The organism is Mesorhizobium sp. CA12 (assembly GCF_020165255.1).
Classification (GTDB): domain Bacteria; phylum Pseudomonadota; class Alphaproteobacteria; order Rhizobiales; family Rhizobiaceae; genus Mesorhizobium.
Map to the genome: position 1 here is coordinate 1 of NZ_JAIUHT010000013.1, position 197,248 is coordinate 197,248.

A 197,248-nucleotide genomic window follows, 5' to 3' on the forward strand; every position below is an offset into this window, starting at 1 on the left:
GGGGGGGTCATGGGTGGGTCCTGCGGCAATTGCGTTGCCGCAGCCGATACAGGCTGGCCCAAGTTCAAGCAAGAAGCCTCGATCGGTCCACAGAGCCTTTGAGGGCGAGCCTTTGACGGGACAGGCAAAAATGCTAGGAGGCGCGCGAAACCGGCGAAATCGGGGCTCCCCATGGATGCAAGGCAGTTGAAGGTCGAGGCCGCGCGGGCAGCGCTCGCCCATGTCGGCAGCGGCATGCGGCTTGGCATCGGCACCGGCACCACGGCGGAAGAATTCGTGCGGCTGCTGGCCGAGAAGGTTGCGACCGGCCTCAAGGTCATTGGCGTGCCGACTTCCGACCGCACCGCAGCACTCTGCCGCGAGCTCGGCGTGCCGCTGTCTACACTGGACGAAACACCCGAGCTCGACCTCACCATCGACGGCGCCGACGAGGTCGACCCGGAGCTGACCCTGATCAAGGGCGGCGGCGGCGCGCTGCTGCGCGAGAAGATCGTCGCGGCGGCGTCCGAGCGCATGATCGTGATTGCCGACAAATCCAAGATGGTCGAAACCCTCGGCCGGTTCCCGCTGCCGATCGAGGTCAACAAATTCGGCCTGCGCGCCACCGAGATCGCGGTACGCGCCGCCGCGGCAGGGCTAGGCCTTTCCGGCCCGGTTACATTGAGGATGACGGGAAGCCAGCCATTTGTTACAGACGGCGGCCACTTTATCCTCGATGCATCTTTTGGCCGCATTCCGGATACAAGAGCGCTGTCGAATGCTCTCTTCGCCATTCCAGGCGTTGTCGAGCACGGTCTATTTATCGGGCTGGCGTCAACGGCCATCATCGCCGGCGGCGACGGTATCGAAACCGTCCATGCAGCCTGAAACCAGGGAGTTCTACCGACTATGATTTTGCCTAAACGAGTTCGCCGCTTTTCGACGCTTCTGGCGGCCTCGGCCGTCCTTGCGCTGTCGTCACCGGTGTTTGCTCAGGACATCAGCGAATCGCATCTGAAGGCCGCGCGCGCGGCTGTCGCGGCGATCCATGCCACGGACTCGTTCGACAACATCCTGCCGCAGGCGGCCGGCGCGCTGGAGTCGCAGCTCATCCAGAAAAACCCCGACATGCAGGAACTGATCGGCAAGACCGTGACCGAGAAGGCGCTTGGCATGGCCTCGCGGCGCGCCGACCTGGAAAAGGAGGCGGCCATGGCCTATGCCAAGGTGTTCTCCGAGAAGGACCTCAACGATATCGCCGCCTTCTACAGCTCCGAGGCCGGCAAGAAGCTGCTGGATAGCGGCCCCGCGGTGACGCGCGACCTCGTCAAGGCTGCCGATATCTGGCAAAATGGCGTTGCCCGCGATCTCGCCCAGCAGGTCGGCGAGACGCTTGCGGCCGCCGCCAAGGCCAAGGCGCCGGCAGCGCCGGCGCCGGCCGCCACCGCACCCGCCGATGGTTCCGCTCCGGCGGACAATTCGGCTCCGGCTGACGATTCACAGAACTGATCGCTGTCAATCCGCCGACAGCGGCTGGACCACAAAGCCCGGGTTTGCCCGGGCTTTTCTTTTGCCGCTTGGCAGCCTACCTCTGAGCCCCGTCTTTCTCATTCGCAGGAGCCCAAGCGATGGCCGCTTATGACTATGATCTGTTCGTCATCGGCGGCGGCTCCGGCGGGGTAAGGGCGGCCCGGGTGGCGGCGGCTCTCGGCAAGCGCGTGGCCATCGCTGAGGAATACCGCTTCGGCGGCACCTGCGTCATTCGCGGCTGCGTGCCGAAAAAGCTCTACGTCTATGCTTCGCAATTTCCCGAGCATTTCGCCGACGCCGCCGGCTATGGCTGGACGGTGCGCGAGGCGAGCTTCGACTGGTCGACGCTGGTCGCCAACAAGGACAAGGAGATCGCGCGGCTCGAAGCGATCTACAAGAAGAATGTCGAAGGCCCCGGCGGCGAGACCTTTCATTCACGCGCAGTGCTCGTCGACACGCACAGCATCTATCTGGTTGCCGAGGACCGCACGGTCAGCGCCGACCAGATCCTGATCGCCACCGGCGGGCGTCCGGCGCCGCATCCGGCGCTGCCAGGCCATGAATATTGCATCTTCTCCAACGAGGCCTTCGATCTCAAGGAGCTGCCGAAGGCGATCATGATCGAGGGCGGCGGCTACATCGCCGTCGAATTCGCCAACATCTTCCACGGCCTGGGCGTCGACACCACGCTGGTCTATCGCGGCCAGGAGATTCTGAGCCGCTTCGACATGGATCTGCGCCGCTCGCTGCACGAGACAATGGAGAGGAAAGGCATCAGGATTCTTTGCCACGCGGTTTCGGAATCGGTGCGCAAGACACCGGAGGGTAGGCTGGACGCGCAGCTCACCACTGGCGAGACACTGACGGTCGACCAGGTGATGCTGGCGATCGGACGTCTCCCCAACACCGAGAATATGGGCCTGGAAGGCGTCGGCGTCGAACTCAGCAAGACGGGCGCGATCGTCGTGGACAAATATTCGCGCACCAATGTCGATAACATCTGGGCGATCGGCGACGTCACGCATCGCGTGCAACTCACGCCGGTGGCGATCCACGAGGCGATGTGCTTCGTCGAGACGGCCTTCAAGGACAACCCGACAGCGCCGGACCACGACACCATTCCGACGGCTGTATTCTCGCAGCCGGAGATCGGCACTGTCGGCCTGTCGGAAGACGACGCAATCGAGCGTTATGCGGATGTCGAGATCTACCGCGCATCCTTCCGTCCGATGCGCCACACGCTGTCCGGCCGCGACGAGAAGATGCTGATCAAGCTGGTGGTCGACGGCGCATCCAGGAAGGTGATCGGCGCCCATATTCTGGGCCCCGATGCCGGCGAGATGGCGCAGCTTCTCGGCATTCCGCTGAAGGCTGGTCTGACCAAGGAGGACTTCGACCGCACCATGGCCGTGCATCCGACCGCGGCCGAGGAGCTGGTGACGATGTACAAGCCGACCTATCGCGTGAAGAACGGCGAACGGGTCTGACCGGATCGTGGGATGCGACGGCCGCCGGCGATGCCGGTGGCCGTCAAGATGCTTCTACAGAAGCGTGCCGCGCAGGATCATCAGCGCCACCGAGAAGTAGATGACCAGCCCGGTGACATCGACCAGCGTGGCGACGAACGGCGCCGAAGCGCTCGCCGGGTCGAAGCCGATGCGCTTCAGCGCGAAGGGCAGCATCGATCCCGACAGCGAGCCGAAGGTGACGATGCCGACGAGCGCCGCTCCTACCGTCGCCGCGATCAGCATCCAGTGCGGGCCGTAGTCGTAGAAGCCGAAATACTGCCAGAGCGCGATGCGGCAGATGCCGACGATGCCGAGGATCGAGCCGAGCACAAGGCCGGTCGGCAGCTCGCGCAAGGCCACCCGCCACCAGTCGCGCAGCCCGATCTCGCGCAGCGCCAGCGCGCGGATGACGAGCGAGGTCGCCTGCGAGCCGGAGTTGCCGCCGGAGCTCATGATCAGCGGGATGAACAGCGTCAGCACGATCGCCTTCTCCAGCTCGCCTTCGTAGCTCTGCATGGCGTTGGCCGTCAGCATCTCGCTGAGGAACAGCGCGCAAAGCCAGCCGGCGCGCTTCTGGATCATCGCGAGGAAGCTCATCTTCATATAGGGCTCGTCCAGCGCCTCCATGCCGCCGAAACGGTGCACATCCTCGGTCGTCTCCTCGATCATTGTGTCGATGATGTCGTCGATGGTGACGATGCCGAGGAGCTTGCCGTGATCGACGACCGGCAAGGCGAGCAGGTCGTATTTGGAGATTGTCTGCGCCAGGGTCTCGCGATCGGTGAGCGGCGTCACCGTCACCGGCATGCGATCGGGCGCCACCGACAGGATCGAATCCTCCGGATTGCCGGTGATCAGCCGGCGCAATCCGGTCGCCCGCAGTAAAAGATGCGTCTCCGGATCGACGATGTAGATGGCGTAGATGGTTTCGCGGCTGCGCTCGACCTTGCGGATGTAGTCGAGCGTGCGCCCAACGGTCCAGTCGGAAGGCACGCTGACGAATTCCGTCGTCATGATCGAGGCGGCGCTGCCTTCCGGATATCCCAGAATGGACAGCAGCGTCGCGCGCAGCGGCGGCGCCAAGGCGCCGAGCAGCTCCGAGCGGGCCGGCTCGTCCAGCTCGCGCAGGATGTCGGCGGCGCGGTCGACCGACATGGCAGTCAGGAGCTTGCTCGCCTTCAGGCGCGGCAGGGCCTCGGCAAGCTCGGGCGCTGCTTCGAGCTCAGGCTGGTCGAAAATCTCAACCAGCCGCTCGAACGGCACGGCGCAGAGCAGCTCGATCGCCGTCTCGCGGGATTCATGGTTGAGGGCTTCAACGACGTCGGCGACGTGATCGTTGGCAAGAACACGGGCGACGGCGATTGCTTCGTCGTCCAATACGGGGGCGAATTCGTTCATGGCTCACTCCTTGCCGTCCGGCAGGACGTGAGCCGTCCGGTCACGTCAGGGCGGACGGCGGTTGCGTTCGACTGTGACTGTCGCCAGGCATGGCGGGTTGACCTTTCTGCTCGCGGGGTTCGAGTTTGAATTTGGCGAGCGGGCGCAACATAGGAGCGGTTTTTGTCGAGTCAATCGCGAAGGGCTCTGAAAATCGATGCGGGGACGCCGGATCGCGAGACTGTGATCGAAGGCAGCCCGAGCCGGGCCACCGTCGCCGGTCAAATGCTTGGTATGACTTCTATTTCTGCTTCAGCCGGCGGAAGCGCAGCCACTTGTCCTCGACTGGCCGGGGCTGGGCGAGAATGGTCGTGAGCTCGCGCGGCAAGCTGGGCGCAAGCGGCTTCTTGGTGGCCACGCCGTCGGCGATCGAAACCACACTGTGGTAGAACTCCTCACCGGACAGCGAGCGCGGCGCCACCGCCTCGTGCATGACGCTGATGACGGTGACGTTCGGGCAATTGTCCTTGATCGCCTGGTGGAAGGCGATCTTCCCTTCGGGATCGAGCGCGCCGGTCGCTTCGTCGAGGAACAGAAGTCCCGGCTGCTGCAGGATGATTCGCGCGACCACCAGCTTCTGCTTCTGGCCGCCCGAAAGCACCTGGTCCCAGATCTTGCCCTCGCGGCTCTCGTCGGCCAGCTGCCCGATGAAGTCGCCGAGGCCGGCCTTGTGCAGGGCCGCGGCAACCTGCGTGTCGCTGTGATCGCTCTCTGAACCCGGCAGGCAGACGAGCTGCTTCAGCGAGACCTGCTGCAGCTTGACCTCCTGAGCGGCGTAGAAGCTCGTCACGCCCTCCGGGAAGACGATGGTGCCGCGGCCATATGGCCACAGGCCGTTGATAGCCTTGATCAGCGAAGTCTTGCCGCAGCCGGATTCGCCCTTGAGGAAGGTCCATTCGCCGCGGCGGAAGCGCAGATTGGCGGCGCTGAGGAAAGGCGTCGCGTCCTCGCCCTGATGCGCCAGCTCGAGCTTCTGGATGGTCAGGCCGAACACCGGGTTCTGGGTGGCGTAGCCGAAGTCGGAGCGGCCGGTCTGCTGATAGAATTCGCGCGGGTGCTGAACGTTCTCGATGGCGTCGGCGAGCTCGGTGACGCGCTGGCTGTTGGCCCTGAGCGTCGCGATCGCCGGCATCACATGGATGAACCACGAGCACTGGCTGATCAACTGGGCGACCATTTCGGAGCCGGTGATGTAGCCTTTGTAGTCGAGACGGTTGTGGATGAACGACACGAGGCCCGGGGCGTAGGCAACGATACGGGCGCCGACGAAATTGTAGATCAGCTCGAACGACGTGTAGCTGGTGTTGACGATATTGAGCCGCCCCCACGTCTTGTCGATGTCGACATAGAGCCTGTCATGCATCGACTTTTGCACGCCCTCGCCATGCGAGGCGGCGACGTGGAAGCTGCGGCGCAGGAATGTCGTCAGTTCGCTGCGGTAGCTGCCCTCGGCCTGCTGCATGCGCACGTTGAGCCGCTCGAGCAGCCGCCCGAGCTTGACGGCGATCCAGGTGTTCAGCGGCACGTAGATGGCGACGGCGAGGAAAGCCAGCACCGCGGTGCCGTAGCCGCCGAGGAATTCCAGGCCCTTGACCTCGACCGAGGACCCGATCAGGTTTTCGCCGATGAAATAGAGCGAAGTCGCGACACCCAGCACGCCCATGGCAAGCCCGATGGCGCCGCCGGTCATGTCCTTGATGGATTCCTGGATGCGCTGGTCGATGTTGTCCGGAGCGACGATGCCGCCGGCCGCCGAGCCGTGCTGCGCATGAAAATGGGTATGGTTGCCGTCGAGCAGCGCCTGGTTGAACTGGCTGTTCAGCCAGCCCCGCCATTTGCGGTGCAAGGTCGTTGAAACGAGATTGCGCACGCCGGTGAAGCCGGCATCCTTCAGCACGACCAGCAGCACCAATATTCCGGCATTGGTCAGAATGGTCTGCAACGGGTGGGTGTTGGCCGCGTCGTGGAGGAAGGCGATCGAATTGCCCAACTCGCCCAGTGCCAAGGCGAACCAGACGCCAGCCTTGCTGGACAACGCCGTCAGCAGCGCGATGACGAATGTGAGGGTCCAGGCTTCCTTCCACCGGTCGGAGAACCAGTAGGCTCGCATCAGCCCCCAGAATGTGCGCATCGACGATACCGGCGTCAGCGACGAGGTCTTCGCCTCGTTGGATGTTTGCTCCGGTACTGTTCGTTGCGGTCTACCGACCCCAGTCACGATCCCGCCCAAACCTTTCTTAGTTTTGTTACACAGGGTAACACCAATTGATCATTTTCCATTAATTTTCTGCCAACGAATGTGAACACGGTTACTCGCCGTGGCATCAGGGCAACAGAAAGGCTGCGCCGGGCGATCGCTACTCGCGGCGATTTCATCTTGTATTTCAGTTTGCTAGAGCTGTTTTTGCCAGCCGGCGGCAACCTTCCCTAAGGGAAGTGGAAAACACGGGTTTGTGAATGAAAAAGAGGTGTCCGCAGGCCGCGATGACTACTGGCGGTGACCGGAATGACCGAAAATTTGCCGCCCGTGAGCTACTCAGGGTTTACCTGATTCGTCTTTTCCGGAGGCGCTGAAAATGGCCGGAAATGGTCTTGTCGGCAGTGTCGTATCTGTCGATGGCGATCTCGCCGCTGCCGAAACGGACATGGCCCTCCCGGCGATCAGGGCTGTTGCGGCGAGCTGACCAAGCTTGGCTACGGCAACAGCTTCTTCCTGAGCAAAGCCAAGGCGACCGCGAAACAGGAGGACAATTTTCAGGAAAGCGCGGGGCGGTCAGTTCGGCGGCTACGGATCGCACTGACTGAACATTCAGTTCGCGGTTTCGAGCTCGCCGCGCGCCTTGGCCTGGGCCACTTGGCGGATGGCGTCGGCAAGCGTGTCGGCATCCTGCGCGCCCATCACGGCGTATTTGCCTTCGAGCAGGAAGCAGGGCACGCCGGTGATGCCCATGCGCGAAGCGGTGGCGATCTCGTTGCGGACGGCCTCAACGTCGGCGTCGGTCGGCAGCAGCGTCTCGACCACCGACGCATCCATGCCGGCCTCGCCGGCGGCCGTAACCAACACGGCATGGTCGCCGATGTTCACGCCTTCCTCGAAATTCAGCTGGAAGAGGCGGCGCACCAGCCGATTCTGCACGTCTTCGCCGGCTGCGCCCGCCCAGCGGATGACGCGGTGCGCGTCGAGGGTGTTCGGCGCGACCTTGATGGCGCCAAAGGCAAAGCTGATGCCCTCGGCTTCGCCGAGCGGCTCGATGCGCGCGTGGATCTGATGGATGCGCTCCTCGCTGCCGAACTTGCCGAGCATATATTGGCGGCGGTCCATGCCGGCGGGCGGGATGGTCGGATCGAGCTGGAATGGCCGCCAGCGCACGCGCACGTCGATGTCGCTTGCAGAAGCGATGGCCTTGTCCAGCCGCTTCTGGCCGATGAAGCACCAGGGGCAGACGACATCGGACACAACATCGACGGTGATGGTGTTCTTGGCGCTCATGCTCGTCTCCTGTTTGGTCTCTGCCGGTCGGGCCTGCCTCAGTTGGGCTTTCGCCACCAGGTCGGCAGCTGGTAGCCGAATATGGGGGTCTTTTGCGGATGTTCCAGATAGCTCCAGTAAGCGACCCATTGCTGCGTGTTGTACTGCATCGGCACCATGTAGCTGCCTGAGATCAGCAGCCGGTCGAGCACGCGCACCGCGGCGACATAGTCTTCCTTGGTGCGGGCGTTCAGCATCGCGTCGATCGCGGCGTCGATCGCCGGATCGGCGACGCCGGCGAGGTTGAACGATCCTTCCGTTTTCGCGGCGACCGATCCCCAGCGGCCGACCTGCTCGCTGCCGGGCGACAGCGAATTGCTGAAGCCGCTCGTCCCGATCAGAACCTCGAAGTCGAAACGCTGCTTGCGCGACTGGATCTGGTCGCCGTCGAGGGTGCGGATGCCGACGCCGATACCGATCTTTTCCAGTGTGCGCTGATAGACGGCCGCCAGCCGCTCCTCGTCTTGCGACGAGGTCAGGATCTCGAAGCCGAACCGGTTTCCCTGCGGATCGAGCATCTTGCCGTCCTGGACGTGGAAGCCGGCGCTCTTCAACAAGTCGAAGGCGGCTTTGAGCACCTTGCGGTCCTGGCCTGAACCATCCGTCACGGGTGGGCGCCAAGTGCCGTCCATCACGTCGGGCGGCACGCGGCCGGGGTAGGGCGCAAGCAGCGCCTTTTCGCGATCGCCCGCGGGGTGGCCGAGCGCCGAAAGCTCGGAATTCTGCCAATAGCTCATGGTCCGGTTGAACTTGCCGCCGAACAGATTCTTGTTCGTCCATTCGAAATCGTAGAGCATGCCGAGCGCGCGGCGGACGACGGGATCGGCGAATTTGGGCAGCCGGGTGTTGAACAGAAAGCCGGTCACAACCGGGGGAATGCCGGTGTTGAAGTATTCTTCCCTCACATCCCCCTTTCGGAAGGCTGGAAAGTCGATGTCGCGCTCACGCTTGACCGGATCGGTCTCGTCATCGAGAGCGCAAATTCCTTTCTTGAATGCTTCCGTCTTGGCGTTGGCGTTGAGAAAATACTCGATCGTGACCTGATCGAAATTGTCGAAGCCGCGCTTCGACGGAATGTCTTTGCCCCAGTAATCCGGGTTCCGCTTGAAGACGATACGCTGCCCCGGCAACACCTTGTCCACGGTGTAGGGGCCGCTGCCGATCAGCGGCTTCAGCGTGGTCTTGTCGAACGTGTCCTTGTCGAAGGCGTGCTTGGGGACGATCGGCGTCAGCGCGACGATCAGCGGGAATTCGCGATTGGCCTTGTCGTTGAAGGTGAACTTCACGCTGTGCTCGCCGGTCTTCTCCAGCTTGGCGATCATGCTCATTCGGTCGCTGTAGGGCGGGCGGCCCTTCGCGGCGAAGACGTCGTAGGTGAACAGCACGTCCTCCGGCGTCACCGGCTGGCCGTCCGACCATTTTGCATTGGGGTTCAGATGGAACTCGATGCTGTTTCGCTCCGGGTCCATGTCGGCGCTGTCGGCAAGCAGCCCGTAGAGGCTGAAGGGCTCGTCATAGTTGCGCTGCATCAGCGGCTCGAAGACGAGATTGCCGTAAACCGTATCGATCATCCCGCGCGCCGTGGTGCGCAGGCTTTTCAGGATAAAGGGATTGAGGTTGTCGAAGGAGCCGACGACGCAATAGGTGACGCTGCCGCCTTTCGGCGCGTCCGGATTGACGTAGTCGAAATGCTGGTAGTCGGGCGGCAGCGCCGGCTCGCCTTGCATGGCTAAGCCGTGCTTCGGCTCCGACTGTGCAGGAAGGAGCGAAAGAGCCAGAAACGAGGTCGCGGCGATCAGCCGGACGAGAACGCGGTCCATGACCGTCTCCTTGCCGGACGGCTTTGTGATTCGCCATGCACCCTAGAGCATTTCGCTATCCGATTGAATCGGCGCGCCAATGGGAATCGGGTTCCGCCGCTCCAGCGCCGATCGACGCTTGCCCTGGACATCGAACCGCGAAGAAATCGCGGAAACCGGGCTGGATTCAACATCGCTGGCAGTGTAACACGCGCTCCGAAGTCATCCTGTTGCCTCATTTGGGCAACAGGTAGCTGGACCACACGGCACGAAGAAGCCGGTTCCCGGGATCATTTGAGAGGAAAGTGCACCATATGACGATCAACGCGTACCGCCTTTCGGTGCTGGCCGCAGGCGTGGTCGGCGTTCTGGGCGCCGGGCTTTTCACCGCCTCGGCCCAACAGCAGCCGCAGATCCCGCAGGGCTGGTTCAAGGCCTGCACCAAGCAGGAAGACGTTGACATTTGCAATGTGCAGAACATCGTCACGGCCGGCAACGGGCAGCTCGTCACCGGCGTCAGCCTGATCGAGCTCAAGGGCAAGGTGAACCGCAAGGTCTTCCAGGTCACGGTGCCGACCGGCCGCCTCGTGCCTCCCGGAATTGCGCTGCAGATCGATGCCGGCAAGGCGCAGAAGCTGGACTATGTGATCTGCTTCCCGGATCGTTGCGTGGCGGAAGTGCCGCTGAGCGACCAGCTCGTCGCTTCCTTCAAGAAGGGGCAGGGCATCACGCTCACCTCGATCAACTTCCAGAACCAGCCGAACCCGATCAAGATCGCGCTCACCGGCTTCAGCGGCGCCTATGACGGCCCGCCGCTGCAGCAGTCGGACATCGAGGACCGGCAGAAAAAGCTGCAGGACTTCGTCGCCAAGAACAATCAGGACTTCGCCAAGAAGCTCAAGGACGAGCAGGACAAGGCCAAGACCGCAAACTGATCGCGCAAGCGCGTTTCTCGGAAACAAAAAGCGGAGCAAATGCTCCGCTTTTTTTATTGCCCCGCGCCGCGCGCCCTAGGCGACGTTCGTTAGCGTTTCAGTGCTTCGACTGGCGCTTCGGCTCGTAGCGGCCGTCCGGCAGCTTGTCGAACATCTCGCCGATCTGCGGATGCCGCACCGGCTCGCCCGACCGGTCCTCGAGCAGGTTCTGCTCGGACACATAGGCGATGTACTCAGTCTCTGAATTTTCCGCCAGAAGATGGTAGAAAGGCTGGTCCTTGCGCGGACGCACGTCAGCCGGAATAGCCTCGTACCATTCCTCTGTATTGGCGAATTCGGGATCGACGTCGAAGATCACGCCGCGGAATGGAAACAGCCTGTGGCGAACCACTTGCCCGATCGAGAATTTGGCCGTTTTCATCACATTCACCACTTAGGGTCCGAGGCGCCTGTCGTGGCTGCGCGCAAGGCGCCTAAGGCCTTGAATTTACACATCACCCGGCCAAAAATCGACCCCGACTTTCGGCTGGTGCCTATTTGGCGCAGACGCGGCCGCAGTTCAATAGCCAACTGCTTGATGTTGGCTGAAGCAACGGGTTAGCCCGCGCGGGAGTTTTCCCGCCTGAGCGAAAAAGTTCCGGCATCATCGGCCTTCGAATACTACCGGCTGACCTCTTTTCTTAGGCCGCCGGCAATGGCGCGAAAGCCGCTGCCCGGCCGCAGCCCCTCGCGCATGAAGAAGGCGCGCAGCGGCGCGAAGCCGCCAAGCGCACTAAGGCCGGCGCTGCGCGCCAGCTGCGCCGGCAGCATGTCGGACAAGAGCGACATGTTGAGCAGGTTCACGGCGCCGCTGCGCGCCCAAATGTCAGGCCGGCGCCTCGTGTCATAGGCGGCAAGGCTTCGGCGCGATCCTGGATCATTGCTGTTTTCACTCGCGATTCCAATCAGATCGTCGATGTCCCTGATGCCGAGGTTGAGGCCTTGCGCGCCGATCGGCGGAAACACATGCGCTGCCTCGCCGACCAGGGCTACGCGGTTTTGCGCGAAGCGACCGGGCGAGGCGGCCGACAAAGGATAGATCTGGCGGCCCGGCTCGACAGAGACCCGGCCAAGCATCGATTGCATCTGCTCCTCGATACGCCCCGACAAGGTTGCATCGTCGAGCGCGGCAAGCTCCCGCGCGGTCTCCGGCCTCACCACCCACACAAGGCTCGAGCGCCTGCCGGGCAGCGGCACCTGCGTGAACGGCCCTGTCTCGGTATGGAACTCGGTTGAAACGAAGCCGTGCTCGCTGCGGTGGCCGAAATTGAGCACAAGCGCCGACTGCGGATAGGGACGCGCAAAGGCGCGAATGCCGGCGGCTTCCCGCGCCAGCGACAGGCGTCCGTCGGCGGCGACAGCAAGCGATGCTGAGAGTTCGCTGCCGTCGGCCAGCCGGGCATGGGCCCGATCGGCGTCCAGGTTCCAGGACTCGACGGTGGATTTCAGCCAATGAATACGACCATGAGCTGAAACCGCCCTCGCAAGGATGGGGATGAGAGCCTTGTTGGGTAAATTGAGCCCGAACTGTTCCTCGCCGATCTCGCTGGCGCGAAAGGTCACGGTTGGGCTTCGGATCAGCCGCCTTGTGGCATCGACGATGCGCATCACCTTGAGCGCCGCGGCCTGCGGCCTCAGTTCGCCAAGGATGCCCAGTCGTTCAAGGACTTTCAGGGCGGGGTTCATGAGGGCGGTGGTGCGGCCGTCGGCGGTGTTGGCCTCAGGGCCGACCAGCGTCACTTCGAAGCCGGCCTCGGCGAAGCCGAGCGCGGCGATCAAGCCGGCCGGACCGCTGCCGGCAACCAGGATGCGGGCTTTGTCGTTGTGCTCCACGCCAGGCTTCCACAATGCGAGGCGACCCGTCGGGCCTTTGTCCGGATATAGGGCAGATTGGCCGGCTTGATCAACGCGGCGATTCAGCCCATTCGATTGCCATGAGCGGCGAGCAGCATGATTTCAGCCATCTCGACCGCGCCGGCCGCGCCACGGCTGGCGTGGCGCGCAGCCCGCGCCTCGCAGTCATGCTCACGATCGGTATCGGCATCGCCCTTGCGTGGTTGCTTCTCGGCGCAATGGCGATACGCGGCGCTGAAGGCAACCCCGTCGGCGCCCCCGGCGATATGCTGCTGAAAAATCTGCCGGGCCTGCCGTTGCCGGATTTTCTCGACCGGTTCTTCGCTCTTTGCCTCGCGCCGGCGCCGCTTGCCGGCATGGCCGGCCTGCAAGCGCCGGCGCTTGTGCTGATGTGGTTCCTGATGGCCGTGGCGACGATGCTGCCTTCGGCGGCGCCGCTGATCCGCACCTATTGCGAAATCGCCGATACTGCGAAGATCAAGGGAGAGCCGGTCGTTCATCCGCTGGTGCTTGTCGCCGGATACCTCGCCACATGGCTCGGCGCATCCGTGGGTTTCAGCGTGCTGACGCTCGCGGTGTACGCCTTTGCCGGTTCCGGCCGGATGCTCGACCCCGCCGTCGGGCTTGCCGGCGCTATCGCGCTGCTTGTCGCCGGCCTCTATCAATTCAGCGGCCTGAAACAGGCATGCCTGGAAAAGTGCCGCAATCCGTTCTCGATCCTGTTCGCCAGGTGGAGCGCGAAACCAGGCCGCATCTTCCGGCTCGGCTTGGAACAGGGCGTCTGGTGCCTCGGTTGCTGCTGGGCGCTGATGCTGGTGATGTTTGCCGTCGGGGCGATGAACGTCTTCTGGATGGCGCTGATCGGCCTGTTCACGCTGATCGAAAAACAGACCGCAGGCAGGGTGGCCAGCCGTGTTGCCGGTGCGATACTGCTTGTGTGGGCGGCTGCCCTGCTATTAGTTTCGGCGTGAGGGAGAATTCGATGACCGACAAAAGCTGGGCAATGAAAGGGGAGCTGGTACTCTCCTGCAATTGCACGGTTTTCTGTCCCTGCGTGCTGTCGCTTGGCAGCCATCCGCCAACCGAGGGCTATTGCCAGACATGGGCAGGCTTCCGCATCGATGCGGGCCATTTTGGCGAGGTCGACTTGTCGGGCCTCAATCTCGGCCTGATCATGGAAATTCCCGGCTATATGAGCCGCGGCAACTGGATGGCCGGCCTGTTCATCGACAAGCGCGCGTCGATCTATGCGGCGAAGGCGCTAACCAAGATTTTCACCGGCAAGGCCGGCGGCACCACCTCGCTGTTGTCGATCCTCGTCGGGAAATTCCTCGGCGTCGAGCAGGTGCCGATCACCTACGAGACGCACGACAAGACGCGCGTCTTCCAGATTCCCAAGGTTATTGACGGCGCAGTGACGCCCATTCCTGGCAAGGACCGTGAGAAAGATACGGTGATCGCCAATTCGGAATATTGGATCGCGCCGGAAATCATCGTGGCGAAGTCCGACAAGAGCAAGATGCGCGCCTTCGGCCGCAACTGGAATTTCGCCGGCCGCTCGGCCGAAATCTGCAAGCTGGACTGGCGGGGACCGTGAGCAAGAACACAAGGGCCGGCAAGGCAGCAAAGAAGATCGCGCAACGGATCCCATTGCCGAAGAAGAAGGTGACGTGGCCGCAGGCGCGCGCGTTCTCCGTGCATCTGCTCACCGCGTCGGGATCGTTCCTTGCCTTCCTGTCGCTGGTCGCGGCGAGCGAGCAACGCTGGACGGCGATGTTCTGGTGGCTGGGGCTGGCGCTTTTCGTCGATGGTATCGACGGCCCGATCGCCAGGAAGCTCGAGGTCAAGGAAATCCTGCCGACATGGTCGGGAGAGCTCCTCGACAACATTATCGACTACGTCACCTACGTGCTCATTCCGGCCTTCGCGCTCTATCAGCGCGGCTTCATGGGCGAGAATCTGTCCTTCCTGTCGGCGGCCATCATCGTCGTCTCCAGCGCGATCTACTATGCCGACACCGGCATGAAGACGAAGGAGAACTTCTTCAAAGGGTTTCCCGTCGTCTGGAACATGGTGGTGTTCACGCTCTTCGTCATCGAGCCTGGGCAATGGGTGTCTTTCGCGGTGGTGGTGGTTGCCGGCATTTTGACCTTCATGCCGATCAACTTCATCCATCCGGTGCGTGTCGTGCGGCTGAGACCGGTCAATCTCTTTATGACGCTTTTGTGGTGCGCCTTCGGCGCGCTGGCGCTGGCGCAGGCAGCACTTGCCGCCTTCTATGACAAGATTGGCGTGCTGGGAGAGCAGGTCAGCAACTTCACCAAGATCGGCATCACGATCACCGGCCTCTATCTCGCCTGCATTGGAGGCATCATGCAGATGTTTCCCAATCTGGGCGCCAAGAAGTCCTGATCCTGGATCAGGATATTTTTGGCTGAATGGTCATCCTGGCCCTAGCTGTATATCGGCGCATGATTTTCCGAAAATCGGTTCTCCCTTTCGCAATCATGTTTCCAGATTTGTGCACTTACCCTTCAGAGAGCTGAGCGATGTTCAAGGCAATCCGCATCCACGCCCATGGCGGTCCCGAAGTCCTGGCCTATGAAGACGCCGACCCCGGCCAGCCGGGAGACGGCCAGATCCTGGTCCGGCACACGGCAATCGGCCTCAACTTCATCGACGTCTACTATCGCTCCGGGCTTTATCCGCCACTTGGCGGTTTTCCGCTGATCCCAGGCGGCGAGGCAGCGGGCGTCGTGCTGGCGCTCGGCCCCGGCGTCGAATGGCTGAAGCCCGGCGACCGCATCGCCTATGCCGTCAATGTCGGGGCTTACGCTGAGCAACGGGTGATCGCGGCCGACCGTGTGGTCAAAGTGCCGGACGGTATCGGCGACGAGCAAGCGGCGGCGATGATGCTGAAGGGCATGACGGCCGAATACCTCTTGCGCCGCACCTTTCCCGTCAAGGCCGGCGACACGATCCTCTACCACGCAGCCGCCGGCGGCGTCGGGCTGATCCTCGGGCAATGGGCAAAGCATCTCGGCGCGACCGTGATCGGCACCGCGAGTTCCGCCGACAAGATCGAGCTTGCGCGGGCGCACGGCTTCGATCACGTCATCAACTACAAAGAGCAGGATTTCGTCGCCGGCGTCGCGGCGCTGACGGGCGGGAAGAAATGCGACGTCGTCTACGATTCCGTCGGCGCCGACACTTTTCCGGCATCGCTCGACTGCCTGCGGCCGCTCGGCATGTTCGTCAGCTTCGGCCAGTCGTCGGGGCCGATCCCGCCTTTCTCGATATCGCTGCTGGCGCAGAAAGGCTCGCTCTATGCGACGCGGCCGACGCTCTTCGTCTACAATGCCAGGCGCGAGGATCTGGTGAAGTCGGCCGAAGCGCTTTTCGACGTGGTCAAGAGCGGCGCCGTCGAGATCAAGATCAACCAGCGCTATGCGCTGAAGGATGCTGCAAAGGCGCAAGCGGATCTCGAGGCCCGCAAGACGACGGGAACGACCGTCCTCATTCCCTAAAGCGCTTCACGGAAGCGGCGTACCGCTCTATCGCAATTCCGGACGGAAAACCGCTTTACACCCTTCGGCACGGTGCTATCGGGCTGTCTTGTTTTTCAGCGGCTTGCCGAGCCCGAAGGCACGGCTTGCCTGAAAAGGGATGCGGATTTTGCCGATGTTCTCGAGAGATCTATCTTAGCCCTTGAGTTTCCGCTGAAATTCTTGAAGCTCTTTCAAGTCGGGTGCTGCTTTCCGACTGGAGCCGGCCGCGCATACCATGCTTTCGGGAACACAGAACATGTCTGGGAAACCGGATGGGAGGCACTGTGAGTGCAAATCATGACAGGGCGAACCTGCTCGAGGTTCGCGGCCTAACCAAGATATTCGGCACGCTGACGGCGTGCGATCACATCGATCTCAATATCGCAAAAGGCGAGATCCACGCGCTGCTCGGCGAGAACGGTGCCGGCAAGTCGACGCTGGTCAAGATGCTGTTCGGATCGCTCGAGCCGAACTCGGGCGAGATCTTCTGGGATGGCAAGCCGGTCAAGATCACCAGCCCGGGCGTGGCCAAGAAGCTCGGCATCGGCATGGTGTTTCAGCATTTCTCGCTGTTCGAAGCGCTGACAGCGGCCGAGAACATCGCGCTTTCGCTCAATGATGGTTCGCCGATCAGCAGCATCGCCGCGAAGGCGAGGGCATTGTCCTACAGCTACGGCCTGCCGCTCGATCCGGATTCGCTGGTCGGAGATCTTTCGGTCGGCGAACGCCAGCGCATCGAGATCATCCGCTGCCTCCTGCAGACGCCGCAGCTCATCATCCTCGACGAGCCCACCTCGGTGCTGACGCCGCAGGAGGCCGACAAGCTGTTCGAGACGCTGGAGCGCCTGCGCGCCGAAGGCAAATCGATCCTCTACATCTCGCACCGGCTGGAAGAGGTCAAACGCATCTGCGACCGCGCCACGGTGCTTCGCCACGGCAAGGTCGTCGGCCACTGCAATCCACGTGAGGAGACGGCCGCATCGCTTGCCCGCATGATGGTCGGAAGCGAGGTGAAGGCGGTGGTGCGTGCGCCGGCGGAAGGCATCGAAACGGCGCCGGCGCTGCTGGAAATCCGCAGCCTCAGCCGCAAGCCGGCGACGCCGTTCGCCATCCCACTGAGGAACATCAACCTCACCGTACGTGCCGGCGAAGTGATCGGCATCGCGGGTGTGGCCGGCAACGGCCAGGGCGAGTTCTTCGAATCCGTCTCCGGCGAAGTGCTGCAGCAGGATACCGGTTCCGTGCGCATTCGCGGCAAGGACGCCGGCGGCCTTTCGATCACCGGCCGGCGGCTGATGGGGGCCGCCTTCGTGCCGGAGGAGCGGCTCGGCCATGGCGCAGCACCCCGCATGAAGCTTTCGGAGAACCTGCTTCTGTCTCGTCACGCCACTGACGGCAAGGCTTTCGTCGGTTCGGGCGGCACGGTGAAGAACGGCGCGGTTTACAGCGCTGCCCAGCGCATCATTAAAGCCATGGACGTGCGCAAGAGCGCGCCCGATCCGGAGGCCGCCGCATTGTCGGGCGGCAATCTGCAGAAATTCATCGTTGGCCGCGAACTCGACCGCAAGCCGAGCGTCATGATCGTCAACCAGCCGACCTGGGGCGTCGACGCCGGTGCTGCCGCTCACATCCGCCAGGCCCTGATCGAGCTTGCCCGCAGCGGCTCCGCTGTCTTGGTCATCAGCCAGGACCTCGACGAATTGTTCGAGCTGTCGGACGCGATCGCCGTCATGCACAACGGCGAATTGTCGACGCCGCTGCCGATTGCCGAGGCGACTTTCGAGAGGATCGGCCTGTTGATGGGCGGTGCCGAGCCCGGCCACGCCGAACACAGGATGGAGGTGGCATGATGCGCATCGAACTCGTCAAACGCCCGCAGCGCTCGGCGCTGTTCTCGATGCTGTCGCCCTTCATCGCCTTCGCGCTGACGATCATTGCCGGCGCCATCATGTTTGCGCTGCTCGGCGTCAATCCGCTCAACGCCTTCGAGATCTATTTCGTCGAGCCGGTCAGCCAGGTCTGGCAGTTGCATGAGCTGGCGATCAAGGCAGCGCCGCTGATCCTGATCGCGGTCGGCCTGTCGGTCTGCTACAAGGCCAACATCTGGAACATCGGCGCCGAAGGCCAGTTCATTTTCGGCGCGATCTTCGGCTCGATCATCCCGGTGCTGTTCCCGCAGTTCGAAGGCCCGCTGGTGATCCCGCTGATGCTTTTGCTGGGCATGGTCGGCGGTGCCTTCTACGCATCGATCCCGGCGCTTCTGAAGACGCGCTTCAGCACCAATGAGATCCTCACCAGCCTGATGCTGGTCTATGTCGCGCAGCTTTTCCTCGACTGGCTGGTGCGCGGCCCATGGCGCGATCCGCAAGGCCACGGCTTCCCGCAAACAATCCAGTTCGGCGATTCCGCCGTACTGCCTGAGTTGATGCCGGATGCCGGCCGCGCCAATTGGGGTTTCGTCTTCGCGCTGGTCGCCGCGGTAGCGATCTGGCTGATGATGAGCCGCATGCTGAAAGGGTTCGAGGTCCGCGTGCTGGGTTCAAGCCCAAGGGCAGGACGCTTCGCCGGTTTCGGCTTCAACCGGATGGTGTTCTTCGCCTTCCTTCTGTCCGGGGCGCTGGCCGGCCTGGCCGGCATCTCCGAGGTCTCCGGCGCCATCGGCCAGTTGCAGCCGGTGATCTCGCCCGGCTACGGCTTCACCGCCATCATCGTCGCCTTCCTTGGGCGCCTCAATCCGCTGGGCATCGTGGCCGCGGGCCTGGTGCTGGCGCTGACCTATCTCGGCGGCGAGGCGGTGCAGAGCGCGCTTGGCATCTCCGACAAGGTGGCGCGCGTCTTCCAGGGCATGCTTCTGTTCTTCGTGCTCGGCTGCGACACGCTCATCCATTACCGCATCCGCCTGATCGGCATGGCGCTGACGAAGTCGAAGGGCGCGGCGCAGCTCGAAGCGGCGCCCAAGCTCGAGGAGGCCCGCTGATGGACATCACCGTCAACATCCTTTTGACCATCGCGACCGCGGCGACGCCGCTTCTGATCGCGGCGATCGGCGAGTTGGTGGTCGAGCGCTCGGGCGTGCTCAATCTCGGCGTCGAGGGCATGATGATCATGGGCGCCGTGGGCGGCTTCGGCGCCGGCTATCTCACCGGGTCGCCGTGGATCGGCCTGCTCGCGGCTATCATCGTCGGCGCGCTGTTTTCGCTGCTGTTCGCCGTCATGACGCTGTCGCTGGCGACCAACCAGGTGGCGACCGGCCTATCGCTGACGCTGCTCGGCCTCGGTCTCTCGGGCATGATCGGCACCAGCTTCGTCGGTCAGCCGGGCGTGAGATTGCCCAATTTGGACATCCCGGGGATCAGCTCGATCCCGGGGGTCGGCAAGCTGGTCTTCGGCCAGGACCCGGTCTTCTACATCTCGATCGCCCTGACCGCGGCGGTGATGTGGTTCCTGTTCAAGACGCGCACGGGCCTGACGCTGCGCTCGATCGGCGACAGCCATACCTCGGCGCATGCGCTCGGCATCAAGGTCATCCGCTACCGCTATCTCGCCGTGATCTTCGGCGGCGCCTGCGCCGGTCTTGCCGGCGGCCACCTGTCGCTGGTCTACACGCCGCAATGGGTCGAGAATATGAGCGCTGGCCGCGGCTGGATCGCGCTGGCGCTGGTGGTGTTCGCTTCCTGGCGCCCGTGGCGGGTCCTGGCCGGCGCTTACATCTTCGGCGCGGTGTGGATCGGCCAGCTTCATGCACAGGCTTTTGGCATTCCGGTGCCTTCGCAGTTTCTTTCTTCGCTGCCCTATCTGGCAACCGTTGTGGTTCTCGTTCTAATCTCGCGCAACAAGCGGCTGACGATGATGAACACGCCGGCTTCGTTGGGGCAGCCATTTGTTCCGGATCGTTGACAACAACAAAAAGACGGGAAGCTCCAAGGCTTAACTCAGAGAGGTAACACAATGAAAAAACTGCTTATTGCGTTGATGACCACGGCCGCGGCCCTGTCCCTGGCGGCAACCGCCCAGGCCGCCGACAAGCTCAAGGCCTGCTGGGTCTATACGGGTCCGATCGGCGACTTCGGCTACTCCTATCAGCACGACCAGGGCCGGCTCGAAGTCGAGAAGGCGCTCGGCGACAAGGTCGAGACCGCCTATCTCGAAAACGTCTCGGAAGGCCCGGACGCCGACCGCGCTTTCGAGCGCCTGGCGCGCGAGAAGTGCAAGATCATCTTCGGCACCTCCTTCGGCTTCATGGATGCCGAAGTGAAGGTCGCCAAGAAGTTTCCCAAGGTTATGTTCGAGCATGCCACCGGTTTCAAGACCGGCGACAATCTCGGCATCTACAACGCCCGCTTCTATGAAGGCCGCTATGTGCTCGGCCAGATCGCAGCCAAGGAATCGAAGAAGGGCCTCGCCGGCTACATCGTTTCCTTCCCGATCCCGGAAGTGGTGATGGGCATCAACTCCTTCATGCTCGGCGCGCAGTCGGTCAATCCCGACTTCAAGGTGAAGATCGTGTGGGTGAATTCCTGGTTCGATCCCGGCAAGGAAGCCGACGCCGCCAAGGCGCTGTTCGACCAGGGCGCCGATATCATCGTCCAGCACACCGATTCGACCGCCGCTCTGCAGGTCGCGGAGGAGCGCAAGCTGCACGGCTTCGGCCAGTCGTCCGACATGATCAAGTTTGCACCGCACGCGCAGCTGACCTCGCTGACCGACGAATGGGGCCCGTATTACATCAGCCGCGTCCAGGCGGCGCTCGACGGCACCTGGAAGCCTGACAATGTCTGGCTCGGCATCAAGGACGGCGCCGTCAAGCTCGCCCCCTACACCAACATGGCTGACGACGTGAAGGCGATGGCCGAGGCGACCGAGAAGAAGATCGCCGGCGGCTGGAACCCCTTCACCGGACCTGTCTCCAAGCAGGATGGTTCGCCCTGGCTGAAGGACGGCGAGGTCGCCGACGACGGCACGCTGCTCGGCATGAATTTCTACGTCAAGGGCATCGACGACAAGCTGCCGCAGTAAGCGGCAAATCGCTGAGCCGAAAGAAAAAGGGCGCCGCAGGCGCCCTTTTTTATGCTGCGTGGGTCCGCGTGGGCCGTCAGACGGCCGAGCCGTAGAGGTCATAAGCATCGGCGCGGTCGATCTTGACCGTGACGATCTCGCCGGCACGCAGCGGCCGCCGCGACTGGATGTGCACGGAGCCGTCGATCTCCGGCGCGTCGTATTTGGTGCGGCCTTTGCCGGATGTGCCATGCGCCTCGTCGATCAGCACCGGCAGGCGCTTGCCGATTTTCTTGGCGAGCTGCGTTGCCGAGATCTTCTGTTGGCGCTGCATGAAGCGGTGCCAGCGCGCTTCCTTGACCTCCTGCGGCACCTGCTCCAGCCCGAGGTCGTTGGAGCGCGCGCCCTTGACCGGCTCATATTTGAAACAGCCGGCGCGGTCGATCCTGGCTTCGTCCAGCCAGTCGAGCAGCATCTCGAAATCGTCCTCGGTCTCGCCGGGGAAGCCGACGATGAAAGTCGAGCGGATGGCGAGATCCGGGCAGACCTCGCGCCAGCCGCGGATGCGGTCCAGCGTCTTTTCGCCATGCGCGGGGCGTCGCATGTTCTTCAGCACCTGTGGCGAGGCGTGCTGGAAGGGAATGTCGAGATAGGGGAGGATCTTTCCGTCCGCCATCAGCGGAATGACGTCGGCGACATGCGGGTAGGGGTACACATAATGCATGCGTATCCAGATGCCGAGCTTACCGAGCTCCTCGGCGAGGTCGAGGAATTTCGCCCGCACCTCGCGATCGCCAAACATCGACGTCTGGTACTTGATGTCGATGCCGTAGGCGCTGGTGTCCTGCGAGATGACCAGGATCTCCTTGACGCCGGCCTTGGCGAGCTTTTCGGCTTCGCGCAGCACGTCTGCGGCCGGGCGCGAGACGAGATCGCCGCGCAGTGCCGGAATGATGCAGAAGGTGCAGCGGTTGTTGCAGCCCTCGGAAATCTTCAGATAGGCGTAGTGGCGCGGCGTCAGCTTCACGCCCTGCGGCGGCAACAGGTCGACATAGGGATCGTGGCTTGGCGGAGCCGCCTCGTGCACCGCCGCCATCACGCTTTCATAGGCCTGCGGGCCGGTGATCGCCAACACGTTGGGATGCTTTTCGCGGATGACCTCCGGCTCGGCGCCGAGGCAGCCGGTGACGATGACGCGGCCGTTTTCGGAAAGCGCGGAGCCGATGGCGTTGAGCGATTCGTCGCGGGCGGAATCGAGAAAGCCGCAAGTGTTGACGACGACGAGGTCGGCGCCGTCATGCTTGCGTGCGATCTCGTAGCCCTCGGCGCGCAGCCGCGTGATGATGCGCTCGGAATCGACGAGCGCCTTCGGGCATCCAAGACTGACGAAACTGACGCGTGGGGCGGACATAAATTTGTTTTCCAAGAGATGAGGGCGAGATCGAGGAGCTTCAGCTCCGAAGATCGATCTACGGCGCGCGGCTTTGAGCCATTTCGCGCGGCGCAATAGCACGCTTCGGCACAGAAGCAAACCTGCCAGTCGGCCACGACAAGAGGCGATGCGGCAGATGCTCGCCTTGAAAGAGCGTCAGTGGCCGTCCGATCCGAACCAGGGCGCCAGGAAAGCAAAATGGTCGGGAAATTGCTGCACGGCGCCTCCCAGAAGCATGTTCACCGCGACATAGAGGATGATCAGCAGGCCGACATAGGCGATCCAGCGGTATTTGTGCAGCAGGCGCGCGACGAAGGATGCGGCAAAGCCCATCAGCGCGATCGAAAGGACCAGTCCGATGATCAGCACCGTGGGATGCTTCATGGCTGCGCCGGCGACGGCGAGCACGTTGTCGAGCGACATCGAGACGTCGGCGATGACGATCTGCCAGGCAGCCTGCGAGAAGGTCTTGCGCGGGCCTTTTCCGGCGATTTTGCCGTTATAATCGCCGTTCGACAGCGCTTCTGTCGCGTCGCGCTCATCCTCGTGGCTGACGCGCAGCTCGCGCCACATCTTCCAGCATACCCACAGAAGCAGGAGCCCGCCGGCAATGAGCAGCATCGGGCCGATGCTCAGCAGCCATTGCGTGATCAGGGCAAAGACAATGCGCAGGACGGTGGCTGCCGCGATGCCGACCAGGATGGCGCGCTTGCGCTGATCGACGGGAAGGCCGGCTGCCGCAAGGCCGATCACAATTGCGTTGTCGCCGGCAAGCGCGAGATCGATTGCAACGACCTGGAGGAGAGCCGAAAGGCCTGCGGCAGTGAATATTTCCATCGACTAGAAATCCTTGCCTGAAATGAGCGTAGCCCTTTACCGGGACGGGCCTAAAGGCACGGTCCATCGGCGTCAAGACGCAGGGTTGGACATCGCCGGAAAACAAGGCCGGCGGCGTAGGCCCTGATGGAATTAGGGTGGTCGCCGGCAAGCTGGCGAGGCCGAAAACTAGAGCGTTTCACCGTTTCACGGAAACGGCGAACCGCTCTATCTCTTTGTTTTGACGCAATTCCGGACGGGAAACCGCTACGCACTTTCCCTGGTATTGCTCTAGTCGTAGAGGTTATATTTGGCCCAGTCGGATTCCGGAATCTCGTCGCCGATCTTGTAGCGGAACTGCAGCACTTGCATATGGTCCGGCGCGGTCTGGCATTTGAACTTCAGCCGGTACCATTGGCCATTGCTGCGGAAGGCGGCGCCCGAGCTCTTGATGGCATCGGCGCTCATCTGCGGCGTGGCGAAGGCGTAGGCCACGACGCGGTCGGCCTTGTAGTTGCGATCGTCGTGGCTGATCCGGTCGAGCACCTCGGCGTCACAGCGCTGTTCGAGGCGGGTCTGCGGATCGAGTTTCATCAGGCCGGCGCGCAAGGCATTGTCCATCGCCTTGGCCGGCAAGACCGGCGTCAGCGACGCCAGAACCATCAGGCAGAGCTTTTTCATGGGCGCGACAAGCAGCATATTTTATCCGATAAATCAAATAAACGGTGGTTTACCGCTGTCGGTCGCCAGCGCCGCATCGCTTCCAACGATTGCACCGTCTGCAACCCTTGATCGCCGCAAGCTGCGGGCTCATTAATTTGCGTGGAATGTCTGTCTCGTCGATGCCGGAAGCTACGGATTTCAGGCAACTGAACCAGTCGGACTTGCGCCTCTTCTGGAGGTCGCGAAAAGGCCGGTCGCAACGCGTAGTCCATGATAGGCTACATGTAACCATTGCGGAAAATGACTCATGGCATCGGCAAGAAGCGCGAAATCCACGCGTGTGAAGGTGCAGGAACATCGGGAGCGGCTACGCGCCCAGGGCCTGCGGCCCATCCAGATTTGGGTGCCGGACGTGCGCGCCGCGTCATTTAAGTCCGAGGCGCACCGACAGTCGGCGGCGGTGGCCGCGAGCGCCCGTGCGGCCGAGGATCAGGCGTTCATAGACGCGGTATCCGACTGGGACGATGAATGAGGCGGGGCGAGGTCTGGACCGTATCCGGCGGCAGGGACTATGCGGGCAAGCCGCGCCCGGTCGTCATCGTGCAGGATGACAGCTTTGACGCCACGGATTCGATCACGGTCTGCGCCTTCACCACGGACCCGACCGATGCGCCGTTATTTCGGCTTCCGGTGAGCCGAACGAGAGCAACGGGCTGCGCTCTCCTTCCCGGCTGATGGTGGACAAGATCACCTCGGTTCCGAAGTCGAAGGTCGGCGACCGGATCGGGCGGCTCGACGACGAGGATATGGTTCGGCTCAATCAGGCGGTGATGGTCTTTCTCGGCCTGGCGGTATCGCCGAGGCTTGGCCGGAAAGGGGAATGCTGGGCGCGCGTCGGCGCCCCCTAGATGGGGCGATTTCTCGTGGGAGATCGCGATTTGGTCAGGCGCAACAAGCCCAAGCAATTATCGGAATCAAAGCTGAGGCGGTTCCTGGCCGCAGCGGAGGCGCTGCATCTCAGCATCACCGGGCCGCTTATATCGCCGCACTGCGATCATTACCGGGCCACGCGAGGGTTGCATGAAGCGCTGTTGCGGGCGGTAAAGGAAATCACCGGCAAGGACGCCGAATTCATCCGCTGGAACACCACGGGGCCGGCTCGCTAAAAAGTGTCCACGCGGTTTGCCCTGGCCGTCCTATGCCCTTAAACGTCTTTCTCGATTGTCAATTTAAGGCGCGCCACATGGCAGATTTCGTTCCGGGAACAGTGATCCCCAATAAACTTGTCCCACTCATTGGACTATTCGTCGTCCGGTTTAGCGCGATGGAATCGGAAATGAACCGGCTCATTTGGCACGTGGCGGGACTAAGCGAAACGGCAGGACGTGCCGTCACTGCCAGCATCCCGAACTATTATCCGCGCGCTCGGCTTCTGGAATGGTTATCCCAGGAAATTGCAGACCCTACCGATAGCAAAAAGGTCAAAAAACTTGCCGATTCATTCATGAAAATCGGCGATTTTCGGAATAGGCTGATTCACGATGAAGCCCACTGGTATAGCCACAACAATGAAACTGTGGGGATGTGGCAAGCCGATATAGGATTTGTAACAAGAAAACCAACAGAGGTTTCCGAAGAAGCGATTAATTACTATTCTGCACTTTCGTGGGAGGTCCAAGCGCGAATGCAGCAATACAGTACCAAGAATTCAGTATGGTCCGATGACGCGCATTTTCCTTGGCATAGCAACCCTCCAAAACCGCCTCAGAAAACGACGTTTAATAAGCAGGGCGGCACGCTTGGTTGACCTTTATCGGCGTGATTGCAATAGAGCATGAAATGAACGCCGTTGTTGTTGGGCTGAGTCGATAGCAGCGCTCATCCCGTGATCGTTATTCGGTGAAAGTCTTGGCGCTTCGTGCTGGCATTGATGCAGGTCGTTCTGGTTCAGGCATTTACGCTGTCGCCGCCGTTGCATTCAGCTATGGCCGAGCAAAAAAAGCAAACAAGCAATGGCAACGTCTGCTCGACGGGCGCACGTTCCATATGACCCACCTGAACGCCCGGAAAGGCGATTTCGAAGGCATAGACGATCGTAAAAAAAAACAGATAATGCATGGCATAGTCGAAATAATAAAGAACAACGCCTCCTACATAGTTTGTACATCCTATGATGACAGCACAATAGAGGAGAAATTTCCGAAGCTTTCCAACAATGAAAAGGCTGTTGATGAGTTTCTCTATAGGGCATTTAGGACAAAGTACGGCCCAATGATTCATATGTGCATGTGGGCCTTGGGAGATTTTGCGAATGATGGCGCAATGAAGAGAAATCATATCTCGTATGTTCTGGAAACAGGAGATGATGGACAAGGAGGATTTATTGACTATATTCGATTCCTGAATAGTAATAAGGAAAGGCAACCTGTATATAAACACGTTTTGGAGCAATATTCTCTCGTTAAACTTATTGCGACACCCAAGGAGGAAATGGAAGGTGTCTTCCACGCGGCAGATTTCGTAGCGTGGGAGTGGGCGCGCCATGTCGAGCGCCAGCGACAAGATTTGCCTATGAGGAAGTCGCTCCAGGCGCTGACAAGCAAAATCCCGGCCCTGTCAGATTATTACGGATTAACGCTCGGCGATAAGAATAGAATTTTCTGCCGGCATTACGCCGAAAAACACGCTAACAGACTTGTCAAATTTCTCCGAGAAACAGCTGAGGCTAAATCAGAAGCGGACATTCGGGCCGCTAACGCCCATTGGGCGGAGACCCGTTTTTAGAAGTTAGCGGTGAGTTCGAACTGGGGGGGGCGATCAATGCTCCAAGCCTACGTTGATGAAAGCGTGTCGATCAATCCGGCAATCTACGTTTTGGCGGGCCTCATTGCCCCTGCCGAAAACTGGACGCGGTTCTCGGCGGATTGGGCCGATATTCTCTCTATGAAGCCTCGCATTGGCCGTTTCAAAATGAGCGAGGCAATGAATTGCGTCGGCGAGTTCGCCTCTTGGTCACAGGATCGGCGTGACGAGCGAATTTTGTTGCTGCAAAATGTAATTTCCGATCACGTCGAAGCGGGAGTTGTCGCTGCGGTTATGGTCGATGATTTCAGTCGGATTATCAAAGGAAGCCAGCTACCGCAGCAATTTCATAGTCCATACTATTTCCTTCTTTATCAGATGATTTTGAAGCTCGCCGATGGCCAAGACGCGCTCGAGCTGAAAGGTCCGGTAAATTTCATTTTCGATGACCAGATGATGGAAAAGAAGAAAGTCCGTAGGGATTGGGCTCGCTACAGATCCCTTTTGCAGGGGCGGCAAAAGCCAATTGGCAATATGCCTGTTTTCGAAAATGAGGAACGCGTGTTGCCGCTCCAAGCCGCGGATATGATGGCGTGGATTATCCGCGCTCATGCCGAGGACCAATTCCAGGGAAAGGAGCGCAGACCGATTCTCGCCGGCAAAAAATCGCGCTTGAACATCCCGGTGATAACGTCGATATGGCAGGCTCGCGAGTTGGAAAATTTGCTGCGCGAAATGCTGATAGCGGCGGGCATAATACGCGGCTCGGTAAAGCTGACGCTAAGCTAGGGTCTGCTGCGGTGGCATCTGAACGGCTAGGCGAAAGCGCCTTCTCCCGTTTACTAAATCCATACAGCGTTTGTGGGTAGGTTCGCGGATCAGGTAACCAAAATCTGAAAAACTCTATAATTTTCAACGGTATTTGGCGGAGGGAGTGGGATTCGAACCCACGGTGAACTTGCGCCCACGCCGGTTTTCAAGACCGGTGCCTTAAACCGCTCGGCCATCCCTCCATCGTGATCGTCACGAGGCGCTTCGTCCTGCCGACCTCAAAGCCCTGCCGGCAACGCAAGCGCCCAATCCTCTAGTGCGCTGTGCAAAGATCTGTCAATCGCGGGAATGGCCCAATGTGTTTGGGATGGCGGCTAGCCGGTTCATGCATTGACAATGCAGCCAACACGCGGCCAATTGGAACCTGTAGTATTTCAAGAGGGGAAGATCATGAAGAAAATCTATGAGAAACCTGTTTTGACGAAGCGCGAGAAGCTCTCGCAGGTCGCCGCCACCGTGTCGTCGGTGCCGCGATAACAGACCGGCAACCCGGTCGGGCCGACCTCGACGCCCGACAATCGTGGCCATGGTGATGCTTTGAAGCGTCGGTTATGGCGCGACGGCCGCTCGATCATCGCCCAGTTCCTATGTCTCGCCACAATCTCGCCCTGTTGCGGCCATAATCGATTAACATCGTGATAAGCAATTCCTGTGCAAAAGGGATTGGGGATCAAGGTGTTGGCCTGGAGGGCGACTTCTGGCCCCGTCTGGTGACAGCACGGTAGGGGACAATCGAGACATGCAGACCCTGACGCGCCCGCGTCTTCGTCGCGCTTCTGCTTTCGCCCTGTGCGCCCTTTCGGGCCTGCTGCTGGCTGCCTGCGCCTCGCAACCCGAACCGAAGGGGATGGTCTACAAGAAGGCCCGCTCCAAGGAATATTTCGCCGAATCCGAATATGGCGTGAAGGCGAGCCCGCGTGTCCAGTTCATGCGGCGCGGCGGTGGCCGCGACCAGCTCGGCAAGCCCTATCAAGTGCGTGGCAAGTGGTACTATCCCAAGGAAGACAAGGGCTACGCCAAGGTCGGCCTGGCTTCCTGGTACGGCGATGCGTTTCATGGTCGTCTGACCGCCAATGGCGAAGTCTATGACATGACGCATCTGACGGCGGCGCATCCGACGATGCCGCTGCCGAGCTATGCCCGCGTCACCAATCTGGAGACCGGCAGTTCGGTCATCGTGCGCGTTAACGACCGCGGCCCCTATCACGAAGGCCGCATCATCGACGTTTCCGAACGCGCGGCGCAGATGCTGGACTATGCCAAGGTCGGCACGGCCAGGGTCAAAGTGGAGTATGTCGGCCGCGCGCCGCTCGACGGCAATGACGACCAGTATCTGGTGGCCTCCTATCATCCCGGCAACAACCGGCCGGATCCTTCGGACGGCCTGCCGACCGGCGTGATGGTGGCCATGAACGGCCCGTCGCCGAGCATGCCGGTCGCGGCGTCTCCGGCCGCCGCGCCGTTTCCGGGCGAGTTGACCAATTCGGGGCGGGCCTTTGCAGCGCAGCCGGGGCTTTCGGATCAGCCGGCCGTGCAGCCGGCCGCATTCGCCGTCCAGGGCGCCAGCGATGTCGCGCTGCCGGATTTCGGTCCAATCGTCCCAGAACGGCCGGATTTCACGCTTCCGCCGAACTCGCCCTTCGCCATGGCCTCCCTGTCTTACGCGGATGAGCGCGTAGAGCGCGCCGATGTCTTTGCCGCGCTCGATTCCGGCGGCATGTCGCCGGCCGATATCCTGCGTTCATGGAAGAAATCGAACCGAGAGCTACAGACGCCTGCGTCCGACTATGTCGCCGCCGGTTCCTTCGACGAGGCCGCGCAGGCAAAGCGTGTGGCCGCAGCGCTCGAGCCGTTCGGCCGGACCGAGATCCAGCGCACCGAGCTCGACGGCAATGACTGGTATGCGGTCAATGTCTATCCGGACGGCCATGGCAGCGTCGACGACCTGCTCCAGGCAGCCTGGTCGCATGGCGCGCCGGACGCGCTTGTTGTGCGTAACTGATCAAATTCGCGCTGCCCGTTGATCCGGCCGGAAAAACCCTGATAGCTTGGCCGTGGGGTAGTCTTTGCGCATTCTGGAGTGGCTCTGCGCTTTCCGGGTTGCTCAGATCGGGTCGACATTTCATGCAGTTCCGCATTTTTCTGCCTTTCGCCAGCCTTCTGGGATTGGCGCTGGTGTTGCTTTGCGCGGCCCCGGCGAGCGCGCAGCTCTTCGAGACCAAGGCGGCGCAGGCGTTCATGATCGATGCGGACACCGGCACGGTGCTCTTCGCCAAGGACCCCGACAAGCCAATCCCGCCGGCCTCAATGGCCAAGCTGATGACGATGGAAATGGTCTTCAACGCCATCAAGTCGAAGCGGATCACGCTCGACGACACTTTCGTCGTGAGCGAAAACGCCTGGCGCACCGGCGGCGCGCCGTCCGGAACCTCGACCATGTTCGCCAAGCTCAAATCCGAGGTCCGCGTCGAGGATTTGATCCAGGGCGTCACCGTGCAGGCCGCCAATGACGGCTGTATCGTGCTCGCCGAGGGAATGGCGGGCTCGGAAGCGAATTTCGCCGCGCAGATGACCGATCGCGCCCGCCAGCTCGGCCTCTCGAAATCGACCTTCGTCAATTCGACCGGCCTGCCGGCCGACGGGCAGCAGACGACGGTGCGGGAGCTGACCATGCTGGCGCTGCATCTGTGGCGCGACTATCCGGAGTTCTTCCACTATTACGGCCAGCCGGACTTCACCTGGAATAAGATCTCGCAGAGGAACCGCAATCCGCTGATCGCCATGGGCATCGAGGCCGATGGCTTCGTGGCAGGTGCCAGCGAGCAGGCGGGCTTCGGCCTGGTCGGCACCGTCAGTCACAACGGCACGCGTGTGATCGCCGCGCTCAGCGGATTGGCCAATGACCGCGAGCGCTCCGAAGAGGCGCGCAAGCTGCTCGAATGGGGCTCGCGGTCATTCCAGAAGACCGAGATCTTCGCCAAGGACGAGGTGGTCGGAGAAGCACAGGTTTTCGGCGGCGCCAAGTCCGGCCTGGCCTTGAAAGCCAAAGGCCCCGTGGACATCTTTCTGCCGATAGCCAACCGCGACAAGCTGACCGCCAGGATCGTCTACCAGGGTCCGGTGTCGGCACCGGTCGAGGAGGGGCAACCGGTCGGGGAATTGCGCGTTTGGATAGGCGAGACGCTGAGCCAGCAGACGCCGCTCTATGCCGCAGAATCGGTGAAGGTGGGTACGCTGCCGCAGCGCGCGTTGGACGCGGCCAAGGAACTCGCTGTCGGCTGGCTGCGGCAGAAACATTTGTGATCGGGCAAGTTCGTGGACCTTTTGTCGGACGGGAGCTATGACAGCGGCCAGCACGGGCAAAGGCAGTCTCGATTGGCGAGCGGATTTTTCATCACCTTCGAGGGCGGCGAAGGAGCAGGCAAGTCGACGCAGATCGAGCGGCTGGCGCGGCGCATGCGCGCCAAGAAATACGAGGTCCTGGTCAGCCGCGAACCGGGTGGATCGCCCGGCGCCGAAGCCGTAAGGCATGTGCTTCTGTCCGGGGCGGCCGAGCCGTTCGGCCCGAAGATGGAGGCGATCCTGTTCGCCGCCGCGCGCTCCGACCATGTCGAGCAGGTCATCCGGCCGGCGGTCGAGCGCGGCTCGATCGTGCTGTGCGACCGTTTCATCGATTCCTCTCGCGTCTACCAGGGCGTCACCGGCGGGCTCGATGCCGATTTCATGAAGGCGCTGGAGGCGGTGGCCATCAACGGCATGATGCCCGACATGACGCTGATCTTCGACATCGATCCCGCTGAAGGCCTGAAACGGGCCGCCGCGCGGCGCGGCGCCGATGACGCCGCCGATCGCTTCGAGAAGGAGACTTTGGCCATCCACCGGCGGCGGCGCGAGGCTTTCCTGGCCATCGCCGCGGCCGAACCGGAGCGCTGCGTCGTCATCGACGCCTCCGCCGATCCCGATACGGTGGAGAACGTCGTCACCGCCGCCGTCTTCGCAGCGCTGGAAGAGCGGATGCCGGCGCAAAGGATTGAGACGGCGCCGGCATGATCTTCGAACGCATCGCCCCCGAACAGCACGACACGCTGGACGGCGTGCCCGAGCCCGCCGAAACGCCGCGGCTGATCGGCCACGCGACGGCGGCAGGGATGCTTGCCAGCGCCTACCGCACCGGCAAGCTGCCGCATGCGCTGATTTTCGCCGGGCCCCAAGGCATCGGCAAGGCGACGCTGGCGTTCCACATGGCGCATCATCTTCTGAGATATCCGGATTTCAAGACGGCGCCCGACACGCTTGCCGTTCCCGATCCGGCCTCCTCGCTGTTTCGCCAGATCGCCACCGGCGCGCATCCTTCGGTGCTGCACCTCACCCGTCCGGCCAATGACAAGACCAAGAGCTTCAAGACGGTGCTGACCGTCGACGAGATCCGCAAGGTCAGCCGCTTCCTGTCGATGACCTCGCATGACGGCAGCTACCGCGTCGTCATCGTCGATCCGGCCGACGACATGAACACCAACGCCGCAAATGCCTTGCTCAAGAATCTCGAAGAGCCGCCGGCGCGCACCCTGTTCATTCTGGTGGTGCATGCGCCGGGCAGCCTGTTGCCGACGATCCGCTCGCGCTGCCAGATGGTGCGGCTGGCGCCTTTGGCCGCCGACGAACTGATGGCGGTGCTGGAAAATGTCGAGCCGCCGCCGCCGGACGATCCGGGCGCGCGCGCGGCGCTCGCCGAGCGGGCAGGGGGCAGCGCCCGCAACGCGATCCTGCTCACCCAATATGGCGGGCTGGAGATCGCCGGCGCGCTCGACACGCTGGTGGCGGCCAGGAAGCCCGACATTGCCGGCGCCCATCGCCTTGCCGAAGCCGTGGCGGGACGCGATCAGGCAATCCAGTTCGACATCTTCAACCGTCGCGCGCTCGACCTGCTTTCGACCGCCGCCAGCGACGCCGCGCTTGCCGGCGATCTCGCCCGGGCCAAAACCCTGTCCGAGGCTTGGCACGAGGCGCTGAACACGATATCTGAGGCTGAGACCTACAACCTCGACAAGAAGCAGCACGCCCTGACCATGATCGACCGCCTGAATTCTGCGATGCGAATGTGACGGCTCGTTCGATGCATGCCGTTGGCCCAGTTTTGGGCGGCATGCATTGGCCTCGGGATGGCAATCGACGTTCCGATACGATATCCACCGCCACAACTCACATTCAGATATTCATGACGGTTCATTCATGTCACGCGACACATTCTACATCACGACCGCGATCTCCTACCCAAACGGCAAGCCGCATATCGGCCATGCCTATGAGCTGATTGCCACCGACGCGCTTGCCCGCTTCCAGCGCCTCGACGGCAGGCAAGTCTTCTTCCTGACCGGCACCGACGAACACGGCATCAAGATGCTGCAGACGGCCCGCAAGGAAGACATCACGGCGCGCGAGCTCGCCGACCGCAACTCGGCCGAGTTCAGGCGCATGGCCACCGCGCTCAACGCTTCCAACGACGATTTCATCCGCACCACCGAGGAGCGGCATTACGCGTCCTCGCAAGCGATCTGGAAGGCGATGGCCGCCAATGGCGACATCTACAAGGGCGGCTATGCCGGTTGGTATTCGGTGCGCGACGAGGCCTATTACGGCGAGGAGGAGACCGAGGTTCGCCCCGACAATGTCCGCTACGGGCCGCAGGGAACGCCGGTGGAATGGGTCGAGGAAGAAAGCTATTTCTTCCGGCTGTCGGCCTACCAGGACAGACTGATTGCGCTTTACGAGAGCCAGCCCGATTTCATCGGTCCGGCCGAGCGCCGCAACGAAGTGATGAGCTTCGTCAAATCGGGGCTGAAGGATCTGTCGGTCTCGCGCACCACTTTCGACTGGGGCGTGCCGGTGCCGGGCGACGAAAAGCACGTGATGTATGTATGGGTCGACGCCTTGACCAATTACATCACAGGCGTCGGCTATCCCAATGAAAACGATGAGAAATGGCGGTTTTGGCCTGCCGATGCGCACATCATCGGCAAGGACATCGTGCGCTTCCACGCCGTCTATTGGCCGGCCTTCCTGATGTCGGCGGGAATCCCGTTGCCAAAGCGCGTCTTCGGCCATGGCTTCCTGTTCAACCGGGGCGAGAAGATGTCGAAGTCAGTCGGCAACGTCATCGACCCGTTCACCATGGTCGAGCATTACGGCGTCGACCAGGTGCGCTATTTCTTCCTGCGCGAGGTGCCGTTCGGCCAGGACGGCAATTACAGCCATGAGGCGATCGTCAACCGCACCAATGCCGATCTTGCCAACGGCCTCGGCAATCTGGCGCAGCGCTCGCTGTCGATGATTGCCAAGAACTGCGGCGGCAAGGTGCCGGCGCGCGGCGACCTTACCGAGGCCGATACAGCGATCCTCGACGAGGCGGTCGAAGCGCTGGCCGTTTCTCGTCGGGCGATGGCGGAGCAGGGCATCCATCTGGCGCTGGCGGCGATCTTCAGCGTTGTTGCCGAAGCCGACCGCTATTTCGCCTCTCAGGAGCCGTGGGCGCTGCGCAAGACCAATCCGGAGCGCATGGAAACCGTGCTGTGGACGACGGCCGAGCTGGTGCGCCGGGTGACGCTGCTTTGCCAGCCCTTCATTCCCGGATCGGCGGCCAAGCTGCTCGACCTGTTGGCCGTGCCCGCTGACAGCCGCGCTTTCGAGCACGTCCATGCCGACCACGCGCTGGAGCCAGGCACTGCCTTGCCGACGCCGGAGGGCGTATTTCCGCGCTATGTCGAGCAGGATGGCAATAGCTGATGCTGGTCGACAGCCATTGCCATCTCGACTTCCCGGACTTCGCCGAGGAGCGGACGGCCATCGTCGCCCGCGCTCTCGCCGCCGGGATCGGCCGAATGGTGACGATCTCGACGCGCGTGAAGCGTTTTCAGCAGGTCCTTGAAATTGCTGAATCTTTCAACGAGGTCTATTGCTCGGTCGGCACCCATCCGCACAATGCGGCGGAAGAGCTCGACGTCACCCCTGACGAGCTGGTGCGGCTTTCCGGCCATCCGAAGGTGGTGGCGATCGGCGAGGCCGGGCTCGATTATTACTATGACAAGGCGCCGCGCGATGCGCAGGCGCAGGGTTTTCGCACCCACATCGCCGCCGCGCGCCGCACCGGTCTGCCGCTGGTCATCCATGCGCGCGATGCCGACGAGGAGATGGCGGCAATCCTCGAGGACGAAACAGGGAAGGGCGCCTTCCCCTTCATCCTGCACTGTTTTTCGTCCGGACGCAGGCTGGCTGAAGTCGGCGTGGCGCTGGGCGGCTATGTCTCCTTCTCCGGCATCCTTACCTTCAAGAACTCCGCCGAACTGCGCGCCATCGCCGCCGACGTCCCGCGCGACCGGCTGCTGGTCGAAACCGACGCGCCCTACCTTGCGCCGGTCCCGCATCGCGGCAAACGCAACGAACCGGCCTATGTGGCGAACACGGCCAAGGTGCTCGCCGAGACCATCGGCGTCAGCGAGGCCGAGATCGCCGATATCACCACCGGGAACTTCTTCAGGCTGTTCACCAAAATGCCGCGTCCCGAAACGGCTGCGGGCTGAGGCATGAGCGACCGGCTGCGCTTTACCGTTCTTGGCTGCGGCTCATCGCCCGGCACGCCGCGCATCACTGGAGATTGGGGCAATTGCGACCCCAAGAACCCGAAGAACCGGCGCATGCGCACGGCCGCGCTGGTCGAGCGGATTGCCGCCAACGGCGCGCGCACCACGGTCGTCATCGACACCGGGCCGGATTTCCGCGAGCAGATGCTGCTGGCCTCCGTCAAGCGCATCGATGCGGTCGTCTACACGCATCCGCATGCCGACCACATCCACGGCATCGACGATCTGCGCGGCTATGTGCTCGAGCAACGCCATCGTATCGACATCCATGCCGACGAGCCGACCATGCTGCGGCTGCGCCAGGCGTTCGGCTATTGCTTCGAGACGCCGCCAGGCAGTTCCTATCCGCCGATCGTCAAGGCGCACATCATCGATCACGCCAGGCCGGTCGTGATCGAAGGCGAGGGGGGTCCCCTCACCCTCGAGCCGCTGCCGCAGTTCCATGGCGACATCATCTCGCTCGGCTTCCGCATCGGCGGGCTTGCCTATTGCCCTGATATCAGCGGCTTTCCGGACGCCACCATTGAGCGTTTGCGCGGCCTCGACACGCTGGTGATCGACGCGCTGCAGTACAACACCCATCCCAGTCATCTGTCGCTTGGCCAGGCGCTGGAGTGGATCGAAAAGCTGACGCCGAGGAACGCCGTGCTGACCCATATGCATGTGCCGCTCGACTACGCCGTCGTGATGGCCGAGACGCCGGAGCATGTCGTGCCGGCCTATGACGGCATGGCGATCGAAATTCCTTACGAGTCAGAGCGGTAGCGACAGCTGTTCAGTCGGCGCCGCAGTTTGTCTGTTGAACCTTCTGCAGCGATCTCGAAGTCGAAGCGCTGCCGCGGCGTTTGTTGCCGCCAGCGAAAGCCGCAGCAATTCCTGGACGTGCCCGCCACGCCTCAGTTCCATAATCTATCTTATGCGACTTTCCTATATGGCCACGGAGATGTCGAAAGCGATGTCACACAGCCCTGCTCGCCAGCCGCACGGAGCTGTTGCGCATTCGCACGCCGTCACCTTCCATTTCAAACACGCCTTCATCCGCAAGCGCGCGGACCCGCGACCAGAGGACTAGATCTCCGCAGTAAGTGCCATCGTCCCAGAGTGAGCTAAGGCAATTGGCGACGACGTAACTGCATTTGCGCCAATCATCTGTCACATGCGTCGCGATGGCTTTGTCGAAGTATGTGATCGGCGCTGACTGAAGGCTCAGGTCGGAAACAACGCGAAAAGGCCCGTTCTCAGCGCGAAGCCTTTTCCATAAGTCGCGGCAAGCCTGCAGCTCGTGTCCGGTCAACGTGGTCTGGCGTTCCAAGAGCCGGGCTTTGACCATGCTGTCTGGCAAAACGTGCCCAAACGACAGTGTACGCCAGGGTATCGATTCCGAACGATCGGGCCTGGGGGCGAACTCGACCTCGGTTATGTCGACCACTCGGAACGGATGATCGCCGACCTGCGAAACGAATTCCAGGAAACCGGCAAACTCCATGGCGTTTCGCCGACATACCCATGCGACTGGGGCGATGTCCCTGCCGGTTGCGCGGCTCCAGAAAAGATTGGCCTCTTGCTCGAGGTCCGGGCGCCGTTCGAAGCCCAATACATCTTCCATCCATCGGGCGCGAAGATAGGCCGCGGGAGGGTCGATAGGCCCAAAGCTGAAGTCGTCCGGCAGGCCGATGACGGTTTCCCTCAGGCCTAAGTCAGCCAGAGCCTGGCGCAGGCTGCCGGCGGCCGACATGTTGAAGACCACGTGCACATGCTTCATTGGAGACCCCGGAATTTCTCACAATTGCCCACTATAGCGAGCACACCGGCTCAAGGCGATCCGTCCGCCCTGCTCCAGCCTATGCCGCCGCATCCGAAGTTGGTTGCAACATCTCGCAGTCCTGACGGGTACGCACAGAATTCGTCCCTCCTTGCGGCAGCAAGTGGCTCGGAACTCAACCGCCGAACCTCGCGTTGGCCTGGTGAGCGGTTTGAGGACCTTTGCATGCATTCACGGATTGAGTTGGCAAGCGGCACGGAATTGTCTTTCCTTACGGCTGGAGAGCCCTCCAAACCGGCTCTTCTGCTTCTTCACGGTTTTCCGAGTTCCTCCAGGACCTTTCGCCACGTCATTCCCGCATTGTCGAAGGTGGCTTATGTGGTTGCTCCCGACATGCCTGGGTTCGGCATGTCCGATGCTCTGCCCGAGCCGTCCTTTGATGGTTTTGCCGATGCGATCTCGGAGTTGCTCAGCCACCTCTCGGTCGGCCCGCGCTACATCTACCTTCATGACTTTGGCGCGCCGGTAGGTCTGCGGATAGCCATGCAGGTCCCCGATGCGGTGTTGGGCTTGATCATCCAGAACGCCAACGCACATCGGAGCGGAATGGGGCTATCCTGGAAGGCGACGCAGGACTTTTGGGCCAATCCGAACCCAGACAATGAAGCGAAAGCCACCGCGCATCTGACCTTCGAGGGCACGCGAGACCAGTATGTGGCAGGTGTTCCCGACGATGTGGCCGCACAAATTCCGGACGAGAACTGGGAGGAAGACTGGCGCGTGATGCAGCGCCCCGGAGGCATGGAGACGCAGCGCGCGCTCATTGCGGACTATGGCAATTACGTCGCTCGCTTCGACGCGATTGCCCACTATCTTCAGCGCAGGCAGCCTCGCGCCCTGATGCTGTGGGGCCGGCACGACACGTTCTTTGACCTGGCAGAGACGCTGTCATGGATGCAGGCCCTGCCGAGGATGGAAGCACACATTCTCGACGGGCCTCATTTCCTGCTGGAAACGCATGCCAACCAAGCTGCGTCGCTGATGGTCGACTTCCTGGAACGGCAATAGAACAGTCCTTGAGTCTGGCCAACCCGAACGCGGCCGACGCCTGGGGGCTACATTGTCCGGCATCAATGTTCTGGCCGCTGCCCTGTCCGCCATTTCCGCTCGGCGCCGTCTCGCTTGCCTGGCGCAGACCAGATTGGATAATTTATTTCATGGCTGCCGGAATCTCAGATCGGATATCCGCCTTCGTCGAAGCGCTTCCATTGAAGCCGGGACTTCGCGTCCTGGAGATCGGATGCGGTCCTGGCGTTGCCGCTCGCGACGTCGCTCGCCGCATCGGCGACGGCTTCATTCTGGCCGTCGACCGTTCGGAGAAGGCAATCCGATTGGCGCGGGCGCGATCGGCTGATGAGATGGCTTGGGGCTGCCTCGATTTCAGGCATTCGGCAATCGAAGACTTCGCATTGAATGCTGGCGAGGCTCTTTTTGATATCGCCTTTGCCATGCGAGTCGGCGCGCTCGACGGGCGCCACCCCGAGGCCAACCGTGCGGCCTTGATGCGGATCAAGGCGGCGCTGAAGCCGCATGGCAGGCTTTTCCTCGACGGCGGCGATCCGTTGAAAGAGATTGATTTGGTTCGTGGCTTGATGTCCCGCGAAGCGCCGCAAAACTCCACGCCGAAGCAACTACCCTGCCCCAAGCTGCCATCGCGCCGCGGCGCAACAAAGGAAGCATCCAGAAAATGACCGCCTCGCCTTCCTTTCTCGGCTTTCCCGATCGCCTCGCCGACGGGCGCGTGCCACGAGCCGTGATCTTCGGGGCGGGTCATGGAAGCACCTATCGCGGTCAGAACAGCAGCGGCCATGCCTCGGCCGCTGACGCCATCCGAGCTGCAAGCCAAGATGACATTCCGCTGATGGAGCACTGGGATTTCGATCTCGGCGGCCCGCTGTTCGATGGCGGACCGGTCTGCTGCGTCGATGCCGGCGATGTCTTGACCACCATGCATGACAATGCCGGCAACCGGGCCCGTATCGAGGCGAAGACGCGCGAGGTGCTGGTACTGCCGGCGGTGCCGATCCTGCTTGGCGGCGACGATTCCGTCGTCATTCCCTTCCTCGCCGGCTTTGCCGATCACGGACCGGTCTGGATCCTCCAGATCGATGCCCATATCGACTGGCGCGAAGAGGTGCATGGCGAACGCTACGGCTATTCGAGCCCGATGCGGCGGGCGAGCGAGATGCCGCATGTTGCCGGCATGGTGCAGGTCGGGCTGCGCAGCGTCGGCAGCGCCCACCTCGCCGAAATCGAAGCGGCGCGGCGCTACGGCAGCCGCTTCGTAACCGCGCGCGAGGTACATGCCCTGGGCGTGGAAGCTGCTCTCAAGCATATACCTGACGGAGCGCGGGTTGTCGTCACCCTCGACTGCGATGGCCTCGATCCATCGATCATGCCGGGCGTGGCCGCGCGCACGCCTGGCGGCCTCAGCTACACGCAGGCGATCGACCTGATCGCAGGCCTCGGCAAGCGGGCGAGGATTGCGGGATTCGACCTTGTCGAGCTCTATCCTCCCGCCGACATTGACGGTCTGTCGGCCATCACCGCGTCGCGTCTTGTTGTCAACGCGATCGGCGCCATTGTCCGGCAGACCGGCTGAGATCCGATCGGATGGTCTAGAAAAAGCAGTTCAGAAACGCCGCCGTCACGTCCGAGATGCCGACGATCTTGTTGGTCGCCTGGCGGTAGAATTTGAAATTGAGCTCGGTCTCGGGCCGGCCGTCCTGCCAATCCTTGAAGCGCTTGAGCTCATCGCCGCCCAAGCGTCTCGTCGCCAAGGCGGTGCGGCGGACGGCAACACTCACGCGCGGCGTCTGCCGTTCGAGATCCGGACGCCTGGGGGTGGCCTCGGAGGATGTCACGACGCCGCGCGCGACAAGCCCTCGCCCGCCTTCGTTCTCGCTGGCGAACAGGTAGATGACGTCGCCCTCGGCGATGCGCTTGCCGCCATACATGGTTTTCTGGGCGGCGAACACGAATCTCTCCGCCGCCGGGTCCTGGATCTGGGTCTTGATGGCATATGCCATGCCCTACGGTACCCGGCTGAGGCCGATCCGGTAACTCAGCACGCGCCGGCCGGCCGGCTCGATCAGCATCAGGCCCGGCTTGTCGCCGAACTCGCCATCGAAATCGATGGGACTGGCGATGCCGTGCCAGGGCTCGATGCACAGGAAGGGCGCGCCGCCAGGCTTGGACCAGATGCCCAGCTCATTGAATCCCTGCCACGACATCTCGATCGCCGGCCCGCGGCCGGCGGCGTAGCGCACGCTCTTGCTCACCGGCTTGTCGAGGATGACGGCATCGTCGTCGAACAGTCTTTCGGATAGCGGTAGCGTCCTGCCCTCGATGGGCGTCGGCTGCGGCGCCGGCAACAACAGGCCGTCCTTCAGGCGGCGGATCGGCGCCGGCTCATTTTCGGCGAAGGTCACCCGATAGGCTTCCTTCGGCAGCTCCGGGAGCAGCGGCCAGTTGAACGCCGGATGCGCGCCGATCGAGGCCGGCAGAGGCTCGTCGCCGGTATTGGCGATCTCGAAGGTCACGCCGAGTTGCCGTGGTTTCAACTCGTAGCTGATGGCGAGACGAAAGGCGAAGGGATAGTGCGTTCGCGTCTCGGCGTCGTCCGTCAGGACCAATGTGCAGGAGGCCGGCCCCTGCTCCGCCCAGGCAAAGCGCCGGTCGCGGGCAAAGCCGTGCTGCGTCATCGGATAGATTTGCCCGCGATGCCGCAGCTGATCGCCTTTGAGCCGGCCGACGATTGGGAACAGCACGGGCGAATGACGACGCCAGGCGGGGCCTGCCTGCCACAGAAGCTCGGTGCCTTCGCCATCGCACAGCGAGACCAGTTCGGCCCCCTGCCCGACGATGGTCGCCGAAATGCCGTCAGCGTGAAGCGTCAGCTGGTCCATTGCGTCCTCGCGGCTGGCAGGTTTGGCCGGCAGGCTAGCAAAAGGCCGCGCGTGAACTCAAGCGCGGCAGACAGATCGCCCCTTGGTCGTCAACGCTTGGTGCGCAGTCGACAAAAAAGTGGCCGGAGGTTTCCCTCCGGCCGTGGCGAGGTCAGCAGTGTTGCCTGCTGCGGTCCGGCCTATTCGCGCTCGCCGGTGAAATTCAGCAGCAGCTGGAAGATGTTGATGAAGTTCAGATAGAGCGAGAAGGCGCCGAAGACGGCAAGCTTCTGCTGCGATTCCGCATCGAAGTTCTCGGCATATTGCTCCTTGATCGTCTGCGTGTCCCAGGCGGTCAGGCCGATGAAGACGGCGATGCCGATCACCGAGATGGCGAACTGCAGCGCGGTCGAGCCGAGGAACAGGTTGACCAGGCTGGCGATGACCACGCCGATCAGGCCCATGATCAGGAAGGACGAGAACTGCGTCAGGTCGCGCCTGGTCGTGTAGCCGTAGAGGCTGGTGGCGCCGAACATCGTGGCGGCGATGAAGAAGGTGCGCGCGATGCTGGTCGAGGTGAAGACCAGGAACACCGAGGCGAGCGACAGGCCCATGACGGCGCTGAAGGCCCAGAACATCGCCTGCGCGCTCGCGGCCGACATGGTCTGCATCCTGAACGAGAACAGCATGACGAAGGCGAGCGGCGCCAGCATCACCACCCATTTCAGCGGGCTGGAGAAGATCGGTACATAAAGCGCCGGCGTCGAGGCCACGAAGAAGGCGACGAGGCCGGTAACGACGAGACCGAGGCCCATATAATTGTAGACGCGCAGCATGTGCTTGCGCAGGCCCTCGTCATAGACGGCTCCGGCCTGGACGCCGGTGCCCATTCGGTATCCCAGATTGGGGCTGTTCATTCGGTTTCTCCTTGGTTCTCGGTAGAGGGTTTGTTTTCAGTAGAGAGTTCTGGCGAGTTTCTCGGCGGCACGGTCGAGGCTGCCGGCGTCGCCGCGTCCGACCACCGCATAGGCGACCTCGCCGATCTGGAAATACGCGGTTGAGATGTCGTCGGAGGGCGCGATCGTCGGCTTCACCACATCGAACCTGCCCGGCCTGATGGCGAACAACGAGACAAGACCGAGGTCCTTGGTGTCGACCGCTACCTCGACGCTCGGCCCGAATTGCGAGGGATAGACCTGGACGTCGCGAATCTTCCAGTCGTCAGGCAGCGACGGCATGACGATCGCGGTGGCGGCGCGAATCTCGTCGGGATCGTAGCCCGGAGCCTCTTGCTGCGACGGCATCGTCTCGCGCACCAAGGTCGTCCTGTGCGCCCGGACCGCATCCTCGACATAGGCCGGCGGCTGCGTCGAGGCGACCACCTTGGTCACGGCGATCGGCCCGAAGGCGCCGTTGGCAAGCCAGCCTGCCGCGACCAGCACGGCCGCTGCCGCCGCCCGCTGCAGCACGGCAAGCATGCGTCCCCTGGCAAGGCCTCTTTCCAGCCGGCGCGCCGCTTCTGTCGTGGCCGGACGCGCCCTGCCGACAGGGCCGGCAAGCGCGACGCGCAGTTCGTCGCGCGTCCTCAGATCGGACATCACGCGCGCGGCCACTTCCGGGCGCGCGGCGAGGTGCGCCTCGACCTCGATGCGGCGGGCGACATCCAGCTGATCGTCGACATAGGCGTCGAGATCGGCATCGGTCACGGGGTCGACAATAGCGGTCATTGATCGTCTCCCACGATCCTGAGATGAGGCCTGGCCTTCGGCGCCGCGCCCTCTTCCATCTCGCGCAGCGCGGCACGCGCGCGGCCGATGCGCGACATCAGCGTTCCGAGCGGCACGCCGATGACTTCGGCGGCCTCCTGATAGGAAAGCCCTTCGATGGCGACGAGATGGAGCGCGGAGCGCTGTTCCTCCGGCAGCGAAAGAAACGCTTCCCGGACCTGCGACAGGCGAACCGAATGGTCCTGCGACGCCGGCACGCTCTGGTCGGCGACAAGGCCGGCCTGTTCGATGCGCGCCGCCTCGGAGCGGCGCGAGCGCATGCGGTCGATGAAGACGTTGTGCACGATCGCCAGCAGCCAGGCGCGCAGATTGCCGCTTGACCGGAAGGTCGCGCGCCGCTCATAGGCGCGCACCAGCGCGTCATGGACGAGATCCTCGGCCTCAGTGCTGTCGCGCGTCAGCGAGCGCGCATAGCGCCGCAGCGAACCCAACTGCCCGACGATATCGAAGCGTGCCATCGACCGTTTCATGCCCTGTTTACGGAGCATGTAGGGGTTTTAATCCCCTGCCCGACATTTCTTTTCGTGTCGCCGCCACAGCGGAAACCGCTGGCGCGACGGGATCGATTTGCGTATCACTCCGCCGCCATTGGAGTCCTTTTCGATGTTCGAGACCCTGCAGCCCGCGCCGGCCGACAAAATCCTTGCCCTGATCGGCCTCTATCGCAACGATCCACGGCCCGGCAAAGTCGACCTCGGCGTCGGCGTCTACAAGGACATCGACGGCAAGACGCCGGTGATGCGCGCCGTGGGCGAGGCCGAGAAGCGGCTGCTGGCGAGCCAGGACACCAAAACATATCTCGGCCTTGCCGGCGACACCGGCTTCAACGCCGCCATGATCAAGCTCGCCTTTGGCGAGAAGGCCGACCATTCGCGTATCCGCGCGGCACAGGCGCCGGGCGGATCGGGCGCGCTCAGGCTGGTGGCCGAGCTTGTGCAGCGCACGCGCCCCGGCGCGACGGTTTGGCTGTCCGATCCGACCTGGCCGAACCATCTGCCGGTGATGCGCGCCGCTGGTCTGCAGGTTCGCGACTATCCCTATTTCGATGCCGCATCGGGCGCTGTCCGCTTCGACGAGATGCTGGCGGCGCTAAAAGTTGCCAACAGCGGCGATGTCGTGCTCCTGCATGGCTGCTGTCACAACCCGACCGGCGCCAATCTCGATATCGCGCAGTGGGCCAAGGTCGCCGACGTGCTGCTGGATCGCGGCTTGCTGCCTTTCGTCGACATTGCCTATCAGGGTTTTGGCGAAGGCCTCGATGCCGACGCCGCCGGCCTGCGGCTGCTTGCCGGCAAGGTGCCGGAAATGGTCGTCGCCTCGAGCTGCTCGAAGAATTTTGCCGTATATCGCGACCGCGTGGGCGCGGCGATGATCATGGCCAAGGATGGCGCCCAGGCCGACGTGGCGATGAGCCAGATGCTGGCGGCCGCGCGCGCGCTTTATTCGATGCCGCCGGATCACGGCGCGGCGGCGGTGCGCATGGTGCTCGAAGACGCCGCCCTGAGGAAGGACTGGGAGACGGAGCTCGAGGAGATGCGGCTGCGCATGCTCAGGCTGCGCGTCGCTTTTGCCGAGGCGTTGCGCCGGCAGTCCAATTCCGACCGCTTCGATTTCGTCGCCAGCCATCGCGGCATGTTTTCGAGGCTTGGGTTGACCGAGGCGCAGGTCGAACGCCTGCGTGCCGAGCACGCCGTCTATATGGTCGGCGACAGCCGCATCAACGTGGCCGGCCTGCCGGAGGACGGCATGGACGATCTCGCCAAGGCGATCGTCTCGGTGCTCGACTGAGGCTGTGGACAACTCGTTTCGGTGTCCGGCCAGGATTGGTCGGACGCTGGCCGCGGGATAGGCTCAAATCATGAAGCCCTCCAAGGACATTTCCCGGCTGATCGAGATCATGGCGGCGCTGCGGGCGCCGAAGACCGGCTGCCCTTGGGATATCGAGCAGAATTTCGCTACCATCGCGCCCTACACGATCGAGGAAGCCTATGAAGTGGCCGATGCGATCGCGCGCGGCGATCTCGACGATCTGCGCGAGGAACTGGGCGACCTGCTGCTGCAGGTCGTCTATCACGCGCAGATGGCTGAGGAGATCGGCGAGTTCGCTTTCGGCGATGTCGTCGAGGCCATCACCACCAAGATGATCCGCCGCCATCCGCACGTCTTCGGCGACGAGAAGGCGCGCAGCGCCGGCATGGCCAAGGGCATGTGGGAGAAGATCAAGGCGGTTGAAAAAACCGAGAAGCGCGATGCCCGCATCGCCCGTGGTCTCGACCCGGAGGATCACGGCAGGGGCTATCTCGACAGCGTGCCGGTCGCGCTCCCTGCCCTGACGCGTGCCCTGAAACTGCAGGAAAAGGCGGCACGCGTCGGCTTCGACTGGAGCGAGGCAGCTCCCATCCTCGACAAGATAGAGGAAGAGATCGGGGAATTGCGCGAGGCGCTCGCCACCGGTGACGCGGCTCCCATCAAGGACGAGTTCGGCGACATGCTGTTTGCTATCGTCAATCTCGGCCGCCACCTCAAGCTCGATTCCGAAGCCGCGCTCAGCGGTACCAACGAAAAGTTCCGTTCGCGCTTCCATTATGTCGAGCAGGCTCTGGAGGCCTCGGGCAAGTCGCTGGAGAAGGCAACGCTCGACGAGATGGAAGCGCTCTGGCAGCAGGCCAAAAGCACCAAATAAACAGCCGGTTAGCTGCCGCTCCTGCGATGCAGGCGGTTCTCTATCTCTTGCCGGGCGCTGTGCGTGGCTGTCAGCGAGAGCGTGACGCTGCCGTCTTCATTGTCGGTGCGCGAAACGACGTCGCCGTTGCGGTAGAGCCAGTCGACCTGGCCAAGCTGGGCGGGGCTCAACGTCACCGTCATCCTTTCCAGCTCGCCCGACACGCGCGTCTCGATGAGCGCTTTCAGCGCGTCGATTCCTTCGCCGGTGACGGCCGATATAGAGATCGGCGGCGCCTTGCCGCTGGCGCTCTCGGCAAGCAGTCGCTCGCGATTGCCTTCGTCAAGCAGGTCGACCTTGTTCCAGACCTCGATCACGCGGTTCGCATCGGCAGCGTCGACGCCGAGATCGCCGAGGATGCGTTCGACGTCCTCGGCCTGGGCGGCGGTGTCCGGATCGGAGATGTCGCGCAGATGCAGCACCAGATCCGCCTCGACGACTTCTTCCAGCGTTGCCCGGAAGGCGGCCACCAGATGCGTCGGCAGGTCGGAAATAAAGCCCACCGTGTCCGACAGGATAACCGGCGTGCCGTGCGGTAGCCGCACGCGCCGCAGCGTCGGATCGAGCGTTGCGAACAGCATGTCCTCGGCCAGCACCCCTGCTCCGGTCAGCCGGTTGAACAGCGTCGACTTGCCGGCATTGGTGTAGCCGACGATCGCCACGACCGGGAACGGCACCTTCTTGCGCTTGGCGCGGTGCAGGTCGCGCGTGCGCCGAACCGTCTCCAGCTCGTGTTTCAGCTTGGTGATCTTGTCCTGCAGGATGCGCCGGTCGGATTCGATCTGGGTTTCGCCCGGACCGCCGAGGAAGCCGGCGCCGCCGCGCTGCCGCTCGAGGTGGGTCCAGCTCCGCACCAGACGACCCTTCTGGTAGTTGAGATGCGCAAGCTCGACCTGAAGCGTGCCTTCCTTGGTGCGCGCTCGCTCGCCGAAGATCTCGAGAATGAGCCCGGTGCGGTCGAGCACCTTGGCGTTCAGTTCCTTTTCGAGATTGCGCTGCTGCACCGGCGTCAGCGGATGGTCGACGATGACCAGCTCCGCCTTGCGCTCCTTCACGATTTCAGCAAATTCAGCAACCTTGCCGCTGCCGAGCAGCGTGGCCGGCCGCGGATCGGCAACCGTCACCACCGCGGTGTGAACCGGGTTGAGGTCGATGGCGCTGGCAAGTCCGACCGCTTCGTCGTGGCGTGCATCCGCCGAACGGCTCAGGCGCGGACGGCTCGACTCGTCGTCGCCGCGGGGCTGCCGGGTAAGCACCGGCACAATGACAACTGCGCGGGTCGGATCCTTGGATTCCGGCCCGAGTTGATGTCCTTGTTTTCCGCGAACGCTGCGGTCCGCGTCCTTATCACGTGCCAATCAGGCGCCCTGGCTTTCCTCGCCATCGAACATCTGAACCGGCTGGCTCGGCATGATCGTGGAAATAGCGTGCTTGTAGACGAGCTGGGAGTGCCCGTCGCGCCGCAACAACACACAAAAATTGTCGAACGACGTGACGACCCCGGTCAGCTTCACGCCGTTGATGAGGAAGATGGTAAGTGGATTTTTGCTCTTGCGAACTGAATTCAGGAACAGGTCCTGAAGGTTTTGCGATCGTTCCGCCATTTTTCTTGTCTTTCGCCGATCCCCTTCGGTTTACGGGCCAATGCGCCAAATACGAGGCACCTGTCAAGCGCGCAAACCCCCTCTTGCCGACACAATGGCAAGCAGAATGAGATAGTTGAGGTTACTTCCAGTTGTGCGGTTATCAGGCTGGACTTTTTTCCGCAACGTGAAAAAAGGCCTGCCGCAACGAAAGTGTCATCGAACCGGGATGGCCATTTGCGACCGGCGCCCCGTCGATTTCGACCACCGGCATGGCGATTGTGGTCGCCGAACTGATGAATGCTTCCCTTGCCGCCTTGGCTTCGGCGACCGAAAAACCGCGTTCCTCGATCTTGAGGCCAAGCTTGGCGGCGACATCGAAAAGCGTCGTGCGGGTGATGCCGCGCAGGATGCCGTGCTCGGCCGGCCGGGTCACGAGGACGCCTTCCCGGGTGACGATCCAGGCGTTGGACGAGCCGCCTTCCTTGACGTTGCCGTCGGTGTCGACGAACCACGCTTCCTGCGCGCCGGCTTCCTTGGCCTTCTGCTTGGCGAGCACATTGGGCAAGAGTCCGGTGCTCTTGATGTCGACGCGGTCCCAGCGATTCTCCGGGACGGTGATGACCTTGATGCCGGTCTCCACCCGCTTCGCGCTCGCGGCCGGATCGGCTTTCCTGGCGGTTATGACCAGGGAAGGCCTTGTGCCCGCGGGCGGAAACACGAACTCGCGGCTGGCGACGCCGCGGGTCACCTGCACATAGACAAGGCCGTCGACCACGCCGTTGCGATTGACCACTTCGCGCAACAGCATCGGCAGGACGCGTTCCGAGACCGGCCAGGCGATGGACAGTTCCTTCAGCGAGCGCTTGAGCCTGGCAAGGTGGCGCGGCATGTCGACGATATGGCCGCGCGCCACCTCGCAAACCTCATAGACCCCGTCCGCGAACTGGTAGCCGCGATCCTCGATGTGGACGCTGGCTTGAGCATGGACGACATAGCGCCCGTTGACATAGGCAATGCGCGGCATGGGCATCCTCAGGGAAAATGTCCGGCTTTCTTAGGCGATTCCGCCCCTGCCGTAACGAACAATCGCGTGGGCCAAGGGCTCGCTACACACCCAGCGACTTCAGCTTGCGGTGGAGTGCCGATCGTTCCATGCCGATGAACTCGGCGGTCTTCGAGATATTGCCGCCGAAGCGGTTGATCTGGGCGATCAGATAATCCTTCTCGAATTGCTCGCGGGCCTCGCGCAGCGGCAGCGCCATGATGTGCTGGTCCGACTGGTTGGGCGTGCGCGGCATGACGTCGCCGATCTCGGACGGCAGAAGGTCGGCGGTGATCGGCGCATCGGCGTCTTCGCCGCGCGCCAGGATCATCAGCCGCTCGACATTGTTGCGCAATTGGCGAACATTGCCCGGCCAGTTGTGCGCCTGCAGCACGGCCAGCGCATCGTCGCCGATGCGGCGCGGCCTTATGCCGGCCTGGCGCGCAATCTGCTTCATGAAGTTGTCGACGAGGTAGGGAATGTCCTCGCGCCGCTCAGCGAGCCCCGGCACTATGACCGGAACCACCGCCAGGCGATGGTAAAGATCCTCGCGGAAGCGGCCGTCGGCGATCATTGCTTCGAGGTTCTGCGAGGTCGAGGAAATGATGCGGACATCGACCTTGACGCGCTTGGTGCCGCCTACCCGCTCGAATTGCTGCTCGACCAGCACGCGCAGGATCTTGTTTTGCGTTTCGCGCGGCATATCGGCGACTTCGTCGATGTAGAGGATGCCGCGATGCGCCTCCTCCAGCGCGCCGACCTTGCGCTCGGTGCCGTTCGATTCGGTACCGAACAGCTCGATCTCCATGCGCTCGGGCGTGATGGTGGCCGCGCTCAGCGTGACGAACGGACCGGACTTGCGCGACGACAGCGTGTGGATGGCCCGCGCCGTCAGTTCCTTGCCTGAGCCGGAGGGGCCGATGATCATGACGCGGCTGTTGGTCGGCGCGACGCGCTCGATGGTCTGCCGCAGCTGGCTCATCGCCGACGACATGCCGATCAGGTCGAAAGTCTCGCCGCTGCGCTGCTTGAGGTCGGAGACCTCGCGTCGCAGCTTGGACGTTTCCAGGGCGCGCTCGGCGATCAGGATGAGGCGATCGGCCTTGAACGGCTTCTCGATGAAATCATACGCGCCGCGCCGGATGGCCGACACCGCCGTTTCGATGTTGCCGTGGCCGGAGATCATGACCACCGGCATGTTCGGATGCATGGTCTTGATCTCGTCGAGCAGCGCCAGGCCATCGAGGCGCGAGCCCTGCAGCCAGATATCGAGGAAAATCAGCCGCGGCGCGCGATCGGCTATCGCCGCAAGCGCGCTGTCGGCATCATGGGCCGTGCGGGTTTCGTGACCCTCGTCGCTCAATATACCGGCGACAAGTTCGCGGATGTCTTCCTCGTCATCGACGATGAGAATGTCAGACGCCATTACCGACCTTTTCAGTTTCTCGTTCGTGTTCGCTTCGACCTTCACCGCGTGGCGGCGCGGCTACGATCGTGGCCGGGGGCAGGATGATCGAGATCATCGCGCCCCGGCCGCCATGGAAATCCGCTGGCGCGTCGTGCAATTCGAGACGGCCGCCATGGTCCTCCACGATCTTTTTGACGATAGCGAGGCCAAGCCCGGTGCCCTTCTCGCGCGTCGTCATATAGGGCTCGAGAAGCCTTTGGCGATTCTCGCGCGGCAGCCCCTTGCCGTTATCGATAACGTCGATTCGTATGGCGCCATCTTGCCGTCCGGCCTGAATCCGGATTGTGCCGCTCGAACGGTCCTGCGCATCAAGTCCGTCGATCGCCTCGGCCGCGTTCTTGATGACGTTGCCGAAGGCCTGAGCCATCAGGCGGCTGTCGAAAGTGCCTTTCAACGGCTCGCTGCCGAAGTCGCGCTGGAAGGCAATGTCCGAGCGGCTGACCTCGACCAGGAAGGACGCCTCGCGCAACGACTCACGAAGGTCGATCGCCTTCATCTCCGGCTTCGGCATGCGGGCGAAGGCCGAGAATTCGTCGACCATGCGGCCGATGTCCTCGACCTGGCGGATGATGGTGTCGGTGCACTGGTCGAACACCTCGCGATCCTCGGTGATGACCTTGCCGTAGCGGCGCCTGATGCGCTCGGCCGAAAGCTGGATCGGCGTCAGCGGGTTCTTGATCTCATGCGCGATGCGCCGCGCCACATCGGCCCAGGCCGACGAACGCTGCGCCTGGACGAGATCGGTGATGTCGTCGACCGTCACCACATAGGATTTCTCTTCTTCGCCGTCGTCGCCGGATTCGACCGTTACCTGGACATTGAAGGTGCGCTCCAGACCGGTGCGGAAGAAGGTCACCTGCTCGCGATAGACCGGCTTGCCGGACTGCCGCCCGATCTCGAACACGCGACCGACAAGCGGCAGGACTGTCGAAAGGTTCTGGCCGAGCGTCGCATTCGCCGAAATCGTCAGCATGGTCTCGGCCGAGCGATTGACGATGGTGATGATGCCGTAGGGGTCGACGCCGATGACGCCGGCAGTGACGCCGGCAAGCACCGCCTCGGAGAAACGCCGGCGCTCATCGATCAGATCCTTGGCCGAGAGCAGCTCGTTGCGTTGCGACTTGAGCTCCAGGATCATGTTGTTGAAGGTCTCGCCGAGCGAGGCGACGTCGCCGTCGGACTGGCGCACTGGAACGGCAACGTCGAGATTGCCGGTCGCCACCTCGTCGGCGGCGCCGATCAGCTGGCGGATCGGCCGCACGATCCGGTCGGCGACCGCGATGCCAGTCCAGATCGCCGAAAGCGTGATGATCAGCGTGAGCGACAGATAAGGCAACGCAAAGGCGACCTGCGAGGTCCGGCGATTGTCTTCCAGGTTGCGGTATTCGTCGGTGTTGCCCCTGACGATCTGGCGCGCCTTGATCACGTCGGGATCGACCAGCCGGATCGTATAGAGGTAAAGCCCTTCGATCTCGCGCAGTTTGATGATGGCGCCCATGATGTTGCGGGTGCGCGGCTCTATCAGCACCGGCTTGCCGCCGGCCGCGGTGTCGACAGCGCCCGTGGGCGGCTCCGGCATGGGGAAATCGGCATCGGTCTTTGCATTCATGACGAACGAGCCGTCAGGCTTGATCAGGGCCGCATGCGCCAATCCGCGGCCCACGGCTTCCTTGTTCAACAGATCGAGGAACCCGCCCTTGTCCAGACCATAAAGCGTGCGCGAGGCCTCGAGATCGTATGCCATGGACAATGTCGTGCCCTGCAGGTTACGCGCGTTCTCCTGCACATAGGCGTCGGCAATCGACAGCGATGAGTTGACGATCGTCTTGGTGCGTATCTCGAACCAGCGGTCGAGGCCGATGTCGAGCGTGATCGAGGCGATGATCGCCACCATGATGGCCGGAATGGCGGCAACCAGTGCGAACATGGCGACGATGCGCACATGCAGCCGCGAGGCAGCCCTGCCGTGGCGCCGTGCCAGAACGATGCGACGCACCTCGCGGGCGATCAAGGCGATGAGGAACAGCACAAAGACGGCATTGGCCGCGATCAGGGCCCAGGTCGCGTCCGCGGTCGGCGCGATCGGCGTTGCGCCGACCAGGATCGCAAACGATATGGCCGCCGTGATCACCGCGCCGGCAATGGCGACCACGCCGGGCAACGCCAGCAACCGTCGCCCGTCACGCGTGCCGGTCTGGTTGAAAAGCGGTTGGTTCAGGGTCGGAGCCTCAGCTGCCATGTCGCGGTACAGAGTCGGTCATCGCGTCGGATGTATGCAACGCATTGTGGCGATTATGCAACAAGTGTGGCCGGGAAGATAATCTTTCCCAGACAAAATTCACCGACGGGACGAGGTGACGTTACGGCTGCCTGGCTGATTTGTAGACGTTGACGCCGAGCTCGCGGATCTTCTTGCGCAGCGTGTTGCGGTTGAGCCCCAAAAGCTCCGCCGCCTTGATCTGGTTGCCGCGCGTCGCCGTCATCGAAGCCAGCACCAGCGGATACTCGACCTCGGCAAGAATGCGCTGGTAGAGCCCGGCCGGCGGCAATTCGCCGGCGAAGGAGGCGAAGTAGCGCTGCAGGAAATGCTCGACAGCCTGGCCGATCGACAGATCGTCGGGGATGAGCGCGCCGCCATCGGGCACGACCGGCCTTTCGCCGGTTTTCAGCTCCGATTCTATGATTTCAGATGAAATCTCGTCCTGCGAGTAGAGGGCGGCCAGCCGGCGCACCAGGTTTTCGAGCTCGCGCACATTGCCTGGCCAGGGATAGCGTTTCATCAGCTCGATGCCACCGGAGGATATGCGCTTGGTCTGCAGGCCCTCGCTGACGCCCAGCTTGAAGAAATGCCGCACCAGGTCGGGAATGTCCTCGGAACGCTCGCGCAGCGCCGGCAGCCTGAGCGGCACGACGTTGAGACGATAGAACAGGTCCTCGCGGAACAGCCCCTGATTGATCAGCGTGCGCAGGTCCTTGTTTGTGGCCGCGACGATACGGACGTCGGTCTTGATCGGCGTGCGGCCGCCGACCGTGGTGTATTCGCCCTGCTGCAGCACGCGCAGCAACCGGGTCTGCGCTTCCATCGGCATGTCGCCGATCTCGTCGAGGAACAGCGTGCCGCCCTCGGCCTGTTCGAACCGGCCGCTGGAGCGGTTCTGTGCCCCGGTGAAGGCGCCCTTCTCGTGGCCGAACAATTCCGATTCGATCAGGTCGCGCGGGATCGCCGCCATGTTGATGGCCACGAACGGGCCGCCGCGACGGCGGCCATATTCGTGCAGCGCGCGCGCCACCAGCTCCTTGCCGGTGCCGGACTCGCCGCTGATCATGACCGTGAGGTCGGTCTGCATCATGCGCGCCAGCATGCGGTAGATGTCCTGCATGGCGGCGGATCGGCCGACCAGCGGCATCGTCTCCGGCTGGTCTTCCGCGCGGGCATCGAGCTTCGGCCGCTTCGGCTCGGCCAACGCCCGGCTGACGATGTTGAGCAGCTCCGTCAGGTCGAACGGCTTCGGCAGATATTCGTAGGCGCCAGTCTCGGAGGCGCGGATGGCGGTCATGAACGTGTTCTGGGCGCTCATGACGATGACCGGCAGCTCGGGCCGCGCCTTCTTGATGCGCGGCAGCATGTCGAAGGCGTTTTCGTCGGGCATCACCACGTCGGTGATGACGAGATCGCCCTCGCCCGCAGCCACCCAACGCCACAGCGTCGAGGCATTGGAGGTCACACGCACCTCGTGGCCAACGCGTGACAGCGCCTGGTTGAGCACGGTGCGGATGGCCGCATCGTCATCGGCGACGAGAATATTGCCGCGAGCGGTCATGTGCGGTCTCCTTCAGCTTCATCGCCGGCGCTTGGTGCGGCCTCCTTCCAGGCTGGAAGCAGGATGCGAAACGTCGTCCCGCGCGGCGTCGAATCGCATTCGATGATGCCGCCATGCTCGCCGACGATCTTGGCGACCAGCGCAAGGCCAAGTCCGGAGCCGTTCGGTTTGGTGGTGATGAACGGATCGAACAGGATCGGCAGGATGTCCTCGGAAACGCCGGGACCGTTGTCATGCACGCAGAATTCCAGCGGCAACGACACCCGGTCCTGCGTTCCGGGCACCGAGACGCGGATGCCTGGGCGGAAGGCCGTCGACAGCACGATCTCGCCTTGCGGGTCGGCGCCGATCGCCTCGGCAGCGTTCTTGACCAGATTGAGAAAGACCTGGATCAGCTGATCGCGGTTGGCGAAGACTGGAGGCAATGATGGATCATATTCCTCCAAGATCTTGATCCGTCTTGCAAAACCGTTCTTGGCAATCGCCTTCACATGGTCGAGCACGACGTGGATGTTGACCGGATAGCGCTCGATCGGCCGCTCATCGGAGAACACTTCCATGCGGTCGACCAGCGAGACGATGCGGTCGGTCTCGTCGGTGATCAGGCGGGTCAGCGCGCGATCTTCATCGGAGGCGGAAAGCTCTAGCAACTGGGCGGCGCCGCGAATGCCGGAGAGCGGGTTCTTGATTTCATGCGCCAGCATCGCGGCAAGACCAGTGACGGAGCGCGCTGCGCCGCGATGCGTCATCTGGCGGTCGATCTTGTCGGCCATCGACCGTTCCTGGAACATGACGACGACCGAGCCCGGAAATTCCGGCACCGGCGCGACATAGAGATCGACCATCTTTTCGATGCCGAGGCGCGGCGACGAGACATCGACGCGGTATTCGTTGACCGGCGCGCGGCGTTCGCGCACTTGGTCGACCAGCGTCAGCAACGGACTCCCGAAGGGCACCAGCTTGGACAGCGTGTTGCGGGCGAGCATATTCGCGCTGGAGCGAAAGAAGTCCTCGGCATCGGCGTTGGCGAATGTGATGAAGCCGTCCGGATCGACCATGATCACCGGGCGGCGGATGGTGTTGAGCACGATGTTGGCGGCATCCGCCATATCGGGCTGCTGTGGCACGTCCGCCTTCATGCCGCGCTCCGCAGGCTGGTCGGTTGCGCGCCATCGGCGAAGACACGGCACAATTCGGCCACGACTTCACCCGGTTTGAAGGACGTGAGAATGGCTTTGCGCTGCTCGGCAGAGACATCGGGAGCGTGACGGTCGAGATACCAGCCGAGATGCTTGCGCGCCTGACGCAGGCCGCTTTCGGCGCCGTAGAGCGAGAGCATGTCCTCGTAATGCGACACGACATAGTTGCCGAGCGCCTGCGGCGCGTGCGGAATGCCGGGCGCAGATACACCACCGGCAATTGAGGCGATGCTTCCTGCAATCCAGGGGGCGCCGTAATGCGCGCGACCGATCATCACCGCGTCGGCGCCGGACTGTTCGAGAATGGTCGCCGCCTCTTCCGGCGAGCCGACATCGCCATTGGCCACCACCGGGATCGAGACGGCCTGCTTGACGCGGGCGATGGCGCGCCAGTCGGCCTTGCCCTGATAGAATTGGCAGCGCGTGCGGCCATGCACGGTCACCATGCTGACGCCGGCCTGTTCGGCGCGGCGCGCCAGCATCGGCGCGTTGAGCGCGCTTTCGTCCCAGCCGAGCCGCATCTTGACGGTCACCGGCACCGAAACGGCGCCGACCACCGCCTCGATCAGCGACAGCGCATGGTCGAGGTCGCGCATCAGCGCCGAGCCGGCATAGCCGCCGGTCACCTTCTTCGCCGGGCAGCCCATATTGATATCGATGATGTCGGCGCCCTCGCCCGCCGCGATTCGCGCGCCCTCGGCCATGTGCACCGCCTCGCGGCCGGCAAGCTGCACCATATGCACCGGCAGGCCGGAATGACGGATGCGAAGGTCGCAACCTGCCCTGCCCTTAGCCAGTTCGCCGCTCGCCACCATTTCCGAAACGACCAATCCCGCGCCATGCCCGTACGCGCGCTGCCGGAACGGCTCGTCGGTGATGCCCGACATCGGCGCCAGGAAAACCCGATTACGGATTTTCACGCCGCCGACATCAAGAGGCGATGCCAATGTGGTCAGTTCAGCCATGCACAAAAACCAAGCATGTTCGATCGTTGCACATTCTCTAGCCAGAAGTGTGGCATTGTGCAACGCGCAATGACGTCACATTAAGGCGCATTTTGGAAAAAGCTGGCCTTCGGCCATCACCCCGACTAGGACCGATCGGAATGAGCGAGGCAAGTGAAAAGCAAGCGACAGGCCTGAACGGCGGGATCGGGGTGGTGATCGTTGCCGCCGGCCGTGGCGCGCGCGCCGGACAGGCGGACGGTCCGAAGCAATATCAGCGCATCGGCGGCCGTGCCGTCATCGCGCATACGTTGGATACCTTCCTCTCCCATCCGATGATCGGTCCCGTGGTCGTCGCCATCCATGCCGACGACGCCGAACTCTTCCAACGCGCGGCCGAAGCGCATGGCAATCGTCTTGTCGCCGTTATCGGCGGCCCTTCGCGCCAGGCGTCTGTGCGGCTCGGCCTCCTGGCGCTGAGGGACCAGGCACCGGCAAAAGTGCTGGTGCATGACGCCGTGCGACCCTTCGTCGACGCCGGGCTGATCGACCGCACCATCGAAGCCATCGGCGAGCGCCAAGGCGCGTTGCCGGCGCTGCCTGTCGCCGACACGCTGAAGCGGGAATCGGCCGCCGGCATGATCGACGAGACGGTGTCGAGAGCCGGCCTTCATGCCGCGCAGACGCCGCAGGGCTTTCCGTTCTGGCCGCTGCTCGCGGCGCATGAGAAGGCGCATCATCTGGGCAAGACGGAATTCACCGACGACGCGGCGATCGCCGAATGGGCACAGATACCGGTCAAGATCGTTCCCGGATCGCCGGACAACGTCAAACTCACCTGGGCAAGGGACATCGCATTGGCCGACCAGCGGCTTTCGAGCGCGCAGCAGCGCTTCCCGGATATTCGCACCGGCAACGGCTATGACGTGCACGCGTTCGAGCCCGGCGACCATGTAACGCTCTGCGGCGTCGCCATTCCCTATGATCGCAAGCTCTCCGGCCATTCGGACGCTGATGTCGGGCTGCATGCGCTGACCGATGCGTTGCTCGCCACCTGCGGCGCCGGCGATATCGGCACGCATTTCCCACCGTCCGATCCGCAATGGAAGGGTGCTGCCTCGAAGATCTTCGTCGAGCATGCGGCGAAGCTGGTGCGCGAGCGCGGCGGCCGTATCGCCAATGCCGACATCACGCTGATCTGCGAGGCGCCGCGCGTCGGGCCGCATCGCGTGGCCATGACGCAAGCGCTCGCAGCCATGCTCGGCATCGCGCCCGAGCGCATTTCGATCAAGGCGACAACCAACGAGAAGCTCGGCTTTGTCGGGCGCGGCGAAGGTATCGCCGCGATCGCCACCGCCAGCGTCGTCTATCCGGGCGAGGTGCCGGCATGAGCAACGCCGAACTCGCAAATGCGCTGCTCCAGGCCTGCCAGCAGCGCGGCATCATGCTGGCAACGGCCGAAAGCTGCACCGGCGGACTGATCATCGCGTCGCTCACCGATATCGCCGGGTCTTCCGCCGTGGTCGATCGCGGCTTCGTCACTTATTCCAACGAAGCAAAGATGGAGATGCTCGGCGTCTCCGCCGCCACGCTCGACGCGCATGGCGCGGTCTCGCGCGAGACGGTGCTGGAGATGGCGGCGGGGGCGCTGACGCACTCGCTAGCGAGCCTGTCGCTCGCCGTCACCGGTATTGCCGGCCCCAGCGGCGGCTCGGCCGACAAGCCGGTCGGCCTTGTCTGGTTCGGCATAGCGCTTGCCGGACAACCGGTTATCGCTGAGCGGCAGCTGTTCGGTCACAAGGGCCGCGAATTCATCCGGCACGAGACGGTGCGGCACGCGCTGCAACTCGGCTTGCGCGCGCTCGGCGAACGTTAGGCGGGCTTTACACCGTAAATCACGTTTGCCCGCTTCTCGAAGGCTTCCGAGAACATGCGGAAGGCGCGGTCGAACATTGTGCCCATCACCGCGCCGAGGATGCGGCTCTTGAACTCGTAGTCGATGAAGAAATGCACCTCGCAGCCGCTGGCCGCGGGATCGAAGCGCCAGATATTGCTGAGATATTTGAACGGGCCGTCTATGTATTTGACGTCGATCGCTTTCTCGTCGGGCTTCAGCAGCACCTGGGTCGTGAAGGTCTCGCGGATCGCCTTGTAGCCGATGCTCATGTCGGCAACCAGGATGGTGCGTCCGTCACGCTCCTTGCGCGAGCGTACGGTGAGCGATTCGCAGAGCGGCAGGAATTGCGGGTAAGCCTCGATGTCCGCCACCAGCGCAAACATCTCGTCGGGCGTATGCGCGACGCGGCGTGTCGCCTCGAATTTCGGCATTGAAGGTCAGCTGGCCTTCGCGAGCTGCGCCTCGCGCGCCGCGCGCAGCCTGGCGAAATCCTCGCCGGCATGGTGCGAGGAGCGGGTCAGCGGGCTCGACGCCATGAGGAGAAAACCCTTCGTCTTGCCGATCGTCTCATAGGACTTGAACTCGTCCGGCGGGATAAAGCGGATCACCGGATGGTGCTTCTTGGAAGGCTGCAGATACTGGCCGATGGTCATGAAGTCGACATTGGCCGAACGCAGATCGTCCATCAACTGCAGCACCTCGTTCCGCTCCTCGCCGAGGCCGACCATGATGCCGGATTTGGTGAAGATCGACGGGTCGAGTTCCTTGACCCGCTGCAAAAGCCGGATCGAATGGAAATAACGCGCGCCGGGGCGAACCGTCAGGTAGTTCGACGGCACGGTTTCGAGATTGTGGTTGAAGACATCGGGCTTGGCCGCAACGACGATCTCCAGCGCGCCGTCCTTGCGCAGGAAGTCGGGCGTCAGGATCTCGATCGTCGTCGAAGGCGTTGCCTTGCGGATGGCGCGGATGACATCGGCGAAGTGCTGCGCGCCGCCGTCGGCAAGATCGTCGCGGTCGACGGAGGTGATGACGACGTGGCTCAATCCCATCTGCTTGACGGCATGCGCCACGCGCGCCGGCTCATCCGGATCGAGCGCGGTCGGAATGCCGGTCGCGACATTGCAGAAGGCGCAGGCGCGCGTGCAGATCTCGCCCATGATCATGAAGGTGGCGTGCTTCTTATCCCAGCATTCGCCGATATTGGGGCAGCCGGCCTCCTCGCACACCGTCACCAGCTGGTGCGACTTCACGATCTCGCGCGTTTCGGCATAGCCCTTGGAAACCGGCGCCTTGACGCGGATCCAGTCGGGCTTGCGCAGCACCTCCTGGTCGGGCCGGTGCGCCTTCTCGGGATGCCGCGGGCGCGGCCGGTTGGCGATCGTGTCTACGACTGTGACCATCTCAAACCCTTTGCGGCCGCGATTTCGCCAGCCGCCTGTCTTGCGTCATCTAGGACTTTTCGGGACAAAGAAAAAGGCCGCGGCAGCGCGTGCCGCCACGGCCATTTTCGCATAACGGTGGCTTTGGGTCAGCGACGCACGAGCCGTCCGACGAAGATCAGCAGGCAGGCGCCGATGAAGCCGGTGATCAGATAGGCGACCCAGCCGACGCCGAACGACTGGATGTTGAGAGCCTGCAGGATCGCGTTCAGCACTATGGCACCGACGATCCCCATGATGATGTTCATGAAGATACCGGTGTTGCTCTTCATGACCATCTCGGCCAGCCAACCCGCCAAGCCGCCGACGATGATGGCTGCGATCCAGCCGACGCCATTCATATGCATGTGCCAATTCCTCCTCGATCAGGTGAAAATGCATCCGGATACGAACCGCCTTGCCGTCAGCTTTCTCCGGCTGCCGCGTGTGAGTCTCACCCGACCACGTTAGCACGGATTGGCCATCGATCACCGATTGGTGACTTATCACCGATTGGTGACCCATCAGGCGTTCAAGACGCGGCCATAGGCGTCGAGCACGCTCTCCTTCATCATCTCCGACAGTGTCGGATGCGGGAAGATCGTGTGCATCAGCTCTTCCTCGGTGGTCTCCAGGTTCATCGCCACGACAAAACCCTGGATGAGCTCGGTCACCTCGGCGCCGACCATGTGCGCGCCGAGCAGCTGGCCGGTCTTCTTGTCAAAAATGGTCTTGACGAAGCCCTGATCCTCGCCGAGCGCGATGGCCTTGCCGTTGGCGCTGAACGGGAAGCGGCCGACGCGGATGTCCTTGCCGTCCGCCTTGGCCTTCGCTTCGGTCAGGCCGACGGACGCGACCTGCGGGCTGCAATAGGTGCAGCCGGGGATCTTCAGCTTGTCGATGGGGTGCACGCCCGGGAAATTGGCTATCTTCTCGACGCAGACAACGCCTTCATGCTCGGCCTTGTGGGCGAGCATGGGCGGGCCAGCGACGTCGCCGATCGCGTAGATGCCGGGCACATTGGTCTTGCCGTAGCCGTCGACGACCACGCAGCCGCGATCCGTCTTCACGCCAAGCGCTTCAAGGCCGAGATTCTCGATGTTGCCCTGCACGCCGACGGCCGAGATCATGCGATCGGTGGTGATCTTCTCGACCTTGCCGTCCTTCATCTCGACATGCGCGGTGACCGAATTGGCGCCCTTTTCAACCTTGGTCACCTTGGCCTCGAGGAGTATCTTCATGCCCTGCTTCTCGAACTGTTTCTGCGCGAATTTCGAGACTTCGGCGTCCTCGACCGGTATCACCGCCGGCAGCAGCTCGACCACCGTCACGTCGGCGCCCATGGTGCGGTAGAAGGAGGCGAATTCGATGCCGATGGCGCCCGAGCCCATCACCAGCAGCGATTTCGGCATTTCCTTTGGCACCATGGCCTCGAAATAGGTCCAGATCAGCTTGCCGTCCGGCTCGATGCCGGGCAGCGCGCGCGGCCTGGCGCCCGTCGCCAGGATGATGTGCTTGGCCGTGTAGGTGCCCTCGCCCTTGACGCCTTTCGGCACCGGCGGCTGCGGCTCCATCGCCTTCTTCGCCGTCTTCGAAACGACGACCTCGCCCGGTTTGTCACCGGCTGGGGCTTTGGAAAGCTTCGCCTCGCCCCAGATGACGTCGACCTTGTTCTTTTTCATCAGGAAGCCGATGCCGGTGTTCAGCCTGAGCGAGACTTTTCGCGAGCGGTCGACCACGGCAGCGGTGTCGGGGACGATTTTACCGCCTTCAAGCTTCAGCCCGTAATCCTTCAGATGATCCGAATAATGCATGATCTCGGCCGAGCGCAGCAGCGCCTTGGTCGGAATGCAGCCCCAATTCAGGCAGATGCCGCCAAGATGCTCGCGCTCGACGATCGCCGTCTTGAAGCCGAGCTGGGCGGAACGCACCGCCGTGACATAGCCGCCGGGGCCTGAGCCGATGATGATGACGTCGTAGGATTCAGCCACGGGTTTTCTCCCTGATCTTTCTGAGGGTTAGAGCGAGAGCATGACGCGCACGAGCGGCGCCAGAGCCTTGCCGATGTTTCGCGTGTTCTCGGCATCGAGATGGACGCCGTCGAGCGGCGTGGTGGTTGCGACCGTGCCGGCGTCGAAGAAGCCGCAGCCGGCCTCGTCGGCCAGCGCCGAATATTGGGCCGCAAGTCGCTTGGAGGCGTCGTCACCGCCGGCGAACATTTCTTTGAATTCGGCATTGTCGGTGCGTGTCACGACAGGCGGCGCGACAACGAGGATCTGCGGCGCCGGCCAGTCGAACGGATAGTCATGGCCGCGCACGATATCGATCAGCCGCTGCACGCCTTGCTTGGCTGCGACCGGATTGCCGTGAATCCAAGGCTTCATGTCGTTGGAGCCGAGCATGACGATAACGAGATCGAGCGGCGCATGGCTGGTCAGGATCGTCGGCAGAATGCGGGCGCCATTGCGATCGGCGCCGGCCAGATGGTCGTCGAAGGCGGTGGTGCGGCCGTTGAGGCCTTCGGCGATGACTTCGACATCGTTGCCGAGTTCAGCCCCAAGCACGCTCGGCCAGCGGTCCTCTAGCGCATGGCGACCGAGATTGGCGGCGTCATAGCCCCAGGTCAGCGAGTCGCCATAACAGAGAATTGTCTTCATGCGATTGCCCCACCCTTGCCGAAAGCTGGCTGCGAGCGCCTAACGCGCCAGCATGCGAAGAGCTCGCCGTCGGGATTAAAAATAATCAGGGTGAAAAGGCTGGTGACGAATTTCCGCACCGCCTTTTCCCTTCTTACACCAGCATGCCCATCGGGTTTTCGATCATGCGCTTGAAGGCGCCAAGCAGTTCCGCGCCGAGCGCGCCGTCGACGGCGCGGTGGTCGGTCGAGAGCGTCACCGACATAACGGTCGCAATCTTGATCTCGCCCTTCTTGACCACCGCCCGCTCCTCGCCTGCGCCGACCGCCAGGATCGTCGCATGCGGCGGGTTGATGACGGCGGCGAAGTCCTTGACGCCGAACATGCCGAGATTGGACACCGCCGTCGTGCCGCCCTGATATTCTTCCGGCTTCAGCTTGCGGCTCCTGGCGCGGCTGGCCAGGTCCTTCATCTCGTTGGAGATGACCGACAGCGTCTTTTCGTCTGCATGCCGGATGATCGGCGTGATCAGGCCGCCGGGGATCGACACGGCAACGCCGACATCGGCGTGCTTGTGCTTGACCATGGCGCTGTCGGTCCAGGAGGCGTTAGCGTCCGGCACCGCCATCAGCGCCATCGCCATGGCCTTGATGACCATGTCGTTGACCGAGAGCTTGTAGGCCGGAACCTCGCCCTTCTCGGTCTTCCGCATCGGGGCTGCGGCATTGAGCTGCGTGCGCAGCGCAAGCAGCGCGTCGAGCTCGCAGTCCAGCGTCAAATAGAAATGTGGAATGGTGGACTTCGCCTCGACCAGGCGACGCGCGATGGTCTTGCGCATGTTGTCATGCGGCACGAGCTCGTAGGAGCCTTCGGCGAACAGCTTCAGCACCTGGTCGTCCGACATCGGCTTGGCTGCGGCCGGAGCGGACGGGGTGCCGGCGGGCGCCTTCGCAGCCGGAGCGCCGCCGGAAGCGATCGCCGCCTCGACGTCGACCTTCACCACGCGGCCATGCGGGCCGGAACCGGTCAGCGCGGTCACGTCGACGCCGGCATCCTTGGCGATGCGGCGGGCCAGCGGCGATGCGAAGACGCGATCGCCTGCGGCGTGGCCGTTGGCGACGGGAGCAGGCTCGGCCTTCGCCGGCGGGGGCGCCGCCGCGGCTTCTGCCGGCTTGGGGGCTTCCTTGGGCGGCTCGGCCTTCTGGGCATCAGCTTTCGGCGCTTCGGCCTTGGGCGCGGCGCCGCCGCCGCTCTTGGCAGCGGCCGCGGCATCCTCGCCTTCACCGGCCAGGATGGCGATCAGCGCGTTGACCTTGACGCCTTCGGTGCCGGCCGGAACCACCAGCTTGGCGACTGTGCCTTCATCGACGGCTTCGACCTCCATCGTCGCCTTGTCGGTCTCGATCTCGGCGATCACGTCACCCGGCGAAACCTTATCGCCTTCCTTGACCAGCCATTTTGACAGATTGCCCTCTTCCATGGTCGGGGAGAGCGCCGGCATGGTGATGTTGATTGGCATGATGTCCTCCCGACCGGCTCAGCGATAAGTGACGGCTTTGACGGCCTCGACGACTTCGCCGACGTTGGGCAGCGCCAGCTTCTCGAGGTTCGCCGCGTAAGGCATGGGAACGTCCTTGCCGGCAATGGTGATCACCGGCGCATCGAGGAAATCGAAGGCGCGCTGCGAGACCTGGTTGGCGATGTGATCGCCGACCGAGTTCTGCGGAAAACCTTCTTCCACCACCACGAGACGGTTGGTCTTCTTCACCGAGGCGATGATCGTGTCGAAGTCGAGCGGGCGGATGGTTCTCAAATCGATGATCTCGGCGTCGATGCCCATGCCGCGCAACTCGGCTTCCGCCTTGAGCGCATAGGTCATGCCGATGCCGAAGGAGACGAGGGTGACGTCCTTGCCCTGCTTGTGGATACGCGCCTTGCCGATCGGCAGCACGAAGTCGTCGAGCTTCGGCACGTCGAAGGAATGGCCGTAGAGGATCTCGTTCTCCAGGAAGATGACCGGGTTCGGGTCGCGGATCGCGGCCTTGAGCAGGCCCTTGGCGTCGGCGGCCGTATAGGGCATCACCACCTTCAGGCCGGGGATATGGCTGTACCAGGCGGCATAGCATTGCGAGTGCTGCGCGGCGACGCGGGCAGCCGCACCGTTGGGACCGCGGAACACGATCGGCGCGCCCATCTGGCCGCCGGACATATAGAGCGTTTTGGCGGCCGAGTTGATGATCTGGTCGATCGCCTGCATGGCGAAGTTGAAGGTCATGAACTCGACGATCGGCTTCAGCCCCGCCATCGCGGCGCCGACGCCGACGCCGGCAAAGCCATGCTCGGTGATCGGCGTGTCGACGACGCGCCTCGGCCCGAATTCCTGCAGCAGGCCCTGCGTGATTTTGTAGGCGCCTTGGTACTCGGCGACTTCCTCGCCCATGACGAAGACATCGCCGTCGCGGCGCATCTCCTCGGCCATGGCGTCACGCAGCGCTTCGCGCACCGTGGTGGAAACCATCTCGGTGCCGGCAGGAATATCCGGATCGGCGGCGATCTCCGCCTTCGGCGCGGCGGCGACAGCGGCGGACGCCTCGCTTTTGGCCGAAGCTTGCGCCGGGGCCGGCGCGGCTTTTTCAGCCTTGGCGGGCTCTTCTTCGCCGATGCCCTCGCCGGCCTTGTCGACGTCCTCGCCGTCGACGGCAAGCACGGCGATGACCGCGTTGACCTTGACGCCTTCGCTGCCGGCGGGAACCACGATCTTGGCCAGCGTGCCTTCGTCGACAGCTTCGACCTCCATCGTCGCCTTGTCGGTCTCGATCTCGGCGATGACGTCACCGGCGACGACCTTGTCGCCTTCGTTCTTCAGCCATTTGGAAAGATTGCCCTCTTCCATCGTCGGCGAGAGCGCGGGCATGAGAATTTCGATCGGCATGTCCTTGCCCTCTCCTAGAGTACGATGTCGGTCCAGAGCTCGGACGGATCCGGCTCGGCGTCGTTCTGGGCGAATTCGGCGGCGTCGGCGACGATGTCGCGGACTTCCTTGTCGATGGCCTTGAGCTCGTCCTCGCTTGCCCACTTCTTGTCGAGCAGCCGCACCCGGACCTGCTCGATCGGGTCATGCTCGGAGCGCATCTTCTGCACCTCCTCCTTGGAGCGGTATTTCGCCGGGTCGGACATCGAATGGCCTCTATAGCGGTAGGTCTGCATCTCGAGGATGAGCGGACCGTTGCCGGCACGGCACCATTCGGTCGCGAGATCGGCCGCCGACTTCACGGCGCGGACGTCCATGCCGTCGACCTGGATGCCGGGAATCTTGAAGGAAGCGCCGCGATGCGAGAAGTCGGTCTCGGCCGACGAGCGCGACACGGACGTGCCCATGGCGTAGCGGTTGTTCTCGATAATGTAGATCACCGGCAGCTTCCACAGCGAGGCCATGTTGAAGCTTTCATAGACCTGGCCCTGGTTGGCGGCGCCATCGCCGAAATAGGTCAGCGAGACATTCTTGTTGTCGCGGTAGCGGTTGGCGAAGGCGAGACCGGTGCCGAGCGACACCTGCGCGCCGACAATGCCGTGGCCGCCATAGAAATGCTTCTCCTTGGAGAACATGTGCATCGAGCCGCCCTTGCCCTTCGAAAGACCGCCACGGCGGCCGGTGAGCTCGGCCATGACGCCGCGCGGCGACAGCTCCATCGCCAGCATGTGGCCATGGTCGCGATAGGCGGTGATCATCTGGTCGCCTTCGACCAGCGCCATCCTCATGCCGGTGACGACGGCCTCCTGGCCGATATAGAGGTGGCAGAAGCCGCCGATGAAGCCCATTCCGTAGAGCTGGCCCGCCTTCTCCTCGAAGCGGCGGATCAAAAGCATGTGCCGGTAGGCGGAAAGCTCTTCTTCTTTGGTGAAATCCGCCGGTTTGGGCGCTGACAGATTGGGCTGCTTGTCGGATCTGGATTTTGCGGGCGCTTTTTTGGCGGCGGTGGCCATGCGTCACTCCCTGTTGGCGTCTCTTCGCGGACATTCAGGGAGATCGATCGTCTCCCCACCGATAGCGGAAAGCTAACATGCAAGGATGCATTGCGCCATGCTGAAAAACGCATGGCTGGCATGCATCTAAGCGATTAGAATCATTGAAAATAAAGGCGATTAACCGAAATTTGGTTATTTCGTCGAGGCAGGCAACATAATGGTGATTTCGTCCGGATGGGACAGATTGAGCGCCTTTCGGGCCTGCTCGTCAAGCATATCCTTCTCCAGCGTACCCTCATGCATCAGCTGGACACGGCGCTCGAAGTCGATCCGGCGCGCCTTCACGGCGTCAAGCTGGGCCTGCAATTCAACCGCACGGGCCTGCAGCCGATATTTGGAATAGATGCCGAATTCGCCGTGATAGGCATGGAAGCCGAAATAGGCCAGGAAGAGCACGCAAAGCGAGGGGATGATCAACCTGCCGGTGTTTCTCTGCTTGTGCTGACGTGTCCACATGACCCGAACCCTCGCGGCCGCGAACGCAAGCGGCCATGAATCGTATTTCGCCCGATTGTGCTTAATGGACGGTTACGGACGACCCTTATCGAGGATCGCCGGAACGAAAAAGGGCGGGAATGATCCGCCCAGACTGTCCGAACAGGCTGGATCAGCCCTTGACCACCGACTTGCCTGCGTAGCGTGCTTGCTTGCCGAGCTCTTCCTCGATGCGGATGAGCTGGTTGTATTTGGCCATGCGGTCCGAACGCGACAGGGAGCCGGTCTTGATCTGCCCGCAATTGGTGGCGACGGCGAGGTCGGCGATGGTCGAATCCTCGGTCTCGCCCGAGCGATGCGACATGACGGCGGTGTAGCCGGCCTTGTGCGCGGTCTCGACGGCGTCAAGCGTCTCGGTCAGCGAGCCGATCTGGTTGACCTTGACCAGGATCGAATTGGCGACGCCCATGCGGATACCGTCGCGCAGCCGCGCCGTGTTGGTGACGAAGAGGTCGTCGCCGACGAGCTGGGTCTTCTTGCCGATCAGGTCGGTCAGGATCTTCCAGCCTTCCCAATCGTCCTCGGCAAGGCCGTCCTCGATGGTGATGATCGGATAGTCGGCAGCGAGTTTGGCAAGGTACTTGGCCTGCGCCTTCGGATCGCGGGTCTTCTTCTCGCCCTCATAGACGTAATTGCCGTCCTTGAAGAACTCGGTCGCCGCGCAATCGAGGCCGAGCGCGACATCCTCGCCCGGCTTGAAGCCTGCCTTCTCGATCGATTCCATGATGAAATCGAGCGCCGAAGGCGCGCTCTTCAGGTTGGGGGCGAAGCCGCCCTCGTCGCCGACATTGGTGTTGTGGCCGGCGTCCTTCAGCTTCTTCCTGAGCGTGTGGAAAATCTCCGAGCCCCAGCGCACGCCGTCGCGCAGGGTCGGCGCGCCGATAGGCAGGATCATGAACTCCTGGAAGTCGATCGGGTTGTCGGCATGCGCGCCGCCGTTGATGATGTTCATCATCGGCACCGGCAAGATGTGCGCCTTGGTGCCGCCGACATAGCGGTAGAGCGGCAGGCCGGCGGCCTCGGCCGCGGCCTTGGCGACCGCCAGCGATACGCCCAGGATGGCGTTGGCGCCGAGGCGGCTCTTGTTCGGCGTGCCGTCGAGCTCGATCATCGTCTGGTCGATATGGATCTGGTTCTCGGCTTCCATGCCGCCGATCGCCTCGAACAGCTCGCCGTTCACCGCTTCGACGGCGCGCTGCACGCCCTTGCCGAGATAGCGCGGCCCGCCGTCCCGGACTTCGACCGCCTCGTGCGCGCCGGTCGATGCGCCCGACGGCACAGCAGCGCGGCCCATGGAGCCGTCCTCCAGCACCACGTCGACCTCGACGGTCGGATTGCCACGGCTGTCCAGGATTTCACGCCCGACAATGTCGATGATGGCGGTCATTTGCGATGTCCCCGATTGATCGATTGAAGCGTCGCGCCCCTCTTAGCCAAAGCAGAGCAAAAGGCAATCGGCGGGCCCGCATTTATTGCCGCGGGCGTGATTCACGAACCGCAATTTTCTGTCATCATAAGTCATGCGCGCTGTGTGACCATCTCATCTATGGTCGCGTTCGCGCGGGGCGAAACAGGAGGAGTTTCGCCATGTCCCAGTTGAGCGGTATCGTGAGTTTGTTCCTGATCGCGGCAGCGTTCCTGACATCATGCGACGATCAGAAACCCCAGCAGAGCTCGGTGGAGCTATCGACTCTCAACGCGGCGGAGTAGCTAAACGTCAAAGGCCCCCGGCTTTGTGTCGGGGGCCTTTCGATTCCCAGCTTGCCGATCTGCGATCAATGCCAATAGGGCTTCACATGGTAATACTGGAATGAAGCATCGCGGGCGGCTTCGCCGTCGGCGCCGGTCAGCTCGTCGATCGAATAGGCGGGCGCGGCCTGAAGCTGTTCCTTGGTGAACGGCACGACGTAGCCGCCTCTGTCCTCGTCATAGTCGAGCGTCGCCCACGGAACGGCGTGGTATTTCTCGCCCATACCGAGAAAGCCGCCGAAGCCGATCACGGCGAACATAATGCCATTCGACATCTTGTCGAGCATCACGTCCTCGATGCTGCCGATGCTCTTGCCTTCGGTGTTATAGACCGACGTGCCGATGACGCGCGAGGCGGCAATGGCTTCGGTATGCCCGGACGGAGTAGTCATGATGGTGCTCCTCTCGTTGAATGCCTGCACCGACAATGAGAGGAGCGCGCTAAGGTTCCCGATGATTTGCTCGGCTGTCGGTGAGGCAGCCCCCGCTCACCACAAGCCGGCGCCGGATCGAGGTCCGCCGCTGCAATCAGTGGCCCTTGGCAATCCGATCAAAGGCCATGAGCTTTTCCAGCAACGCCGGCATGTCCTTGAGAGGCACCATGTTGGGGCCATCCGAAGACATCGAATTGTCCGGGTCCTGATGGGTTTCGATGAAGACGCCGGCGACACCGACGGCAACGGCCGCGCGCGCGAGCGTCGCGACAAAGCGCCGTTCGCCGCCGGAGGAGCCGCCCTGCCCGCCCGGCTGCTGCACGGAATGGGTGGCATCGAAGATCACCGGGGCGCCGATCTCGGCCATGACCGGCAGAGCGCGCATGTCCGAGACCAGCGTGTTGTAGCCGAACGAGACGCCGCGCTCGGTGGTGAGCACATTCGGGTTGCCGGAGCCGGTGATCTTGGCGACGACGTTCTTCATGTCCCACGGCGCGAGGAACTGCCCCTTCTTCACGTTGATGACCTTGCCGGTCCTGGCGGCGGCGACCAGCATGTCAGTCTGGCGCGACAGGAAGGCGGGGATCTGCAGGACATCGACATGGGGTGCTACGATCGCGCATTGCTCCTCGTTGTGGACGTCAGTCAGCACAGGAAGGCCAAACTCCTTGCGCAGATCGTCGAAGATCGGCATCGCCGCATCGAGTCCCGCGCCGCGGGTCGCCGACAGCGAGGTGCGGTTGGCCTTGTCGTAACTGGTCTTGTAGACGAGGCCGATTCCCAGCCGTTCCGTCAGTTCCTTCAGCGCGCCGGCCATGTCGAAAGCGTGCTGGCGCGATTCAAGCTGGCACGGGCCGGCGATCAGCGACAGCGGCGCATTGTTGGCGAAGACGACCTTGCCGACGGTTACCGATGAATTGGGCGCCAGGGGCTTGCTCATGGGATCTCCCGGAAGATGAAGGCGGCGCCCTGCCCGCGCGCCGGTGGAACGACGATGTCAGTGCCGCTCATGTTGTGATCGATGGCCCCGGCCGCAAGCGCGTGCGCCGCTGTAGCTTTGTCGCGGATCGAGAAAACAACCGCCTCAAACCGTAAATGCGATGAGGCTTCGGCCGCCAGGCCGAAGCGCTGCGCGTAGCTCTCGGGCGTGACCACGCTCAAGATTGTATTCGGCAACCGCACCATGTCGCCGTCTGCCTCCGACCCGGCGGCGATCGAGATCAATGCGATCTGTGCGGAAGGCACATCGCTCACGGCGATCACCTCGACGATGCCGGTCACGCCATTGGCATGGGCCTGCAACGCCGTGCGATCGATCTTCGGCGGGTTCACGCGCTCGCAGGCGAAGAGGAAGGCGTCCGTCGCTCCCTTGCCGACCGCGAAGGCCAGCTTGAAGGATGCCGTGTCGCTCTTTCCGTTCGCATCTGTGAACGCGCGCGAGAAACGCAGCGTATCGCCGGCCGACAGACCGGCTTCGACAAAACGCATATGGTCGGCATCGGCATTGCCGGTTCCAAGCACGACGGCGGAAAAACCTTCATCGCCCAGTCGTTCGCGATAAAGGCGGTCGCGCGCTACGAAGACATTGCCGGCCGCAATCGCCTGTTCCGTCGCCTGCGCATCTCCTACCGCCAACGGCTCGAGATAGGTGCCGTCGGCGAAAAAGACGCAGGCATTCTCAGTGCCGAACGGGTGGATGCCTGTGGGCGCGACGACAAAGCCGAGCGAGGTCAGACGCGACCGGACGGCATCGAGGCTCGGTGTCGGCAGCACGAGATGGTCAAGCGGATGGGCGGAGTTTCTGGTCATGCCGGCGCGGTGTGCCTCATTCCGGCCGGCTGTTCAAGAGCGGCGGCCCGACGGACCGTGCTCTGCCGCTTCAGGCAGCGGCCACGACATCGGCCGAATAGCGCAGTTCGCGCAGCGGCTTCACCTTGCTGGTTGTATCCGCATAGATCGGATGCGCCTTGTAAGCGGCAAGCGCCGCCTCGTCCTCGAACTCGGCATAGACGACGACATCGATCGCATTGGAGAACTGATCGACCTTGGTGTTGAGCGTCACCTCGAAATGCTTCGAGTGCGGAATCTTGCCGAGCGCCAGCAGGCCTGAGCGCACAGTCTCGACATCTTCCTTGCGCCGCGCGCTGAAGAAAACGATGTGCCGGATCAAGCCAGCCTCCCTGGTCTTCGCTTCAGCGGCGTTTTTGTGGGAGCAATGCCCAGGCGTCAACCGGCAACGATGTCGCGCCCGCGATGCGAAATCGGCGAGACCTTACCCGGTAACATAGCGCACGATGCGCGACACTTCCCGCACGGTCACATCGAGGTAGTGGCCGCGATTGTAGAGTCCGTCCCAGAACAGGAAGAAGGTGATGGAGGCGATGACGATCACATAACGCATGGCTAAAACTATCCCATGCGGACGGCCTGAACCAGAGGGGGGAGCGACGGCAGTCGTTCCAGTTAACCGCTTTTTGCCTGGCGCTTTCGGCCAACGGCGCCTGCGCAAGAGGGCCTGGCCGCAGAGTGCGAAGCCACCCTCTTGAGGCGACGGAATGAAACCGCGATCGGCCATCAAGCATCTCCGCTGCCGCAGGCGGCGGCCTGGGAATCAGCTTTTGTCGTCGTCGCCCTGCGTGATCAGGCGCGCGCTGCGCTGGCCTGTAAAGTATATCCATAGCCAGCTAAGCGAGACCGCCAGGCGATTGCGGAAATCGATCAGGAAATAGATGTGCGCTATGCCCCAGAGCCACCAGGCGAGCCAGCCGGTGAGCTTGATCCAGCCGAAATCGATTGCCGCGGCGCGCTTGCCGATCGTCGCCAGGTCGCCGGCATGCCGGTACTGGAAGCGACGCGTCGCCGTGTCGCCGGCAAGTCGCGCCTTGATCGTCGCGGCGACATGCTTGCCCTCCTGCTTGGCGGAAGGCGCCACGCCCGGCACCGGTTTTCCATCCGGCCGCAGCACATGCGCGGTGTCGCCGATGACGAAAATGTCGGGATTGCCCGGCACGGTGAGGTCCGGTTCGACGATCACCCTGCCCGCCCGGTCGGCCGGCGCCCCCAGCCATTCGGCCGCCGGCGAAGCGGCAACACCGGCCGCCCAGATGATCGTCCTTGCCGGCAAGCGCGTGTCGCCGAAGACGACACCTTCGGCATCGAGGTGCGTGACCGGACGCCCGAGCTCGATGGTGACGCCCAACCGTTCCAGCGCCTTGCGGGCATAGTCGGAAAGCTGCGGCGCGAAATTGGCCAGGATCCGGTCGCCGGCTTCGATCAGCACGACGCGCGCCTGGCTTGGATCGATGTTGCGGAACTCGCCGCGCAACGTGTCATGCGCGAGCTCGACAATGGTACCGGCGAGCTCGACACCGGTCGGCCCGCCGCCGACGATGGCCAGAGTCAGCAGTGCCTGGCGCTTGGCCGGATCGGTTTCGCGCTCGGCCTGCTCGAAAGCGAGCAGGATACGGCGCCGGATCGTCGTGGCATCCTCAAGCGTCTTCAGACCCGGCGCGAACGGCTCCCATTCGTCATGGCCGAAATAGGCGTGGCGCGCGCCGGTGGCGAGCACCAGCGTGTCATAGGGGATCGAGCCGCCGTCCTCGATCAGCACGCGCTTGCCGGCGCGGTCGACGCCGGTGACATTGCCGAGAAGCGTCGTCACGTCCTTGCGCCTGCGCAGAAGATGGCGGATCGGCCAGGCGACTTCCGAGGTCGCCAGCGACGTCGTCGCCACCTGGTAAAGCAGCGGTTGGAAGAGATGGTGGTTGCGCTTGTCGATCATGGTGATGCGCACCGGAGCTCCCGCCAGCGCGCGCGTGAGTTCGAGGCCGCCGAAGCCGGCGCCAACGACAACGACTTTATGCTCGGTTTCGCTCATTTCATTCCACCTCGCCAAGTGCAATCCTACCGGTGATGTAAGTATTTTTGTGCACTGCAACAATATTGCGCATGGCAACGGTCATGCCCGGGAGTCGTCGTGGGGCGTCGTGAATGCACATGCGGTCGCACAGGCGCGAGTATAGCGTGAAACAAAACGACAGGAGCCAAGCATGGCCGACAAACACGACGACGAAGGCCCGGCCCAATACGCCTCACCGCCCTGCTTCATGCACGAACTCGACCCGGAATACCGGGAGCCGCTCTCCGACTGGACGGATGTTCGGCGATGGCGCAAGGCAGAGCGTGAGCGGCTCATCACCGGGCGCCTCGCCGTTTCAGCCGATGCGCGCGCCGCGATGTCGGCACGCATCGCGGAAGGCCTCGACGCACTGATCGGCGACATAGCCGGCCGGATGGTCAGCCTCTACTGGCCGTTTCGCGGCGAGCCGGATCTGCGTGGCTGGATGGCCTCGATCAACGATCGCGGTGGGCGCACCGCGCTGCCCGTCGTCATCGAGAAGGGGCAGCCGCTGGTGTTTCGCGCCTACAAACAGGGCGACCGGCTGGAAAAGGGCGTGTGGAACATTCCGATCCCGGCCGAGGGCGACCCGGTGCTGCCCGACATCGTGATCTCGCCGATCGTCGGCATCGATCCAGGTAACTATCGGCTGGGTTATGGCGGCGGGTTTTACGATCGCACGCTTGCCGCAATGCCGTTCAGGCCGCTAGTCATCGGCGTCGGCTACGAATTGCAGCGCATCCCGACCATCTACCCGCAGCCGCACGACATTCCGATGAGCAAGGTGGTGACGGAGGACTTCGTGGGTTAGTTGACCAACCAGATACCCGCGCTCACGTCGCAGTTAAAATAAATCCCCCTTGTTATCGTCACCGGGCAGTCGTGGAAAGTCCGCCTTTCCATTGTCTTTATACTCCGCCAGTAAACGAACACGTCGGAATATACTGAAAAGTATTTTCAAAGATATAAGTGGATCACCCGTTCGAGCGTGCAAAGCATCCGCAGATGGCAGCCCAACCAACCGAGCCATCTCGTCGGCGCTTTCGGCTACTATCTTCAGTTCCTCTGCAGTTACGGACACCCTCTTTAACTCAACCTCCATTCGAAGAAGCTGTCGATTTTGCATGTCAGTGTAAATCCTATGATATACACTGTTGCAATACTTGATCCCGCCAGCGACGGCCATGATGATCACACCAACATGATAGGCCAGTGGTTGATTTACAATCAGCTCGATCCAACCAGGCGAACTGTAGCGAATAGATGCCACTGTCGGTCGACGATGTGGGGGCGTCGCGTATTTGAGTTGGTTGTAAAAATTGACCGCGCTATAGCCCCCGCGCCAGGGATAAGCACGAAAAGCCCTGAAAATCCGTTGCTCTTCTCCCGGAATTTCGGAAGGTAATACCGCTTCCATTGCAAAGTATACCTGCTCATATGCTCTGGGAAACTTATAAAGATCTTCTAGAGACCACCGCCCATCGATCGATATCGAATAACTCCCACTCTCATCTGCCATTCGTCATCCCCTCCCCTTTACAGTGCAACCTTTGCAGGCCAATCAAATCACTAGACCAACACCTTGCACACCCCCACGTACCAGCGGATCCAAAATAATATTAAATGTGGGTCGCTAGAACGAGTTATTGCTGTATCAATTCATTTGAACCGAAACAGCTTTAAGATAAGGTAGCTTAAGCCATCTCAGGCCGCAGCCCGACCGCCGTGCGATCGACGATCTCGCGCAGCGCGAAGGACGAGTTGATCTTGGTGACGTGCGGCATGGCTGACAGCCATTCCTTGTGGATGCGCTCATAGTCGACGAGATCCTTCGCCGCGATGCGCAGGATGTAGTCGTATTCGCCCGACATCAGATGGCAGGAGAGCACGTTCGGGCAGCGCTTGATCGCCGCCTCGAAATCCGACAGCGTCTTTTCGAATTGCCCCGACAGCGATATGTGCACGATCGCCGTCATCTGGTGGCCGAGCGCGGAATTGGACAGCCGCGCGTGATACCCGCGGATGGTTCCGGACTTCTCCAGATTGTCGAGCCGGCGCGAACAGGCCGATTGGGAAAGGCCGACCTTCTCCGCGAGCGCCGCATTGGGGATCCGGCCATCCTTCTGCAAAGTCTCCAGAATGGCGATATCAATCCTGTCGAGCCGCATTTTTCGTAGTTCCTGCGAATTTCAAGTCATTTTGCGCAACGATTATCGAAGAGCGACCGTTGCCGCAAGTGCATTCGCAAACACATACGGAACGATTCGTGGTTGACTGCGGTTACTGCGTGTCCACCCTCCGCATTTTCGACCCGGTGACATGCACGAGCGACAGTGAGAGCGCCCCCTGAAGGGCGCGGACAGGGAGAAGAAAAATGCGTGTCGGCTGCCCCAAGGAAATCAAGAACCATGAATATCGCGTCGGCCTGACGCCGGGCTCGGTCCGCGAATATGTCGCGCATGGCCATGAAGTGCTGGTCGAGACCGGTGCTGGCGCCGGCATCGGCGCCGACGACAACGCCTATCGCGCCGCCGGCGCCACTATCGCCAAGACGGCCGCCGACGTGTTCGCCAAGTCCGACATGATCGTCAAGGTCAAGGAACCGCAGCCAAACGAATGGGTCCAGCTGCGCGACGGCCAAATCCTCTACACCTATCTCCATCTGGCTCCGGATCCGGAGCAGACCAAGGGTCTTCTTGGCTCGGGCGTCACCGCGATCGCCTATGAGACCGTGACCGACGACCGCGGCGGCCTGCCGCTGCTCGCGCCGATGTCGGAAGTCGCCGGCCGCCTGTCGATCCAGGCCGGCGCGACTGCGCTGCAGAAGGCCAATGGCGGCCGCGGCGTGCTGCTCGGCGGTGTGCCCGGCGTGCTGCCCGGCAAGGTCACCGTGCTCGGCGGCGGCGTCGTCGGCCTGCATGCGGCCAAGATGGCTGTCGGCCTCGGCGCCGACGTCACCATTATCGACCGCTCGATCCCGCGTCTTCGCCAGCTCGACGACATCTTCGGCGGCCGCGTCCATACGCGCTACTCGACCGTCGAAGCGCTGGAGGAAGAATGCTTCTCGGCCGACATCGTCATCGGCGCCGTGCTGATCCCGGGCGCCGCGGCGCCCAAGCTCGTCACCCGCGAAATGCTTTCCGGTATGAAGAAGGGCTCGGTGCTGGTCGACGTCGCGATCGACCAGGGCGGTTGCTTCGAGACCTCGCATGCCACGACGCACGCCGATCCGACCTATGAGGTCGACGGCGTGATCCACTATTGCGTCGCAAACATGCCTGGCGCCGTGCCGGTCACTTCGGCGCACGCGCTCAACAACGCGACGCTGCACTATGGCCTGCAGCTCGCCGACAAGGGCCTCAAGGCGCTGGTCGACGACCACCATTTGCGCAACGGCCTCAATGTCCATAAGGGCAAGATCACCAACCGCGCCGTCGCTGAGGCGCTCGGCTACGAAATGGTCGAACCGAAGGCGGTCCTTGCCGCCTGATAATTCGCAACGATTTCCTTCAGTCGCCCGCCGGGTCATTCCGGCGGGCTTTTTCTTGCGCGGAAACTGCGCTTCCGTCGAAAAATCCGGTCAACAAAAAAGCGGAGCAAAAAGCCCCGCTTCCTCGACTGTCGCGATCTGCCGCCGGTCCATCCGCGGTCGACACATCGCAACCGCTGCGTTTTAGCGCAGTAGTACGACGAGAATACGACGGCCTTGCAAATGCGCTTCTTTTCGTTCTTCCGCCATTATGCGGTCTTGTGTGAAATGCTTCACATTCGCTCGACGAGAAAGCTGCCTAGAGACGGACCGTTACTGGCGGTCTGAGCTGCTTGCCGGGTCGGGCAAGTCCGGCCCGGACGGCACTGGCCCGACAGCTTCTGTCAGACCCTCCAACGGCCCGCCCGACCATCGGCGGGCTTCTTTTTTGGTCATGCCCGCTCGATGCGGCATTGATAGCAATTGTTGCGGGCCGAGCGGACATGGATGTAGGCGATGTCGTCGCGCCCAAACAGCGTCCGCGCGCGGGCGGCAATCTCGCCGGTCGGCGTGACGGCGCCGCTGCCATAAACGATGCGATCGTCCCTGCCGTAACCCCTGACGATATAGTCGCTGCTTTCGAGCATCTCCGGCAGCGCATCCCCTTCGGCTGCGCGCTCGCATTCCTCGGCATGCAGGAAGATTGGGCCGGTTTCGGCATAGGGCTGCAGTTCCGGAAACGGCCGGTAGGCAACGATCAGATAGCCGTCACCCTCGGCGACGTTCCTGAGGCAATGCCTGCATGGCACGCCGTCGCCCTCGGAGATGCGGTGCTCCGGGGTGCGGCCGTAGGCATCGGGCCCTCCCCGCTGCAAGGCGCGCACGGCTTCGGTCGGCAAGGCTTTGAACTGGATGCTCATGGCGAAATCTCCGTGTCGATGTTCGGAAATTATGCCTTGGCGACAATGCCTCCCACCCGATTCCTGACTGGCGGAACCGTTCTCACCAGTCCTGGAATTGCTCTAGTCTCGCATGACGCTGGCCGACCGCTCGGCGAAGGTCAGCGGATGCACGACCTCCCTCTTCTGCGCCACGGGCGTGAAGCCCAGCTTCTGATAAAGCGGAAGAGCTGCCGGATGATCGAGCGTGCAGGTCTGCACAGTGACGCGCCTTGGCCCGTGCGCCCAGGCCGCCGAGATCGCGGCGCCGAGGAACCAGCGACCGATGCCTTGACCATGCGCATGCTCCATCATGCCGAAATAGGCGAGCTCCACCTCGTCAGGCAGATGCGGCTTCAGGTCGAAGAAACCGGCGGGAGCACCGTCGAGATAGAGCACGCGGATGTCGCGGTCCTCGCGGTGCAAGCCGGCGGCAAGCTCCTCGTCGCTCAGCCTCAGCACATTGACCCAATGCCATTTGCGACCGACGCGATCCATCAGATAGCGGTAGAAATGAAGCGGGATATCTTTCGTCTTCAGCAGCGCGATCTGGCGATTGTAAGGGATCGGCGGCGAAACCGCCGGAGCCGCGTGCATCTCCAGGAATGTGACCGTGACTTCGATATCCTGCAGCGCGCCGTTTTCCATCATTCTTTCCCCGTCACCACTGGCGTGTCGCTGAGACCGCCCCACTCAGTCCAGGATCCATCGTAAAGCCGGTTATCGGTGTGGCCGAGCGTCTCGAGCGCCAGCGTGATCGCCGCCGCCGTGATGCCCGAGCCGCAGGACGTGACAACGGGCTTCGAGAGGTCGATGCCGGCATCCTCGATCACCTTGCGCAGACGGTCCTTGGGCAGCAGCTCGCCATTCTCGGCTAGCGCCGTGACCGGAACATTACGCGCACCCGGCATATGGCCCGAACGGACGCCCGGACGCGGCTCCGGATCGGTTCCGGCAAAGCGGCCGGCCGAGCGCGCGTCGGCGATCTGGCTCTCATGGCTGCCGACGATCCCGCGCATCTCGTCGAGGCCGACAACACGTCCGGCATCGAAATCGGGATAAAAGACGCTCGGCGCGATTTTTGTCGGCTCGGCCGTCACAGGTCGCCCCTCGGCCTTCCAGCGATCGATGCCGCCGTTCAGGATGTAGACCTGGAACACGCCCATGACGCGGAACATCCACCAGGCGCGCGGTGCCGAGAACAGGCCGGGCCCGTCATAGACGACGATGGTGTCGTCAGCCGAAACGCCCATGGCGCCGACATATTGGGCGAAGTGCTGCGGCGATGCCAATGTGTGCGGCAGTTTCGAATCCGGATCGGAAACTGCGTCCTGGTCGAGGAAGCGCGCTCCGGGAATGTGGGCGGCATCGTATTCGGCGCGGGCGTCGCGCTTTTGCGCCGGCAGGTACCAGGAGGCGTCGATGATGGTGAGACCCGGCTCGCCAAGTCGCTTTTCCAGCCAATCGGCGTCGACGATGAAGGGACTGTCCTGCGCCATTTTATTCTCCTGCCCCGCCCAGCTTTAACGTCAGTTCGCCGGCATCGGTCCGAATCGGATGCGGAAGCGCCGGTTCTCGCGGCCTTTCTTCTCGATTTTGCCGATATGAATCTCGCCAACCTCGCCGGTCGACCTCACATGCGTTCCGCCGCATGGCTGGCTGTCGATCGAGCCGTCGTCGCCGATGCAGACCAGGCGGATCTTGCCGGTGCCGACCGGTGGGCGGACGTTCTTCGATTTGACCAAGCCGGGATTGGCGGCGAGTTCCTCGTCGGTGATCAGCCGGGTGAAGATCGGATGGTCGGCGCGCACCAGCTCCATCAGCCTCGCCGTCACATCCTCCTTGGTGAAGCCGGCGTCGGGAATGTCGAAGTCGACGCGGCTGTCGTCCTCTGCGACCGCTGCCCCGGTGATTGGGAAAGGGCAAACGACAGTCAGCAGGTGACAGGCGGAGTGCATGCGCATCAGGAGGTGCCGCCGCTCCCAGTCGATCAGGAGTTTCAGCTTTTCGCCGACCGCTGGCAGCGCCTGCTCCGGCGCCGGCACATGGACGATCTCGTCCTTGGTCTCGCCGGTGATGGTGGCGGCGATCGCGATGCGGCCGCCATCGGCGCGCTCAAACGTCCCGGTGTCGCCCGGCTGCCCGCCGGATGTTGCATAAAAGACTGTCCGATCGAGAAGGATGCCGCCACGATCGTTGATCGCGACGACCTCGGCCTCCGCCGTCTTCTGATAGGCGTCGTCGCGAAACTGCGCCTCGGTTTTGTACGCCATCATGCCACCTTTTCGAACGGCACTGAAATATCGGCTTTTTCTTCCATCCAGCCCGGCACTGGAAGGTTCTTGCCGCGCAGGAACTCCGGATTGAAGAGCTTGGCCTGGTAGCGCGTGCCGTAGTCGGCAAGGATCGTCACGATGGTGTGGCCTGGTCCGAGCTCGCGCGCCAGCCGGACGGCTCCGGCGATGTTGATGCCGGTCGAGCCGCCGACGCAGAGCCCCTCTTCCTGGATCAGGTCGAAGATAATCGGCAAAGCTTCCTCGTCCGGGATCTGGTAGGAGAAATCCGGCGTGAAGTCTTCCAGATTGGCGGTGATGCGGCCCTGGCCGATACCTTCGGTGATCGAGCTGCCATCGGATTTCAGCTCGCCGCTGGTGTAGAAACTGTAGAGGGCGGCACCCAGCGGGTCGGCGAGCGCGATCTTGACGTCCTTGCTCTTGCCCTTGAGCCCGAGCGCGACACCCGCAAGCGTGCCGCCGGAGCCGACGGCCGAGACGAAGCCATCGATCTTGCCGCCGGTCTGGGCCCATATCTCCTGGGCAGTCGTGCGGACATGGCCGTCGCGGTTGGCGACATTGTCGAACTGGTTGGCCCAGATCGCGCCGTTCGGCTCCGAGCGCGCCAGTTGCTCGGCAAGGCGGCCGGACAGTTTTATGTAATTGTTGGCGTTTTTGTAGGGCACCGCCGGCACTTCGATCAGCTCCGCGCCCAGGATCTTGATCGTGTCCTTCTTTTCCTGGCTCTGCGTGTCGGGGATGACGATGACGGTGCGGTAGCCAAGCGCCTTGGCGACCAACGTCAAACCGATGCCGGTGTTGCCGGCAGTGCCTTCGACGATCAGCCCCCCGGGCTTGAGCAGGCCGCGCTGCTCGGCATCGCGGATGATGAACAGGCCGGCCCGATCCTTTACCGATTGCCCCGGATTCATGAACTCGGCCTTGCCGAGGATCTCACAGCCGGTCGCTTCCGAAGCCTTATTGAGCCGGATCAGGGGCGTGTTGCCGATCGCTTCGATCACAGAACGGGGCATGCGGGATTCCTTTATGTGTGCGGCGAGACCCTAAAAACCGGACGCCTCGGTTTCAAGGTAAGATTTTGTCTGGTCCAGTCGCATTCTGGACGCTGCAATGCTTGCGATCATTTCAACGCCAAGCGCAAAAGCGCTCTTTTCATTCGATTTCTTCGCCGCTACAGCAAGCCCGAACATTCGCAGGACATCGCATGACACTCTACCGGGCCAATCCGAAGGACGGTGTCGCCTGGATCACGGGCGGCAGCAGCGGGCTTGGCCGCGCGTTGGCCAAGGATCTTGCCAATCAAGGCTATGCCGTCGCGGTGACCTCTCTGCCCGAAGATCCGGCCGACACGCTGGTCGTCGAAACGGCGCAAATGTCCGGACATGTGAAATCCTTTCCCTGCGACGTCACCGACGAGCTGGGCATGGCGCGTACGGCCGCCGCAATCGAGGAGCAGATGGGCCCCATCGTGCTTGCCGTCTTCAACGCCGGCAACTACATCGCCACCCCCGGCGAGAATCTGGTTGTGCGCGATTTTCACCGCTCCTTTGCCGTGAACTATTTCGGCATCGTCAACGGCGTGGTGCCTGTCGTCGAGCATATGCGCGTGCGCGGACGCGGCCATATCGTTCTGGTGGGATCGGTCACCGCTTATTCGGGCTGGCCGACCACGGCGGCCTATGGCGGCACCAAGGCCGCGATCAACATCCTGGCGGAGTCGCTGAAATACGATTTCGACAAGATGAATATCCGCATCCAGGTCATCAACCCGGGCTTTGTCGACACGCCGCTGACGGAAAAGAACAGGCTGCCGATGCCGGGCCTCATGCCTGTGCATCGCGCGTCGCGCCGCATGGCTCGCGGCATCCGGAAGGGCGGCTTCGAAGTCACCTTCCCGTACCACATAAGCTTGCCGTTGAAGGTGCTCGGCCTGCTGCCGCGGCCGATCGGCCGCTTCGTCATCGGGCTCACCACCCACTGGTGGGGACGGCCATTGCATTTCGATCGCAGGCTGCCCGGCGACAAGAACCCATCCCGCGACAAGGCGGCATAAACCGGCGAAGCGGCGATTGCCTGCCGGCGGGTACGGCCATAGGTTGAGAATCATTGCTGGGAGATTGTAATGGGGCGGCGGATCGTGCTGGCAGTGCTTGGCCTTGCAGTCGTCCTGATAGCCGTTTTCTTCCTCGGTCCACGCGTGCCGGTCGACACCACAATCCGGTTCAATCCGTCGGCGATCGGCGATGATCCGCAGGCCTATCTGGCGCGCGAAGAGGCTGCCGTGCCCAACATCCGCGACGGCCTCGACAAGGAGATCATCTGGGCGAACCCGATGGTCCATGCCAAGACGCCCTTGGCCATCGTCTATATCCATGGCTTTTCCGCCTCGAAGGGCGAGGTCCGCCCCTTGCCGGACGACATTGCGGAGGAGCTGGACGCCAACCTCTTCTACACGCGCCTGACCGGCCACGGCCAGGACGGCGGGGCCATGGCGCAAGGCAGCGTCAATGCCTGGGTCAACGACTATGAGGAGGCTTTGGCCATCGGCCGTGCCATCGGTGACAAGGTGATCGTCATCGGGACCTCGACCGGCGGCTCGCTCGCAGCATGGGCTGCAACCCGGCCGGATGCATCGGACGGTGTCGCTGCTATCGCATTCATATCGCCGAATTTCGGCGTCAAGGCCTCCGGCGCCGAGGTTCTCACCATGCCCTGGGGCCGGCAGATCGCCGAGCTTGTCGGCGGCAAGGAGCGCAGTTTTCCTGTGCGCAACGCGCTGCACGAGAAATTCTGGACCACCAAATATCCCATGAAGGCGGTGCTGCCGATGGCGGCGCTCACCAATCTCGCCTATGAGGCCCCGGTCGAGAAGGCGAAAATCCCTGCCCTCTTCATCTTCTCGGATTCCGACAAGGTGGTGCGGTCGGACCGGACGCGTGAGATCGCCGAGCGTTGGGGCGGTCCGCACGAGCTGGTGCCGGTCGACGATACCGGCGATCCGGACAATCACGTCATCGCCGGCGATGTGCTGTCGCCGCAGACTACAGCCTTCCTCACCCAGCGTATCGTGGTGTGGGTGAAGGCGTTGATGCAGCAGCAATCAGGCCAGTGAAGTTAGGCCAGTGAAATGGAAAACGGCCGAAGCATCGCTCCGGCCGCTCCTGTTCGCGTGGTTCTGCTAGAGCATGATGCCGAAAAGTGTGGAGCGGATTTCGGACGACATCATGCTCTATCTCTTTGATTTAGAGCCGGATTCAGATTTCAGGTCGACTCGACCTGAAATCGTCCGGCTCTAGGCTCAAGCGGCCCGGTTCGCCGGACGCTTGCCGCCGAAGCGGCGCTTGTTGTTGCCCTTGAAACGCTTGAATCCGTCGGGCTTGCTCGACCCATTCGGCTTGGCCGCAGCCGGGCGTTCGCCCTGCGGCTTCGGAGCGCGCTCGCCATGAGGCTTGCCGCCGAAACGCTTGTTGTCGCCACCGTTGCCCGGGCGGCGGCCATCGCGGCGGGCGCCGTGATGCTCGCGGTCATTGGCCGGTTCGAAATGACGCTCGGTCTTTTCCCTGGGGTCGCGCTGCGGATCCGGGCTGCCGAGATGGTCGGCGACGACCGGCAGCTTCATGCGGATGATGCGCTCGACCTGCCGCAGCTTGGCGTTTTCCGAAGGATCGCACAGCGTGATCGCAATACCGTCCCTGCCGTTGCGGCCGGTGCGGCCGATACGATGGACATAGCTCTCCGCTTCGTCAGGCAAGTCGAAATTCACGACATGGCTGATGCCGGGCACGTCGATGCCGCGCGCCGCGATATCGGTCGCGACCAGGATGCGCACCGAGCCGTCGCGGAAATCGTTGAGCGCCTTCTGGCGCGCGTTCTGCGACTTGTTGCCGTGGATGACGGCCGCCTCGAAACCGTCACGGGCAAGGTCCTTGGTGACGCGGTCGGCACCATGCTTGGTGCGCGAGAACACGATCACCGAACGCATCGCCTCGTCGGCCAGCATCTTGGACAGCACCTGGCGCTTCTGCTTGGTGCGGGCGAGCACCAAGCTCTGCACGATCTCGACCGCAGCGGTGCTTTGCGGCGAGACTTCGATACGGACGGGATTCTTCAGCAGGCCCTTGGCAAGCTCCGCGATTTCATCGGGCATGGTGGCCGAGAACAGTGCCGTCTGGCGGTCCGGCGCGGTCGCCTTGGCGATACGCTTGACGTCGTTGATGAAGCCCATGTCGAGCATGCGGTCGCCCTCGTCGAGCACCAGCCATTTGGTATCGGCAAGGATGAGGTCGCCCTCACGCACCAGGTCGGTCAGGCGGCCGGGCGTGGCGATCAGAATGTCGACGCCGGGCGCAACCTTCTTCACCTGGCTGAAGCGCGAGACGCCGCCCAGCACCAGCGCGGTCGAGACATGCGCGCCCTTGGCGAGGATCTTGATGGTGTCCTCGATCTGCACGGCTAGCTCTCGCGTCGGCGCCAGGATGAGCGCCCGCGTCGTCTTCGGCCGGCGCTTGGTGCCGAGGCCGATGATCTTCGAGAGAATCGGCAGCGCGAAGGCCGCCGTCTTGCCCGAACCGGTCTGGGCGATACCGAAAATATCGCGCCCCTCGAGCTGCGGCGGGATCGCCTGCATCTGGATCGGCTTCGGATCGGTGAAGCCGGCGGCATGGGTCGCCTTGAGCAGCGCGCCGGAAATCCCAAGTGCTGCGAAACCGTTCAGTTCCGCTGTGTTTTCGTTGGTCAAAATAATCTTCTTTCACGCGGCCTTGTGGCCGCAAACATCAATGGCGGCAGGGCGCAACCTGCCGTCGGATAAATTGTCATGGAACGACAAGGCGGCGGACGGCTCCGTCCGCGCGGCTGCGCTGTCGTGCCCGCAAGCATCATGCCTCGGGGCTTTTTCGCCAGCTTGCCGATCGACCAGGGCCGATTTGCCGGAAAGAGGGAAAACAGACGCAACCAGTCTCATTCGTCGAGAAGGCCGGATGATTCCCGGCCCAAGCGCCTATGCCGCTGCATATGGCTGAGTTCGTCCCGAAATGCAAGGGGCGTCATGTTGCAACGCAGCAAAACAGGGACGCTTGCGCTCCCCTGCCGGCGCGACTACCACAAATTACCTATTGGTTTTGAGGACTAGCGATGAAGGACGTGCTGAAGGAACTCGAGCGTCGCCGCGAGATTGCCCGCATGGGCGGCGGCAAGGACCGCATCGAGGCGCAGCACAAGAAGGGCAAGCTCACCGCGCGCGAGCGTATCGAGATATTTCTCGACGAGGGCTCGTTCGAGGAGTTCGACATGTATGTCGAGCATCGTTCGACCGATTTCGGCATGGAGAAGACCAAGATCGCCGGCGATGGCGTCGTCACCGGCTGGGGCACCGTCAATGGGCGTCCAGTCTATATCTTTGCCAAGGATTTCACCGTGTTCGGCGGCTCGCTGTCGGAAGCGCATGCCGAGAAGGTCATCAAAGTCCAGGAGATGGCTCTGCGCAACCGCGCGCCGATCATCGGCCTCTACGACGCCGGCGGCGCACGTATCCAGGAAGGCGTGGCGGCGCTTGGCGGCTATGCCGAGATATTCCAGCGCAATGTGCTGGCATCCGGCGTCATTCCGCAGATTTCGTTGATCATGGGTCCCTGCGCCGGCGGTGACGTCTACTCGCCCGCCATGACCGATTTCATCTTCATGGTGCGCGACACCTCCTACATGTTCGTCACCGGACCGGACGTGGTGAAGACCGTGACCAACGAGACGGTGACCGCGGAAAGCCTCGGCGGCGCAAGCGTGCACACCACCAAATCCTCCATCGCCGATGGCGCCTATGACAATGATGTCGAGGCACTGCTGCAAATGCGCCGGCTGGTCGATCTTCTGCCGGCGTCGAACACAGCCGAGATTCCCGAGATCGAGTGCTACCAGTCGGTAACGGACCACGACCTGTCGCTCGATCGGCTCATCCCTGACAATGCCAACAAACCCTATGATATCAAGGAGTTGATCCTGAAGGTCGCGGACGAAGGCGATTTCTTCGAGATCCAGCAGAGTTTCGCCAAGAACATCGTCACCGGCTTCGGCCGCGTCGAGGGCCGCACGGTCGGTTTCGTCGCCAACCAGCCGATGGTGCTGGCCGGCGTGCTCGATTCCGACGCCAGCCGCAAGGCCGCGCGCTTCGTGCGCTTCTGCGATTGTTTTTCAATTCCCATCGTCACCTTCGTCGACGTGCCAGGCTTCCTGCCGGGCACCGCGCAGGAATATGGCGGGCTGATCAAGCATGGCGCCAAACTGCTCTTCGCCTATGCCGAGGCGACCGTGCCGAAGATCACCGTCATCACCCGCAAGGCCTATGGCGGCGCCTATGACGTGATGGCCTCGAAGCATCTGCGCGGCGACATGAATTACGCCTGGCCGACGGCGCAGATCGCGGTGATGGGCGCGAGGGGCGCGGTCGAGATCATCTATCGCAAGGATATTGGCGATCCGGAGAAAATCGCTGCCCATACAAAGACTTACGAGGACCGCTTCCTGTCGCCCTTCGTCGCCGCCGAACGCGGCTATGTCGACGAGGTGATCATGCCCCACTCGACCCGGCGCCGCGTCGCGCGGGCGCTGCGCATGCTGCGCAACAAGGACATGCAGAACCCCTGGAAGAAGCACGACAACATTCCTTTGTGAAAGACCTCCCGCCAGCCGAAGGGACAACCGCTAACATGTGCGCGGAGACGAAATGCGAATAACACTTGCGGCCCAGGGCCTTATTCCGTGCAAAGGCTATGGCGGCATCCAGCGGCAGGTCGAATGGCTGACCACGGAAATGGTCAAGATGGGGCATCAGGTGACGTTGATCGCCGGCCCGGGATCGTCGCATCCGATGTGCGAGGTCCGCCACGCGGTGACCAATGACGAGTGCCGCGCGGCTGTTCCCAAGGATACCGACATCGTCCATCTCCATGCCTGGAAGGTCGAAGTTCCCTTCCCGACGCTCAATACCGAGCGCGGCCATCTGCCGGATTACCCCAGGCCGCAGCCGAACTGGAGCTTCATCAGCGCCCGCCATGCCGAGCTGCACGGCCGCAAGACCTTCGTCTACAACGGCTTTCCGGTGGATGCCTATCGCCTGGCAGCGACGAAGAACGACCATCTATTCTTCATGGCGGCCATCGCGCGGGCCGGAAAGGGCCTTAACCGGGCGGTGGACCTGGCGAAAAAGTACGATTTCAAGCTCGATATCGCCGGCGGCTCGCGCTGGAAGCTGCTTGGCCGCAGCAAGACGCGACGCGAGGGCGTGTTCTTCAAGAGCCTGTCGCCGCGCTTCCGCTATCACGGCATGGTCGATGGTGAACCGAAGGTGCGATTGCTGGGCGAGACCAAAGCCTTTCTGAATCCGATTTCCTGGGAGGAGCCTTTCGGCAACGCGCCGGTCGAATCCATGCTGTGCGGCACGCCGGTCTTGACCACGGCATGCGGCGCGCTGCCCGAAACCGTCGATGCCGATACCGGCCGTTTCTTCGACACGGATGAGGAGTTCGCGCGCGGTTTCGGTGAAATCGACGGTTTGCCGGCGCAAAGATGCCGCGAATCCGCGGCAGACCGGTTCCCGATCGAAAAGGCCGCAAAAGCCTATATCGAGCTCTACCGCCGTATTCTTGATGGCGAAGCGCTTCCATGAGACATCACGCAGGTGTTTCTTAGCAGCGCTGACCGTTCCGGATCGAAAGAGTATCGCGCATTGCGCCCCATCCTGATCTTCTGCCTGCCGGCGATCGGTGATTTCATCCGCTGCCACTCGGCCATCCGGATCATCGCCGAGAGATTCCCGGGGCAGCCGATCGACATCATCACTTCAAGGGTCGCCGCGCCGCTGGCGCGGCTGATGCCGCATGTTCGCAAGGCCTGGATAGCCGAGAAGCACTGGAAGCCAGGGCTGAAAGAGCGGGCTGGTCTGGCACGCGAAATCCGCGAGGAGAAGTACCAGGCGGCCTATATGCTCACCAGCAGCACCAAGGCTTGCCTGGTGCCATGGCTGGCCGGAATACCGGAGCGCATCGGCTATCCGCGCGAGTTCCAGTTCGGCATCGTCAACCGGCTGCCCGCCGGTTGGCTGAAATCGATGCTTGCATTCGGCCCGCGCAAGACGCGGGTGGCAGACCAGGTTTGCGCAATCGCGCGTCTCGGCAAAAGGCCAGCCGAGGACGGACCATTGCCGGCTCCGCAGCTGGTTGTTTCCGCCGAAGAGCTTGCCGGTTGGCGTCGGCGCAACGGGATCGACCCGGCGAAGCCGGCGATTGCCCTCTATACGTCGGACTTTGCCAACAAGCGCTCATGGCCGATGGAGCGCTTCGTCTCGATCGCGCGCGACCATGTTGCCCGCGGCTGGTCGGTCTGGCTGATCGGTGGGCCGCGCGAGCGGCAGGCTGCGGCGGAAATCAGGGCTTGTTTGCCCGAGGCGATCGATTTTACCTCGACGTCCGATATTGCAGAAGCCATGTGCCAGATCGCGGCCTCGACCATTTTTCTCGGAGTCGACGGCGGCATCTCCCACGCTGCTGGGGCGCTGGGCGGCCCTTGTGTGCTCATATACGGTTTGAACCGAGCCTATATGCACGGTCCGGTGAACGAACAGGTGATTTTTCTCGAGCCGCCGATTTCGACGCCGGGTTGGGTGGAGAACACGCGCGCGGTATCCGAGGACAGGGTTCGCGAGGCGCTCGCAGCGGCGATCCGAAAAAACGCGCCGCAATTCACCTGACCTATTCCTCCGCTGCCGCCCCGAAACCCGCGCCCATGCTCGCGCGCGCCGTGGTCGCCCAAGGCGTAGCATGATTGTCGATGCGCATCTGGAAGATGAAATAGGTCGGCGAGCAGAAGCCGATGCCCTTGACCCTGGCGGCGCCCGGTGTGTCCGGCGGCAGCGACTGGCACATATAATCCTCGCGGCAGAAATGGTCAGCCGAGCAGGCTGGGCGGTTGCCGCGGTTGACCGAGCCGCCGAGACATTGGTCGAAATTGTTGGTGGCCACGCAGGTGTCGAACTTCTTGCCGCCGACCAAGCCGCAGATCTCGCTCGGCATCGGCTTGCCGGGCTTGAAAGCGGAGAAGGCGCGATCCTTGTTATCGCAAGCGCGATACGCGAAGCCTCCCGGAACGCCGATCTTCGGCGGCCGGCAGGTATAGGCGGTGCGCGAGATCGCCAGCGCAAAAGCAGCGAATTGGCCGGTGATCTTGTAGCGATCGTTGAACGGCTGGGCGCTGTTGCTCTCGATCGAGCCGGTCAGGCAAGGATGGCCGGAAAACATCGCAGGGCTCTCCTTGGGCAGCAGGCATTGCGCCAATTTGGTCCTCACGCCCGAAGCGGTGGCGATCGGTGTGCAGACCGTGCCGGCGCCGCATTGCCAGGTGCCGCCGAAGCGGCTTGCGTCATCCGGCATCAGGCATGGCATTGCCGTTTCGGCCGGCGCATAGGCGGGCTCGCCCGCATCCTTCCAGGCGGCGGGCGGTGCGAAGGAGAGCGGACGAAAACGATTGGGCTCCCTGGCTTCAGCCGTCGCCTTGAGCCACGCCTCGCGGCGCGCAATCTCGGCATGGAGATGCGGCGAGATGCCGACTTCGATACGGTTGAGCGGCGAGGTCGTGGCGTCGTCGAGACCGATGAAATGGAAGCCGGCGGTCGAGCCCGCCTGATGGCAACCCTGGCAGGCGCCGTTGTCGAGCCGCTCGATCAAAGCGTCCGGCGTGCGCGCCAAGGTAAACTTCGAATAGTCGAGCCCGGCGAACTCCTTTGGGTCGAACAGCGGCGTGAACGGATGATTGGCTTGCCTTGCGCTGCCGAAGGTCGACCAGGAGATGACTTTTCGGGCGAGGAATTCGTCCGGGATTTCGTAGACGCCGAGATCGACCGCCGCGGCATTGGCGCGGACATAGTCGGCAAGCCGCGCTTTCAGATCGGCGTCCTCGGCAAGCCGGGCTGTGTCCGGCGTATTTTCCAGCGGTTTTTCGCCGACCCTCGAACCATCGATGCTGAAGATGCGCATCAGGTAAGCGGCCTGCCCGCCGAACTCGGTTTCCTGGCCGGAAGGAAAGCGCACCACCTGCGCGTTGAGCTCGAGCTGCTTGAAGGACAGCGACGTCTTTTCGAGCGGCCCGCCGGTCAGCCAGCCGGCATCGACCGTTTCGTCGAGCTGCGGCGTCCAGCGGCCAGCAGCGCCCACACAGCCGCCGTCGGCATCTTGGGCGACGCGGTATATGGCGCTGAAGTTGAACGGCAGGCGCGAGGCCAGTTGCTTGCCGTTCTTCCTGAAGCTGTAGGCCAAGCGATAAACGAACCGCACCTCGCCGCAGCTCGTCTCGTTGCCAAGCGTTGCGAAATCGCGTCGGTCGAGCCGGTTGACGACGCCGACAAGGCGGAAGCGCGCCGCATTCGTCTTCAGCCAGCGCATGTCGATGATGCGGCCGACATTGCCGTCGGTCACTTCGTAGAGAGAGCGGCCGCCGGCCTTCATCTCCGTGCGCAACGCGGCGACATCGCCGGCCACTGTGTCGACGATGGCGTGATAGGCTGGTGCCTCATCATAGAGGGATTTCAGATCGTCGCTGCCGTCGACGCCGAAGAGGTCGGCGAAGCCATATCCCCCGGCATCTAGTGCGGCGAGCACGCGTGGGTCGTCGATGATGGCAACCGGATGATCGGTGGCGCGCGCCGGCTGGGCAATGAAAGCGGCCAGGACGGCAACGAGCAGCCCCAGCCGCTTCATAGGACAGCGCTCTGCGCCAGTTCGCGAAGAACCGGCACCATGGCCAAAGGCAGGTCTTCCGCAATCAAACCCGGCCCAAAGCGGCTGCCGGCTTCGGCATGGATCCAGACCGCGGCGCAAGCCGCTTCGAAGGCCGGCATGCCTTGCGCCAGGAGCCCGGCAATGATGCCCGCCAGCACGTCGCCCGACCCGGCGGTGGCGAGCCATGGGGCGCCATTGCTGTTGATCGCGGCGCGGCCCTCCGGCGAGGCGATCACGCTGTCGGCGCCCTTGTAGACGATCACGGCGTTGGCGCGCTGCGCGGCTTCGCGTGCCTTGGCCAGCTTCGACAAGGCCTTGTTGCCGGCAATGTCGGCAAACAACCTGCCGAACTCACCTTCATGCGGCGTCATGATCAACGCCGGCGCGTCCGGTCTGGCGGCCGCCTCGAACAGCGTCGAGGCCGCATTGCGGAAAGAGGTGATGCCGTCGGCGTCGAGCACGAGACCCTCAACGCCGCCGTCCTGCCGGTTTTTGGCGAGCACGGCGAGCGCGAAATCGCGCGCCTTGTCACCGATGCCGAAGCCGGGGCCGAGGACGAAGGCGGACGGCCGGCGATCGCCGATAAGATCATGCACGTCCTCGATCGCGTCAACCTTGCGCAGCATGATCGAGGTCAGATGCGCCGCGTTGATCTGCATGGCGTTGGCGGGCGAGAGCACGGTGACGGCCCCTGCTCCGCTTCTGGCGGCCGCAAGCGCCGACAGGCGCGCCGCGCCCGTCGCGGATGGTCCGCCCGAAAAGACGCTGGCATGACCGCGCTTATATTTGTGCGTGTCGAGGGCGGGCGCGGGAAAGCTTGCGATCCAGAGCCCGGGGCGGTTCTCAAACGCCCGCGGCGCGACCTCGTCGATGATCTCGTCACGAATGCCGATGTCGGCCAACACGATCTCGCCGCATCGCTCGCGGCCAGGCAGCAGCAGGTGCCCAGGCTTCTTTCGTGCGAAGGTCACCGTGAGAGCCGCGCCAAATGCCGAACCGAGGACTTCGCCGCTTTCGCCTGAAACGCCCGAAGGCAGGTCGATCGCGACAACCGGCAGGTTCAGCCTAGTCACGGCGTCGACCGCGCCTTTGGCGTCGCCGGCGAGAGGCTTCGACAGGCCCGCACCATAGATGGCGTCGACAACCAGCGATCCAGCTTCCGCGGTGAAGGCTGAAAGCGGGTGCCGCTCCAGAGCGCAATCAGCCGCCGCGAGCGCGGCGTCGCTGCCTGCCTTCGGTTCGCCCGACGCCCACAGGGCCACATCGACGCCGGCCGCGGCCAGCAGCCGCGCCACGACGTAGCCGTCGCCGCCATTGTTGCCCGGGCCGCACAGCACGTGCACCTTCTTCGAGCCAGGATAGCGCGCCAGCACGACGGCAGCGACCGCCTCGCCGGCGCGTAGCATCAAGCGATAGCCGTCGAGCGGCCCGGCCGCGATTGTCAGCCTGTCGGCCTCGGCCATTTCGGCCGGCGATAGAAGTTCATTGCGCATGGGATTGCCGATCTCCATGCGATCAAGCATTGTCCAGTTTTCGGTTCGAAGCAAACCAGTGACCGCGCCTTGTCTTGCAAATGCGGTCGCATCCGGGAGGGGTTCAGCCTGCAAATTGCGCTGTCTGCCCATTTTTTGCGCAGGCGCGAGGAGGAGCGATGTATACGGTTTGGGCGTCCATGACGCATCCGATGCAGCCGATGACGCGAATTTGCATTCGGACGCGGCATGGGCGCGAAAACGCCCCTCACCGTCTGCGCTCCTCAGGATTGGCACGCTTCGTGCTTGATGAAGGCGCAAGCGGGGCACACAACCCGTCTTCTTGGCAGTGGAGGCCACTTTTTACATGAAAAAGATCGAAGCGATCATCAAGCCATTCAAGCTGGACGAAGTGAAGGAAGCGCTTCAGGAGGCCGGACTGCAAGGCATCACCGTCACCGAAGCCAAGGGTTTCGGCCGTCAGAAGGGCCATACCGAGCTCTATCGCGGCGCCGAATATGTCGTCGATTTCCTGCCCAAGGTGAAGATCGAGGTGGTGCTTGGCGACGAGGCTGTCGAAGGCGCAATCGAGGCCATCCGCAAGGCGGCGCAGACCGGCCGCATCGGCGATGGAAAAATCTTCGTCTCCAACATAGAGGAAGTCGTGCGCATCCGCACGGGCGAGACCGGCATCGACGCCATCTGACCAAAACCTACAATCCATTTCCGGACGTCATCACACAGGGAAGAAATGACATGACGACAGCCAAAGACATCATGAAGCAGATCAAGGACAACGACGTGAAATTCGTCGACCTGCGCTTCACCGATCCGCGGGGTAAGCTGCAACATGTGACGATGGATGTCGTCGAGGTGGAGGAAGACATGTTCGCCGACGGCGTCATGTTCGACGGCTCCTCGATCGCCGGCTGGAAGGCAATCAACGAGTCCGACATGGTGCTGATGCCGGACACGGATACCGTCCATATGGATCCGTTCTTCGCCCAGTCGACCATGGTCATCCTGTGCGACATCCTCGATCCGATTTCGGGCGAGGCTTACAACCGCGATCCGCGCGGCACCGCCAAGAAGGCCGAGGCCTACATGAAGGCGGAAGGCATCGGTGACACCATCTATGTCGGTCCCGAGGCCGAGTTCTTCGTGTTCGACGACGTCAAGTACAAGGCCGATCCCTACAACACCGGCTTCCGTCTCGACTCGACCGAACTGCCCTCCAACGACGACACCGACTACGAGACCGGCAATCTCGGCCACCGTCCGCGCATCAAGGGCGGCTATTTCCCGGTGCCGCCGATCGATTCCTGCCAGGACATGCGTTCCGAGATGCTGACCGTGCTCGCCGAAATGGGCGTGCGCGTCGAAAAGCACCACCACGAGGTCGCCGCCGCGCAGCACGAGCTCGGCATCAAGTTCGACACGCTGGTGCGCAACGCCGACAAGATGCTGATCTACAAGTATGTCGTGCACCAGGTCGCCAACGCCTACGGCAAAACAGCCACCTTCATGCCGAAGCCGGTGTTCGGCGACAACGGCTCGGGCATGCACGTCCACCAGTCGATCTGGAAGGGCGGCAAGCCGACCTTCGCCGGCAACGAATATGCCGGCCTGTCGGAGAGCTGCCTCTATTACATCGGCGGCATCATCAAGCACGCCAAGGCGATCAACGCCTTCACCAACCCGCTGACCAACTCCTACAAGCGTCTGGTGCCGGGCTATGAGGCGCCGGTGCTGCTCGCCTATTCGGCGCGCAACCGCTCAGCTTCCTGCCGCATTCCGTTCGGCAACTCGCCGAAGTCGAAGCGCGTCGAGGTCCGCTTCCCCGATCCGGGCGCGAACCCCTATCTCGGTTTCGCCGCCATGCTGATGGCCGGCCTCGATGGCATCAAGAACAAGATCCACCCCGGACAGCCGATGGACAAGGATCTCTACGACCTGCCGCCGAAGGAGCTGAAGAAGATCCCGACCGTCTGTGGCTCGCTGCGCGAAGCGCTGCAGAACCTCGACAAGGACCGCGGCTTCCTGAAGGCCGGCGGCGTCTTCGACGACGATCAGATCGACAGCTATATCGAGCTCAAGATGGCTGAGGTCATGCGCTTCGAAATGACCCCGCACCCGGTCGAGTACGACATGTATTATTCGGTCTAAGCTTCTGATCGGATGGAAATTCCGCCCTTGGAAGGCACTCCCTTCCAAGGGCTTTTCATTTCAGAAGACGGGCTTTCGAGCCGGCGCGGCGCGTGCCGGCCGGGCTCGCGCACCGGCACCGCCGGCTGCTCGCATTTCTCCGGCAACATCTTCCTCGCCCTGGTCAACCGCGACGGGAACCGCACGCCGCGCCCTGCCCCACGCCAAGACGTAGTGGCAGCGCTCAAATCGCGTGCGTGATTGCCGCCTGACGGTGGCGGCAGACTGGCCTGTATTGCCGGCTCATCTCATGCAAAAAGCCCCAGCGGGTTTCCGCTGGGGCTTTTCTAGCGTGCTCATCGCGCCAAGGGCCTGCGCCCCAGGGCAAGCGAGGAGATCAGGCGGCGGCCGAGACCGCGGCGGTCGAAACCTGCGAGATCGTCTTCAGCACCTGCGAGGCGATCTGGTAGGGGTCGCCCTGCGAGTTCGGGCGACGGTCTTCCAGGTAGCCCTTGTAGTCGTTCTTGACGAAGGAGTGCGGCACGCGGATCGAAGCGCCGCGGTCGGCGACACCGTAGGAGAACTTGTTCCACGGCGCGGTTTCGTGCTTGCCGGTCAGCCGCTTGTCGTTGTCCGGGCCGTAGACCGCGATATGATCCATCAGGTTCTTGTCGAACTGCGCCATCAGCGCCTCGAAATAGGCCTTGCCGCCGACTTCACGCATATACTTGGTCGAGAAGTTGCAGTGCATGCCCGAGCCGTTCCAGTCGGTGTCGCCGAGCGGCTTGCAGTGGAACTCGATGTCGATGCCGTATTTTTCGGTCAGACGCAGCAGCAGATAGCGCGCCATCCAGATCTGGTCGGCGGCCTTCTTGGAGCCCTTGCCGAAAATCTGGAATTCCCACTGGCCCTTGGCCACTTCGGCGTTGATACCTTCATGGTTGATGCCGGCGGCGAGGCAAAGGTCGAGATGTTCCTCGACGATCTGGCGGGCGACATCGCCGACGTTCTTGTAGCCAACGCCGGTGTAATACGGACCCTGCGGGGCCGGGTAGCCGCTCTCGGGGAAGCCAAGCGGACGGCCGTCCTTGTAGAAGAAATATTCCTGCTCGAAGCCGAACCAGGCATCCTCGTCGTCGAGGATGGTCGCGCGGCTGTTGGATTCATGCGGGGTGACGCCATCGGGCATCATCACTTCGCACATGACCAGAATACCGTTGGTGCGGGCCGGGTCTGGATAAAGCGCGACCGGCTTCAGCACGCAATCGGAGCTGCGGCCCTCGGCCTGGTTCGTGGAGGAACCATCGAAGCCCCATAGCGGCAGCTGCTCGAGCGTCGGGAACTCGGCGAATTCCTTGATCTGGGTCTTGCCGCGCAAATTGGGGACCGGTGTGTAGCCGTCCAGCCAGATATACTCGAGCTTGTATTTGGTCATTCTAGAGCCTCTCGTTGCTTGATCACCGCCAAATGGTGGCGACGCTCGGCCGGCTCGAGCCGGCCTGCCGACGGTCAAAAAGCAATTCGTATGCCACTCGGCCTTCGCGGGGTGCGGCAAAATGGTCATGGCAACGCGTTGATTTTGTTGAGCCGTCTCAGCAATGCGACTGGATCGTTCAGGCGCCGTTTTTGCTTACAAAATAGGCATTTGCTGATCTTTTTGTAAGCATATTGCCTAAAGGAGTCGCAGGGCATACTTTGATGGGAAGGTGAATCGGTACGCTCCTGAAAAGGCGAGGAGATCGGCAATGCAAGTCACGCCATCGCGGCCGTCGGCAAAAGTCCTGCTGTTCCCGCTCGCAGCACGCAAGTCTGCCTCAAATTTAGGCGCAAAGGCCAAATTCGCGGCAGAACTTGCGGCACTTCGCGGCGAGCACGCCGACTTCGACGGCTGGTACCACGAAGCGGCGATCGAGGAAGAGAACCAGCAGCGCAAGAGCTGAGCTGTCCGCTTTCTTGCAATTGGGCATGAAAAAAAGCCCGGCGTGATCGCTCACGCCGGGCCTTCTGTTTGAACGGGATGACCGAGGTCATTCCTTGGCGTGGAGGTCTGTGCCGAGCGTATCCCTGACGAAGATCATGCCGACGATAAGCGACATTGCCGCGATGATAACCGGGTACCAGAGACCGTAGTAGATATCGCCCTTGTAGGCGCTGAGCGCGAACACCGTTGCCGGCAGCAGACCGCCGAACCAGCCATTGCCGATGTGGTAAGGCAGCGACATGCCGGTGTAGCGAATGCGGGTCGGGAACATCTCGACCAGGATGGCCGCGATCGGCCCATAGACCATGGTCACGAACAGCACCAGGATGAACAGGATGCCGATCGTGAGCGGCCAGTTGATGGCTGCCGGATCGGCAGTCATGGCGAACGGACCGCCGCCCGGGATGTTGTAGACGGTGACTTCGGGCGCACCCGCCGCCTCCTCCTTGGTCAGCAGCTTGTCGGCGATCGCCTTGTCGGCCGGAACCGTCGCCTTTTCGCCGCCGCGGATGGCCGCAGCATCGAGCTTGAGTTCGGGATTGGCCGCGATGAAGGCGTCGAGCTTTTGATCCGGCACCTTGGCAGCTGCGCGCTTCAGCGGATAGCCGCCGTCCCGCAGCGACATGTTCACCGCTTTCTGGAAGGCCGCCTCCTTGGCTTTGGCCTGATCGCCAGCGGCAACGGCATCATAGGACGCCACCGTCTCATTGCCGATCTTGACCGTGGCCGCCGTGCCGGGCGCCGCCGTCGCAACGACGTCGTAAGGCACCGAGTTCTTGGTCAGGAACGACGTCGCGATATCACAGGATGTCGTGAACTTCGCCGTGCCGACAGGATTGAACTGGAACTTGCAGTCGCCGGGCGCCGCCGTCACCGTCGCGCGGGTGTTCTGCTGCGCGGTGGCCAGAGCCGGATTGGCGGCCCAGGTCAGAGCCTTGAACAGCGGGAAGGTGCAGACGATGCCCAACGCAAGGCCTGCCATGATGATGGGCTTACGGCCGATCTTGTCCGACAGCCAGCCGAACACGACGAAGAAGATCGAGCCGACGGCCAGCGCGATAGCGATCATGACGTTGACCGACCATGCGTCGACCTTCAGCACGTTCTGCAGGAAGAACAGGGCGTAGAACTGCCCGTTGTACCAGATCACGGCCTGGCCGGCGGTAAGGCCGAGCAGCGCCAGAAGGGCGATCTTGGCGTTCTTCCACTGACCGAAAGCTTCCGTTAACGGCGCCTTGGAGCCCTTACCTTCCTCCTTCATGCGCTGGAAGGTCGGCGACTCCGAAAGCGACAGCCGGATCCAGATCGAGATGGCGAGCAGCAGGAACGAGACGATGAAGGGGATGCGCCAACCCCAACTGGCGTAGGTCTCCTTGCTGAGCGAGCCCTGGACGATCAGGATGACGATCAGCGACAGGAACAGGCCGAGCGTCGCGGTGGTCTGGATCCAGGACGTGTAGTAGCCGCGTCGGTCGTCCGGCGCGTGTTCGGCGACGTAGGTCGCGGCACCGCCATACTCGCCGCCAAGCGCAAGGCCCTGCAGCATGCGCAGCCCGATCAGGATCACGGGCGCCGCGATGCCCCAACTGGCATAGCCGGGCAGCAGGCCCACCAGGAAGGTGGACAGGCCCATGATCGTCATAGTGACGAGGAAGGTGTATTTGCGGCCGACGAGATCGCCGATGCGGCCAAACACGAGCGCGCCGAACGGACGCACAAGGAAGCCGGCGGCAAAGGCCAGCAGCGCGAAGATGTTGCGCGTCGCTTCGGGAATCGCCGGGCTGAAGAAGGTCGAGCCGATGAAGGCGGCCAGCGAGCCGTAGAGATAGAAATCATACCACTCGAAAACGGTACCGAGCGAGGAGGCGAAGATGACCTTCTTCTCCTCCCGCGTCATGCCGCGGCTGGTTCCGCCGGCGGTCGAAGCCATTGCCATTGATATATCCTCCCGTGAGATCCCGTCTGTCCTCGATGGCTGCGCGCCACCGTCTGCGCCCCTGCGAACGCGGACTCAAAAACGCAGCCAACAACGAAAAATGACAGAAAGGGCGGGCGAAAGGCACCGCGACGATGGGATTATGACTTTGGTATTAGGTGCAGTGCGAAAGCTGAGTGCAGCACTTGGAGCGGATCATTTCCGGCACCGGGCAGCAAATATCGCCGATCGAATGTGTCTTCTTGGAAAGGAAGCGTTTCTCAAGATGCATGGCCAAGCGTCAGCGATTGATCGCCAACGTCTCGTCGTTGATTATCCCAAGGCGTGCTTCAATCAATGCGATCTCGTCGGGCGCGTCGGCGCCAGAGGCCTCTATCTCCATGAAGAGTTGCTCGAAACCACCCGGCGTCACTATTGCGAACATCTGCCCGGGCTCGTCGCCAATGTTTCGCCAACTGTGATGCACGTGAGGAGGCAAAACAACGACGGCGCCTGGAGGGGCATCGAATTCCTCGTCACCACATTGGAAACGATAGATCCCGCGTATCACCCGAAAAACCTCGGTCTCTCGGGTGTGGGTGTGAGGGGCCGGGCCTTTCCCGGGTGGGGTGAAAGTTTCCCACATCCCGAATGCGCCGTTCGTCTCGGCTGCAGTGGCATGGATCACAACTTTTGCGCCATGGGGCGCTTTAGCCAGGCGCTCCCTGCCCGGCATTGAGGTTACCGCATTCCGAAAGTCTGACATTGCCGCCCCCCGATTGCGCGGCGAATAATAGCATAGGATCGGTTGCCGGATAGCTGTCAGTGGCCAAGCGGTATTCTGAACGGAACCCGTTGTGCGGCGTTCCTGAAGTTACTTTAGCCCTGCAGCGCCTCGAGCAGGCTGACCGCCGCCATCATGTCGCGCTTGCGCGCCAAGCGGCGCGCCAAGGCCTCCGCATCCTGGCCCCAATGCTCGATCTGCCAATCCTCGTCGACATGGCCGGCCGCCCAGGCTTCCTCGCCGTCGAGCTCGCCGAAATCGACGGCCAAGGCTAGCAGCGCCGAACCGGTCAGCGCTGTCATGACATGGATGGCGGCCAGCCGCATCGGTTCCGAGCGCTGGCCAAGATGCGCGCCGAGGACCGCGATTGTCTCGCGCGGCTGCTCGACATGGATGACGCCTTCGGCAAGGTTGAAGCGTGCGCCGAGATGGCCGCGCGCCCAGTCCAGCACCGGGTCCCAATGCTTGTTCTGGCGATCGACCAGGCCTTGCGGGCTATCGGCGCGGTAGCAAAGAAGATCGGACGAGGCGAAGCGCAGGATATCCTCCAGCACCGCCTGCGGATCGGAGGCGACGCCGTCGATGGCGGTGTTCACCAGCCGCATGATAGGCATCGTCACGGGATCGATCACTTCGCCTTGCGCGCTGAATTCAGCGGCCACAAGTGCTGCAGCCTTTTCGGTCGGCAGCACCATCACAGCCTTGCCCGGCGTGCGCACCGGGCGGCCGTCGAGATTGATTGCAAAGCCATTCTCGACGGGAGCCACCGAAACAGCCTGGTAGAAACGCTTCGGCAGCGGCGTCTTCATCTGGATTTGGGCGCGGCGCACAGGATCGGGATCCGAAAGCAGCTTGCCGGCTTCGAGGTCTTCGAGGATGTCGCGCATTCCGAACTCCTTAAAGCAATTTGAGGAAAGGTGTGAAGCGGTTTTGCGTCCGCAATCGCGCCAACACAAAGAGATAGGGCAGCTTGCCGTTCCGCGAGCTGATCTATGGTGTGGGCTGTCTGCGCGCCGGGCGATTGACGATGATCAGCCCGGCGGCAATCAGGCCGAGCGCCAGGAAAATCCTGGTCGTCGGCAGCTCGCCCAACAGCACCGCGCCGCACAGGACGCCGAACACCGGCGACAGAAAGGCGAAGCTCGACAAGCCGGCTGCCGGATAGCGCGTGAGCAGCCAGAACCACAACACATAGGTGAAGGCGACGATATAGATAGACTGGAACAGCAGCGCCAGTGTCGGCAGGACGGCAAGCGCGCGGATGGGTGGGCCGGCGAAAGGCATCACCAGCAGACCGACGACGGCGGCGCCGGCCAGCTGATAGAGCAGCAGTTTCTCCGCGCGCGTCTCGGCCAGCCTCGATCGTTTGATGACGATGCTGGTCGCCGCCCAGAGAATGCCCGAGCCGAGACTGAGCAGATCGCCGGTCAGTGTCGCGCCGCTGCCGGCAGCGATGCCGTCGGAGAAGACCGCCGCCAGGCCGCAGAAGGCGAGAACAAGCCCACCGAGCTTGCGCGCGTTGATGTGCTCGCCAAGCAGGAAATGTCCGCCGATCAGCACCCAGAACGGCATGGTGTTGACCAAAAGCGTGTTGCGGGCAACGGTCGTATATTCGAGGCCGATATAGAGACACAGGAACTCGACGCCGAAGAGCACGCCGACGACGATGCCGGCGGCCAGCGTCCGATCCGCTTCGAAGAGCTTGATGCCGCGCAGCCGGCACCAGGCGAACACGCAGGCTCCCCCGATGAGCGAACGTGCGATCGAGACGAAGACAGGGTCGTAGCCGGAGTATGACACCTTGGCGGCGACATAGTTCAGGCCCCAGGAAAAGGTCAGCCCGACCATGATGGCGGCGGCGGCCATATCGACTGCATCGCGTCTGTCCAATGCGGGGGCGACAGCCAAGTCAGTCTTCCGCGCTCTGGTCGTCGAAGCCGATCAGGTTCCAGCTCTGGCGCATATGCGGCGGCATCGGCGCCGTGACGTCGATGACGCCGTGGTCCGGATGCGGGATGATGATGCGGCGCGCATGCAGGTGCAGGCGGTTTTGAATGCCACCCGGGAAATCCCAATTGGTATCGGCCTCGAAATATTTGGGATCGCCGATGATCGGGCAACCTATGTAGGCGGCGTGAACGCGAAGCTGGTGCGTGCGGCCGGTATAGGGCTCCATCTCCAGCCAGGTCATCGTCTGCGCCGCCTGCTCGATGACACGGTAGTAGGAGACGGCGTGGTCGGCGCCCTTCTCGCCATGCGCAGCCACGCGCACGCGGTCGCCATCTTCCGTCGGCTCCTTGATCAGCCAGGTCGAGATCTTGTCCTCGCGCTTGGGCGGCACGCCCTTGACCAGCGCCCAGTAGGTTTTCTTGGTCTCGCGCGCGCGGAACGCCTCCGACAGCTTCATCGCCGCAAGACGGGTACGGGCAACCACCAGCACGCCGGACGTGTCGCGATCGAGGCGATGGACGAGGCGCGGCTTCTCGCCCTTCTTGTTGCGCCAGGCCTCCAGCATGTCGTCGACATTACGGGTGACGCCGGAGCCGCCCTGGACCGCCAGGCCGGCCGGCTTGTTGAAGACGAAAACTTTCGGATCCTCATGCAGGAGCATCTTGGCGAGCACGTCGGCATCGCCTTGGTTACGGATCGAGTGACCGGTGAGCGGCGCATCACCCTTCTTATCGACGTCGAGCGGCGGAACGCGGACAGACTGGCCGGGCTCGACACGCGTGTCGGCCTTCACCCGGCCGCCATCGACCCGGATTTGCCCCGACCGAAGCAATTTCTGCAGATGGCCGAAGCCGAGGCCCGGATAATGGACCTTGAACCAGCGGTCGAGCCGCATGCCCGCCTCACCGGCCTCAACCGTGATCTGTTCAACACCTGCCATGACTTTGCTTTTCCATTCGAAAGCGGCGCCATAGCACTAAGGCGGACAGGTTGCGAGCCAAAGGCCCAACAAAGCGCGATAATTACCCCAACGTCGTCTGATCAACTGCCCGAAGGCGTAAGCACCGCGCAGACCGTCGAGCGCGTCAGGAAGCGCTTCTCGCGGCCATTGTCGAGCGAGAACATCCCGCCCCTGCCCTTCACCACATCGATGATGAGATCGGTGTGCTTCCACGCCTCATATTGCGAGGCACTGATATAGACCGGCGTATCGCCGATTTCGCCCAATTTCACGTCATTGTCGCCGATCATGAACTCGCCACGCGGGTAGCACATCGGCGAGGAGCCGTCGCAGCAGCCGCCGGACTGATGGAACAGAACCGGGCCGTGATCGGCGATGATCTCGGCAAGCAGCGCCTCGGCCTCCGGCGTGGCCGACACCTTGCCCAATGAAGGCTTGTCCATCAAATCCTCCTCGACTGACGGGAGGACGCGGGTGGGCCGCGCCCTCCTCTTCGCCCTGGGAGGATCAGAAGAAGCCGAGCTTCTTCGGGCTGTAGCTGACCAGCATGTTCTTGGTCTGCTGATAGTGGTCGAGCATCATCTTGTGCGTCTCGCGGCCGATGCCGGACTGCTTGTAGCCGCCGAAGGCGGCATGCGCCGGATAGGCGTGATAGCAGTTGGTCCAGACACGTCCGGCCTGGATGGCGCGGCCGAAGCGGTAGCAGCGATTCGCGTCGCGGCTCCAGATGCCGGCGCCGAGGCCGTAGAGAGTGTCGTTGGCGATCGACAGCGCCTCGTCATCGTCCTTGAAGGTCGTCACGGACACGACGGGTCCAAAGATCTCCTCCTGGAAGATGCGCATCTTGTTGTTGCCCTTGAACACGGTAGGCTTGACGTAGTAGCCGCCGGCAAGATCGCCCGGCAGATCGTTCCGCTCGCCGCCGGTCAAGACTTCGGCGCCTTCCTGGCGGCCGATGTCGAAGTAGGACAGGATCTTTTCCAGCTGCTCGCTCGAGGCCTGCGCGCCGATCATGGTGGCGGGATCGAGCGGATCGCCCTGGACGATCGCCTCGACACGCTTCAGCGCGCGCTCGATGAACTTGTCGTAGATCTTCTCATGTACCAGCGCGCGGCTGGGGCACGTGCAGACCTCGCCCTGGTTGAGCGCGAACATGACGAAGCCCTCGATCGCCTTGTCGAAGAAATCGTCGTCTTCCGCCGTCACATCCTGGAAGAAGATGTTGGGCGACTTGCCGCCAAGCTCGAGCGTCACCGGAATGAGGTTTTGGCTGGCATATTGCGAGATCAGGCGGCCGGTGGTCGTCTCGCCGGTGAAAGCGATCTTGGCGATGCGGTTCGACGAGGCGAGCGGCTTGCCGGCCTCAAGGCCGAAGCCGTTGACGATGTTGAGCACGCCTTCTGGCAAGAGGTCACCGATGAGGTCGGCCCACAGCATGATCGTGGCGGGTGTCTGCTCGGCGGGCTTCAGCACCACGCAATTGCCGGCGGCGAGCGCCGGCGCCAGCTTCCACACCGCCATCAGCAGCGGGAAGTTCCACGGAATGATCTGGCCGACGACACCGAGCGGCTCATGGAAGTGGTAGGCGACGGTGTCGTGGTCGATTTCGGAGATCGAGCCTTCCTGGCTGCGCAGCACGCCGGCGAAATAGCGGAAATGGTCGATGGCCAGAGGCAGGTCGGCGGCGGTCGTCTCGCGGATCGGCTTGCCATTGTCCCAGGTCTCGGCGAGCGCCAGCAGGTCGAGATTGTCTTCCATGCGATCGGCGATGCGGTTGAGGATCAGCGCGCGGGCCGCGGGGCTGGTCTTGCCCCAGGCGTCCTTGGCCTTGTGGGCGGCATCAAGCGCGGCCTCGATGTCATTTGCGTCCGACCGGGCGATTTCGCAGAGCGGCCGGCCGGTGACCGGCGAGATGTTGTCGAAATATCTGCCGGAGAGCGGCGCCGCCCACTTGCCGCCGATGAAGTTGTCGTAGCGCTTGGCGAAAGGAACCTTGGCCGTGCGCGAGAATTCCACCTTGTTCATCACTGCCTCCCAATGAGCACGCCGCGGGATGCGGCGCTATGGGAGGAAGGGTTGCGGATCGGCGTTGGCTTGTCAGCCCGGGGCTGGATGATCGTGGCGCCCGACTGTCGCAGAACTGCGACAGTCCGGTCTGCAATCAATGCGGGCGGCGAATGTCGAAGCGGGCGAGCTTGCGATGCAGGGTGGCGCGGGAGATGCCGAGGTTCTGCGCGGCGGCCGAGACGTTGCCGCCGGCGCGCGCCAGCGCCCGCTGAACCACACCACGCTCGGCATCGTCCAAATCCTCAGCGGTCTTTGCGCAGTCGCCGAGAATATCGGTGGCAAGCAGTCCTCTCGCCAGCGCTTCCCGCGTTATGCCGAGACCAAGACGGGCAGAGCGCGTCGCGCCGATCACAAGATCATCCGAATCGACCGCTATCAGCGCACCGGCGCTGCGCTCGGTGACGGGTGCGAGCAAGATGCGGGCATCCGAAAACACCATGCGGAAATTTTCCGCTTCGATTCGGCGCGCGGCGTCGCCGACCGCGACCGCGATGAGTTGGACAAAGCCCTCGGTCAGGTCCGACCGGCAGGACGAGACATCGAGCGCCGCCGCCAGATTGCCTTCATGGTCATAGACCGGAGCCGTGGTGCAGCTCAGCAGCGTGTTGCGGGAGAAGAAATGCTGATCGCGGTGGATGGTCAGAGCGCGCTGGTCGGCGATGCAGGTGCCGATGCCGTTGGTGCCTTCGCTGTCCTCGCTCCAGACGGTGCCGGTCCACAGGCCCCATTCATCGAATGTCTCGTCGTCCGCGACAGCGCCCCGTCGCTCCACCGGGATGCCGTCGCGATCCGCCAGCATGACGCAGCAGCCGACGCCGCCCACGGCGAGATAGAGCCGATTGAGGCTGGGTTCGGCCGCGCGGATCAACCGCTCCATGCGCTGCCTCGTGAGCCTGAGCTCGCCTTCGGTCAGCCGCCGCGGCGCCGTGCGTGCTGCGGGGTCCAGGCCGTGCAATTGGAGGGACCGCCGCCACGAAGCGACGACCGCCGAATGGGCTGCATCGCTCTTGGCGACCGAGGCCTGGACCTGGTCCGCGTGCACGGCTGGTTGCCGTCCAATCAACCTAATCCTCCCGGTGAGCGGAACCTCCTGCCGCTCCGTCATCATGCTCGGTAGACTATTCCGCTACCAGTTGCGGGTCAGCTCTCGATAGAACGCCGGCCGGAACGCGTATTTGATCTTGCGCAATTCCCGACGAAAAATCGCCACGCGTGTCCTGGAGCCGCGCTGGAGTCCTAAAGGTCGCGGTTCGTCCGCGCCATTGGACGTTGGTTTAAGGCGGATCGAGGCGAGGTTCCGCCGTGGTCAGTTGGCGGCCGCCTTCGGCTTCGACGAGCCGATCATCTTCCAGTTCTTGTAGAAGACCGAATTGATACGCTCCACGCTGACGGAGACGATGGCGAGAAGGCCCGCGATCAGCCTCGGAAACGGAGACGGGCGGATGATGTCGACGAAGACGCAGTAGCGGCGGCCGTCATATTCGTTGACCGAGCGGTGGAACAGCGTGTCGTCGAAGATAAACAGGGGATTGTCATACCAGTAGTTCTTCTTGCTGCCGCACTGGACGAAGATCTCGGCCTTCACCGGTATCAGATTGTAGAGGATGCGCAGGCTGAGCCTGAGCGGACCGAAATGCCAGGACGTCGATTCGCGCTTGCTGAAAACGGATACCGCGATCGTCTTGATGTATTTGTAGTCCTTGTTGAATTCGGGGACGTTGTCGATCTTGTGCTTGCCGTACCACTGGTAGACATACATGCCGCGGCGGCCGGCGCCGAAATTGGCATCGATATCGGCGATGATCTCGTCCTTGCGCGCCTTGAAGACGCCCAGCACCTCGTTGATCTCGCGCTGATAATCCTCGGGGAACTGCTCGGGCTTCCAGACGCCGGGGTTGCGGTAGCTGAGAAGGTCGACGATCAGGTTGAACGGCGACAACAGCCAGGTGAACAGGCCGTTGCCGAGGAAGTAGCGCTCGAACAGGTTCTGGTTCTTCTGGTCGTTGCGCATGACATCGATCAGGCCGCAAACGACCCAGATGGTGGTCAGGATTGGGATGAAGTAGAAGGCGAGCGCGAGAACTACGACGGCGATGGCGGCCTTGCGGAGCGTCTTGACGGTTTGCTTTGTCATTGTCATTCGCGCGGGAGCGCGATCCTGTTCCATGGGACAACATCACGGCGACCCCCGCCAGCCGTGCGTCTTGATAGGATTTTTTGTTTCCCGGCACAATGCCGCAGCAGGTGTGGTCCACCACAACGCGGCTTCGCGTCGAAGCGCGCCGACCGCCGGGCCGTGCAACTCAGCTGTTCCGTTCGCTGCGCAGCTTTGCCCAGTATTCCAGCCGCTTGCGGATATCGCGCTCGAAACCGCGTTCCGGCGGATCGTAGAAAGTGCGCCGGCCCATCTTCTCCGGAAAATAGTCCTGGCCTGAAAACGCCTCCGGCTCATCATGGTCGTAGCGATAGCCGGCGCCGTAATCCTCCTGCTTCATCAGCTTGGTCGGCGCGTTGAGGATATGCTTGGGCGGCAGCAGCGAGCCGAACTCCTTGGCTGCGGCGGTCGCGGCCTTGAAGGCAGTGTAGACGGCGTTCGATTTCGGCGCCGTGGCGAGATAAACGGCGGCCTGGGCGAAGGCGAGCTCGCCCTCGGGCGAGCCAAGATAGTCATAGGCGTCCTTGGCCGCATTGGCGACGACAAGCGCCTGAGGATCGGCGAGCCCGATATCCTCCACCGCCATGCGCACGAGCCGGCGGCCGAGATAGAGCGGATCCTCGCCGGCATCGAACATGCGGGCGAGGTAATAAAGCGCGGCATCCGGATCGGAGCCGCGCACCGATTTGTGTAGCGCCGAGATCAGATTGTAATGGCCGTCCTGGCCCTTGTCGTAGATCGGCGCACGGCGCTGGATGACGCGCTGCAGGCCTTCCGGGCCGAACACCTCGCCCTTCTTTGCGGCGCGCCAGACTTCCTCGGCCAGCGTCAGCGAGGCGCGGCCGTCGCCATCCGCCATGCGGATCAGCATCGCGCGCGCCTCTTCGTCGAGTGGCAGCGCCCTGCCCTCTGTTTCTTCCGCTCGCGCCAGCAGCTTGGCTATGCTGTCCTCGCCCAGCGAACGGAACACCAGCACACGCGCGCGCGACAGAAGCGCTGCATTGAGCTCGAAGGACGGGTTCTCCGTCGTGGCGCCGACCAGCACCACGGTGCCGTCTTCCATCACCGGCAAAAACCCGTCCTGCTGGGCGCGGTTGAAGCGATGGATCTCGTCGACGAAGAGCAGCGTCTGGCGGCCATTGGAGCGCCTGAGCTTGGCCGCCTCGAAGACTTTCTTGAGGTCCGCGACACCGGAAAACACGGCCGAGATCTGCTCGAAGGCAAGGTTGGTCTCGCCGGCGAGCAGCCGCGCCACTGTCGTCTTACCGGTGCCGGGGGGACCCCAGAAGATCATCGAGCCGAGTGAGCCCGAATCGATCAGCCTGGTCAGCGCGCCGTCAGGTCCGGTCAGATGCTTTTGCCCGACGACCTCGCCGAGGTTTTTTGGGCGCAACCGATCGGCCAGCGGCCGCCCGGGCGGCGCCTTTTCCGGCTCATCGGAACTGAACAGATCTGCCATGCAAGTCTTTTGTTTGAACGCGATTCCGCTCGTTTTAGAGCACGATCTTGTCCGAATGCCGGTCCCCGCTTTTTGCTACGCGGGCCTCCAGTTCGGGATCATGCTCTAAATGGGCAGATCGCCTCAATAACGCAACACCTGGCGCAGTATCTGCCCGCCGCGCTCGACGGTAAAGCGCCACCAGCGCGTGTCCTGCTGGGCAACCTGCGCCAGTGTCGCCGCGGTCTCGATGGTGGTGCCGTTCACCTCGCGCACGATGTCGCCCGGCTGGAAACCGAAATCGGCGGCCGGCGAATCGCGGCTGATATCGATGACGGTGACGCCCTTGAGGTCGGTGCGAAGGCCAAGCCGCTGGGCAAGCCTGGGCGACAGCTCCGCCACCTTGGCGCCGGAAAAGGGACTGCGGCCACGCAAGGTGACCTCGCTGGGCTTGGCGCCTTCCGGCGCGCGCTCCAGCGGAATCTCCAACGTCGCCTGCTGCCCCTTGCTCAGCACGGCGAAGGTCGCCTTGGTGCCGATCGACAGCGTTGCCATGCGGTAGTCGAGCGCCTCGATGCTTTCGACCGGCGTGTTGTTGAGCGACAGGATGACGTCGCCAGGCTTCAGGCCGGCCTTGCCGGCAGGCCCGGTGGCGTCCACGGACGACACCAATGCGCCGGTCGGTTTCTCCATGCCGAGCGACTCTGCGATCTGCGGCGTCACCAGTTCGAATTCCGCTCCGATATAGGGACGCTCGAAGAAATCGAGCCCGGCCTTGGCGGCGTCGGCGAACGCGCGAACCATGTTCGAAGGAATGGCAAAGCCGATACCGATCGAACCGCCGCTGCGGCTGTAGATGGCCGTGTTGATGCCGACCAGCTGGCCGCCCATGTTGATCAGCGCGCCGCCGGAATTTCCGGGATTGATGGCGGCATCGGTCTGGATGAAATAGCCCGAATCCGAAACACCGATATGGCTGCGGGCGAGTGCCGAGACAATGCCGCTGGTGGTGGTCTGGCCGACACCGAACGGATTGCCGATGGCGAGCACAAGGTCGCCGACCTCAAGCGCGTCGGAATCGCCGATGGCAATCACCGGAAACGGCTTGTCGGCCGAGATCTTGAGCACCGCGAGATCGAGCGTCTCGTCCTTGAGCATGACCTTTGAGGTGAACTCGCGCCCGTCGGCGGTCGCGACCTTCACCTCGTCAGCATCTTTGATGACGTGGAAGTTGGTGACGATCACGCCGCTCGGATCGACCAGCACGCCGGAACCCAGCGAGGACTGGGCGCGCGGCTGGGCACGGCCGAAGAACTCCTCGAAAAAGGGATCGCCTTCGAAGGGCGAGGTCACCTTTGCGGTCTGCGAGGCATAGACATTGACGACGGCCGGCGCCGTCTGCTTGACCAGCGGCGCGAAGGAGAGCTGTACTTCCTCGCGGCCGAACGGCACGCGCTTGTCGGGGCCGGACGTGCCGTTCTCGCCTTCGACGCCATGCAGCAGGTCCGTCAGCACATCGGAGAGGCCCGGATCGGCCGGCTTGGCGGCATCCTCGGCAAAAGCCTGTCTTGCGGCCGGTGCCGCGGCAAAGACAGCCAGCGCGGCAACAAGAAACACTCGTTTGAGGTGCATTTTCGAATCCCTCCAGGTCGGGCGCCATTGTCTCGACGAATGTGCAGAATGAAAGGCTAATGCACACAAATGCGACACTTGTCGCGCAAAAGCTTGAGCCTGGGCGTGAAATTCCGCTCAGCCGCTCAAACCTGCTCCAAATGCAAAAGGGGCCCGTGGGCCCCTCGAAGTCATTGACGAAACAGCGACCTCAGGCGGCCGCGGCTTCCTCGTTGGCGCCCTCAGCCTCTATGCGGGCGCGGTCGGCGGCGCCCTTGGCCGAGGTATCGCGATCGACGAATTCGATCACCGCCATCGCGGCGTTGTCGCCCTTGCGGAAGCCCGCCTTCATGATGCGCAGATAGCCGCCATTGCGCGTGGCGTAGCGCGGGGCGATGGTCTCGAACAGGCGCTTGACGACGCCTTCATTGCCGATCTGCGCGATCACCTGGCGGCGGGCGTGCAGGTCGCCGCGCTTGCCGAGCGTCACGAGCTTCTCGACGATCGGACGCAGGTCCTTCGCCTTTGGCAAGGTGGTGACGATCTGCTCGTGCTCGATCAGCGACACGGCGAGATTGGCGAACATCGACTTGCGGTGGCTGATGCTGCGGGCGAAACGACGGCCTTTGAAACCGTGGCGCATGGCTCTTTTCCTTCTTCAGTTGTTCAAGAGGCCACGGCCTCTGATGGTTTTCCGCATGACCGTCGGATCGAGCGGCTCTCGCCGCCGATCCTTGGAATTCATGCTCAATATTGGTCTTCGTAACGCTTGGCGAGGTCTTCGATGTTTTCCGGCGGCCAGTCCGGCACTTCCATGCCGAGATGGAGGCCCATGGCCGCCAGCACTTCCTTGATCTCGTTCAGCGACTTGCGGCCGAAGTTCGGGGTGCGCAGCATCTCGGCTTCGGTCTTCTGGATCAGGTCGCCGATATAGACGATGTTGTCGTTCTTCAGGCAGTTGGCCGAACGCACCGAAAGCTCGAGCTCGTCGACCTTCTTGAGCAGCGCCGGGTTGAAGGCGAGCTCGGTGACGGCCTCGGTGGCGACTTCCTTCTGCGGCTCGTCGAAGTTAACGAACAGGCCAAGCTGGTCCTGCAGGATGCGGGCGGCGAAAGCGACCGCGTCCTCGCCCGAGATCGAGCCGTTGGTCTCGATCGTCATGGTCAGCTTGTCATAGTCGAGAACCTGGCCTTCGCGGGTGTTCTCGACCTTGTAGGAGACCTTCTTGACCGGCGAATAGAGACTGTCGACCGGGATCAGCCCGATCGGCGCGTCCTCGGCGCGGTTGCGCTCGGCCGGCACATAGCCCTTGCCGGTGTCGACGGTGAACTCCATGCGGATCTCGGCGCCCTCGTCCAGCGTGCAGATCACGTGGTCGGGGTTGAGGATCTCGACGTCGCCGACCGTCTGGATGTCGCCGGCGAGCACGGCGCCCGGGCCCTGCTTGCGCACGACCATGCGCTTGGGGCCATCGCCTTCCATGCGGATGGCGATTTCCTTGATGTTGAGCACAATGTCGGTCACGTCTTCGCGCACGCCGGCGATGGACGAGAATTCATGCAGCACGCCGTCGATCTGCACGGCGGTGACAGCCGCGCCGCGCAACGAAGACAGAAGCACACGCCGCAGCGCGTTGCCAAGCGTCAGGCCAAAGCCGCGTTCGAGCGGCTCGGCCACCAGCGTGGTCAGCGTCTTCTTCTTCGACGAGAACTCGATCTTGTTCGGCTTGATCAGTTCCTGCCAGTTTTTCTGGATCATAAAAGTCTTCCTTCCTTTGCCCCGCCACCATCCAATCGTGGCGGGCGACACGGAAAACCGCGGAGGAACGCCTTGGCGTTCGCGCGGCGTTTAAAAAATCAGACGCGGCGCTTCTTGCGCGGGCGGCAGCCATTGTGCGGGATCGGCGTCACGTCACGGATCGAGGTGATGGTGAAGCCCGCCGCCTGCAGCGCGCGGAGCGCCGATTCACGACCGGAGCCGGGTCCGCAGACCTCGACCTCGAGCATGCGCATGCCGTGTTCCTGGGCCTTCTTGGCGACGTCCTCGGCAGCCATCTGGGCTGCGAACGGGGTCGACTTGCGCGAACCCTTGAAACCCTGGGCACCGGCCGACGACCAGGCGATCGAATTGCCCTGCGCGTCGGTGATGGTGATCATGGTGTTGTTGAAGGTCGAATTGACGTGGGCAACGCCCGACGAAATGTTCTTGCGTTCGCGACGGCGAACACGAGCGGCTTCCTTGGCCATGGTATTCCTTTCAGTTGATCTCTACACCGCCGTAATGCCAGCGGCTCCACCTTGGAAAAGCGAGTAGTGAGTAGGGAATAGCGAATAGGGTCCCCTACTCGCTAACCGCTACTCGCTATTCGCTCAATTACTTCTTCTTGCCGGCGATCGCCTTGGCCGGGCCCTTGCGGGTGCGGGCGTTGGTATGCGTGCGCTGGCCGCGGACCGGCAGCGAGCGACGGTGACGCAGGCCGCGGTAGCAGCCAAGGTCCATGAGCCGCTTGATGTTCATCGAGACTTCGCGGCGCAGGTCGCCTTCGACCTGGTAGTCGCGGTCGATCGTCTCGCGGATCTGCAGCACTTCCGCGTCGGTCAGCTGGTTGACGCGGCGGTCCGCCGGGATGCCGACCTTGTCGACGATCTCCTGGGCAAACTTCTTGCCGATGCCGTGAATGTACTGAAGCGCGATGACGACGCGCTTGTTGGTCGGAATGTTGACGCCGGCTATACGAGCCATTTTCTTCTCTTTCTCCATTTGGGCCGGACGAGCCGGCGCTGTCGAAGTTGCCCCGCGTCCGGTGGAGGCCGGCCCTTGCGGGAGTTTCCTGGTTCAAAGCGGATGCCTTGCCCGCAAGGGCAAGCAAAGTCCATGCCTGATAGGAAGACGGGCCGCCATACCCCAACGGCCCACTCCAGTCAAGCGCAATCGTTAATTGTCGGCAAGCGCTATCTTTAGTTGTCGGCCCGGTCTACTTCACCGCGGCCGCGAGCACCTTGCCGATCTCGGCGGTCACGGCATCGATACTGGCCATGCCGTCGACGGTCTTGAGCTTGCCCTTGGCATAGTAGTAGCCGGTCAGCGGCGCCGTCTTCTTGTAGTATTCGCGCAGGCGTTCCTCGAACACCTCCGGATTGTCGTCCTTGCGCACCGGCTGGCCGGCCGCCTTGGCGTCCTCGGCGCGTTTGACGATTCGGCCAACCAACGCCTTATCGTCGACGACGAGCTCTATGACGGTGTCGAGCGCTATGCCGCGTTCGGCAAGCATGGCCTCGACAGCGTCGGCCTGGACCAGCGTGCGCGGATAGCCGTCGAGGATGAATCCCTTGGCGCAATCCGGCTGATCGATACGCTCGGCGACGATGGCGTTGACGATCGCATCCGAGACCAGCTCACCGGCATCCATCACCGCCTTGGCACGCTTGCCGACCTCGGTTCCGGCCTGGACGGCGGCACGCAGCATGTCACCCGTCGAGAGCTGGGGGATGCCGTGTTTTTCAACCAGTCTTTGTGCTTGTGTCCCCTTGCCCGCTCCTGGCGGCCCAAGCAAAATCAGCCTCATCTGCTCCTCTTCCCCCCGCGCAACTTCGACTTCTTGATCAGGCCCTCATACTGGTGCGCGATCAGGTGACCCTGAATCTGCGCCACCGTATCGAGCGTGACACTGACCACGATCAGAAGCGATGTGCCACCGAGGTAGAAAGGTACGCCAGTCGCCGAAATCAGGAACTCCGGCAGCAGACAGACCAGCACCAGGTAAATGGCGCCGATGACGGTTATGCGCGTCAGAACATAGTCGATATAATCGGCGGTACGCTCGCCCGGACGATAGCCCGGGATGAAGCCGGAGTGCTTCTTGAGCTGGTCGGCCGTGTCCTTCGGGTTGAAGACGATCGCCGTGTAGAAGAAGGCGAAGAAGATGATCATGCCCGCATAGAAGATCATGTAGAGCGGCTGGCCGTGGCCGAGCGAGGCGAGGATCGTGCTTGCCCAGGCCGGCAGATTGGTCGCCTGCGAGAAGCCCGCCACGGTCGCCGGCAGAAGCAGCAGCGAGGACGCGAAGATCGGCGGGATGACGCCGGAGGTGTTGAGCTTCAGCGGCAAATGCGAGGTATCGCCCTGGAACATGCGATTGCCGACCTGGCGCTTCGGATACTGGATGAGCAGGCGCCGCTGCGCGCGTTCGAAGAAGACGATGAGCGCAATGACGATGATGGCCAGCACGATGATCGCGAGGATGAGGCCCGTCGACAGCGCGCCGGTACGGCCGAGTTCCAGCGTGCCGGAGATCGCGCGCGGCAGGCCCGCGACGATGCCGGAGAAGATGATCAGCGAAATGCCGTTGCCGATGCCGCGCGCGGTGATCTGCTCGCCGAGCCACATCAGGAACATGGTGCCGCCGACGAGTGTGACGACTGTCGAGATGCGGAAGAACATGCCGGGATCGTTGACGATACCGTTGCCGCCCTCGAGGCCGATCGAAATGCCGTAGGCCTGGATCAGCGCCAGGAGCACGGTGCCGTAGCGCGTGTACTGGTTGATGATCTTGCGGCCCTGCTCGCCTTCCTTCTTCAGCGTTTCCAGCGACGGGATGACCGAGGTCATCAGCTGCATGATGATGGAGGCGGAGATGTAGGGCATGATGCCCAGCGCGAAGATCGCCATGCGCTGCACGGCGCCGCCGGCGAACATGTTGAACATGCCGAGCACGCCCTTGCTCTGCGAGGAGAAGGCCTGGGCGAAAGCATCGGGGTTGATGCCGGGAAGCGGGATATAAGTGCCGAGGCGGTAGACGAGCAGCGCGCCGATGGTGAACCAGATGCGCTTCTTGAGATCCTCGGCCTTGGCGAAGGCCGCGAAATTCAGATTGGAGGCTAGTTGTTCAGCAGCCGAGGCCATGCCTGATTCTCCGCTAGAGCATGATGCCGAAAAATGTGGAGCGGTTTTCGGACGACATCATGCTCTACTTCTTTGATTTCTACGTCGCGCTCGATGCCGCAGCTCAGGCGGCGCGTGTCACCGAAGCTCACGAGATAAGCTCGGGACCGTAAACATGCAAGCGGCCGCGTTGACGCGGCCGCCCAATTCATCCGGTCAAAGCGCGGTTCGACGGAATATGCGAAGTCATCCCGGCCGGCCGCGCTTCAAATCGCCGTTACTCGGCGGCGGCCGCTTCCGGCAGCTTCACCGAACCGCCGGCCTTCTCGATTTTCTCGATCGCGGCCTTGGAGGCGCCGGCGACGTCGAAGGACAGCTTGGCTTTGAGTTCGCCGTCGGAGAGCACGCGCACGCCGTCCTTGGCGCGGCGGATGACGCCGGCGGCAACCAGGGCCTCGGCCGTCACGGTCGCCTTGGCGTCGAGCTTCTTGGCGTCGATAGCAGCCTGGATGCGGGCCAGCGACACGACCGTGAAGCTCTTGGCGAAGATGTTGTTGAAGCCACGCTTCGGCAGGCGCCGGTAGAGCGGCATCTGGCCACCCTCGAAGCCGTTGATGGCAACGCCAGAGCGGGCCTTCTGGCCCTTGACGCCGCGACCGGCGGTCTTGCCCGAGCCGGAACCGATGCCGCGGCCGAGACGCTTCTTGGAGTGCGTCGCGCCGTCCTTGTCACGCAGATCGTTGAGTTTCATGTTTCTTCTCCTGCCCTTCCGTTCAGGCCTCGTCCACGACGCGGACGAGGTGCTGGACGGCGGCGATCATGCCGCGCACCGAAGGAGTATCTTCCAGCGTGCGCCGCTTGTGCATCTTGTTCAGGCCGAGGCCGACCAGCGTCGCGCGCTGCTCCTTCGGCCGGCGGATCGGGGAGCCGATCTGCTCGACGGTGATGGTCTTGGTAGCTTTCTTGGCCATGGTCGAAATCCCTGGTCAGCGTCGACTATTCTTCAGCCGCAACGGCGGTGCCGCGGCGGGCCTGAAGGGTCGAGTACTTGATGCCGCGCGCGGCAGCCACATCCTTCGGATGCATCTGGCTCTTCAGCGCGTCGAAGGTGGCGCGAACCATGTTGTAGGGGTTCGACGAACCCATCGACTTGGCGACCACGTCATGCATGCCGAGCGTCTCGAAGACGGCGCGCATCGGACCGCCGGCGATGATGCCGGTACCCTGCTTGGCGGCGCGCAGCAGAACGCGTCCGGCGCCCCAGCGGCCCTCGACGTCATGATGCAGCGTGCGGCCCGAGCGCAGCGGCACGAAGATCATGTCGCGCTTGGCCGATTCGGTCGCCTTGCGGATCGCCTCCGGCACTTCGCGTGCTTTGCCGTGGCCGAAGCCGACGCGGCCCTTCTGGTCGCCGACGACGACGAGAGCGGCAAAACCGAAACGACGGCCGCCCTTCACCACCTTGGCGACGCGGTTGATGTGGACGAGCTTGTCCACCATGCCGTCGTCACGCTCTTCGCGCTCGCGGCCGCGGCCGCCTTCTCTACGTTCCTGTGCCATATCCTGTTCCTTGTTCTTTTCCGGAAGCACGGGTTGCTAATTACTGACGCCGCCTTTGGGTCGTCAGCGGCGAAAAATCAGAAGCTGAGACCGCCTTCGCGGGCAGCCTCGGCCAGCGCCTTGACGCGGCCGTGATAGATGTACGGGCCGCGGTCGAAGACGACTTCCTTGACGCCGGCCTTGGCGGCACGCTCGGCGATCAGCTTGCCGACCGCGGCCGCGGCTGCGGTGTCGGCGCCGGTCTTGAGCGAACCCTTGAGGTCCTTCTCCAACGTCGAGGCGGCGGCCAGCGTGTGGCCGTTGGCGTCGTCGATCACCTGGACGTAGATGTTCTTCGAGGTGCGGTGCACCGAAAGCCTCGGACGCTCGCCGGCGACCTTCTTCAGCTGGCGGCGCACGCGCTGCGCGCGGCGCTGGATGGTTTCTTTGGGGCTTGCCATAATGTCAGTTCCTTGCCTTCAGAAAACGGGGGCAACCCTGTGCGGTAGGCCAAGCCTCCCGCGGCCGCTCCCCGCGGCGTTACACTTCTGCGGCTTGGCCCTTTTTCGAAAAGTCTGCAACTTCTCGGGGCCAGGCCTATTACTTCTTCTTGCCTTCCTTGCGCACGATGCGCTCGTCGGCATAGCGCACGCCCTTGCCCTTATAGGGCTCGGGACCGCGATATTCGCGGATCTCGGCGGCGACCTGGCCGACCTGTTGCTTGTCGATGCCGGAGACTGTGATTTCGGTCGGCTTCGGCACCGTGATGGTGATGCCCTGCGGCGTCTGATAGACCACGTCGTGGCTGAAGCCGAGCGCCAGCTGCAGGTTCTTGCCCTGCAACGCCGCGCGATAGCCGACGCCGGTGATCTCGAGCTTCTTCTCGAAGCCGTCCTTCACGCCCTGCAGGATGTTGACGATCTGCGTGCGCGACATGCCCCACTTGGAGCGGGCGGTCTTGGTCTGGTCGCGCGGCTCGACGGAGATCTCGTTGTTCTCCATCTTCACCAGCACTTCGTCGTTCACCACGAACTTCAGCTCGCCCTTGGGGCCCTTCGCCGTCACGGTCTGGCCGTTGACGGACGCGGTCACGCCTTGCGGCAGCGAAACGGGTTTCTTTCCGATACGAGACATTTTGTTGTCCTCGTCACTTCTTTCGTTTCAGGTTCCAGTTCCCGGGCGCGATCCCGAGAACCGAAGCCCATTCATCAATCTCTTGGCCGATCAGAAGATCTGGCAGAGGATTTCGCCGCCGACATTCTGCTCGCGCGCTTCATGGTCGGCCATGACGCCCTTCGGCGTCGAAAGGATGGCGATGCCGAGGCCGTTGGCGACGTGCGGGATCGACTTGGCCGAGACATAGACGCGACGGCCAGGCTTCGAGACGCGCTCGATCTCGCGCACAACCGGGGCGCCGTCGAAATATTTCAGCTCGATCTCGATTTCCGACTTGCCGTTTTCGAAGTCGGTCTGGCTGTAGTCGCGGATATAGCCTTCCGACTTCAGCACTTCGAGGACGCGGGCACGCAGACGCGAGGCCGGGGTCGAAACGCTCGACTTCTTGCGGCCATAGGCGTTGCGGATGCGGGTCAGCATATCGCCGAGAGGATCGCTCAATGACATCTCAGTGTCTCCTTACCAGCTCGACTTGACCAGGCCCGGGATCTGGCCGGTATTGCCCAGATCGCGAAGCGCGATACGCGAAAGCTTCAGCTTGCGATAGTAGGCGCGCGGACGGCCCGTCACCTCGCAGCGATTGCGGATGCGGATCTTGGCCGAGTTGCGCGGCAGCGCCGAAAGCTTCAACTGGGCGCGGAAACGCTCTTCCATCGGCTTGGACTGATCCATGATGATGGCCTTGAGCGCCGTGCGCTTGGCGGCGTACTGGTCGGCGAGCTTGCGGCGCCGGTTGTTCTTCTCGACTGAGCTGGTCTTTGCCATTTCAGATGTTTCCTTTTTCGCTGCCGTTACTGGCGGAAGGGGAAGTTGAAGGCCTTGAGCAGCGCTCTTGCCTCGTCGTCCGTCTTCGCCGTCGTACAAACGATGACGTCCATGCCCCAGACCTGATCAACCTTGTCGTAGTTGATCTCCGGGAACACGATGTGTTCCTTGATGCCCATGGCGTAGTTGCCACGGCCGTCAAAGCTCTTCGGGTTCAGTCCGCGGAAGTCGCGAACGCGCGGCAACGCGATGTTCACGAGGCGGTCGAGGAACTCGTACATGCGTTCCTTGCGCAGCGTGACCTTGGCGCCGATCGGCATGTTCTCGCGCACCTTGAAGCCGGCAATCGAGTTGCGGGCGCGGGTGACGACGGCCTTCTGGCCGGCGATCAGCGCGAGATCCTCGGCCGCGACCGAGGGCTTCTTGGAGTCTGCGGTTGCTTCGCCGACACCCATGTTCAGCACGATCTTGTCGATGCGCGGAACCTGCATGTCGTTGTCGTAGCCGAACTGCTCCTGCATCGCCTTGCGGATGGTCTCGTTGTAGACCTTCTTGAGGCGCGGCTCGTTCTTGGCAGTTGCCTGCTTGGTTTCAGCCTTAGCCATTGATGACTTCTCCCGAACGCTTGGCGACGCGCACCTTCTTGCCATCCTTCTGGATGGTGAAGCCGACGCGGGTCGGCTTGCCGTCCTTGGGGTCGGCCAGCGCGATATTCGACAGGTGGATCGGCGCTTCCTTGGTGATGATCCCGGCCTCTTGCGACTGGGTCTGCTTCTGGTGACGACGAATGAGGTTCACGCCGCGGACGACCGCGGTGTCTTCCTTCGGCTGCACCGACAGGACTTCGCCCGAACGGCCCTTGTCCTTGCCGGCAAGCACGACGACCTTGTCGCCTTTTTTGATCTTTTGCATTGGTCCGGCTCCTTACAGCACTTCAGGCGCGAGCGAGATGATCTTCATGTGGTTCTTGGCGCGCAACTCGCGCGGAACCGGTCCGAAGATACGGGTGCCGATCGGCTCTTTCTTATTGTCGACGAGAACGGCCGCGTTCTTGTCGAAACGGATCACGCTGCCGTCCGGGCGGCGGATGTCCTTGGCCGTGCGAACCACGACCGCCTTCATCACATCGCCCTTCTTAACGCGGCCGCGCGGAATGGCTTCCTTGATCGACACCACGATGATGTCGCCGACGGAGGCGTATTTCCGCTTCGAGCCGCCCAGCACCTTGATGCACATGACACGACGGGCGCCGGAATTATCCGCGACGTCGAGGTTTGTTTGCATCTGAATCATGACTGGCCGCCTTCTTCTTTTCTAACGGGACGGGTTCTTCACCCCTCCCCGGTCTGTCCAAAATTCGGTTCGTTCGCCCGGATCAAGCCTGATCCGAAGAGACGACAACCCAGCGCTTGTCCTTGGAAATCGGCTTCGATTCCTGGATGAACACCTGGTCGCCGACCTTGTGGGCGTTGTTCTCGTCGTGCGCCTTGTACTTCTTGGTCATGCGCACGGTCTTCTTCATCACGGGATGCGTGAAGCGACGCTCGACCTTGACCACGACCGTCTTCTCGTTCTTGTCGCTGACGACGGTGCCCTGCAGGATGCGCTTTGGCATGGTCTTAACCCTTCTTGGCCGCGGCTTTTTCCGCGGCGATGGTCTTGATGCGCGCGATGTCCTTGCGGACCTGCTTCACGCGCGCGGTCTTTTCGAGCTGGCCGGTGGCCTTCTGGAAGCGCAGGTTGAACTGCTCCTTCTTGAGAGCGGCCAGGTCGTCGGTCAGCTGATCCTGGGTCTTGGTCCGGATATCTTCGGCTTTCATGATCGCCTGTCCTTATTCTGCGATGCGCTGCACGAAGCGCGTTTTGACCGAGAGCTTGGCGGCGCCGAGACGCAGCGCTTCACGAGCGGTCTCCTCGCTGACGCCGTCGATCTCGAACATGATACGGCCGGGCTTGACGCGCGCCGCCCAGTAGTCGACGGCGCCCTTGCCCTTACCCATGCGGACTTCGGTCGGCTTCGAGGTGACCGGCAGGTCCGGGAACACCCGGATCCAGACGCGGCCGGCGCGCTTCATCTCGCGGGTGATCGCGCGGCGGGCCGCCTCGATCTCGCGCGCGGTGACGCGATTCGGCTCAAGCGCCTTCAGCCCGAAACCGCCGAAATCCAGATTGGTGCCGCCCTTGGCGGCACCGTGGATACGGCCCTTGAACTGCTTGCGGAACTTTGTGCGCTTTGGCTGCAGCATCGTTCTAACTCCAAATTCTCAAATGTCTCAGGCGTTCTCGCGACGGCGGCCGCGTTCGCGCTCACCGCCAGCACCGCCGCCGCCATGCGCGGCATCGCCTTCGGTTGCACGGCGCTCGGAAGCCATAGGGTCATGCTCGAGGATCTCGCCCTTGAACACCCACACCTTGACGCCGCAGATGCCGTAGGCCGTGTTCGCCTCGGCCGTGCCGTAGTCGACGTCGGCGCGCAGCGTATGCAGCGGCACGCGGCCTTCGCGGTACCACTCCATGCGCGCGATCTCGGCGCCGCCGAGACGGCCAGAGCAGTTGATGCGGATGCCTTCGGCGCCGAGACGCATGGCCGACTGAACGGCACGCTTCATGGCGCGGCGGAACGCGATGCGGCGCTCGAGCTGCTGGGCGATCGACTGGGCGACCAGCGTGGCGTCGATTTCCGGCTTGCGCACTTCAACGATGTTGAGGTGCGTTTCGGACTTCGTCATCTCGGTCAGCTTCTTGCGAAGCTTCTCGATGTCGGCGCCCTTCTTGCCGATGATGAGGCCCGGACGCGCGGCGTGGATGGTGACGCGGCACTTCTTGTGCGGACGCTCGATCACGACCTTCGAGATCGCGGCCTGCTTGAGTTCCTTCTCAAGATACTTGCGGATCTTGAGGTCCTCGTGCAGCAGTTGGCCGTATTCGCCGGTGTTCGCGAACCAGCGCGAATCCCAGGTACGGTTGATGCCGAGACGCAGCCCGATCGGATTGACTTTCTGGCCCATTATGCGGCCTCCCCTTTTTCCTCGACTTCACGAACGACGATCGTGAGGTGCGAGAACGGCTTTTCGATACGGCTGGCGCGGCCGCGGCCACGAGCGTGGAAGCGCTTCATGACGATCGACTTGCCGACATAGGCTTCCGCCACGATCAGAGCGTCGACGTCGAGGTCGTGATTGTTTTCCGCATTGGCGATCGCCGACTCCAGCGTCTTCTTGACCGTGCCGGAAATCCGCTTGGCCGAGAATTCGAGGTCGGAAAGCGCTGTCGCGACCTTCTTGCCGCGGATCAGCGCGGCAACCAGGTTGAGCTTCTGCGGGCTGATGCGGATCGTGCGCAGAACGGCACGCGCCTCGTTATCAGCAAGCCTGCGCGGAGCTTTGGCCTTGCCCATGATTATTTCCTCTTCGCCTTCTTATCCGCGCCGTGACCGTAATAGGTCCGGGTCGGAGCGAATTCACCGAACTTGTGGCCGACCATGTCCTCGTTCACCGAGACGGGAACGTGCTTCTGGCCGTTGTAGACACCGAAGGTGAAGCCGACGAACTGCGGCAGGATGGTGGAGCGACGGCTCCACATCTTGATCACCTCATTGCGACCACCTTCACGAACCTTGTCCACCTTCTTGAGAAGGTAGCCATCGATAAAGGGGCCTTTCCAAATCGAACGAGTCACTTGGCGTTACCTCTTCTTAGCTCTTGCGCTGATGACGCGAGCGCAGGATGAACTTGTCGGTCGCCTTGTTGGACCGCGTCTTCTTGCCCTTGGTCGGCTTGCCCCAGGGCGAAACCGGATGACGGCCACCCGAGGTGCGGCCTTCGCCGCCGCCATGCGGATGGTCGACCGGGTTCATGGCCACGCCGCGATTGTGCGGGCGCTTGCCGCGCCACACGGTGCGACCTGCCTTGCCGTCGTTGATGTTGCCGTGGTCGGGGTTCGACACGGCGCCGACGGTGGCCATGCAGGAGCCGTGCACGACACGCTGCTCGCCCGAGTTGAGGCGCAGGATCGCCATGCCCTGGTCGCGGCCAACGAGCTGGGCGTAACCGCCAGCCGAACGGGCGACCTGGCCGCCCTTGCCCGGCTTCAGCTCGATGTTGTGGACGATCGTGCCGACCGGCATCGAGGCCAGCGGCATCGCGTTGCCCGGCTTCACGTCGACCGCTTCGCCAGCCACGATCTTGTCGCCGGCAGCAAGACGCTGCGGGGCCAGGATGTAGGACAGCTCGCCGTCGTCGTACTTGATCAGCGCAATGAAGGCGGTGCGGTTCGGATCGTATTCGATACGCTCGACCGTGCCGACGACGTCGTACTTCTTACGCTTGAAGTCGATGATGCGGTACGAACGCTTGTGACCGCCGCCGATGAAACGGGCCGTGATGCGGCCGTAGTTGTTGCGGCCGCCCGACTTGGTCAGGCCTTCGGTCAGGCCCTTGACGGGCTTGCCCTTGTAGAGGCCCGAGCGGTCGACGATGACCAGCTGGCGGGTGCTCGGCGTTACCGGGTTGAATTTCTTAAGTGCCATTGTCCTGTCCTCGCGGCCTTGCTCAGAGACCCGTCGCGACGTCGATCGACTGGCCGTCGGCCAGCGTCACAACCGCCTTCTTGACGTCGCCCTGGCGGCCAACTGTGCCGCGGAAGCGCTTGATCTTGCCCTTGCGGACGAGCGTGTTCACAGCCGTCACCTTGACGCCGAAGAGAGCCTCCACGGCAGCCTTGATTTCCGGCTTCGACGCCTTCTTGGCGACGTTGAAGACGACCTGGTTCTGCTCGGAAGCCATGGTCGACTTTTCGGTGATCGCCGGCGAGACGATCACGTCGTAGTGACGGAGGTCGGTCATTTAAAGCGCTCCTCGAGAGCCTCGACGGCGGCCTTCGAAAGGACCAGCGTGCCGCGGCGCAGAATGTCGTAGACGTTGATGCCCTGGATGGGCAGCACGTCGATGTTCGGAATGTTGGTCGCGGCCAGCTTGAAGTTCTGGTCAAGCTCGGCGCCACCGATGACCAAGGCGTTGGTCAGCCCCAGCGTCTCGAAATTCGCCACCAGCGCCTTGGTCTTGGCTTCGGTGAGCTTCAGCTCGTCGACGATGATCAGCGAAGCGCTCTTGGCCTTGGCCGAGAGAGCGTGCTTGAGGCCAAGCGCACGGACCTTCTTCGGCAGCTCGTGCTCATGGCTGCGAACGACCGGGCCGTGTGCCTTGCCGCCGCCGCGGAACTGCGGAGCGCGGGCCGAGTGGTGACGGGCGCGGCCCGTACCCTTCTGCTTGTACATCTTGGCGCCGGTGCGCGCGATTTCGGCGCGGCCCTTGGCCTTGTGCGTGCCCTGCTGCTTCTTGGCGAGCTGCCAGCGCACGACGCGCTGCAGGATGTCTTCGCGCGGGTCAAGGCCGAAAATCTCCTCGGAGAGTTCCACCTTGCCGGCGTCCTTGCCGCCCAGCGTTGTGATCTTGAGATCCATTATTCGGCTCCCTCAGTGGCCGGGGCTTCGTTCTTGGCGGCAGCGGCACGGATCGCGGCCGGCTTCGGCGCATTGGCCGGCAGCGCAACCTTGGCGGCGTCGCGAACCAGGATCCAGGCGCCCTTGACGCCGGGAACCGCGCCGCGGATCAGGATCAGGCCGCGATCAGCATCGGTCGAGACGACCTCGACATTCTGCGTGGTGACGCGGGTGTCGCCCATGTGGCCGGCCATCTTCTTGCCCTTGAACACCTTGCCGGGGTCCTGGCGCTGGCCGGTCGAGCCGTGCGTGCGGTGCGAGACCGAGTTACCGTGCGTGGCGCGGCCACCGCCCATGTGGTGCCGCTTGATCACGCCCTGGAAACCCTTGCCGGTCGAGGTGCCGGTGACGTCCACCTTCTGGCCGGCGACGAAATGCTCGACGGTCAGCTCGGCGCCGACGTCGATCATGTTGTCGGCGGAGACGCGGAACTCGGCGACCTTGGCCTTGGGCTCAACGGAAGCGGCGGCGAAATGGCCGCGCATCGCCTTCGACGTGTTCTTCACCTTGGCAAGGCCAACGCCGAGCTGGACGGCGGTGTAGCCGTTCTTCTCCTGCGTGCGCTGGGCCACGACCTGGCAGTTCTCCATCTGGAGAACGGTGACGGGAACGTGTTCGCCGGCATCGTTGTAGATGCGGGTCATTCCCACCTTCTTTGCAATCACACCTGAACGCATCGGTTCAATTCCTTTAGAGTTCCGGGCCAGGGGCACCGCCCCTTACCGCTCTCTCATTCCCTTAGAGCTTGATCTCGACGTCGACACCGGCGGCCAGATCGAGCTTCATCAAAGCATCGACCGTCTGCGGGGTCGGATCCACAATGTCGAGCAGCCGCTTGTGCGTGCGCATCTCGAACTGTTCACGGCTCTTCTTGTCGACGTGGGGCGACCGGTTGACCGTGAATTTTTCGATCCGCGTCGGCAGCGGGATTGGGCCGCGGACGTTGGCGCCGGTGCGCTTGGCGGTCGACACGATTTCGCGCGTCGAGGCGTCGAGCACCCGGTGGTCAAACGCCTTAAGGCGGATGCGGATATTCTGTCCGTTCATGCGTCAATTCCTTGTTCTGGCGCGGCGCGGGCAGCTCCCGCGCCCGCGACAGATCGGTTTCAGTCCAAATTACTCTTTGATGGTGACGACGATGCCGGCACCGACGGTGCGGCCGCCTTCACGGATGGCGAAGCGCAGCTTCTCTTCCATCGCGATCGGCACGATCAGCTCGACGTCGACGGTGATGTTGTCGCCGGGCATCACCATCTCGGTGCCGGCCGGCAGCGTCACGATGCCCGTCACGTCCGTCGTGCGGAAGTAGAACTGCGGACGGTAGTTGGTGAAGAACGGCGTGTGACGGCCGCCCTCGTCCTTGGTCAGGATGTAGGCTTCGGCCACGAACTTCTTGTGCGGCTTGACCGTGCCGGGCTTGGCCAGAACCTGGCCGCGCTCCACACCTTCACGGTCGACGCCGCGCAGCAGCGCGCCAATGTTGTCGCCGGCCTGGCCCTGGTCGAGCAGCTTGCGGAACATCTCAACGCCCGTGCAGGTCGTCTTGGTGGTCGGACGGATGCCGACGATCTCCAGCTCCTCGCCGACCTTGACCACGCCGCGCTCGACGCGGCCGGTCACAACCGTGCCGCGGCCCGAGATCGAGAACACGTCCTCGATCGGCATCAGGAACGGCTTGTCCAGCGGACGAACCGGCGTCGGGATATAGGCGTCGACCTGCGCCATCAGCTCGCGGATGGCGTCCTCGCCGATGGTCTTGTTGGAATCTTCCAACGCAGCCAGCGCCGAACCCTTGACGATCGGAATGTCGTCGCCGGGGAATTCGTTCTTCGACAGAAGCTCGCGAACCTCGAGCTCGACAAGCTCCAGCAGCTCGGCATCGTCGACCTGGTCGACCTTGTTCAGGAACACCACGATCGAGGGCACGCCGACCTGGCGGGCAAGCAGGATGTGCTCGCGGGTCTGCGGCATCGGGCCGTCGGCCGCCGAAACCACCAGGATCGCGCCGTCCATCTGCGCCGCACCCGTGATCATGTTCTTCACATAGTCGGCGTGGCCGGGACAGTCGACATGGGCATAGTGACGGTTGGCCGTCTCATACTCGACATGCGCCGTCGAGATCGTGATGCCGCGCGCCTTCTCTTCGGGTGCTGCGTCAATCTGGTCATAGCGCTTGTATTCGCCAAAATACTTCGTGATCGCCGCCGTCAGCGACGTCTTGCCATGATCGACGTGACCGATCGTGCCAATGTTCACATGCGGCTTGGTGCGCTCGAATTTACCTTTTGCCATGTGATCTCTCCAATCCTGCTTGCCCGTGCGGGCCTTGAATTAAGGTCTCGTGCAACCCGCTCGAGTTACGCGTATTTCTTCTGAACTTCCTGGGCGACCGCGGTCGGCACCGGCTCGTAGTGGTCGAACTGCATCGTGTACTGGGCGCGGCCCTGCGACATTGAACGCAGATTGTCGACGTATTTGAACATGTTGGCCAAAGGCACCATCGCATTGATGACGACGGCGACACCGCGCGCTTCCTGACCCTGGATCTGGCCACGACGGCCGTTGAGGTCGCCGATAACGCCGCCGACGTAATCTTCCGGCGTCACGACCTCGACCTTCATGATCGGCTCCAGAAGCTGCACGCCGAGACGCGGAGCGGCTTCCTTGAAGCAGGCGCGGGAGGCGATTTCGAACGCCAGCACCGAGGAGTCGACGTCGTGGAAGGCACCATCGACCAGCGTGGCCTTGACACCGATCATCGGGAAGCCGGCGAACGGGCCGGAACCCATGACGCTGTTGATGCCCTTCTCGACGCCCGGGATGTATTCCTTCGGAACCGCACCGCCGACGATCTTGGACTCGAACACGAACTCTTCGCTCTCGGTGTTCGGCTCGAAGATGATCTTGACGCGGGCGAACTGGCCGGTACCGCCGGTCTGCTTCTTGTGCGTGTAGTCCTGCTCGTGCGTGCGGGTGATCGTCTCGCGATAGGCCACCTGCGGGGCGCCGACATTGGCTTCGACCTTGAACTCGCGGCGCATGCGGTCGACGATGATGTCGAGATGCAGCTCGCCCATGCCGGCGATGATGGTCTGGCCGCTTTCCTCGTCGGTCTTGACGCGGAAGGACGGATCCTCAGCCGCCAGGCGATGCAGCGCGAGGCCCATCTTTTCCTGGTCGTTCTTGGTCTTCGGCTCGATGGCGATCTGGATGACCGGATCGGGGAATTCCATGCGCTCCAGGATGACCGGATGCAGCGGATCGCAGAGCGTGTCGCCGGTGGTCGTGTCCTTGAGGCCAGCCAGGGCGACGATGTCGCCGGCATAGGCTTCCTCGATGTCGGCGCGCGAGTTCGCATGCATCTGCAGCATGCGGCCAATGCGCTCCTTCTTGCCCTTCACCGTGTTGTCGAGCGAGGTGCCCTTGGTGAGCTTGCCCGAATAGATGCGGGCAAAGGTCAGCGAGCCGACGAACGGGTCGTTCATGATCTTGAACGCCAGCATCGACAGCGGCTCGTTGTCATCGGCATGACGCTCGATCTCGGCGTCGGTCTTGGCATCGACGCCCTTGATGGCCGGCACGTCGATCGGCGACGGCAGGTATTCGACAACGGCGTCGAGCAGCGGCTGCACGCCTTTGTTCTTGAAGGCCGAACCGCAGAACATCGGGAAGAACTTGACCGCGATGGTGCCCTTGCGGATCAGCGCGCGGATCTCGTCATTCGACGGCATCTTGCCTTCGAGGTAATTCTCGAGCGCGGTCTCGTCCATCTCGACGGCGGCTTCGATCATCTTCTCGCGGTACTGCTCGGCCTTGTCCTTGAGGTCGGCCGGGATCTCAACGACGTCCCAGGCAGCGCCCAGGGTCTCGTCACGCCAGACGAGCGCGTTCATCTCGACGAGGTCGACGACGCCCTTGAACTCGGTCTCGGCGCCGATCGGCAGCTGCATGACGACGGCCTGCGCGCCGAGGCGCGAACCGATCATTTCCTCGGAGCGGTAGAAGTCGGCGCCGATCTTGTCCATCTTGTTGCAGAAGATCATGCGCGGCACGTGGTACTTGTCGGCCTGGCGCCACACGGTCTCGGTCTGCGGCTCCACGCCGGCGTTGGCGTCGAGCAGCGCGATGGCACCGTCGAGCACGCGCAGCGAACGCTCGACTTCGATGGTGAAGTCGACGTGTCCGGGGGTGTCGATGATGTTGAAGCGGCGCATCTTGCCGTCGCGACCCTTCCAGAAGGTCGTGGTCGCGGCCGAGGTGATGGTGATGCCGCGTTCCTGCTCCTGCTCCATCCAGTCCATGGTGGCAGCGCCGTCATGGACTTCGCCGATCTTGTGCGACTTGCCCGTATAATAGAGGACGCGCTCGGTCGTCGTCGTCTTGCCGGCGTCGATATGCGCCATGATACCGAAATTGCGGTAGTCTTCGATTTTGTATTCGCGGGCCATGGGAGGTGCCTCTCAGTCTCGTTCGCGCTTTACCAGCGGTAGTGCGCGAAGGCGCGGTTGGCTTCCGCCATCTTGTGGGTGTCTTCACGCTTCTTGACGGCCGTGCCGCGGTTGTTGGCCGCGTCCATCAGCTCGCCCGAGAGGCGGTCGACCATGGTGGTCTCGTTGCGGTTGCGCGCGGCGGCGATCAGCCAGCGGATGGCCAGCGCCTGACGACGCTCGGGGCGCACATCGACCGGAACCTGATAGGTGGCGCCGCCGACACGACGCGAGCGCACTTCCACATGCGGCGCGACATTGTCGAGCGCCTGATGGAAGACGGTGACCGGCTCCTGCTTGGTCTTGGCCTGGACCTGGTCCAGCGCGCCGTAGACGATGGTCTCGGCAACCGACTTCTTGCCGTCATACATGACGGCGTTCATGAACTTGGTGACGATCAGATCACCGAACTTGGGATCCGGATTGATCTCACGCTTTTCTGCACTGTGACGACGGGACATGGGAAACCCTTACTTCGGACGCTTGGCGCCGTATTTCGAACGACGCTGCTTGCGGTTCTTCACACCCTGCGTGTCGAGCACGCCGCGGATGATGTGGTAGCGGACGCCCGGCAGATCCTTGACGCGACCGCCGCGGATCATGACCACCGAGTGTTCCTGCAGGTTGTGACCTTCGCCGGGGATGTAGCCGATCACTTCAAAACCGTTGGTCAGGCGAATCTTGGCCACCTTGCGCAGCGCCGAGTTCGGCTTCTTCGGCGTCGTGGTGTAGACGCGCGTGCAGACGCCCCGCTTCTGCGGGTTCTGCTGCATGGCCGGGACCTTGTTGCGCTTCACCGGCGCCAGGCGCGGCTTGCGGATCAGCTGGTTGACGGTAGGCATTAAACCCTCTTGTCTCTCAATTCCGTGTCTGCCCTGTCAGGGGGCCGCTCAAAGCGTCATTTCCATACGCAAATTCGGGCAACACACCGCGTCTCGCGGTCCTGCCCGAACAAATTGCAGAGGAAGCGGTAGCCGCTTCATGCGCGCCGGAAATGTCTTTTCGCTCGTAAAACGAACCCTGTTTGAGGCAAACTCCAAAGCGTGTCGCTTCGGACAGGAGAGCCTCACATCGGTTCTGACGTCGCGGCTTCTACTCGCAACCCCAGGGTCCGTCAACCCCGGCGGGGCAAATATTGCGCCCAACGCGAGGCTGGGCAGCCATGCGGAAAACGCATGTAATTTTCTTGCGTCTTTTTTCAAGAGCGAGGAAGAAAGTGACCGGCTTTGCGCTGTCCTGTGGCCCGGCTTCGTGCCAAAAGGCGGCTTGCATCGGACAATCTCGGGGAAAACGAGGAATCAGCCCGTGAACGACAATGAAGAACGGCCGGTCACGATCATCACCGGACGGGTCTGGAAGAAAAAAGGCGGCAAGCCTGAAAGCGTTCATGTGATGCTTGTGGCGCCCGACGATGATTCTGCCGTGCGCCGCGCGCTCGAATCGCTTGCCGCCGAAGGTTACGCCGAGGCCGAGCTCGACCAGATCGGCGACATGGAGGGCGAGCCCGACGACGAGCCGCATCTGTCGGCCTATCAAGGCGCCTTGGAGGGCGAGGTTTCGATCGTCACCTTTGAAGAGCCGATCTGAAAAGCGCGGCCAGCGTCATATTTGCCGGACTCGCCGGACAAACCTGCCCTGCCTAGACACACCTTTTCATTCCTTGGAGTTCCCATGACCAGCAATCCCATCAAGCTCGGCATCGTCGGCGTGGGAAAGATCGTCCGCGATCAGCACCTGCCGGCGATCGCCAAGGACGGCAACTATCAACTGACAGCGGCGGCCAGCCGCCACGGCAAGGTGGACGGCATTGCGAACTATCCCAGCATCGAAGCGATGCTGGCGGCCGAGCCCAGCCTCGAGGCGGTCTCGCTCTGCATGCCGCCGCAGTTCCGTTACGACGCCGCGCGCACCGCGCTGGAAGCGAGGAAGCACGTGTTCCTCGAAAAGCCGCCGGGCGCCACGGTCAGCGAGGTCGAGCACCTCAAGGCGCTTGCCGAAAGGAACGGTGTCTCGCTCTTTGCCAGCTGGCATTCGCGCTACGCGCCGGCGGTGGAGGCCGCGCGCGCTTTCCTTGCGTCGGCCAGACTGACTTCGGCCGCCATCAACTGGAAGGAAGACGTGCGGCGCTGGCATCCGAACCAGGAATGGATCTGGGAGCCGGGCGGCTTCGGTGTGTTCGATCCCGGCATCAACGCGCTGTCGATCGCCACACACATCTTGCCTGCGATGTTCATCACCTCGGCCGTGCTCGATTTCCCCGAGAATCGCGCAGCACCGGTCGCGGCGCATGTCGCCTTCCGCACGTCGACCGGCTTGCCAGTGACGATGGAGCTCGACTGGCTGCAGACCGGCCCGCAAAGCTGGGACATCGTCGCCGAGACCGACAAGGGCAGGATGGTGCTGTCGGGCGGCGGCGCCAAGCTCGCCGTCGACGGGCGCATGATCCATGACGAGCCGGAGGCCGAATATCCGGTGCTTTACAAGCGCTTCGCCGAGATTGTTCGCGCAGGAACGTCCGATGTCGACCTCGCGCCGCTGCAGCACGTCGCCGATGCGTTCATGCTGGGCAAGCGCAATGTGGTCGAGGCGTTCTTCGATTAGGGCATCCTCATTCTACGATCGCGATGGTAAATCCGTCATAGCCCTTGGCGCCGACGGTCTGGATGGCGGTGCCGTCCAGCCGCTTCTCGCCGCCGATGAACGAAAAAGCGGCGCGAGCGCCTTCGACATTGGCGTCGCCGCTGTTCTTTTTCACGACCGCGCCGTCGCGGATGACATTGTCGCAGACGATGACCGTGCCTGAGCGCGAGAGTTTCATCGCCCAGTCGAGATAATTCGGGTTGTTCGGCTTGTCGGCGTCGATGAAGATCAGGTCAAACGGACCGGCATTTTCGCCTGCCAGCGCGGCAAGCGATTGCAGCGCTGGACCGACCCGCAGGTCGACCTTGTCGGAAACTCCTGCCCGCGCGAAGTTCGAACGCGCGACCTTGGCGTGATGCGGATCGAGCTCCAGCGTCACCACCTTGCCGTCCGCCGGCAATCCTCTTGCCATCCAGATGGTCGAGTAGCCGCCAAGCGTGCCGACCTCCAGCACCTTCTTAGCGCCGCGAATACGCACCAGCAGCGACAGCAACTTGCCCTGCGCGGCCGAGACGTCGATCGCCGGCAGGCCGTGGTCGCGGTTGGCCGCGAGCGTGGCATCCAGCACGGGGTCCGCTTCGAAAAGAGAGGAAACGATGTAGTCGTCGACAGTCGTCCAGGTTTCGCGGCTCATAGCTCTTCCTCGTTGCATCAAGCCAAAATGCGAAAAGGGGCCGCGCGGGCCCCTTTTCTTGTTTTCTCATTTCATCGCCTTACTGCGCGGCGTTGACCATGTCGGTCAGCATCGGCTCGGCGATCTCTACACCGGAGGCCTTGCGGCGCTCGTCGATGATGAGCTCGTCGCGCGAGGTGGCGATGCGCCTTATCTGGCTCATCGTGCCGCCCGTGCCGGCCGGGATCAGACGGCCGACGATGACGTTTTCCTTCAGGCCCTGCAGCATGTCGGTCTTGCCGGCAACCGCAGCCTCGGTGAGCACCCTGGTCGTCTCCTGGAAGGAGGCGGCCGAGATGAAGGACGGCGTCTGCAGCGAGGCCTTGGTGATGCCAAGCAGCACCGGCTGACCTTCGGCCGGCTTCTTGCCGTCCTCTATCAGGCGCTCGTTGACCTCCTCCAGTTCGATCACATCGACGTGGTCTCCCGGGATGTAGGTCGAATCGCCCTGCGTGGTGATCTCGACCTTCTGCAGCATCTGGCGAACGATCACCTCGATGTGCTTGTCGTTGATCGACACGCCCTGCAGACGGTAGACCTCCTGGATCTCGTTGACGAGATAGGAGGCAAGCGCCTCCACGCCCTTGATCGCCAGGATGTCGTGCGGCGCCGGATTGCCGTCGAGGATGTAGTCGCCCTTCTCGATGACGTCGCCGTCCTGGAGATGGAACGGCTTGCCCTTCGGGATCAGGTACTCCACCGGCTCGAGCGTCGAGTCATGCGGCTCGATGATGATGCGGCGCTTGTTCTTGTAGTCGCGGCCGAAACGGATCGTGCCATCGATCTCGGCGATGATGGCGTGATCCTTCGGACGGCGAGCCTCGAACAGTTCCGCAACGCGCGGCAGACCACCGGTGATGTCCTTGGTCTTGGCGCTTTCCATCGGGATACGCGCCAGCACGTCGCCAGGCTTCACATGTGCGCCCGGCTCGACCGAGAGGATGGCCTCGACCGAGAGCAGGAAGCGTGCATCGCCGCCCTTCGACAGCTTGCCGACCTTGCCCTTGGCGTCCTGGATGGCGATCGCGGGCTTCAGGTCGTTGCCGCGCGGCGTCGAACGCCAGTCGATGACCTCGCGCTTGGTGATGCCGGTCGATTCGTCGGCCGTTTCCTGCACGGAGATGCCGTCGACCAGATCCTCGAACGCCACCCTGCCCTCGATTTCGGTGAGGATCGGGCGGGTATAGGGATCCCACTCGGCGATACGCTGGCCGCGCTTCACCTTGTCGCCATCGTCCACGAAAATACGCGAACCATAGGCGACGCGGTGCGTGGCGCGCTCCTTGCCGGTCTCATCGAGGATGAGCACCGCCATGTTGCGGCCCATGACCATCTGCTGGCCTTCCGAGTTGCGGACCACGTTGCGGTTGCGGATCTGCACCTTGCCCTCATAGGAGGCTTCAAGGAACGAGGAATCCACCACCTGCGCCGTGCCGCCCATGTGGAAGGTACGCATGGTGAGCTGGGTGCCCGGCTCGCCGATCGACTGCGCCGCGATGACGCCGACGGCCTCGCCCTGGTTGACGGGGGTACCGCGGGCCAGGTCGCGACCGTAGCAGACCGCGCACACACCGGTCCTGACCTCGCAGGTCAGCGCCGAACGGATGCGGACCGACTGCACGCCGGCCTTCTCGATCTGCTCCACATCGCGCTCGTCCATCAACGTTCCGGCCTTGACCAGCAGGTCGCCGGTGACCGGATGATTGATGTCATCGAGCGAAGTGCGGCCCAGCACGCGCTGGCCGACCGAGGCAACGATCTGACCGGCATCGACGATCGGCTGCATGGTGAGGCCCTTGTCGGTGCCGCAATCCACGGAGTTGACGATGCAGTCCTGCGCCACGTCGACGAGGCGGCGGGTGAGGTAACCCGAGTTCGCCGTCTTCAAGGCGGTGTCGGCCAGACCCTTGCGGGCGCCGTGGGTCGAGTTGAAATACTCGAGCACGGTGAGACCTTCCTTGAAGTTCGAGATGATCGGCGTCTCGATGATCTCACCCGAGGGCTTGGCCATCAGGCCACGCATGCCGGCGAGCTGACGCATCTGGGTGGGCGAACCGCGCGCACCCGAATGCGACATCATGTAGATCGAGTTCATCGGCTTCTGACGGCCGTTGTCCTCGAACTCCACCGCCTTGATGCGCGCCATCATCTCGTCGGCGACCTTCTCCGAGCACTTGGCCCAGGCGTCGACGACCTTGTTGTACTTCTCGCCCTGCGTGATCAGGCCGTCATTGTACTGCTGCTCGTATTCCTTGGCCAACGCCTCGGTGTCGGAAACGAGCTTCAGCTTGGTGTCCGGGATCAGCATGTCGTCCTTGCCGAACGAAATGCCGGCACGGCAGGCGTGCGCAAAGCCGAGCGCCATGATGCGGTCGCAGAAGATGACCGTCTCCTTCTGACCGCAGTGGCGGTAGACGGTGTCGATCATCTTGGAGATGTTTTTCTTGGTCATCTCCTGGTTGGCGGTCTCATACGGCACGTTGACGTTCTTCGGCAGAAGCTCGCCGATGATCATGCGGCCAGGCGTGGTGTCGTAGATCTTCGACACGACGTTGCCTTCCGCGTCGACGGTGCGGAAGCGGCCCTTGATCTTGGCGTGCAGCGTCACGGCCTTGGTCTCCAGCGCATGCTGGAGCTCGCCCATGTCGGCAAACATCATGCCTTCGCCCGGCTCGTTCTGGTTGACGATCGAGAGATAGTAGAGACCGAGAACCATGTCCTGCGACGGCACGATGATCGGCGCGCCGGAGGCCGGGTGCAGGATGTTGTTGGTCGACATCATCAGCACGCGGGCTTCAAGCTGCGCTTCCAGGGACAGCGGCACGTGGACCGCCATCTGGTCGCCGTCGAAGTCGGCGTTGAAGGCGGTGCAGACCAGCGGATGCAGCTGGATCGCCTTGCCTTCGATCAAGATCGGCTCGAACGCCTGAATGCCGAGGCGGTGCAGCGTCGGCGCCCGGTTCAAGAGCACCGGATGCTCGCGAATGACCTCGTCGAGGATATCCCAAACCTCCGGACGCTCCTTCTCGACCAGCTTCTTCGCCTGCTTGACGGTAGAGGAGAAACCCTTGGCGTCGAGGCGGGCGTAGATGAAGGGCTTGAAGAGCTCCAGCGCCATCTTCTTCGGCAGGCCGCACTGATGCAGCTTGAGCTCCGGACCGGTCACGATGACCGAGCGGCCGGAATAGTCGACGCGCTTGCCGAGCAGGTTCTGGCGGAACCGGCCCTGCTTGCCCTTCAGCATGTCGGACAGCGACTTCAGCGGACGCTTGTTGGCGCCGGTGATGACGCGGCCGCGACGGCCGTTGTCGAACAGCGCATCGACGGCTTCCTGCAGCATGCGCTTTTCGTTGCGCACGATGATGCCGGGCGCGCGCAGCTCGATCAGCCGCTTCAGGCGGTTGTTGCGGTTGATGACGCGGCGGTAGAGGTCGTTGAGGTCCGACGTGGCGAAGCGGCCGCCGTCCAGCGGGACAAGCGGGCGCAGGTCCGGCGGGATCACCGGAACCACCTTCATGATCATCCATTCCGGACGGTTGCCGGATTCCATGAAGTTCTCGACGACCTTGAGCCGCTTCAGGTATTTCTTCTGCTTGAGCTCGGACGTGGTCGAGGCCAGCTCCGAACGGAGGTCGCCGGCAATCTTCTCCAGGTCCATGCCGGCCAGAAGGTCATGGATGGCCTCGGCGCCGATCATGGCGGTGAAAGAGTCCTCGCCGTACTCGTCGACGGCAATCATGTACTCTTCCTCGCTGAGGAGCTGGTTCTCCTTCAGCGCGGTGAGGCCCGGCTCGGTAACGATGTAGTTCTCGAAGTAGAGCACGCGCTCGATATCCTTGAGCGTCATGTCGAGCAGCGTGCCGATGCGCGAAGGCAGCGACTTCAGGAACCAGATATGGGCGACGGGCGCGGCGAGCTCGATATGGCCCATGCGCTCGCGGCGAACGCGCGACAGCGTGACTTCGACGCCGCATTTTTCGCAGATGACGCCCTTGTACTTCATGCGTTTGTACTTGCCGCACAGGCACTCATAGTCCTTGATCGGACCAAAAATGCGCGCGCAGAACAGGCCGTCACGCTCCGGCTTGAAGGTGCGGTAGTTGATGGTCTCCGGCTTCTTGATCTCGCCAAACGACCAGGACAGAATCTTCTCTGGGCTGGCAAGCGAGATCCGGATGGAATCGAACACCTGCGCAGGCGCCTGCGGGTTGAAGAGATTCATGACCTCTTGGTTCATGCCGTTCTCCTTTTCGGGGTCCTCGATAACCCCTTGCATCGATCGCGGACGAAATGTCCGCAGACTGGCCGGTCGAACCGGCCGAAGACTTCTTGGTTGAGCATGGTCTCGGCCGAAAACCGGTGACCGCTTCTCGGGATCATGCTCAGGGCGCGCCGCGCTTATGACGCGGCGCGCGCCGGTGCCTTACTCGGCCGCGTCGGGCAGACGCGTCGGGGTCTCTTCGACCTGGGTGTTCTCCAGCTCCACATTGAGGCCGAGCGAGCGCATTTCCTTGACGAGAACGTTGAAGCTCTCGGGGATGCCCGCCTCGAACGTGTCGTCGCCGCGCACGATCGCCTCGTAGACCTTGGTGCGGCCGGCGACGTCGTCCGACTTCACCGTCAGCATTTCCTGCAGCGTGTAGGCCGCGCCGTAGGCTTCGAGCGCCCAGACCTCCATTTCGCCGAAGCGCTGGCCGCCGAACTGCGCCTTGCCGCCCAGCGGCTGCTGGGTGACGAGCGAGTACGGACCGATCGAACGCGCGTGGATCTTGTCGTCCACCAGGTGATGCAGCTTGAGCATATAGATATAGCCCATCGTCACCTTGCGATCGAACGGCTCGCCGGTGCGGCCGTCATAGAGCTGCGACTGACCGCTGGTGTGCAGGCCAGCCTGCTCCAGCATGGTGTTGATGTCGGCCTCATGCGCGCCGTCGAACACCGGTGTCGCGATCGAGACGCCGCGGCGCATCTGCTCGCTCAGGCGAACGATGCTCTCATCGTCATACTCGCGGATCGGCTCGTTGCGGTCATTGGCCGGCATGAAGCTTTCCAGCGTCTTGCGCAGCGGCTTGATATCGCCGCCACCCTTATACGCGTCGATCAGCTCGCCGATCTTCCTGCCCATGCCAGCGCAAGCCCAGCCCAGATGCGTTTCCAGGATCTGGCCGACATTCATGCGGCTCGGCACACCCAGCGGGTTGAGCACGATATCGGCATGCGTGCCGTCCTCGAGGAAAGGCATGTCCTCGACCGGAACGATGCGCGACACGACACCCTTGTTGCCGTGACGGCCGGCCATCTTGTCGCCCGGCTGCATCTTGCGCTTCACGGCCACGAAGACCTTGACCATCTTCATGACGCCCGGAGGCATTTCGTCGCCGCGCTGCACCTTCTCGACCTTGTCCATGAAGCGCTGCTCGAGCGCCTTCTTGGACTCGTCGTACTGGCCGCGCAGAGCCTCGAGCTCGCCCTGGAGCTTCTCGTTCTCCACGGCGAACTGCCACCACTGCGAACGCGGATACTCGTCGAGCGTGTCCTTCGACAGCTTCGAGCCCTTCTTGAAGCCCTTCGGTCCGGCGATCGCCTCCTTGCCGACCAGCACGTCGGAAAGACGGGCATAGACGTTGCGGTCGAGGATCGCCTGTTCGTCGTCGCGGTCCTTGGCCAGACGCTCGATCTCCTCGCGCTCGATTGCCATCGCGCGCTCGTCCTTCTCCACGCCGTGGCGGTTGAAGACGCGCACTTCGACGACCGTGCCGAAGGTGCCCGGAGGCATGCGCATGGAGGTGTCGCGAACGTCCGAGGCCTTTTCGCCGAAGATGGCGCGCAGGAGCTTTTCTTCCGGCGTCATCGGGCTTTCGCCCTTCGGCGTGATCTTGCCGACCAGGATGTCGCCCGGCTGCACTTCAGCACCGATATAGACAATGCCGGCCTCGTCGAGGTTCTTCAGCGCCTCTTCCGAAACGTTCGGAATGTCGCGCGTGATTTCCTCCGGCCCGAGCTTGGTGTCGCGCGCCATGACCTCGAACTCCTCGATGTGGATCGAGGTGAAGACGTCGTCGGCCACGATGCGCTCGGAGAGCAGGATCGAGTCCTCGTAGTTGTAGCCGTTCCACGGCATGAATGCGACCAGCACGTTGCGGCCGAGCGCCAGATCGCCGAGCTCGGTCGACGGACCGTCGGCAATGATGTCGCCCTTGTTGACACGGTCGCCCATGCGCACCAGCGGACGCTGGTTGATGCAGGTGTTCTGGTTCGAACGCTGGAACTTCATCAGCCGGTAGATATCGACGCCGGATTTGCCGGGATCGAGATCTTCCGTGGCGCGGATGACGATACGGGTGGCGTCCACCTGGTCGACCACGCCGCCGCGGCGGGCGCCGATGGCAGCGCCCGAGTCACGGGCGACGACCGGCTCCATGCCGGTGCCGACGAACGGCGCTTCGGCGCGCACCAGCGGCACGGCCTGACGCTGCATGTTCGAGCCCATCAGCGCGCGGTTGGCGTCGTCGTTCTCGAGGAACGGGATGAGCGCCGCAGCGACCGACACCATCTGCTTCGGCGAGACGTCCATCAGGTCGACGTTCTCGCGCGGCGCCATCATCACTTCGCCGGCATTACGGCAAATGACGAACTCGTCGACAAAACTGCCGTTCTTGTCGAGCTCGGCGTTGGCCTGCGCGACATAGTGCTTGGCCTCTTCCATCGCCGACAGATAGACAACTTCGTTGGTCAGCTTGCCGCCCACGATCTTGCGGTACGGGCTTTCGATGAAGCCGTACTTGTTGACACGCGCAAAAGTGGCCAAAGAGTTGATCAGACCGATATTCGGGCCTTCCGGCGTCTCGATCGGGCAGATGCGGCCGTAATGCGTCGGATGCACGTCGCGCACCTCGAAGCCGGCGCGCTCGCGCGTCAGACCGCCCGGTCCAAGCGCCGACAGGCGACGCTTGTGGGTGATCTCCGAGAGCGGGTTGGTCTGGTCCATGAACTGCGACAGCTGCGAGGAACCGAAGAACTCACGCACGGCGGCGGCCGCCGGCTTGGCGTTGATCAGGTCCTGCGGCATGACCGTGTCGATCTCGATCGAGGACATGCGTTCCTTGATCGCGCGCTCCATGCGCAGCAGGCCGACGCGGTACTGGTTCTCCATCAACTCGCCGACCGAACGCACGCGGCGGTTGCCGAGATTGTCGATGTCGTCGATCTCGCCCTTGCCGTCACGCAGCTCGACCAGCGTCTTGACCACGGCCAGGATATCTTCCTTGCGCAGGACGCGCACGGTGTCCTCGGCCTTGAGCTCGAGGCGCATGTTCATCTTGACGCGGCCTACGGCCGACAGGTCGTAGCGCTCGCTGTCGAAGAACAGCGAGTTGAACATGGCTTCGGCGGTCTCGAGCGTCGGCGGCTCGCCCGGGCGCATGACACGGTAGATGTCGAATAGTGCGTCCTGGCGGCTCTCATTCTTGTCGACGTTGAGCGTGTTGCGGATGTAGGCGCCGACATTGACGTGGTCGATGTCCAGGATCTGGATCTCGTCCTCGCCGGTGCTGAGCAGCACCTTCAGCGTCTTGTCGTCGATCTCGTCGCCGGCTTCGAGGAAGATCTCGCCGGTGCCGTAGTTGACGATGTCCTCGGCAAGGTAGTTGCCAAGCAGGTCCTCGTCGGTCGCCTTGATGGCCTTGAGACCCTTCTCGCCGAGCTGACGTGCCTGGCGGGCGGTGATCTTCTTGCCTTGCTCGACCACGATCTCGCCGGTATCGGCGTCGACCAGGTCGCCGACGGCCTTGAGGCCGCGGAAACGCTCGACGTTGAACGGAATCCGCCAGTGGTCGCCGGCGCGCTTATAGGTGATCTTGTTGTAGAAGGTCGACAGGATCTCCTCGCCGTCCATGCCGAGCGCCATCAGCAGCGACGTCACCGGAATCTTGCGGCGGCGGTCGATGCGGGCGTGCACGACATCCTTGGAGTCGAACTCGATGTCGAGCCACGAACCGCGATAGGGAATGACGCGCGCGGCAAACAGAAGCTTGCCCGACGAGTGCGACTTGCCCTTGTCATGGTCGAAGAAGACGCCCGGCGAACGGTGCATCTGCGAGACGATGACGCGCTCGGTGCCGTTGACGATGAAGGTGCCGTTCGACGTCATGAGCGGCATGTCGCCCATGTAGACGTCCTGCTCCTTGATGTCCTTGATCGACTTGGCGCCGGTATCCTCGTCGATATCGAACACGATGAGGCGCAGCGTCACCTTCAGCGGCGCCGCATAGGTCAGGTCGCGCTGACGGCACTCGTCAACGTCGAATTTCGGTGCCTCGAACTCGTACTTCACGAACTCCAGCATCGAGGAGCCGGAAAAGTCGGAGATCGGGAAGACCGACTTGAAAACGGCCTGCAGTCCTTCGTCCGGACGGCCGCCCTTGGGCTCGTCCACCATCAGGAACTGGTCATAGGATGCCTTCTGGACCTCAATGAGGTTCGGCATCTCCGCAACTTCCGGGATCTTTCCGAAGAACTTGCGTACGCGTCTGCGGCCATTGAAAGTCTGGGTCTGGGCCATCGTCGCTCCTTAGCTATAAACTCGGGACGAACCTCGCCGCGGCTCGCCTTGCACCAACGGGCTGCCTCGGCGGCTGCCCCTATCTGTTTTTCCGGCCGCCCCTGCCAATTTCTTGGGCCAATCGCTTGGCGGCTACCGGCTAAAACGGGAGAAAACCCGTTTCCGGAGGGCCGCTTTTCGGCCCTCAGGAAAGAGGTTTTCAAACGTCTCGCGTGACAGAACCCTCCCTCAGTCCAAGGGAGGGGGCGGACGGCGCGAGACCGTCCGCCCTCGCCTAACAGGCTTACTTCAGCTCGACCTTGGCGCCAGCCGCTTCCAGCTGAGCCTTGAACTTGTCGGCGTCGGCCTTGGAAACGCCTTCCTTGACCGGCTTCGGAGCCGCTTCGACCAGGTCCTTGGCTTCCTTGAGGCCAAGGCCGGTGATGGCGCGGACTTCCTTGATGACGTTGATCTTCTGGGCGCCGGCATCGGCGAGAACGACGTCGAATTCCGTCTTCTCTTCAGCCGGAGCAGCGGCAGCGGCACCAGCGCCGCCGGCAGCGGCAACCGCCACCGGAGCGGCGGCCGAAACGCCCCACTTCTCTTCCAGGAGCTTCGACAGCTCGGCCGCCTCGAGGACGGTCAGCTTCGAAAGGTCGTCTACGATCTTTGCAAGATCAGCCATTTTTGTATTCCTTCACTAGGTTCGAACGTGTGTTGTTGACAGCGAGGAACGGCCTCATGCCGCCTCGTCCTTCCGGGCGTAAGCGCCGATGACACGCGCGACCGAAGCCGCGGGCGCATTGACGATCTGGGCGATCCGGGTAGCCGGCGTGGCGATCATGCCAACCAGCTTGGCGCGCAGCTCGTCGAGCGACGGTAGTGTGGCGAGTGCCTTCACACCGTCGGCGTCGAGCGAGGTCGCACCCATCGCGCCACCGAGAATGATCAACTTGTCATTCCCCTTGGCGAAATCGGACGCGACCTTCGGCGCCGCAATCGGATCCTCCGAATAAGCGACCAGCGTCTGTCCCTTGAACAGATCGATGATCGATGCGGAGTCCGTGCCCTGAAGAGCGATCTTGGCGAGACGGTTCTTCGCGACTTTGACGGTGCCACCGGCGGCGCGCATCTTCGACCGAAGGTCGTTCATTTGCGCGACGGTGATACCGGCGTAGTGGGCCACGACGACTGAACCAGCGCTTGAAAACGCATCATTCAGGCCCGTGACGAGTTCGCGTTTTTCCGCTCTGTCCACTGCCTATCTCCAGTTGACCCCTGCCCCATTGACGAGGTCAGGCGTCGGTTGCCTTTTGCCGGCCGGGCCATCCAGTAACGGATCTCCCGAACGACGCTCGAGGATCCTGCCCCCTTTCGCCACACCAGCCGGCACGCCGGATAGTGCGCAGACAAAAGGCAAACACGGTTCGAACCTTTCATTGGAGCTTGGCTCCTTTGTCGGGTCTTCACCCGTCTCATGCAGGCCCAAATCGAATTAAGGCTTTTGGGCCGCCTGCAATCTCGGACAGGATATCCGGAAACCTTTCGGCTTCCGGGATACCGGGCCGCCGACGGATCGGCGGTCCGGAATTCTTTCTTGCTGGAGCATGTTCCCGCTTTTCAGGATCATGCCCTAGCGATCGGCTTTACCCGATCGGCCGACACTTACGACGCGGCGAGCGTCGCGATGTCGAGCTTGAGGCCAGGGCCCATCGTCGAGGTGACCGACACCTTCTTGACGTAGTTGCCCTTGGCGCCCGCAGGCTTGGCCTTGGTCACCGCGTCGGCGAAGGCGCGGACATTTTCTTCCAGCGCCTTGACGTCGAACGAGACCTTGCCGACGCCGGCCTGGACGATGCCGGCCTTCTCGACGCGGAACTCGACGGCGCCGCCCTTCGAAGCCTTGACGGCCGCGGCCACATCGGTGGTCACAGTGCCGACCTTCGGGTTCGGCATCATGCCGCGCGGGCCCAGAACCTTACCCAGACGACCGACCAGCGGCATCATGTCCGGCGTGGCGATGCAGCGATCGAAATCGATCGTGCCCTTCTGGACGATGTCGACAAGGTCCTCGGCGCCGACGATATCGGCGCCGGCGGCCTTGGCTTCCTCGGCCTTGTCGCCACGCGCGAACACGGCGACACGCACCGAGCGGCCGGTGCCGTTCGGCAGGTTGACCACGCCGCGGACCATCTGGTCGGCATGGCGCGGATCGACGCCGAGGTTCATCGAGATCTCGACGGTCTCGTCGAACTTCACCGCGGACCGGTCCTTGAGCAGCTGCAGCGCCTCGTTGAGGGCGTAAGCCTTGTTCGGATCGATGCCTTCGCGGCTCTTGGCAACACGCTTTGCAATCTTTGCCATGATCTTAGCCCACCACTTCCAGGCCCATCGAGCGGGCGGAGCCCTCGACCATGCGCATGGCCGCCTCGACGTCGTTTGCGTTCAGGTCCTTCATCTTCTGCTCGGCGATCGCGCGCACCTTGTCGCGGCTGATCGTGCCGGCCTTGACCTTGCCCGGCTCCTTGGAGCCCGACTTCAGGTTGGCGGCCTTCTTCAGGAAGTAGCTCACCGGCGGCGTCTTCATGACGAAGGTAAACGACTTGTCCTGGTAGTAGGTGATGACGACGGGGATCGGCGATCCCTTCTCGAGCTCCTGGGTCTGCGCGTTGAACGCCTTGCAGAATTCCATGATGTTGATGCCGCGCTGACCAAGCGCCGGGCCGATCGGGGGCGACGGCGTGGCCGAGCCCGCGGCAACCTGGAGCTTGAGCTGGCCTGCAACTTTCTTAGCCATCTCTATTCCTGCCTTTTCTCATGCCGGCCCCGTTATCCGGGAAACGCGGCGGTTGCAGTCTGGTGGTGCGGTTCCGACGGCCGGCTATGCCGCCTTCGCCTCCCACCCGTTCATGCGACGTCTGTTCACGCCGCCTTCCGACGCCTTGCGGCGCGGTATCCCGACGCCCTTTCGGGCGCGGGTATGCGGATCAGCCCTTTTCGACCTGCCCGAACTCCAGATCGACGGGCACAGCGCGCCCGAAGATCGAAACTTCCACCTTGAGGCGAGCCCGCTCCTCATCCACCTCCTGGACGACGCCGTTGAACGACGCGAAAGGACCGTCCGAAACGCGGATCGCCTCGCCGATCTCGAAGGTGACCGAAGGCTTCGGCCGCTCGACGCCTTCCTGGACCTGGTTCAGGATGCGCTGCGCCTCGGTCTCGGTGATCGGCACGGGCTTGGAGTCGCCCAGGAAGCCGGTGACCTTCGGCGTGTTCTTGACCAGCGAGAACACGGCGTCGGTCAGATTTGCCTTCAAGAGCACGTAGCCCGGGAAGAACTTGCGCTCGGCATCGACCTTGCGGCCGCGACGGATCTCGACGACCTTCTCGGTCGGGACCACGATCTGCTCAATGTCCCCGGACAAGCCCTTCTGCTTGGCCTTGTTCTCGATGTCCTCGGCGACCTTCTTCTCGAAGTTCGAATAGGCGTGGACGATATACCACCGCGCAGTCATTTCACGACCTCTCCGTAATCCGCCGAATTAATGCCCGAGACCCAGGATCCACTCGATCGCATAGCCCATCAGAATATCGGCAGCGAAGAAGAACAGCGTCGCGATCACCGCGAATATCAGGACCATCACGGTCGAGATCATGGTTTCGCGCCGCGAAGGCCATGTCACCTTGGCCGTCTCCGCGCGAACCTGCTGGAGAAAGGTGAAGGGATTAGTGGTTTTCGAAGCCATGCGCCGCCTGTTTTCGAGACCCGTTGGCCGGGCCTCCTGGATGATCCCGCTGACCGGGACGTGCCGCCTGGGCTCCATGCGGCGCGAATCAGCGCCGCTATTTCACCCACGCAAATCAGACGCGTAAAGCCGGCTTCCCAGCTCCACGCGTCGCGTGTCTGTCTTGTCTACATAAAACCGATTCTTAATCCACGCAAGTGGCAAGGGTCCGCTTTATGTCTCAACGCCGCCTCGGAACCATCCAGTCGTCCCGTCCCGGCTATACGGGGCTTATGCCCCAATTCCTGCCATATGGCAAGCCTTCCGCCGATTTTCAACCGCGGAGCGGCCGCTGCGGAGCCTTGAAGGTCTCGCATATGACGATTTCAGAGATTGAGCTTAGATCCAGGAGCGAGGAACCGGTCCGTCGGCTGGAGATCTTGACGGGTTCGGGTCGACGATGTGGCTACCGGAAGAGAAGGCGCGGTTCGTGGCGATACGCCGCCTCCTCAGCTCATTCGGCTAGTTCAAGACGTCCCTGAACTCGCTCCTCGATCGCCTTCAGGAAATCGTCGGACGTCGATGTCCATCCAAAGAGTATCTGCACGAGCGTGATCGAGGCTTCATGATTGCTCCTTGATGCGTCCCAGGCGATGGGCTCGCTGGTGCAATCCGTCAGCAGTGTGCAGTGGTAGTCCCTGAAGAAGGCATCCCGAATTGTCGATTCCACGCACACGCTGGTCGTGCATCCTGTCACGATGAGGTGTTTGATACCTGCGGTTTTCAGAACAGAATCGAGTTCGGTCTCGTAGAAACCGCTGAACCGCGTTTTGTAGACGACCACATCCCCTACCTCTGGCTTGAGGTCGTTAACAATATCCGTTCCCCAGGTGTCGCGGATCAGAATCCGGCTCTCGCTGCCATCCGGGGCCGTGATGCTCTCACCGACCCCAAAGATCTGGAGATGTCGGAGACGATTGGGGGCGTCCGATGTTCCGAGGTCCGAGAGGTCGGAATGATACCCCATCTTCAGATAGATAACCGGCACTCTCAAACCGCGAGCGGCAGCTATTACTCTGGCCGTAGGGCCGACAGCCCGTTGAATCCCGGAGATATCGATTCCGGCTCTGTCGAACATTCCACCTTGCGAGCCGAAGTCATTCTGCATGTCCACGACGAGAACTGCGGCGTTAGCAAGATCAATCGAAATAGGTTGAGGCTTCGCGTCGATGACCAGGGGATGCATTTTTGTCCTCCCACCAGAAAGAGGTGCCGCTCTTTGCGCCCTTGGCTATCAAGACCCGCCACCTACGTTGCGTCAAGAAAGGGGAGAGTTACATCCCTGCTTGGCGGCCTAAGAACGGCGGTTGCAGTCAAGCGCTAGGGACGAAACCTTACATCGTTGGTCTTAAGGCGCAACGATTTTGCCACTCACAGGCCCGCGACACGGGCCGGCAGGTAGATGACCTCAAGGGCCGGCAGACGGGCGGAAGAAAAGGCTGATTTCGGCGATCGAGAGGGCGGTTGCCAGATACCTGCCCTCTTGGTTGCCAGATACCTGCCCTCTTGAAGGAATGGCACGGGCAGCAGGGCTCGAACCTACGACCTGCGGTTTTGGAGACCGCCGCTCTACCAACTGAGCTATGCCCGTGCATGCGCTTGTTCGGCGCAGGCGCTTCCTAAAAGCTTCCGTGCGCTCTGTAAAGAGCACTCTGCAGTGGTTTTGAAACCCTTTGCCGGAAATCTGGATTCCATTACCGCCGGCGACCGATCGCGCTCGCCAAACAACCCCCGCGCCTAGGACTTGCCGGCCGGCGGCTTGTATGGCCCGCCCGGCACGCCCCAGCCCCAGGCGGGCATCGGCTCGGTCTCGGGATCGCAGGTCTCGCCCAGATTCGAGTTCATCTTCGCCAGCCGCGATCCCCATTCGACATAGCCCATGAAGGCCGAGCGGAACTCGGGGTCATCGGGCAGGCCGACCTCATCCGCCGCGTCGGCAAGGAGATTGATCCAGCGGCGGCGCTGCTCCTCGGTCAGATGCTTGCCGAGATGATGCATCACCATCTCGCGATGGCCGCCATGCTTCTCGCTGTAGGTCTTCGGGCCGCCGAAGACCTCGCCGATGAAGGCGGCGACATGCATCGGGTGATCCGGCGACATCATCCTGAACACCGGCCCGACGACCGGATCCGCCGCCACCTTGTCATAAAAGGTCCGGGTCAGCCGGTTCAGCGCCTCGCTGCCGCCGGCCCATTCGTACAAAGTCGGGATGTCCTCGCTCATCGCCGCTCCTCCCTGTGCATACAGCAAGATAGCGGCAGCGCCCTGCCCCGCTCAACCTGCCTCGATGGCCAGTGCGCAGCTAGAGCATGATCCCGAACCGAAGGTCAGCGAATGCAAAAAGTGGAAACCGGTTTTCGGAGAAGATCATGCTCCAACAAAGAGTTAGATCAGGATGGCGATTCACCGAAACGTCATCCTGATCTACAGCTTCGCCGGCGCCTTCGCCTCGGCATCGGCGGACGGAAGAGCCCGGCAATTGTCCGGCCTGGGTGCGGATCTGCAAATGGTGGCGCCCGTCAGCGCGTCCACCGATTGCGGTCCGGTCGTCAGCCCGAATGTCTTCAGTTCGTCCCGGCTGAGTTCCCTGTGCTTTGCATATTCGGCCGACTGCATGGCGGCGAAAAAGCCCGAGCCGACCGCCATCTCGTCGAGATAGGCCCCGACCTTGTCTTCCATGCCCATGGAATGCACGAGGAAGTGCGCACCGGCGCCAACGAGGCGCCGGACGCCGCCGGCGACCATCACCGCGCAGGCGGCGTCGCATTCGGCGCCGGCATCTATGGTGAGCCCGGCATGGAGACCGTCGGCCGCGACGCACCCCACGGCGCCCGGATCGCAGTCGAGAAAATCCGTTCGGGCGACCGCGATATCCAAGCCGTGCTCGCGGATCAGCCTGCCCGCGGCGAGCGCAGCCTGCACATCTCCACCCGGCGAGTTGATTACGACCGGCAACCGGCGCTCACGGATCGTGTCGAGCAGTTGGCGCAGCTTGTCGGCCGTATCTGCGGCGATCGTGCCTTCCGCCGAAATCCATTCCGGACAATCGGGATTGCAGAGCGTGTTGCTGCCGCGAACAAGAACGAAACGCATCTGCTGTTCGTGGGCTTGCGGCGCCGGCGCTGTATAAGAAGGTCCGGCCTCTACTGCCGCGACCGCGACGGGCGCGCCGTTCGCGGGAATCTCGCGACAATTCGCCGGTGCCGGATGGCGCTGGCAAATGGTTCTCTCGGTCAGCAGATCGAGCGAATCGAGGCTGGTCACGAGCTTCATCTCCAGCATGTCGTCGGGCTCGATCTGCCTGATGTCGCTGGCAGGTGTGGCCTTCATCACGCCCAGCACGCCCTGCTCGACGCCCATCTCCTTCAAATAGGCCGACAGCCGCTTCTCGATCGCCTTGCTCATCTCATAGGTCTTGTAGCTGCCGGCATTCTTGCGGCTGACGATCCTGGTGCCGATGATCTTCTTCTTGCCGTTCACAACCCGGTAGGTGGTGCGGTAGAGCAGTTTTTCGCGCTGGTAGGTGGTGGTGATCTGATGGACGCCGAGATAGGCCCATTCGCCGACGACGCGGTGGATGCCGCCGGCAAACATCAGCGGACAGGCCGAATTGCACATCGCACCGCTGTCGTAAGCGACGCCGGAATAGGGCTGACCCTTGCCGTCATTGTCCCGGCAATTTTTCGTCCCCGGCGAGCAGCCGGAAAATTCCGTGATGCCGACCGCGATATCGAGCTTGTTCTTGCGGACCATGCGGCCAAGCTGGAGCGCGGCATCGACGTTGCCGCCGGGAGAATTGACGACGATGGGCAATTGCCGCCCGCCGAGCGTCTTCAGCAGGCGTTTCAGTAGCGCCGGCGTGCCGGCCTCGATCGTGCCTTCGGCGGAGATCCATTCCGGGCAGTTCGGCTCGCAGCCCGGCGCGCTGCTGCGCACCACGACGAAGCGCATGGTCGGACCGTAGTCCGGCGGCTCTTCCTTTGCGCCGGCGCCGAAGGCGGCCAGCCCCATCGCGGCGGCCAATCCCAGCCGAAGCAGCCCGCGCCAACACCGCATGGTCTTTGAACGGAATGTGGAAACCACGTCTCGCAAGCCCCTCGGTGCAACCATACTAGTTGCGGCGCCGGTGGTTGCAACAGAATTGAAAAGGGCTTGGCAGCACTGCTTCAAACAAAAGGGCGGCCCGAAGACCGCCCTTTCCTTGTCGAACCGGCAAAAGCCGGATCGATTATTCCTTGATGGTGACGACGATGCCGGCACCGACGGTGCGGCCGCCTTCACGGATGGCGAAGCGCAGCTTCTCTTCCATCGCGATCGGCACGATCAGCTCGACGTCGACGGTGATGTTGTCGCCGGGCATCACCATCTCGGTGCCGGCCGGCAGCGTCACGATGCCCGTCACGTCCGTCGTGCGGAAGTAGAACTGCGGACGGTAGTTGGTGAAGAACGGCGTGTGACGGCCGCCCTCGTCCTTGGTCAGGATGTAGGCTTCGGCCACGAACTTCTTGTGCGGCTTGACCGTGCCGGGCTTGGCCAGAACCTGACCGCGCTCCACGCCTTCACGGTCGACGCCGCGCAGCAGCGCGCCAATGTTGTCGCCGGCCTGGCCCTGGTCGAGCAGCTTGCGGAACATCTCAACGCCCGTGCAGGTCGTCTTGGTGGTCGGACGGATGCCGACGATCTCCAGCTCCTCGCCGACCTTGACCACGCCGCGCTCGACGCGGCCGGTCACAACCGTGCCGCGGCCCGAGATCGAGAACACGTCCTCGATCGGCATCAGGAACGGCTTGTCCAGCGGACGAACCGGCGTCGGGATATAGGCGTCGACCTGCGCCATCAGCTCGCGGATGGCGTCCTCGCCGATGGTCTTGTTGGAATCTTCCAACGCAGCCAGCGCCGAACCCTTGACGATCGGAATGTCGTCGCCGGGGAACTCGTTCTTCGACAGAAGCTCGCGAACCTCGAGCTCGACCAGCTCCAGCAGCTCGGCATCGTCGACCTGGTCGACCTTGTTCAGGAACACCACGATCGAAGGAACGCCGACCTGGCGGGCAAGCAGGATGTGCTCGCGGGTCTGCGGCATCGGACCGTCGGCGGCCGAAACCACCAGGATCGCGCCGTCCATCTGCGCGGCACCCGTGATCATGTTCTTCACATAGTCGGCGTGGCCGGGGCAGTCGACATGGGCATAGTGACGGTTGGCCGTCTCATACTCGACATGCGCCGTCGAGATCGTGATGCCGCGCGCCTTCTCTTCAGGTGCCGCGTCGATCTGGTCATAGCGCTTGTATTCGCCAAAATACTTCGTGATCGCCGCCGTCAGCGACGTCTTGCCATGATCGACGTGACCGATCGTGCCAATGTTCACATGCGGCTTGGTGCGCTCGAATTTACCTTTTGCCATAGTCTCTTTCCTTGGACGGCCTTGACCTTCAGTTCAGTCGAATGCGGGGCGATTAGCGACAACGGCTGAAAAACACAAGTACCTTGTGGCTGAGCGGATTCTTGCTCGACCCGAACCAATGGTCGATTTCGGTGGGATATGGCGCGGATATAGGGCTGCCACATGTAAAATCAAAGGCTCCGGGCTGGCCCATTGCCGCCACGACGCCGCTCTGATCTTGTTCGCCGGATGCAGTTCATTCCATCCAATATCCGCGGCCCGCTGTTTATGATCGTCTCGACGGGGTCCTACCTCGTCAACGACACGATGATGAAGCTCGCCACCGTCGGATTGCCACCCTATGAAGTTCTCCTGTTGCGGGGTGCTGCCGCCACGCTGTGGGGCGTGCCGCTGCTTCTGATGCTGGGTTATGCCAGGCAGATCCCCCTGCTCTTCGAACGCAAGGTGCTGCGCCGCAACTTGTTCGAGCTGCTGGCGATCCTGTGTTACGTCGTCGCTTTAGCCAACATGCAGATCGCGGATTCCACCGCGCTCGGGCAAGTCACGCCGCTCATCGTGCTGGTCGGCTCCTCGATGCTGTTCGGCGAAAAGATCGGCGCCACGCGCATGGCGCTGATCGGCCTTGGCTTTGTCGGGGCGCTCATGGTGGCGCAGCCGACCATGCAGGGCATTTCGGTTTATGCGCTGCTGGCGCTCGGCAACGCCGCCTTCGCGGCGGTGCGCGACCTTGCCGGGCGCAAGGTGGGCGCCGAAGTGCCGGGCATGATCGTCGCCATCTCCGCGGTCGTGGTGGTGCTGGCCGGCTCAGGCGCGGCGCATCTCGTCTCCGAACAATGGGTAATGCCCGAAGGACATCATCTGCTCCTGATCGCCGGAGCCGGCCTGTTCCTGATCTTCGGCCATTTCTTCATCTTCATGGCCTACCGGGTCGGGCCGACAAGCGCGGTCGCGCCCTTCTATTACTGCTTCACCGTCTGGGCGGTCATTTCGGGCCTGCTGGTGTTCGGACAATTTCCTAACGCGCTCGCGGTCTGCGGCATCCTGCTGGTGCTAGCCAGCGGTCTCGCCATCGTCTCGCTCGACGAAAGAAAACGCCGGCTGGCCATGGTCGCCTGACGGCGCGCCTCCAGCCTGGGTCGACCCGACCGGGTCGATCTCCAGCAGCCTACTGGCTGATCCCTGGCCTTCTACAGCGTGCGCTTGCCGGAAATCTGGTGATAGGCCCAAAGCACGACGATCGAGCCGATCACGGCCACGATCAGGCTCCAGATGTTGAGACCGGTGACACCCGACGAGCCGAAGGCGCTGAAGATCAACCCGCCAACGATGGCGCCGACAATGCCGAGCACGATATCCATGATCATGCCCTGGCCTGTCTTGTTGACGATCTTGCTGCCGATGAACCCGGCGATAAGGCCGAGAATGATCCAGCTGATGATGCCCATAATTCCCTCCAAAATTCCCCCGCCGCGCCATCATGGTCACATGATTGTCAAAAGCTCAAGTCAGCTTGAAATTCTGCCTGTTTGCGCCATTCTGGGGCCGGGCGGACTTGGCTGGACAAGGAGATCCATTATGGGCCTTTTCGACAATGCCGTTCCGGGCGGCAACATCACCAAACCCCTGATGATCGCGCTCGGCGCGCTTTTGGTCGGCAAGATGCTGAGCGGCAGAAGCGAAGAGGCGGCCGCGCCGCAAGCGCCGGCGCCGACGCCTGCGGGAACTGACGTGTCCGCCGATGGCGGCCTGCTCGGCGGTCTCGGCGGCCTGCTCGACAAGCTCAAGAACGCTGGCCACGGCAATGTCGCCGACTCCTGGGTCGGCACCGGCCAGAACAAACCGATCAACCCGGGTGATCTCGGCTCGGCGCTTGGGCCCTCGGTGATCCGCGAGATCGCGCAGCGCACCGGGATGAGCGAGCAGGAATTGCTGCAGCAGCTCTCCACGGCGCTGCCCGGCATCGTCGACAAGCTGACGCCGAACGGCCAAATCCCGCAGCACCATCAGGTCGTTTCAGCCTTCAACAGCTAGGGAAGTGGCCTGCTAGCGCGCCGCGTGCCACGGCGCGCGGCGTTTCATTTGAGGATTCGCGGGAAGAAATCTGGAGCGGGTAGCGGGAATCGAACCCGCATATTCAGCTTGGAAGGCTGCTGCTCTACCACTGAGCTATACCCGCGCCTTGCACTGAGGTACCGGATTCATCCGAAAAGTGCCATGCAATTTTCGGTCCGAGACTTGTTCGTTTCAGGGCTTCCGGGCCGGCAGTGGTGGAGAGGGTTGGATTCGAACCAACGTAGGCTAAGCCAACGGATTTACAGTCCGTCCCCTTTAACCACTCGGGCACCTCTCCAGTCTGCCGCCGGAGCCATGCAACGAGGCATTTCCGCCGATCCGGAGCCCGAGTAAGATCTTCTCCGAAATCAGCGAAGCGCCTTATGGCGGCAAGGCCGGTGGGTGTCAACCGGCGCGGCCAGGGTTTTTCGAGGATGTTCGGCATTCATTTGGCCAGCCCATATCCTTAGCCGGACGGGACGGCTATAGAGGCCGCCATGAGCGACGATAAAAGCAACAAGTCCGGCACGCGCAAGGACACCCACTACGCCAAGCTGAGGCGCGCGCATCGCGACCAGAAGGCGGGCGGGCCGCCGGCATTCCGGCCGCGCCAGCCGGTGCCGCCGGGCGAGGCTGCCGCCGACGGGCTGGTGCGGCTTTACGGCCTGCATACCGTGCGGGCTGCGCTCGACAATCCGCGGCGCAAGATCAGGAGGATGCTGGTGACGCGCAACGCCGCCGAACGGCTGGCGATCGGCGACCTTGCCGCCCTGCCCTTCAAGGCCGAGCTGGTCGAACCGAAGGACATCGACAGGATCACCGGATCGGACGCCGTGCATCAGGGCGTGCTGATCGAGGCCGAGCCGCTCAAGCCGAAGCGTCTCGACGCGCTTGGCGACACTAAGCTGGTGCTGGTGCTCGACCAGGTGACGGATCCGCACAATGTCGGCGCCATACTGCGCTCCGCCGTCGCCTTCGGTGCCGGCGCGCTGATCACGACCGCCCGTCACAGCCCGCAGGAATCCGGCGTGCTGGCGAAATCCGCTTCCGGCGCGCTCGAGCATATCGACCAGATCGAGGTGAAGAACCTCGCCGATGCGCTGGGACAGCTGCACGAGGCCGGTTTCCAGACCATCGGGCTCGATTCCGAAGGGCCGGCCGAACTGGAGAAAACCTTCGCCGGCGAGAGGATCGCGCTGGTGCTGGGCGCGGAAGGCAAGGGCCTGCGCCAGAAAACGCGCGAGACGGTGACGACGCTCGCCCGCCTGGACATGCCCGGCGCCATCCACTCGCTCAACGTCTCGAACGCGGCGGCGGTGAGCCTTTATGCGGCGAGGAAATTCATAGCGAGTAGGGAGTAGCGAATAGCGAATAGCGAATATTCGGGACACGATCCTTCGGCCCCGCACCCCCTATTCGCTACTCCCTACTCGCTATTCGCCTTCGCCACTTCATGCCCCGCCATCCGCTCCAGCGCCCTGACCAGCGCGGAGTGATCCTCCTTGGCGCCGCCATTGGCGGCGCAGGAATTGAAGAGCTGCTGCGTGGTCGAGGTGTTGGGCAGCGACACACCGAGCGCCTTGGCGCCTTCCAGCGCCAGGTTGAGGTCCTTCTGGTGCAGCTCGATGCGGAAACCGGGCGCGAAGGTGCGTTTGATCATGCGCTCGCCATGCACTTCGAGGATGCGCGAGGCGGCGAGCCCGCCCATCAGCGCCTGCCTGACCTTCGCCGGATCGGCGCCCGCCTTCGAGGCGAAGACCAGCGCTTCGCCGACCGCTTCGATAGTCAGCGCGACGACAATCTGGTTGGCGACCTTGGTGGTCTGGCCGACCCCGTTCGGACCGACCAGCGTGATGTTCTTGCCCATTTTCTCAAACACTGGCTTGGCGCGCTCGAAGGCCTTTTCCTCGCCGCCGACCATGATGGTGAGCGAGGCCGCCTTGGCGCCGACCTCGCCGCCCGACACCGGCGCGTCGAGATAGTCGCAACCGAGTTCGTTGATCTTCTTGGCTAATTCCTTTGTCGCAATCGGCGAGATCGAGCTCATGTCGATGACGAGCTTGCCCTTGGTGAGACCGGAAGCGACGCCGCTCTCGCCGAACAGAACGTCGGCGACCTGGGGCGTGTCGGGAACCATGGTGATGATGATGTCGGCGGCCTTGGCCACGGCGTTGTGGCCAGAAACGGTCTTTAGGCCCCTGGCGAGGAGGTCGGCGGGCGGCTTGGAGCGATGGTCGCTGGCGATGACCGTGTAGCCGGCATCGAGCAGATGCCCCGCCATCGGCGCGCCCATGATGCCGAGGCCGATGAAACCGATGGTTTCCATTGGTGTTGCTCCTGAAAGCTTGTTCTAACTCATCGAAGGCCGGCGCTGCCCCTCATCCGCCTGCCGGCACCTTCTCCCCGTATTGAGACGGGGAGAAGGAAGCTCTTAAGCCGCCGCGCTCCCCTGCCCGGCGAATTCCTTGAACCAGCCAAGCCCGGCCTCGGTCCCTGCCTTGGGCTTGTATTCGGCGCCGATCCAGCCGGAATAGCCGAGGCGGTCGATGTGGTCGTAGAGGAAGGGATAATTGATCTCGCCCGTCCCCGGCTCGTGACGGCCGGGATTGTCCGCAAGCTGGATATGCGCGATGCGGCCGAGGTTGGCCTCGATGGTACGGGCGAGATCCCCCTCCATGATCTGCATGTGGTAGATGTCGTATTGCAGGAAGATATTCTTCGAGCCTACGCGATCGATCAGCGCCAGAGCCTGGTCGGAATAGTTCAGGAAGAAGCCCGGGATGTCGCGGGTGTTGATCGGCTCGATCAGCAGCCTGATGCCGGCCTGCTCCAGCTTCTCGGCCGCGAAGGCGAGGTTTTCGGCAAAGACGTCTTCCAGCGCCGTGCGGTCGGCGCCCTGCGGCGCGATGCCGGCAAGACAGTTGATCTGCTCGCAGCCCAGCACACGGGCGTAGGTGATCGCCTTGGCGACGCCCTGGCGGAATTCCGGCACGCGGTCCGGCAGCACGGCAATCCCGCGTTCACCCTTTGCCCAGTCGCCGGCCGGCAGATTGAACAGAACCTGTGTCAGGCCGTTCTTCTTCAGCCGCGCCGCCACGACATCCGGGGCATGCTCATACGGGCCGATATATTCGACGCCCTTGAAGCCCGCGCGGGCAGCGGCATCGAAACGGTCAAGGAACTCGTGCTCGCCGAAGAGCATCGAAAGATTGGCTGAAAAACGCGGCATTCTTTTCTCCTTCGTCCGCCTGAACTCAATCCAACATCATGATGGCCGTCGGCGCATCCTCATTGCGCTCGGCAAGCTCCTCGAATTCGGTGACCTTGTCGATTTCAGTGCCCATGGAAATGTTGGTGACGCGCTCGAGGATGAATTCCAGCACGACCGGAACCTGGTGCTCCTTCATCAGCCGCTGCGCCTCCTTGAACGCGCCGGCGAATTCCTCGGGCTTCGTCACGCGGACCGCCTTGCAGCCCATCGCCTCCGCCACCGCGACATGATCGACGCCGTAGCCCGCCTCCGGATCGCCTGCACGGTTGACGTTCTCGAAGGCGAGGCTCACCTCATAATCCATCGAGAAGCCGCGCTGCGCCTGGCGTATGAGGCCGAGATAGGCGTTGTTCACGACGACGTGGATGTAAGGCAGCTTGTGCTGGGCACCGACTGCCAGTTCCTCGATCATGAACTGGAAATCATAGTCGCCGGAAAGCGCGACGATGTCGCGATCCGGATCCGCGGCGCGCACGCCGAGTGCCGCCGGCAGTGTCCAGCCGAGCGGGCCGGCCTGGCCGCAATTGATCCAGTTGCGCGGCTTGTAGACATGCAGGAACTGCGCGCCGGCGATCTGCGACAGGCCGATCGTGGTGACATAGGTGGTGTCGCGGGCAAACGCCTTGTTCATCTCCTCATAGACGCGCTGCGGCTTCAGCGGCACCTGCTCGAAATGCGTCTTGCGCTTCATGGTCTTCTTGCGCTGCTGGCACTCTTTCGCCCAGCCCGACCAGTCGCGCAGTTTGCCGGCCGTGCGCCATTCGGTGGCGACGTCGAGCAGGATCTTCAGCGCGGCGCCCGCATCCGAGACGAGGCCTAGATCCGGCGCGAAGACACGGCCGATCTGCGTCGGCTCGATGTCGACATGAATGAATTTTTTCCCCTTGGTGTAGACGTCGACCGAGCCGGTGTGGCGGTTGGCCCAGCGGTTGCCGATGCCGAAGACGAAGTCCGCCTCAAGCATCGTCGCATTGCCGTAGCGGTGCGACGTCTGCAGGCCGCACATGCCGGCCATCAGCCGGTGGTCGTCGGGGATCGCACCCCAGCCCATCAAGGTCGGAATAACCGGCACGCCGGTGACTTCCGCGAACTCGATCAAAAGATCGGAAGCGTCGGCGTTGATGATGCCGCCGCCGGCGACGATCAGCGGCTTTTCAGCCTCGTTGAGCATCGCCAGGGCCTTCTCGGCCTGGGCACGCGTTATCGCCGGCTTGAAGGGAGCGAGCGGCTCATAGGCGTCGATGTCGAATTCGATCTCGGCAAGCTGCACGTCGACCGGCAGGTCGACCAGAACCGGCCCGGGCCGCGAGGAGCGCATCAGATGGAAGGCCTTCTGCAGCGCCATCGGCACCAGGTAGGGCTCCATGACAGTGACGGCCCATTTGGCGACCGGTGCTGCGATCGAGGCGATGTCGACGGCCTGGAAATCCTCCTTGTTGAGGCGCGCGCGTGGAGCTTGACCAGTTATGCATAAGATCGGAATCGAATCCGCCGAGGCCGAATAGAGGCCGGTGATCATGTCGGTGCCGGCCGGACCGGAAGTGCCGATGCAGAGCCCGATGTTGGCGGCCTTGGCCCGCGTATAACCTTCGGCCATGTGCGAGGCGCCTTCGACATGGCGCGCCAGCACATGGCGGATGGTGCCGCGCGCCTTCAGCGCCGAATAGAGCGGGTTGATCGCCGCGCCCGGAACGCCGAAGGCATTGGTGATGCCTTCCTTTTCGAGAACGAGAACCGCAGCGTCGACAGCGCGCATCCTGGCCATGGCAAGCCTCCATTTCGTTGGTTGGCTTGAGAATGCCAGTGTGCGTTCGATTTTTCAATTTTTTCAGAATATTTTTTCATTTCTAGAAAACCGCCGTTATCGTCTGATTTCGCTTCACTTTTCCTTTTCCAAAAAATCGCTCATGGCCACTACTGAAAAACTTTTTCATTGCATGCGATGTCAAATCGGCGAGAATGGCCGGTATGGAAACGACGGAAAAACGCCAGCGCGGCCGGCCGCGCGCCTTCAACGGCCCATCCGAAGCGGCCTCGGTGCAGTCGCTCGACCGGGCGCTGCGGATCCTGGCCATCGTCGCCGAGGCCAGCGGCTTGTCGCTGAGCGAGATCGCGGCGCAAAGCGGCATTGCCGCCTCGACCGCCTACCGCATGCTGACGACGCTGGAAAACCACGGGATGGTCGAGTTCGATACGACCGATCAGCTCTGGTCGGTCGGCGTCGAGACTTACCGCATGGGCGCAGCCTTCCTGCGCCGGCGCAAGCTGGTCGACCGCGCCCGCATCGTCATGCAGGAATTGATGGAAAAGACCGGCGAGACCGCCAATCTCGGCGTCGCCGAGGACGATTGCGTCGTCTTCGTCAGCCAGGTCGAGACGCACCAGGCGATCCGCGCCTTTTTCCGGCCGGGCACGCGCAGCCCGTTCCATGCTTCCGGCATCGGCAAGGCGGTGCTGGCGCATCTCGAGCCCGAACGGGTCGCGGCAATACTGCGCAAGGCGGGCCTGCAGCGCTACACCGACAAGACGCTTTCCGACATCTCGGCGCTTGCCCATGATCTGGCCGTTATCAAGCATCGCGGCTGGTCGGTCGACGACGAGGAGCGCCACCCCGGCATGCGCTGCGTGGCCGCCGCCATCTTCAACGAGTTCGGCGAGCCGCTCGGCGGCGTTTCGGTGTCCGGACCGACGGTGCGGGTCACGCCTGAGCGGCTGGCCGAGATCGGTCCGCTGGTGCGCGACGCCGCGGTCGAGGTGACGAAGATGATCGGCGGCGTGAAAGCCTACTAGCTAAGACGCGCCCGGCAATGCGCTCTTTGCCGATATGTCGAAGAAATCGAGCAGGATGGCCAGCGCGACGCCACAGGCCGCGAAAATGAGGCCGGCGAGGAATATCCGACTGGCGCGGTCATGAATGCTTCGCTGCAAGGATTTGATGTCGAGCAGAATGGCCAGCGCCCGGATCTGCAGCGCAATGCCGACCAGGATCGGCACCACGGCAATCAGATGGTAGGTCTGCCATGGGATGGGGTTGGCCGCCCAATGGGTGATGAAGCCTAGCGAGAACGCCAGCAGGATGCCGACGATTGTGATGGTGCCGTTGCGGAAAACCGGTTCGACCCGTTCGTCCCTAGGATCCTGATTGTTCAAGCGACCCTCCCCTCGATTGCCGTCAAAGCCAGACTAAACGCTTGCAAAATCGCTGTACATCGTTGGTTGCTCAGCCAGGCAGGCCGGCCATACCAGGACGGACGCCGGACTTGACCGGTCTTGCCGCGGCGTCGGAATGCATGCCAAAGGGCACGGATGCGGAAAACACTTTACCTCCTATCCGCCGCTTCCCTTTGCGGATGCATGGCGGCGGCACCGCCGGTCGAGCCCATAGCCAGCCCCAGCAGCAACCCGCTGGTCGATCCCGTCCCGATATCGCTGGCGATGGAAGAGATCATCACCGCCGGCGTCCGCCAGCATTTGAAGAACCCCATCGCTGCCAGGTTCGGAACCATGCTCGCCGGAGAACGCACGTTGAACGGCCGCCACGAAGTGGTGGCGTGCGGCTATGTCGACGACAAGGGCTCTCCCGGCGGCAGCGAGCCATTCATCGGCAAGATCTATCCCGATGCCGGAAACAGCTTTGAACTGGTTGCGATAAATGACGTTTCGGTCATCGGCGCCTGCAAGGCGGCGGGATTGTCAATGCCGGAGCTGAAGCCCAATTCCTGAATTGCTGGAGGCCGAAATGCCGTTCGCTTCACATCAAGCCAATCAGGCGAATGCTCAACGCAAGAAAAGGGGCTGCGGGCAGCCCCTCTTTCCAGCCGTTTGTTCAGCTCTCTCCTAGAGCCTGCAATAACGCGGGCCGTCGTAGCTCATATAGGTGTCGGTGCGCTCGTCGTAGCTGGCGTAGCGGGCATAGCAGCGGCGGACGTGGATCGAGTCGTAGCCGTCGTCTTCGACATAGACGCTGCGGGGCTGCTGCTGGGCAAGCAGGCTGCCGAGAACGAAACCGCCGACGCCGGCGGCGATGCCGATGCCGAGCTCGCGGCGGTGATGATGGTCGTGGGCGGCCGAGGGCTGGACGGTGCCGACGAGCGAGCCGGCAGCGACGGTGGCGGCGATGAGGCCGGAAACGATGGTGCGCTTGAACATGACGATCTCCTGTTTCGGTGGAGAGGCGAACCATCCGCCTCTTGATCGTCTGTCGCTGCGGCCCGGAAAAAGGTTCGAAATATTTTCGCGATTTTTTTCGCCGGGATTGAGCGAATAGGGAGTAGCGAATAGCGAGTAGGGAAAGCGGGGACATGCTGAATGCAAATCCCCTATTCGCTACTCACTATTCGCTACTCGCTCTCTTTCACCCCATCCTCGTCACGTGCCTCAGCCAGAAGGCCAGCACGATGAAACCGATGAAGGTGGCGACGCCGGTCCAGTCGATGTTGGCCTTCTTCAGATCGCTGATGACCTTCACCAGCAGAAGCCAGGTCACGACGATGAGCGGCAGGATAATGACGAATCTGATCATGCGGCACCCGGTTCGATGCTATTGCACCTGACTGAGATGTAGGAAGCGGCGCGCCGCTTTTCAGCATGCCGGCCAAGCCACGGCATCCATTGGCAGCCCAAAACGGAGTTTTGTCTTTACTGGCGCACGAAATGTGCTACCGGAGCGCCGTGCCCTTGTAGCTCAGCTGGTAGAGCAGCGGTTTTGTAAACCGAAGGTCGCGGGTTCGATCCCTGCCGGGGGCACCATCCTGTAGCGGAGACGCCCGCAATGCCCTTCGAACAAACGCTGTTCGCGAGCGCACGCGGCTGAGCACGCCGGTTATAATCGCTAGTGGCGTGACGCAGACGCGGGGAAGCATGTCGCGAACCCTGATCATCGTTGGTCTCTGTTTGGTTGCCGTAGGTCTGCTATGGCCTTGGGTGGGCCGGATCGGCCTTGGCCGGCTACCAGGCGATATCGTGATCGAGCGCGAGCATTTCAGGCTCTACGTTCCCATCACCACGGGAATACTGATCAGCGTCGTGGTCTCGGCGATCCTGTGGCTGATCAACCGTTAGGGGCGCTTCGGCGGCAGCGATTTCGCTTCACACCCCAACCGCAGCCACCAGCACCCTGTTCTGCCTTCGTATCGCCGCGCGCAGTTCCGGTATCTTTGCCTCGTCGCGCTTCACGAACTCGATGAACATCATGTTCATGTTGTTGAAGATCAGCTCGCCCACCGCCGGGCCGTCGATGTCCGAGCGCACCAGGCTGAGCTCCTGGAGGCGGACTATCAGCGCGCTGATCTGCCTGGTCAGTTCCCGGTCGAGGGCGGTGTAGGCCTGGCCGAAGGGGCTGTCAGGCAGTTGCGTCGAGATCGCCATCGCCTGGCGCCACATCTCTTTGCTCAGATAATTCAGCGAGTGCTCGATATAGATGCCGATCAAAGTGTCGAGCGCGTCGCCGACATTGGCGGGCGGGCTGGCCACCACCCCTCGCCCGGCATTCAACACCTCGTTCACTTCCATCGACACGATGGCGCCGAGAATGTCGCCTTTGTTCTGGTAGTAGTTGTAGATCGTGCCTATCGAGACTTCGGCCTGCGCTGCGATCGCCTCGATCTTGGCGCCTTCGTAGCCGGCCTCGCGGAACAACTCCGTCGCCGCATCGATGATGCGCCTGTGCCGGTCCGCCTTCTGCCGTTCGCGCAATCCGCTCATATCGGCCTCTCTGCCACAAAATCATAATTGACTCAATTTTAGAATTGGTTCAACTTTTCTTCCAACAAGCCAGCAAGGCAGGGAGAACACTCGATGACCATCACCGCCCGGACTCCGCATTTCACCCTGAAGTCTTATCTCGTAGCGGCCTGCGCGACAGCCGCGTTGGTGCTCGCAGCCAGTGCTGCCCAGGCCGCCGATCTCAACGCTTTGATCTGGTGCGATCATTCCGATCCGGCGCTGCTGCAGCCCTTCGAGGAAGCCAACAACGTCAAGGTCAACGTCAAGGAATTCGAAGGCACCGGCGCGGGGCTGGCCATCGTCGACCAGTCGCAGCCCGGCGACTGGGACGTGATGGTGATCGATAGCATCGACGTGCCGCGCGGCGTCGAGAAAGGCCTGTTCGAGCCGCTGCCCGAGAACAAGCTGCCCTTCGCCGACCTCTTCCCCGAAGTGAAGATGGACAAGTCCACCATCGTCGACGGCAAGCGCTACGGCATCACCGAAAAGTTCGGCTATAACACGATCGGCTTCAACAAGACCAAGGTCGATCCGGCCGACATGCAGTCGCTGGCCTCGCTCACCAGCGACAAATACAAGGGCAAGGTCGCGATCTACGACTATTACCTGCCGGTGATCGGCATGGCCGCTCTGGCCATCGGCAAGAAGACGGCCGACCTCACCGAGGCCGACCTTCCTGCCCTCAAAGCCGAGCTGCTCAAGATGAAGGCCAATGCCAAGCTGGTCGGCGAGGTCACCGCCAGCCAGACGGCTCTTGCCACCGGCGAGGTGGATATCTTGGTCGGCGGCGGCGAATGGGTGACGGCGGGGCTCGCCAAGGAAAATCCGGCGCTCGACTTCTCGATCCCGAAGGAAGGTGCTGTGCTCTGGTCACAGTCGCTCGCCATGTTCAAGGATTCCAAGAACAAGGACATGGCGCTGAAATTCATCCAATACATCCTGAGCCCCGAGGGCCAGGCGCGGCTTGCCACCTCTTCCTGCTACTGGGGCATGCCTTCGAACAAGAAGGCGGCGCTGACTGATGATCAGAAGAAGATCCTGCGCTTTGACGAGCAGCCCGGCTTCCTTGCCCGCGCCCAGGCCTATCCGGCGCCGAACGCCGATCTCGATAAGAAGATGCAGGATATGTGGACCGAGATGCTGCAGGCGCAGTAAACCGGCCGATGACATCAGCGGGAAACAAGTCGCGTGCCCTGCCCTGGGCGCTGGTCACGCCGGCGCTGGCATGGACATGCGCTTTCTTTGTGCTGCCCTTCATCGCCATGGGGTTTTCCAGCCTGACGGCGCATGAAGGCGGCGGCTTCACGCTGGCCAATTACAGCCAGTTCTTCACCGACGCGTCCTACTGGCGGGCGATGGTGAACTCGCTGGAGGTGACGGCGATCGTCACCGTCATTTCGATCCTGCTTGCCTATCCCTTTGCCTGGATTCTTGCCGAGATGGTGCCGGAACGCTGGCAGCGGCTGGCGTTGATGCTGGCCGTGCTGCCGTTCTGGACCTCCTATGTCGTGCGCTCCTATTCCTGGCTGCTGGTGCTGGCGCAGAACGGCGTCATCAACCGGGCGCTTACCGGTATCGGCCTGATCGGCGAGCCGCTCCAGCTTGCCAACACGCGTTTCGCGACCGTCACCGGCTTCGTGCATTTCTTCGTCATGTTGTTGACGCTGACGATCTTCGCCAATCTGAAACAGCTCAGCCCGAGCTACCGCAAGGCTGCCGCCGATCTCGGCGCCGGGCCGGTACGCACCTTCCTGCATGTGGTGCTGCCGCTGACCTTGCCCGGCATCATGGTGGGCGCCTTCCTCACCTTCGTGGTCTGCATCGGCGACTACATCACGCCGCAGATCCTCGGCGGCAACAACGAGCTGGTCATGCCGCAGCTCGTCATGATGCAGATCGGCCGCCGCGGCGACTTCCCGTTGGCTTCGGCGCTGTCGATCATCCTGATGGCTGTGGTGACCATCGCCTATCTTGCCTGCGCCCGCTGGCTGAAGATCGAGCGGGCCTGACCATGCGCGCCGCCATCCGCCTCGCCGCCTGGGTCTACGCCATCGCGATATACGGCTTCATCTTCCTGCCGGTGATCGTGCTGGTGCTTTTCTCGCTGCAGGCCACGTCTTTCCCGATCCCGCCCTTCACCGGCCCGTCGCTGCGCTGGTATCAGGCGGTGCTGTCGGATGCGAGGCTGACCTCGGCGCTCCTCAACTCGCTGCTTGTGGCGGTGCTCTCCTCGCTTGCCTCCGTCACGCTCGGCTTCCTCTCAGCCTGGGGTTTCGCCCGCTTCGTGCTGCCGGGCTCGGCCATCCTGCGCGGCCTGATCACACTGCCGCTGACCGTCAGCTATCTCATCATCGGCATGGGCCTGCTGGTGCTGTTCAACTGGGCCGGTGTGCCGAAATCGCTGCTCGCGGCCGGCATCGGCCATGTCGTGATCAACCTGCCGCTCTGCTTTGCCATCATCTACAGCCAGATGGGCGACCACCAGATCAACATCGAGCGCGCCGCACGCGACCTCGGCGCCGCCGAGTGGAAGGTGCTGCTCATGATCACCGTGCCGGTCATGGCGCCGGCGATCTTCGCCGGCTTCTTCCTGTCGATGACCTTCTCCTGGGATGAGTTCGTCATCTCCTTTCTGCTCACCCGCTTCGAGACGACGCTGCCCGTGGAGATCTGGAACCTGCTGCGTTCCGGCCTCAATCCCAAGACCAATGCCGTCGGCTCGCTGGTCTTTGCCGTCTCCATCGTCCTGGTGGTGCTTTTCGAGCTGACGCTGTTGCGGAGAAAGCCGGCATGAGCGCGCCCTTGGTCGATATCCGCAATGTCTCGCATCGCTTCGGCCAGCTATCGGTGCTGAAGAACGTCTCGCTGGCGATCGAGCCCGGCAGCTACACGATCCTGCTCGGACCATCCGGTTCCGGCAAGACGACGCTGCTTTCGATCCTCGGCGGCTTCGTCACGCCAAGCGAGGGCAAGGTGTTCATCCGCGGCGCGGATTGCACCGCGGTGCCGCCGGCGAAGCGCCCGACCACGACGGTGTTCCAGGACTACGCGCTGTTCCCGCATATGAGCGTCGGCAGTAATGTCGGCTTCGGGCTGCGCATGCAAGGCGTAGACGGCGCGACCCGGGCGGCCAAGGCGCGCGAGGCGCTTGCCCTCGTCGGGCTGGCGGCCGCCTTCGACAAGAAGCCGCATCAGCTCTCCGGCGGGCAGCGCCAGCGCGTGGCACTCGCCCGCGCGCTGGTCATCGAGCCGGCGGTGCTTTTGCTCGACGAACCGCTCGGCGCGCTGGACCTGAAACTGCGCCGGCAGATGCAGGATGAGTTGAAGGCGATCCAGAAGCGCGTCGGCACCGCCTTCATCCATGTCACGCACGATCAGGAGGAAGCGATGGCGCTGGCCGATCATTGCGTGGTGATGAATGACGGCCGCATCGAGGACGAAGGTCCGCCCGAGCGCGTCTATGCGCGGCCCGCGACGCGCTTTTCCGCCACTTTCATGGGCGAGAGCACGATTCTTGCCTGCACCGTGACTGAGGCGAGGAACGGGATCGTCACGGCCTCGACGGCGTTGGGGTCGATTTCACTGCCAGGTGCATCACCTGCCGGCGCCAAGGTCACGCTCGCCATCAGGCCCGAGCATATCGCCCTCGGCGAAGCGAAGAGCGATGTCGCGCTCGGCACGGCCAAGGTCGGCGATGTCGTCTTCCAGGGCAGCTTCAAGCGTGTGCTGGCCATCTCGACGCAGGATACCGCGCTACAATTCATCGCCAAGGTGCCCGCTTCCGCCACCGTCCGGGCAGGCGACACGATCCCGGTTTCGTGCAACGTTCAAGACATCATCCTGCTGGCGGACTGATCCATGGGCACGCTCCCGGTCATCGAGGCTCCGGACTGGTACGAAACCATCCGCATGGGCGACGACATCACGCTCATCCATGAGCCGTGGATAAAACCGTTCTTTCGCTGCAACATCTGGCATGTTCGCGGGCGCTACCGCGACCTGTTGTTCGATACCGGCCTCGGCCATTTCAGCCTGAAACACCATGTGCCGCTGGTGAGCGAGCGCAAGCTGACTTGCGTCGCCAGCCACACGCATTTCGACCATATCGGCTGCCATCACGAATTCCCGGACCGCTGCGTGCACTCCGCCGAAGCGGCAATCCTTGCCGATCCACGCAATGAATGGACGGTGGCGGACCGCTACGCCAATGAGGAGATGTTCGACGGCGCGCCGGTGGGCTGGGATACGGCGCGCTACCGCATCCTGCCCGCGCCGGCGGGCCGGCTGCTCGAGCATGGCGATGTGGTCGACCTCGGCGACCGCGCCTTCGAGGTCATCCACACACCTGGACACTCGCCCGGCGGGATCGCGCTTTATGAGAGAAAGACCGGCATCCTGCTGTCCGGCGACATCGTTTATGACGGGCCGCTGATCGACGACGTCTATCACTCCGACATCGACGACTATGTCGAGACGCTGCTTGCGATGCGCGACCTCGACGTCTCGGTCGTGCATGGCGGCCATTTCCCGAGCTTCGGCAAGGTGCGCTACCGGCAACTCATCGATGAGTATGTCGCCGGCAAACGCAAGGCCGGGTGCCACTTGCAGAGCGGCTAAGCGATCAGGGAAGCGAAGCCTACAGCGCCCTTTGCGGGCAAAGTGTTCCCGTGGCGTCGCCGCAGCGGGAAGCTGTCGGCTGCGGCCGCTGGCTCATCTCTTCGGAATGACGCACCAGCTCGGCGAACATCAGCGCGAAACTTCCCATCATCAGGAAGACTATGATCAGACGCGTTACCGGCAATAGACAGGTCTCTCGACTGGCTAGCCCCCGCCAACCCATCCACTGTCGGCTAACATGATCGATCCGGCTTTACGAGTGTTTAAGCTTCGCCTTAACCATAGCAGCCATCACATTCATGTCGCGGCTGTCACGAAGCGCGATTGTCGGGTGTGACCGCCAGCTGGCGCACCCTTCACAGATGTGGGCGCCGCATGCTACGCCGTCGCCGGCGCGGCCCCGCAGACGGTCGCCCTCCGGGAGCCATGAGCAAAACCGCCAGCCGTTTCGCCTTCGTTTCTTCCGACACCGACGACGCCCGCGCGGCGTTGGAAAGCCTGTCCGCGCGCTATGGACAGGTGCCTGTCGCGGATGCCGAGATCATCATCGCGCTCGGCGGCGACGGCTTTCTTCTGCAGACGCTGCGCGAGACGATGAGCACGGGCAAGAAGGTCTACGGCATGAACCGTGGCACCATCGGCTTCCTGATGAATGAATATCGCGCCGGCGGCCTCGAGGAACGGATCGCCAACGCCGTCTCCGAGACGATCCGGCCGCTGGAAATGGTCGCCGTGACGCATGACGGCGAAACGATTTCGGCGCCGGCCATCAACGAGGTGGCGCTGTGGCGCCAATCCTATCAGACGGCGAAGATCCGCATCACCGTCGACGGCCAGGTGCGGCTGGAGGAGCTGAACTGCGACGGCGTGATGATCGCGACGCCCGCCGGTTCCACCGCCTACAATCTGTCGGCGCATGGGCCGATCCTGCCGCTCGATGCGCCGCTTCTGGCGCTGACGCCGGTCAGTCCTTTCCGGCCGCGCCGCTGGCGCGGCGCGCTGCTGTCCAACAAGGCGACGGTGCGCTTCGACATCCTGGAAGCCGAAAAGCGCCCGGTGAATGCCGCCGCCGACCACACCGAGGTCAAGGCCGTGGCTTCCGTCACCGTGCGGGAATCGCCGACCGCGACGGCAACTTTGCTGTTCGATCCGAACCATTCCTGGAACGAGCGTATCCTTGCCGAGCAGTTCCGCTACTGAGCCGGCGCAAGGATATTGTTTCGATCAATGCATATCGCCCAAAAGCGCGCAACGGTTTTGGGCATACGGCGTGATCAAGCAAAGATGTAAAGCGCGGAGCCTCAAACCGGTTCAGCGCGACGCGCTAAGCATCGCGATTAAGGTTACGGCTTCACAATCGCTGTATTTCGGTCCGTTTCTGTTGACAAATCGAGGGCTTGCGCCTAACTGCAACACCGATCTTGCAGGCGCGCGGCGCCTGCCGCGGCTACTGTGTCGCGATTTTCCCAACCAACAAAGACAACAAACACTTGTCCTCAGACACCACGATCGCTCAAGAAGCGTTGACATTCTCAGACCTCGGCTTGTCGCCGAAGGTTCTCTCCGCGGTCACCGATGCCGGCTACACCACGCCGACGCCGATCCAGGCCGGCGCCATCCCGCATGCGCTTCTCGGCAAGGACGTGCTGGGTATCGCCCAGACCGGCACCGGCAAGACCGCTTCGTTCGTGCTGCCGATGCTGACGCGCCTGGAAAAGGGCCGGGCGCGAGCCCGCATGCCGCGCACGCTGATCCTCGAACCGACCCGTGAGCTCGCCGCGCAGGTCGAGGAAAACTTCATCAAATACGGCAAGAACCACAAGCTCAATATCGCGCTGCTGATCGGAGGCGTCTCCTTCGACGAACAGGACAAGAAGCTCGAGCGCGGCGCCGACGTGCTGATCGCGACGCCCGGCCGCCTGCTCGACCACCGCGAGCGCGGCAAGCTTCTGCTCAACGGCGTCGAGATCCTCGTCATCGACGAGGCCGACCGCATGCTCGACATGGGCTTCATTCCCGATATCGAGCGCATCTGCGAGATGATCCCGTTTACGCGCCAGACGCTGTTCTTCTCGGCGACCATGCCGCCGGAGATCACCAAGCTCACCGAGAAGTTCCTGCACGCGCCGGTGCGCGTCGAGGTTTCGAAGGCCGCCTCCACGGCAACCAGCATCACGCAGCGGCTGGTCAAGTCCGGCTCGAAACCCTGGGAAAAGCGCGAGACGCTGCGCAATCTGATAAAGGCCGAAGACGCCGATCTGAAGAACGCCATCATCTTCTGCAACCGCAAGGTCGAGGTGTCGGAGCTGTTCCGCTCGCTGTTGAAGCATGATTTCGATGCCGGCGCGCTGCATGGCGACATGGACCAGCGCGCCCGCATGCAGATGCTCGCCAATTTCCGCGACGGCAAGCTGCGCTACCTCGTTGCCTCGGACGTCGCAGCGCGCGGTCTCGACATTCCCGATGTCAGCCATGTCTTCAATTATGACGTGCCCATCCACGCCGAGGATTACGTCCACCGCATCGGCCGCACCGGCCGCGCCGGACGCGCAGGCAAGTCCTTCACCATCGCCACCCGCTCCGACACCAAATATGTCGACGCCATCGAGAGGCTGATCGGCACCAAGATCGAGTGGCATGACGGCGACCTGTCGACCGTGACCGAGAGCGAGGGCGAGGAGCAGCCGCGCCGCGGCCGCGGCGCCCCGCGTCGCGCCGGCCGCAAGGACGAGGACCGCAAGGATCGGGGCGAGCGCAAGAAGGACCGTCACGCCAAGCGCGACGAGACGCCCGACGCCCCGCGTGAGGAACAGCCTGTCGCCGAAGTGGCCGACATCGCCGAGCGCCGCGCCCGCAAGGACGCGATCCGTTCCGAGAACGAGCGCAAGGGCCCTGGCAGCCGTCACGAGCAGCGCGGCGACGCCCGTCCGCAGCGCGACCGCCCCGGCCGCCATCGTCAAGAAGAAGACGACGCAACCGTCGGCTTCGGCGACGACGTGCCGGCCTTCATGCGGATCGTCGCGAAGGTCTGAAGCCGATATCAGGGTAGCCTGAATTGAAAACGGCCCCACACGGGGCCGTTTCGTTTTTGGCTTCGCCTGAAGCAATCCAGCCAAAGGCGATGCCTACATCGGACCCGGCATCATCTTGGTCGGCTTCTCAAGCATCGGGAACTCGGCCTTGCTGCATTTCACGTTCGGGTTCGTCGGGCTGAACATGCCGTTCGGATTGTCCCTGAACAGCCATGCATGCAGGTCGTAATGGACGAACTCCCTCGGAATGAGCGGGTAGTGGCCTTCCATCGGCCCCATGAATTTCTGCCCGAACAGCGTCGGCACCTCCTTGGTGTCCGGCGTCAGCGGCACCAGCCATTCCACCCCGACCAGCTTCAAGCCTTTCTTGGTCGGCTCGTAGATCAGGACGTTGGGCTTCATCGGGTCGAGCGGCTTGCCGACGCTCGGAACGTTGACGAAATGGATGCCCATCGCGCCCTTCTGATAGTACATAGCGCCGTCTATCTTCTCGCCGCCATAGTGGATGCAGCCGACGGTCGACAAATAGAGGTCGCGAACAGCGGCGGTGTAATCTTCATACTTGGCCAGCGATTTCTTCAAGGCTTCAATGTCGGCCTTGTTGGCGTCCTCTGCCCGGGCCGAAGCGAGCCCGAACGATGTGCCGATAAGACATGTCAAAACGAGGACGCCGCAGCGCCCCAAGCGAGCTGTTCTTGTCATGCATTCCTCCCAGATTCTCTTGATCTGGCCGTGCAAGACCGGGGCGGTAGATGTTGATTGCGCGGCCGATTGACCGCCCCATCCCCTCTGGAACAGCAGAATGTTAGTCCTTTCCCCGGTTCTGGAAAAGCATTAATTAGAACAAACTAATGTCCAGGGCCTTCGACCCATCTTTGGACCATTTCAAACAAAAAACGGCCCCCTTCGGAGCCGTTTGTCTTGATGTAATTGCGCCTCTGCGCGCCGTTTTCTCAGGTGAGCGGCGACAGCTGGATTTCGACGCGGCGGTTCTGCTCGCGGCCGGCGGCGGTCGCATTGGATGCGATCGGGCGGGTCTTGCCGAAGCCGGTGACGGCGAAGCGGCGCTGATCGACGCCCTGGCCGGACAGGTAGTTGGCGACGGCAAGCGCGCGACGCTGCGACAGGTCGAAATTGTGCTCGTCGCCGCCGGTCGAATCGGTGTGGCCGAACACGTCCACAGTGGTCTGGCGGAATTTCTTCAGCACCAGCGCGACCGAATTCAGCACCGGATAGAAGCCCGGCTTCACCGCGTCCTGGTCGACATTGAAGGTGATGTCGGACGGCATGTTGAGGATGATCTGGTCGCCGCTGCGGGTAACGCTGACGCCGGTGCCCTGCAATTGGCGGCGAAGCTCGGCCTCGTTCTGGTCCATCGTCGCGCCGATCGCGCCGCCGGCGAGCGCGCCGATGCCGGCGCCGATCAACGCGTTGCGGCGGTCATTGCCACCGGCCAGCAGGCCAAGGCTGGCACCTGCCAGGGCGCCGAGGCCGGCACCGGCCGCCGTGTTGGAGATCTTCTGGTCGCCGGTATACGGATCGGTGGTGGTGCAGGCGCTCACCAATAGAGCCGTCGCCACGGCGACGAGCACAGTCTTCTTCATGAGATTGGTCCCTCTCCAATTCGCGGCCTTTGCGACCGCGCCAAATCAGCCCTTCCGCAGCCTTGTAGCATGAAATGCGGCGAAAAACGGAACGGGAATGCCGCCGGTAAAGTCCAGCGGTGGCTCCCGTGTCGGCTCTACCACAAATTCTTGCCGTCGATGACCACCACCTCGACCTTGTCCAGGTCGAAATCATCGAACAGGCGCGAATTGACGCTGATCTTCGGGTTGTCGAAATCCGGCTCTCCGGTCGACCAATCAGGCGTCTCGGTGAAGGTGCCGCAGCCGCAAATGGCGCAGAAACCATGCTTCACCGTCTTTGAGCCCCAGCGATAGAAGGAGACATTCTCCGGCGGGCTCGTCAGCTTGAATTGCGACGGCACATAATAGGCCCATAACGAGCCCCGCTTCGAGCAGAACGAGCATGTGCATTGCGTCACCGTCCGCGGCGCCTCGGCAACCTCGAAGGTTGTCGCCTTGCAGTGACAGCTTCCCCTGATGGTCATGGACTCAACCTCTCCGTTGTCCGCCGCGCCCTTAGTTTCACGCAATTCCGGACGGAAAACCGCTACGCACTTTTCCTGGAATTGCGCACTTTGGATTCACGCAATTCCGGACGGAAAACCGCTACGCACTTTTCCTGGAATTGCTCGGTGCAAGGCAACATAAAGAAACCGTCCTGACAACCGTCTGTCAGCAAAGTCGGCAGCCTTCTCCTGCCGTGGATCGAGCCCCAGCGCCTCGCCTTCCGCGGCAGGTTCAGAGCCCTAGTAAGAGGGAGGCGGCACGAACAGGCAGATGGTCTTGCCGGCGTCGAGCCCGGCCTGGTGCGCACACCAGTGGTACTCGCCGTCGGGCGAATTCTTGACCCGCTTGTCGGCATAAGCCACCACTTCGCCCGTACCCTTTATGACGTAGCCCTCGGGCCGCTCGCTGATCGATGACTGCGGCACCTCCTTGCAATCGTAGTTGGCACAACAGGCAAAGGGATATTTCCAGCCTTGCGGCATGGCCGCCGTGGGCTGGGCATCGTGCGCAGCAGCCGGCGGCGCCAGCGCCGCGATCGCTCCAACGGCGAACAGGGAGAACAAAAGTCGGCCAGCCGGTCGAACGGCTTGGGCCGATCTTGATATGGCAGCAGACATCGAAGCGTTCCTTTCGAGCATCAAGCGTTTTCGCTTGCCCGTTCCCGGAACGTGTCTTCCCAGTGGCCGGATCGTCGGTCGCAGATATGCCGCATCCGGCCATAAATGCTTTTTACCCAGCCCGAAGGCTGGTCTGATTCCCTGGCTGGCGCAAGCATCCGCTTGCAACGGCAATGCCGCGCTTCACGCCAACCTCTGCCATCCAGAATCGTGCGTCGGCTTGGTTAATGAGCGGTTAGCCGCGCGGATCTGGTGCCCGACAACGAGATTCGGCTCAAGCTGGTTCCAGACGTTCAGTCGGGAACGTGCTCATCATACTGCGGCAGGTCGTCGGCGATTGTGAACCACTTCGCCTTGGACCCGACAAAAATGTGCGCGCTCGGCCGTATCGTCGGCTCGTCGACCAGCGTGCCCATGGCGACATGCACGTAGGCGCCGTCGCGGACCAACGAATAGAGGAGCGAGCCGCATCGCCCGCAATGCGCGTCGTGGCCGCTCTCGTCGCCGAAGATCAGCAGCCCGCCCTCGCCCGCGATGAGCCGGAACTTGTCGCGCTCGATACCGGCGAACGGCTTGAACGCGGAGCCCGTCGTGCGCCGGCAGTTCGAGCAATGGCAGTTCGCCGCGTAAACGAATTCGTCCGCAACCTCATAGTGGACGGTGCCGCAGAAGCATTTTCCCGCAAGTACCGTAGACACCGACCTTCCTCCGCTCCTGCAACGGGTGCCTACTAGTCGAGGTCCGCCACCGCTTCGCCTGCGCCGCCCTCGATGCGATGCGAGAGCGAGGCTTCCATGAATTCGTCGAGGTCGCCGTCGAGCACGCTCGAAGGCGAGGTGCTTTCGACGCCGGTGCGCAGATCCTTCACAAGCTGATAGGGCTGCAGCACGTAGGAGCGGATCTGGTGGCCCCAGCCGATATCGCTCTTCGACGCCTCGGTGGCATTGGCGACCGCCTCGCGCTTCTTCAGCTCTTCCTCGTAAAGCCGCGAGCGCAGCATTTCCCAAGCCTTGGCGCGGTTCTTGTGCTGGGAGCGCTCGGCCTGGCAGGCGACCGCTATGCCGGTCGCCAGATGGGTGATGCGCACCGCCGAGTCGGTTGTGTTGACGTGCTGGCCGCCCGAACCCGAGGAACGATAGGTGTCGATGCGCACGTCGGATTCGGAAACATTGATCTCGATCGAGTCGTCGATGACCGGATAGACCCAGACGCTGGCGAAGGAGGTGTGGCGCCGCGCGTTGCTGTCGTAAGGCGAAATGCGCACCAAGCGATGGACGCCGGACTCCGTCTTAAGCCAGCCATAGGCGTTGTGGCCCTTGATCATCACGGTGGCGGACTTGATGCCAGCTTCTTCGCCGTCATGGACTTCCAGCACCTCGACCTTGAAGCGGCGACGCTCAGCCCAGCGCGTGTACATGCGCAGCAGCATCGAGGCCCAGTCCTGGCTCTCGGTGCCGCCGGCGCCGGCATGGATTTCGAGATAGGTGTCGTTGGCGTCGGCCTCGCCCGACAGCAGCGTTTCGACCTGGCGGGCCTTCGCCTCGCCCTGCATCGAACGCAGCGCCGCCTCCGCTTCCGCGATGATGGCGTCGTCGCCCTCTTCCTCGCCGAGTTCGATCAGCCCGATATTGTCTTCCAGCGCCTGCGTCATCCCCTTGACGGCAGCGATGCCGTCCTCGAGCTCCTGGCGCTCCCGCATCAGCTTCTGCGCTTCGATGGGATCATTCCAGAGGCTGGACTCCTCTGCGCGCGAATTCAGGTATTCAAGCCGCTTTACAGCCTGATCCCAGTCAAAGATGCCTCCTCAGCAGGGTTATCGCCTGCCTGATCTCGTCGACGATGTTGAGCGTTTCCGCGCGCATGGCTCTTGGTTCGGTCCTGTTCTTTTCGGTCTTTTCGGAATAGGCGCGATACATAGGCACGGCATCGCTGCCTGTAAAGCGAAATGGGCCGGCACCACCCTGCCGGCCCATCGCCAAATCCGGCAACCTCAGTAGAGGCCGCCGCCGCCGTCCTGGATGGCCTGGTTAGCCTGCGGCGACAGCGCTCCGCCCGAGCCGTTCGAGCCATCCGCGCCCATGCCGATCACCCAGTAGCTGTCAGCCGGACCGGTGCCAGGCTTGAAAGCCTCGATGATGGTGTTCGGATCGCCTTCGGCGGCACGCATGCCGGTCTTGCGGTTGATTGCGATCAGCTTCATGCCGTCGGGAACCTGGAAGTCGGTGTTCGGCTTGCCGTCGAGCGCAACGCGCATGAAGTCCTTGAAGATCGGGGCCGCCAAGCCGCCGCCGGTGGCGCCGTGGCCAAGGCCGCGCGGCGTGTCATAGCCCATATAGAGGCCGACAACGAGGTTCGGGGTGAAGCCGATGAACCAGGCGTCCTTCTCGTCATTGGTCGTGCCGGTCTTGCCGGCGATGTGGCGGCCGAGCTCGCCGATGGTGGCGCCGGTGCCGCGCTGCACGACGCCCTCCATCATCGAGGTGATCTGATATGCCGTCATCGGGTCGAGCACCTGCTCGGAATTGTCGACCAGCTCCGGCTCGGTCTGGTTCTTCCACTCAGTGGCGTTGCAGCCTTCGCAGCCGCGCTCGTCCTGCTTGAACACCGTCTTGCCGTAACGGTCCTGAATGCGGTCGATCAGCGAGGGTTTGATCGATTTGCCGCCATTGGCCATGATCGAATAGGCCGACACCATGCGCATGACGGTCGTCTCGCCGGAGCCCAGCGCCATCGGCAGATAGGGCGCCAGATGATCGTAGACGCCGAAGCGCTCGGCATATTCCACGACCAGCTTCATGCCCATGTCGTTGGCCAGCCGCACGGTCATCAGATTGCGCGACTTTTCGATGCCCGAGCGCAAGGTGGCCGGGCCCGCGACCGTGCCGTCATAGTTCTTCGGCGTCCAGGTGGTGTTGCCGCTCTGGATGGTGATCGGGCCGTCCATGATCACCGAAGCCGGCGTGTAGCCGTTGTCGAGCGCCGCCGAATAAACGATCGGCTTGAACGAGGAACCGGGCTGGCGCATCGCCTGGGTGGCGCGGTTGAATTCCGACTGCGCGTAGGAGAAGCCGCCGACCATGGCCAGCACGCGGCCGGTATGCGGATCCATGGCGACGAGGCCGCCCTCGACCTCCGGCACCTGGCGCAGCATGTAGGTGTTGTCGGAGCCGTCGTTCTTCTGCACGAAGATCACGTCGCCGGGCTCCAGCACTTCCGCCGGAGACTTCGCCCTGACGGACTTGCCGTTGACGAAGTGGCGCATGGCGAAGCCCATGTCCTCCTTGCTGACGGTGCCCTGGACGCGCTCCTTGACCAGATCGCCGGAAATCTGCCGCGTCGGCTGGATGCCGATGGTCAGCCCGGTTGCCGAACTGTCGAGGACGACGGCCAGCGTCCATTCCGGAACATCCTCGAGACCCTTCACGTTGCCGAGCGGCACGCCCCAGTCGCCGGTGACGTCGATATGCGTCACCGGACCGCGATAGCCGCGCAGCATGTCGTATTTGAGCAGGCCGTTCTGCATCGCCTTGCGGGCGATAAGCTGGACATTTGGATCGAGCGTGGTGCGCACCGACAGGCCGCCCTCGTAAAGCGCATTCTCACCGTAGCGCGCGATGATCTGGCGGCGGACTTCCTCGGTGAAGTACTCGCCGGCAAACAGGTAGGAACCGTTGCGGCGCGGCGTCACGCCGAGCGGTTCGGCCTTGGCCTTGTCGCCCTCCTCGCGGGTGACGTAGCCATTCTCGACCATCTGGTCGATGACCCAGTTGCGGCGCTCCAGGGCACGGTCGGCGTGCTTGAAGGGGTGATAGTTGTTCGGGCCCTTCGGCAACGAGGCGAGATAGGCGGCTTCCGCGACTGTCAGCTCGTTGACGGACTTGTCGAAATAGGTGAGCGCGGCGCCCGCGACGCCGTAGGCGCCGAAGCCGAAGAAGATTTCGTTGAGATAGAGCTCGAGGATGCGGTCCTTCGAATAGGCCTGCTCGATGCGGAAGGCCAGGATCATCTCCTTGATCTTGCGCTCATAGGTCTGATCAGAAGAGAGCAGGAAGTTCTTCGCCACCTGCTGGGTGATCGTCGAGGCGCCGACCTGGCGCCGGCCGGAACCTAAATTCTGCAGGTTGACGACGATGGCGCGGCCAAGGCCGGTGATGTCGATGCCGGGATGGTTGTAGAAGTTCTTGTCCTCGGCCGACATGAAGGCGGCCTTGACGCGGTCCGGGATGGCCTGGATCGGCAAATAGAGACGCCGCTCGCGCGCATATTCAGCCATCAGCGCGCCGTCGGAGGCATGGATGCGCGTTGTCACCGGCGGTTCGTATTTGGCCAGAACCTCGTAGTCGGGCAGGTCCTTGGTCAGATGGCTGATATAGATGGCAAGACCGGCCGCCACCAGCAGCGCCAGCGTCGTGCCGATGCCAAAGAAATAGCCGATGAGACGAATCATGCCCGCTCCAGTCCGAGGTTCGGGAATTTCCTAAACGAAGCCGACAGTCGCGCAAGCTTCCCGGGGCGGTCCCAATCCGCAATCGAAAAACCCATGTAGCGGCCATGTGGACAAAATACGGCAGCGCGAAATTTGAGGACTCGGTTGCCGAATAATAACGCCGGGTGTTGTCGTCATGCAACGCTGCTTGCGGTTGCAGGTGCCCGGCGGTTGCGGGCAGGTTCCGGCGGGTCAGCCGCCCGTCGCGGTTCCGACCTTGGCGGCGGCAAACAGGGCGACCGCGTTGGTTATGCTTTGCGCCGCCTTGCCGCGCCAGTCGGCGTTCAGCAGTTGCGCCTCGTCCTTGTTGTTGGAGAGGTAGCCGAGCTCGACCAGGACGGACGGCACGTCCGGGGCCTTGAGCACCCTGAAGCCGGCCGAGCGCTGCGGGTTGTTGATCATGCCGACGCTGGTCGACAGCTGACCGACCAGCGTGTGGGCGAAGCTCATCGAGAAACCATGGGTCTCACGGCGGATCAGGTCGATCAGAATGTCGGTGACTTCCTTGTTGTCGTCCTCGATCTTCATTCCGGCGAACTGGTCGGACAGGTTCTCGCGATCGGCGAGCGCCTGGGCTTCCGGGTCGGAAGCCTTGTCGGAAAGCGTGTAGACCGTGGCGCCGCGAAGACCTTTGACGGCGATGGTATCAGCATGGACGGAGATCAAAAGATCGGCCTCGTGCTGGCGCGCGATGCGCACGCGTTCGTCGAGCGCCAGGTACACGTCGTTGTCCCGTGTCATGTAGACATCGTATTTGCCGACCGCGGCCAGCTTGTCGCGCAGTTCCTTGGCAAAAGCGAGCGTGACGTCCTTCTCGACCGTGCCGGCGGAGCTTTCGGCGCCGCCATCGACGCCGCCATGACCGGGATCGATAACCACCGTGAAGCGATGGCCGGGCGCCGAGACCGGTCCGGTGCCGACCCGTTCGCCTTTTTCGGTCGAAACCGTCGAACCAGTGGTCAGCGACTGGTTGGCGAGAGCTTCGTCGAACTCCCGCTCGGAGGCAGCCGACATATCGATGGCGATGCGGTAGCCGCTGCCGTCGTCATTCTTGAGCACGTCGAGCTTGTCGATGACGAAAGGGCCCTTGCCGGTGAGGATCAGGCGCGAGCCATGTCCCTGATCGCCGTAGCGAACTGCCCGTACAAGACCCCGCGGCTTCACATCCTTGGCGTCGAGCGCGAATCGCGTGCGCGGCAGATCGACGACCAGGCGATTGGGACCGCGCAGCAGGAACCATTTGACGTCCGGCTCGTGGTCGAAATTCACGACGATGCGCATCTTGGCGGCGTCGCCGGCCATCTTGTAGCCGGTCGCGCCAAGCAAGGTTTCGGCGTGCACGGCGGCGGCGAAACAGGACAGGACCGCCAGCAGCAAGCCAGTCCAGGTCACGCGCAGGAGATGCCCGGCGGCCCCACCTCTCTTGTTTGCGGCGCCCGCCGATCCCATCTCTTATCCGTCGCTCCCGGTTTGACGCATTGCGCCCGGTCTTCTCGCAGAATGCCTGTCAGGCCGCCAACTCGATTAACGATTGGTATTCAGAGAAGGTTAACCAAGCCTTTCATAGAGCGGGACGAAGGCGCCTTCCCCAGGGGAAGCGCTTTTTGCCGGCATCCGAAATCGGGGTTGCCTTCCATCCCGCCAAATCATAAAAGCGACATTGGATCACTGCAATCCTGGAACCGCTCGCCTCAGCAGTTTCCTGCCAAAGGCTGGATGCAAAGGCGGCTCCTTTACCCTTCCAGGCTCAGGTGGTCGCGACGATTTTCGCAGGCGTGCCCTCGTGGCGGGGGAATCGCTTGCGTGAGGAAAACGGCCGGGATTGTCCCGCGCCGGCTCTTTATGAGCAAACAAGCTGGTCCGGCTTAGCCCGGGCTTTGGTTCAAAAGGTTCTGCCGGGTGCCGATGGCTTCAAGCGCAATCATGGAAAGGTCCGCATCAAACCGCGCCGTAATGGCTGCGGGCGGCACCGCCATTGCGCTCAAGCGGCGGCCGGCGGACATTCAATTACCCGGCATGCACACAGATACAGGCGCACAGCGGCGGGCATTGCCACGCCAGCTGCGGCCGTCGGCTGCCGGCAGGAAACAAAATAATGCCCAACAAGATGCTGATAGACGCCTCCCACCCGGAGGAAACACGCGTTGTTGTCGTTCGCGGTAACCGCATCGAAGAATTCGACTTTGAATCCCAGGACAAAAAGCAGCTTAAAGGAAACATCTATCTCGCCCGCGTAACCCGCGTCGAACCGTCCCTCCAGGCAGCCTTTGTCGAATATGGCGGCAACCGTCACGGTTTTCTCGCCTTTAGCGAAATTCATCCCGATTATTACCAGATCCCGGTCGCCGACCGTCAGGCTCTGCTGCGCGCCGAGGCGCAGGAGGCCGAGGACGAAGACGACGAGGAGACCGAGAACGGCGAAGAGCAGCAGGCGCGCGACCGCGGCGGCCGGCGCAACCGCCGGCGCGGCGGCAAGAACCGCGACCGCGGCGAGCACAAGCACGCGCCCTCGGAGAACGAGAAAAGTCCGGTCGAAGCAATAGCCGTTGACGAAACCGCCGCTGAGGTTGCCGAGGGCGAGGAAGCCGCCGGCGAGACCGCCGCTATCCCGGCAGAAAATGCCGGAACAGCCTCCGAGGCCGTCGAAGCCGTATCGGAAGCGGCTGAAGGACCCGCCGCCGAGGCTGGTGGAGATGACGCCACGGACAACGACGATGGCAAGCCTTCCGAAGGCGGCCCTACTTCGATTGCCGCGAGCATCGATGCCGATGTGATTTCCGAGGCGATGCCGCAGGCGGATCAGCAGAGCGGCGAAGCAGCCGTTAGCGACGATGATCGCGGCATGCTGGAGGACGTCTCGGCCTCGCATTCGGACGAGCACGAAGTCGAATCGGTCGGCGCCGAGGACGCGCTCGAGGAAATCCGCAACCGCCGCAAGCCGGTGCGTCGCCAGTACAAGATCCAGGAAGTCATCAAACGCCGGCAGATCCTTTTGGTGCAGGTGGTCAAGGAAGAGCGCGGCAACAAGGGCGCGGCGCTCACCACCTATCTGTCGCTTGCCGGCCGCTATTCGGTGCTGATGCCGAACACGGCGCGCGGCGGCGGCATCTCGCGCAAGATCACCAACGCCCAGGACCGCAAGCGGTTGAAGGAGGTCGTGGCCGATCTCGACGTGCCGCAGGGCATGGGCGTCATCCTGCGCACCGCCGGCGAGAGCCGCACCAAGGCCGAGATCAAGCGCGACTACGAATATCTGATGCGGCTTTGGGAAAACGTCCGCAACCTGACGCTGCAGTCCTCGGCCCCGGCCCTGGTCTATGAGGAAGGCAGCCTGATCAAGCGTTCGGTGCGCGATCTCTACAACAAGGACATCGACGAGATCCTTGTCTCCGGCGAAGACGGCTACCGCGAGGCCAAGGATTTCATGCGCATGCTGATGCCGAGCCACGCCAAGGTGGTTCAGCCATTCCGCGACACCACGCCGATCTTCGTGCGCAACGGCATCGAAGCGCAGCTCGACCGCATGCTGCAGCCGCAGGTGACGCTGAAGAGCGGCGGCTACATCATCATCAACCAGACAGAGGCGCTGGTTGCGATCGACGTCAACTCCGGCCGCTCCACCAAGGAGCATTCGATCGAGGAGACCGCGCTCCACACCAATCTGGAAGCGGCAGAGGAAGTCGCGCGGCAGTTGCGATTGCGCGACCTTGCCGGCCTGATCGTCATCGACTTCATCGACATGGAGGAGAACCGCAACAACCGCTCCGTCGAGAAGCGGCTGAAGGATCACCTCAAGAACGACCGCGCCCGTATCCAGGTAGGCCGCATCTCACACTTCGGCCTGATGGAAATGTCGCGCCAGCGCATCCGCGCCAGCGTGCTGGAATCGACCATGAAGCCTTGCCCGCATTGCGGTGGCACAGGCCATGTGCGCTCCGATTCCTCCGTGGCGCTGATGGTCGTGCGGGCGATCGAGGAATTCCTGCTCAAGGATTCGCGCAGCCACATCATCGTGCGCACACCGTCGGCGACCGCGCTCTATGTGCTCAACCACAAGCGCGCCAACCTAGTGGAGCTCGAAGCCCGCTTCGGCCTGACCATCACGATCGAGGCTGACGAGACGCTCGGCACCCAGCACTACGCGATCTTCCGCGGCGCCATTGCCGAGAAGCCGGAAGGCTTCGTTGAGGTGCGCAGCCTGCCGGCCTATGTCGAGCCGGAAGAGCCCGAGGACGAGATCGTCGTCGAGGAAGCGGAGGAGGAAGTCTCGGTCCAGCTCGAACAGCCGCGCCACGCGCAGCAGGGCCAGCACCAGCAGCGGTCCGAGGATGGCGAAGGCCGTGACCGCAAACGGCGCAAGCGCCGGCGGCGGCGCGGCGGCAGGGATCGCGACCGCGAGCACAATGGTGACGTCGCGGCGGCGCCGATGGAAGCCGGCGAAACCGATGACGACGAGACGACGAACGAGGCCGTCGAGGAGGCAACCGCCGGCGGTGAAGCTGTAGCGGCCGCTGCCGACGACGGTTCCGGAAAGAAGCGCCGGCGCGGGAAGCGCGGCGGCAAGCGCAACCGACGTGAAGACGAAGCTTCGGAGGCCGTTGCCGGCGAAACTGTCGGCGACATCGAGGGTGAGCCGGTTGAAGGCCAGGATGACGTAAGCGAGCCGGCAATGGCTGCTCCTGCCGAGGAACCTGCTGCTCCCGCCGCGGCTAATGACGATGCCGAGGCGGTCGAAAAGCCGAAGAAGCCCCGCCGTTCGAGGGCTAAGAAGGTGGCTGAGGAAGCCGCGGCCGAGACGGTATCGGAGCCTGTGGCCGAGGCTCAGGTCGCGCCCCCGGCTGTCCAGCCCGAGCCGGAGCCGGCCGCTGCCGCTCCCGCGACCACCGAGGCGGAGCCTGCCACCAACGCCCATCCGACGCGGCGCAAGCCACAGTCAGTCGACGCGCCGGTTGTTCCCGTCGTGTCTTCGAACGTCTCCGACGAGGCGAAGGCCGAAGACAAGCCGAAGCGCGCCGGCTGGTGGCAGCGCAAGGGTTTTTTCTAGATCTTTCAGATCGTTAAGCTGATCTTTTGAAACAATCCCGCGCCCCATCAGGCGCGGGATTTTTCATTTTCGCCGACTGTCTTTTCAGCGCAGTTCCGGGTGGCAAGCCGCCAGCGCTTTGCTGTTTTACGGCGCGAAGATCGACCAGTTCATCATCCGGGCGAGCTTCTCCATGGCGATGGAGCCGAGCTTGGAGTTGCCGTTCTCGTTGAGTCCGGGCGACCACACCGCCAGCGAAGCAACCCCTGGCACGATGCCGAGAATGCCGCCGCCGACACCGCTTTTGCCGGGGATGCCGACGCGGAAAGCGAAATCGCCGGAACCGTCATAGTGGCCGCAGGTCAGCATCAGTGCGCCGATGCGGCGTGCCCGTTCGGCCGAGACGACCGAATGCCCGGTCGCCGGGTTCCTGCCGCCATTGGCTAGAAACCGGCCGGCCATGGCGAGCTGGCGGCAGCTCATGGCAACCGCGCAATGGTGGAAATAGACACCCAGCGCGAGCTCGGGAGCATGATGGAGATTGCCGAAGGATTTCATGTAGTTGGCCAGGGCAAAGTTGCGGTGGCCGGTGGCGCGCTCGGATGCCGCTACCTCGCGATCGATGATGATCGTCTCGTCATCGGCGAGGAACTGGATGAAACGCAGGATTTCGCCGATCGCCTCGCGCGGCTGATGGCCGGCGAGCAGGATGTCGGAGACGACGATGGCGCCGGCATTGATGAACGGATTGCGCGGGATGCCGTTCTCATGCTCGAGCTGGACGATCGAGTTGAACGGGTTGCCGGATGGCTCGCGGCCGACGCGATGCCACAACGCATCGCCGACCTTGCCCAGCGCCAGCGTGAGCGTGAAGACTTTCGAGACGCTCTGGATCGAAAAGGGCTGATCGGCATCGCCGGCCAGTATGACGCGGCCGTCATTGGTCACGGCGGCAATGCCGAATTTCTTCGGATCGACCTTGCCCAACTGCGGGATGTAGCTCGCCACCTCACCGCGATCGGTGCGCGCCGCCATTTCGGCGGCCACTTCCGCCAGTGCTTGCTCGAGTTCCGGCATGGCGGTTATTTCAGCCAGCGTTCGATGCGCGCCAGCGCCTCGACCATGTCGTCATGGCTGCCGGCATATGAAAAGCGCATGGTGCGATGACCCTGCAGCGGATCGAAATCGCGGCCGGGCGTTGCCGCGACATGCGCCTCGGCCAGCATCTTGCGCGCAAAGGCCATGCTGTCGTTGGTGTGGCGCGTGACATCGCAGAACGCATAGAAGGCGCCGTCCATCGGCGCGGCGAGCGCAAAGCCGAGTTCCGGCAGGCGCTTCATCAGAAGGTCGCGATTCCAGGCGTAGCGCGCCTTCACCCTTTCCAGTTCCTGCGTTGCCTTGAACGCCTCGATCGCCGCGACCTGCGACAGTTCAGGCGGCGAGATATAGAGGCTCTGGGCGATCCGCTCGACCGGCCGCACAAGCTCTTCCGGCAGCACCATCCAGCCGATCCGCCAGCCGGTCATACAATAGTATTTCGAGAAGGAATTGATCGCGGTCACGCCGGCGCCATGCGCCAGGGCGGTGACATCCGGCGCCGCGTAGGCCAGCCTGTGATAGATCTCGTCGGAGATCACGGCGATGCCGAGCTCCTCGGCCGTCTTCACCAGCGCGGCAAGCTCATCAGCCGGAATCACCGCGCCGGTCGGATTGGCGGGACTGGCGAACAGCACGCCCTTCAGCGGCTTCCCGCGATGGGCGGCCTTGAGGTGCTCGGCATGCAGGTAGGCATCCGAGCCGAGCTCTATCTCGACGATCTCGATACCGAGCGCGGCCATGATGTTGCGGTAGGCGGGATAGCCGGGCGCGGCGATGGCGACACGGTCGCCCGGATCGAACATGGCCAGGAAAGCCAGGTTGAAGGCGGCCGACGAGCCGGTCGTGACGGCAATGCGCGATGGCGCGACGTCGATACCGTAATGCTCGCCGTAATGCCCCGCGATCGCCTTGCGCAGATCGGCCAAGCCCAAAGCGTCGGTGTAGCCGATGCGGCCATGCCGCAGAGCCGCGGCCGCCGCCTCGCGGACCCCGACCGGCGCGGGATCCGACGGCTGGCCGACCGCCATCGACACCACGGGCACGCCGGTGGCCTTCAGCCGGTTGGCTTCGGCCAGGATGTCCATGGCGTGGAACGGCTCGACTTCCCCGCGGCGCGAAAGCGAAACGACCATCTGACCTCTTCCAACTGCTCTATTTGGGCGAATTCTGGACGCAAGCCAGAGCAGACTTGCCCTAACTGCCCTAGTTACGGGACAGCGCCGCACAAATGCCCGATTGATGTGGGGATCACAAGCGCGCAGGAAGTTGCCGGCGCCGACTTTTCATCTTTCGCCCGCTCGTCTACCAGTGGACCTATGTTGAGCCGACCCCGACCGTTAATTGGCAAAGCGACCTCACTCAGCCGAGCCGCGCGCGGCTTCGCGACGATTCTGCTGGCCGCCACCGTTGCTTTATCGAGCTCGGTCAGCGCCTTCGCGCAGGGCGTGCCGGTGGTGCGCGACGCCGAGATCGAGGCGCTGGTGCGCGATTATGCCCGGCCGATCTTCAAGGCGGCGGGGCTTGCCAATGACGGCATCGACATCGTTCTGGTCAACGACCAGAGTTTCAACGCCTTCGTCACCGGGCGGCGGCTGTTCATCAACACCGGCGCACTGGTGACCGCCGAAACGCCGAACGAGATCATCGGCGTTATCGCGCACGAGGCCGGCCATATCGCCGGCGGCCACCAGGAGAAATTGCGCGACCAGCTCGACCGCGCCAAGACCATGGCCATCATCGCCACGCTGCTCGGCGCCGGCGCCATGGTGGCCGGCGCCACCACCAACAGCCGCGGTCTTGCCGGCGCCGGCATGGGGGTGGCCGCCGGCGGTGGCGAGATGGCGCAGCGCTCGATCCTGGCCTATCAGCGCACCGAAGAGATCACCGCCGACCGTTCGGCGATCACCTATCTGAACGCCACCGGCCAGTCCGGCATGGGCATGCTGAAGACCTTCGCCCGCTTCCAGAGCGCGCTTTCGCTCGCCGGCACCCAGGTCGATCCCTACCGGATCAGCCATCCGATGCCGCAGGAGCGCATCGCCAACCTCGAAGTCCTCGTCAAGCAAAGCCCCTTCGTCAACGCTGTCGACCCGCCGGCACTGCAGCAGCGGCACGACATGATGCGCATCAAGATCGCGGCTTATATGCAGGGCCAGGCAGCCGTCGCGCGGCTGATGCGCAAGAACCCGACCAGCCTCGCCTCGCGTTACGGCGACGCGCAGCAGACCTATCTTTACGGCAATCCGGGCGCGGCGCTTGCCAAGACGGCGGCGCTGATCAAGGAACAACCGAAGAACCCCTATTTCCACGAACTGCGCGGCGACATCCTGATGAAGGTCAACAAGCCGAAGGACGCGGCGGACGCCTACGCCAAGGCGGCCAGCCTCGATCCCGCGCGCTCCGGCCTGCTGCTGGTTTCGGTCGGCCAGTCGCTGATGGCGGTCGGCACGCCCGATTCGCTGAAAAAGGCTGTCACGCAGCTCAACAACGGGGTCGCGCGGGACAGGGAGAATTCCGAAGCTTATCGTTTTCTGGCGCAGGCATATGGCGAGCTCGGCGACATACCGGCTGCCGACCTTGCCACCGCCGAGGGTCACTATTATGCGGGCGACTACAAAAACGCTAAGATCTTCGCCATGCGCGCTCAACAGAAATTGAAGCGCGGCGAACCCCGCTGGGTCCGTGCGCAGGATATTATAAACTACACGCCATCGAACAAACTCAAATGAACCTCCCGGGCCCTGGCGGCGACCAAGGCGGACCGGAACCGGCAAAAGGAACGACGATATGAACAAGGCAATCCTGCTTGGCAGCGCCGGCGGTCTGGCGGTGGCGCTCGGCATGCTGGCTTTCGGCTTCATGGCGGGAAACCCGCAGCCCGCGAGGGCCGACAGCGTGCAAGTCGCCCAGGTCACGTCTTCCACCGATACCAAGGCCTCCGCCGATACCAACATCGATCGCAAGGAGGTCGAAGGCATCATCCGCGATTATCTCTTGAAGAATCCGGAAGTTTTGCTCGAGGTGCAGGACGCGCTCGAGGCCAAGCAGAAGGAAGAGCAGCGGCTCGCGGCGCTCGGCGTCATCAAGAACTCCAAGGACGAGATCTTCAACTCGACCTTCGACGGCGTCGTCGGCAACCCGAAAGGCAAGGTCACGATCGTCGAGTTCTACGATTACAATTGCGGCTTCTGCAAACGCGCCATCGAGGACATGCAGGCGCTGACCAAGTCCGATCCGGATCTGCGCTTCGTACTCAAGGAGTTCCCGATCCTCAGCCCGGATTCGCAGAAGGCCAGCGTCGTCTCCATGGCGTTCCACCTGATGCATCCGGAGAAGTATCGTGAGTTCCACACCGCGCTGCTCGGCGGCCAGGGTCGCGCCACCGAGGCGACCGCGATCAAAGTGGCGCTTTCGCTCGGCGCCGACGAGGCAGCGCTGCGCGAGAAGATGAAGGACCCGCGCATCGCCGAAACGCTCTCGCGCACCTATGATCTTGCGACGAAACTGTCGATCACCGGCACGCCGTCCTATGTCGTCGGCAACGAGGTGATCTTCGGAGCGCTCGGCCAGCAGGTTCTGGCGGAAAAGATCGAAGAGGCAAAAAGCGCGCTCTAGGCGCGCCCGCGGTGTAAAAGCCGGCCGCTGTGGACAGCGAAAGAACGCACTTGCGCTCTTTTCGCGGGCGGCTATGCCCATTATAGAGGCCCAGTGCGCCGGCTTGGGGTCGGCGCAGAACAAGGTCGGCATATTGAAAACGATTTTCGTCCTCAACGGTCCCAATCTCAATGCGCTCGGCAAGCGCGAGCCGGGGATTTATGGCGGCAAGACGCTTGCGGCCGTCGCCGAGGACTGCAAGGCGGCCGGCGCCGCGCTCGGGCTCGAGATCGATTTTCGCCAATCCAACCATGAGGGCGATCTGGTCGACTGGATCCAGGAAGCCAGCGAGAAGGCGGCAGGCATCGTCATCAACCCAGGCGCCTACAGCCACACATCGATCGCCATCCATGACGCCATCCGCGCCGCAGCACCGCTGCCCGTCGCGGAAGTCCATCTTTCCAACATCCACGCGCGGGAGCCCTTCCGCCACGTCTCCATGGTCGCGCCGGTCGCTGTCGGCATGATCTGCGGGTTCGGGCCGCTCGGCTACACGCTCGCGCTGCAGGCACTGGCGGCACGCCTGTGACCGACCCCCAAACAGAAGGCTCGAAAATGTCGATAAAAAAGAACGGTGTTGACCAGCAGCTGATCCGCGACCTGGCGGGCATTCTGAACGACACCAATCTGACCGAGATCGAGGTCGAGCTCGGCAACCTCAAGGTGCGCGTCTCGCGCCAGGCGCAGGCCGTCCATGCGGTTGCAGCGGCGCTGCCGGCGCCCGCCGCGGCTCCGGCCACCGCCGCGGCTCAGCCAGCAACGGCAGCCGCGGCCGCCGATATGTCCAAGAACGCAGTGCCCTCGCCGATGGTCGGCACCGCCTATCTGGCACCCTCACCCGACGCCAAGGCGTTCATCGAGGTCGGCCAGAAGGTCAAGGAAGGCCAGACGCTGCTCATCATCGAAGCGATGAAGACGATGAACCAGATCCCCTCGCCGCGTGCCGGCACGGTGACGGCGATCCTCATCGAGGATGCCCAGCCGGTCGAATACGGAATGCCGCTGGTGGTTCTTGAGTAGAGCCGGGAACAATCAGGAGATGTTCCAGAAAATCCTCATCGCCAATCGCGGCGAAATCGCGCTCCGGGTGCTGCGCGCCTGCAAGGAGCTCGGCATCCAGACGGTGGTGGTCCACTCGACCGCGGATTCCGACGCCATGCATGTGCGGCTTGCCGACGAGAGCGTCTGCATCGGCCCACCGCCGTCCCGCGAAAGCTATCTCAACATCCACCAGATCGTCGCCGCCTGCGAGATCACCGGCGCAGATGCCGTGCATCCGGGCTACGGCTTCCTGTCGGAGAACGCCAAGTTCGCCGACATCCTAGCGGCCCACAACATCACCTTCATTGGCCCGTCAGGCGACCATATCCGCGTCATGGGCGACAAGATCGAGGCCAAGCGCACGGCGAAGCGTCTCGGCATCCCCGTCGTGCCTGGATCCGATGGCGCGATCAGCGAAGAGAAGGAAGCCAAGCGCGTCGCCGCCGAGATCGGCTATCCGGTGATCATCAAGGCCTCCGCCGGCGGCGGCGGCCGCGGGATGAAGGTGGCGCACACCGAGGCGGACCTCGAAGTCGCCTTGCAGACGGCCAAGTCGGAAGCGGGGGCGGCCTTCGGCGACGACGCCGTCTATATCGAGAAATATCTGCAGAAGCCGCGCCATATCGAGGTGCAGGTGTTCGGCGACGGGGCCGGCCGAGGCGTGCATTTCGGCGAGCGCGACTGCTCGCTGCAGCGGCGCCACCAGAAGGTCTGGGAGGAAGCCAATTCCCCCGCGCTCAATGCCGAGGAGCGTTCGCGCATCGGCGGCATCTGCGCCAGGGCTATCGCCGATCTCGGCTATTCGGGCGCCGGCACGATCGAGTTCCTCTACGAGAATGGCGAGTTCTATTTCATCGAGATGAACACGCGTCTTCAGGTCGAGCATCCGGTGACCGAAGCGATCACCGGCATCGACCTCGTGCATGAGCAGATCCGCGTCGCCTCGGGCGGCGGGCTGTCGGTCAAGCAGGAAGACATCAAGTTCAACGGCCATGCCATCGAGTGCCGTATCAACGCCGAGGATCCGCGCACCTTCACGCCCTCGCCCGGCACGATCACGCATTTCCATACGCCCGGCGGCCTCGGCATCCGTGTCGATTCCGGCGTCTATTCGGGCTACAAAATCCCGCCCTATTACGACAGCCTGATCGGCAAGCTGATCGTGCATGGCCGCAACCGCGTCGAATGCATGATGCGGCTGCGCCGCGCGCTCGACGAATTCGTCGTCGACGGCATCAAGACGACGCTGCCGCTGTTCCGCGACCTGGTCGGCAATCCCGACATCGCCAATGGCGACTACGACATCCACTGGCTGGAAAAATACCTGGCCAAGGGTGAATAGCACGGGGATGCGATGACCCGCCCCTACGCACCAGGCTATCGCATTCCGACCGACCTGCTGCTTCGGGCTTACGCTTCCGGTGTCTTCCCGATGGCCGAGAGCGCCAACGACCCGGAAGTGTTCTGGGTGCGGCCGGAAACGCGCGGCATCATTCCGCTGGACGGATTCCACACACCGCGCAGCCTGAAGAAGACGATCCGCAAGCATCCGTTCGAGATCCGCTACGACTTCGATTTCGAGGCGACGATCGACGGCTGCGCCGAAAAGCGCGAGGAGCGCCGCTCGACCTGGATCAACGCGCCGATCCGCGAAGCCTATGTCGAGCTCTATCGCCTGGGCCACTGCCATTCGGTCGAAGCATGGCGCGAGGAACGGCTGGTCGGCGGCCTCTATGGCGTCTCGCTCGGACGCGTGTTCTTCGGCGAAAGCATGTTCGCCAGGGAGACCGACGCGTCGAAGACCTGTCTCTACCATCTCGTCGAGCGGCTGAGGGCGCGCGGCTTCGCGCTGCTCGACACGCAGTTCACGACCGAGCATTTGAAGCGCTTCGGCGCTGTCGACGTGCCGCGCGGCCAGTATGAGAAGCTGCTCGCAGAGGCGCTGAAGGGCGAGGCCGTCTTCTATCCTTGAGCCCGCGCTGCCGCCTCGATCGGCGTTTGCGAATGGAACATCATCTTCCAGCCGTCGGCGCGATGGACATAGCCGGTGCTGACGAGGGCAGCATAGGATTCGCCGTTCTCGCGCGTCGCGCGCGCCTCGTAAGTCAGCATGACGATGTCGCTGCCGGGCTCGACCATGCCCTTCAACTTGATGTCGAGGTCGCGCCATCTGTTGGGCTTGGCGGCGGTCTTTGCGAGATCGGCATTGGTCATCGCCTGCGCCATCTGCGGGAACGCCACCAGGCAATCCACATCGGCATTGGCTTCATAGTAAGCGGAATCGCCTGTCCAAAAGCCCTTCTCGATATCGAGAAGCTCCTGCTTGTTGGCCGTGATCGATCTGGTGGTCATCGCAGAATCCTCCTCGCCTGTCGCCGATCTGGAACGGCTCAAAGACGGGCAGGTTCCGAGATCAGTTCGTGTCGGTCGTGTCGTCCGGTGCCGGCGCCGCGTCAGTCGGTTCGGAGGCGGCGTCCGCCGGCTGCGCCGCAGCCCTGGGCTTGGCGGCTTCGGTCTTCGGCTTGCCTGTGTCGGCCTTGGCCGCGGTCGGCGGCGGCACGTCCGACTTCTGCTTGCAGCCCTTGAGCCAGACGTCATAGACGGCGTGCTCGACGGCGTTGAGGCCAGGGCTTTCGGCAAACATCCAGCCGGTGAAGATGCGGCGGATCTTGCGGTCGAGCGTGATCTCGTCGACCTCGACGAAGGAATCGGTCTTCGGCTGCTCCGTGTCCGGCCGCGAATAGCAGACGCGAGGCGTCACCTGCAAAGCGCCGAACTGAACGGTCTCGTCGATATAGACGTCGAAGGTGATGATGCGGCCGGTGATCTTGTCTATGCCGGCGAACGCGGCCACCGGATTGGTGATGCGGTCGGAGGCCGCAGGTGCAGCGGCCGGCGCCTGCGCGGCGGCGAACACCGCAGTCGAGGCAAGCAGAACGGACGTCGCCGCGATCAGCGCCTTTGAGATGTTGCCGAAAGAGCTCATGCAAAATACCGGTGGTTGCGCCCGGGTGATTCTCTCAACGCCCAAGGCTAGTCATGGCTGCGCAGTCAGCAAGCAGCTAAATGCCAATTGTGGCGATAACGGACCGAAGCGGCCTCTTGGATTACAATCCGAGGGATTACGACCCCGGCGTCCAGGCGTCGTAGTCGCCGGTCACCTGCGGGCGATGCTGGTTGGTCAGGATGGAACCCTGCGGACGATAGGCGCCGGGCGTTCCGGTCAGGTTCGGCCGATGCTCCTTCTGCCACTCGCGCGCCTTGTAGCTCTCGCTGGAGGGAGCGGTGTCGACGCGGTGGTGGATCCAACCATGCCAGCCCGGCGGGATCTTCGAGGCTTCCGAGTAGTCGCGATAGATGACCCACCGGCGCGTGCGGCCTTCCGAATCGATGCCGCCCTCGTAATAGACGTTGCCGGCTTCGTCCTCGCCGACCCGCTTGCCGAAGCGCCAGGTGTGGAAGCGGGTGCCGAGCGTCTGGCTGTTCCACCAGGTGAAAAACTGCAGCAGGAAAGTCTTCATCCAAATCCTCGCGGCGGCAGCGGCTGCGCCTTTCCCCTGCTTATGGCGTCACGTCACAACGAAGGCAAGGGCTTTGCCACACCCCGAATGGAAATGCCCCATGCGTTCTTGTCTTGATGCATGTCGTCATCCCAGAACCGCTCCACACTTCTGGGCGACATGCATTAATCGATGCAGTTGTCCTGCCGGCGGCAGTACGGCTTGCCAAGCGCCGCCTGTCTTTCTAAAGCTCGGCCCGCCCGTTCCGGGCACGCCTTGAGGAGGTGACGATTGAGCCGGGATCCGTCCGCCGACAGCCGGATCAGCGCCGAAGACATTCGCCGCCGCAAGGGCGGCGTGCCGATCGTTTGCCTTACCGCCTACACCTATCCGGTCGCCCGCCTGCTCGATCCGCATGTCGACCTGCTGCTGGTCGGCGACAGCGTCGCCATGGTTCTGCACGGCCACGCCACCACGCTCGGCGCCTCGTTGGAGATGATGATCGCGCACGGCCAGGCTGTGATGCGCGGCTCGGCCATGGCCTGCGTGGTGGTCGACATGCCTGCGGGCAGCTACGAGACGTCGGCCGCCCAGGCCGTCGCTTTGGCGCGGCGCATCGTCGGGGAAACAGGCTGCCAGGCCGTGAAGCTTGAGGGCGGCGTCGACATGGCAGCCCAGATCGCGGCGATCGTCGCCGAAGGAATACCGGTCATGGGTCATATCGGCCTGCAGCCGCAATCGGTGGAGAAGGACGGCGGCTACAAGATCAAGGGCCGGACAGACGACAACATCGCAGCGCTCTTGCGCGATGCAGAGGCGGTGGAAAAAGCCGGTGCCTTCTCGGTGGTCATCGAGGGCACGATGGAGGCCGTGGCTGCGAAGCTTACCCGTCACATTTCCATACCGACCATCGGCATCGGCGCCAGTGCCGACTGCGACGGCCAGATCCTGGTGATCGACGACATGGTCGGCATGACCGTCGACCGCGTGCCGAAATTCGTCAAGGAATACGCCGACTTGCGCAGCATGATCGCGGATGCGGCGGCCCGCTATGCCGCCGAGGTGCGCAGCCGTGCCTTTCCTGGCCCCGACCACGTCTTCACGACAGCATCCGGCAAGGACGACACATGAACGCGCCAATCGTCGTCGACAGCGTCGCCGCGCTTCGGACACAGGTCAGGAACTGGCGACAGGCCGGCCTGAAGGTCGCCATGGTGCCGACCATGGGTGCGCTGCATGATGGCCATATCTCACTGGTCAGGATCGCGCTCGAACGGGCCGATCGCTGCGTCGTCTCGATCTTTGTCAACCCGGCCCAGTTCGCGCCGACGGAGGATCTCGACAAATACCCACGCCAGCTGGCGCACGATCTCGACCGGCTGCGGGATGCGGGTGCGCATCTCGCCTTCACGCCGGGCGTAAACGAAATGTACCCCGCCGGCTTCGCCACGAAGATCTCGGTGGGCGGCCCCTCTCGCGGCCTGGAAACCGACTTCAGGCCGAGTTTCTTCGACGGCGTCGCGACCGTGGTAGCAAAACTCTTCCTGCAGGCGGCGCCCGATTGCGCCGTGTTCGGCGAGAAGGACTACCAGCAGCTTTGCGTCGTCAGGCAGCTCTGCCGCGACCTCGACCTGCCGGTCGAGATCGTCGGCGCGCCGACGGTGCGCGACGTCCATGGCCTCGCCATGTCGTCGCGCAATGCCTATCTCGGCGAGGGCGAGCTCGGCATAGCACGCGAGCTCAACGTGATCCTGCGCCGCACCGCGGCGGCGCTTGCGGGCGGCGCGGATGAAACCGGCGCCACCGATGCCGCAGCGAAGGCCCTCGTCTCCGCGGGGTTCCAGAAGGTCGACTATGTCGCCGCGCGCGAAGCCGCGACGCTCAGCCCCTGGCGGAAAGACCGCGACGGCCGCCTGCTGGCGGCCGCCTGGCTCGGCACGACACGCCTAATCGACAATGTGGAAATTCCCTCCGCCTGATCGGACTTTCGTTCGACCAGGCGCGCCGCCTACTCTTCCGACGGCATATGCAGATACATCGACTGGATGCCGACGCGGCCTGGCCCGGTGAAGCGATTGACGACGAAATTCATGGCGGCGCCGAAGAAGCCGCTGGAAAGCCGGTCGATCCTTGTATCCATCTTTACCGATGCGTCCTTGAACAGCCAGCCGCCCGGCTCGATGTCGATGGTCTCGCCGGGCGCCAGCACCTTCTCGAAGACATTGCCGTAACCGTGCAGCCAGACGATGCCGTCGCCTGTCTCGCCGCGGAAGCGGTCGATGAAGAAGCCGCTCTGGCCAAACAGCATCGTTCCCAGCCCGCGCACGCGCTCGAACGTGTAGTCGACGCTGGCGGTCGCGGCGAGGAACTGGTGCTCGCGCACCTGGATCTCCTCGCCGCGCCGAAGATGGATCGGCACGATATGGCCCGGTCCGTCGCGGCTGAAGGCGATGATGCCCGGCCCCGACGCCTCGGTGACGAATATCTGCATGCCGGCGATCATGCGCTTCAGCGCGCCCTTCAGCGATTTCAGGCCGATGGTGATAGCGGTGTTCTTCCAGAGCAGGATGTGGTGCTCGAAATAGACCGGCATGTTGGTCACATCGACCGACAGCACCGGCACAAGTTCGCCGGCGACGTGATAGGTCACGCCGCCAAAAGTCTCGTCCGACACCTCGGTCGGCATCAGTTCAGGCAAGCTCGGCATGGCAATCCCCCATTTGCCGGCGTCGCCTCTGGCTAGTGGGAGAGCGGGACACCGGCGATGCGCAGCCTTGACCACGCGGGTCGGCGCGATCAAATCAAAACCGCGCGATGAATGGGGGCTCGCCGCCGACCTAGCGGAGCCGCTTCTCCATGATGAGGGCGGGCAGTCCCGAATTGCCGCCGCAATCGGCGGTTCTGCCTGTCGCGCGAAACCCGTTCGCCTCGTAGAAGGCGATCGCCGCGGCATTTGCTTCTTCGACCTCGAGGCGCAGCGTATGCATCTCCGGAAAGCTGGCTTCAACTTCATCGAGCAGCGACTGGCCAATCCCCTGCCGTTGGCAGGCCGGATGGACGTAAAGCTGGTTCAAAAGGACGATCTTCGGGTCGGTGGTGGCGGCAGCGAACGCCATGCCGCCGAGCCGCTTGCCGTCGTCAGCCACCAGGAACTCGGAATTCGGACGGGCCAGCCGCGCCTTGAGCGAGGCGATCGAATGCCAGTCATCCGTGATTTCAGTTACCCGCTTGGTGCCATAGACGGCGTCGTAAGTGACATGCCAAGTCTCGACCAGCAACGCTCGGACGGCTGCGAGATCGCGTTCGCTGGCCGTCCGCACGAACATCGCTAGCCCTCGATGCCGAGCTTGGCCTTGACGAGGTCGTTGACCGCCTGCGGGTTGGCCTTGCCGCCGGTCGCCTTCATCACCTGGCCGACGAACCAGCCGGCCATGGTCTGCTTGGCGCGCGCCTGCTCGGCCTTGTCGGGGTTGGCGGCGATCACCTCGTCGACGGCCTTCTCGATGGCGCCGGTGTCGGTGACCTGCTTCATGCCGCGGCTCTCGACGAGCTGGCGCGGATCGCCGCCTTCGTTCCAGACGATCTCGAACAGGTCCTTGGCGATCTTCCCGGAGATGGTGCCTTCCTTGATCAGGTCGATGACGGCGCCTAGCTGCTCTGGCGAAAGCGGAGCATTTTCAATGTCTTTGCCGGCTTTGTTGAGAGCGCCGAGCAGGTCGTTGATGACCCAGTTGGCGGCGAGCTTGCCGTCGCGGCCGGATGCCACCTTCTCGAAATAGTCGGCAATCGGCTTTTCCGACACCAGCACCGAGGCGTCATAGGTCGACAGGCCAAGCGACGAAATCAGCCGCGCCTTCTTGTCGTCGGGCAGTTCGGGCAGGTGTTGCGCCAACGCATCGACATAGGCCTGGTCGAATTCCAGCGGCAGAAGATCGGGATCCGGGAAATAGCGATAGTCATGCGCCTCCTCCTTGGAGCGCAACGAGCGCGTCTCGCCCTTGACCGGGTCGAACAGGCGGGTCTCCTGGTCGATCTTGCCACCATCCTCGAGGATGGCGATCTGCCGGCGCGCCTCGGATTCGATCGCCTGGCCGATGAAGCGGATCGAGTTGACGTTCTTGATTTCGCAGCGTGTGCCGAATGCGCCGCCCGGGCGGCGCACCGAGACGTTGACGTCGGCGCGCAGCGAACCTTCGTCCATGTTGCCGTCGCATGTGCCGAGATAGCGCATGATGGTGCGCAGCTTCGTCACATATGCCTTGGCCTCGTCGGCCGATCGGATGTCGGGCTTGGAGACGATCTCCATCAGCGCCACGCCGGAACGGTTGAGGTCGACATAGGACATGGTCGCATGCTGGTCATGCATCGACTTGCCGGCATCCTGTTCCAGATGCAGGCGCTCGATGCCCACCTCGATATCCTCGAACTCGCCCTGGCGGTCGGGCCCGACGGAGACGATCACCTTGCCCTCGCCGACGATCGGCTGCTTGAACTGCGAGATCTGGTAGCCCTGCGGCAGGTCCGGATAGAAATAGTTCTTCCGGTCGAAGACCGATTTATGATTGATCGCGGCCTTCAGGCCGAGCCCTGTGCGGATCGCCTGCTTGACGCATTCCTCGTTGATGACCGGCAGCATGCCCGGCATCGCCGCATCGACAAGGCTTACATTGGCATTGGGCGCCCCGCCGAACGACGTCGAGGCGCCGGAAAAGAGTTTTGCCTCCGAGATCACTTGCGCATGCACTTCGAGCCCGATGATGATCTCCCAGTCGCCGGTGGCGCCGGGGATCAGGCGTTTTGCGTCGGGGGTGCGGGTGTCGATGATGCTCATGGCGGCCTACGGACTTAGAATTCTCGGAATTGCATTAATGCACATTTCGCTGCGCAACTTCGCTAGTGCAAACCGCCCGGCGAGACAAGCGCAAAGCCGCGTACTGGCCTTTTCCGCCAATTTCGCCTAAAAGCATCCACTCCCAATGGAGAGTGGATGTCCACTTACGCTCAGTCCCGGTGGACGCGCGGCGCTGTGGGGAACAGCGCATCCTGCACCTGCTCGCGCAGGGCGGGCGCATCGAAATCGAAAAGAACGAAAGCAGGAAGATCGCCTCGGTCCTGTGCCTGACCCGCGACGGCTGGCGCTATCCGGGCTTCGACCTGGAACTCTTTCGGAAGTTGAGGCGCAAGAAGGCGGTTTCCTCGACGAACGGCGGTCCTTACCGCATCACCCGACGTGGGCTCGCGCTCGTGCGCGCCGAGCTCGACAATCGCTAATGTCCAATGCCGCCGGACGAAACGCCGGCGGCACCTTCCGTTTGCTTCAGGCCGTGGCGATATAGGCCCTGATCTCTTCGGCTTCGCGCTCGACATCCTCGATGCGGCGCTTGACCACGTCGCCGATGGAGACGATGCCGTCGAGCAGCCCGTTTTTCTCCACCGGCAGATGGCGGAAGCGGCCTCGCGTCATGATCTCCATCACCTCGTTGACGGTGTGGTTTTCGTTGCAGATCTTGACCTTCGGCGTCATCGCCGAGCGCACGGCGATGTCGAGCGCGGCGGCGCCCTCCTTGGCCACGACCCTGACGATATCGCGTTCCGAGAGAATGCCGACGATCTTGCGATCGCCATTGGTGATGACGAGCGCGCCGATCCTGTGCTCGGCCAGCATGCGAATGGCCTCGCTGAGTTTTTCATTGGGGCCGAGCGTGAACACGTCATGGCCCTTGCTTTCAAGAATTGCCTTAACCGTCATGGCGTCCTCCACTGCCTTTGACGCCCCCGGCGCCCTTAGGAAGACACTGGGTGCTTGGGCAACATCGTGCGCCGTGATTGGTTGCATTTCAAGTGCGCCTAAGGACTAGATCAGGAAGGCGTATCGTTGAATCGCCATCCTCACCTATCTCTTGTTGGAGCATGATCTTCTCCGAAAACCGGTTCCCATTTCTCGGGATCATGCTCTACGCGGCAGCCAGTGGACGGTCGAAGAAACGCAGTCCGAAAAAGCCGGCGACGAAGCCGCCAATATGGGCTTCCCAGGCGATCTGGCCGTCGATGCCCGGCGCGAAGCCGAGCAGGCCCGTGGCCAGATTGATCACCATCCAAACGCCAAGAAAGGTCATGACGCCGCGCGAACGCAACACCGATGCGACCGGCAGCGGCTCGCCGGCGAAGGCACCCCGGCCCGACGAACGGTCGACGCGGAAGCCGTAGCGCGCGGCCGCGCCCATCATCCCGGAGATCGCGCCCGATGCGCCGACGAGCGGCATCTCGCCATAGGGATGCAGTGCCCAGAACAGAGCGACCGAGGCCAGTCCGGTCACAGCGTAGAACATTGCGAAACGTAGCGCGCCAAGACGATTGGCGAGCGGCGAGCCGAAGGCTGCAAGCCAGATCATGTTGATGGCGATATGGGCGACGCCCCCATGCATGAACGCATAGGTGAACGGGCGCGTGAACAAGAACCAGTCGAAGCCGTATTGGCCGGTGTACAGCACCGGAATGAAGGCGCCGTCATAGAGCAGCGTCATTTGCTGCGTTTCGTTCAGCACATATTGCTGCAGCAGATAGACGACCGCGCAAATGCCGATCACGGCAAGCACCACCGGCGGCAGGTTGAATACAGGTTCGCGCCGCCGCGGCTCGAGCGCCTCGTCCGGCAACGGTTTGTTTTCGGTGGGGTTTACGGGCTCGCTCATGCACCCTTGCAGGTTCGGGACTCGGCGTTTTCGACGAGCATGTAGATCACGCGCTTTGGAATCACAAACGGCTAATCGCCACAGCGCCCGCGCAGAAAAAGGCGAATCAGAGCAAGGGCCGAATCAAAAAGAAGGCCGTTCAGGTGTCCCCCCTGAACGGCCGGTCGAGCCCCCTGCTCCCCATAAACTCGTGACTGAAGTGCTGCCGATCGCTGCTGAAACGACCGTTTTGGAGTGGTTTTGATGTGCCACAGGCCTCGGCGGCACACAATGTAAACCGTTTGTTAACCTTAACGACCCCGAGGCGTGAACAAACGTTAACGATACTGGCACGCATCCTGCTCCGCACCGCATGAAGGTCATCGGAGGGCGCCCTGTCTGTTCGCCGATGGGACATCAAAAGACAGGTTGTGCGGAGCAGGATGGACATGAACGAAAAAGGATCGATCGCGCTGTTCCAATATTGGAACCAGCTGCGTGATGGCCGCCTTGCCCCGAAGCGATCGGAGGTGGAGCCGGCGGACATCAAGTCGCTTCTGGCCGACACCTTCATCCTCGAGCGCGATACGCGCGGCGAGGCGGTGTTCCGGCTGGCCGGCACGAGGCTCTGCGCCTATTATGGCCGGGAGCTCAAGGGCTTCTCCTTCCCTTCGCTCTGGCGCGAGAAGGATCAACGGTTGGTGTCGCGGCTCATGCAGGGCGTTTTCGATCAGAAGTCGGTTCTGCTCATGACCTATGAGGGATTCAGCCGGAACGGCCGCTCCAACAAATTCGAGCTCTTGGCGCTGCCGTTGGACGGCGGCGCCGAGAACCCGCGCTGCCTGGGCATCATCAGCACCGCCGACAAGCCGTTCTGGCTTGGTGCCGACCCGCTCGCCGACGCGCTCATCGATTCGATTCGGGTGATAGACCCCGAGAAGGAGCCGATGTTCCTGAAGAACCGTCCGGCCATCGACGTCCCCTCGCTCGTTCCGACCGAATTCGATGCTCCGGAGACCATTTCGGCGCTCGGCCGCGTGCGTCGCATCCGCCATCTCGTCGTCCTCGACGGCGGGCGTCACGAGTGAGCCCCGCCGTGTGAGGTTTCCCGCCGCTCTCGCTAGATTTTTCAGCGCTGCGCGTGTTCCAGGCCCAGGCTTTTGCGGCCGACTTTTCCCGTTTGTTAACCTGCTTTGCTGTAGCTTTTCGGGCGAAATTCCTCGCATCGTCGCGCGGAATGCCAACCGGGTGTAGGCAGTCATGAGGTCAGCGGCGGTAGAATATGCGCCGTCACGAGCTGAGCGGCGCAACTTCCAGCGTGTCCGCGTCAAAATCTACGGACGTTTCATGCTGGAAGACCGCACCGAGCATCCTTGCCAGGTGATCGATATGTCGCCCGGCAACGTTGCGTTGCGCACGGACCGGATCGGCATGCCGGGCGAGAAGGTTATCGCCTATATCGACCATATCGGTCGTGTCGAAGGCATCGTGACGCGTACGTCGCAGGACGGGTTCGCCATGACCGTCATCGCCTCGGAGCGCAAGAAGGACAAGCTTGCCGCGCAGCTCACCTGGCTTGCCAACAAGCATGAACTCGACCTGCCCGAGGACCGCCGCCACGAGCGCGTGGCGCCGCGCAATCCGATGAGCGTCCTCCAGCTCACGGATGGGCGCCAGTATCAGTGCCGCATCATCGACCTGTCGCTCTCCGGTGCTGCCATCGAGATCGATGTCAAGCCGGCAATCGGCGTCCAGGTCACGTTAGGCACGATGCGCGGCCAGATCGTGCGCCATTTCGAGGACGGCGTCGCCATAGAATTCGCCGTCATCCAGCGGCCGGAAACTCTGGATCAGGAATTCAACGCGCCGCGGTCCTGACGCAAACCCGCACCGCAAGCGCGAAGCGAGCCGGCCGGTAGCGGCCGGTTTTTTGTTGCCTGATTTTGGCGGGTCGGACGCGGATCGCCAGCGCTATCTAGATCTCACGCGAGCCGGCGAAATCTGAATAATCCGAAATCGCGGTAGTTCAAATTTTATGTTTATTCTACTGGCGTTTTACTCAATGTCTACTTCGGGTTTTTGCGTCAAATAAATCCCAACGTGGCACAGTCTCCGCAAACGGGGAGACTACAACAATGAAAATGACGAGGGGCAAGCTGTTGCTCTTGGCAATGGCGATGCAGCTTTCCGCCTGGGGTACGGCAAGCGCAGGACCGGCTTTCATGCATACGGGTGGCCGCACCACCCAGCCGGTCGGTCACTACGATTTCTGCCAGCGCATTCCCGTCGAATGCAATGAACGGACGCCGAAGGGTTCGCCGGTCGAGCTGACGCGCAAGCTGTGGGCGACGATTGTCAACGTCAACAATACGGTCAACACCCGCGTCAAGCCGCGCACCGACATGGAGATCTACGGTGTCGAGGAATACTGGGCCTATCCCGACAAAGGTTATGGCGACTGCGAGGATTACGCGCTGGAGAAGCGCCGTGAGCTGATGGCCGTGGGCGTGCCAGCCGGCAATCTGCTGATGACGGTGGTGCGCCAGCCGAACGGCGACGGCCATGCGGTGCTGACGGTGCGCACGAGCCTCGGCGAATTCATCCTCGACAATCTCGAGCCGAAAGTGCTCGCCTGGAACGCCACGGTCTACACTTACCTCAAGCGTCAATCGACGGAGAATTCGGGCGTTTGGGTGACGATCAACGACGGCCGCGACGACGCGGTCGCCAGCGTCCGCTAAAGCGCCAAAGCGATCGGGTACGTCGCCGTGACGCGGCGGCGCGCCCAGGAAGAAAGCCCGGTCGAGTCCCCACCCTCCCCGTCCCCAACGAC

Annotated in this window: 202 protein-coding genes, 5 tRNA genes and 1 pseudogene; 71 read left to right on the top strand and 137 right to left on the bottom strand. The window is 62.9% G+C overall.

The annotated features are described in order from the left end of the window. The first annotated feature begins 171 nt into the window (after positions 1-171). The 3 genes from rpiA (at position 172) to gor (ending at position 2,996) form a co-directional block, all read left to right on the top strand. Positions 172-867 carry a ribose-5-phosphate isomerase RpiA gene (rpiA, locus tag LB520_RS20590; protein WP_224638852.1) on the top strand — a complete coding sequence of 232 codons (696 nt, stop codon included), beginning with the start codon at positions 172-174 and terminating at the stop codon, positions 865-867. A gap of 21 nt (positions 868-888) precedes the next feature. Next, a complete protein-coding gene (locus LB520_RS20595) occupies positions 889-1,488 on the top strand; it encodes a DUF2059 domain-containing protein (protein ID WP_095765420.1) in 600 nt (199 codons plus the stop codon). A gap of 119 nt (positions 1,489-1,607) precedes the next feature. Continuing rightward, positions 1,608-2,996, top strand: a complete 1,389-nt coding sequence (gene gor, locus LB520_RS20600) for a glutathione-disulfide reductase (protein WP_224638860.1) — start codon at positions 1,608-1,610, stop codon at positions 2,994-2,996. 54 nt (positions 2,997-3,050) lie between these two features. Here gor and mgtE read toward each other — a convergent pair whose 3' ends face one another. The 4 genes from mgtE to LB520_RS20620 all read right to left on the bottom strand — a co-directional run bounded on the left by mgtE (position 3,051) and on the right by LB520_RS20620 (position 9,803). After that, on the bottom strand, positions 3,051-4,415 hold the full coding sequence (mgtE, locus tag LB520_RS20605) for a magnesium transporter (RefSeq protein WP_224530242.1): 1,365 nt from the start codon (positions 4,413-4,415) through the stop codon (positions 3,051-3,053). A gap of 280 nt (positions 4,416-4,695) precedes the next feature. Next, on the bottom strand, positions 4,696-6,585 hold the full coding sequence (locus LB520_RS20610; RefSeq protein ID WP_224547646.1) for an ABC transporter ATP-binding protein/permease: 1,890 nt from the start codon (positions 6,583-6,585) through the stop codon (positions 4,696-4,698). 678 nt (positions 6,586-7,263) lie between these two features. Continuing rightward, entirely contained in the window at positions 7,264-7,944 is a 681-nt protein-coding gene (locus tag LB520_RS20615) for a DsbA family oxidoreductase (protein WP_140843327.1), read from the bottom strand. Positions 7,945-7,982: 38 nt separating this feature from the next. Further along, the gene (locus LB520_RS20620) at positions 7,983-9,803 is read right to left on the bottom strand and encodes an extracellular solute-binding protein (RefSeq protein WP_224638862.1); all 1,821 of its coding nucleotides are present in this window, start codon (positions 9,801-9,803) and stop codon (positions 7,983-7,985) included. Between the two features lie 293 nt (positions 9,804-10,096). On the opposite strand from LB520_RS20620, the gene LB520_RS20625 reads away from it, so the two are divergent. Beyond that, complete coding sequence (locus tag LB520_RS20625) at positions 10,097-10,717, top strand: invasion associated locus B family protein (protein ID WP_095765425.1); 621 nt, start codon at positions 10,097-10,099, stop codon at positions 10,715-10,717. Positions 10,718-10,814: 97 nt separating this feature from the next. On the opposite strand, the gene hspQ is transcribed toward LB520_RS20625, so the two are convergent. Both hspQ and LB520_RS20635 read right to left on the bottom strand, forming a co-directional pair. After that, on the bottom strand, positions 10,815-11,138 hold the full coding sequence (hspQ, locus tag LB520_RS20630; protein WP_040983419.1) for a heat shock protein HspQ: 324 nt from the start codon (positions 11,136-11,138) through the stop codon (positions 10,815-10,817). 239 nt (positions 11,139-11,377) lie between these two features. Beyond that, on the bottom strand, positions 11,378-12,589 hold the full coding sequence (locus LB520_RS20635; protein ID WP_224638863.1) for a UbiH/UbiF family hydroxylase: 1,212 nt from the start codon (positions 12,587-12,589) through the stop codon (positions 11,378-11,380). A gap of 101 nt (positions 12,590-12,690) precedes the next feature. Between LB520_RS20635 and LB520_RS20640 the strand changes: the two genes are divergently transcribed. From LB520_RS20640 to LB520_RS20675, 8 genes are all read left to right on the top strand, one after another. After that, entirely contained in the window at positions 12,691-13,581 is an 891-nt protein-coding gene (locus LB520_RS20640; protein WP_224607785.1) for a DUF2182 domain-containing protein, read from the top strand. 11 nt (positions 13,582-13,592) lie between these two features. Continuing rightward, on the top strand, positions 13,593-14,207 hold the full coding sequence (locus LB520_RS20645; protein ID WP_224638866.1) for a DUF1326 domain-containing protein: 615 nt from the start codon (positions 13,593-13,595) through the stop codon (positions 14,205-14,207). Next, the gene (gene pcsA, locus LB520_RS20650; RefSeq protein WP_181174816.1) at positions 14,204-15,022 is read left to right on the top strand and encodes a phosphatidylcholine synthase; all 819 of its coding nucleotides are present in this window, start codon (positions 14,204-14,206) and stop codon (positions 15,020-15,022) included. Before LB520_RS20645 ends, pcsA begins: the two co-directional genes overlap by 4 nt. Positions 15,023-15,159: 137 nt before the next feature. Continuing rightward, positions 15,160-16,137 (top strand): quinone oxidoreductase family protein, encoded by a 978-nt coding sequence (locus LB520_RS20655; RefSeq protein WP_224638868.1) that lies wholly within the window; start codon positions 15,160-15,162, stop codon positions 16,135-16,137. A gap of 293 nt (positions 16,138-16,430) precedes the next feature. Continuing rightward, positions 16,431-18,008 carry an ABC transporter ATP-binding protein gene (locus tag LB520_RS20660; protein WP_224638870.1) on the top strand — a complete coding sequence of 526 codons (1,578 nt, stop codon included), beginning with the start codon at positions 16,431-16,433 and terminating at the stop codon, positions 18,006-18,008. Further along, positions 18,005-19,135: an ABC transporter permease gene (locus LB520_RS20665; RefSeq protein WP_224638872.1), complete on the top strand. Its 1,131-nt coding sequence runs from the start codon at positions 18,005-18,007 to the stop codon at positions 19,133-19,135. Before LB520_RS20660 ends, LB520_RS20665 begins: the two co-directional genes overlap by 4 nt. Beyond that, complete coding sequence (locus LB520_RS20670) at positions 19,135-20,055, top strand: ABC transporter permease (protein ID WP_224638874.1); 921 nt, start codon at positions 19,135-19,137, stop codon at positions 20,053-20,055. The genes LB520_RS20665 and LB520_RS20670 overlap by 1 nt, the downstream gene beginning before the upstream one ends. Before the next feature lie 51 nt (positions 20,056-20,106). Then, positions 20,107-21,174 carry a BMP family ABC transporter substrate-binding protein gene (locus tag LB520_RS20675; protein ID WP_140700241.1) on the top strand — a complete coding sequence of 356 codons (1,068 nt, stop codon included), beginning with the start codon at positions 20,107-20,109 and terminating at the stop codon, positions 21,172-21,174. 76 nt (positions 21,175-21,250) lie between these two features. Here the strand turns inward: LB520_RS20675 and rimO are convergent, their stop codons facing one another. From rimO to LB520_RS20690, 3 genes are all read right to left on the bottom strand, one after another. Then, positions 21,251-22,564 (bottom strand): 30S ribosomal protein S12 methylthiotransferase RimO, encoded by a 1,314-nt coding sequence (gene rimO, locus LB520_RS20680; RefSeq protein ID WP_140843345.1) that lies wholly within the window; start codon positions 22,562-22,564, stop codon positions 21,251-21,253. Between the two features lie 177 nt (positions 22,565-22,741). Beyond that, complete coding sequence (locus LB520_RS20685; RefSeq protein WP_140843347.1) at positions 22,742-23,422, bottom strand: TerC family protein; 681 nt, start codon at positions 23,420-23,422, stop codon at positions 22,742-22,744. Positions 23,423-23,692: 270 nt separating this feature from the next. Further along, positions 23,693-24,100, bottom strand: coding sequence for a DUF930 domain-containing protein (locus LB520_RS20690; protein WP_181174818.1), 408 nt, complete (start codon positions 24,098-24,100; stop codon positions 23,693-23,695). Positions 24,101-24,371: 271 nt separating this feature from the next. On the opposite strand from LB520_RS20690, the gene LB520_RS20695 reads away from it, so the two are divergent. The 6 genes and pseudogenes from LB520_RS20695 (at position 24,372) to LB520_RS20720 (ending at position 27,655) form a co-directional block, all read left to right on the top strand. After that, positions 24,372-24,596, top strand: a complete 225-nt coding sequence (locus LB520_RS20695; protein ID WP_140843349.1) for an antitoxin MazE family protein — start codon at positions 24,372-24,374, stop codon at positions 24,594-24,596. After that, positions 24,593-24,972: pseudogene (locus tag LB520_RS20700) on the top strand (type II toxin-antitoxin system PemK/MazF family toxin). Before LB520_RS20695 ends, LB520_RS20700 begins: the two are co-directional and overlap by 4 nt. Before the next feature lie 30 nt (positions 24,973-25,002). After that, complete coding sequence (locus LB520_RS20705; RefSeq protein ID WP_224628254.1) at positions 25,003-25,230, top strand: hypothetical protein; 228 nt, start codon at positions 25,003-25,005, stop codon at positions 25,228-25,230. 77 nt (positions 25,231-25,307) lie between these two features. Beyond that, positions 25,308-25,871 (top strand): hypothetical protein, encoded by a 564-nt coding sequence (locus LB520_RS20710; RefSeq protein WP_224628252.1) that lies wholly within the window; start codon positions 25,308-25,310, stop codon positions 25,869-25,871. Between the two features lie 101 nt (positions 25,872-25,972). Next, positions 25,973-26,848: a hypothetical protein gene (locus LB520_RS20715; protein WP_224628249.1), complete on the top strand. Its 876-nt coding sequence runs from the start codon at positions 25,973-25,975 to the stop codon at positions 26,846-26,848. Positions 26,849-26,884: 36 nt separating this feature from the next. After that, positions 26,885-27,655: a DUF3800 domain-containing protein gene (locus LB520_RS20720; RefSeq protein WP_140843357.1), complete on the top strand. Its 771-nt coding sequence runs from the start codon at positions 26,885-26,887 to the stop codon at positions 27,653-27,655. 134 nt (positions 27,656-27,789) lie between these two features. Here the strand turns inward: LB520_RS20720 and LB520_RS20725 are convergent. Together LB520_RS20725 and LB520_RS20730 are read right to left on the bottom strand one after the other, a co-directional pair. After that, positions 27,790-27,879, bottom strand: a tRNA-Ser gene (locus LB520_RS20725). 219 nt (positions 27,880-28,098) lie between these two features. Then, the gene (locus tag LB520_RS20730; protein ID WP_181174819.1) at positions 28,099-28,272 is read right to left on the bottom strand and encodes a hypothetical protein; all 174 of its coding nucleotides are present in this window, start codon (positions 28,270-28,272) and stop codon (positions 28,099-28,101) included. A gap of 164 nt (positions 28,273-28,436) precedes the next feature. Between LB520_RS20730 and LB520_RS20735 the strand changes: the two genes are divergently transcribed. The 7 genes from LB520_RS20735 (at position 28,437) to LB520_RS20765 (ending at position 36,096) form a co-directional block, all read left to right on the top strand. Then, positions 28,437-29,699, top strand: a complete 1,263-nt coding sequence (locus LB520_RS20735; RefSeq protein WP_140843359.1) for a septal ring lytic transglycosylase RlpA family protein — start codon at positions 28,437-28,439, stop codon at positions 29,697-29,699. A gap of 122 nt (positions 29,700-29,821) precedes the next feature. Then, a complete protein-coding gene (locus tag LB520_RS20740; RefSeq protein WP_140843361.1) occupies positions 29,822-31,000 on the top strand; it encodes a D-alanyl-D-alanine carboxypeptidase family protein in 1,179 nt (392 codons plus the stop codon). Between the two features lie 72 nt (positions 31,001-31,072). After that, positions 31,073-31,747, top strand: a complete 675-nt coding sequence (gene tmk / locus LB520_RS20745; RefSeq protein WP_140843363.1) for a dTMP kinase — start codon at positions 31,073-31,075, stop codon at positions 31,745-31,747. Beyond that, positions 31,744-32,799, top strand: coding sequence for a DNA polymerase III subunit delta' (locus LB520_RS20750; protein WP_140843365.1), 1,056 nt, complete (start codon positions 31,744-31,746; stop codon positions 32,797-32,799). The genes tmk and LB520_RS20750 overlap by 4 nt, the downstream gene beginning before the upstream one ends. Positions 32,800-32,926: 127 nt before the next feature. Further along, the gene (metG, locus tag LB520_RS20755) at positions 32,927-34,477 is read left to right on the top strand and encodes a methionine--tRNA ligase (protein WP_224638876.1); all 1,551 of its coding nucleotides are present in this window, start codon (positions 32,927-32,929) and stop codon (positions 34,475-34,477) included. Next, positions 34,477-35,271: a TatD family hydrolase gene (locus LB520_RS20760; RefSeq protein WP_224638878.1), complete on the top strand. Its 795-nt coding sequence runs from the start codon at positions 34,477-34,479 to the stop codon at positions 35,269-35,271. Before metG ends, LB520_RS20760 begins: the two co-directional genes overlap by 1 nt. 3 nt (positions 35,272-35,274) lie before the next feature. After that, on the top strand, positions 35,275-36,096 hold the full coding sequence (locus LB520_RS20765; RefSeq protein ID WP_224638887.1) for an MBL fold metallo-hydrolase: 822 nt from the start codon (positions 35,275-35,277) through the stop codon (positions 36,094-36,096). A gap of 193 nt (positions 36,097-36,289) precedes the next feature. On the opposite strand, the gene LB520_RS20770 is transcribed toward LB520_RS20765, so the two are convergent. Beyond that, positions 36,290-37,093 carry a DUF3658 domain-containing protein gene (locus LB520_RS20770; protein WP_224638888.1) on the bottom strand — a complete coding sequence of 268 codons (804 nt, stop codon included), beginning with the start codon at positions 37,091-37,093 and terminating at the stop codon, positions 36,290-36,292. A 225-nt stretch (positions 37,094-37,318) separates the two neighbouring features. Between LB520_RS20770 and LB520_RS20775 the strand changes: the two genes are divergently transcribed. The 3 genes from LB520_RS20775 (at position 37,319) to LB520_RS20785 (ending at position 39,755) form a co-directional block, all read left to right on the top strand. Next, on the top strand, positions 37,319-38,161 hold the full coding sequence (locus LB520_RS20775) for an alpha/beta fold hydrolase (protein WP_224638889.1): 843 nt from the start codon (positions 37,319-37,321) through the stop codon (positions 38,159-38,161). Between the two features lie 149 nt (positions 38,162-38,310). Next, positions 38,311-38,844 carry a class I SAM-dependent methyltransferase gene (locus LB520_RS20780; protein ID WP_224638891.1) on the top strand — a complete coding sequence of 178 codons (534 nt, stop codon included), beginning with the start codon at positions 38,311-38,313 and terminating at the stop codon, positions 38,842-38,844. Continuing rightward, positions 38,841-39,755: an agmatinase gene (locus tag LB520_RS20785; protein WP_224638893.1), complete on the top strand. Its 915-nt coding sequence runs from the start codon at positions 38,841-38,843 to the stop codon at positions 39,753-39,755. The genes LB520_RS20780 and LB520_RS20785 overlap by 4 nt, the downstream gene beginning before the upstream one ends. A gap of 16 nt (positions 39,756-39,771) precedes the next feature. Here the strand turns inward: LB520_RS20785 and LB520_RS20790 are convergent, their stop codons facing one another. From LB520_RS20790 to LB520_RS20810, 5 genes are all read right to left on the bottom strand, one after another. Further along, positions 39,772-40,182, bottom strand: coding sequence for a hypothetical protein (locus LB520_RS20790; protein WP_224638895.1), 411 nt, complete (start codon positions 40,180-40,182; stop codon positions 39,772-39,774). Positions 40,183-40,185: 3 nt separating this feature from the next. Next, positions 40,186-41,061 carry an aldose 1-epimerase family protein gene (locus LB520_RS20795; RefSeq protein WP_224638897.1) on the bottom strand — a complete coding sequence of 292 codons (876 nt, stop codon included), beginning with the start codon at positions 41,059-41,061 and terminating at the stop codon, positions 40,186-40,188. Positions 41,062-41,240: 179 nt separating this feature from the next. Continuing rightward, positions 41,241-41,957, bottom strand: a complete 717-nt coding sequence (locus tag LB520_RS20800; protein WP_224638899.1) for a Bax inhibitor-1/YccA family protein — start codon at positions 41,955-41,957, stop codon at positions 41,241-41,243. Positions 41,958-41,993: 36 nt separating this feature from the next. Further along, a complete protein-coding gene (locus LB520_RS20805) occupies positions 41,994-42,767 on the bottom strand; it encodes an anti-sigma factor family protein (RefSeq protein WP_095765449.1) in 774 nt (257 codons plus the stop codon). Further along, entirely contained in the window at positions 42,764-43,297 is a 534-nt protein-coding gene (locus LB520_RS20810; protein WP_411966402.1) for a sigma-70 family RNA polymerase sigma factor, read from the bottom strand. Before LB520_RS20810 ends, LB520_RS20805 begins: the two co-directional genes overlap by 4 nt. A 133-nt stretch (positions 43,298-43,430) precedes the next feature. Here LB520_RS20810 and LB520_RS20815 point away from each other — a divergent pair, with 133 nt between their 5' ends. Together LB520_RS20815 and mazG are read left to right on the top strand one after the other, a co-directional pair. Next, the gene (locus LB520_RS20815; protein ID WP_224634138.1) at positions 43,431-44,615 is read left to right on the top strand and encodes an aromatic amino acid transaminase; all 1,185 of its coding nucleotides are present in this window, start codon (positions 43,431-43,433) and stop codon (positions 44,613-44,615) included. Positions 44,616-44,685: 70 nt separating this feature from the next. Continuing rightward, entirely contained in the window at positions 44,686-45,510 is an 825-nt protein-coding gene (mazG, locus tag LB520_RS20820; protein ID WP_224638901.1) for a nucleoside triphosphate pyrophosphohydrolase, read from the top strand. A gap of 8 nt (positions 45,511-45,518) precedes the next feature. Here mazG and hflX read toward each other — a convergent pair whose 3' ends face one another. The 8 genes from hflX to dusB all read right to left on the bottom strand — a co-directional run bounded on the left by hflX (position 45,519) and on the right by dusB (position 55,630). After that, on the bottom strand, positions 45,519-46,907 hold the full coding sequence (gene hflX / locus LB520_RS20825) for a GTPase HflX (RefSeq protein WP_224638911.1): 1,389 nt from the start codon (positions 46,905-46,907) through the stop codon (positions 45,519-45,521). Continuing rightward, positions 46,908-47,153 (bottom strand): RNA chaperone Hfq, encoded by a 246-nt coding sequence (gene hfq / locus LB520_RS20830; RefSeq protein WP_006202172.1) that lies wholly within the window; start codon positions 47,151-47,153, stop codon positions 46,908-46,910. 142 nt (positions 47,154-47,295) lie between these two features. Further along, positions 47,296-48,159 (bottom strand): D-amino-acid transaminase, encoded by an 864-nt coding sequence (locus LB520_RS20835; protein ID WP_224638913.1) that lies wholly within the window; start codon positions 48,157-48,159, stop codon positions 47,296-47,298. 82 nt (positions 48,160-48,241) lie between these two features. Further along, positions 48,242-49,603 (bottom strand): sigma-54-dependent transcriptional regulator, encoded by a 1,362-nt coding sequence (locus tag LB520_RS20840; protein ID WP_095765455.1) that lies wholly within the window; start codon positions 49,601-49,603, stop codon positions 48,242-48,244. After that, positions 49,593-51,884 carry a sensor histidine kinase NtrY-like gene (locus tag LB520_RS20845; RefSeq protein WP_224638916.1) on the bottom strand — a complete coding sequence of 764 codons (2,292 nt, stop codon included), beginning with the start codon at positions 51,882-51,884 and terminating at the stop codon, positions 49,593-49,595. Before LB520_RS20845 ends, LB520_RS20840 begins: the two co-directional genes overlap by 11 nt. A gap of 121 nt (positions 51,885-52,005) precedes the next feature. Further along, complete coding sequence (gene ntrC / locus LB520_RS20850; protein WP_224638919.1) at positions 52,006-53,466, bottom strand: nitrogen regulation protein NR(I); 1,461 nt, start codon at positions 53,464-53,466, stop codon at positions 52,006-52,008. Then, positions 53,463-54,605 carry a two-component system sensor histidine kinase NtrB gene (locus LB520_RS20855; protein ID WP_224638921.1) on the bottom strand — a complete coding sequence of 381 codons (1,143 nt, stop codon included), beginning with the start codon at positions 54,603-54,605 and terminating at the stop codon, positions 53,463-53,465. The genes ntrC and LB520_RS20855 overlap by 4 nt, the downstream gene beginning before the upstream one ends. Continuing rightward, positions 54,602-55,630: a tRNA dihydrouridine synthase DusB gene (gene dusB, locus LB520_RS20860; protein ID WP_224638923.1), complete on the bottom strand. Its 1,029-nt coding sequence runs from the start codon at positions 55,628-55,630 to the stop codon at positions 54,602-54,604. The genes LB520_RS20855 and dusB overlap by 4 nt, the downstream gene beginning before the upstream one ends. Before the next feature lie 140 nt (positions 55,631-55,770). Here dusB and LB520_RS20865 point away from each other — a divergent pair, with 140 nt between their 5' ends. Further along, positions 55,771-57,000, top strand: coding sequence for a bifunctional 2-C-methyl-D-erythritol 4-phosphate cytidylyltransferase/2-C-methyl-D-erythritol 2,4-cyclodiphosphate synthase (locus LB520_RS20865; protein ID WP_224638925.1), 1,230 nt, complete (start codon positions 55,771-55,773; stop codon positions 56,998-57,000). After that, on the top strand, positions 56,997-57,485 hold the full coding sequence (locus LB520_RS20870; protein WP_224638927.1) for a CinA family protein: 489 nt from the start codon (positions 56,997-56,999) through the stop codon (positions 57,483-57,485). The genes LB520_RS20865 and LB520_RS20870 overlap by 4 nt, the downstream gene beginning before the upstream one ends. On the opposite strand, the gene LB520_RS20875 is transcribed toward LB520_RS20870, so the two are convergent. From LB520_RS20875 to LB520_RS20945, 16 genes are all read right to left on the bottom strand, one after another. After that, positions 57,482-57,937, bottom strand: coding sequence for a type II toxin-antitoxin system RatA family toxin (locus tag LB520_RS20875; protein ID WP_224610738.1), 456 nt, complete (start codon positions 57,935-57,937; stop codon positions 57,482-57,484). The genes LB520_RS20870 and LB520_RS20875 overlap by 4 nt on opposite strands. Positions 57,938-57,943: 6 nt before the next feature. After that, the gene (gene lipA, locus LB520_RS20880) at positions 57,944-58,909 is read right to left on the bottom strand and encodes a lipoyl synthase (protein WP_224530151.1); all 966 of its coding nucleotides are present in this window, start codon (positions 58,907-58,909) and stop codon (positions 57,944-57,946) included. Positions 58,910-59,037: 128 nt separating this feature from the next. After that, the gene (locus LB520_RS20885) at positions 59,038-59,295 is read right to left on the bottom strand and encodes a GlsB/YeaQ/YmgE family stress response membrane protein (RefSeq protein ID WP_095765464.1); all 258 of its coding nucleotides are present in this window, start codon (positions 59,293-59,295) and stop codon (positions 59,038-59,040) included. A gap of 156 nt (positions 59,296-59,451) precedes the next feature. Then, on the bottom strand, positions 59,452-60,918 hold the full coding sequence (gene lpdA, locus LB520_RS20890; protein ID WP_224638930.1) for a dihydrolipoyl dehydrogenase: 1,467 nt from the start codon (positions 60,916-60,918) through the stop codon (positions 59,452-59,454). A gap of 27 nt (positions 60,919-60,945) precedes the next feature. Next, positions 60,946-61,584 (bottom strand): SGNH/GDSL hydrolase family protein, encoded by a 639-nt coding sequence (locus LB520_RS20895; protein ID WP_224530145.1) that lies wholly within the window; start codon positions 61,582-61,584, stop codon positions 60,946-60,948. Positions 61,585-61,717: 133 nt separating this feature from the next. Further along, positions 61,718-63,082, bottom strand: coding sequence for a pyruvate dehydrogenase complex dihydrolipoamide acetyltransferase (locus tag LB520_RS20900; RefSeq protein ID WP_224530143.1), 1,365 nt, complete (start codon positions 63,080-63,082; stop codon positions 61,718-61,720). A gap of 18 nt (positions 63,083-63,100) precedes the next feature. Further along, positions 63,101-64,495 (bottom strand): pyruvate dehydrogenase complex E1 component subunit beta, encoded by a 1,395-nt coding sequence (locus LB520_RS20905; RefSeq protein WP_095765468.1) that lies wholly within the window; start codon positions 64,493-64,495, stop codon positions 63,101-63,103. 14 nt (positions 64,496-64,509) lie between these two features. Beyond that, the gene (gene pdhA / locus LB520_RS20910; RefSeq protein ID WP_224638932.1) at positions 64,510-65,547 is read right to left on the bottom strand and encodes a pyruvate dehydrogenase (acetyl-transferring) E1 component subunit alpha; all 1,038 of its coding nucleotides are present in this window, start codon (positions 65,545-65,547) and stop codon (positions 64,510-64,512) included. A gap of 174 nt (positions 65,548-65,721) precedes the next feature. Continuing rightward, positions 65,722-66,045 (bottom strand): FtsB family cell division protein, encoded by a 324-nt coding sequence (locus LB520_RS20915; RefSeq protein ID WP_140646243.1) that lies wholly within the window; start codon positions 66,043-66,045, stop codon positions 65,722-65,724. Positions 66,046-66,196: 151 nt separating this feature from the next. After that, a complete protein-coding gene (gene eno / locus LB520_RS20920) occupies positions 66,197-67,471 on the bottom strand; it encodes a phosphopyruvate hydratase (protein ID WP_140542896.1) in 1,275 nt (424 codons plus the stop codon). A gap of 388 nt (positions 67,472-67,859) precedes the next feature. Then, positions 67,860-68,225 (bottom strand): PRC-barrel domain-containing protein, encoded by a 366-nt coding sequence (locus LB520_RS20925; RefSeq protein WP_095765629.1) that lies wholly within the window; start codon positions 68,223-68,225, stop codon positions 67,860-67,862. A 136-nt stretch (positions 68,226-68,361) separates the two neighbouring features. Beyond that, positions 68,362-69,207 carry a 3-deoxy-8-phosphooctulonate synthase gene (kdsA, locus tag LB520_RS20930; RefSeq protein WP_224530140.1) on the bottom strand — a complete coding sequence of 282 codons (846 nt, stop codon included), beginning with the start codon at positions 69,205-69,207 and terminating at the stop codon, positions 68,362-68,364. Then, positions 69,204-70,076, bottom strand: a complete 873-nt coding sequence (locus LB520_RS20935; RefSeq protein WP_224530137.1) for a VOC family protein — start codon at positions 70,074-70,076, stop codon at positions 69,204-69,206. Before LB520_RS20935 ends, kdsA begins: the two co-directional genes overlap by 4 nt. Before the next feature lie 70 nt (positions 70,077-70,146). Further along, positions 70,147-70,437, bottom strand: a complete 291-nt coding sequence (locus tag LB520_RS20940) for a Dabb family protein (RefSeq protein ID WP_224530134.1) — start codon at positions 70,435-70,437, stop codon at positions 70,147-70,149. 102 nt (positions 70,438-70,539) lie between these two features. Beyond that, the gene (locus tag LB520_RS29175) at positions 70,540-70,668 is read right to left on the bottom strand and encodes a hypothetical protein (protein WP_263481783.1); all 129 of its coding nucleotides are present in this window, start codon (positions 70,666-70,668) and stop codon (positions 70,540-70,542) included. A gap of 210 nt (positions 70,669-70,878) precedes the next feature. Next, a complete protein-coding gene (locus LB520_RS20945) occupies positions 70,879-72,144 on the bottom strand; it encodes an NAD(P)/FAD-dependent oxidoreductase (protein ID WP_224638935.1) in 1,266 nt (421 codons plus the stop codon). A 172-nt stretch (positions 72,145-72,316) separates the two neighbouring features. On the opposite strand from LB520_RS20945, the gene LB520_RS20950 reads away from it, so the two are divergent. Further along, positions 72,317-72,976 carry a 5-formyltetrahydrofolate cyclo-ligase gene (locus tag LB520_RS20950; RefSeq protein WP_224638936.1) on the top strand — a complete coding sequence of 220 codons (660 nt, stop codon included), beginning with the start codon at positions 72,317-72,319 and terminating at the stop codon, positions 72,974-72,976. 33 nt (positions 72,977-73,009) lie between these two features. On the opposite strand, the gene LB520_RS20955 is transcribed toward LB520_RS20950, so the two are convergent. Together LB520_RS20955 and LB520_RS20960 are read right to left on the bottom strand one after the other, a co-directional pair. Next, positions 73,010-73,684: a hypothetical protein gene (locus LB520_RS20955; RefSeq protein WP_224638938.1), complete on the bottom strand. Its 675-nt coding sequence runs from the start codon at positions 73,682-73,684 to the stop codon at positions 73,010-73,012. 175 nt (positions 73,685-73,859) lie between these two features. After that, positions 73,860-74,333: an Lrp/AsnC family transcriptional regulator gene (locus tag LB520_RS20960; RefSeq protein ID WP_040982960.1), complete on the bottom strand. Its 474-nt coding sequence runs from the start codon at positions 74,331-74,333 to the stop codon at positions 73,860-73,862. 206 nt (positions 74,334-74,539) lie between these two features. Between LB520_RS20960 and ald the strand changes: the two genes are divergently transcribed. After that, on the top strand, positions 74,540-75,655 hold the full coding sequence (gene ald / locus LB520_RS20965) for an alanine dehydrogenase (protein WP_095765477.1): 1,116 nt from the start codon (positions 74,540-74,542) through the stop codon (positions 75,653-75,655). 431 nt (positions 75,656-76,086) lie between these two features. On the opposite strand, the gene LB520_RS20970 is transcribed toward ald, so the two are convergent. From LB520_RS20970 to LB520_RS20990, 5 genes are all read right to left on the bottom strand, one after another. Further along, the gene (locus LB520_RS20970) at positions 76,087-76,554 is read right to left on the bottom strand and encodes a DUF1203 domain-containing protein (RefSeq protein ID WP_224638945.1); all 468 of its coding nucleotides are present in this window, start codon (positions 76,552-76,554) and stop codon (positions 76,087-76,089) included. Positions 76,555-76,656: 102 nt separating this feature from the next. After that, positions 76,657-77,220 (bottom strand): GNAT family N-acetyltransferase, encoded by a 564-nt coding sequence (locus tag LB520_RS20975; protein WP_224638947.1) that lies wholly within the window; start codon positions 77,218-77,220, stop codon positions 76,657-76,659. Beyond that, positions 77,220-78,071, bottom strand: a complete 852-nt coding sequence (gene sseA / locus LB520_RS20980; protein WP_224638949.1) for a 3-mercaptopyruvate sulfurtransferase — start codon at positions 78,069-78,071, stop codon at positions 77,220-77,222. Before sseA ends, LB520_RS20975 begins: the two co-directional genes overlap by 1 nt. A 30-nt stretch (positions 78,072-78,101) precedes the next feature. Next, the gene (locus LB520_RS20985; RefSeq protein ID WP_224639087.1) at positions 78,102-78,845 is read right to left on the bottom strand and encodes an alanyl-tRNA editing protein; all 744 of its coding nucleotides are present in this window, start codon (positions 78,843-78,845) and stop codon (positions 78,102-78,104) included. Next, complete coding sequence (locus LB520_RS20990) at positions 78,845-79,879, bottom strand: cysteine synthase A (RefSeq protein WP_095765481.1); 1,035 nt, start codon at positions 79,877-79,879, stop codon at positions 78,845-78,847. The genes LB520_RS20985 and LB520_RS20990 overlap by 1 nt, the downstream gene beginning before the upstream one ends. A 191-nt stretch (positions 79,880-80,070) precedes the next feature. Here LB520_RS20990 and LB520_RS20995 point away from each other — a divergent pair, with 191 nt between their 5' ends. Further along, positions 80,071-80,919: an SDR family NAD(P)-dependent oxidoreductase gene (locus LB520_RS20995; protein ID WP_224638951.1), complete on the top strand. Its 849-nt coding sequence runs from the start codon at positions 80,071-80,073 to the stop codon at positions 80,917-80,919. Positions 80,920-80,988: 69 nt separating this feature from the next. Next, complete coding sequence (locus LB520_RS21000; RefSeq protein WP_224638959.1) at positions 80,989-81,978, top strand: alpha/beta hydrolase; 990 nt, start codon at positions 80,989-80,991, stop codon at positions 81,976-81,978. 186 nt (positions 81,979-82,164) lie between these two features. On the opposite strand, the gene LB520_RS21005 is transcribed toward LB520_RS21000, so the two are convergent. After that, on the bottom strand, positions 82,165-83,604 hold the full coding sequence (locus LB520_RS21005) for a DEAD/DEAH box helicase (protein ID WP_224608817.1): 1,440 nt from the start codon (positions 83,602-83,604) through the stop codon (positions 82,165-82,167). A gap of 395 nt (positions 83,605-83,999) precedes the next feature. Between LB520_RS21005 and LB520_RS21010 the strand changes: the two genes are divergently transcribed. The 3 genes from LB520_RS21010 to waaF are packed head-to-tail and all read left to right on the top strand — an operon-like array spanning position 84,000 to position 87,606. Continuing rightward, positions 84,000-85,532, top strand: coding sequence for an acyl-CoA carboxylase subunit beta (locus LB520_RS21010; RefSeq protein ID WP_140542881.1), 1,533 nt, complete (start codon positions 84,000-84,002; stop codon positions 85,530-85,532). A 52-nt stretch (positions 85,533-85,584) separates the two neighbouring features. Next, positions 85,585-86,526, top strand: a complete 942-nt coding sequence (locus LB520_RS21015) for a glycosyltransferase (protein ID WP_224638961.1) — start codon at positions 85,585-85,587, stop codon at positions 86,524-86,526. Positions 86,527-86,586: 60 nt separating this feature from the next. Next, complete coding sequence (waaF, locus tag LB520_RS21020; protein WP_224638972.1) at positions 86,587-87,606, top strand: lipopolysaccharide heptosyltransferase II; 1,020 nt, start codon at positions 86,587-86,589, stop codon at positions 87,604-87,606. 1 nt (position 87,607) lies between these two features. Here waaF and LB520_RS21025 read toward each other — a convergent pair whose 3' ends face one another. Together LB520_RS21025 and LB520_RS21030 are read right to left on the bottom strand one after the other, a co-directional pair. Next, positions 87,608-89,608, bottom strand: a complete 2,001-nt coding sequence (locus LB520_RS21025) for a hypothetical protein (protein ID WP_224638974.1) — start codon at positions 89,606-89,608, stop codon at positions 87,608-87,610. Then, a complete protein-coding gene (locus LB520_RS21030) occupies positions 89,605-91,122 on the bottom strand; it encodes an NAD(P)H-hydrate dehydratase (protein WP_224639089.1) in 1,518 nt (505 codons plus the stop codon). The genes LB520_RS21025 and LB520_RS21030 overlap by 4 nt, the downstream gene beginning before the upstream one ends. A gap of 346 nt (positions 91,123-91,468) precedes the next feature. On the opposite strand from LB520_RS21030, the gene LB520_RS21035 reads away from it, so the two are divergent. Both LB520_RS21035 and glnA read left to right on the top strand, forming a co-directional pair. Further along, positions 91,469-91,807 (top strand): P-II family nitrogen regulator, encoded by a 339-nt coding sequence (locus LB520_RS21035; RefSeq protein ID WP_018428041.1) that lies wholly within the window; start codon positions 91,469-91,471, stop codon positions 91,805-91,807. A gap of 50 nt (positions 91,808-91,857) precedes the next feature. Next, positions 91,858-93,267, top strand: coding sequence for a type I glutamate--ammonia ligase (gene glnA / locus LB520_RS21040; protein ID WP_095765489.1), 1,410 nt, complete (start codon positions 91,858-91,860; stop codon positions 93,265-93,267). A 376-nt stretch (positions 93,268-93,643) separates the two neighbouring features. Here the strand turns inward: glnA and LB520_RS21045 are convergent, their stop codons facing one another. Beyond that, a complete protein-coding gene (locus tag LB520_RS21045) occupies positions 93,644-94,681 on the bottom strand; it encodes a glutamine synthetase beta-grasp domain-containing protein (protein ID WP_095765491.1) in 1,038 nt (345 codons plus the stop codon). A gap of 310 nt (positions 94,682-94,991) precedes the next feature. Here LB520_RS21045 and LB520_RS21050 point away from each other — a divergent pair, with 310 nt between their 5' ends. Then, on the top strand, positions 94,992-95,186 hold the full coding sequence (locus LB520_RS21050) for a DUF2735 domain-containing protein (RefSeq protein ID WP_140544917.1): 195 nt from the start codon (positions 94,992-94,994) through the stop codon (positions 95,184-95,186). A gap of 87 nt (positions 95,187-95,273) precedes the next feature. Here the strand turns inward: LB520_RS21050 and LB520_RS21055 are convergent, their stop codons facing one another. The 42 genes from LB520_RS21055 to rpsL form a co-directional block, all read right to left on the bottom strand. Further along, positions 95,274-97,163 (bottom strand): MFS transporter, encoded by a 1,890-nt coding sequence (locus LB520_RS21055; protein ID WP_224638976.1) that lies wholly within the window; start codon positions 97,161-97,163, stop codon positions 95,274-95,276. A gap of 280 nt (positions 97,164-97,443) precedes the next feature. Further along, positions 97,444-97,908 carry a cupin domain-containing protein gene (locus tag LB520_RS21060; protein WP_224638978.1) on the bottom strand — a complete coding sequence of 155 codons (465 nt, stop codon included), beginning with the start codon at positions 97,906-97,908 and terminating at the stop codon, positions 97,444-97,446. A 113-nt stretch (positions 97,909-98,021) separates the two neighbouring features. Next, complete coding sequence (locus LB520_RS21065) at positions 98,022-98,813, bottom strand: ATP12 family chaperone protein (protein WP_224638980.1); 792 nt, start codon at positions 98,811-98,813, stop codon at positions 98,022-98,024. A 103-nt stretch (positions 98,814-98,916) separates the two neighbouring features. Next, positions 98,917-99,792: a DMT family transporter gene (locus LB520_RS21070; RefSeq protein ID WP_224547656.1), complete on the bottom strand. Its 876-nt coding sequence runs from the start codon at positions 99,790-99,792 to the stop codon at positions 98,917-98,919. 43 nt (positions 99,793-99,835) lie between these two features. Next, positions 99,836-100,816, bottom strand: coding sequence for an RluA family pseudouridine synthase (locus LB520_RS21075; protein WP_140847581.1), 981 nt, complete (start codon positions 100,814-100,816; stop codon positions 99,836-99,838). A 101-nt stretch (positions 100,817-100,917) separates the two neighbouring features. After that, positions 100,918-101,280 (bottom strand): DUF779 domain-containing protein, encoded by a 363-nt coding sequence (locus tag LB520_RS21080; protein ID WP_224638982.1) that lies wholly within the window; start codon positions 101,278-101,280, stop codon positions 100,918-100,920. A gap of 64 nt (positions 101,281-101,344) precedes the next feature. Then, on the bottom strand, positions 101,345-102,862 hold the full coding sequence (gene adh, locus LB520_RS21085) for an aldehyde dehydrogenase (RefSeq protein ID WP_224638984.1): 1,518 nt from the start codon (positions 102,860-102,862) through the stop codon (positions 101,345-101,347). Positions 102,863-102,998: 136 nt separating this feature from the next. Next, positions 102,999-103,946 (bottom strand): helix-turn-helix domain-containing protein, encoded by a 948-nt coding sequence (locus tag LB520_RS21090; protein ID WP_224638986.1) that lies wholly within the window; start codon positions 103,944-103,946, stop codon positions 102,999-103,001. 264 nt (positions 103,947-104,210) lie between these two features. Then, positions 104,211-105,038, bottom strand: coding sequence for an aspartyl/asparaginyl beta-hydroxylase domain-containing protein (locus LB520_RS21095; protein ID WP_095765500.1), 828 nt, complete (start codon positions 105,036-105,038; stop codon positions 104,211-104,213). A 169-nt stretch (positions 105,039-105,207) separates the two neighbouring features. Beyond that, positions 105,208-106,518, bottom strand: coding sequence for a replication-associated recombination protein A (locus LB520_RS21100; RefSeq protein WP_224638987.1), 1,311 nt, complete (start codon positions 106,516-106,518; stop codon positions 105,208-105,210). Between the two features lie 123 nt (positions 106,519-106,641). Next, the gene (locus LB520_RS21105) at positions 106,642-108,129 is read right to left on the bottom strand and encodes a DegQ family serine endoprotease (protein ID WP_224638989.1); all 1,488 of its coding nucleotides are present in this window, start codon (positions 108,127-108,129) and stop codon (positions 106,642-106,644) included. A gap of 190 nt (positions 108,130-108,319) precedes the next feature. After that, positions 108,320-108,751 (bottom strand): 50S ribosomal protein L17, encoded by a 432-nt coding sequence (gene rplQ, locus LB520_RS21110; protein WP_140544883.1) that lies wholly within the window; start codon positions 108,749-108,751, stop codon positions 108,320-108,322. A gap of 104 nt (positions 108,752-108,855) precedes the next feature. Beyond that, positions 108,856-109,866, bottom strand: coding sequence for a DNA-directed RNA polymerase subunit alpha (locus LB520_RS21115; RefSeq protein ID WP_027170350.1), 1,011 nt, complete (start codon positions 109,864-109,866; stop codon positions 108,856-108,858). Positions 109,867-109,964: 98 nt separating this feature from the next. Beyond that, entirely contained in the window at positions 109,965-110,354 is a 390-nt protein-coding gene (gene rpsK, locus LB520_RS21120; protein ID WP_006205444.1) for a 30S ribosomal protein S11, read from the bottom strand. Positions 110,355-110,481: 127 nt separating this feature from the next. Next, a complete protein-coding gene (rpsM, locus tag LB520_RS21125) occupies positions 110,482-110,850 on the bottom strand; it encodes a 30S ribosomal protein S13 (RefSeq protein ID WP_027170351.1) in 369 nt (122 codons plus the stop codon). Positions 110,851-111,082: 232 nt separating this feature from the next. Continuing rightward, complete coding sequence (locus LB520_RS21130) at positions 111,083-111,673, bottom strand: adenylate kinase (protein ID WP_095765504.1); 591 nt, start codon at positions 111,671-111,673, stop codon at positions 111,083-111,085. Beyond that, positions 111,670-113,010: a preprotein translocase subunit SecY gene (gene secY, locus LB520_RS21135; protein ID WP_095765505.1), complete on the bottom strand. Its 1,341-nt coding sequence runs from the start codon at positions 113,008-113,010 to the stop codon at positions 111,670-111,672. Before secY ends, LB520_RS21130 begins: the two co-directional genes overlap by 4 nt. A gap of 256 nt (positions 113,011-113,266) precedes the next feature. Then, positions 113,267-113,740 carry a 50S ribosomal protein L15 gene (gene rplO / locus LB520_RS21140; protein ID WP_140708828.1) on the bottom strand — a complete coding sequence of 158 codons (474 nt, stop codon included), beginning with the start codon at positions 113,738-113,740 and terminating at the stop codon, positions 113,267-113,269. Between the two features lie 22 nt (positions 113,741-113,762). Next, a complete protein-coding gene (gene rpmD / locus LB520_RS21145; protein ID WP_027170355.1) occupies positions 113,763-113,960 on the bottom strand; it encodes a 50S ribosomal protein L30 in 198 nt (65 codons plus the stop codon). Between the two features lie 25 nt (positions 113,961-113,985). Continuing rightward, entirely contained in the window at positions 113,986-114,549 is a 564-nt protein-coding gene (rpsE, locus tag LB520_RS21150; RefSeq protein ID WP_032933400.1) for a 30S ribosomal protein S5, read from the bottom strand. Between the two features lie 77 nt (positions 114,550-114,626). Then, positions 114,627-114,989 (bottom strand): 50S ribosomal protein L18, encoded by a 363-nt coding sequence (gene rplR, locus LB520_RS21155; RefSeq protein WP_095765507.1) that lies wholly within the window; start codon positions 114,987-114,989, stop codon positions 114,627-114,629. Between the two features lie 139 nt (positions 114,990-115,128). Continuing rightward, complete coding sequence (rplF, locus tag LB520_RS21160; RefSeq protein ID WP_095765508.1) at positions 115,129-115,662, bottom strand: 50S ribosomal protein L6; 534 nt, start codon at positions 115,660-115,662, stop codon at positions 115,129-115,131. 90 nt (positions 115,663-115,752) lie between these two features. After that, on the bottom strand, positions 115,753-116,151 hold the full coding sequence (gene rpsH, locus LB520_RS21165; RefSeq protein WP_066989600.1) for a 30S ribosomal protein S8: 399 nt from the start codon (positions 116,149-116,151) through the stop codon (positions 115,753-115,755). 12 nt (positions 116,152-116,163) lie between these two features. Then, entirely contained in the window at positions 116,164-116,469 is a 306-nt protein-coding gene (gene rpsN, locus LB520_RS21170; protein ID WP_042642199.1) for a 30S ribosomal protein S14, read from the bottom strand. Between the two features lie 26 nt (positions 116,470-116,495). Beyond that, complete coding sequence (rplE, locus tag LB520_RS21175) at positions 116,496-117,074, bottom strand: 50S ribosomal protein L5 (protein WP_095765509.1); 579 nt, start codon at positions 117,072-117,074, stop codon at positions 116,496-116,498. Then, positions 117,067-117,381 carry a 50S ribosomal protein L24 gene (rplX, locus tag LB520_RS21180; protein WP_095765510.1) on the bottom strand — a complete coding sequence of 105 codons (315 nt, stop codon included), beginning with the start codon at positions 117,379-117,381 and terminating at the stop codon, positions 117,067-117,069. Before rplX ends, rplE begins: the two co-directional genes overlap by 8 nt. A gap of 12 nt (positions 117,382-117,393) precedes the next feature. Continuing rightward, positions 117,394-117,762 (bottom strand): 50S ribosomal protein L14, encoded by a 369-nt coding sequence (rplN, locus tag LB520_RS21185; protein ID WP_006205457.1) that lies wholly within the window; start codon positions 117,760-117,762, stop codon positions 117,394-117,396. 82 nt (positions 117,763-117,844) lie between these two features. After that, positions 117,845-118,084, bottom strand: coding sequence for a 30S ribosomal protein S17 (gene rpsQ / locus LB520_RS21190; protein WP_023675136.1), 240 nt, complete (start codon positions 118,082-118,084; stop codon positions 117,845-117,847). Positions 118,085-118,088: 4 nt separating this feature from the next. Next, positions 118,089-118,289: a 50S ribosomal protein L29 gene (gene rpmC / locus LB520_RS21195; RefSeq protein ID WP_042642190.1), complete on the bottom strand. Its 201-nt coding sequence runs from the start codon at positions 118,287-118,289 to the stop codon at positions 118,089-118,091. Positions 118,290-118,301: 12 nt separating this feature from the next. Further along, on the bottom strand, positions 118,302-118,715 hold the full coding sequence (rplP, locus tag LB520_RS21200; protein WP_095765511.1) for a 50S ribosomal protein L16: 414 nt from the start codon (positions 118,713-118,715) through the stop codon (positions 118,302-118,304). 27 nt (positions 118,716-118,742) lie between these two features. Further along, entirely contained in the window at positions 118,743-119,477 is a 735-nt protein-coding gene (rpsC, locus tag LB520_RS21205) for a 30S ribosomal protein S3 (RefSeq protein ID WP_095765512.1), read from the bottom strand. After that, positions 119,477-119,866 carry a 50S ribosomal protein L22 gene (gene rplV, locus LB520_RS21210; protein ID WP_006205462.1) on the bottom strand — a complete coding sequence of 130 codons (390 nt, stop codon included), beginning with the start codon at positions 119,864-119,866 and terminating at the stop codon, positions 119,477-119,479. The genes rpsC and rplV overlap by 1 nt, the downstream gene beginning before the upstream one ends. Positions 119,867-119,868: 2 nt before the next feature. Continuing rightward, complete coding sequence (gene rpsS / locus LB520_RS21215) at positions 119,869-120,147, bottom strand: 30S ribosomal protein S19 (RefSeq protein ID WP_006205463.1); 279 nt, start codon at positions 120,145-120,147, stop codon at positions 119,869-119,871. Between the two features lie 16 nt (positions 120,148-120,163). Next, positions 120,164-120,997 carry a 50S ribosomal protein L2 gene (gene rplB, locus LB520_RS21220; RefSeq protein WP_126084116.1) on the bottom strand — a complete coding sequence of 278 codons (834 nt, stop codon included), beginning with the start codon at positions 120,995-120,997 and terminating at the stop codon, positions 120,164-120,166. 22 nt (positions 120,998-121,019) lie between these two features. Continuing rightward, positions 121,020-121,313, bottom strand: a complete 294-nt coding sequence (locus tag LB520_RS21225; RefSeq protein WP_040983033.1) for a 50S ribosomal protein L23 — start codon at positions 121,311-121,313, stop codon at positions 121,020-121,022. Beyond that, positions 121,310-121,930, bottom strand: a complete 621-nt coding sequence (gene rplD, locus LB520_RS21230; RefSeq protein WP_095765514.1) for a 50S ribosomal protein L4 — start codon at positions 121,928-121,930, stop codon at positions 121,310-121,312. The genes LB520_RS21225 and rplD overlap by 4 nt, the downstream gene beginning before the upstream one ends. Beyond that, positions 121,930-122,646 carry a 50S ribosomal protein L3 gene (rplC, locus tag LB520_RS21235; RefSeq protein ID WP_095765515.1) on the bottom strand — a complete coding sequence of 239 codons (717 nt, stop codon included), beginning with the start codon at positions 122,644-122,646 and terminating at the stop codon, positions 121,930-121,932. The genes rplD and rplC overlap by 1 nt, the downstream gene beginning before the upstream one ends. A gap of 61 nt (positions 122,647-122,707) precedes the next feature. Further along, positions 122,708-123,016 carry a 30S ribosomal protein S10 gene (rpsJ, locus tag LB520_RS21240; RefSeq protein WP_006205468.1) on the bottom strand — a complete coding sequence of 103 codons (309 nt, stop codon included), beginning with the start codon at positions 123,014-123,016 and terminating at the stop codon, positions 122,708-122,710. Positions 123,017-123,085: 69 nt separating this feature from the next. Next, positions 123,086-124,261 (bottom strand): elongation factor Tu, encoded by a 1,176-nt coding sequence (gene tuf, locus LB520_RS21245; protein ID WP_095765516.1) that lies wholly within the window; start codon positions 124,259-124,261, stop codon positions 123,086-123,088. Positions 124,262-124,326: 65 nt separating this feature from the next. Continuing rightward, the gene (fusA, locus tag LB520_RS21250; RefSeq protein ID WP_095765517.1) at positions 124,327-126,417 is read right to left on the bottom strand and encodes an elongation factor G; all 2,091 of its coding nucleotides are present in this window, start codon (positions 126,415-126,417) and stop codon (positions 124,327-124,329) included. Positions 126,418-126,446: 29 nt separating this feature from the next. After that, positions 126,447-126,917 (bottom strand): 30S ribosomal protein S7, encoded by a 471-nt coding sequence (gene rpsG / locus LB520_RS21255; RefSeq protein ID WP_027170372.1) that lies wholly within the window; start codon positions 126,915-126,917, stop codon positions 126,447-126,449. Between the two features lie 9 nt (positions 126,918-126,926). After that, complete coding sequence (gene rpsL / locus LB520_RS21260; RefSeq protein ID WP_006202128.1) at positions 126,927-127,298, bottom strand: 30S ribosomal protein S12; 372 nt, start codon at positions 127,296-127,298, stop codon at positions 126,927-126,929. A 463-nt stretch (positions 127,299-127,761) separates the two neighbouring features. On the opposite strand from rpsL, the gene LB520_RS21265 reads away from it, so the two are divergent. Together LB520_RS21265 and LB520_RS21270 are read left to right on the top strand one after the other, a co-directional pair. Beyond that, positions 127,762-128,043: a transcriptional regulator gene (locus LB520_RS21265; RefSeq protein WP_224639091.1), complete on the top strand. Its 282-nt coding sequence runs from the start codon at positions 127,762-127,764 to the stop codon at positions 128,041-128,043. An 84-nt stretch (positions 128,044-128,127) separates the two neighbouring features. Continuing rightward, positions 128,128-129,057, top strand: coding sequence for a Gfo/Idh/MocA family protein (locus tag LB520_RS21270; protein ID WP_224638991.1), 930 nt, complete (start codon positions 128,128-128,130; stop codon positions 129,055-129,057). Positions 129,058-129,064: 7 nt separating this feature from the next. Here the strand turns inward: LB520_RS21270 and LB520_RS21275 are convergent, their stop codons facing one another. From LB520_RS21275 to tuf (LB520_RS21340), 13 genes are all read right to left on the bottom strand, one after another. Further along, positions 129,065-129,730, bottom strand: a complete 666-nt coding sequence (locus LB520_RS21275) for an O-methyltransferase (protein ID WP_224610689.1) — start codon at positions 129,728-129,730, stop codon at positions 129,065-129,067. Positions 129,731-129,809: 79 nt separating this feature from the next. Beyond that, the gene (rpoC, locus tag LB520_RS21280; protein WP_224638993.1) at positions 129,810-134,006 is read right to left on the bottom strand and encodes a DNA-directed RNA polymerase subunit beta'; all 4,197 of its coding nucleotides are present in this window, start codon (positions 134,004-134,006) and stop codon (positions 129,810-129,812) included. A 186-nt stretch (positions 134,007-134,192) separates the two neighbouring features. Then, positions 134,193-138,329, bottom strand: coding sequence for a DNA-directed RNA polymerase subunit beta (rpoB, locus tag LB520_RS21285; RefSeq protein WP_095765521.1), 4,137 nt, complete (start codon positions 138,327-138,329; stop codon positions 134,193-134,195). A gap of 283 nt (positions 138,330-138,612) precedes the next feature. Then, on the bottom strand, positions 138,613-138,993 hold the full coding sequence (gene rplL, locus LB520_RS21290; protein ID WP_059189560.1) for a 50S ribosomal protein L7/L12: 381 nt from the start codon (positions 138,991-138,993) through the stop codon (positions 138,613-138,615). 54 nt (positions 138,994-139,047) lie between these two features. Then, positions 139,048-139,566 (bottom strand): 50S ribosomal protein L10, encoded by a 519-nt coding sequence (rplJ, locus tag LB520_RS21295; RefSeq protein ID WP_095765522.1) that lies wholly within the window; start codon positions 139,564-139,566, stop codon positions 139,048-139,050. A gap of 407 nt (positions 139,567-139,973) precedes the next feature. Beyond that, entirely contained in the window at positions 139,974-140,672 is a 699-nt protein-coding gene (gene rplA / locus LB520_RS21300; RefSeq protein WP_224609567.1) for a 50S ribosomal protein L1, read from the bottom strand. A 4-nt stretch (positions 140,673-140,676) separates the two neighbouring features. After that, on the bottom strand, positions 140,677-141,105 hold the full coding sequence (rplK, locus tag LB520_RS21305; protein ID WP_095765524.1) for a 50S ribosomal protein L11: 429 nt from the start codon (positions 141,103-141,105) through the stop codon (positions 140,677-140,679). A 190-nt stretch (positions 141,106-141,295) separates the two neighbouring features. Next, positions 141,296-141,823 (bottom strand): transcription termination/antitermination protein NusG, encoded by a 528-nt coding sequence (gene nusG / locus LB520_RS21310; RefSeq protein ID WP_140545994.1) that lies wholly within the window; start codon positions 141,821-141,823, stop codon positions 141,296-141,298. A 27-nt stretch (positions 141,824-141,850) separates the two neighbouring features. Continuing rightward, the gene (secE, locus tag LB520_RS21315) at positions 141,851-142,054 is read right to left on the bottom strand and encodes a preprotein translocase subunit SecE (protein WP_224638995.1); all 204 of its coding nucleotides are present in this window, start codon (positions 142,052-142,054) and stop codon (positions 141,851-141,853) included. 493 nt (positions 142,055-142,547) lie between these two features. Then, entirely contained in the window at positions 142,548-143,279 is a 732-nt protein-coding gene (locus LB520_RS21320; protein ID WP_224638997.1) for a cysteine hydrolase family protein, read from the bottom strand. 329 nt (positions 143,280-143,608) lie between these two features. Then, positions 143,609-143,684 (bottom strand) — tRNA-Trp (locus LB520_RS21325). A gap of 146 nt (positions 143,685-143,830) precedes the next feature. Beyond that, positions 143,831-144,316 (bottom strand): group II truncated hemoglobin, encoded by a 486-nt coding sequence (locus LB520_RS21330; protein ID WP_095765527.1) that lies wholly within the window; start codon positions 144,314-144,316, stop codon positions 143,831-143,833. Between the two features lie 2,005 nt (positions 144,317-146,321). After that, positions 146,322-147,497 (bottom strand): elongation factor Tu, encoded by a 1,176-nt coding sequence (tuf, locus tag LB520_RS21340; RefSeq protein ID WP_095765516.1) that lies wholly within the window; start codon positions 147,495-147,497, stop codon positions 146,322-146,324. Between the two features lie 228 nt (positions 147,498-147,725). Between tuf (LB520_RS21340) and LB520_RS21345 the strand changes: the two genes are divergently transcribed. Then, entirely contained in the window at positions 147,726-148,613 is an 888-nt protein-coding gene (locus LB520_RS21345) for a DMT family transporter (protein ID WP_140842891.1), read from the top strand. A 71-nt stretch (positions 148,614-148,684) separates the two neighbouring features. Here the strand turns inward: LB520_RS21345 and LB520_RS21350 are convergent, their stop codons facing one another. Continuing rightward, a complete protein-coding gene (locus tag LB520_RS21350; RefSeq protein WP_224532368.1) occupies positions 148,685-148,942 on the bottom strand; it encodes a GlsB/YeaQ/YmgE family stress response membrane protein in 258 nt (85 codons plus the stop codon). Between the two features lie 130 nt (positions 148,943-149,072). On the opposite strand from LB520_RS21350, the gene LB520_RS21355 reads away from it, so the two are divergent. Further along, positions 149,073-149,528 (top strand): YidB family protein, encoded by a 456-nt coding sequence (locus LB520_RS21355; RefSeq protein ID WP_224639002.1) that lies wholly within the window; start codon positions 149,073-149,075, stop codon positions 149,526-149,528. A 71-nt stretch (positions 149,529-149,599) separates the two neighbouring features. On the opposite strand, the gene LB520_RS21360 is transcribed toward LB520_RS21355, so the two are convergent. Both LB520_RS21360 and LB520_RS21365 read right to left on the bottom strand, forming a co-directional pair. Then, positions 149,600-149,673 (bottom strand) — tRNA-Gly (locus tag LB520_RS21360). Between the two features lie 89 nt (positions 149,674-149,762). Beyond that, positions 149,763-149,847: transfer RNA gene (locus LB520_RS21365), tRNA-Tyr, on the bottom strand. Between the two features lie 199 nt (positions 149,848-150,046). Between LB520_RS21365 and LB520_RS21370 the strand changes: the two genes are divergently transcribed. Continuing rightward, positions 150,047-150,910: a TrmH family RNA methyltransferase gene (locus tag LB520_RS21370; protein WP_224639004.1), complete on the top strand. Its 864-nt coding sequence runs from the start codon at positions 150,047-150,049 to the stop codon at positions 150,908-150,910. A gap of 65 nt (positions 150,911-150,975) precedes the next feature. Here the strand turns inward: LB520_RS21370 and LB520_RS21375 are convergent, their stop codons facing one another. The 3 genes from LB520_RS21375 to gcl all read right to left on the bottom strand — a co-directional run bounded on the left by LB520_RS21375 (position 150,976) and on the right by gcl (position 154,585). Then, positions 150,976-151,875: a 2-hydroxy-3-oxopropionate reductase gene (locus tag LB520_RS21375; RefSeq protein ID WP_224639005.1), complete on the bottom strand. Its 900-nt coding sequence runs from the start codon at positions 151,873-151,875 to the stop codon at positions 150,976-150,978. A gap of 105 nt (positions 151,876-151,980) precedes the next feature. After that, positions 151,981-152,778 carry a 2-oxo-tetronate isomerase gene (otnI, locus tag LB520_RS21380; protein ID WP_224639007.1) on the bottom strand — a complete coding sequence of 266 codons (798 nt, stop codon included), beginning with the start codon at positions 152,776-152,778 and terminating at the stop codon, positions 151,981-151,983. Between the two features lie 25 nt (positions 152,779-152,803). Continuing rightward, complete coding sequence (gene gcl, locus LB520_RS21385; RefSeq protein ID WP_224639009.1) at positions 152,804-154,585, bottom strand: glyoxylate carboligase; 1,782 nt, start codon at positions 154,583-154,585, stop codon at positions 152,804-152,806. A 203-nt stretch (positions 154,586-154,788) separates the two neighbouring features. Here gcl and bhcR point away from each other — a divergent pair, with 203 nt between their 5' ends. After that, positions 154,789-155,610: an HTH-type transcriptional regulator BhcR gene (gene bhcR / locus LB520_RS21390; RefSeq protein ID WP_140698754.1), complete on the top strand. Its 822-nt coding sequence runs from the start codon at positions 154,789-154,791 to the stop codon at positions 155,608-155,610. Here bhcR and LB520_RS21395 read toward each other — a convergent pair whose 3' ends face one another. Further along, positions 155,611-155,970: a hypothetical protein gene (locus tag LB520_RS21395; protein WP_224639012.1), complete on the bottom strand. Its 360-nt coding sequence runs from the start codon at positions 155,968-155,970 to the stop codon at positions 155,611-155,613. A gap of 204 nt (positions 155,971-156,174) precedes the next feature. Here LB520_RS21395 and LB520_RS21400 point away from each other — a divergent pair, with 204 nt between their 5' ends. After that, on the top strand, positions 156,175-156,543 hold the full coding sequence (locus tag LB520_RS21400) for a hypothetical protein (RefSeq protein ID WP_224639014.1): 369 nt from the start codon (positions 156,175-156,177) through the stop codon (positions 156,541-156,543). Between the two features lie 114 nt (positions 156,544-156,657). On the opposite strand, the gene LB520_RS21405 is transcribed toward LB520_RS21400, so the two are convergent. Together LB520_RS21405 and LB520_RS21410 are read right to left on the bottom strand one after the other, a co-directional pair. After that, the gene (locus LB520_RS21405; RefSeq protein WP_140842873.1) at positions 156,658-156,969 is read right to left on the bottom strand and encodes a BA14K family protein; all 312 of its coding nucleotides are present in this window, start codon (positions 156,967-156,969) and stop codon (positions 156,658-156,660) included. A gap of 205 nt (positions 156,970-157,174) precedes the next feature. Then, the gene (locus LB520_RS21410) at positions 157,175-157,342 is read right to left on the bottom strand and encodes a hypothetical protein (RefSeq protein WP_224639016.1); all 168 of its coding nucleotides are present in this window, start codon (positions 157,340-157,342) and stop codon (positions 157,175-157,177) included. A 151-nt stretch (positions 157,343-157,493) separates the two neighbouring features. On the opposite strand from LB520_RS21410, the gene LB520_RS21415 reads away from it, so the two are divergent. Continuing rightward, positions 157,494-157,569: transfer RNA gene (locus tag LB520_RS21415), tRNA-Thr, on the top strand. A gap of 111 nt (positions 157,570-157,680) precedes the next feature. Then, complete coding sequence (locus tag LB520_RS21420) at positions 157,681-157,881, top strand: DUF2905 domain-containing protein (protein ID WP_224608917.1); 201 nt, start codon at positions 157,681-157,683, stop codon at positions 157,879-157,881. A gap of 27 nt (positions 157,882-157,908) precedes the next feature. Here LB520_RS21420 and LB520_RS21425 read toward each other — a convergent pair whose 3' ends face one another. Beyond that, positions 157,909-158,523, bottom strand: coding sequence for a TetR/AcrR family transcriptional regulator (locus LB520_RS21425; protein WP_224639018.1), 615 nt, complete (start codon positions 158,521-158,523; stop codon positions 157,909-157,911). Positions 158,524-158,616: 93 nt separating this feature from the next. On the opposite strand from LB520_RS21425, the gene LB520_RS21430 reads away from it, so the two are divergent. Genes LB520_RS21430 through LB520_RS21450 form a run of 5 tightly spaced genes read left to right on the top strand, consistent with a single transcriptional unit; the run spans position 158,617 to position 163,161 of the window. Continuing rightward, entirely contained in the window at positions 158,617-159,699 is a 1,083-nt protein-coding gene (locus LB520_RS21430; RefSeq protein ID WP_224639021.1) for a spermidine/putrescine ABC transporter substrate-binding protein, read from the top strand. Between the two features lie 8 nt (positions 159,700-159,707). After that, on the top strand, positions 159,708-160,553 hold the full coding sequence (locus LB520_RS21435; protein ID WP_224639030.1) for an ABC transporter permease: 846 nt from the start codon (positions 159,708-159,710) through the stop codon (positions 160,551-160,553). A 2-nt stretch (positions 160,554-160,555) separates the two neighbouring features. After that, the gene (locus tag LB520_RS21440; protein WP_095767592.1) at positions 160,556-161,338 is read left to right on the top strand and encodes an ABC transporter permease; all 783 of its coding nucleotides are present in this window, start codon (positions 160,556-160,558) and stop codon (positions 161,336-161,338) included. Then, positions 161,335-162,399: an ABC transporter ATP-binding protein gene (locus LB520_RS21445; RefSeq protein ID WP_224639031.1), complete on the top strand. Its 1,065-nt coding sequence runs from the start codon at positions 161,335-161,337 to the stop codon at positions 162,397-162,399. The genes LB520_RS21440 and LB520_RS21445 overlap by 4 nt, the downstream gene beginning before the upstream one ends. A 3-nt stretch (positions 162,400-162,402) precedes the next feature. Next, positions 162,403-163,161, top strand: a complete 759-nt coding sequence (locus LB520_RS21450) for an MBL fold metallo-hydrolase (protein WP_224639033.1) — start codon at positions 162,403-162,405, stop codon at positions 163,159-163,161. A gap of 19 nt (positions 163,162-163,180) precedes the next feature. Here the strand turns inward: LB520_RS21450 and LB520_RS21455 are convergent, their stop codons facing one another. Beyond that, positions 163,181-163,345, bottom strand: coding sequence for a hypothetical protein (locus LB520_RS21455; protein ID WP_224532355.1), 165 nt, complete (start codon positions 163,343-163,345; stop codon positions 163,181-163,183). Positions 163,346-163,587: 242 nt separating this feature from the next. On the opposite strand from LB520_RS21455, the gene LB520_RS21460 reads away from it, so the two are divergent. After that, positions 163,588-164,361 (top strand): NAD kinase, encoded by a 774-nt coding sequence (locus LB520_RS21460; protein WP_224639036.1) that lies wholly within the window; start codon positions 163,588-163,590, stop codon positions 164,359-164,361. Positions 164,362-164,651: 290 nt separating this feature from the next. Beyond that, a complete protein-coding gene (locus LB520_RS21465; RefSeq protein ID WP_224639038.1) occupies positions 164,652-166,193 on the top strand; it encodes a DEAD/DEAH box helicase in 1,542 nt (513 codons plus the stop codon). A gap of 93 nt (positions 166,194-166,286) precedes the next feature. Here the strand turns inward: LB520_RS21465 and LB520_RS21470 are convergent, their stop codons facing one another. From LB520_RS21470 to LB520_RS21510, 9 genes are all read right to left on the bottom strand, one after another. Continuing rightward, entirely contained in the window at positions 166,287-166,895 is a 609-nt protein-coding gene (locus LB520_RS21470) for a hypothetical protein (RefSeq protein WP_224532353.1), read from the bottom strand. A 251-nt stretch (positions 166,896-167,146) separates the two neighbouring features. Beyond that, positions 167,147-167,797 carry an OmpA family protein gene (locus LB520_RS21475; RefSeq protein ID WP_027170410.1) on the bottom strand — a complete coding sequence of 217 codons (651 nt, stop codon included), beginning with the start codon at positions 167,795-167,797 and terminating at the stop codon, positions 167,147-167,149. Positions 167,798-167,934: 137 nt separating this feature from the next. Continuing rightward, positions 167,935-168,303, bottom strand: a complete 369-nt coding sequence (locus tag LB520_RS21480; protein WP_095767598.1) for a GFA family protein — start codon at positions 168,301-168,303, stop codon at positions 167,935-167,937. Positions 168,304-168,564: 261 nt separating this feature from the next. Then, complete coding sequence (locus LB520_RS21485; RefSeq protein WP_095767886.1) at positions 168,565-168,942, bottom strand: hypothetical protein; 378 nt, start codon at positions 168,940-168,942, stop codon at positions 168,565-168,567. A gap of 293 nt (positions 168,943-169,235) precedes the next feature. Next, positions 169,236-169,640, bottom strand: coding sequence for a GFA family protein (locus LB520_RS21490; protein WP_224639040.1), 405 nt, complete (start codon positions 169,638-169,640; stop codon positions 169,236-169,238). Positions 169,641-169,672: 32 nt separating this feature from the next. Beyond that, a protein-coding gene (gene prfB / locus LB520_RS21495) for a peptide chain release factor 2 (RefSeq protein WP_224630413.1) occupies positions 169,673-170,804 on the bottom strand; the annotation gives its coding sequence in 2 pieces (ribosomal slippage) (positions 169,673-170,737 and positions 170,739-170,804; 1,131 coding nt in all). A gap of 128 nt (positions 170,805-170,932) precedes the next feature. After that, entirely contained in the window at positions 170,933-173,389 is a 2,457-nt protein-coding gene (locus LB520_RS21500; protein WP_140842825.1) for a penicillin-binding protein 1A, read from the bottom strand. A 231-nt stretch (positions 173,390-173,620) separates the two neighbouring features. After that, positions 173,621-174,877 (bottom strand): N-acetylmuramoyl-L-alanine amidase, encoded by a 1,257-nt coding sequence (locus LB520_RS21505; RefSeq protein ID WP_263483789.1) that lies wholly within the window; start codon positions 174,875-174,877, stop codon positions 173,621-173,623. Positions 174,878-175,293: 416 nt separating this feature from the next. Then, positions 175,294-175,431, bottom strand: coding sequence for a hypothetical protein (locus LB520_RS21510; RefSeq protein WP_176477023.1), 138 nt, complete (start codon positions 175,429-175,431; stop codon positions 175,294-175,296). 92 nt (positions 175,432-175,523) lie between these two features. Between LB520_RS21510 and LB520_RS21515 the strand changes: the two genes are divergently transcribed. Beyond that, on the top strand, positions 175,524-178,472 hold the full coding sequence (locus LB520_RS21515) for a ribonuclease E/G (protein ID WP_224639054.1): 2,949 nt from the start codon (positions 175,524-175,526) through the stop codon (positions 178,470-178,472). Positions 178,473-178,598: 126 nt separating this feature from the next. Here the strand turns inward: LB520_RS21515 and LB520_RS21520 are convergent, their stop codons facing one another. Together LB520_RS21520 and LB520_RS21525 are read right to left on the bottom strand one after the other, a co-directional pair. After that, a complete protein-coding gene (locus LB520_RS21520) occupies positions 178,599-179,528 on the bottom strand; it encodes a glutaminase (protein WP_224639056.1) in 930 nt (309 codons plus the stop codon). Between the two features lie 5 nt (positions 179,529-179,533). After that, entirely contained in the window at positions 179,534-180,682 is a 1,149-nt protein-coding gene (locus LB520_RS21525; protein WP_224639058.1) for a pyridoxal phosphate-dependent aminotransferase, read from the bottom strand. Positions 180,683-180,865: 183 nt separating this feature from the next. Here LB520_RS21525 and LB520_RS21530 point away from each other — a divergent pair, with 183 nt between their 5' ends. The 6 genes from LB520_RS21530 (at position 180,866) to aat (ending at position 186,216) form a co-directional block, all read left to right on the top strand. Further along, complete coding sequence (locus LB520_RS21530; RefSeq protein ID WP_224639060.1) at positions 180,866-182,278, top strand: M48 family metalloprotease; 1,413 nt, start codon at positions 180,866-180,868, stop codon at positions 182,276-182,278. Between the two features lie 58 nt (positions 182,279-182,336). After that, positions 182,337-183,164 carry a DsbA family protein gene (locus tag LB520_RS21535; protein WP_224639063.1) on the top strand — a complete coding sequence of 276 codons (828 nt, stop codon included), beginning with the start codon at positions 182,337-182,339 and terminating at the stop codon, positions 183,162-183,164. Positions 183,165-183,297: 133 nt separating this feature from the next. Continuing rightward, positions 183,298-183,732: a type II 3-dehydroquinate dehydratase gene (gene aroQ, locus LB520_RS21540; protein WP_224639093.1), complete on the top strand. Its 435-nt coding sequence runs from the start codon at positions 183,298-183,300 to the stop codon at positions 183,730-183,732. 26 nt (positions 183,733-183,758) lie between these two features. Beyond that, entirely contained in the window at positions 183,759-184,223 is a 465-nt protein-coding gene (gene accB, locus LB520_RS21545; RefSeq protein ID WP_224639065.1) for an acetyl-CoA carboxylase biotin carboxyl carrier protein, read from the top strand. Between the two features lie 19 nt (positions 184,224-184,242). Then, complete coding sequence (gene accC, locus LB520_RS21550) at positions 184,243-185,586, top strand: acetyl-CoA carboxylase biotin carboxylase subunit (protein WP_224532345.1); 1,344 nt, start codon at positions 184,243-184,245, stop codon at positions 185,584-185,586. 12 nt (positions 185,587-185,598) lie between these two features. Continuing rightward, positions 185,599-186,216 carry a leucyl/phenylalanyl-tRNA--protein transferase gene (gene aat, locus LB520_RS21555; RefSeq protein WP_224608871.1) on the top strand — a complete coding sequence of 206 codons (618 nt, stop codon included), beginning with the start codon at positions 185,599-185,601 and terminating at the stop codon, positions 186,214-186,216. On the opposite strand, the gene LB520_RS21560 is transcribed toward aat, so the two are convergent. The 3 genes from LB520_RS21560 to LB520_RS21570 all read right to left on the bottom strand — a co-directional run bounded on the left by LB520_RS21560 (position 186,207) and on the right by LB520_RS21570 (position 187,765). Beyond that, the gene (locus LB520_RS21560; protein ID WP_095767611.1) at positions 186,207-186,596 is read right to left on the bottom strand and encodes a hypothetical protein; all 390 of its coding nucleotides are present in this window, start codon (positions 186,594-186,596) and stop codon (positions 186,207-186,209) included. The genes aat and LB520_RS21560 overlap by 10 nt on opposite strands. Positions 186,597-186,657: 61 nt before the next feature. Beyond that, a complete protein-coding gene (locus LB520_RS21565) occupies positions 186,658-187,230 on the bottom strand; it encodes a DUF2155 domain-containing protein (protein WP_224639066.1) in 573 nt (190 codons plus the stop codon). A 136-nt stretch (positions 187,231-187,366) separates the two neighbouring features. After that, complete coding sequence (locus LB520_RS21570; RefSeq protein WP_095767613.1) at positions 187,367-187,765, bottom strand: NADH:ubiquinone oxidoreductase subunit NDUFA12; 399 nt, start codon at positions 187,763-187,765, stop codon at positions 187,367-187,369. A 270-nt stretch (positions 187,766-188,035) separates the two neighbouring features. Between LB520_RS21570 and panB the strand changes: the two genes are divergently transcribed. Together panB and panC are read left to right on the top strand one after the other, a co-directional pair. Continuing rightward, entirely contained in the window at positions 188,036-188,875 is an 840-nt protein-coding gene (panB, locus tag LB520_RS21575) for a 3-methyl-2-oxobutanoate hydroxymethyltransferase (RefSeq protein WP_224639076.1), read from the top strand. Next, the gene (panC, locus tag LB520_RS21580; RefSeq protein WP_224639078.1) at positions 188,872-189,723 is read left to right on the top strand and encodes a pantoate--beta-alanine ligase; all 852 of its coding nucleotides are present in this window, start codon (positions 188,872-188,874) and stop codon (positions 189,721-189,723) included. Before panB ends, panC begins: the two co-directional genes overlap by 4 nt. Before the next feature lie 29 nt (positions 189,724-189,752). On the opposite strand, the gene LB520_RS21585 is transcribed toward panC, so the two are convergent. The 3 genes from LB520_RS21585 to gatB all read right to left on the bottom strand — a co-directional run bounded on the left by LB520_RS21585 (position 189,753) and on the right by gatB (position 192,575). Next, complete coding sequence (locus LB520_RS21585) at positions 189,753-190,451, bottom strand: AIM24 family protein (protein WP_140541352.1); 699 nt, start codon at positions 190,449-190,451, stop codon at positions 189,753-189,755. A gap of 130 nt (positions 190,452-190,581) precedes the next feature. Then, positions 190,582-191,070, bottom strand: coding sequence for a GNAT family N-acetyltransferase (locus LB520_RS21590; protein ID WP_224639080.1), 489 nt, complete (start codon positions 191,068-191,070; stop codon positions 190,582-190,584). A gap of 2 nt (positions 191,071-191,072) precedes the next feature. Next, positions 191,073-192,575, bottom strand: coding sequence for an Asp-tRNA(Asn)/Glu-tRNA(Gln) amidotransferase subunit GatB (gatB, locus tag LB520_RS21595; RefSeq protein WP_224639082.1), 1,503 nt, complete (start codon positions 192,573-192,575; stop codon positions 191,073-191,075). 179 nt (positions 192,576-192,754) lie between these two features. Here gatB and LB520_RS21600 point away from each other — a divergent pair, with 179 nt between their 5' ends. Further along, positions 192,755-193,015: a YjhX family toxin gene (locus LB520_RS21600; protein WP_224639083.1), complete on the top strand. Its 261-nt coding sequence runs from the start codon at positions 192,755-192,757 to the stop codon at positions 193,013-193,015. A gap of 46 nt (positions 193,016-193,061) precedes the next feature. Here the strand turns inward: LB520_RS21600 and LB520_RS21605 are convergent, their stop codons facing one another. Both LB520_RS21605 and LB520_RS21610 read right to left on the bottom strand, forming a co-directional pair. After that, complete coding sequence (locus tag LB520_RS21605; protein WP_040983461.1) at positions 193,062-193,493, bottom strand: CBS domain-containing protein; 432 nt, start codon at positions 193,491-193,493, stop codon at positions 193,062-193,064. 205 nt (positions 193,494-193,698) lie between these two features. Next, on the bottom strand, positions 193,699-194,436 hold the full coding sequence (locus LB520_RS21610; RefSeq protein ID WP_224532341.1) for a rhomboid family intramembrane serine protease: 738 nt from the start codon (positions 194,434-194,436) through the stop codon (positions 193,699-193,701). Positions 194,437-194,864: 428 nt separating this feature from the next. Between LB520_RS21610 and LB520_RS21615 the strand changes: the two genes are divergently transcribed. The 3 genes from LB520_RS21615 (at position 194,865) to LB520_RS21625 (ending at position 197,156) form a co-directional block, all read left to right on the top strand. Next, positions 194,865-195,503 (top strand): PAS domain-containing protein, encoded by a 639-nt coding sequence (locus tag LB520_RS21615; RefSeq protein ID WP_224532340.1) that lies wholly within the window; start codon positions 194,865-194,867, stop codon positions 195,501-195,503. Between the two features lie 172 nt (positions 195,504-195,675). Then, entirely contained in the window at positions 195,676-196,293 is a 618-nt protein-coding gene (locus LB520_RS21620; protein ID WP_095767620.1) for a PilZ domain-containing protein, read from the top strand. Positions 196,294-196,550: 257 nt separating this feature from the next. Continuing rightward, a complete protein-coding gene (locus LB520_RS21625) occupies positions 196,551-197,156 on the top strand; it encodes a transglutaminase-like cysteine peptidase (RefSeq protein ID WP_224639085.1) in 606 nt (201 codons plus the stop codon). Positions 197,157-197,248: the final 92 nt, after the last annotated feature.

What these genes read in the sequence shown, in the direction of transcription:
- LB520_RS21065 (WP_224638980.1), bottom strand. Translation starts at nt 98,813, where the DNA reads ATGCGCGACATCCTCGAAGACCTCGAAGCCGGCAAGCTGCTTTCGGAT.
- rplN (WP_006205457.1), bottom strand. Translation starts at nt 117,762, where the DNA reads ATGATTCAGATGCAAACAAACCTCGACGTCGCGGATAATTCCGGCGCC.
- LB520_RS21355 (WP_224639002.1), top strand. Translation starts at nt 149,073, where the DNA reads ATGGGCCTTTTCGACAATGCCGTTCCGGGCGGCAACATCACCAAACCC.
- LB520_RS21270 (WP_224638991.1), top strand. Translation starts at nt 128,128, where the DNA reads ATGACCAGCAATCCCATCAAGCTCGGCATCGTCGGCGTGGGAAAGATC.
- LB520_RS20950 (WP_224638936.1), top strand. Translation starts at nt 72,317, where the DNA reads ATGGCCGACAAACACGACGACGAAGGCCCGGCCCAATACGCCTCACCG.
- rpmD (WP_027170355.1), bottom strand. Translation starts at nt 113,960, where the DNA reads ATGGCCAAGAAAGCTACCAAGACCATCACCGTCGAGCAGATCGGCTCC.
- LB520_RS20625 (WP_095765425.1), top strand. Translation starts at nt 10,097, where the DNA reads ATGACGATCAACGCGTACCGCCTTTCGGTGCTGGCCGCAGGCGTGGTC.
- LB520_RS20785 (WP_224638893.1), top strand. Translation starts at nt 38,841, where the DNA reads ATGACCGCCTCGCCTTCCTTTCTCGGCTTTCCCGATCGCCTCGCCGAC.
- LB520_RS20995 (WP_224638951.1), top strand. Translation starts at nt 80,071, where the DNA reads ATGACACTCTACCGGGCCAATCCGAAGGACGGTGTCGCCTGGATCACG.
- LB520_RS21530 (WP_224639060.1), top strand. Translation starts at nt 180,866, where the DNA reads ATGTTGAGCCGACCCCGACCGTTAATTGGCAAAGCGACCTCACTCAGC.
- rplL (WP_059189560.1), bottom strand. Translation starts at nt 138,993, where the DNA reads ATGGCTGATCTTGCAAAGATCGTAGACGACCTTTCGAAGCTGACCGTC.
- adh (WP_224638984.1), bottom strand. Translation starts at nt 102,862, where the DNA reads ATGAACAAGGTGGAATTCTCGCGCACGGCCAAGGTTCCTTTCGCCAAG.
- LB520_RS21615 (WP_224532340.1), top strand. Translation starts at nt 194,865, where the DNA reads ATGAACGAAAAAGGATCGATCGCGCTGTTCCAATATTGGAACCAGCTG.
- accC (WP_224532345.1), top strand. Translation starts at nt 184,243, where the DNA reads ATGTTCCAGAAAATCCTCATCGCCAATCGCGGCGAAATCGCGCTCCGG.
- LB520_RS21010 (WP_140542881.1), top strand. Translation starts at nt 84,000, where the DNA reads ATGAAGGACGTGCTGAAGGAACTCGAGCGTCGCCGCGAGATTGCCCGC.
- rpsG (WP_027170372.1), bottom strand. Translation starts at nt 126,917, where the DNA reads ATGTCCCGTCGTCACAGTGCAGAAAAGCGTGAGATCAATCCGGATCCC.
- LB520_RS21400 (WP_224639014.1), top strand. Translation starts at nt 156,175, where the DNA reads ATGGCGGCGGCACCGCCGGTCGAGCCCATAGCCAGCCCCAGCAGCAAC.
- tuf (WP_095765516.1), bottom strand. Translation starts at nt 147,497, where the DNA reads ATGGCAAAAGGTAAATTCGAGCGCACCAAGCCGCATGTGAACATTGGC.
- accB (WP_224639065.1), top strand. Translation starts at nt 183,759, where the DNA reads ATGTCGATAAAAAAGAACGGTGTTGACCAGCAGCTGATCCGCGACCTG.
- LB520_RS21030 (WP_224639089.1), bottom strand. Translation starts at nt 91,122, where the DNA reads ATGCGCAATGAACTTCTATCGCCGGCCGAAATGGCCGAGGCCGACAGG.
- rpsJ (WP_006205468.1), bottom strand. Translation starts at nt 123,016, where the DNA reads ATGAACGGACAGAATATCCGCATCCGCCTTAAGGCGTTTGACCACCGG.
- LB520_RS21500 (WP_140842825.1), bottom strand. Translation starts at nt 173,389, where the DNA reads ATGATTCGTCTCATCGGCTATTTCTTTGGCATCGGCACGACGCTGGCG.
- LB520_RS20740 (WP_140843361.1), top strand. Translation starts at nt 29,822, where the DNA reads ATGCAGTTCCGCATTTTTCTGCCTTTCGCCAGCCTTCTGGGATTGGCG.
- mgtE (WP_224530242.1), bottom strand. Translation starts at nt 4,415, where the DNA reads ATGAACGAATTCGCCCCCGTATTGGACGACGAAGCAATCGCCGTCGCC.
- rpsQ (WP_023675136.1), bottom strand. Translation starts at nt 118,084, where the DNA reads ATGCCAAAGCGCATCCTGCAGGGCACCGTCGTCAGCGACAAGAACGAG.
- LB520_RS21515 (WP_224639054.1), top strand. Translation starts at nt 175,524, where the DNA reads ATGCCCAACAAGATGCTGATAGACGCCTCCCACCCGGAGGAAACACGC.
- rplQ (WP_140544883.1), bottom strand. Translation starts at nt 108,751, where the DNA reads ATGCGCCACGGTTTCAAAGGCCGTCGTTTCGCCCGCAGCATCAGCCAC.
- LB520_RS21480 (WP_095767598.1), bottom strand. Translation starts at nt 168,303, where the DNA reads ATGACCATCAGGGGAAGCTGTCACTGCAAGGCGACAACCTTCGAGGTT.
- LB520_RS21525 (WP_224639058.1), bottom strand. Translation starts at nt 180,682, where the DNA reads ATGGTCGTTTCGCTTTCGCGCCGCGGGGAAGTCGAGCCGTTCCACGCC.
- LB520_RS21420 (WP_224608917.1), top strand. Translation starts at nt 157,681, where the DNA reads ATGTCGCGAACCCTGATCATCGTTGGTCTCTGTTTGGTTGCCGTAGGT.
- LB520_RS20645 (WP_224638866.1), top strand. Translation starts at nt 13,593, where the DNA reads ATGACCGACAAAAGCTGGGCAATGAAAGGGGAGCTGGTACTCTCCTGC.
- rplK (WP_095765524.1), bottom strand. Translation starts at nt 141,105, where the DNA reads ATGGCTAAGAAAGTTGCAGGCCAGCTCAAGCTCCAGGTTGCCGCGGGC.
- LB520_RS20955 (WP_224638938.1), bottom strand. Translation starts at nt 73,684, where the DNA reads ATGGCAGATGAGAGTGGGAGTTATTCGATATCGATCGATGGGCGGTGG.
- LB520_RS20775 (WP_224638889.1), top strand. Translation starts at nt 37,319, where the DNA reads ATGCATTCACGGATTGAGTTGGCAAGCGGCACGGAATTGTCTTTCCTT.
- LB520_RS21605 (WP_040983461.1), bottom strand. Translation starts at nt 193,493, where the DNA reads ATGACGGTTAAGGCAATTCTTGAAAGCAAGGGCCATGACGTGTTCACG.
- LB520_RS20710 (WP_224628252.1), top strand. Translation starts at nt 25,308, where the DNA reads ATGGCAGATTTCGTTCCGGGAACAGTGATCCCCAATAAACTTGTCCCA.
- LB520_RS21345 (WP_140842891.1), top strand. Translation starts at nt 147,726, where the DNA reads ATGCAGTTCATTCCATCCAATATCCGCGGCCCGCTGTTTATGATCGTC.
- LB520_RS20735 (WP_140843359.1), top strand. Translation starts at nt 28,437, where the DNA reads ATGCAGACCCTGACGCGCCCGCGTCTTCGTCGCGCTTCTGCTTTCGCC.
- LB520_RS21520 (WP_224639056.1), bottom strand. Translation starts at nt 179,528, where the DNA reads ATGCCGGAACTCGAGCAAGCACTGGCGGAAGTGGCCGCCGAAATGGCG.
- LB520_RS21405 (WP_140842873.1), bottom strand. Translation starts at nt 156,969, where the DNA reads ATGTTCAAGCGCACCATCGTTTCCGGCCTCATCGCCGCCACCGTCGCT.
- LB520_RS21375 (WP_224639005.1), bottom strand. Translation starts at nt 151,875, where the DNA reads ATGGAAACCATCGGTTTCATCGGCCTCGGCATCATGGGCGCGCCGATG.
- LB520_RS21095 (WP_095765500.1), bottom strand. Translation starts at nt 105,038, where the DNA reads ATGACAAAGCAAACCGTCAAGACGCTCCGCAAGGCCGCCATCGCCGTC.
- aat (WP_224608871.1), top strand. Translation starts at nt 185,599, where the DNA reads ATGACCCGCCCCTACGCACCAGGCTATCGCATTCCGACCGACCTGCTG.
- nusG (WP_140545994.1), bottom strand. Translation starts at nt 141,823, where the DNA reads ATGACTGCGCGGTGGTATATCGTCCACGCCTATTCGAACTTCGAGAAG.
- LB520_RS21025 (WP_224638974.1), bottom strand. Translation starts at nt 89,608, where the DNA reads ATGAAGCGGCTGGGGCTGCTCGTTGCCGTCCTGGCCGCTTTCATTGCC.
- LB520_RS20990 (WP_095765481.1), bottom strand. Translation starts at nt 79,879, where the DNA reads ATGCCCCGTTCTGTGATCGAAGCGATCGGCAACACGCCCCTGATCCGG.
- LB520_RS20905 (WP_095765468.1), bottom strand. Translation starts at nt 64,495, where the DNA reads ATGCCGATCGAAATTCTCATGCCCGCGCTCTCGCCGACGATGGAAGAG.
- gcl (WP_224639009.1), bottom strand. Translation starts at nt 154,585, where the DNA reads ATGGCCAGGATGCGCGCTGTCGACGCTGCGGTTCTCGTTCTCGAAAAG.
- LB520_RS21350 (WP_224532368.1), bottom strand. Translation starts at nt 148,942, where the DNA reads ATGGGCATCATCAGCTGGATCATTCTCGGCCTTATCGCCGGGTTCATC.
- rimO (WP_140843345.1), bottom strand. Translation starts at nt 22,564, where the DNA reads ATGTCCGCCCCACGCGTCAGTTTCGTCAGTCTTGGATGCCCGAAGGCG.
- LB520_RS29175 (WP_263481783.1), bottom strand. Translation starts at nt 70,668, where the DNA reads ATGCGTTATGTGATCGTCATCGCCTCCATCACCTTCTTCCTGTTCTGG.
- LB520_RS21585 (WP_140541352.1), bottom strand. Translation starts at nt 190,451, where the DNA reads ATGCCGAGCTTGCCTGAACTGATGCCGACCGAGGTGTCGGACGAGACT.
- LB520_RS20855 (WP_224638921.1), bottom strand. Translation starts at nt 54,605, where the DNA reads ATGAAGGCGGACGTGCCACAGCAGCCCGATATGGCGGATGCCGCCAAC.
- LB520_RS21070 (WP_224547656.1), bottom strand. Translation starts at nt 99,792, where the DNA reads ATGGCCGCCGCCGCCATCATGGTCGGGCTGACCTTTTCCTGGGGCCTG.
- LB520_RS21430 (WP_224639021.1), top strand. Translation starts at nt 158,617, where the DNA reads ATGACCATCACCGCCCGGACTCCGCATTTCACCCTGAAGTCTTATCTC.
- LB520_RS20660 (WP_224638870.1), top strand. Translation starts at nt 16,431, where the DNA reads ATGGGAGGCACTGTGAGTGCAAATCATGACAGGGCGAACCTGCTCGAG.
- LB520_RS20900 (WP_224530143.1), bottom strand. Translation starts at nt 63,082, where the DNA reads ATGCCAATCAACATCACCATGCCGGCGCTCTCCCCGACCATGGAAGAG.
- LB520_RS20780 (WP_224638891.1), top strand. Translation starts at nt 38,311, where the DNA reads ATGGCTGCCGGAATCTCAGATCGGATATCCGCCTTCGTCGAAGCGCTT.
- LB520_RS20800 (WP_224638899.1), bottom strand. Translation starts at nt 41,957, where the DNA reads ATGAACAGCCCCAATCTGGGATACCGAATGGGCACCGGCGTCCAGGCC.
- rplX (WP_095765510.1), bottom strand. Translation starts at nt 117,381, where the DNA reads ATGCAAAAGATCAAAAAAGGCGACAAGGTCGTCGTGCTTGCCGGCAAG.
- rplC (WP_095765515.1), bottom strand. Translation starts at nt 122,646, where the DNA reads ATGCGTTCAGGTGTGATTGCAAAGAAGGTGGGAATGACCCGCATCTAC.
- LB520_RS21370 (WP_224639004.1), top strand. Translation starts at nt 150,047, where the DNA reads ATGAGCGACGATAAAAGCAACAAGTCCGGCACGCGCAAGGACACCCAC.
- LB520_RS20675 (WP_140700241.1), top strand. Translation starts at nt 20,107, where the DNA reads ATGAAAAAACTGCTTATTGCGTTGATGACCACGGCCGCGGCCCTGTCC.
- LB520_RS21435 (WP_224639030.1), top strand. Translation starts at nt 159,708, where the DNA reads ATGACATCAGCGGGAAACAAGTCGCGTGCCCTGCCCTGGGCGCTGGTC.
- sseA (WP_224638949.1), bottom strand. Translation starts at nt 78,071, where the DNA reads ATGGCGCAGGACAGTCCCTTCATCGTCGACGCCGATTGGCTGGAAAAG.
- bhcR (WP_140698754.1), top strand. Translation starts at nt 154,789, where the DNA reads ATGGAAACGACGGAAAAACGCCAGCGCGGCCGGCCGCGCGCCTTCAAC.
- LB520_RS21105 (WP_224638989.1), bottom strand. Translation starts at nt 108,129, where the DNA reads ATGCACCTCAAACGAGTGTTTCTTGTTGCCGCGCTGGCTGTCTTTGCC.
- gor (WP_224638860.1), top strand. Translation starts at nt 1,608, where the DNA reads ATGGCCGCTTATGACTATGATCTGTTCGTCATCGGCGGCGGCTCCGGC.
- rplV (WP_006205462.1), bottom strand. Translation starts at nt 119,866, where the DNA reads ATGGGCAAGGCCAAAGCTCCGCGCAGGCTTGCTGATAACGAGGCGCGT.
- LB520_RS20875 (WP_224610738.1), bottom strand. Translation starts at nt 57,937, where the DNA reads ATGCCGAAATTCGAGGCGACACGCCGCGTCGCGCATACGCCCGACGAG.
- LB520_RS21590 (WP_224639080.1), bottom strand. Translation starts at nt 191,070, where the DNA reads ATGTTCGTGCGGACGGCCAGCGAACGCGATCTCGCAGCCGTCCGAGCG.
- LB520_RS20685 (WP_140843347.1), bottom strand. Translation starts at nt 23,422, where the DNA reads ATGGAAATATTCACTGCCGCAGGCCTTTCGGCTCTCCTCCAGGTCGTT.
- metG (WP_224638876.1), top strand. Translation starts at nt 32,927, where the DNA reads ATGTCACGCGACACATTCTACATCACGACCGCGATCTCCTACCCAAAC.
- LB520_RS20695 (WP_140843349.1), top strand. Translation starts at nt 24,372, where the DNA reads ATGGCATCGGCAAGAAGCGCGAAATCCACGCGTGTGAAGGTGCAGGAA.
- LB520_RS21535 (WP_224639063.1), top strand. Translation starts at nt 182,337, where the DNA reads ATGAACAAGGCAATCCTGCTTGGCAGCGCCGGCGGTCTGGCGGTGGCG.
- LB520_RS21625 (WP_224639085.1), top strand. Translation starts at nt 196,551, where the DNA reads ATGAAAATGACGAGGGGCAAGCTGTTGCTCTTGGCAATGGCGATGCAG.
- secY (WP_095765505.1), bottom strand. Translation starts at nt 113,010, where the DNA reads ATGGCCTCGGCTGCTGAACAACTAGCCTCCAATCTGAATTTCGCGGCC.
- LB520_RS20870 (WP_224638927.1), top strand. Translation starts at nt 56,997, where the DNA reads ATGAGCAACGCCGAACTCGCAAATGCGCTGCTCCAGGCCTGCCAGCAG.
- LB520_RS20720 (WP_140843357.1), top strand. Translation starts at nt 26,885, where the DNA reads ATGCTCCAAGCCTACGTTGATGAAAGCGTGTCGATCAATCCGGCAATC.
- ntrC (WP_224638919.1), bottom strand. Translation starts at nt 53,466, where the DNA reads ATGACCGCTCGCGGCAATATTCTCGTCGCCGATGACGATGCGGCCATC.
- LB520_RS21055 (WP_224638976.1), bottom strand. Translation starts at nt 97,163, where the DNA reads ATGGCAATGGCTTCGACCGCCGGCGGAACCAGCCGCGGCATGACGCGG.
- dusB (WP_224638923.1), bottom strand. Translation starts at nt 55,630, where the DNA reads ATGGCTGAACTGACCACATTGGCATCGCCTCTTGATGTCGGCGGCGTG.
- LB520_RS21130 (WP_095765504.1), bottom strand. Translation starts at nt 111,673, where the DNA reads ATGAGGCTGATTTTGCTTGGGCCGCCAGGAGCGGGCAAGGGGACACAA.
- LB520_RS20885 (WP_095765464.1), bottom strand. Translation starts at nt 59,295, where the DNA reads ATGCATATGAATGGCGTCGGCTGGATCGCAGCCATCATCGTCGGCGGC.
- LB520_RS20815 (WP_224634138.1), top strand. Translation starts at nt 43,431, where the DNA reads ATGTTCGAGACCCTGCAGCCCGCGCCGGCCGACAAAATCCTTGCCCTG.
- rplP (WP_095765511.1), bottom strand. Translation starts at nt 118,715, where the DNA reads ATGCTGCAGCCAAAGCGCACAAAGTTCCGCAAGCAGTTCAAGGGCCGT.
- LB520_RS21410 (WP_224639016.1), bottom strand. Translation starts at nt 157,342, where the DNA reads ATGATCAGATTCGTCATTATCCTGCCGCTCATCGTCGTGACCTGGCTT.
- LB520_RS21275 (WP_224610689.1), bottom strand. Translation starts at nt 129,730, where the DNA reads ATGAGCCGCGAAACCTGGACGACTGTCGACGACTACATCGTTTCCTCT.
- rplD (WP_095765514.1), bottom strand. Translation starts at nt 121,930, where the DNA reads ATGGATCTCAAGATCACAACGCTGGGCGGCAAGGACGCCGGCAAGGTG.
- LB520_RS21560 (WP_095767611.1), bottom strand. Translation starts at nt 186,596, where the DNA reads ATGACCACCAGATCGATCACGGCCAACAAGCAGGAGCTTCTCGATATC.
- LB520_RS21320 (WP_224638997.1), bottom strand. Translation starts at nt 143,279, where the DNA reads ATGCATCCCCTGGTCATCGACGCGAAGCCTCAACCTATTTCGATTGAT.
- LB520_RS20840 (WP_095765455.1), bottom strand. Translation starts at nt 49,603, where the DNA reads ATGGCGTCTGACATTCTCATCGTCGATGACGAGGAAGACATCCGCGAA.
- LB520_RS21115 (WP_027170350.1), bottom strand. Translation starts at nt 109,866, where the DNA reads ATGATCCAGAAAAACTGGCAGGAACTGATCAAGCCGAACAAGATCGAG.
- tuf (WP_095765516.1), bottom strand. Translation starts at nt 124,261, where the DNA reads ATGGCAAAAGGTAAATTCGAGCGCACCAAGCCGCATGTGAACATTGGC.
- LB520_RS20970 (WP_224638945.1), bottom strand. Translation starts at nt 76,554, where the DNA reads ATGAGCATCCAGTTCAAAGCCTTGCCGACCGAAGCCGTGCGCGCCTTG.
- LB520_RS21050 (WP_140544917.1), top strand. Translation starts at nt 94,992, where the DNA reads ATGCAAGTCACGCCATCGCGGCCGTCGGCAAAAGTCCTGCTGTTCCCG.
- LB520_RS20765 (WP_224638887.1), top strand. Translation starts at nt 35,275, where the DNA reads ATGAGCGACCGGCTGCGCTTTACCGTTCTTGGCTGCGGCTCATCGCCC.
- otnI (WP_224639007.1), bottom strand. Translation starts at nt 152,778, where the DNA reads ATGCCGCGTTTTTCAGCCAATCTTTCGATGCTCTTCGGCGAGCACGAG.
- LB520_RS20750 (WP_140843365.1), top strand. Translation starts at nt 31,744, where the DNA reads ATGATCTTCGAACGCATCGCCCCCGAACAGCACGACACGCTGGACGGC.
- LB520_RS21330 (WP_095765527.1), bottom strand. Translation starts at nt 144,316, where the DNA reads ATGAGCGAGGACATCCCGACTTTGTACGAATGGGCCGGCGGCAGCGAG.
- LB520_RS21075 (WP_140847581.1), bottom strand. Translation starts at nt 100,816, where the DNA reads ATGGCAGGTGTTGAACAGATCACGGTTGAGGCCGGTGAGGCGGGCATG.
- hspQ (WP_040983419.1), bottom strand. Translation starts at nt 11,138, where the DNA reads ATGAAAACGGCCAAATTCTCGATCGGGCAAGTGGTTCGCCACAGGCTG.
- LB520_RS21440 (WP_095767592.1), top strand. Translation starts at nt 160,556, where the DNA reads ATGCGCGCCGCCATCCGCCTCGCCGCCTGGGTCTACGCCATCGCGATA.
- rplB (WP_126084116.1), bottom strand. Translation starts at nt 120,997, where the DNA reads ATGGCACTTAAGAAATTCAACCCGGTAACGCCGAGCACCCGCCAGCTG.
- LB520_RS20865 (WP_224638925.1), top strand. Translation starts at nt 55,771, where the DNA reads ATGAGCGAGGCAAGTGAAAAGCAAGCGACAGGCCTGAACGGCGGGATC.
- LB520_RS21445 (WP_224639031.1), top strand. Translation starts at nt 161,335, where the DNA reads ATGAGCGCGCCCTTGGTCGATATCCGCAATGTCTCGCATCGCTTCGGC.
- rpsE (WP_032933400.1), bottom strand. Translation starts at nt 114,549, where the DNA reads ATGGCACAGGAACGTAGAGAAGGCGGCCGCGGCCGCGAGCGCGAAGAG.
- rpiA (WP_224638852.1), top strand. Translation starts at nt 172, where the DNA reads ATGGATGCAAGGCAGTTGAAGGTCGAGGCCGCGCGGGCAGCGCTCGCC.
- LB520_RS21505 (WP_263483789.1), bottom strand. Translation starts at nt 174,877, where the DNA reads ATGGGATCGGCGGGCGCCGCAAACAAGAGAGGTGGGGCCGCCGGGCAT.
- LB520_RS21610 (WP_224532341.1), bottom strand. Translation starts at nt 194,436, where the DNA reads ATGAGCGAGCCCGTAAACCCCACCGAAAACAAACCGTTGCCGGACGAG.
- LB520_RS21570 (WP_095767613.1), bottom strand. Translation starts at nt 187,765, where the DNA reads ATGAAGACTTTCCTGCTGCAGTTTTTCACCTGGTGGAACAGCCAGACG.
- hfq (WP_006202172.1), bottom strand. Translation starts at nt 47,153, where the DNA reads ATGGCGGAACGATCGCAAAACCTTCAGGACCTGTTCCTGAATTCAGTT.
- LB520_RS20835 (WP_224638913.1), bottom strand. Translation starts at nt 48,159, where the DNA reads ATGCCGCGCATTGCCTATGTCAACGGGCGCTATGTCGTCCATGCTCAA.
- LB520_RS21565 (WP_224639066.1), bottom strand. Translation starts at nt 187,230, where the DNA reads ATGAGCTCTTTCGGCAACATCTCAAAGGCGCTGATCGCGGCGACGTCC.
- LB520_RS20620 (WP_224638862.1), bottom strand. Translation starts at nt 9,803, where the DNA reads ATGGACCGCGTTCTCGTCCGGCTGATCGCCGCGACCTCGTTTCTGGCT.
- rpoB (WP_095765521.1), bottom strand. Translation starts at nt 138,329, where the DNA reads ATGGCCCAGACCCAGACTTTCAATGGCCGCAGACGCGTACGCAAGTTC.
- LB520_RS20730 (WP_181174819.1), bottom strand. Translation starts at nt 28,272, where the DNA reads ATGATCGAGCGGCCGTCGCGCCATAACCGACGCTTCAAAGCATCACCA.
- rpsN (WP_042642199.1), bottom strand. Translation starts at nt 116,469, where the DNA reads ATGGCAAAGACCAGCTCAGTCGAGAAGAACAACCGGCGCCGCAAGCTC.
- kdsA (WP_224530140.1), bottom strand. Translation starts at nt 69,207, where the DNA reads ATGAGCAAGCCCCTGGCGCCCAATTCATCGGTAACCGTCGGCAAGGTC.
- rplR (WP_095765507.1), bottom strand. Translation starts at nt 114,989, where the DNA reads ATGGCAAGCCCCAAAGAAACCATCCAGCGCCGCGCGCAGCGCGTGCGC.
- ald (WP_095765477.1), top strand. Translation starts at nt 74,540, where the DNA reads ATGCGTGTCGGCTGCCCCAAGGAAATCAAGAACCATGAATATCGCGTC.
- rpsM (WP_027170351.1), bottom strand. Translation starts at nt 110,850, where the DNA reads ATGGCTCGTATAGCCGGCGTCAACATTCCGACCAACAAGCGCGTCGTC.
- LB520_RS21450 (WP_224639033.1), top strand. Translation starts at nt 162,403, where the DNA reads ATGGGCACGCTCCCGGTCATCGAGGCTCCGGACTGGTACGAAACCATC.
- lipA (WP_224530151.1), bottom strand. Translation starts at nt 58,909, where the DNA reads ATGGTCACAGTCGTAGACACGATCGCCAACCGGCCGCGCCCGCGGCAT.
- LB520_RS20895 (WP_224530145.1), bottom strand. Translation starts at nt 61,584, where the DNA reads ATGAAGACAATTCTCTGTTATGGCGACTCGCTGACCTGGGGCTATGAC.
- gatB (WP_224639082.1), bottom strand. Translation starts at nt 192,575, where the DNA reads ATGAGCATCATCGACACCCGCACCCCCGACGCAAAACGCCTGATCCCC.
- mazG (WP_224638901.1), top strand. Translation starts at nt 44,686, where the DNA reads ATGAAGCCCTCCAAGGACATTTCCCGGCTGATCGAGATCATGGCGGCG.
- LB520_RS21470 (WP_224532353.1), bottom strand. Translation starts at nt 166,895, where the DNA reads ATGACAAGAACAGCTCGCTTGGGGCGCTGCGGCGTCCTCGTTTTGACA.
- LB520_RS20665 (WP_224638872.1), top strand. Translation starts at nt 18,005, where the DNA reads ATGATGCGCATCGAACTCGTCAAACGCCCGCAGCGCTCGGCGCTGTTC.
- LB520_RS20915 (WP_140646243.1), bottom strand. Translation starts at nt 66,045, where the DNA reads ATGTGGACACGTCAGCACAAGCAGAGAAACACCGGCAGGTTGATCATC.
- LB520_RS20935 (WP_224530137.1), bottom strand. Translation starts at nt 70,076, where the DNA reads ATGACCAGAAACTCCGCCCATCCGCTTGACCATCTCGTGCTGCCGACA.
- secE (WP_224638995.1), bottom strand. Translation starts at nt 142,054, where the DNA reads ATGGCTTCGAAAACCACTAATCCCTTCACCTTTCTCCAGCAGGTTCGC.
- LB520_RS21225 (WP_040983033.1), bottom strand. Translation starts at nt 121,313, where the DNA reads ATGACCGACCTCCGTCACTACGACGTGATCGTCTCGCCGGCGATCACC.
- LB520_RS21460 (WP_224639036.1), top strand. Translation starts at nt 163,588, where the DNA reads ATGAGCAAAACCGCCAGCCGTTTCGCCTTCGTTTCTTCCGACACCGAC.
- rpsC (WP_095765512.1), bottom strand. Translation starts at nt 119,477, where the DNA reads ATGGGCCAGAAAGTCAATCCGATCGGGCTGCGTCTCGGCATCAACCGT.
- LB520_RS20615 (WP_140843327.1), bottom strand. Translation starts at nt 7,944, where the DNA reads ATGAGCGCCAAGAACACCATCACCGTCGATGTTGTGTCCGATGTCGTC.
- rpsK (WP_006205444.1), bottom strand. Translation starts at nt 110,354, where the DNA reads ATGGCCAAGGAAGCCGCTCGTGTTCGCCGTCGCGAACGCAAGAACATT.
- LB520_RS21045 (WP_095765491.1), bottom strand. Translation starts at nt 94,681, where the DNA reads ATGACCAAATACAAGCTCGAGTATATCTGGCTGGACGGCTACACACCG.
- LB520_RS20670 (WP_224638874.1), top strand. Translation starts at nt 19,135, where the DNA reads ATGGACATCACCGTCAACATCCTTTTGACCATCGCGACCGCGGCGACG.
- rpsL (WP_006202128.1), bottom strand. Translation starts at nt 127,298, where the DNA reads ATGCCTACCGTCAACCAGCTGATCCGCAAGCCGCGCCTGGCGCCGGTG.
- LB520_RS21485 (WP_095767886.1), bottom strand. Translation starts at nt 168,942, where the DNA reads ATGTCTGCTGCCATATCAAGATCGGCCCAAGCCGTTCGACCGGCTGGC.
- LB520_RS20845 (WP_224638916.1), bottom strand. Translation starts at nt 51,884, where the DNA reads ATGGCAGCTGAGGCTCCGACCCTGAACCAACCGCTTTTCAACCAGACC.
- pdhA (WP_224638932.1), bottom strand. Translation starts at nt 65,547, where the DNA reads ATGGCCACCGCCGCCAAAAAAGCGCCCGCAAAATCCAGATCCGACAAG.
- LB520_RS20790 (WP_224638895.1), bottom strand. Translation starts at nt 40,182, where the DNA reads ATGGCATATGCCATCAAGACCCAGATCCAGGACCCGGCGGCGGAGAGA.
- LB520_RS20795 (WP_224638897.1), bottom strand. Translation starts at nt 41,061, where the DNA reads ATGGACCAGCTGACGCTTCACGCTGACGGCATTTCGGCGACCATCGTC.
- LB520_RS21475 (WP_027170410.1), bottom strand. Translation starts at nt 167,797, where the DNA reads ATGAAGAAGACTGTGCTCGTCGCCGTGGCGACGGCTCTATTGGTGAGC.
- glnA (WP_095765489.1), top strand. Translation starts at nt 91,858, where the DNA reads ATGACGACAGCCAAAGACATCATGAAGCAGATCAAGGACAACGACGTG.
- LB520_RS20960 (WP_040982960.1), bottom strand. Translation starts at nt 74,333, where the DNA reads ATGCGGCTCGACAGGATTGATATCGCCATTCTGGAGACTTTGCAGAAG.
- rpsH (WP_066989600.1), bottom strand. Translation starts at nt 116,151, where the DNA reads ATGTCATTGAGCGATCCTCTCGGCGATATGCTGACCCGCATCCGCAAC.
- rplA (WP_224609567.1), bottom strand. Translation starts at nt 140,672, where the DNA reads ATGGCAAAGATTGCAAAGCGTGTTGCCAAGAGCCGCGAAGGCATCGAT.
- fusA (WP_095765517.1), bottom strand. Translation starts at nt 126,417, where the DNA reads ATGGCCCGCGAATACAAAATCGAAGACTACCGCAATTTCGGTATCATG.
- LB520_RS21425 (WP_224639018.1), bottom strand. Translation starts at nt 158,523, where the DNA reads ATGAGCGGATTGCGCGAACGGCAGAAGGCGGACCGGCACAGGCGCATC.
- rpmC (WP_042642190.1), bottom strand. Translation starts at nt 118,289, where the DNA reads ATGAAAGCCGAAGATATCCGGACCAAGACCCAGGATCAGCTGACCGAC.
- LB520_RS20760 (WP_224638878.1), top strand. Translation starts at nt 34,477, where the DNA reads ATGCTGGTCGACAGCCATTGCCATCTCGACTTCCCGGACTTCGCCGAG.
- rpoC (WP_224638993.1), bottom strand. Translation starts at nt 134,006, where the DNA reads ATGAACCAAGAGGTCATGAATCTCTTCAACCCGCAGGCGCCTGCGCAG.
- LB520_RS21620 (WP_095767620.1), top strand. Translation starts at nt 195,676, where the DNA reads ATGAGGTCAGCGGCGGTAGAATATGCGCCGTCACGAGCTGAGCGGCGC.
- LB520_RS20810 (WP_411966402.1), bottom strand. Translation starts at nt 43,297, where the DNA reads ATGAAACGGTCGATGGCACGCTTCGATATCGTCGGGCAGTTGGGTTCG.
- LB520_RS20595 (WP_095765420.1), top strand. Translation starts at nt 889, where the DNA reads ATGATTTTGCCTAAACGAGTTCGCCGCTTTTCGACGCTTCTGGCGGCC.
- LB520_RS21035 (WP_018428041.1), top strand. Translation starts at nt 91,469, where the DNA reads ATGAAAAAGATCGAAGCGATCATCAAGCCATTCAAGCTGGACGAAGTG.
- panC (WP_224639078.1), top strand. Translation starts at nt 188,872, where the DNA reads ATGAACGCGCCAATCGTCGTCGACAGCGTCGCCGCGCTTCGGACACAG.
- rplE (WP_095765509.1), bottom strand. Translation starts at nt 117,074, where the DNA reads ATGGCTAAGGCTGAAACCAAGCAGGCAACTGCCAAGAACGAGCCGCGC.
- LB520_RS21100 (WP_224638987.1), bottom strand. Translation starts at nt 106,518, where the DNA reads ATGGCAGATCTGTTCAGTTCCGATGAGCCGGAAAAGGCGCCGCCCGGG.
- LB520_RS20805 (WP_095765449.1), bottom strand. Translation starts at nt 42,767, where the DNA reads ATGACCGCTATTGTCGACCCCGTGACCGATGCCGATCTCGACGCCTAT.
- LB520_RS21015 (WP_224638961.1), top strand. Translation starts at nt 85,585, where the DNA reads ATGCGAATAACACTTGCGGCCCAGGGCCTTATTCCGTGCAAAGGCTAT.
- LB520_RS20925 (WP_095765629.1), bottom strand. Translation starts at nt 68,225, where the DNA reads ATGACTACTCCGTCCGGGCATACCGAAGCCATTGCCGCCTCGCGCGTC.
- eno (WP_140542896.1), bottom strand. Translation starts at nt 67,471, where the DNA reads ATGACCGCCATCATCGACATTGTCGGGCGTGAAATCCTGGACAGCCGT.
- LB520_RS20770 (WP_224638888.1), bottom strand. Translation starts at nt 37,093, where the DNA reads ATGAAGCATGTGCACGTGGTCTTCAACATGTCGGCCGCCGGCAGCCTG.
- rplF (WP_095765508.1), bottom strand. Translation starts at nt 115,662, where the DNA reads ATGTCTCGTATCGGAAAGAAACCCGTTTCGCTGCCGCAAGGCGTGACC.
- rplO (WP_140708828.1), bottom strand. Translation starts at nt 113,740, where the DNA reads ATGAAACTCAACGATCTGCGTGACAAGGACGGCGCGACGCACTCCAAG.
- LB520_RS20945 (WP_224638935.1), bottom strand. Translation starts at nt 72,144, where the DNA reads ATGAGCGAAACCGAGCATAAAGTCGTTGTCGTTGGCGCCGGCTTCGGC.
- LB520_RS20975 (WP_224638947.1), bottom strand. Translation starts at nt 77,220, where the DNA reads ATGGAAAACGGCGCGCTGCAGGATATCGAAGTCACGGTCACATTCCTG.
- LB520_RS21000 (WP_224638959.1), top strand. Translation starts at nt 80,989, where the DNA reads ATGGGGCGGCGGATCGTGCTGGCAGTGCTTGGCCTTGCAGTCGTCCTG.
- LB520_RS20610 (WP_224547646.1), bottom strand. Translation starts at nt 6,585, where the DNA reads ATGCGCACATTCTGGGGGCTGATGCGAGCCTACTGGTTCTCCGACCGG.
- LB520_RS20690 (WP_181174818.1), bottom strand. Translation starts at nt 24,100, where the DNA reads ATGCTGCTTGTCGCGCCCATGAAAAAGCTCTGCCTGATGGTTCTGGCG.
- LB520_RS20655 (WP_224638868.1), top strand. Translation starts at nt 15,160, where the DNA reads ATGTTCAAGGCAATCCGCATCCACGCCCATGGCGGTCCCGAAGTCCTG.
- LB520_RS21060 (WP_224638978.1), bottom strand. Translation starts at nt 97,908, where the DNA reads ATGTCAGACTTTCGGAATGCGGTAACCTCAATGCCGGGCAGGGAGCGC.
- LB520_RS21510 (WP_176477023.1), bottom strand. Translation starts at nt 175,431, where the DNA reads ATGTCCGCCGGCCGCCGCTTGAGCGCAATGGCGGTGCCGCCCGCAGCC.
- LB520_RS20640 (WP_224607785.1), top strand. Translation starts at nt 12,691, where the DNA reads ATGAGCGGCGAGCAGCATGATTTCAGCCATCTCGACCGCGCCGGCCGC.
- LB520_RS21080 (WP_224638982.1), bottom strand. Translation starts at nt 101,280, where the DNA reads ATGGACAAGCCTTCATTGGGCAAGGTGTCGGCCACGCCGGAGGCCGAG.
- LB520_RS20985 (WP_224639087.1), bottom strand. Translation starts at nt 78,845, where the DNA reads ATGGCGTACAAAACCGAGGCGCAGTTTCGCGACGACGCCTATCAGAAG.